General features: G+C 31.1%; 200 protein-coding genes, 3 tRNA genes, 1 other RNA gene and 8 pseudogenes (1 of these 212 running past the window's edge). 104 read left to right on the top strand and 108 right to left on the bottom strand.

Going from position 1 to position 230,686, the window contains the following annotated elements:
* The 5 genes from BST83_RS10570 to BST83_RS10545 all read right to left on the bottom strand — a co-directional run.
* A protein-coding gene (locus BST83_RS10570; protein WP_104809756.1) for an IS5 family transposase crosses the window boundary here: on the bottom strand, positions 1-978 show its 5' portion. It extends 66 nt beyond the left edge of the window; 978 of the gene's 1,044 nt are visible here — the first part of the coding sequence; its start codon is at positions 976-978; its stop codon lies beyond the left edge, outside the window.
* Positions 979-1,055: 77 nt separating this feature from the next.
* The gene (locus tag BST83_RS10565; protein ID WP_104809755.1) at positions 1,056-1,376 is read right to left on the bottom strand and encodes a hypothetical protein; all 321 of its coding nucleotides are present in this window, start codon (positions 1,374-1,376) and stop codon (positions 1,056-1,058) included.
* Positions 1,377-1,706: 330 nt separating this feature from the next.
* Positions 1,707-2,561, bottom strand: coding sequence for a PcfJ domain-containing protein (locus tag BST83_RS10555; protein WP_104809753.1), 855 nt, complete (start codon positions 2,559-2,561; stop codon positions 1,707-1,709).
* A gap of 233 nt (positions 2,562-2,794) precedes the next feature.
* Positions 2,795-3,097, bottom strand: coding sequence for a hypothetical protein (locus BST83_RS10550; RefSeq protein ID WP_104809752.1), 303 nt, complete (start codon positions 3,095-3,097; stop codon positions 2,795-2,797).
* Positions 3,098-3,565: 468 nt separating this feature from the next.
* Positions 3,566-3,820: a hypothetical protein gene (locus tag BST83_RS10545; RefSeq protein ID WP_104809751.1), complete on the bottom strand. Its 255-nt coding sequence runs from the start codon at positions 3,818-3,820 to the stop codon at positions 3,566-3,568.
* Between the two features lie 91 nt (positions 3,821-3,911).
* On the opposite strand from BST83_RS10545, the gene BST83_RS10540 reads away from it, so the two are divergent.
* On the top strand, positions 3,912-4,820 hold the full coding sequence (locus BST83_RS10540; protein ID WP_104809750.1) for a helix-turn-helix transcriptional regulator: 909 nt from the start codon (positions 3,912-3,914) through the stop codon (positions 4,818-4,820).
* Positions 4,821-5,406: 586 nt separating this feature from the next.
* Here the strand turns inward: BST83_RS10540 and BST83_RS10535 are convergent.
* From BST83_RS10535 to BST83_RS10510, 6 genes are all read right to left on the bottom strand, one after another.
* Complete coding sequence (locus BST83_RS10535; protein ID WP_104809749.1) at positions 5,407-6,753, bottom strand: DUF4407 domain-containing protein; 1,347 nt, start codon at positions 6,751-6,753, stop codon at positions 5,407-5,409.
* Positions 6,754-8,814 (bottom strand): protein kinase, encoded by a 2,061-nt coding sequence (locus BST83_RS10530; RefSeq protein WP_104809748.1) that lies wholly within the window; start codon positions 8,812-8,814, stop codon positions 6,754-6,756.
* Positions 8,807-9,598, bottom strand: coding sequence for a hypothetical protein (locus BST83_RS10525; RefSeq protein ID WP_104809747.1), 792 nt, complete (start codon positions 9,596-9,598; stop codon positions 8,807-8,809). Before BST83_RS10525 ends, BST83_RS10530 begins: the two co-directional genes overlap by 8 nt.
* Positions 9,598-9,792, bottom strand: coding sequence for a hypothetical protein (locus BST83_RS10520; RefSeq protein ID WP_104809746.1), 195 nt, complete (start codon positions 9,790-9,792; stop codon positions 9,598-9,600). The genes BST83_RS10525 and BST83_RS10520 overlap by 1 nt, the downstream gene beginning before the upstream one ends.
* Before the next feature lie 65 nt (positions 9,793-9,857).
* Complete coding sequence (locus BST83_RS10515) at positions 9,858-10,412, bottom strand: vWA domain-containing protein (RefSeq protein WP_104809745.1); 555 nt, start codon at positions 10,410-10,412, stop codon at positions 9,858-9,860.
* Positions 10,409-11,791, bottom strand: a complete 1,383-nt coding sequence (locus BST83_RS10510) for a phospholipase D-like domain-containing protein (protein ID WP_104809744.1) — start codon at positions 11,789-11,791, stop codon at positions 10,409-10,411. Before BST83_RS10510 ends, BST83_RS10515 begins: the two co-directional genes overlap by 4 nt.
* A 1,392-nt stretch (positions 11,792-13,183) precedes the next feature.
* On the opposite strand from BST83_RS10510, the gene BST83_RS10505 reads away from it, so the two are divergent.
* From BST83_RS10505 to BST83_RS10480, 6 genes are all read left to right on the top strand, one after another.
* Positions 13,184-13,786 (top strand): alpha-ketoglutarate-dependent dioxygenase AlkB family protein, encoded by a 603-nt coding sequence (locus BST83_RS10505; protein ID WP_104809743.1) that lies wholly within the window; start codon positions 13,184-13,186, stop codon positions 13,784-13,786.
* Positions 13,787-13,882: 96 nt separating this feature from the next.
* Complete coding sequence (gene rluF / locus BST83_RS10500) at positions 13,883-14,776, top strand: 23S rRNA pseudouridine(2604) synthase RluF (RefSeq protein ID WP_104809742.1); 894 nt, start codon at positions 13,883-13,885, stop codon at positions 14,774-14,776.
* Between the two features lie 315 nt (positions 14,777-15,091).
* On the top strand, positions 15,092-16,222 hold the full coding sequence (tgt, locus tag BST83_RS10495; RefSeq protein WP_104809741.1) for a tRNA guanosine(34) transglycosylase Tgt: 1,131 nt from the start codon (positions 15,092-15,094) through the stop codon (positions 16,220-16,222).
* Between the two features lie 70 nt (positions 16,223-16,292).
* Positions 16,293-17,384: an LptF/LptG family permease gene (locus BST83_RS10490; RefSeq protein WP_205853573.1), complete on the top strand. Its 1,092-nt coding sequence runs from the start codon at positions 16,293-16,295 to the stop codon at positions 17,382-17,384.
* A complete protein-coding gene (locus BST83_RS10485) occupies positions 17,371-18,285 on the top strand; it encodes a DMT family transporter (RefSeq protein ID WP_104809740.1) in 915 nt (304 codons plus the stop codon). The genes BST83_RS10490 and BST83_RS10485 overlap by 14 nt, the downstream gene beginning before the upstream one ends.
* Before the next feature lie 74 nt (positions 18,286-18,359).
* A complete protein-coding gene (locus BST83_RS10480) occupies positions 18,360-19,313 on the top strand; it encodes an acetyl-CoA carboxylase carboxyltransferase subunit alpha (protein ID WP_104809739.1) in 954 nt (317 codons plus the stop codon).
* Positions 19,314-19,606: 293 nt separating this feature from the next.
* Here the strand turns inward: BST83_RS10480 and BST83_RS10475 are convergent, their stop codons facing one another.
* A complete protein-coding gene (locus BST83_RS10475) occupies positions 19,607-20,632 on the bottom strand; it encodes a TlpA family protein disulfide reductase (protein WP_104809738.1) in 1,026 nt (341 codons plus the stop codon).
* Positions 20,633-20,748: 116 nt separating this feature from the next.
* Between BST83_RS10475 and hutH the strand changes: the two genes are divergently transcribed.
* Positions 20,749-22,257, top strand: a complete 1,509-nt coding sequence (hutH, locus tag BST83_RS10470; protein ID WP_104809737.1) for a histidine ammonia-lyase — start codon at positions 20,749-20,751, stop codon at positions 22,255-22,257.
* Between the two features lie 151 nt (positions 22,258-22,408).
* Here the strand turns inward: hutH and BST83_RS10465 are convergent, their stop codons facing one another.
* Positions 22,409-24,976 carry an ATP-dependent Clp protease ATP-binding subunit gene (locus BST83_RS10465; RefSeq protein WP_104809736.1) on the bottom strand — a complete coding sequence of 856 codons (2,568 nt, stop codon included), beginning with the start codon at positions 24,974-24,976 and terminating at the stop codon, positions 22,409-22,411.
* Positions 24,977-25,239: 263 nt separating this feature from the next.
* On the opposite strand from BST83_RS10465, the gene gyrA reads away from it, so the two are divergent.
* Together gyrA and BST83_RS10455 are read left to right on the top strand one after the other, a co-directional pair.
* Positions 25,240-27,759: a DNA gyrase subunit A gene (gyrA, locus tag BST83_RS10460; protein ID WP_104809735.1), complete on the top strand. Its 2,520-nt coding sequence runs from the start codon at positions 25,240-25,242 to the stop codon at positions 27,757-27,759.
* Positions 27,760-27,787: 28 nt separating this feature from the next.
* Complete coding sequence (locus BST83_RS10455) at positions 27,788-29,035, top strand: tetratricopeptide repeat protein (RefSeq protein WP_104809734.1); 1,248 nt, start codon at positions 27,788-27,790, stop codon at positions 29,033-29,035.
* A 52-nt stretch (positions 29,036-29,087) separates the two neighbouring features.
* Here BST83_RS10455 and BST83_RS10450 read toward each other — a convergent pair whose 3' ends face one another.
* Together BST83_RS10450 and BST83_RS10445 are read right to left on the bottom strand one after the other, a co-directional pair.
* Positions 29,088-29,855, bottom strand: a complete 768-nt coding sequence (locus BST83_RS10450; RefSeq protein WP_104810846.1) for a C40 family peptidase — start codon at positions 29,853-29,855, stop codon at positions 29,088-29,090.
* Between the two features lie 13 nt (positions 29,856-29,868).
* The gene (locus BST83_RS10445) at positions 29,869-31,044 is read right to left on the bottom strand and encodes an acetyl-CoA C-acyltransferase (protein WP_104809733.1); all 1,176 of its coding nucleotides are present in this window, start codon (positions 31,042-31,044) and stop codon (positions 29,869-29,871) included.
* A gap of 149 nt (positions 31,045-31,193) precedes the next feature.
* Between BST83_RS10445 and BST83_RS10440 the strand changes: the two genes are divergently transcribed.
* The 5 genes from BST83_RS10440 (at position 31,194) to BST83_RS20145 (ending at position 34,396) form a co-directional block, all read left to right on the top strand.
* The gene (locus BST83_RS10440; protein WP_104809732.1) at positions 31,194-33,257 is read left to right on the top strand and encodes an HD family phosphohydrolase; all 2,064 of its coding nucleotides are present in this window, start codon (positions 31,194-31,196) and stop codon (positions 33,255-33,257) included.
* A 101-nt stretch (positions 33,258-33,358) separates the two neighbouring features.
* A tRNA-Ser gene (locus BST83_RS10435) sits at positions 33,359-33,442 on the top strand.
* 16 nt (positions 33,443-33,458) lie between these two features.
* Positions 33,459-33,536: transfer RNA gene (locus tag BST83_RS10430), tRNA-Pro, on the top strand.
* 27 nt (positions 33,537-33,563) lie between these two features.
* Positions 33,564-33,637, top strand: a tRNA-Arg gene (locus tag BST83_RS10425).
* A 177-nt stretch (positions 33,638-33,814) separates the two neighbouring features.
* A complete protein-coding gene (locus BST83_RS20145; protein WP_205853572.1) occupies positions 33,815-34,396 on the top strand; it encodes a phage integrase SAM-like domain-containing protein in 582 nt (193 codons plus the stop codon).
* A gap of 208 nt (positions 34,397-34,604) precedes the next feature.
* On the opposite strand, the gene BST83_RS10415 is transcribed toward BST83_RS20145, so the two are convergent.
* From BST83_RS10415 to BST83_RS21465, 3 genes are all read right to left on the bottom strand, one after another.
* Positions 34,605-35,549 carry a hypothetical protein gene (locus BST83_RS10415; protein WP_104809731.1) on the bottom strand — a complete coding sequence of 315 codons (945 nt, stop codon included), beginning with the start codon at positions 35,547-35,549 and terminating at the stop codon, positions 34,605-34,607.
* A gap of 119 nt (positions 35,550-35,668) precedes the next feature.
* Positions 35,669-35,833 carry a hypothetical protein gene (locus BST83_RS19885; RefSeq protein WP_170062772.1) on the bottom strand — a complete coding sequence of 55 codons (165 nt, stop codon included), beginning with the start codon at positions 35,831-35,833 and terminating at the stop codon, positions 35,669-35,671.
* Between the two features lie 28 nt (positions 35,834-35,861).
* Entirely contained in the window at positions 35,862-36,020 is a 159-nt protein-coding gene (locus BST83_RS21465) for a T9SS type A sorting domain-containing protein (protein WP_104809730.1), read from the bottom strand.
* Between the two features lie 431 nt (positions 36,021-36,451).
* Here BST83_RS21465 and BST83_RS10405 point away from each other — a divergent pair, with 431 nt between their 5' ends.
* Positions 36,452-37,066: a phage integrase SAM-like domain-containing protein gene (locus BST83_RS10405; RefSeq protein WP_104809729.1), complete on the top strand. Its 615-nt coding sequence runs from the start codon at positions 36,452-36,454 to the stop codon at positions 37,064-37,066.
* A 129-nt stretch (positions 37,067-37,195) separates the two neighbouring features.
* Here BST83_RS10405 and BST83_RS10400 read toward each other — a convergent pair whose 3' ends face one another.
* A complete protein-coding gene (locus tag BST83_RS10400) occupies positions 37,196-38,239 on the bottom strand; it encodes an IS5 family transposase (protein ID WP_104809728.1) in 1,044 nt (347 codons plus the stop codon).
* A gap of 635 nt (positions 38,240-38,874) precedes the next feature.
* Here BST83_RS10400 and BST83_RS10385 point away from each other — a divergent pair.
* Positions 38,875-41,889 carry a M60 family peptidase N-terminal accessory domain-containing protein gene (locus BST83_RS10385; protein WP_104809725.1) on the top strand — a complete coding sequence of 1,005 codons (3,015 nt, stop codon included), beginning with the start codon at positions 38,875-38,877 and terminating at the stop codon, positions 41,887-41,889.
* Between the two features lie 177 nt (positions 41,890-42,066).
* Here the strand turns inward: BST83_RS10385 and BST83_RS10380 are convergent, their stop codons facing one another.
* Both BST83_RS10380 and BST83_RS10375 read right to left on the bottom strand, forming a co-directional pair.
* Positions 42,067-43,059 carry a hypothetical protein gene (locus BST83_RS10380; RefSeq protein ID WP_104809724.1) on the bottom strand — a complete coding sequence of 331 codons (993 nt, stop codon included), beginning with the start codon at positions 43,057-43,059 and terminating at the stop codon, positions 42,067-42,069.
* Between the two features lie 120 nt (positions 43,060-43,179).
* Entirely contained in the window at positions 43,180-49,299 is a 6,120-nt protein-coding gene (locus BST83_RS10375; RefSeq protein WP_104809723.1) for a M60 family peptidase N-terminal accessory domain-containing protein, read from the bottom strand.
* Between the two features lie 402 nt (positions 49,300-49,701).
* On the opposite strand from BST83_RS10375, the pseudogene tnpA reads away from it, so the two are divergent.
* Positions 49,702-50,086, top strand: a pseudogene (gene tnpA, locus BST83_RS10370) (IS200/IS605 family transposase).
* Positions 50,087-50,254: 168 nt separating this feature from the next.
* Here the strand turns inward: tnpA and dnaK are convergent.
* The 35 genes and pseudogenes from dnaK to BST83_RS10205 form a co-directional block, all read right to left on the bottom strand.
* Positions 50,255-52,042: a molecular chaperone DnaK gene (gene dnaK, locus BST83_RS10365; protein ID WP_104809722.1), complete on the bottom strand. Its 1,788-nt coding sequence runs from the start codon at positions 52,040-52,042 to the stop codon at positions 50,255-50,257.
* A 236-nt stretch (positions 52,043-52,278) separates the two neighbouring features.
* On the bottom strand, positions 52,279-52,965 hold the full coding sequence (locus BST83_RS10360; protein ID WP_104809721.1) for a hypothetical protein: 687 nt from the start codon (positions 52,963-52,965) through the stop codon (positions 52,279-52,281).
* A gap of 25 nt (positions 52,966-52,990) precedes the next feature.
* Entirely contained in the window at positions 52,991-53,335 is a 345-nt protein-coding gene (locus BST83_RS10355; protein ID WP_104809720.1) for a gas vesicle protein K, read from the bottom strand.
* A gap of 7 nt (positions 53,336-53,342) precedes the next feature.
* Positions 53,343-54,092, bottom strand: coding sequence for a GvpL/GvpF family gas vesicle protein (locus BST83_RS10350; RefSeq protein ID WP_104809719.1), 750 nt, complete (start codon positions 54,090-54,092; stop codon positions 53,343-53,345).
* Positions 54,093-54,109: 17 nt separating this feature from the next.
* Positions 54,110-54,331: a gas vesicle protein gene (locus BST83_RS10345; protein ID WP_104810845.1), complete on the bottom strand. Its 222-nt coding sequence runs from the start codon at positions 54,329-54,331 to the stop codon at positions 54,110-54,112.
* A gap of 11 nt (positions 54,332-54,342) precedes the next feature.
* Entirely contained in the window at positions 54,343-55,122 is a 780-nt protein-coding gene (locus BST83_RS10340) for a GvpL/GvpF family gas vesicle protein (protein WP_104809718.1), read from the bottom strand.
* A gap of 21 nt (positions 55,123-55,143) precedes the next feature.
* Positions 55,144-55,416, bottom strand: coding sequence for a gas vesicle protein GvpO (locus BST83_RS10335; protein ID WP_146092145.1), 273 nt, complete (start codon positions 55,414-55,416; stop codon positions 55,144-55,146).
* 11 nt (positions 55,417-55,427) lie between these two features.
* Positions 55,428-55,664 carry a gas vesicle protein GvpG gene (locus BST83_RS10330; protein ID WP_104809717.1) on the bottom strand — a complete coding sequence of 79 codons (237 nt, stop codon included), beginning with the start codon at positions 55,662-55,664 and terminating at the stop codon, positions 55,428-55,430.
* Positions 55,665-55,671: 7 nt separating this feature from the next.
* Positions 55,672-56,454: a GvpL/GvpF family gas vesicle protein gene (locus tag BST83_RS10325; RefSeq protein WP_104809716.1), complete on the bottom strand. Its 783-nt coding sequence runs from the start codon at positions 56,452-56,454 to the stop codon at positions 55,672-55,674.
* A gap of 22 nt (positions 56,455-56,476) precedes the next feature.
* Positions 56,477-57,250: a GvpL/GvpF family gas vesicle protein gene (locus BST83_RS10320; RefSeq protein WP_104809715.1), complete on the bottom strand. Its 774-nt coding sequence runs from the start codon at positions 57,248-57,250 to the stop codon at positions 56,477-56,479.
* A gap of 1 nt (position 57,251) precedes the next feature.
* The gene (locus BST83_RS10315; protein WP_104809714.1) at positions 57,252-58,292 is read right to left on the bottom strand and encodes a GvpL/GvpF family gas vesicle protein; all 1,041 of its coding nucleotides are present in this window, start codon (positions 58,290-58,292) and stop codon (positions 57,252-57,254) included.
* Positions 58,293-58,318: 26 nt separating this feature from the next.
* Positions 58,319-60,472 (bottom strand): CDC48 family AAA ATPase, encoded by a 2,154-nt coding sequence (locus BST83_RS10310; RefSeq protein ID WP_104809713.1) that lies wholly within the window; start codon positions 60,470-60,472, stop codon positions 58,319-58,321.
* A gap of 3 nt (positions 60,473-60,475) precedes the next feature.
* Entirely contained in the window at positions 60,476-61,171 is a 696-nt protein-coding gene (locus BST83_RS10305; RefSeq protein ID WP_254712447.1) for an ArsA family ATPase, read from the bottom strand.
* Complete coding sequence (locus BST83_RS21085; RefSeq protein ID WP_254712448.1) at positions 61,087-61,344, bottom strand: ArsA-related P-loop ATPase; 258 nt, start codon at positions 61,342-61,344, stop codon at positions 61,087-61,089. Before BST83_RS21085 ends, BST83_RS10305 begins: the two co-directional genes overlap by 85 nt.
* 87 nt (positions 61,345-61,431) lie before the next feature.
* Positions 61,432-61,950 (bottom strand): Hsp20/alpha crystallin family protein, encoded by a 519-nt coding sequence (locus tag BST83_RS10300; RefSeq protein WP_104809712.1) that lies wholly within the window; start codon positions 61,948-61,950, stop codon positions 61,432-61,434.
* Positions 61,951-62,062: 112 nt separating this feature from the next.
* On the bottom strand, positions 62,063-62,362 hold the full coding sequence (locus BST83_RS10295) for a gas vesicle protein (RefSeq protein ID WP_104809711.1): 300 nt from the start codon (positions 62,360-62,362) through the stop codon (positions 62,063-62,065).
* Between the two features lie 20 nt (positions 62,363-62,382).
* The gene (locus BST83_RS10290; RefSeq protein WP_104809710.1) at positions 62,383-62,688 is read right to left on the bottom strand and encodes a hypothetical protein; all 306 of its coding nucleotides are present in this window, start codon (positions 62,686-62,688) and stop codon (positions 62,383-62,385) included.
* A gap of 46 nt (positions 62,689-62,734) precedes the next feature.
* Complete coding sequence (gene gvpN / locus BST83_RS10285; protein WP_104809709.1) at positions 62,735-63,664, bottom strand: gas vesicle protein GvpN; 930 nt, start codon at positions 63,662-63,664, stop codon at positions 62,735-62,737.
* A gap of 17 nt (positions 63,665-63,681) precedes the next feature.
* Positions 63,682-63,864, bottom strand: coding sequence for a hypothetical protein (locus tag BST83_RS10280; RefSeq protein WP_104809708.1), 183 nt, complete (start codon positions 63,862-63,864; stop codon positions 63,682-63,684).
* Positions 63,865-63,869: 5 nt separating this feature from the next.
* A complete protein-coding gene (locus tag BST83_RS10275; protein ID WP_104809707.1) occupies positions 63,870-64,181 on the bottom strand; it encodes a J domain-containing protein in 312 nt (103 codons plus the stop codon).
* 84 nt (positions 64,182-64,265) lie between these two features.
* Complete coding sequence (locus BST83_RS10270; RefSeq protein WP_104809706.1) at positions 64,266-65,540, bottom strand: hypothetical protein; 1,275 nt, start codon at positions 65,538-65,540, stop codon at positions 64,266-64,268.
* Between the two features lie 42 nt (positions 65,541-65,582).
* Positions 65,583-66,173: a hypothetical protein gene (locus BST83_RS10265; RefSeq protein ID WP_104809705.1), complete on the bottom strand. Its 591-nt coding sequence runs from the start codon at positions 66,171-66,173 to the stop codon at positions 65,583-65,585.
* 127 nt (positions 66,174-66,300) lie between these two features.
* A complete protein-coding gene (gene gvpA, locus BST83_RS10260) occupies positions 66,301-66,507 on the bottom strand; it encodes a gas vesicle structural protein GvpA (protein ID WP_104809704.1) in 207 nt (68 codons plus the stop codon).
* Between the two features lie 504 nt (positions 66,508-67,011).
* Entirely contained in the window at positions 67,012-68,400 is a 1,389-nt protein-coding gene (locus tag BST83_RS10255; protein WP_240614723.1) for a sigma-54-dependent transcriptional regulator, read from the bottom strand.
* Between the two features lie 4 nt (positions 68,401-68,404).
* Positions 68,405-69,523, bottom strand: a complete 1,119-nt coding sequence (locus BST83_RS10250) for a PAS domain-containing sensor histidine kinase (RefSeq protein ID WP_104809702.1) — start codon at positions 69,521-69,523, stop codon at positions 68,405-68,407.
* 288 nt (positions 69,524-69,811) lie between these two features.
* A complete protein-coding gene (locus BST83_RS20140; protein WP_205853571.1) occupies positions 69,812-70,030 on the bottom strand; it encodes a hypothetical protein in 219 nt (72 codons plus the stop codon).
* An 839-nt stretch (positions 70,031-70,869) separates the two neighbouring features.
* On the bottom strand, positions 70,870-72,408 hold the full coding sequence (locus BST83_RS10245; RefSeq protein ID WP_104809701.1) for a hypothetical protein: 1,539 nt from the start codon (positions 72,406-72,408) through the stop codon (positions 70,870-70,872).
* 9 nt (positions 72,409-72,417) lie between these two features.
* Positions 72,418-74,709 (bottom strand): FdhF/YdeP family oxidoreductase, encoded by a 2,292-nt coding sequence (locus BST83_RS10240; protein WP_104809700.1) that lies wholly within the window; start codon positions 74,707-74,709, stop codon positions 72,418-72,420.
* A complete protein-coding gene (gene fdhD, locus BST83_RS10235; RefSeq protein ID WP_104809699.1) occupies positions 74,702-75,505 on the bottom strand; it encodes a formate dehydrogenase accessory sulfurtransferase FdhD in 804 nt (267 codons plus the stop codon). Before fdhD ends, BST83_RS10240 begins: the two co-directional genes overlap by 8 nt.
* 164 nt (positions 75,506-75,669) lie before the next feature.
* A pseudogene (locus tag BST83_RS10230) lies at positions 75,670-76,844 on the bottom strand (class I SAM-dependent methyltransferase).
* Positions 76,845-76,850: 6 nt separating this feature from the next.
* Positions 76,851-77,933, bottom strand: coding sequence for an AI-2E family transporter (locus BST83_RS10225; RefSeq protein WP_104809698.1), 1,083 nt, complete (start codon positions 77,931-77,933; stop codon positions 76,851-76,853).
* The gene (locus BST83_RS10220; protein ID WP_104809697.1) at positions 77,933-79,219 is read right to left on the bottom strand and encodes a hypothetical protein; all 1,287 of its coding nucleotides are present in this window, start codon (positions 79,217-79,219) and stop codon (positions 77,933-77,935) included. The genes BST83_RS10225 and BST83_RS10220 overlap by 1 nt, the downstream gene beginning before the upstream one ends.
* A 49-nt stretch (positions 79,220-79,268) precedes the next feature.
* Positions 79,269-79,928, bottom strand: a complete 660-nt coding sequence (locus BST83_RS10215; RefSeq protein WP_104809696.1) for a pyridoxamine 5'-phosphate oxidase family protein — start codon at positions 79,926-79,928, stop codon at positions 79,269-79,271.
* Positions 79,929-79,930: 2 nt separating this feature from the next.
* Entirely contained in the window at positions 79,931-80,221 is a 291-nt protein-coding gene (locus BST83_RS10210) for a DUF1272 domain-containing protein (RefSeq protein ID WP_104809695.1), read from the bottom strand.
* The gene (locus BST83_RS10205) at positions 80,215-80,724 is read right to left on the bottom strand and encodes a GNAT family N-acetyltransferase (RefSeq protein ID WP_104809694.1); all 510 of its coding nucleotides are present in this window, start codon (positions 80,722-80,724) and stop codon (positions 80,215-80,217) included. Before BST83_RS10205 ends, BST83_RS10210 begins: the two co-directional genes overlap by 7 nt.
* An 83-nt stretch (positions 80,725-80,807) precedes the next feature.
* Here BST83_RS10205 and pdxR point away from each other — a divergent pair, with 83 nt between their 5' ends.
* Positions 80,808-82,295, top strand: coding sequence for a MocR-like pyridoxine biosynthesis transcription factor PdxR (gene pdxR, locus BST83_RS10200; RefSeq protein WP_104809693.1), 1,488 nt, complete (start codon positions 80,808-80,810; stop codon positions 82,293-82,295).
* A gap of 12 nt (positions 82,296-82,307) precedes the next feature.
* On the opposite strand, the gene BST83_RS20665 is transcribed toward pdxR, so the two are convergent.
* From BST83_RS20665 to dnaN, 7 genes and pseudogenes are all read right to left on the bottom strand, one after another.
* Complete coding sequence (locus BST83_RS20665) at positions 82,308-83,843, bottom strand: PDZ domain-containing protein (RefSeq protein WP_240614722.1); 1,536 nt, start codon at positions 83,841-83,843, stop codon at positions 82,308-82,310.
* Entirely contained in the window at positions 83,819-84,664 is an 846-nt protein-coding gene (locus BST83_RS20660) for a hypothetical protein (protein ID WP_496559620.1), read from the bottom strand. The genes BST83_RS20665 and BST83_RS20660 overlap by 25 nt, the downstream gene beginning before the upstream one ends.
* A gap of 120 nt (positions 84,665-84,784) precedes the next feature.
* Positions 84,785-85,509: pseudogene (locus BST83_RS20655) on the bottom strand (protease); the annotation flags it as partial.
* A 123-nt stretch (positions 85,510-85,632) separates the two neighbouring features.
* Positions 85,633-86,052 (bottom strand): VOC family protein, encoded by a 420-nt coding sequence (locus BST83_RS10190; RefSeq protein WP_104809692.1) that lies wholly within the window; start codon positions 86,050-86,052, stop codon positions 85,633-85,635.
* A gap of 37 nt (positions 86,053-86,089) precedes the next feature.
* Positions 86,090-87,781 carry a gamma-glutamyltransferase gene (ggt, locus tag BST83_RS10185; protein ID WP_104809691.1) on the bottom strand — a complete coding sequence of 564 codons (1,692 nt, stop codon included), beginning with the start codon at positions 87,779-87,781 and terminating at the stop codon, positions 86,090-86,092.
* The gene (locus tag BST83_RS10180; RefSeq protein ID WP_240614719.1) at positions 87,782-88,375 is read right to left on the bottom strand and encodes an acyl carrier protein phosphodiesterase; all 594 of its coding nucleotides are present in this window, start codon (positions 88,373-88,375) and stop codon (positions 87,782-87,784) included.
* 112 nt (positions 88,376-88,487) lie between these two features.
* On the bottom strand, positions 88,488-89,606 hold the full coding sequence (gene dnaN, locus BST83_RS10175; RefSeq protein WP_104809690.1) for a DNA polymerase III subunit beta: 1,119 nt from the start codon (positions 89,604-89,606) through the stop codon (positions 88,488-88,490).
* Positions 89,607-89,779: 173 nt separating this feature from the next.
* Between dnaN and BST83_RS10170 the strand changes: the two genes are divergently transcribed.
* From BST83_RS10170 to BST83_RS10160, 3 genes are all read left to right on the top strand, one after another.
* Entirely contained in the window at positions 89,780-92,299 is a 2,520-nt protein-coding gene (locus tag BST83_RS10170) for a PIG-L family deacetylase (protein ID WP_104809689.1), read from the top strand.
* A gap of 225 nt (positions 92,300-92,524) precedes the next feature.
* Positions 92,525-94,252: a sodium:solute symporter family protein gene (locus BST83_RS10165; RefSeq protein WP_104809688.1), complete on the top strand. Its 1,728-nt coding sequence runs from the start codon at positions 92,525-92,527 to the stop codon at positions 94,250-94,252.
* 3 nt (positions 94,253-94,255) lie between these two features.
* Positions 94,256-95,227 (top strand): Gfo/Idh/MocA family protein, encoded by a 972-nt coding sequence (locus BST83_RS10160; protein ID WP_104809687.1) that lies wholly within the window; start codon positions 94,256-94,258, stop codon positions 95,225-95,227.
* A gap of 131 nt (positions 95,228-95,358) precedes the next feature.
* Here BST83_RS10160 and BST83_RS10155 read toward each other — a convergent pair whose 3' ends face one another.
* Complete coding sequence (locus tag BST83_RS10155; RefSeq protein WP_104809686.1) at positions 95,359-95,886, bottom strand: DUF2911 domain-containing protein; 528 nt, start codon at positions 95,884-95,886, stop codon at positions 95,359-95,361.
* 122 nt (positions 95,887-96,008) lie between these two features.
* Between BST83_RS10155 and BST83_RS10150 the strand changes: the two genes are divergently transcribed.
* The gene (locus BST83_RS10150) at positions 96,009-96,770 is read left to right on the top strand and encodes an NAD-dependent epimerase/dehydratase family protein (protein ID WP_104809685.1); all 762 of its coding nucleotides are present in this window, start codon (positions 96,009-96,011) and stop codon (positions 96,768-96,770) included.
* Positions 96,771-97,010: 240 nt separating this feature from the next.
* Here BST83_RS10150 and gldG read toward each other — a convergent pair.
* The 6 genes and pseudogenes from gldG to BST83_RS10125 form a co-directional block, all read right to left on the bottom strand.
* Positions 97,011-98,011, bottom strand: a pseudogene (gldG, locus tag BST83_RS21705) (gliding motility-associated ABC transporter substrate-binding protein GldG).
* A 38-nt stretch (positions 98,012-98,049) separates the two neighbouring features.
* Positions 98,050-98,649, bottom strand: a complete 600-nt coding sequence (locus BST83_RS21075; RefSeq protein ID WP_254712445.1) for a DUF7088 domain-containing protein — start codon at positions 98,647-98,649, stop codon at positions 98,050-98,052.
* Positions 98,642-99,361, bottom strand: coding sequence for a gliding motility-associated ABC transporter permease subunit GldF (gene gldF, locus BST83_RS10140; protein ID WP_104809684.1), 720 nt, complete (start codon positions 99,359-99,361; stop codon positions 98,642-98,644). Before gldF ends, BST83_RS21075 begins: the two co-directional genes overlap by 8 nt.
* Before the next feature lie 114 nt (positions 99,362-99,475).
* Complete coding sequence (locus tag BST83_RS10135) at positions 99,476-100,003, bottom strand: GNAT family N-acetyltransferase (RefSeq protein WP_104809683.1); 528 nt, start codon at positions 100,001-100,003, stop codon at positions 99,476-99,478.
* 27 nt (positions 100,004-100,030) lie between these two features.
* Positions 100,031-100,327, bottom strand: coding sequence for a putative quinol monooxygenase (locus BST83_RS10130; protein ID WP_104809682.1), 297 nt, complete (start codon positions 100,325-100,327; stop codon positions 100,031-100,033).
* Positions 100,328-100,331: 4 nt separating this feature from the next.
* Positions 100,332-101,192 (bottom strand): SAM hydrolase/SAM-dependent halogenase family protein, encoded by an 861-nt coding sequence (locus BST83_RS10125; protein WP_104809681.1) that lies wholly within the window; start codon positions 101,190-101,192, stop codon positions 100,332-100,334.
* 129 nt (positions 101,193-101,321) lie between these two features.
* Between BST83_RS10125 and BST83_RS10120 the strand changes: the two genes are divergently transcribed.
* The 6 genes from BST83_RS10120 to BST83_RS10085 all read left to right on the top strand — a co-directional run bounded on the left by BST83_RS10120 (position 101,322) and on the right by BST83_RS10085 (position 108,061).
* The gene (locus BST83_RS10120) at positions 101,322-102,275 is read left to right on the top strand and encodes a PhoH family protein (protein ID WP_104809680.1); all 954 of its coding nucleotides are present in this window, start codon (positions 101,322-101,324) and stop codon (positions 102,273-102,275) included.
* Between the two features lie 88 nt (positions 102,276-102,363).
* Positions 102,364-103,311 (top strand): phosphoribosylaminoimidazolesuccinocarboxamide synthase, encoded by a 948-nt coding sequence (locus tag BST83_RS10115; RefSeq protein WP_104809679.1) that lies wholly within the window; start codon positions 102,364-102,366, stop codon positions 103,309-103,311.
* Positions 103,312-103,322: 11 nt separating this feature from the next.
* Positions 103,323-104,510, top strand: a complete 1,188-nt coding sequence (gene fabV / locus BST83_RS10110; RefSeq protein ID WP_104809678.1) for an enoyl-ACP reductase FabV — start codon at positions 103,323-103,325, stop codon at positions 104,508-104,510.
* Between the two features lie 99 nt (positions 104,511-104,609).
* A complete protein-coding gene (locus BST83_RS10105; protein ID WP_104809677.1) occupies positions 104,610-105,089 on the top strand; it encodes a hypothetical protein in 480 nt (159 codons plus the stop codon).
* The gene (locus BST83_RS10100; protein WP_104809676.1) at positions 105,082-105,456 is read left to right on the top strand and encodes a glyoxalase; all 375 of its coding nucleotides are present in this window, start codon (positions 105,082-105,084) and stop codon (positions 105,454-105,456) included. The genes BST83_RS10105 and BST83_RS10100 overlap by 8 nt, the downstream gene beginning before the upstream one ends.
* A gap of 952 nt (positions 105,457-106,408) precedes the next feature.
* Positions 106,409-108,061 (top strand): serine hydrolase, encoded by a 1,653-nt coding sequence (locus BST83_RS10085; protein ID WP_104809675.1) that lies wholly within the window; start codon positions 106,409-106,411, stop codon positions 108,059-108,061.
* Here the strand turns inward: BST83_RS10085 and BST83_RS10080 are convergent, their stop codons facing one another.
* The gene (locus BST83_RS10080; RefSeq protein WP_240614717.1) at positions 108,062-108,844 is read right to left on the bottom strand and encodes a sulfite exporter TauE/SafE family protein; all 783 of its coding nucleotides are present in this window, start codon (positions 108,842-108,844) and stop codon (positions 108,062-108,064) included.
* A gap of 236 nt (positions 108,845-109,080) precedes the next feature.
* Here BST83_RS10080 and BST83_RS10075 point away from each other — a divergent pair, with 236 nt between their 5' ends.
* Genes BST83_RS10075 through acs form a run of 3 tightly spaced genes read left to right on the top strand, consistent with a single transcriptional unit; the run spans position 109,081 to position 112,973 of the window.
* A complete protein-coding gene (locus BST83_RS10075; protein WP_104809674.1) occupies positions 109,081-109,338 on the top strand; it encodes a DUF4212 domain-containing protein in 258 nt (85 codons plus the stop codon).
* A gap of 8 nt (positions 109,339-109,346) precedes the next feature.
* Positions 109,347-111,035, top strand: a complete 1,689-nt coding sequence (locus tag BST83_RS10070) for a sodium:solute symporter family protein (RefSeq protein ID WP_104809673.1) — start codon at positions 109,347-109,349, stop codon at positions 111,033-111,035.
* A gap of 15 nt (positions 111,036-111,050) precedes the next feature.
* Positions 111,051-112,973: an acetate--CoA ligase gene (gene acs, locus BST83_RS10065; protein ID WP_302849485.1), complete on the top strand. Its 1,923-nt coding sequence runs from the start codon at positions 111,051-111,053 to the stop codon at positions 112,971-112,973.
* Positions 112,974-113,239: 266 nt separating this feature from the next.
* Here the strand turns inward: acs and BST83_RS10060 are convergent.
* From BST83_RS10060 to BST83_RS10035, 6 genes and pseudogenes are all read right to left on the bottom strand, one after another.
* Positions 113,240-113,596, bottom strand: a pseudogene (locus BST83_RS10060) (carboxyl transferase domain-containing protein); the annotation flags it as partial.
* Between the two features lie 188 nt (positions 113,597-113,784).
* Positions 113,785-114,090, bottom strand: a complete 306-nt coding sequence (locus BST83_RS20645) for a hypothetical protein (protein WP_240614716.1) — start codon at positions 114,088-114,090, stop codon at positions 113,785-113,787.
* Positions 114,091-114,175: 85 nt separating this feature from the next.
* On the bottom strand, positions 114,176-114,670 hold the full coding sequence (locus tag BST83_RS10050) for a winged helix-turn-helix domain-containing protein (RefSeq protein ID WP_104808085.1): 495 nt from the start codon (positions 114,668-114,670) through the stop codon (positions 114,176-114,178).
* Between the two features lie 38 nt (positions 114,671-114,708).
* A pseudogene (locus BST83_RS10045) lies at positions 114,709-115,905 on the bottom strand (acyl-CoA carboxylase subunit beta); the annotation flags it as partial.
* Between the two features lie 144 nt (positions 115,906-116,049).
* Entirely contained in the window at positions 116,050-117,489 is a 1,440-nt protein-coding gene (accC, locus tag BST83_RS10040) for an acetyl-CoA carboxylase biotin carboxylase subunit (RefSeq protein WP_104810841.1), read from the bottom strand.
* Between the two features lie 71 nt (positions 117,490-117,560).
* Positions 117,561-118,046: an acyl-CoA carboxylase biotin carboxyl carrier protein subunit gene (locus BST83_RS10035; protein ID WP_104809671.1), complete on the bottom strand. Its 486-nt coding sequence runs from the start codon at positions 118,044-118,046 to the stop codon at positions 117,561-117,563.
* A gap of 200 nt (positions 118,047-118,246) precedes the next feature.
* Here BST83_RS10035 and BST83_RS10030 point away from each other — a divergent pair, with 200 nt between their 5' ends.
* The gene (locus BST83_RS10030; RefSeq protein ID WP_104809670.1) at positions 118,247-120,013 is read left to right on the top strand and encodes an ABC transporter ATP-binding protein; all 1,767 of its coding nucleotides are present in this window, start codon (positions 118,247-118,249) and stop codon (positions 120,011-120,013) included.
* A 76-nt stretch (positions 120,014-120,089) separates the two neighbouring features.
* Positions 120,090-120,845: a DUF6503 family protein gene (locus BST83_RS10025; RefSeq protein ID WP_104809669.1), complete on the top strand. Its 756-nt coding sequence runs from the start codon at positions 120,090-120,092 to the stop codon at positions 120,843-120,845.
* Between the two features lie 335 nt (positions 120,846-121,180).
* Here BST83_RS10025 and BST83_RS10015 read toward each other — a convergent pair whose 3' ends face one another.
* Genes BST83_RS10015 through BST83_RS10005 form a run of 3 tightly spaced genes read right to left on the bottom strand, consistent with a single transcriptional unit; the run spans position 121,181 to position 123,637 of the window.
* On the bottom strand, positions 121,181-121,951 hold the full coding sequence (locus BST83_RS10015; RefSeq protein ID WP_104809667.1) for a hypothetical protein: 771 nt from the start codon (positions 121,949-121,951) through the stop codon (positions 121,181-121,183).
* Entirely contained in the window at positions 121,948-122,493 is a 546-nt protein-coding gene (locus BST83_RS10010) for an NUDIX hydrolase (RefSeq protein ID WP_104809666.1), read from the bottom strand. The genes BST83_RS10015 and BST83_RS10010 overlap by 4 nt, the downstream gene beginning before the upstream one ends.
* A 55-nt stretch (positions 122,494-122,548) precedes the next feature.
* Complete coding sequence (locus BST83_RS10005; protein ID WP_104809665.1) at positions 122,549-123,637, bottom strand: M42 family metallopeptidase; 1,089 nt, start codon at positions 123,635-123,637, stop codon at positions 122,549-122,551.
* 228 nt (positions 123,638-123,865) lie between these two features.
* Here BST83_RS10005 and BST83_RS10000 point away from each other — a divergent pair, with 228 nt between their 5' ends.
* The 14 genes from BST83_RS10000 (at position 123,866) to BST83_RS09930 (ending at position 139,554) form a co-directional block, all read left to right on the top strand.
* The gene (locus BST83_RS10000) at positions 123,866-124,753 is read left to right on the top strand and encodes an ATP-binding cassette domain-containing protein (protein ID WP_104809664.1); all 888 of its coding nucleotides are present in this window, start codon (positions 123,866-123,868) and stop codon (positions 124,751-124,753) included.
* Between the two features lie 88 nt (positions 124,754-124,841).
* Positions 124,842-128,498 carry an ABC transporter permease/M1 family aminopeptidase gene (locus tag BST83_RS09995; protein WP_104809663.1) on the top strand — a complete coding sequence of 1,219 codons (3,657 nt, stop codon included), beginning with the start codon at positions 124,842-124,844 and terminating at the stop codon, positions 128,496-128,498.
* A 3-nt stretch (positions 128,499-128,501) separates the two neighbouring features.
* Positions 128,502-129,164, top strand: coding sequence for a lysoplasmalogenase (locus tag BST83_RS09990; protein WP_104809662.1), 663 nt, complete (start codon positions 128,502-128,504; stop codon positions 129,162-129,164).
* Between the two features lie 140 nt (positions 129,165-129,304).
* Entirely contained in the window at positions 129,305-129,904 is a 600-nt protein-coding gene (locus BST83_RS09985; RefSeq protein ID WP_170062770.1) for an esterase-like activity of phytase family protein, read from the top strand.
* Positions 129,905-130,139: 235 nt separating this feature from the next.
* Entirely contained in the window at positions 130,140-130,646 is a 507-nt protein-coding gene (locus BST83_RS09975) for a DUF6913 domain-containing protein (protein WP_104809659.1), read from the top strand.
* Positions 130,647-130,745: 99 nt separating this feature from the next.
* Positions 130,746-131,621, top strand: a complete 876-nt coding sequence (gene dapA, locus BST83_RS09970) for a 4-hydroxy-tetrahydrodipicolinate synthase (protein ID WP_104809658.1) — start codon at positions 130,746-130,748, stop codon at positions 131,619-131,621.
* Positions 131,622-131,947: 326 nt separating this feature from the next.
* Complete coding sequence (locus BST83_RS09965; protein ID WP_104809657.1) at positions 131,948-132,826, top strand: outer membrane protein assembly factor BamD; 879 nt, start codon at positions 131,948-131,950, stop codon at positions 132,824-132,826.
* A 6-nt stretch (positions 132,827-132,832) separates the two neighbouring features.
* Positions 132,833-133,153, top strand: a complete 321-nt coding sequence (locus BST83_RS09960) for a DNA-directed RNA polymerase subunit omega (protein WP_104809656.1) — start codon at positions 132,833-132,835, stop codon at positions 133,151-133,153.
* Positions 133,153-134,373 (top strand): bifunctional phosphopantothenoylcysteine decarboxylase/phosphopantothenate--cysteine ligase CoaBC, encoded by a 1,221-nt coding sequence (gene coaBC, locus BST83_RS09955; protein ID WP_104809655.1) that lies wholly within the window; start codon positions 133,153-133,155, stop codon positions 134,371-134,373. The genes BST83_RS09960 and coaBC overlap by 1 nt, the downstream gene beginning before the upstream one ends.
* 68 nt (positions 134,374-134,441) lie before the next feature.
* The gene (porD, locus tag BST83_RS09950) at positions 134,442-135,335 is read left to right on the top strand and encodes a type IX secretion system protein PorD (protein ID WP_240614715.1); all 894 of its coding nucleotides are present in this window, start codon (positions 134,442-134,444) and stop codon (positions 135,333-135,335) included.
* Between the two features lie 61 nt (positions 135,336-135,396).
* On the top strand, positions 135,397-137,049 hold the full coding sequence (gene recN, locus BST83_RS09945; protein ID WP_104809654.1) for a DNA repair protein RecN: 1,653 nt from the start codon (positions 135,397-135,399) through the stop codon (positions 137,047-137,049).
* 41 nt (positions 137,050-137,090) lie between these two features.
* Positions 137,091-137,909: an enoyl-ACP reductase FabI gene (locus BST83_RS09940; protein ID WP_104809653.1), complete on the top strand. Its 819-nt coding sequence runs from the start codon at positions 137,091-137,093 to the stop codon at positions 137,907-137,909.
* A gap of 235 nt (positions 137,910-138,144) precedes the next feature.
* The gene (locus BST83_RS09935) at positions 138,145-138,594 is read left to right on the top strand and encodes a hypothetical protein (RefSeq protein ID WP_104809652.1); all 450 of its coding nucleotides are present in this window, start codon (positions 138,145-138,147) and stop codon (positions 138,592-138,594) included.
* A gap of 3 nt (positions 138,595-138,597) precedes the next feature.
* Complete coding sequence (locus tag BST83_RS09930) at positions 138,598-139,554, top strand: glycosyltransferase family 2 protein (protein WP_104809651.1); 957 nt, start codon at positions 138,598-138,600, stop codon at positions 139,552-139,554.
* 125 nt (positions 139,555-139,679) lie between these two features.
* Here the strand turns inward: BST83_RS09930 and BST83_RS09925 are convergent, their stop codons facing one another.
* The 5 genes from BST83_RS09925 to BST83_RS09905 all read right to left on the bottom strand — a co-directional run bounded on the left by BST83_RS09925 (position 139,680) and on the right by BST83_RS09905 (position 146,544).
* Positions 139,680-142,160 carry a beta-mannosidase gene (locus BST83_RS09925; RefSeq protein ID WP_104809650.1) on the bottom strand — a complete coding sequence of 827 codons (2,481 nt, stop codon included), beginning with the start codon at positions 142,158-142,160 and terminating at the stop codon, positions 139,680-139,682.
* Complete coding sequence (locus BST83_RS09920) at positions 142,153-142,857, bottom strand: copper homeostasis protein CutC (RefSeq protein ID WP_104809649.1); 705 nt, start codon at positions 142,855-142,857, stop codon at positions 142,153-142,155. The genes BST83_RS09925 and BST83_RS09920 overlap by 8 nt, the downstream gene beginning before the upstream one ends.
* Positions 142,857-144,914, bottom strand: coding sequence for a beta-N-acetylhexosaminidase (locus BST83_RS09915; protein WP_104809648.1), 2,058 nt, complete (start codon positions 144,912-144,914; stop codon positions 142,857-142,859). Before BST83_RS09915 ends, BST83_RS09920 begins: the two co-directional genes overlap by 1 nt.
* Before the next feature lie 91 nt (positions 144,915-145,005).
* Positions 145,006-146,202: an IS4 family transposase gene (locus BST83_RS09910; RefSeq protein WP_104808119.1), complete on the bottom strand. Its 1,197-nt coding sequence runs from the start codon at positions 146,200-146,202 to the stop codon at positions 145,006-145,008.
* Between the two features lie 87 nt (positions 146,203-146,289).
* Positions 146,290-146,544 carry a hypothetical protein gene (locus BST83_RS09905; protein ID WP_104809647.1) on the bottom strand — a complete coding sequence of 85 codons (255 nt, stop codon included), beginning with the start codon at positions 146,542-146,544 and terminating at the stop codon, positions 146,290-146,292.
* Between the two features lie 39 nt (positions 146,545-146,583).
* Between BST83_RS09905 and BST83_RS09900 the strand changes: the two genes are divergently transcribed.
* The 4 genes from BST83_RS09900 (at position 146,584) to BST83_RS09885 (ending at position 152,269) form a co-directional block, all read left to right on the top strand.
* Positions 146,584-149,517 (top strand): GH92 family glycosyl hydrolase, encoded by a 2,934-nt coding sequence (locus BST83_RS09900; RefSeq protein WP_104809646.1) that lies wholly within the window; start codon positions 146,584-146,586, stop codon positions 149,515-149,517.
* A 5-nt stretch (positions 149,518-149,522) separates the two neighbouring features.
* A complete protein-coding gene (locus tag BST83_RS09895) occupies positions 149,523-150,524 on the top strand; it encodes an isoaspartyl peptidase/L-asparaginase family protein (protein ID WP_104809645.1) in 1,002 nt (333 codons plus the stop codon).
* A gap of 2 nt (positions 150,525-150,526) precedes the next feature.
* Positions 150,527-151,846, top strand: a complete 1,320-nt coding sequence (locus BST83_RS09890; protein WP_104809644.1) for a sugar MFS transporter — start codon at positions 150,527-150,529, stop codon at positions 151,844-151,846.
* Positions 151,847-152,002: 156 nt separating this feature from the next.
* Positions 152,003-152,269, top strand: coding sequence for a GyrI-like domain-containing protein (locus BST83_RS09885; protein WP_104809643.1), 267 nt, complete (start codon positions 152,003-152,005; stop codon positions 152,267-152,269).
* Between the two features lie 123 nt (positions 152,270-152,392).
* On the opposite strand, the gene yidC is transcribed toward BST83_RS09885, so the two are convergent.
* A complete protein-coding gene (gene yidC / locus BST83_RS09880) occupies positions 152,393-154,228 on the bottom strand; it encodes a membrane protein insertase YidC (RefSeq protein ID WP_104809642.1) in 1,836 nt (611 codons plus the stop codon).
* Between the two features lie 203 nt (positions 154,229-154,431).
* Positions 154,432-156,045: a CTP synthase gene (gene pyrG, locus BST83_RS09875; protein WP_104809641.1), complete on the bottom strand. Its 1,614-nt coding sequence runs from the start codon at positions 156,043-156,045 to the stop codon at positions 154,432-154,434.
* A gap of 107 nt (positions 156,046-156,152) precedes the next feature.
* Here pyrG and BST83_RS09870 point away from each other — a divergent pair, with 107 nt between their 5' ends.
* The 10 genes from BST83_RS09870 (at position 156,153) to BST83_RS09825 (ending at position 164,132) form a co-directional block, all read left to right on the top strand.
* On the top strand, positions 156,153-156,704 hold the full coding sequence (locus BST83_RS09870) for an alpha-crystallin domain-containing protein (protein WP_104809640.1): 552 nt from the start codon (positions 156,153-156,155) through the stop codon (positions 156,702-156,704).
* Positions 156,705-156,706: 2 nt separating this feature from the next.
* Complete coding sequence (locus tag BST83_RS09865; RefSeq protein WP_146092144.1) at positions 156,707-157,360, top strand: hypothetical protein; 654 nt, start codon at positions 156,707-156,709, stop codon at positions 157,358-157,360.
* A 127-nt stretch (positions 157,361-157,487) separates the two neighbouring features.
* Positions 157,488-157,649 (top strand): 50S ribosomal protein L34, encoded by a 162-nt coding sequence (gene rpmH, locus BST83_RS09860; RefSeq protein ID WP_026775082.1) that lies wholly within the window; start codon positions 157,488-157,490, stop codon positions 157,647-157,649.
* A gap of 108 nt (positions 157,650-157,757) precedes the next feature.
* Positions 157,758-160,613 (top strand): carbamoyl-phosphate synthase large subunit, encoded by a 2,856-nt coding sequence (gene carB / locus BST83_RS09855; RefSeq protein ID WP_104809638.1) that lies wholly within the window; start codon positions 157,758-157,760, stop codon positions 160,611-160,613.
* 197 nt (positions 160,614-160,810) lie between these two features.
* Positions 160,811-161,392 carry a fasciclin domain-containing protein gene (locus tag BST83_RS09850; RefSeq protein ID WP_104809637.1) on the top strand — a complete coding sequence of 194 codons (582 nt, stop codon included), beginning with the start codon at positions 160,811-160,813 and terminating at the stop codon, positions 161,390-161,392.
* A 159-nt stretch (positions 161,393-161,551) separates the two neighbouring features.
* Complete coding sequence (locus BST83_RS09845) at positions 161,552-161,788, top strand: LytTR family transcriptional regulator DNA-binding domain-containing protein (RefSeq protein WP_302849484.1); 237 nt, start codon at positions 161,552-161,554, stop codon at positions 161,786-161,788.
* A 121-nt stretch (positions 161,789-161,909) separates the two neighbouring features.
* On the top strand, positions 161,910-162,293 hold the full coding sequence (locus BST83_RS09840) for a hypothetical protein (protein WP_104809635.1): 384 nt from the start codon (positions 161,910-161,912) through the stop codon (positions 162,291-162,293).
* A 4-nt stretch (positions 162,294-162,297) separates the two neighbouring features.
* Positions 162,298-162,711, top strand: coding sequence for an OB-fold protein (locus tag BST83_RS09835; protein WP_104809634.1), 414 nt, complete (start codon positions 162,298-162,300; stop codon positions 162,709-162,711).
* Positions 162,712-162,725: 14 nt separating this feature from the next.
* Positions 162,726-163,268, top strand: coding sequence for a YceI family protein (locus BST83_RS09830; protein ID WP_104810839.1), 543 nt, complete (start codon positions 162,726-162,728; stop codon positions 163,266-163,268).
* Positions 163,269-163,271: 3 nt separating this feature from the next.
* Entirely contained in the window at positions 163,272-164,132 is an 861-nt protein-coding gene (locus BST83_RS09825) for a DUF5777 family beta-barrel protein (RefSeq protein ID WP_104809633.1), read from the top strand.
* A 514-nt stretch (positions 164,133-164,646) separates the two neighbouring features.
* Here the strand turns inward: BST83_RS09825 and BST83_RS09820 are convergent.
* Entirely contained in the window at positions 164,647-165,204 is a 558-nt protein-coding gene (locus tag BST83_RS09820) for an acyl-CoA thioesterase (RefSeq protein ID WP_104809632.1), read from the bottom strand.
* A gap of 236 nt (positions 165,205-165,440) precedes the next feature.
* On the opposite strand from BST83_RS09820, the gene BST83_RS09815 reads away from it, so the two are divergent.
* Positions 165,441-166,064 carry a T9SS type A sorting domain-containing protein gene (locus tag BST83_RS09815; RefSeq protein WP_104809631.1) on the top strand — a complete coding sequence of 208 codons (624 nt, stop codon included), beginning with the start codon at positions 165,441-165,443 and terminating at the stop codon, positions 166,062-166,064.
* A 134-nt stretch (positions 166,065-166,198) separates the two neighbouring features.
* A complete protein-coding gene (locus BST83_RS09810; RefSeq protein WP_104809630.1) occupies positions 166,199-167,374 on the top strand; it encodes a GlmU family protein in 1,176 nt (391 codons plus the stop codon).
* Between the two features lie 120 nt (positions 167,375-167,494).
* On the opposite strand, the gene lipA is transcribed toward BST83_RS09810, so the two are convergent.
* The 5 genes from lipA to BST83_RS09785 all read right to left on the bottom strand — a co-directional run bounded on the left by lipA (position 167,495) and on the right by BST83_RS09785 (position 172,075).
* Complete coding sequence (lipA, locus tag BST83_RS09805; protein ID WP_104809629.1) at positions 167,495-168,367, bottom strand: lipoyl synthase; 873 nt, start codon at positions 168,365-168,367, stop codon at positions 167,495-167,497.
* A 608-nt stretch (positions 168,368-168,975) separates the two neighbouring features.
* On the bottom strand, positions 168,976-170,196 hold the full coding sequence (locus BST83_RS09800) for an NRAMP family divalent metal transporter (RefSeq protein ID WP_104809628.1): 1,221 nt from the start codon (positions 170,194-170,196) through the stop codon (positions 168,976-168,978).
* Between the two features lie 3 nt (positions 170,197-170,199).
* The gene (locus BST83_RS09795) at positions 170,200-170,763 is read right to left on the bottom strand and encodes an RNA polymerase sigma factor (RefSeq protein ID WP_104809627.1); all 564 of its coding nucleotides are present in this window, start codon (positions 170,761-170,763) and stop codon (positions 170,200-170,202) included.
* Positions 170,754-171,857, bottom strand: a complete 1,104-nt coding sequence (locus BST83_RS09790) for a glycosyltransferase (protein ID WP_104809626.1) — start codon at positions 171,855-171,857, stop codon at positions 170,754-170,756. The genes BST83_RS09795 and BST83_RS09790 overlap by 10 nt, the downstream gene beginning before the upstream one ends.
* Before the next feature lie 14 nt (positions 171,858-171,871).
* Complete coding sequence (locus BST83_RS09785) at positions 171,872-172,075, bottom strand: membrane or secreted protein (RefSeq protein WP_104809625.1); 204 nt, start codon at positions 172,073-172,075, stop codon at positions 171,872-171,874.
* Between the two features lie 237 nt (positions 172,076-172,312).
* Here BST83_RS09785 and BST83_RS09780 point away from each other — a divergent pair, with 237 nt between their 5' ends.
* From BST83_RS09780 to BST83_RS09705, 16 genes are all read left to right on the top strand, one after another.
* On the top strand, positions 172,313-172,984 hold the full coding sequence (locus BST83_RS09780) for an RNA polymerase sigma factor (RefSeq protein ID WP_170062769.1): 672 nt from the start codon (positions 172,313-172,315) through the stop codon (positions 172,982-172,984).
* Between the two features lie 12 nt (positions 172,985-172,996).
* On the top strand, positions 172,997-174,058 hold the full coding sequence (locus BST83_RS09775) for a FecR family protein (protein ID WP_104809623.1): 1,062 nt from the start codon (positions 172,997-172,999) through the stop codon (positions 174,056-174,058).
* A gap of 106 nt (positions 174,059-174,164) precedes the next feature.
* Positions 174,165-177,461 carry a TonB-dependent receptor gene (locus BST83_RS09770; RefSeq protein ID WP_240614714.1) on the top strand — a complete coding sequence of 1,099 codons (3,297 nt, stop codon included), beginning with the start codon at positions 174,165-174,167 and terminating at the stop codon, positions 177,459-177,461.
* A gap of 3 nt (positions 177,462-177,464) precedes the next feature.
* Positions 177,465-178,790, top strand: coding sequence for a RagB/SusD family nutrient uptake outer membrane protein (locus BST83_RS09765; RefSeq protein ID WP_104809622.1), 1,326 nt, complete (start codon positions 177,465-177,467; stop codon positions 178,788-178,790).
* Positions 178,791-178,822: 32 nt separating this feature from the next.
* Positions 178,823-180,169, top strand: a complete 1,347-nt coding sequence (locus BST83_RS09760; RefSeq protein ID WP_104809621.1) for a PKD domain-containing protein — start codon at positions 178,823-178,825, stop codon at positions 180,167-180,169.
* A 7-nt stretch (positions 180,170-180,176) separates the two neighbouring features.
* Complete coding sequence (locus BST83_RS09755; RefSeq protein WP_240614713.1) at positions 180,177-181,310, top strand: PKD domain-containing protein; 1,134 nt, start codon at positions 180,177-180,179, stop codon at positions 181,308-181,310.
* A gap of 2 nt (positions 181,311-181,312) precedes the next feature.
* The gene (locus BST83_RS09750) at positions 181,313-182,164 is read left to right on the top strand and encodes a cyanophycinase (protein ID WP_104809620.1); all 852 of its coding nucleotides are present in this window, start codon (positions 181,313-181,315) and stop codon (positions 182,162-182,164) included.
* A gap of 12 nt (positions 182,165-182,176) precedes the next feature.
* Positions 182,177-183,490 carry a M20/M25/M40 family metallo-hydrolase gene (locus BST83_RS09745; protein WP_104809619.1) on the top strand — a complete coding sequence of 438 codons (1,314 nt, stop codon included), beginning with the start codon at positions 182,177-182,179 and terminating at the stop codon, positions 183,488-183,490.
* Entirely contained in the window at positions 183,491-184,780 is a 1,290-nt protein-coding gene (locus BST83_RS09740) for a T9SS type A sorting domain-containing protein (protein ID WP_104809618.1), read from the top strand. It abuts the gene before it with no gap.
* A 79-nt stretch (positions 184,781-184,859) separates the two neighbouring features.
* Positions 184,860-185,441, top strand: coding sequence for an RNA polymerase sigma factor (locus BST83_RS09735; protein WP_104809617.1), 582 nt, complete (start codon positions 184,860-184,862; stop codon positions 185,439-185,441).
* An 89-nt stretch (positions 185,442-185,530) separates the two neighbouring features.
* Entirely contained in the window at positions 185,531-185,848 is a 318-nt protein-coding gene (locus BST83_RS09730; protein WP_104809616.1) for a hypothetical protein, read from the top strand.
* Positions 185,849-185,853: 5 nt separating this feature from the next.
* A complete protein-coding gene (locus tag BST83_RS09725) occupies positions 185,854-186,201 on the top strand; it encodes a hypothetical protein (protein ID WP_146092143.1) in 348 nt (115 codons plus the stop codon).
* A 252-nt stretch (positions 186,202-186,453) separates the two neighbouring features.
* Entirely contained in the window at positions 186,454-186,729 is a 276-nt protein-coding gene (locus tag BST83_RS09720; RefSeq protein ID WP_104809614.1) for an EF-hand domain-containing protein, read from the top strand.
* Positions 186,730-186,801: 72 nt separating this feature from the next.
* Positions 186,802-187,554 carry a YHYH protein gene (locus BST83_RS09715; RefSeq protein ID WP_104809613.1) on the top strand — a complete coding sequence of 251 codons (753 nt, stop codon included), beginning with the start codon at positions 186,802-186,804 and terminating at the stop codon, positions 187,552-187,554.
* Positions 187,555-187,564: 10 nt separating this feature from the next.
* On the top strand, positions 187,565-188,170 hold the full coding sequence (locus BST83_RS09710) for a toxin-antitoxin system YwqK family antitoxin (RefSeq protein WP_240614712.1): 606 nt from the start codon (positions 187,565-187,567) through the stop codon (positions 188,168-188,170).
* Positions 188,139-188,810, top strand: coding sequence for an SCO family protein (locus tag BST83_RS09705; protein ID WP_104809611.1), 672 nt, complete (start codon positions 188,139-188,141; stop codon positions 188,808-188,810). The genes BST83_RS09710 and BST83_RS09705 overlap by 32 nt, the downstream gene beginning before the upstream one ends.
* Positions 188,811-188,870: 60 nt before the next feature.
* Here BST83_RS09705 and murB read toward each other — a convergent pair whose 3' ends face one another.
* Together murB and BST83_RS09695 are read right to left on the bottom strand one after the other, a co-directional pair.
* Positions 188,871-189,884, bottom strand: a complete 1,014-nt coding sequence (murB, locus tag BST83_RS09700) for a UDP-N-acetylmuramate dehydrogenase (RefSeq protein WP_302849483.1) — start codon at positions 189,882-189,884, stop codon at positions 188,871-188,873.
* Between the two features lie 70 nt (positions 189,885-189,954).
* Positions 189,955-191,145 (bottom strand): pyridoxal phosphate-dependent aminotransferase, encoded by a 1,191-nt coding sequence (locus tag BST83_RS09695; RefSeq protein WP_104809610.1) that lies wholly within the window; start codon positions 191,143-191,145, stop codon positions 189,955-189,957.
* A gap of 359 nt (positions 191,146-191,504) precedes the next feature.
* Between BST83_RS09695 and BST83_RS09690 the strand changes: the two genes are divergently transcribed.
* Positions 191,505-191,684: a hypothetical protein gene (locus tag BST83_RS09690; RefSeq protein ID WP_104809609.1), complete on the top strand. Its 180-nt coding sequence runs from the start codon at positions 191,505-191,507 to the stop codon at positions 191,682-191,684.
* Between the two features lie 146 nt (positions 191,685-191,830).
* Here BST83_RS09690 and BST83_RS09685 read toward each other — a convergent pair whose 3' ends face one another.
* A complete protein-coding gene (locus BST83_RS09685; protein WP_104809608.1) occupies positions 191,831-192,241 on the bottom strand; it encodes a DUF1573 domain-containing protein in 411 nt (136 codons plus the stop codon).
* A gap of 123 nt (positions 192,242-192,364) precedes the next feature.
* Between BST83_RS09685 and BST83_RS09680 the strand changes: the two genes are divergently transcribed.
* Together BST83_RS09680 and BST83_RS09675 are read left to right on the top strand one after the other, a co-directional pair.
* Positions 192,365-195,001 (top strand): valine--tRNA ligase, encoded by a 2,637-nt coding sequence (locus BST83_RS09680; protein WP_104809607.1) that lies wholly within the window; start codon positions 192,365-192,367, stop codon positions 194,999-195,001.
* Between the two features lie 47 nt (positions 195,002-195,048).
* Positions 195,049-195,915: an OmpA/MotB family protein gene (locus BST83_RS09675; protein WP_104809606.1), complete on the top strand. Its 867-nt coding sequence runs from the start codon at positions 195,049-195,051 to the stop codon at positions 195,913-195,915.
* 112 nt (positions 195,916-196,027) lie between these two features.
* On the opposite strand, the gene mazG is transcribed toward BST83_RS09675, so the two are convergent.
* The 4 genes from mazG to ruvX form a co-directional block, all read right to left on the bottom strand.
* Positions 196,028-196,807 (bottom strand): nucleoside triphosphate pyrophosphohydrolase, encoded by a 780-nt coding sequence (gene mazG, locus BST83_RS09670; protein ID WP_104809605.1) that lies wholly within the window; start codon positions 196,805-196,807, stop codon positions 196,028-196,030.
* A gap of 116 nt (positions 196,808-196,923) precedes the next feature.
* Complete coding sequence (locus tag BST83_RS09665) at positions 196,924-197,343, bottom strand: DUF5606 family protein (protein WP_104809604.1); 420 nt, start codon at positions 197,341-197,343, stop codon at positions 196,924-196,926.
* A 139-nt stretch (positions 197,344-197,482) separates the two neighbouring features.
* On the bottom strand, positions 197,483-198,073 hold the full coding sequence (def, locus tag BST83_RS09660) for a peptide deformylase (RefSeq protein WP_104809603.1): 591 nt from the start codon (positions 198,071-198,073) through the stop codon (positions 197,483-197,485).
* A gap of 141 nt (positions 198,074-198,214) precedes the next feature.
* Entirely contained in the window at positions 198,215-198,625 is a 411-nt protein-coding gene (gene ruvX, locus BST83_RS09655) for a Holliday junction resolvase RuvX (protein WP_104809602.1), read from the bottom strand.
* 188 nt (positions 198,626-198,813) lie between these two features.
* On the opposite strand from ruvX, the gene BST83_RS09650 reads away from it, so the two are divergent.
* Positions 198,814-199,629, top strand: a complete 816-nt coding sequence (locus BST83_RS09650) for a 2,3,4,5-tetrahydropyridine-2,6-dicarboxylate N-succinyltransferase (protein ID WP_104809601.1) — start codon at positions 198,814-198,816, stop codon at positions 199,627-199,629.
* A 14-nt stretch (positions 199,630-199,643) separates the two neighbouring features.
* A complete protein-coding gene (locus BST83_RS09645) occupies positions 199,644-200,399 on the top strand; it encodes a glycosyltransferase family 2 protein (protein ID WP_104809600.1) in 756 nt (251 codons plus the stop codon).
* On the opposite strand, the gene BST83_RS09640 is transcribed toward BST83_RS09645, so the two are convergent.
* Both BST83_RS09640 and BST83_RS09635 read right to left on the bottom strand, forming a co-directional pair.
* The gene (locus tag BST83_RS09640; RefSeq protein ID WP_240614711.1) at positions 200,396-201,139 is read right to left on the bottom strand and encodes a glycosyltransferase family 25 protein; all 744 of its coding nucleotides are present in this window, start codon (positions 201,137-201,139) and stop codon (positions 200,396-200,398) included. The two genes, BST83_RS09645 and BST83_RS09640, sit on opposite strands and share 4 nt — an antisense overlap.
* Positions 201,139-201,942 carry an alpha-1,2-fucosyltransferase gene (locus BST83_RS09635; protein ID WP_104809599.1) on the bottom strand — a complete coding sequence of 268 codons (804 nt, stop codon included), beginning with the start codon at positions 201,940-201,942 and terminating at the stop codon, positions 201,139-201,141. The genes BST83_RS09640 and BST83_RS09635 overlap by 1 nt, the downstream gene beginning before the upstream one ends.
* A 238-nt stretch (positions 201,943-202,180) precedes the next feature.
* On the opposite strand from BST83_RS09635, the gene BST83_RS09630 reads away from it, so the two are divergent.
* The 3 genes and pseudogenes from BST83_RS09630 to BST83_RS09620 all read left to right on the top strand — a co-directional run bounded on the left by BST83_RS09630 (position 202,181) and on the right by BST83_RS09620 (position 207,542).
* The gene (locus BST83_RS09630; protein ID WP_104809598.1) at positions 202,181-203,593 is read left to right on the top strand and encodes a CCA tRNA nucleotidyltransferase; all 1,413 of its coding nucleotides are present in this window, start codon (positions 202,181-202,183) and stop codon (positions 203,591-203,593) included.
* Entirely contained in the window at positions 203,594-203,989 is a 396-nt protein-coding gene (locus BST83_RS09625) for a nuclear transport factor 2 family protein (RefSeq protein WP_104809597.1), read from the top strand. It begins immediately after the preceding gene.
* A gap of 101 nt (positions 203,990-204,090) precedes the next feature.
* Positions 204,091-207,542: pseudogene (locus BST83_RS09620) on the top strand (pyruvate carboxylase).
* A 129-nt stretch (positions 207,543-207,671) separates the two neighbouring features.
* Here the strand turns inward: BST83_RS09620 and BST83_RS09615 are convergent.
* From BST83_RS09615 to BST83_RS09600, 4 genes are all read right to left on the bottom strand, one after another.
* Positions 207,672-209,498 (bottom strand): ABC transporter ATP-binding protein, encoded by a 1,827-nt coding sequence (locus BST83_RS09615; protein ID WP_104809596.1) that lies wholly within the window; start codon positions 209,496-209,498, stop codon positions 207,672-207,674.
* Positions 209,498-211,213 carry a phospho-sugar mutase gene (locus BST83_RS09610; RefSeq protein ID WP_104809595.1) on the bottom strand — a complete coding sequence of 572 codons (1,716 nt, stop codon included), beginning with the start codon at positions 211,211-211,213 and terminating at the stop codon, positions 209,498-209,500. The genes BST83_RS09615 and BST83_RS09610 overlap by 1 nt, the downstream gene beginning before the upstream one ends.
* A gap of 18 nt (positions 211,214-211,231) precedes the next feature.
* Positions 211,232-212,188, bottom strand: coding sequence for a glycosyltransferase family 2 protein (locus BST83_RS09605; RefSeq protein ID WP_104809594.1), 957 nt, complete (start codon positions 212,186-212,188; stop codon positions 211,232-211,234).
* A 76-nt stretch (positions 212,189-212,264) separates the two neighbouring features.
* Entirely contained in the window at positions 212,265-212,786 is a 522-nt protein-coding gene (locus BST83_RS09600; RefSeq protein WP_104809593.1) for a DUF4199 domain-containing protein, read from the bottom strand.
* Between the two features lie 175 nt (positions 212,787-212,961).
* On the opposite strand from BST83_RS09600, the gene ffs reads away from it, so the two are divergent.
* From ffs to BST83_RS09575, 5 genes are all read left to right on the top strand, one after another.
* Positions 212,962-213,060: signal recognition particle sRNA small type (gene ffs / locus BST83_RS09595), an RNA gene on the top strand.
* A 106-nt stretch (positions 213,061-213,166) separates the two neighbouring features.
* Positions 213,167-213,970: an SDR family oxidoreductase gene (locus BST83_RS09590; protein ID WP_104809592.1), complete on the top strand. Its 804-nt coding sequence runs from the start codon at positions 213,167-213,169 to the stop codon at positions 213,968-213,970.
* A 354-nt stretch (positions 213,971-214,324) separates the two neighbouring features.
* Complete coding sequence (gene fsa, locus BST83_RS09585; RefSeq protein WP_104809591.1) at positions 214,325-214,978, top strand: fructose-6-phosphate aldolase; 654 nt, start codon at positions 214,325-214,327, stop codon at positions 214,976-214,978.
* Positions 214,979-215,235: 257 nt separating this feature from the next.
* On the top strand, positions 215,236-216,891 hold the full coding sequence (gene menD / locus BST83_RS09580; protein ID WP_104809590.1) for a 2-succinyl-5-enolpyruvyl-6-hydroxy-3-cyclohexene-1-carboxylic-acid synthase: 1,656 nt from the start codon (positions 215,236-215,238) through the stop codon (positions 216,889-216,891).
* Positions 216,892-216,893: 2 nt separating this feature from the next.
* Positions 216,894-217,349, top strand: coding sequence for a S1 RNA-binding domain-containing protein (locus tag BST83_RS09575; RefSeq protein ID WP_104809589.1), 456 nt, complete (start codon positions 216,894-216,896; stop codon positions 217,347-217,349).
* Positions 217,350-217,476: 127 nt separating this feature from the next.
* Here the strand turns inward: BST83_RS09575 and BST83_RS09570 are convergent, their stop codons facing one another.
* Positions 217,477-218,634 (bottom strand): alpha/beta hydrolase-fold protein, encoded by a 1,158-nt coding sequence (locus BST83_RS09570; RefSeq protein WP_104809588.1) that lies wholly within the window; start codon positions 218,632-218,634, stop codon positions 217,477-217,479.
* 70 nt (positions 218,635-218,704) lie between these two features.
* Between BST83_RS09570 and BST83_RS09565 the strand changes: the two genes are divergently transcribed.
* The 9 genes and pseudogenes from BST83_RS09565 (at position 218,705) to ftsY (ending at position 225,253) form a co-directional block, all read left to right on the top strand.
* Positions 218,705-219,544 carry a 1,4-dihydroxy-2-naphthoyl-CoA synthase gene (locus tag BST83_RS09565; RefSeq protein ID WP_104809587.1) on the top strand — a complete coding sequence of 280 codons (840 nt, stop codon included), beginning with the start codon at positions 218,705-218,707 and terminating at the stop codon, positions 219,542-219,544.
* A gap of 72 nt (positions 219,545-219,616) precedes the next feature.
* Complete coding sequence (gene purU, locus BST83_RS09560) at positions 219,617-220,486, top strand: formyltetrahydrofolate deformylase (RefSeq protein ID WP_104809586.1); 870 nt, start codon at positions 219,617-219,619, stop codon at positions 220,484-220,486.
* Positions 220,487-220,634: 148 nt separating this feature from the next.
* Positions 220,635-221,243 carry a fumarylacetoacetate hydrolase family protein gene (locus BST83_RS09555; protein ID WP_104809585.1) on the top strand — a complete coding sequence of 203 codons (609 nt, stop codon included), beginning with the start codon at positions 220,635-220,637 and terminating at the stop codon, positions 221,241-221,243.
* A gap of 116 nt (positions 221,244-221,359) precedes the next feature.
* Positions 221,360-222,600 (top strand): annotated as a pseudogene (locus BST83_RS09550) (competence/damage-inducible protein A).
* A 223-nt stretch (positions 222,601-222,823) separates the two neighbouring features.
* Positions 222,824-223,285 carry a threonine/serine exporter family protein gene (locus tag BST83_RS09545; RefSeq protein WP_104809584.1) on the top strand — a complete coding sequence of 154 codons (462 nt, stop codon included), beginning with the start codon at positions 222,824-222,826 and terminating at the stop codon, positions 223,283-223,285.
* Positions 223,286-223,402: 117 nt separating this feature from the next.
* Positions 223,403-223,642, top strand: a complete 240-nt coding sequence (rpmB, locus tag BST83_RS09540) for a 50S ribosomal protein L28 (RefSeq protein WP_091892271.1) — start codon at positions 223,403-223,405, stop codon at positions 223,640-223,642.
* A gap of 26 nt (positions 223,643-223,668) precedes the next feature.
* Positions 223,669-223,851 carry a 50S ribosomal protein L33 gene (gene rpmG / locus BST83_RS09535; protein ID WP_104809583.1) on the top strand — a complete coding sequence of 61 codons (183 nt, stop codon included), beginning with the start codon at positions 223,669-223,671 and terminating at the stop codon, positions 223,849-223,851.
* A gap of 52 nt (positions 223,852-223,903) precedes the next feature.
* Positions 223,904-224,056 (top strand): DUF4295 domain-containing protein, encoded by a 153-nt coding sequence (locus tag BST83_RS09530; protein ID WP_104809582.1) that lies wholly within the window; start codon positions 223,904-223,906, stop codon positions 224,054-224,056.
* Positions 224,057-224,287: 231 nt separating this feature from the next.
* Positions 224,288-225,253: a signal recognition particle-docking protein FtsY gene (ftsY, locus tag BST83_RS09525; RefSeq protein ID WP_437438461.1), complete on the top strand. Its 966-nt coding sequence runs from the start codon at positions 224,288-224,290 to the stop codon at positions 225,251-225,253.
* 845 nt (positions 225,254-226,098) lie between these two features.
* On the opposite strand, the gene BST83_RS09515 is transcribed toward ftsY, so the two are convergent.
* A complete protein-coding gene (locus BST83_RS09515; protein WP_104808119.1) occupies positions 226,099-227,295 on the bottom strand; it encodes an IS4 family transposase in 1,197 nt (398 codons plus the stop codon).
* A 90-nt stretch (positions 227,296-227,385) separates the two neighbouring features.
* Between BST83_RS09515 and BST83_RS09510 the strand changes: the two genes are divergently transcribed.
* Together BST83_RS09510 and rimO are read left to right on the top strand one after the other, a co-directional pair.
* Positions 227,386-228,960: an amidase family protein gene (locus BST83_RS09510; protein ID WP_104809580.1), complete on the top strand. Its 1,575-nt coding sequence runs from the start codon at positions 227,386-227,388 to the stop codon at positions 228,958-228,960.
* Positions 228,961-229,084: 124 nt separating this feature from the next.
* On the top strand, positions 229,085-230,401 hold the full coding sequence (gene rimO, locus BST83_RS09505; RefSeq protein WP_104809579.1) for a 30S ribosomal protein S12 methylthiotransferase RimO: 1,317 nt from the start codon (positions 229,085-229,087) through the stop codon (positions 230,399-230,401).
* Positions 230,402-230,686: the final 285 nt, after the last annotated feature.

The following is a 230,686-nucleotide window of genomic DNA, read 5'->3' as shown; positions in this document are numbered from 1 at the left end:
CAAATTTTGTGTATGCATTTTTTTCATCCCTCTGTATCTTGCAATTCCACCTTTAAACCATAATTTTATTCCTCCAAAAGTACGTTCTACTTTAAACCTTGTTTTTCCTATTAATTTATTGAATCTAGTTTCCCATTTTGTTAACGGTTTATTTTTTACCGCCTTTTTAAGGATATGATTCTTTAAATTACGCTTCTTTAAAATCGCAACATTTTTCTTTGATTGGTACCCTTTATCTGCCTTTAGAGGGATGTCTTTTGGTAATACCACATTTACAGTTTCTAGAACTTCCTCCAAATTTGCAATCTCATTTTTGCTCGCAGTTGTGGTTAGTACTCCTAGAACGAGTCCTTCGTTATCCGTTACATGATGCTTTTTAAACCCAAAATGGTACTTTCCTCTTTTCTTTAACCAAGTACCCTCTTTATCGACACTATCTGGATATTCTTTGTGTACTTCTACTTGGTCTGCACAGCGGTCTTCGGTTACCTTAAAATTTGTTTTTCCTTTTGGTCTAAGTGGCGTATCTATTACACTAGCGTCTATTATTAAACCTGTTTTTACAATGATATTATGTGCATCTAGCTGTTTGTTTATGGAGGTAAATAATTTTTCGAAGGTTTGTGTTTTGGTTAATGCGGTTCTAAACCTACTTAAAGTACTATGATCTGGAGCAACCTGTTCAATGGTCATCCCACAAAAATAACTAAAGGAAAGACTGTCATTTATTCGGTCTTCAACTTCATAATCGCTTAAACCATACCAACTTTGTAAAAGACACATTTTAAAAAGTAATGTCCCATCATAAGAAGGCTTGCCAGTGGCACTTTTTCCTTTTAAATAATCATTATTTATTAGGATAGAGATCGTATCCCAATCGATAAGGGTGTTTATTTGGGTGAAAAATGTCTTTTTAATTTTTCTTGCTCGTAAATCGCAAATGCTATCGGCTAAAGTTGGTTGTTTTTGTATTTTCATACACTAAATTTACAGATTAATATACTTACAATCATATATTTAACATAAATAATAACGTGTTATTTTTGTGCTTTTTATTAGGTACTTCCTTGCAACGGTCTTAATATATCTAAAGCTATCAAGGTGTTTTCGGTAGCAAAAGTAGCTTCGTAAATGGTAGTTACTCCATTTGCAATTAATTCTTTAGTTCTTGCAATAGCTTTTGAGTCTGGATAATCAGAAACCAAAGCCAATTCACCATTTGGAAAATACTGCTGTGCTAAATCTCCAGCAGTATTTCCTTGACTAAAAATAGCTTTAGTGTTTTCAGAATAAAAGGCTTCACTTCTTTTAAACTTATTTAGCCATAATGCTTTTGTGCATTTTAGTCCTTTTAAATATCTCGATTTTGATAACATACTTTTTCTTTTTCACAGTTTTAATTAAGCAACTAAAGTTAACCAATTTTAACAATCCAATGAATGTTTTTTAGTTGGACTATGTGTACAATGTCTTCCTGCTTGGAATTTATTACCACAGTGCACACAATTATCACCATCGGTTAATGCTTTGTGCTTTTTAGTAGGACTATGAAGACAATGTCTCCCTGCATAAAAGTCTTTTCCACAATGTTTACATTTTAACTTACTCATATCTTTATTTTTAATTGATTATACTACAAAAGTAAAGTTCAGGTACGTCAAATCGTGTCGGCTCTTTGATAATTATAGGTTCTTTTTTAATACAACTTAAGGCAATACTAGCATTTTATAACCCAAATTTTTAGCCCATTCATTTAGTATAAATAATTCCTCTTTGTTAATAAACCTATTATATTTGCCTCTTGCTTGAATAATATTTTTTCCTCTTAATTCTATAGTAATACATCCCTCATATTTTTTTTTAGTTAATTTTTTCAAGCTAAAAATTCTAATTCGTTTAGAAATACAATCATCTAAATAAAGGTAAACACAGTGTTTCAAAGTGGCGGCTTCTTGGTAAAGTGTATTTGCATCACAAATCTCATTTACACTATATTTTTTGTTTGCAATTTCATAAGTCCATTCTTCTGTTTTAATATCCATCCAAGAAGTATTTTCTACTGGGTATGAACTTTTCTTGTAAGAATAAAAATCCCATTCTTGCACAGTACTACAAAGTTTTGAAAGCGAACGGTTTTTCATAAATACAACGTTTTGCTCTGTATACTTCTTATACATCAGGTAATCTAAAATATCTCGTATAGATATATTACCGATTGCATTTAGGTTGTATTTCTCTAATTCTTGTTCGTTTTGAGTAAAAAAGAGGTAAACCTCTAGCCAATAAGAAAAATCATGAATAAACAGCGTACTAATTTTATATTCTAATTTTAAACCATAATAAAAATCTAGAAAAAATTGTTCATTATTATTATAAGTTAGCAATTTTGTCAAATACCATCCTTCTTTAAAAAAGTCTCCTTTAATTTTTAAAAAATTAGGCAAACCATGAAGGAAAAGATGTGCTTGCTTTTTAGAATAGAGTAAAGGGAATGTATCTATTTTACGAATACTTTTTCCATTAATGATTTTCAAAAATAGATGCATATCATTCATGCTCATAAATAGTAAATTTTGATATAATAGTATATCACATGCATTTGGGTAACGGCTAAAAAGTGTTTTAAAAAATAGGGATTGATTTTCTACACTAGAACTAAAGTATAATAATTCTGTAGTTTTAATAATCGAGACAGAAATTATATCATAATAGTAACTATAAACAATACTAGTTTTTAAGAAATAAATGGCATCATTCTCATCTTGAAAATGGGTTAAATTTCCTGAATTAAAAACTAAATGGTAAAATTTTTACTAATATTAAATTCGTGATAAGTCTGTGAAAGCCACTCTTCTTCCAAAGCCAGTTTTAAAATTACATTTACAGAATCATTAAAAAAGCTAAGAGTTTGAGAATCAAAATATTTTATTTTTGAAGAATCAATATTTTTAAAAAATAATATCCAGTCGTATATTCTTTTTTTAAAATTTTCATTAAACAATTCCTTTAATTCTAACCACTTTATAACTAAATTAGGATCACATTTGTGCTCGTATATTATATCTAAAACAGGATCTTTTATGTTATTATGAGTCATTAATTACAATACATTAAAAAGTTAAAAAGAAAATAGCTACTCTATATAAATTCTGGTTTTTGGTTGCAAATTACTGAACCACCTCCCTTAGTTTATTTCTTATATATTTAAGATAATACAAAGAACTAAAACAGATTCGCCATATTGTGACGGTCTTAAATTTTTATAGTATTATAATTTCTTGCTTTTTAGTTAAGCAATCTTCTTTTACTTTTTTGAAAGACGTATCGTTGTAAGTGAAATTTATTAATAATGCAAGTTCTGTAAATGATGAATGCAGAATAGTGAAAGAAAAGAAATCTATATTAAAAATATTTACAGGTAACCTATAAACACCGATGCAGCCAATAACAGTTTCTTTTAAATAAATTCCTTTATCAAATTGATGATTATTAAAGTTTATAAAAGCAACATTATACAGAGGAAATAACGTACTTATATTAATTAATTCTTGAAGATTTATTTTAGCTACTTTTTTTGATTAAACGAAATTTCTATATAAGCTGGATAAACTGGAAGTAAACCTCCAAAAGAATCTATAATTAGTTGGTGAATACCCTGAATGTCTGAATTCATTTTCAAGAAAAAACCAATGTCTAAAAGAGCCTCATTTAAAGGGATATTCATGCTACTTGCAATTTTTTGGTAAGTATTTACAGTCTTATCACTTGAGTCTAATAAATGTATATAACAACCTTCTCCGAATAATTTTACAGTTATCATTTGTAATAATTTTAAATACAAAAATACCGAACAGGTTCGCCATTATGTGTCGCACATTTTTATTATCTTTAAAAAAATAATAGAAAAACCGATGTCTAGTTATATAATTTCTTTAAGAATTCAATTGTTAATACAGTATGTATATGATAATAAATATCCTACAAAAGAGGCTATTTTAAAGTATCTAATAGAAAAAGACCTTGCAGTTGCTTCAAGGACAATAGAACGTTATCTAGAAAAGATTAGAGCAGATTTTGGAATTGAAATTGAGTATGATTCAAAAGAAAGAGGGTATTTTATAAATGAAGAAAAAAGTGTAAAAGTAGATTCATTTTTTAAATTTTTAGAAATAGTTCAAGTAGCAGATATATTTACCAAGAGTTTAAAAGACAGTAATAAGATGTTAGAATATGTGAGTTTTGATGATTCTAAAAATTTTAAAGGAATAGACAATTTAAAAGATCTTTTATTAGCTATTAAGGATAATAGAGAAATTACTTTTCAGCATGAAAACTATTGGAAAAATTCAACAAAACCATACACGGTAACACCTTTAATACTAAAAGAATACTTAAATAGATGGTATGTAATATGTGTAATTGATAATAATGATACTATTAGAACTTTTGGCTTGGACAGGATTTCTAATATTGAAATTAAAGAATTTTCAAATAAAAAGAGAAAAGATTATTTTAAAAAATTATCTAAATTTGAACATACTGTTGGCTTGACCTATGGTAAAGGACAACCTGAAAAGGTAAGTTTATTGGTAGATGAATTACATGTAAAATATATGAGAAGTTTGCCGCTGCACCAATCTCAAATTATCCACAATAAAAATAAAGAGCATAAACACCAAGTAGATTTTTATCTCTATCCAAATTACGAATTTAAAACTCAAATTTTAAAAATAGGAGCTGAAGTAGAAGTATTGAGTCCTCAATATTTAAGGGATGAGGTTATTGGTTTGCTAGAGAAAAGTTTGAATAATTATAAATAATAATTAAGACGAATCAGTAATCGGTTAATAAAAATCACCAAATTGCAATAAGAAAATATAACAATAGTCCGCTCTAAACTGAACACGTTTTATAAAACGAGTTAAGTAATAAAAAGGCTAAAAAATTGTAAATCAATTATTTAATTGAGATCATAACCCGTAAGTCACTTGTTCGTGTCGAGTTCGAACTTCAAGCTTGACCGCTATCACGCTGTCGCGGATTTGGAATCCGTGTCCATTCCAATGATGAAATTGCAATCTATTTTATAATCCCTTTTTTAGTGATTCCGGTTGCAACTTTCCTGTGTCGATTCACTATGCTTGCCCTGATTGCATCCGCGCTAACGTTTTCTAAAGAACATATCCGAGCGATCGGGCTAATTTAAAAGCTATAAAAAGAAGATGTAAATCTTTACGTATATATTACCTTTTTCCTGATGGTGAATATAAAAATGTGAATGATTTTTTTGGGGTGTAGTTATTTATTATAAAATTATTTTATTTAAGTTAAACCCAATTTATAATGAATAAAATTATCTATAATACTGAATATCGTAGTATTAATAAGTAATATTTTTTTTTAAAATTACGATTTTATCATACTTGATGGATTTTTAGTAACTTTATCTAGTTGCTCTTTCTTCCATTCTTCAATAGCTACTTTAGCTATTTCAGCTTGAGCAGAAGAAATTGATTTGAGTAAATCTTTATTGGCTAATAATTCAGCGTTTAATTTCTGTTCATTTTTATCTTTGTGGAGTTTTACTGCCATATTAACTTCTTGATTAATGTTTGACTGTAATAAAAGTTCTTTTACTTTAGCTTCATGTTTTATTCTATCTAAAATATCATCATAAGTACCTCTTTCTGTCATCATTTTAAACATAATAGGTGCTATCTCTATAAAAATAAATAGAAGTGTTATGAGCCATTTAGCGTACCAAACTACAGTTTTTTCTCTTTCAACTCTTACAAGTTCTTTTTCTCCATTCTTAATTTCATAATAAGGTATTTCTTGATACATTAAATTATCTAATGCTTTTAACCTAGCAATTAAACCATCATTTTGTGCTTGAATTGTTTTTCTTGATTCTATTTCAGACTGTGTTAACGTTGCTCTTAAAGTAATTTTTTTGTCAATCTCATCTATTCGAGTATAATCTTTTGTGTTTATCGTAGTAAACTCATTCTTTGCGGATAAATAAGAAGCTTCTGATTCATCCGCTACTTTTTTAAGATCATCATAATATCCTCCTTTACCTCTTTTTCCACTAAATTTTCCTAAATTCCATTCATCGTTTTTATCTTTATTAGCATTTTCCCAAAAAGTTCTTTTATCCTCAATAATCTTATTTCTATTAGTTATATTAGTTGATAACTCCCTTCTTTCGTCTTTTAATCTTGTTAAGACCGGGTCGTTTTCACCAGATTTTATGATTGTACCATTTACAATCGCAATCTGAGTGCTAATTTCAGCATTAATTTCCCTTTCAAAAAGTTTTAGTTCTAGTGGTGTTGCAATTACAAAACCCAATAACATAGCCATAATAAGTCTGGGAGCAGCTTCTATTAACTCTTGTTTTGAGATGGTTCTTTTGCCATCACCTACCCCAAAAGTTGAAACAATATATCTATCAAGATTAAATATCAATGCTCCCCAAAATAATCCAAAGAATATTGACAATATTTGACTCGAAGTTGTATAACCTATAAAAACTCCATTTACATCGAACATTTCCTCATTAAATGCTGTAAAAAAAGCATATCCACCAGCAAAAGAAGCCATTAAAGATGTGAAAATTATTGTACCTCCTATACCAAAATATTTGTTTGCATCTGTTTGGGCTTTTTCTAAAATAGCTAAATCGGCACCAGATGACCATAAAAAGAATTTATATAATTTCTGAAATGGATATTTAATTAACTTTTTCATTTATGTAATTTTTATTAATTTTTTGATTACTCTCTTATATATATCTGTTACAGTAATTTTCTTTCTATAGATTTTCTTTTCAAGAACATTTTCATATTCAAATAGTGGGAATTCAAGTGTGTTTTTCAATTCTGTAGAGTCAATTTCAAAATTATTGAAATGCACTTCATTTGAAAATTGAATATTATTTACTGTTAATAATTCCTTAGGAAAATTTACTTCCTTTAAATTAATATTCGTGGTAATTTCAATTTTAGGTGCTTCCGCAAATATTTGTTTAACAACTGGAACAGGAAAAGGTTCAGCTGTAATTTCTTTTTCTATATTACTGAATAACCCTTTAGCTATCAATTTAAAAATTGTTTCTTTATTTATTATAACGTGAGCCGTTCCAATTGGGTTTTTCTCTTTTACATTCGGCAATATTTCAACACTTTCAGTATAATTAGTTTGCCAATTTAGATCTATATTATTAATAGCTATATCTAAATTTATTTCCCAAGTAAATGATTCAATAATGGGTTTAATTACATCAATTGTAATTTCTGAAGTTATTTCCTCATCAAAAAAACCTATAGCAGTTAAAACATAAGATGTTTCAACTTTGGGTTTAACTTTCACAGAATCATCTTTAAATGATAATTTATCCGTGTTTGAAATAGTAATAGTTTTAGCATTTTCAACACTCCAACTCAATTCTACAGGATCTAATGAATCCCTCAACAACTTGGTTGCTTTAAATTTTGAAATTATCGGAGCAATCTTATCAGCCTTTATTTCAATGAAATCTTCAACAATTTCAAAATCATTTACAACTTTTAATGTAACCTGTTTATGATCTTGAAATGATAAAGTTATTTTATTCTTATTAAATGGTACTAAAACATTATCGACATAAATTCGATTATATTTTTCTGCATCGAAAGAAAAGGATACTTTTTCATTTTTTTGCTTTATACTATTTTCACTACTTTTAAACCATTTGATTAAAGGTTTATTCTCTAAAGACTCATTAAATACAAAAAGTAAATCTCTCCACTCTTTCGAGGTTAACCTTTTATTTTCAGCAGTATATCCCGAATTAAATACAATTTTAAAAGCCTCAATTAGTTCTGAAAATCCTGCTTCCTCAAGTTGCTTCAAAATATCTAAAATGCCTTGATGTTGGTTCGTATTTGCCTTATTAAATAATTCAGATGAATATTCAATGTTTGGCCAAACATGTTTTTTAAGATATGTTTTTTTTGTATTGTCATCAGTATCAGATAAAAAGAAAAATGGCATTACACCAAATATAATTTCAAAGTTGGCATTTGCTAAAACCCAATACTCTTCATAAAGTCTATCTAAAGTTGTTAAGTTTGATGAATCTTTTTTCTGTCCTATGATATTTCTATATTTACTTCCAATCCAGTGACCTATTTTACCAATAGTTGTGGGCTTATCTTGTGAATCAAAATGATAGCCGCTATCAAAGTCAATAATAGCTAATTGTTTCCTTTTAGAATTAAACCATAATGAGTTTTCACTTAGATCAGCATGAATAAAATTTATTTGATGTAAAAAATCAATAGTTTTTGACAGTTGATAAGCGAGGTAAAGTTTATCATTTAGATTTAATTTTTTATAATCTTCCAATTGTGATGCATCACTCCCATAATCTTCATAATCTAGTTTTTCAAGATTATACATTAAAAATGCTACACAATGTTTTTCCGTAGTATCATTGTAACCTTTAAATGCTATAAATGGTAGGCCCAATAATTCAGGAAAGTCATGATATATTGGTGTTTTGGTTTTTTGTTGATGTTTTTTTATTTTTTGATGAAGTCGTTCTATTGTTTCGAAAGCATGTTCTTTATGTTCTTCTTCTGTAAAAATTTTTAAAACAAAATCATTTTTAGGTTTAGCATCTATGGATTGTACGCTGTGAACAGAACCAAACCCTCCAGAGCCTAATTCATTATCATCAAATTCAATTTTTGTAAAAGAAAGTATATCGTCTTTTACATTTTGATCTATAACTGATATATTTGTAATATTTGAAAGTGTTTTAATCATCCAATTTTTCTATATAATGATTTAAAACATTTTTAGTGATAATAATTCCTAATGAAGCGTCATCCTCTAGATAATCCTCTTTTTTAAGTTTTAATAAAATATCATTATTAAAATTAGCTAAATTTTCCTCAAAATCTTCTGTCTTTTTATTTAAATCTAGAAATTTATCTAATTCGGTTAATATTAATTGAATAGCAGGGTTTTCATTTCTCCAAAACCTATTTTGATTATCTTTTAAAATCACTTTATCTTCAAGAGAAGAAATACCATCACTAAACAATAAAATAATATCTCCAGCAATATAATTTAAATTAAGTTTTATTTTTGATGATGCGAATTCAACTTTACCACTATTATGAGAAATATGTTTTGTTAAAGCTCCATTAGGCGAAATGTGTGGAATCATTATTTCACCATACCTGTAAGGTTCATTGGTATTTGAGTTGGTAAAAAAATCACCATATAAATGAATAATTCCCCCATTACCAAGATACTCAATCTCTAAATCATCTGAATTATTTTTATTTATTGCGCTAATAAACGTTGTACCACCTTCAATTCCTTGACGTAGAATTTTTTCTAATTCTACGTCAAGGATTAATTCAGTTAAAGTCTCATAGTTTTTGCTGATAAATTGTTCTACAACAAATTTTGATACAATACCAGAATCTTTAAACTCCCCTATACCATCGCAAAGAATTAATGATTTTTTATTTTCAGTAATTTCAAAATCGGCATAATCTTGATTTAACTTTACATCAATATGTTTTACAGAAAAATACATTAGTCTATTTTTGAAACTGTTGAAATACTCTTAATCATATGTTTTCTTATTTCTTCTGGATCAATAGAGGTCATAAAGAAATCAGTACTTGTAGCAAATAATTTAAACCTATTTGCTATTTTTTTTTCATCTTTTCGAACTTCTTCAATAGTCCATCTAGAATTATAATCAATCTCTCCAGTTGATTCAGTCATAGAATACCATTCTTGACCTTCTTCAATATGTGATTCAAGGAATTGACAGGATATTGTTGTATTATTTATTTTTTTATTTCATTTATAATTTTAATTGATTGATCATAATCACTAATTGCACCATCCGAAAGTATTTGAATTAATGCTTGGCAATTTTTCCCTTTATTTTTTAAAGAATAATTATTAATAATTTCTTTTGTATGCATTAATGCTCCAAATAATTTCGTCCCTTTAGGTTTAATATAGTTTAAGGGATTAAAAGATTGGTTAGATGAAATATCTTTTACATTTTTTACTGAAAAGATGTCTATAAAATCTTCAGAAAAAGATAAAAAACAAATATCAAATGAATTATGGTTCTTACTTTTTTTGAGTCTTTCTAATATTAATTTTATTCCGTTGTCAATTTCTTGAGCTTTTGATACTCCATTTTTTGAATTTTCATTCATAGAATTTGAGCCATCTATAACAAAAATGACTAATTGATAAAATAATCTTGGAATAGCAATGTCGTTTAAACATGCTGATAATGCAGATGTATTTATATTAAGTAAATCAAGTTTTCCAATTCTTGAATTTTTCAAACCACCTTTTCCTTGCTTCTGTAATTCTTTACTCATGTTTTAACAAATTTCTTATTTAAACTTTCAAATTCTTTTTTTAATAAGCTTTTTTGATTTTCAAAATACTCGCTCCAATCATCTATTTTTGAGATTAACTCATAAGTTTGAGATAATTTTATTTCAGACAGTTTATTAAATAGATAATTATATTTTGATTTTAAAGTCTCTAATTTTACTCGTAAGTGTTCTAATTCATCAAAAGCGTTAATATCAGAAATAGGGTTTCCTTGCTTTAGTGCATTCCAAATAAACCGTACTTGTTCAATGTTATTTGTTTTTACTGCATTGGTTAGCTCATTAAAAATTTTTGAAGCTTCTTCTTTGTCTTCGTATATACAACTTGATGAATCTGGATGGCATAATTTTACAGCTTCTCGATGCATTTTTTTAATATCTGCAGTTTCTTCATCGTTTAATTCCGGTATTTCTACCTTTAATTCCTCTTGGTATTCTTTGTTCTTTTGATTAAATTCTTCTTCAATTTTTTTAAAAGTATCATCATCAATTCCATGTTTTTTTAGCTTTTCATAAATTTTCTTTTTAAGTGCTAAAATTTTAGAAATTAAAGGGTTTAATTCTATAATATATCTATGATTAAATTGTTCTATTTCTGCCTCTGTTTCTGTTTTTTTAATTTCAAGAATTTCAATTTGATAAGATATTAATTTAATTTGAGAGAGTATCTGTGCTTTTTCAATTACACTTACATCAATAAGTTGCGTGTATTCTTTTTCAAATTTTGTAATCTCTTTAAAAGCGATATCATATTTACCCGCTAATAAAAGATTTGTGATTGAGGTTAATTCTTTTATAGATTTTAGTTCATGAATATAAGGTTGAATTTTTGTTATTTCTCCTAAGTCTACAAAAGCTCTAATAAGTTTAAATTTTTTAAATGCTTTTGAAACATCTAATGCTTCTTCATTCATTTTAAATTTACCTGACAACTCTTTTAACCTATCAAATTCTTCTATAAAATCATTTGTTCTTTGAGTGTTGCCAGTAACTATTGTTATTTCTTCATTATTAACCGTAAATGCTCTGTTAGACCAGTTTGCAGAACCACTGATAACAGTATCATAATCTATTACACAAAATTTCATGTGCATCAATTGGTCATCACTGCCAAGTTCTGCAAAGAAGCCTTTCTCTTCTATAAGTTGATAATTATTTCTACTTTCTGTATTAAATTGATGTTTAGTAATAATAACTTCAATAAGAATACCTTTTTCTTGCAGTTCAAGTAGCTTGTCAAAAAGGACTGTATCTGTAAACCAAGCAACAGCAACAAGCACTTTGTTTTGTGCGGTAGATAGTTTATTAATAATAATTTCTTTTACATCACCTTGTTTCGTGAAATAACTGTTTACCTTCATTTAGCATTTTTTTATAGTTTCATAGCGACACCAAAATCGAGAAGATCTTGGTAAAAACCTAAGATTTATAAATATATTAAATCAATTTTAATTTATCCTGTTTTTTTTAAAAATTATTACGTTTTAAAAATATTTGGTGTTATCTAAAATAATCTCCAAAGCTAAGTTACATAATGTGCAGTTATAACTACAAAATAAATTAAAGCTGCATAGCAAACCAATGAAAGCATTTTGATATTATAACTTGTATTATGTAAAATAGCTGCACATCCATCGCTCAATATGTGTATGTGACTTTCAAAGTTTATTAAATTCGACTTATTAGTATTTTTAATTCATTTTAAAGCGTATTTAATATGTAATAAGTTGCTATTTTGAATAATGTTTCATCATGTACAGAAACTAATTTAACAACTTTTACATTCATATTTCTTCTGTTTTATTTAAGGTTTTTACTCAAATGTTCTTTTTTATTAAAAATTTTATAATGTACAGTTGAAGATTGATTAGTCTATTTAATTTCCTTTTAATGCAATAAATTTTTATCTTTGTATTGTAGATTAAAAACATTTTGAGTTGCCCTATGTGTTACCCTATTGAGTTGTAAACTAAGGAAAACCCCGAAAACATTGACATATATTTATAGTGTACGGAGCCTCTTTCTCCGCAAAAGAAACCCACAACATTTGTTGTGGGTTTTTATTTTCCATAGAAAAAACGGTAATCAACAAAAAGCATCAATGGATTTTCCTGTTGAAACGTGAAAAGATTACTTAGCCTCATATTTAGCTTCCTTATAAAAGTAAAAACTCCAAACATTTAATTCTAAAATTATAATAACAATCCATTCTGTTTCTGTAGGATTTGCATAAAATGTATATGTTCTAAATCAATTCGGTTAAATGAAACTGCTGATGAAGAAATATTACTACTTAATTTTGTTATATTCTTGATTTCAATTGGTTTATAAGTAAAAAACCACATTTAATATTGAGTTTATTTTTTGAAATTAGATATTTTTAAAAAAAAATATCTAATTATAAGACTAAAGATTATTATTAAAAGTAAACTTATCATATTCATATTTATTCTTTTTTTTGTCAGGTTTAGGATTAAATGACTGAAAAAAATTAGGGACCCAATAATCAATAACCTGAAAGAAACTTTAGAAAAGTATTTTTTAGTCATCAGTTATTTTTGTTTTTAGGTTTTTCTTCACCTACATTCTTTACAAAGCGAATCAAAGGTTATTTTGATATTTTGCTTAAAGAAGTAAGAGTGTAAATAGCATTTTTTTGTTCAATTTCAGGATTTTACAAGCAACTGTAGATAATATTTAAAAACAGCGCTGTAATTGGTTAAAAATATCATATTGTTTTTTTATTTTTACATATGGATTTATTTAATCAAGAAATAATTAGAAATATTTTGCCTTTTGATGGCGTTACAAATTATCACGGTATAATTCTAGATAAAGAAAAAGCCGATTATTACTATCAGCAATTATTAGAACACATCAACTGGAAAAATGATGAAGCAATTATTTTCGGTAAAAAAATAACCACCAAAAGAAAGGTTGCTTGGTATGGCGAATCAGAATATTCGTATACCTATTCTAAAGTTACAAAAACTGCAAATATCTTCACAAAAGAATTGTTAGAACTCAAAGAAATTATCGAAAAAGTAAGTGGCGAAACATATAATTCCTGTCTTTTAAATTTATATCACTCTGGAGATGAAGGAATGGGATATCATTCGGATGGAGAAAAAATGTTGCTAAAAAACGGTGCAATCGCATCACTATCTTTGGGCGCCGAACGCAAGTTTTCTTTTAAACACAAAGAAAACAAACAAAGAATTGATGTTGTTCTAGAAAGAGGAAGTTTGTTAGTCATGAAAAAAGACACACAAACCAATTGGCAGCATAGATTGCCTCCAACTAAAAAAGTGAATTTACCACGAATTAATTTAACGTTTAGAACCGTAGAAATTTAAGTTTGAACCTCGGAAATTAACCTCTTTAAATTATTTTTCAATAAGACGTTTTAACACCTTGAAATAGTTTGTACTTTTGCATAAAATTATTTTATTTTGGATAATACAAAACAACCATCTATAAACTTAAACAAGTATATAAGTTCTTCAGGAATTTGCTCACGCAGAGAAGCAGAAAAATTTATAACAGAAGGCAGAGTTACCATTAATGGTAAAGCAACTCAATTGGGAAATAGAGTTGCCAAAAAAGATGTTGTAAAACTAGACGGTCGTCTTGTTGAGCCAAAAAATATTACCTTATATATTGCTCTAAATAAACCCGTTGGTGTCGTTTCTACTACCGATGAAAGAGAGCCAGATAACATCATAGAATTTATGAATTATCCAGAGCGCTTGTTTCCAATTGGGCGTTTAGACAAGCCATCCGAAGGATTAATTTTCTTAACCAATGATGGCGATATCGTTAATAAAATTTTACGTGCAGGTAATAACCATGAGAAAGAATATTTTGTTTCTGTAGACAAATCAATTACCGACGATTTTATAGAACAAATGGCAAACGGAATTCCGATTTTAGGAACCGTAACCAAAAGATGTTCAATAGAAAAAATAAGTGATAAAATCTTTAAAATTATTTTAACTCAGGGCTTAAATCGTCAAATTCGTAGAATGTGCGAATATTTAGATTATGAAGTTATAAAGTTAAAACGAACTAGAATAATGAATGTAGAGCTTGGCTATCTGCAAACAGGAGATTGGCGAGAATTGACAGACGAGGAAATGAAAGAAATTAATAAAATGATTTCTGAATCGTCTAAAACCGAAGAAGCTTCTACTATGGAAGAGAAGCCAAAAGCTACCAAACTGAAAAGAAATAGCGCGCCAGCAAAAAATGATTTCAATAAAAAGAGTGCTTCTTTTAGAAAATTATCACCTAAAAATAAAACGAATAACTCTGGTGGTTATTCCTCAAAAAAGAAACATAGATAATTTTTGGGCGTTTCCTTTCAGGTCAGGCTTTGCATTACAATCTTTTTTATTTTAAAAAAAAAATAAAAAAGGATTTCCATTTCAATCCTTAACGCGCATACTTACTGCTTAAAAATGTGCCTTAACTTTTTAGTTTTTTATAAAACTTCATTTTATTTCTCAATTCTTAAATAGTACTATCTTTGCCAACAATGAAACAAAATTTATTTGTTTCAAAATCATTTTAAAATAAGTAAATGAGAGAACAAATTGGCAACGCTTGTTCTTATCTTTTGTAATTAATTTTAATTGCAAAAATCATCAAAATGTAAACGATTGAAATTCGACTTAAAAATAACAGACCCCAAAAGTAAGGCCAGAGCAGGAGTATTAACTACGGATCATGGTGTTATAGAAACTCCAATTTTTATGCCTGTTGGCACTGTTGGTACTGTAAAAGGAGTTCACCAAACAGAACTAAAAAACGAGATAAATCCTGATATTATTTTAGGAAACACCTATCATTTGTATTTACGTCCAGGCTTAGATATTTTAGAAAAAGCCGGTGGTTTGCACAAGTTTATGAATTGGGATCGCAATATCTTAACAGATTCGGGTGGTTATCAAGTATATTCTTTATCAGCAAGAAGAAAAATTAATGAAGAAGGCGTGAAATTTAAGAGTCATATAGATGGTTCGATGCACTTTTTTACACCAGAAAATGTTATGGAAACGCAGCGTACAATTGGCGCAGATATCATTATGGCGTTTGATGAATGTACACCGTATCCTTGCGATTATAATTATGCAAAACGTTCTATGCACATGACGCATAGATGGTTAAACAGATGTATAAATCACCTAGAAAAATTACCTTTTAAATACGGATTTGAACAAACATTTTTCCCGATAGTTCAAGGAAGTACGTATAAAGATTTACGTCAGCAATCTGCAGAATATATAGCAAATGCTGGAGCGCAAGGAAATGCTATTGGCGGACTTTCTGTTGGGGAACCTGCGGAAGAAATGTATGCAATGACAGAAGTGGTAACAGCTATTTTACCAGAAGACAAACCACGTTATTTAATGGGCGTTGGAACACCAATAAATATTTTAGAAAATATTGCGTTAGGTATTGATATGTTCGATTGCGTAATGCCAACAAGAAATGCTAGAAACGGAATGTTATTTACAGCACACGGAACGATCAATATCAAAAATAAGAAATGGGAAGATGATTTTTCTGCAATTGACGAACTAGGAACTACTTGGGTAGATACCTATTATACAAAAGCGTATTTGCGTCATCTTTTTGCAGCTAAAGAAATGTTAGGAAAACAAATTGCCTCCATTCATAATTTAGGTTTTTATGTATGGCTAACGCGCGAAGCAAGAAAGCATATTTTAGCAGGCGATTTTAGAGAATGGAAAGATAAAATGGTAGTTCAAATGGATAAACGACTTTAAAAAAGTAAATAGTTTTCAGTTGTTAGTAAACAGTTACACAAATAAACAATTACACGATTAAACATTTTAAGTGAAAATAATAGACTGGTACATATTAAAACAATTTTTGGTAACCTTCTTGTTTACCTTATTAATCTTGATTCCTATTGCAATTGCTATAGATGTATCAGAAAAAATTGATAACTTTTTAGAACACGCAGATTTAGGGTTTTATCAAGTTGTAAATGAATATTATGTAAATTTTATCATCTATTATACAAATACTTTTATGCCTTTGGCATTGTTTATTGCTGTAATTTTATTCACTTCAAAACTATCTAATAATACAGAAATTATTGCGATTACAAATGCGAAAATTTCTTTTACGAGGTTGATGTACCCGTATTTTATAGGAGCGACTTTAGTAACAATATTATCACTTTTAATGAATCATTTTGTGGTTCCTAATAGTAGCAAAACAAGAAAAAAGTTCGAAAAAGAATACATTAGTAATAGTGTGCAAAAAAATGAACTTAAATATGTAAGTGATTTTAGCCTGCAATTAACTGATAGTACATACATTTTTATCAGAAACTTTAATACAGAAACAAATGCTGGTTACGATTTTACTTCGGAAGTGTATGATGGCCTAAAATTAAAATCAAAATTAGTAGCGGATAATATTAGATTTAACCCAAAAGATTCTGTTTTTTCGATTCAAAATTGGCGAAAACGACAAATATATAAAGATAGAGATAGTATTTTTTCTGGTAATAAAATTGATACTGTTTTTAATTTTACACCTAAAGATTTAATTTATAAGTCTGCTCTTTCTCAAGAAATGCCTTCAAATGAATTGATAAAATTTATTAGAATTTCGAAGAAAAGAGGTGTTAAAAATTTAAACGCCTATTTGGTTGAATTTCATAAAAGAACAAGTTTACCAATATCTAGTTATATTCTTACAATTATTGCTGTAGCACTATCTTTTAGAAAGAAAAGAGGGGGTACAGGAATTAATTTGGCAATAGGAGTTGCTATTATGTTTTTGTATGTTTTTCTGATGAAAATTTCTGAAGTATTAGGCGCTGTTGCTGGCGTAAATTCATTATTATATGTTTGGATGCCCAATTTCTTTTTTGGGTTAATAGCCATTTATCTCTATTACAATGCTAGAAAATAAATTAAAAAACTACCTGTTATTACATCTTATCGTTTTTATTTGGGGTTTTACGGCAATACTTGGTGCCTTAATTACGATTGATGCAATTCCGTTAGTTTTCTTTAGAATGGGTTTAGCAGTGTTGTTTATTGCTATTTATTTTCTTATTAAAAAGAAAAGTTTTTATTTGGATAAAACAGGATTACTTAAATTTTTATTTACAGGAATTGTCATCGCAACTCATTGGATTTTCTTCTTTAAAGCGATCAAAGTTTCTAACGTTTCAGTGGCTTTAGTAACGATGAGTACAGGTGCTTTTTTTACATCATTAATAGAACCAATATTTTTTAAAAGGAAAGTTAAATTATTAGAAATTGTTTTAGGATTATTAGTGATTGTTGGTTTATACATCATTTTTAATTTTGAAAGTCAGTATCAATTAGGAATCTTTTATGCATTAATTGCATCCTTTCTAGGGTCACTATTTGCTGTTTTAAACGGTCTTTTTATCAAAAGATATGATGCAAATCGAATTTCTTTTTATCAACTTTTATTTGGAGTTCTTTTTGTGACTGTTTACTTACTTATTAATAATAGATTTTCAATTGCTTTTTTTGATTTATCAAATTTAGATTGGATGTATTTAGTTATTTTAAGTAGTATTTGCACGGCTTATGCTTTTATTGCATCCGTAAAAGTGATGGAATATTTATCTCCGTATACAGTAATGTTAACCATAAATTTAGAACCAATTTATGCTATTATTTTGGCATTATTTATTTTTGGGGATAAAGAAAAAATGAATCCTGAATTTTATTTAGGCGCCTGTATTGTTCTTGGTGTTGTTTTGTTAAACGGAATTATTAGCAACAAATCGAAGTTTAAGGAAAAATTCCTACAAAAGATCAAACTAAAAAAGTAAACCCAATCTGCTTAAAAAAGTAAATTTTATAGTATGTTTGTTGACCCAAAGAACTATATCAAAATAACTGTAAAATGGAATATTTAGATTTTGAAATGCCAATAAAAGAGCTTGAAGATCAGCTTGAAAAATGTCAAATTATTGGTACAGAAAGTGATGTAGACGTTACTGCAACCTGTAAAAAAATTGAAAAAAAACTAGCAGAAGCTAGAAAAGATATTTATAAAAATTTAACGCCTTGGCAAAGAGTTCAGCTTTCTAGACACCCAAACAGACCTTATACTTTAGATTATATTAGAGCTATTTGTGGCACCACTTTTATGGAACTTCATGGAGATAGAAATGTAAAGGATGATAAAGCAATGATTGGCGGTTTAGGTAAAATTGGCGATCAATCTTTTATGTTTATTGGTCAACAAAAAGGATACAATACCAAAACGCGTCAGTTTAGAAATTTCGGAATGGCAAATCCTGAAGGATACAGAAAAGCGTTGCGTTTAATGAAAATGGCGGAGAAATTCGGAATTCCTGTAGTTACTTTATTGGATACTCCTGGTGCCTATCCTGGTTTGGAAGCAGAAGAGCGCGGACAAGGTGAAGCAATTGCCAGAAATATTTTTGAAATGACACGTTTAAAAACTCAGATTATAACCGTGGTTATAGGTGAAGGAGCTTCTGGAGGCGCATTAGGAATTGGAGTAGGAGATAGAGTCTATATGATGGAAAATACTTGGTATACCGTTATTTCTCCGGAATCTTGTTCTTCTATTTTATGGAGAAGTTGGGAGTTTAAAGAACAAGCAGCTGCAGCCTTAAAATTAACAGGAACTGATATGAAAAGGTTAAAGTTAATTGATGGTATAATTAAAGAACCAGTTGGCGGGGCGCATTCTAACAGAGAAGGAGCTTTTAAAGCAGTAGAAAAACAAATTTTATCAGCTTTTGATGAGTTGAAAGACTTAACGCATGTAGATTTAGTTGCTCAAAGAATGGATAAATACGCTAATATGGGCGTTTATAAAGAGTAATTTTTTTGTTTTAGGCCTTAAAGAGTACAGGAATATAAAAGTGACAAAATATACAAGAAAAAGATAAAATGTATTTGATAAAAAAGGGAAATTCTAAATTTAGAATTTCCCCTTTTTTATGTGATTAAATTCTTCTTGTATAAATAATGTTAGGATCTTTATTGGTAAAAAAAAATACAGGAAATCATAATTGATTTTTACCCACTAAAAAGTTCTTGTATAAAATTATATTTTCTAGTTTCTAAATCCTTGTTATTTTAGCTTCAATTACATAAACATTTTATTCCTTAGAACTAAATTCCTAAGGAAGTAAATAACGATTTTAAATCCGGGTCAGAGGGTCTTGGTGCATCTGCATCTAAAATAGTTCCTTCTGGACTTATTAAAATAAACCTTGGAATTGAATTAATTTGATATGCTTCTTGAAAAGAAAAATCTTGTCCAGACCAAAGTTGAACTCCTGTCATGTTTCTATCCTTTATAAAATCTCTCCATTTTTTCTCTGCAGCTTCCCAAGAACCACCACTTCTTTGAGATTCATCAGTAGAAATACTAACAAATTCGACGTTTTTACCGTGGTATTCTTTTTCTAAACTTTGCAAATAAGGTATTTGTTGAATGCACGGGCCACACCAAGTTGCCCAAATATCAATATAAACGAATTTGCCTTTAAAAGATTCTAATGACTTTACACCACCTTTTATATCCGCGTAATTTTCAAAAATAGGTGAAGGTTTTCCTTTCTCCATAAACTTACTTTTGCCGTAAGCATTGTTAAAATAATCAATTATTTGATTGTTTTGAGCTTTTACAGAAGTATATAAAGTGCTGTCTAAATTGGTGTAAGAGTCTAAAATACTATCGTATGCAAACTTTATTTGAGCCACTTTATTTTTGAACTCAACTTCTTCTAAGCTTAAAATTTCTTGCGGATTTCCTATACTTTGACTTTTTTCTACTTGTGCAATTATAAAATTACTATTAGAAGAACCTTCTCCAGAAAATTTAAAGCTTTTTAAAAAGTCCTCAGAATTCCCTGTTAAAGAAATATTATAGCCGTTTTTTAAATAAATAGGAGCTCTTTGGTTGCCTACTTCAAAAGTATAAATTGCAGCACTTTCTACTTTTAAAGTATCTTTAAAAGTACCATCAGAATTTATAATTATTTCTTTTATAACTCCTTCTCTGCTTGCAATTGAGATGATAGAATCTCTATTATTTTCTATTTTACCGGATAAAGTAAGGTAATCTTTTGGCTGCTCTTGTTTGCAAGAATACATCATCAACAAGCCAAATAAAAGTAAACTAATTTTCTTCATTTTTAAAAATTTCAAATTTGATGCAAATATAAAATTTTAATTCACAGAAAAATAGTTAAAATCGTTTGTTTATGCCGCTTTGAATTTGCACTTTTGACAAAATATTTATCCAAGACATGAACACATTTCATTATATAGATACAACACCTTTAGATTTATCTAAAATTCAGGAAATTATTTCTACGGATAAAAAGATAGCTTTATCAGAAAGTGCAATTCAGAAAATTGAAAAATGTAGGTCTTATTTGGATGAAAAAACAAAATCGATTTCGAAGCCAATTTACGGAATTAACACAGGTTTTGGAGCTTTGTATAATGTAAAGATTGATGACAATAATTTACAGAAATTACAAGAAAATTTAGTAATGAGTCATGCCTGCGGAACAGGAGATGAAGTGCCAAAAGAAATTGTAAAACTGATGATTTTATTTAAAATTCAGGCATTGAGTTATGGGCATTCTGGTGTGCAATTAGCAACGGTAAACAGATTGATTGATTTTTATAACAACGATGTTACTCCTGTCATTTTTACACAAGGTTCTCTGGGAGCTTCAGGAGATTTGTCACCTTTGGCACATTTGTCTTTGCCTTTAATAGGATTAGGAAAAGTATATTATAAGGATGCAATAATTTCATCCGAAGAATTGTTAAAGATATTTTCTTGGGATAAAATAAAATTGCAATCAAAGGAGGGTTTGGCATTGTTAAATGGAACGCAATTTATGTCTGCTTATGGAATTCACTGTCTGTTAAAAACATATAAATTATCTTATTTAGCGGATGTAATTGGTGCCATTTCTTTAGAGGGTTTTGATGGAAGAATTGAACCTTTTAACGAATTAATTCACTTCGCTAGACCACATAACGGACAGATAAAAACGGCAAAAAGAATTAAAGATTTATTGGAAGATAGTGAGCTGATTTTGCAAGAAAAACAACACGTGCAAGATCCATATTCTTTTAGATGTATGCCGCAAGTTCATGGTGCAACAAAAGACACCATAAAGTTTGTAACCAAGACCTTTTTAACGGAAATAAATTCAGTTACCGACAATCCTAATATTTTTGTAGATGAAGATGAAATTATTTCTGGTGGAAACTTTCATGGACAACCTTTGGCTTTAGGTTTAGATTTTTTAGCAATTGCAGTATCAGAATTAGGAAACATATCCGAAAGAAGAACGTATCAATTAGTTTGTGGCCATAGACATTTACCACCTTTTTTGATTTCAAATCCTGGATTAAATTCAGGTTTTATGATTCCGCAATACACGGCAGCAAGCATTGTAAGTCAGAATAAACAATATGCAACACCCGCAAGTGTAGACTCTATTGAGTCAAGTAATGGGCAAGAAGATCATGTTTCTATGGGTGCAAATGCCGCGACAAAATGTAAAAAAGTTGTTGATAATTTACAAACCATTTTAGCGATAGAATTGTTTACAGCATCACAAGCTTTGAGTTTTGCAAATGGAAAAACTTCGCCATTTTTAGAAAGTATCGTTGGTTTGTTTCGGCAAGAGGTGACCATTGTAGAAGAAGACAGAGTATTACATTATGATATTGTAAATGCTTCTAATTTTATTACTTCTTTAGAAATTGATAGTTTGGAGTTGTTTGAGTAGGGTTTACTGACTTAATACTGATATGATTACGGTGTTATGACTTATATCAGTCGTTAGCGAAGTTATAATTTTTAGGTAAAAAGGCAATAGGTAAAAAACCTTTTTTTTTGATGCAAAAAAATCCCAAACTTTCGTTTGGGATTGTATTACTTTAAGATTTTGTCTCTGTTCTCGTTTCAGCTTTCTTTTTACCTTTTTTAATGTTGATGGTGAGCTCGTTTTTTTCTTCATCTAAATCCATTGAAATGGTGTCTCCTTCAGAAAGTTTCGAGTTTACAATTTCTTCTGCTAAAGCATCTTCAATGTATTTCTGAATTGCTCTTTTAAGCGGTCTTGCTCCATACTTTTTATCAAAACCTTTGTCTGCAATGTAATCTTTAGCTTTATCACTTAACTCTAAAGTATACCCTAAATCAAAGATTCTACTTAGTAATTTACCTAACTCAATATCAATTATAGAATGTATGTCTTCTCTTTCTAATGCGTTAAAGACAATTACGTCATCAATTCTGTTCAAGAATTCTGGCGCAAAAGATTTTTTTAAAGCACCTTCAATTACAGATTTTGCGTTCGCGTCTGCTTGCGCTGTTTTAGATTCAGTTCCAAAACCAACTCCGCCGCCAAAATCTTTTAATTGACGAGAGCCAATATTAGAGGTCATAATAATTATGGTGTTTCTAAAATCGATTTTACGACCAAGACTATCCGTAATATGTCCGTCATCTAAAATTTGAAGTAACATATTAAATACATCTGGATGCGCTTTTTCAATTTCATCTAACAAAATGACTGAATATGGTTTTCTTCTAACTTTTTCCGTTAATTGGCCTCCTTCTTCATAACCAACATATCCTGGAGGTGCACCAATTAAACGTGAAATAGCAAATTTTTCCATGTATTCACTCATGTCAATTCTAATTAAAGAATCATCAGAATCAAATAATTCACGTGCTAAAACCTTCGCCAATTGTGTTTTTCCAACGCCGGTTTGTCCTAAGAAAATAAATGAACCAATTGGTTTGTTTGGGTCTTTTAAACCAACTCTATTTCTTTGAATTGCTTTTACAACTTTCGTTACTGCTTCATCTTGCCCAACTATTTTTCCTTTTATCAGGGATGGAAGTTCGTGCAATCTATGCGTTTCTGCTTCTGCAACTCTATTTACAGGAATACCTGTCATCATAGAAACTACTTCTGCAACATTGTCTTCTGTAACAATTTCTCTATTTAATTTAGAGTCATCTTCCCATTGTTTTTGGGCCGAATTTAGCGCAGCTTCAATGTTTTTTTCATCATCACGTAATTTGGCAGCTTCTTCATATTTCTGACCATTTACGGCTTTCGTTTTCTTATCTCTAATAATTTCTAGTTGAGATTCTAATTCTAAAACTTGTTTAGGAACCACAATATTTGTGATGTGAATTCTAGATCCAGCCTCATCTAAAGCATCAATAGCTTTGTCTGGCAAATAACGATCTGTCATATACCTGTTCGTTAATTTCACACAAGCTTCTATGGCATCATCTGTATAATTTACATGATGATGTTCTTCATATTTGCTCTTAATATTTTGTAAAATTTGTATTGTTTCCTCTACCGTTGTTGGGTCTACAAGAACCTTTTGAAAACGACGTTCTAATGCACCGTCTTTTTCTATATTTGTTCTAAATTCATCCAACGTAGTTGCACCAATACATTGTATTTCACCTCTTGCCAAAGCTGGTTTTAACATGTTAGAAGCATCTAAAGAGCCCGTTGCACCACCTGCACCAACGATAGTATGAATTTCATCAATAAATAAAATGATGTCATCATTTTTTTCAAGCTCATTCATTAACGCTTTCATGCGTTCTTCAAACTGTCCACGATATTTTGTACCCGCAACTAAACTCGCTAAATCGAGAGAAACAATGCGTTTATCAAATAAAATTCTTGAAACTTTACGTTCAACAATTCGCAATGCTAAACCTTCTGCAATAGCAGATTTACCAACACCAGGCTCTCCAATTAACATTGGATTGTTTTTCTTTCTACGACTTAAAATTTGAGAAACACGCTCAATTTCTTTTTGTCGTCCAACAACAGGATCTAATTTGCCTTTTTCTGCTAAATCAGTTAAATCTCTACCAAAATTATCTAAAACTGGCGTTTTAGATTTTTTTAAATTTTTCCCTTTTTGAGATTGGTCAAAAGGATTTGATTTTTCTGATGCATAGTCCTCATCATCCGAAGGCGTCTCCGCAATTGGATTAGAAGGTAAATCGGCTTCAGTATTATCTACATGTAGCTGTTTATATAAAGCTTTTGCCTCATCATAATTTACATGGTATTTTTGAATCAACTTTGTAGTTGGGTCGTTTTCATTTCTTAAAATACACAGTAATAAATGCGCCGTATTTATCGATTCGCTTTGATACAATTTAGCTTCTAAAAATGTTGTTTTTAAAGCTTTCTCTGCTTGTCTTGTTAAACTCAAGCTAGGTTTATCTGTAGCGTCTATAAATGAAGGATTGGAAGGATTTAATTGTTCTAATCGCTTGCGTAATAGGTTTAAATCAACATCAAATGCTGTTAAAATTTCTATTGCTTTTCCTTCTCCTTTTCTAATTAAACCTAATATTAGATGCTCAGTTCCAATAAATTCGTGGCCTAATCTTAATGCCTCTTCTTTACTAAAAGTGATTACATCTCTAACCTTTGGTGAAAAATTATCGTCCATATTTCTTTCTATATTGATGTAAATTTAGTCCTTTTTTTTTTGAATAATTACAAAAAATATGCCAATACATAAAATACTGACAGTTTGACTATTTTTAACAAGATAGAAAACTCTTGGAAATCAAGCAAATAAATTGATGTTAAAAATCATTAAAAAATGTTGATAACTCTCACTAATTAGAGTGCTTAAAACCTTTGAAAATATCATAAGAAGTAGTATCTTGCCCTGTTTTAAAAATTTGAACAAATATTAATAAAATATATATGGCAGAGGGAGAAAAGTTAATTCCTATTAACATTGAAGATCAAATGAAAGCTGCATACATTGACTATTCAATGTCAGTGATTGTTTCAAGAGCATTACCAGATGTAAGAGATGGTTTAAAACCAGTTCATAGAAGAGTTTTATTTGGAATGCATGAATTAGGGATTAAAGCAACTGGATCGTATAAAAAATCAGCAAGAATTGTTGGGGAAGTTTTAGGTAAATTTCACCCACATGGAGATACTTCTGTGTACGATTCTATGGTAAGAATGGCACAACCTTGGAGTGTGCGTTATATGATGGTTGATGGCCAAGGTAACTTTGGTTCTGTTGATGGCGATTCTCCTGCAGCTATGCGTTATACAGAGGTTAGAATGCAGAAAATATCAGAAGATATGTTAGCTGATATTGATAAAGACACCGTAGATCACCGTTTAAATTTTGATGATACTCTACAAGAACCAACTGTTTTACCAACAAGAATTCCTAATTTATTAGTAAACGGGGCTTCTGGTATTGCTGTAGGGATGGCAACTAATATGGCGCCTCATAACTTAACAGAAGTTATAAATGGTACTATTGCTTATATTGACAATAGAGATATTGAGATTGATGAGTTAATGCAACATATTACTGCACCAGATTTTCCTACGGGAGGAACTATTTATGGTTATGATGGCGTAAGAGAAGCTTTTCATACGGGTCGTGGACGAATTGTAATGCGTGCCAAAGCGATTATCGAAGAGGTAAAAGGGCGTGAATGCATTATTGTTACAGAAATCCCTTATCAAGTAAACAAAGCAGAAATGATTAAAAAAACTGCTGAACTTGTTAATGATAAGAAATTAGAAGGAATTGCAAATATTAGGGATGAGTCTGATAGAAATGGTATGCGTATTGTTTATATCTTAAAACGTGATGCAATACCTAATATCATTTTAAATAAATTATATAAATACACGCAATTACAAACCTCTTTTAGTGTAAATAATATTGCTTTGGTAAAAGGTAGACCAGAACAATTAAACTTAAAGGAGTTAATTCATTATTTTGTTGAACATAGACATGAAGTTGTTGTTCGTAGAACAGAATTCGAATTAAAGAAAGCAGAAGCTAGAGCGCATATTTTAGAAGGGCTAATTATTGCATCAGATAATATTGATGAAGTAATAAGAATTATTAGAGCTTCTACGAATGCTGATGAAGCAAAAGAAAGTTTAATTACACGTTTTGAGTTAACAGATATTCAAGCAAAAGCAATTGTAGAAATGCGTTTGCGTCAGTTAACTGGTTTAGAACAAGATAAATTAAGAGCAGAATTTGACGAAATTATGTTAACAATTGCTGACTTAAAAGATATTTTGATAAACGAACCAAGACGTTATCAAATTATAAAAGACGAATTATTGCACATTAAAGATAAATATGGTGATGATCGTAGATCTGTAATAGAATATGCAGGTGGTGATATGCGAATCGAAGACATGATTCCTGATACAAAAGTAGTCGTTACTATTTCTAATGCAGGTTATTTAAAACGTACAAATCTTGATGAATATAAAGTTCAAAATAGAGGAGGAAGAGGTCAAAAAGGAGCAACTACAAGGAATGAAGATTTCTTAGAACATCTATTTGTAGGTACAAACCATCAATATATGTTGTTCTTTACCCAAAAAGGAAAAGTATTTTGGATGCGCGTTTATGAAATTCCAGAAGGTGGTAAAAACACCAAAGGTAGAGCGATGCAAAATTTGATCAATATTGAACAAGATGACAGCGTAAAAGCCTTTTTAGTTACAGAAGATTTAAAAGACGAAGAGTACATTAATAGTCATTATATAATAATGGCAACTAAAAAAGGTCAAGTTAAAAAGACTTCTTTGGAACAATATTCTCGTCCAAGATTAAACGGAATTAACGCAATCACGATTAAAGAAGGTGATGAGTTATTAGAGGCAAAATTAACAAATGGAAAAAGCCAAGTAATGTTGGCTTTAAAATCTGGTAAATCTATTCGTTTTGAAGAAGCCAAAACCAGACCAATGGGAAGAACTGCGTCCGGTGTTAGAGGTATAACTTTACAACACGATAAAGATGAAGTTATTGGTATGGTTGCTGTAGATGATATGAACAGCGATATTCTTGTAGTTTCGGAAAAAGGGTATGGAAAACGTTCTAGTGTAGAAGATTACAGAGTTACCAATAGAGGAGGTAAAGGAGTGAAGACTTTAAATATTTCTGAAAAAACAGGTAATTTAGTAGCTATTAAAAACGTAGATAATTCTAACGATTTAATGATTATCAATAGATCTGGTCTTACGATTAGAATGGCTGTAGAAGATTTACGTGTAATGGGTCGTGCAACGCAAGGTGTTCGTTTAATTAAAATTAAAGCCGATGATCGCATAGCAGCAGTAGCGAAAGTTGTGCATGAAGAGGAAGTTGAAAACGAAGATGCTGATGATGAAAATGAAAGTGGCACGGAAATTGAAAATGATACAAATGAAAATCAAGAATAACAATAAATCAAATTAAACACTCATAAAAATGAAAAATCAAATTTTAGCGCTTTCTATCGGATTGATCACCCTTAGTGCATTTTCGCAAAAAGACGAACTAAAGGCTGCTGGAAAAGCACTTAAAAACGATGACTTTAAAACAGCTAAAGAGGCGATACTTCCGCTAGAAAGTATCGAAGAAACAATGGATTCTAAATACAAAGCAGAATATTATTTTATAAAAGGGCAAGCTTATGGAAAATCTAATGTAGAAAAGGCTGCGGAGGCTTACAATAAATTGTTTGCTTATGAAAAAGAAATTGGTAAGGATAAATATACTAAAGATGCACAACCAAAATTAAATGATTTAATTCAGTATGTATCTAATTTGGCAATAACGTTTTATAATGATGACAAAGATTATAAAAAAGCTTCTGAGAATTTTTATTTAACGTATAAATTAAGTCCTTCGGATACTTCATTTTTATATAATGCAGCAGTAAGTGCTTCATTGTCAAAAGAATATGACGCTTCTTTAAGTTATTATAAAGAATTGCAATCTGTAGGCTATACAGGAATAGCTACAGAATATTTGGCAACAAATAAAGAGTCTGGAGAAGTAGAAAGTTTAGGTTCTAAACAGAATCGAGATTCAATGGTTAAGTTTGGTCAATATATTAATCCAATTCAAGAAACTTCTGAATCTAAACAAAGTGAAATAGTTAAAAATATTAGTTACATTTTAATTAATCAAGGAAAAACAGATGAAGCAATTGTAGCAATTAAAGAAGCAAGAAAAGCAGATCCAAAAGATTTAAATCTTTTATTAAATGAAGCTCAATTGTATATTCAATTAGAGGAAATGGATAAGTTTGGTTCATTAATGCAAGAGGCTATTAAGTTAGACCCAACAAACCCAACTTTGTTTTTTAATTTAGGTGTTGTAAACGCTAATGAGAAAAAAACTGAAGATGCAATTGGGTATTATAAAAAGGCTATTGAGTTAGATCCAGATTACGGGGATGCTCATATGAATTTAGCGGTTGCAATTTTATCTGGAGAACAAGAAATAGTTGTTGAGATGAATAAAAACTTATCTAATATTAAAAAATATGATGAGCTAGAGTTACAGCAAAAAGCTTTATACAGAAAAGCGCTACCGCATTTAGAAAAAGCGGATGAAATTAAAAGATCTCTAGATACTGTAAAATCTCTTTTAAATATTTATGATATTTTAAGAATGAATGAGAAAGCAGCTGTTTTAAGACCAATTTATAAAAAAATGAGAGAACAATAAGAATTCTCTTAAGCTATATGAAAAAACCGAAATTATTAAAGTTTCGGTTTTTTTATATCAGTTTTTTAATGACTCTAAGTTTGTGTGTGTGCTTTTGTAAATCGGCATTAAAAATTCCACTATGATCTAAAGTGTCAATTCTAACTTTTCCGTGTGCATGTATAATATGATAATCATTTAGAATAATACCAACATGTATAATTTCTCCTTCTTCATTATCAAAAAAAGCCAAATCTCCAGGCTCACTTTCTTCAATAAAGCTCAAAACCTCGCCCTGTTTAGCCTGTTGTTTCGAGTCTCTTAATAACTTATGACCACAAAGTTTGTAAGCCATTTGTGTAAAACCAGAACAATCAATTCCAAAAGGCGTTTTTCCTCCCCATAAAAAAGGCGTATTTAGATAGGTAAATGCCTTTTGAATGATTTCGTTTTTAGGCAATATTCCGCTAAAAATGGCGCCATCATATTGATATTTTTTAGCGTTTATCACAAACTCATTTTGGCTAAAATTAGGCAATCTTGCGCCTAAAGGAATCGTAATTAAATCATTGGTAGAACTTGTAATAAAATCGATTATTTCACCAGAATAAATAGCTTCTTTTGTTGATAGTTGATGAAACAAATCTTCAGAGATTTCTTCGTATTGTTTATTATCAATATAGCCCTCATATTGATCAAAAAACAACCTAATTTTACTCCAATATTTACCTCTTTCAAGTACAGTAAAATGATCGCCAAACAGCATCTGACTTGTCATTTCTGATATGTCTGAAGCTTCCGCTCTTACAGGGATAATACTTAGGTTACAAATGCCGAAAATCAAATTTATATTTTTAAATTCTTTCTATAATTAGTGCACTTGCACCACCACCGCCATTACAAATTGTTGCAGCACCAATTTTGGCATTGTTTTGTTTTAAAACAGAGGTTAAAGTAATTACAATTCTTGCTCCAGAAACACCTAAAGGATGTCCTAAAGAAACAGCACCACCATTTACATTTACGTTTTTATCTGTAAGTCCTAAAATTTTCATGTTCGCCAAACCAACAATTGAAAAAGCTTCATTAAATTCAAAATAGTCTACAGCATCTAAAGAAATATTTGCTTTTGCTAATGCTTTTGGCAGTGCTTTTGAAGGTGCCGTCGTAAACCATTTTGGTTCGTGAGCAGCATCGGCATAACCTAAAATTTTTGCAATCGGAGTAATATTTAATTCTTTGGCTTTATCAGCAGACATTAAAATTAAAGCAGCTCCACCGTCATTTATAGTTGATGCGTTTGCAGCAGTTACGGTTCCGTCTTTTGTAAATGCAGCTCTTAATGAAGGAATTTTTTCTATAATTACATTTTTGAATTCTTCGTCTTCAGAAAAAATAATTGGTTCACCTCTTCTTTGAGGGATGGAAACAGGTACAATTTCATCAGCAAATTTACCTTCGCTCGAAGCTTTTGAAGATCTTTGGTAGGATTGAATAGCAAATGCATCTTGATCTTCTCTAGAAAACTCATATTTAGTAGCGCATTCATCGGCACAAACACCCATGGCAACATTTTCATACGCATCAACTAAACCATCTTTTTGCATACCATCTTCCATAGCAATTGGTCCAAATTTAGAACCATTTCTAGCATGTTGATAATGCGGAATTGAACTCATGTTTTCCATTCCACCAGCAACAACAATATCAGCATCACCCAAAGCAATTGCTTGCGCAGCTAGCATAATAGCTTTCATACCAGAAGCACACACTTTATTAACGGTTGTGCAAGGTACAGTATTTGGAATGCCAGCACGAATTGCAGCTTGTCTAGCAGGTGCTTGTCCTAATCCGGCAGAAACTACATTTCCCATAAAAACTTCATCTACTAAATTAGCATTTAAATTAATTTTTGCTAAAGCTCCTTTTATGGCGGTTGCTCCTAAAATTGGAGCAGGAATTGAAGATAAACTTCCCATAAAACTGCCTATAGGTGTTCTTGCTACTGATACTATTACAACATCTTTCATACGTTATGCTTTGTGTTTTTTATCCAAATTTTTTATCCAAATAACATATGGCTAAAATAACCAATTAATATCAAAATGAAATCTTAATAGATGTGTAATTTTAAGCTTCATAATTTTACTGTAAATTTGTTATAATAAGAGAAATACCAATGAGTGAAATAATAAATAAAATTTACAGAAACAATACCTTCATTTATAAGGTGTTTTTATTTTTACTTACAACTGTAGCTATTGTGTATTTGTTCCCAAAAGGAGGGCAATTTAAATATGATTTTACTAAGGGAAAACCTTGGCAGTATGCTAATTTACAAGCTCCATTTGATTTTGCAATTCAAAAAACACCAGAAGAAATTGTTATAGAAAAAAAGAATATTGAAACGAATGCAAAAAAGTATTTTCAATATGATATAAGTGTTCCTTCTGATGTAAATAAAGCCTTTAAGAATAGAATAGATTTTATTAAACCATCCGAATTTTTTACAAAAGCTGAAATTAGCGAATTAAAAAAAGTAGGGGAAAAGGTTATATTAGGTGTCTACAGTGTTGGTTTTTTAGAAGTTGCCAGTGAGAGTAGGGTTTCTAAAAAAGATGAAATAATTGCACTCATAAAAGACAATGAAGTACAAGATGTGTTGTTTAAAAACTTACTAACTTCTAAAAATGTTTTAGCAATTATCAACATTAATTTAGGGAAAGAGCCCTATTCTTTGGGGCAAAAACAAATACTAAATCTTTTAGCCAGTATTATAAAACCCAATGTTTCTTATGATAAGGAATTTACTGATAAAATAATAGAAAACGACATCAGTCATATTTCTTATACAAAAGGAAAAGTAACTTCGGAAGAATTAATTATTTTAAAAGGAGATATCGTAGAAGGGAGAAAATTAGCCATACTTAATTCTTTAAAGAGCGAATTCGATTCTAAAGTTTGGTCAGATTCTAATTATAATTGGATCGTATTTGGATACACCATATTGGTTTCGTTAGCTTTGTTGATGTTACTATTATTTCTTCATAAATATCGAATAGAAATATTTGAAAACAATAACAAAGTAACTTTTATATTCTTTAATGTATTTGCCATGATTTTTATTCAAACATTGGTGATCAAATACAATTCAGACTACTTATATATCGTGCCATTAAGTATACTGCCAATCATTTTAAAAGCCTTTTTTGATGCACGCTTAGGATTATTTGCGCACGTTTTAACGGTATTGCTTTTAGGTTACATTGTGCCAAATAGTTTTGAATTTATTTATTTACACATTATTGCTGGTATTGTTACGATACTAACAGTTTCAGAATTGTATAAAAGAGCTAATTTGTTTATTTCGGTGGCACAGATTACCCTGATTTATATGATTACTTATTTTGCTTTTTCTATTATAAAAGAAGGAAATGCATCGCAAATAAATTGGGATTATTTCATGCTTTTTGCAGCAAATGGCTTGTTGTCATTTTTGTCAATTATATTAATTTATATTTATGAAAAAGTTTTTGGATTGGTTTCTGATGTTACGCTTTTAGAACTTTCAAACACAAACACGAAGTTATTAAGAGACCTAAATGAAAAAGCACCAGGAACATTTCAACATTCTATGCAGGTTGCAAATTTGGCAGAAGCTGCAGCCAACGAAATAGGAGCAAACTCAATGTTAGTTAGAACGGGCGCATTGTATCATGATGTTGGTAAAATGTTAAATCCAATGTATTTTATTGAAAATCAATCTACAGGAGTAAATCCTCATAATGATTTATCGCCAAGAGACAGTTCAAAGATAATTACAGATCACGTTATAAAAGGGGTTGAATTGGCTAAAAAGTACAATTTACCAGATCGAATTATCGATTTTATAAGAACACATCATGGAACAACATCTACGTATTATTTTTATAAAAAGGAACAAGAATTAAATCCAGATACAATTGTAAATATTAAAAATTTTCAATATCCAGGCCCTATTCCTTTTTCTAAAGAAACCGCAATTTTAATGATGTGCGATGCAGCAGAAGCAGCATCAAAAAGTATAAAAACACCTACAGCCCAAACAATCAGTAATTTAATAGATAAAATTATTGACAAACAGATGGCAGATAATCAGTTTTTAAATTCAGATATTACATTTAGAGAGATTAAAGTTATAAAAAAAGTAATTAAGAAAAAGTTGATCAATATCTATCATTTGAGAGTGGAATATCCAGAATAAAAAAATATAAAAAAAAGACTAAAACAACTTGCTAAATTGTTTTTTGAATAGTACATTTGCACTCGCAATTTTAAATAAGTGCGAATAAGTTCTAAAATTAAGGAGAGGTGCCAGAGCGGTAATGGAGCAGATTGCTAATCTGTCGACGGGTGACTGTCGCCAGGGTTCGAGTCCCTGTCTCTCCGCAAAATTTTACACTTTCGGGGTGTAGCGTAGCCCGGTCATCGCGCCTCGTTTGGGACGAGGAGGTCGCAGGTTCGAATCCTGCCACCCCGACCAAAGTTGTCGTAGCAACTTAGAAACTACGGGCTCTTAGCTCAGTTGGATAGAGCACCTCCCTTCTAAGGAGGCGGTCGCAGGTTCGAATCCTGCAGGGCTCACTTAAACCACACTATTTTTAGTGTGGTTTTTTGTTTTCTATAGGTTTTGTATCGGTTTATTGTACTTTACATCATTTTCAACATTTACTTCAGAATAAACTAAATCTTTAATAAAAGGGACACTTTTAGGTACCCACTTTTTAGAAAAGGTACCCACTTTTTAAAAAACTAAAAACTATGAATAACTTCAAATTATCAGTATTATTTGTTTTTCAAAAAATCAAAATGAATAAGAAAGGGCAATGCCCTATAAAGTGTAGAATTACATTTTTAAAAAGTAGAAAAGAATTCTCTACAGGTATTTTTATCAATCCAGACTTATGGGACAGTGTTAAGCGGAAAGCTTTACCTGATAGTAAAGAAAATACAATTTTAAACAACAAATTAAGCCTCATTAGTCATCAGATTAATGAGGCTTTTTTAATGCTTCAAATCTTACCTAATGACTTTGATGTAGATGATATTCATAAAAAGTATAGAGGTAAAGACTCTAAAGAAGAAATTACCATTTTAGAAGCTTATGATTTACATAATAGTAAGGCTGAAAAACTAATTGGAATAGATTTCAATCAATTGTCTTGGACGAGGTATATAGAGAGCAGGAGGAAAGTAGCTTTGTTTATTACTAAGTTTTGTAAACGGAAGGATTTGAGATTGAAAGACTTGGACTTAAAATTTATTCAAGATTTGGAGTACTTCTTTAAGACAGAATTAAAACTAAAACAAGCCACTCTGTATATAGAAGCATCCAGAGAGTAAAGAAGATCATTCAGTTTGCTATTGCGGAGAATTACCTTCAGAAAGATCCTTTCCATTTGTATAAGAACAAGAAATATAAGACTGTAATTGTCTATTTAACGGATGAAGAGTTGAAACAATTAGAGAAGTATCCTTTTAGTCAGTTAAGGTTGCAGTAGGTAAAGGATCTATTTATCTTTTGTTGTAATCGGGTTTTTTTACTAAATGTTTAAGGAATAATCTTGAGTTGATCACTTAAAGGCTGATTCAAAAAATTATCATGAAAATCAGCTAAAAGTACGGTAGAAGAATTCCCAAAATGTTTTGTAAAAGATCCTTCAAAACCTAAATCATTTAAGTCCTTAAAAAAATCTGTTTTATATGTTTCTAGAGTTGTTCTGTCAATTAAATAGGCGATAAACCATGCTCCTAAATCATAAGCAATACTTCCTCTGTCACCATGAGGAATGGTATTTATTTTTTCACCAGAAGTAAGTCTAGATTTGGAATCCATTTTCCAAGTCATTCTTTCCTTTAAACGTTCTGAACCAACACCAGGCTGCTGCGAATATAATAATTGAGACATGTATTCAGCTCCTCCTTCCATCCACCACGGATTTATTTGGTTTCTACTGTCTCTTTCTGACCTAATTTTACTAAAAACATGAGCATGTTGATAAACATGAAAATATTCATGAAGCAAAATTTGTTTGTAATCGTCTTCACTCGGACTAGGGTGTTTAGAAGCCATAGTGATAATGAATCCAGACCATTTCTCACCAGTATTTCTTCTCGTATTTAAACCAGCCTGTCCATTTTTCGCATAATCTTTGAAACCATGATTTCTGTTCAAACAATTATCTGTGTTACTCCCTACTTCATCTCTTCTATCACAATAAATAATATCTAACGCTGCTGCAGCAGATTCACTAGTTCCAATAACCCACCATTCTAATGGACCATAGCTCCCCCAATTTGTAGCGCCTAAAGAATAATATTCTTTGACCAAATCTAAATGATCAGTAGAAACATCACTAGTAGTAAAATAACTCGGAGATTGAGTGGTTATTTGACCCCAATTATCATTAGGATCTATAACCTCAACTTCTTCATCAACAGCACCACTACATGAACTAAAAATTGTTAAAACAGTAAGCAAATAAAAAATTTTCATAATAAAATATTTTTTGTAAATATAACAAATTTTATCTGTTAAACTTTACTTGAAATCATCGTTGTCTTATAAAAAACGCGCTAGTTTTTAGTCGTTTAATTAACGTTTTTAACTGATAATCAAAAAAAACCTCCTCCTGGAGGTTCAGGACTTTGGGCTTGTGCTTTTTGTGGGCTAAGTATTAAATAGGTTCCTAAAGCGGTTAAAGCGGCGTATTTACCATAACTACCAATCTTTTTTAAAGCTTCTTTACGATCAATATTTTCTGTATGTTTTTTATTCATAATGTTTCTTTTTAAAAAGGAAAGGGGGTTATTGTTGGTTTAAAGTTATTTTTTTAGTGATCGTACCTAAACTAGAATTAAGTTTTACAATGTATATTCCAGTACTTAAAGAAGGTAAATTAACTTTACTTACTGCGTTAGCAGCAACTTTAGTTTGTAGTACTTGTTTTCCTAATAAAGAGAACATTGTAAAAGTAGCCTCTGTATTTAAACCCGTAATAGTTATTTCGTTAGAAGAAGATTTATAAACACTAATGTTTAAAACATATTATATAATAAATAGCGTCCTATTTATTATTTTTATATGAGGGACAGGACAGTGATTAAAAATTAAAAAAGGCACACTTTTAGGAGTACCTTTTTTCCTACTTCTCCAAAAGAGGTTGATTTATTAACAATAGTCTCGCAGGTTCGAATCCTGCAGGGCTCACTTAAACCACACTATTTTTAGTGTGGTTTTTTGTTTTACGTAGGTTTTGAAAGGGTTTACAAGGATTTCTATTCTTTTCTATAATATTATTTCAATCATTTTATTAACCACCTTACGCCTTTTTAGGTACACATCTAGGTACACCATTTTTACTTCGGGTACACCATAATTAAAAACTACAAAACATTATGAACGACTATAAATTATCAATTTTATTCTTGCTTCAAAAAGTAAGAATTAATAAACAGGGAAAATGCCCAATTAGATGTAGGGTAACATATCTTAAAACAAGGAAAATATTCTCTACAGGATTATTCATTAATCCAGACTATTGGGATAATGGTAAGCAGAAAGCTTTACCAGAGAACCAAGAAAATACCATTTTAAACAACAAAGTAAGCCTTATTCGTCAACAGATAGATAAGGCTTTTTTAATGCTTCAAATCTTACCAAATAACTTTGATGTAGATGACATTTATAGGAAATATAAAGGGGAAGATTCTAAAGAAGAAATTACAATTTTAGGAGCCTATGATTTACACAATAGTAAGACTGAAAAACTAATTGGAATTGACTTTAATCAATTGCCTTGGAGCAGGTATATGGAAAGTAGGAGGAAAGTAGCTTTGTTCATTACTAAGCTTTATAAACGGAAGGATTTGAGATTGAAAGACTTGGACTTAAAATTTATTCAAGATTTGGAGTACTTCTTTAAGACAGAATTAAAACTAAAACAAGCCGCTGTATATAGGAGCATCCAGAGAGTAAAGAAGATAATTCAGTTTGCAATTTCAGGGAATTAAGACCGTTGCAAAAAGCGAACTTAATTAATTTTACTTTTTAGAGTTCCCTTTTTTTTAGCTACAACATCGATTATGCTATTTTTTTTCTATTTTAAGTGAGTAAATGCCTTTTTTAGGCTTCATTTTTCCTTAATTTTTACAATTAGACGCAAATATCCCTGGACTTCGATATAAATTATAGCACATTGCCTCCATCAAATTTTGTGTATGCATTTTTTTCATCCCTCTATATCTTGCAATTCCACCTTTAAACCATAATTTTATTCCTCCAAAAGTACGTTCTACTTTAAACCTTGTTTTTCCTATTAATTTATTGAATCTAGTTTCCCATTTTGTTAACGGTTTATTTTTTACCGCCTTTTTAAGGATATGATTCTTTAAATTACGCTTCTTTAAAATCGCAACATTTTTCTTTGATTGGTACCCTTTATCTGCCTTTAGAGGGATGCCTTTTGGTAATGCTACATTTACAGTTTCTAGAACTTCCTCCAAATTTGCAATCTCATTTTTGCTGGCAGTTGTGGTTAGTACTCCTAGAACAAGTCCTTCGTTATCCGTTACATGATGCTTTTTAAACCCAAAATGGTACTTTCCTCTTTTCTTTAACCAAGTACCCTCTTTATCGACACTATCTGGATATTCTTTGTGTACTTCTACTTGGTCTGCACAGCGGTCTTCGGTTACCTTAAAATTTGTTTTTCCTTTTGGTCTAAGTGGCGTATCTATTACACTAGCGTCTATTATTAAACCTGTTTTTACAATGATATTATGTGCTTCTAGCTGTTTGTTTATGGAGGTAAATAATTTTTCGAAGGTTTGTGTTTTGGTTAATGCGGTTCTAAACCTACTTAAAGTACTATGATCTGGAGCAACCTGTTCAATGGTCATCCCACAAAAATAACTAAAGGAAAGACTGTCATTTATTCGGTCTTCAACTTCATAATCGCTTAAACCATACCAACTTTGTAAAAGACACATTTTAAAAAGTAATGTCCCATCATAAGAAGGCTTGCCAGTGGCACTTTTTCCTTTTAAATAATCATTATTTATTAGGATAGAGATCGTATCCCAATCGATAAGGGTGTTTATTTGGGTGAAAAATGTCTTTTTAATTTTTCTTGCTCGTAAATCACAAATGCTATCGGCTAAAGTTGGTTGTTTTTGTATTTTCATACACTAAATTTACAACTTAATATACTTACAATCAAATATTTAACATAAATAATTACGTGTTATTTTTGTGCTTTTTATTAGGTACTTCCTTGCAACGGTCTTGAATTACTTAAAGAATGATCCATTTCATCTATATAAAAATAAGAAATATAAAACTGTAATTATTTATTTGACAGATGTAGAATTAAAGAAGTTAGAGAAACATAATTTTAGTCAGAAGAGGTTGCAACAGGTAAAATAGTTATTTATTTTTTGTTGTTATACAGGATTGGCTTATGCTGAAATGTCAAGTTTAACAACTAACAACATAGAAATTGGTTTTGATGCTAAAGAATGGATCCAGATAATTAGGAAGAAGACTAATGGGAATATATCTGTACAAGTTTTACCAAAAGCTAAACAGATCTTAGAGAAGTATAAACATGAGTTGCCTAGTATATGCTGTTTTTTTATTGAAGGCAGTTAATTGTTTTGATTCTTCTTGCCCTTGTGGTGAGGGAGTTCATTTCATTTACTTCTAACCTTTCTAAATATTTTACGGATAAGAATAGAAGGATATACCATATTTTTCTATAGTTTAGCAATAGCGTTAAATTATTTTTAAAGCTTTTAAAAAAAAATAAACTAAATATATAATGAATAGAATTAGATTTGTTTTCCAACTATTATTTTTAGTCCCTTTTATTTCTTTTGCACAGATAGCAAGCTATTCATTCGATGAGAATCTAAATGATGCCATTAATAATCAAACTGGACTTTTTAATCCAAAGAACTGCTGTGATTTTTATGGAACAGGACATTGTGCAGACATTAGCACTATTTTAGGAATAGACGTATGTAATTTACCGAAAGAAATAAGTGCTGAAAATTTTATTTCTGAAGGAGATAACAAGATATTAAGTTTGGGATTATTTGACTATGTAGAATTACCGAATTCTGTAAACGACCAAATAGACATAAGCAAGTCGTTTGTACTAGATTTTAAATTCAAAATTCCTTCAACTGGATGGTCTGAAGATAATTCTAAAGAGTATATACGAACAATTGCGGGGAATACTCGTTTTGACCAAAGAGCAACCGGTTTTACAGTTTCAATTGTTAAACATTACGATGATGGTGCACCTAAATACGATCTATTAGTTTTTGTAGGGGGAAAAGAAGACCCTCTTGCCGATGTTGCAGGTCAAAAGTTTATGCTCAAACGTATTGATTTAGATACTTGGGTAGACTTTTCAATGACCTTTGTATTTGATGAGCAATTTCCTAACATTATTTTTAATATTGATGGGGTTCGTCAAAAAATGTTTTTTGACGAGGAATGGCCTAATATTGAAATGCCTCCTTTTAAAAAAGCGTTAAATGAAGAACAAATTTACATTGGAACAGACAAGTTGTTGCGTTTTTATGGGAGAGAAGAAGGAGTAAGAAGTGGCCCTGTATTAATTGATGATCTCAAAATTTATTCTCCCAAACCACCAGGGGACTCAAACATGATCAAAAATATACTTACTCTTTTTAAGAACAGTATACTCGGCAATCAATCTTTAACGCAAACTGAAAAAGAATCTTATTACTCAACATTTATAGATAATTGGGACAACAATTATGAACCCGTATTTACTGAATTAAAAGACTATATGAAAGCTTATGAAGATAATTATGGCCCCATATTTCTTGAAATGGATAAGAAAGATCCAAAAGAATTCCCTGAAGAAACTAAAATTCAATATTTAATTCAACAATCTTTACACGATGTTTATTTTACTGCAGACAACATAAAGAAAGCGTCTTTTGAAAATTTTATTTATGAAGATGCTAGCATATGGCCAGGTCCTGTTTCTGAGGCTGCTCCCAGAGTAAGCTCTGAGGTTACCATAGATGGAAATTACAACACAGATGAAAAGTATGTTTTAAACGGACAAGCGGAAGTCTATCGCATGACAGGATATTATGCAGCCCCAGGAGAAATTGTTTCGGTGTCTATTGACGCTAATATTATAGATGCAAAATTAAAAGTAGTCATAGGTACTTCTGAGTTTAATATAGAGGGGGAACAAATTAATCGTTTTGCAAGAGTCACTAAAGGGTTTGAATTAAATAGTACTGCAACAAAGATAACAAATCCTTTTGGAGGCCCCATTTATATTAAAGTTCCAGAAAATACAAATCTTGGAGCTATCGCAATAGGTTTCTCAAATGTTGTTAAAATGCCACATCTTTCCATTAAGACAGGGGCTGAAACATCGTTAGCGGAATATCAGACAGAATTGGCAAAAGACCATGTGAAGTGGGTTGACTGGGAATCGGATAATTTTATGACAACCATAACGCGCCCAATGGCAAATTATGTGAATGACCAATTAACTGACCCGACAAATATATTGTCAAAATGGAGTGAGACTTTTCAAGTGTTTCAAGATATTTCAGGAAGACCTTCAGAAAGAATAAGAGCGGAGTATATTCGATTTGATCGTATGAATCCAGCACCGGGTACATGGGCGGCTGCATCCTATCCTATGTTTCTCGAAGGGAACGACCCAATCGCACTGGGAGATGCAAATAGTCAGACGCATGTGATTAATGTTGGTTTTCAAGCAAGTGATATCTATGCCCAAGGAGAGAAAGGATATGGAGGTTCCCATTTTATAATCCTGCATGAAATGGGACACCTACATAATTTACCAACACTTATTGGTGAAGTAGAAAGTAATGTAAACTTTCCTGCAGCTGCAGTATATAATTTAGTTTTTGATGAAACTATTGACCGATCCTTTGAATATTCCATTCAGCAAAACTACAATAGAGAAGAGGCGATGATGGATTGGTTTATTTCTCCAAATTTTAGAATCGGTAATGAAATGCGTATCGATAGACCATTCGATTTAGGAGCACCTGATTTTAGTGGAAACGAAATGATGTACCAGAGCAGAGGGCATGGAAAATATATTGAAATAGCGGCGCTATTTGGTTGGGATGCTGTCAGGAAAATTAATCAATATTATTATAATTTAGGTATTAGTTATGGAATTGAACGTGATGATTTTATATTAAATGCTTCAAAACAACTAAATATTAATCTAGCGCCATTATTACATATATGGGGTTTTATTCCCTCGGAGGAAACTTTAACCGAATTGGTAGCATTACCATCCTCAAATGAAATTAAAGAAAGAATAGAACATTACAGAACAATTGTTCCAATAAATAAAGAAGATTTTGTGGCTTATTTTAACGCAATGATAAAAGCTGGTAAAAACGGTGATGGGAACAAACAACGTTGGGAAGCTATGGCAGGAGATGGTTATGCAGCGTATCCCGAATATTCTAGCGCCATTGCAGACGAAATTATTACTGAAATAGATGCTATTCTTTGTGCTTATTATACAACAAACTGTAATGGCGTGATGGGTGTAGAAGAGACTTTAATAACAAAAAATATCTCCTATTTCCCCAATCCAACAAACAGCATATTGTTTATAGAAGGTAATGAAGGCCCAGTAACAGTATCTATTTACAATGTATTAGGTAAAGAAGTCATTTCAACAAAAAACACAAATAAAATAGATGTAAAAGCATTACCAAGCGGAGTATATATCATTAGGATTTCAGATGGTGTGAGTCAAACGAACAAAAAGTTTATTAAAAACTAAGCATAATTAAATTAAAACAAATTAATAAGCCCACAGTAATGTGAGGCTTTTTTATTGTTCTAAACTTTCTACGATATACAGTACTTCACAACATATTTAATCTTTCTACATTTTAGTTAATTTTTATTTTTTGAGACAAGTAGGCTTTGACTGTAAAAATGGTATAATTTTTCCTTTTTAAGGAATAATTTTCAATGCTTCAACTTTTTCTGTATTTAAAAAAGCATCAAATAAAACGAGATATTCGTCTGAAGTTTTTCCGAAATTATTTTTGAATGAGCCTTCAAACCCTAAAGAGTTTAAATCCTTATAAAAGTCAACTTTAACTTTTTCTTCCCCTTCGTTATGAGTCAAATAAGCAATAAACCAAGCTCCAATATCATATCCAATGCCGTCATCATACGTGATTTCCTTTAAACTTTTTCCTAATGTTTTATAATCAGCAACAGCGTCATACTTAACCGCCATTCTTTCTTTTAAGTATCCGCTTGAAACTCCAGATTGTCTCGAATACAGTAATTGAGCCATATATTCTGCGCTACCTTCAGCCCACCAAGGTTTATTTTTTCCTCCCATTTTTATTGTTCTTAAATCGTCATCTTTGTCAGAAATGTGAACATGTTGATAGGTATGAAAGACTTCATGTAAGGTTACAGGCTTATAGTCATCTTCTTCAGGACCAGGATATTTTGCTGACATCGTGATGGTTAGAAATCTGTTATCAGTATAATCTCTAATATATGTACTCACCGCAGCACCTCCCTCAGTAACATATCTGTAAAAGGGAGACCAACCAGTTCCTGCTCCGTAAGGGTCTCCATTGACACAATCCCAAGTGGTATCCCATTTAGCATCTTTTGCTGCCCTTAGAGTGCACCAACTGATGTCTAATGCTTTGGCAGCATCAGCACTCTCTCCTACAATCCAAATTTCAATATTCCCATAATTACCCCAAGCATCCGTAGCAATTTTATACCATTTTAAAGTCAAATCAATAGTTGCCTGCGAAACATCAGATGCTGCATAAACGATTGGCATTGTTGTTGTTGTTGTTTGGCCCCACGTATCAGGTGTGACAACGGGGTCATCTGGATCTGGAATTATCGCATCTGCACTACAACTAAAGATGAATAACAGTCCTAATAAGAACAGTGTAAGTTTTGATTTCATAATTTCTGTTTTTTATTGATAAGTATGTGTACTTTATACGAGTTTTAAAATAAAAAATAAACCCTTTAACTGCCTTATTGAGTTTTCGGATAAACCACGTTGTCTTTGTTTATCAACGTATTACTTTTTTACTATTTTTAAGGTTACTGGAACTGCCAACTGTACTTTTGCCAAATAGATTCCTATTGGCTGGTTTTTGATATCTAAATTAACTTTCCCATAACTTACAGGATATTTCTTTTGTGAAAGTAATTGACCATAGATATTGTAAATGACAATAGACACTTCCTTCTCTGAAATAGGCACTGCGATTTCAAAAATGCCATTACTCGGATTCGGATATGCTAGCACAGTGTCTGCATCATTCATCACAACATCATCAACATGAAGGCTTGAACTATCAGAAATAGTTATCGTAATGGTAGTTGTTATTCCTGCAGCCAACGTTGCATTTTTCGCCCCAGTTGGCGTGAGTGAAATGATTTCATCACCGTCATCATTATTGTTGTCATCTGAAGTAGGTCCCTTTTGGCTTGTTCGGGAATCGACTCCTTTGGAAGCACTTGAAGTATCTTCTAGACCGGTAACTTGTATGCTACCTGTGACTTCTCCTGCTGCAATGGTAATTTCTGGGGTGTAGTAGTATTTTTGGATTCGGTGATTGTTTTTGTCTGCGATATATACACTACCAGTAGCATTTACAAAAACACCTGTAGGAGTATTCAATTGAGTGTCATCATTGCCTTGTCCATGACCTCCTGCTACCGTTATACCTCTTGTAGCGCCTGGTGCCCATCTTTGGATTCGGTGGTTGTTTGTGTCTGCGATATATATACTCCCAGTTGTATTTACAAAAACACCTGTAGGAGTATCCAATTGATTTGCAGCATCTCCTGTGTCATTGCCTCCAGCTACCGTTGCTCCTTCTGTAGTTTCCGGCAGCCATTTTTGAATTCGGTTGTTATTTGTGTCTGCAACATATACATTCCCTAAGGCATCTACATACACACCATGAGGGCTGTTCAATTGATTCGCAGCATTGCCTTGCTCATTCCCTCCAGCAACAGTTGTTGCTTCACTAGCTCCTTTTAGCCACTTTTGGATTCGGTGATTATCTGTATCAGCTATGTATATATCTCCTGAAGTCGTTACAAAAAAACCATGAGGATTATTAAGTTGATTTGAAGCCTCCCCTATCATGTTGTTTGGTACTCCTCCTGCAGCGGTATCAGCTCCAATTGCCCCTGGCGCCGCTCTTTGTATGCGATGATTTTTCATATCTGCTACATACACATTTCCTGAAGCATCTACAACAACCCCTGTAGGTTCTCTTAATTGTAGATTTCCAGATCCATTCCAATTTCCTCCTGCTACGGTAATACCTTTACTAGCACCAGCTGTCCATTTTTGAATACGGTGCGTATTTTTATCTGCAATATAAATATTTTCAGAAGTATCTACAAAAACACCATAAGGATTGTTTAGTCGGTCGGGAGTAGCACCTTGTCCGCTCTCTCCGGCTGCTATAGTAACATTTCCTTTTATGATAAACTCAGTATCATAGTCACTATCATAAATAGCTGTGCCCGCCATATCAAGCAAAATAGAGACTGGCTTTGAAGTCGCTTTATTGATCGTTGCCGTAACAATTGAAACACCGTTGTTTTCTTGAATGTTTGTTTGATCAACTGTAATTGAAGTAACTGTAGGATCGTCCTCACTCAATATGTTTAAGGTAATTGTATCTGATGTGGTGGTTGCATTGGTCATGGTTGCAGTGAACACAATGGTTTCTGCGATCTCTATAGCATCATCATCCAATCCGCGAGTACTTAGCGTAAGATTCCCTGAATTCACACCAGCAGGAATGGTTATACTCGTACTACTTATCGTATATTCTGTAGCTAGTGTAGCCGCACCTGATAGGGCAAAATCAATGGTAATTTCTTTGTTTGAAGTTCTGCTCAACGTAGCGGTAAGGATCACATCTCTATCCGAATTTTCATCAATGCTCTCAGCGCTCCATTTAAAACTTACAACTGGCGGTTCATCATCATCTACAATGGTGATGGTATGTGTGTCGGTGTGGCTTGAATTGGCGTTGGTCACAGTTGTTGGTGTAATCACAATGGTTTCATTATCATCATCTGAAATGTCTTCAACAGCAGTTACCGTTAACGTTCCTGTAGTTTCTCCTGCAGGGATGGTAATTTTAGGTACATAATGGTATTTTTGAATGCGGTGATTTTTCATATCTGCCACATAAATATCCCCAGCAGCATCTACAAAAACACTTTTTGGACCATCCAATTGATTGGCGACTGCACCTTGTCCATTACCTCCAGCTACCGTTGTTCCTTCTGCAGCACCTGGCGCCCATTTTTGAACACGATTGTTTTTATAATCTGCCACATACACATTTTTAGCAGGATCAACAAAAACACCTTTAGGATTATTCAACTGATTGGCATTATTACCTATGTTATTTCCTCCAGCTACCGTAGTAACATGCAGCCCTTCCAATTCCCATTTTTGAATGCGATAATGTTCTGTGGCAACAATATAGAGATCTCCTAAATCGGATATAAAAATTCCACTAGGTTTATCTACCCTGTTTTCATAAGTTCCTCCTGTAACCTCCACTCCTTCTGCAGCACCTGGTGTCCATTTTTGAATACGATATGCTCCCGTGTCTGCAATATAAATATCACCATTAGGCTTGACAAAAACATCGAGAGGGGTGTTCAATTTATTTTGGTCTTTTGCTCCAGCAGAAGATAATTCAGCTTGCCCATTACCTCCAGCTACCGTTGTTCCTTCTGCAGCACCTGGCGCCCATTTTTGAATGCGGTGGTTTTCTGAATCTGCGATATACACATTTCCCGACGTGTCTACAAAAATACCGTGTGGCTTGTTTAATTGGTTAGCGTCAGCACCTGCGCCATTACCTCCAGCTACCGTAATGCCCTCAATAGCCCCAGGTGCCCATTTTTGTACGCGATGGTTTAATAAATCAGCCACATACACATTACCTGCGATATCTATATGCAAACCACTTGCAAAATTGAATTGATTGTTGGCAGTGCCTGCGCCATTACCTCCAGCTACGGTTGTTATCGTATATTCACCGGTACCAGTATAATCAATGCTGTAATCCGCAGTTCCTATAATATCAAGTGCAATGTAGGTTGGTTTTGATGCTGGCGTATCTATCTCTGCCGTAATCACTGAAACACCGCCGTTTTCAATAATACTGGTTTCAGAAGTGGTGATGGAAGTCACTGTAGGATTGTCATCACTCAGAAAATTCAAGGTCAACGTTTCTGTATTGGTCGTAGCATTGGTAACTGTTGGCGTAAATACAATGGTTTGTAGTACTTCTATTTCATTGTCATCCAAGCCATTAGTGCTAATAGAAATTGCTCCTGATTGAGCACCTGCAGCAATGGTGACGCTCTGGCTACTCACCGTATAATCTGTAGTTTCTAAAGCGGTGCCTGATAAGATAAAATTAATGGTAACAGTTTCACTTGACAACACATCAAGGGTAGCAGTGAGGCTTACATCAGTAGCCGAGTTTTCATCAATACTTTCTTCGCTGAATGCAAAAGTAACGGTAGGGGTACCATCGCTATTGGCAGCAATACAATTGTTGTTGTAGTATTTGCATAAAAGCACATCAATACGCGCTACGATAGAATCGGAAACCGCCTCATTGTAGGTGTTTAACATATTGTCATATCGTACATCATGAACGTCGCCTAATTTAGCAGTCATATTATCATACACCACTTTAAAAGCAGTATTATCAGCAGGCACTATAGATCGATAATGTAGCAAGCGGTCTTTAATTTTATCATCTACAGGCTTGCCTTTTAATTGTTCAACCAATTGATCAGAAGGGATTATTCCCCAAAACTCCAAAAGCGGCGCCATATTGGTATTCAATTTTTCTGAGGCTGCGTTGATATAGGTGTCATCTTTAATATTATCATGTCTATATGATGAATTTATCGATCCTTCCTTATAAAAATATTCATGAATTTCCCCTAGTTTTTCCCAAGAGTATAATTGAGCAATGTCTGCGTATTTAGCATAACCTCTAGTTTGGTAGGGTAACATATCTACCCCTATTCTTTCTCCTGCTCTAAATGGTAGGGGTAGCATCCAATCTAAGGCAGCTTCATCAAAATTTAATCCTTGGAAAGAATACTTTAAAGCATCATCCATAGATTGTCCAAATACTCTATTGTATGCAGCTACAGCAGGTAAATTGACCATGGTTTCATCTTCGTTAGCTAAGAAAGGCATGTGGAGTAAATGCCCCATTTCATGAAGTATTACGGCGTGATTTACTCCATTTATAGGGCCAGTACCATTCATAAAAGCATTGCCATTAATAACGTTTATGGGTATCATGGTTGGGTCAGCTTCAAATATATTATCTGCAACTAGAAGCGGCATTGGGTATATAGCTGGAGCAGTAGTCATACCGTTCAAGTTTTGACTGTCTATCAATAAATATTCTGCTCTAAAGTTGTCTAACGGCCTTCCCAGAATAACATTAAACATGTTGAAAGTTTGATCCCAAAGTGTAATGACCTCATCAGGATTGTTTACCGTAGTTGCTGCAGGCGCAGGGAAGGTGGTCATAAATTTTAAACTTTCCCAATCTACCCATTTTACATAGCTGTTTGCTAAGTCGGTTTTATAATCGGCAAGCGACCTTTCAAAGCCTGGCTTGGTAGAATAATAAGGTGATTTTACCGCACCGCTTATTTGACAAGTTACCACACCATAATTAGCTCCATCAGGAAATGTTACATAAATAGCACCACCAAAAGGATTGGCTACGGTCAACGAAGTGGCAGTGACATCATAAAGGGTTGAAATTCTAGGAAAGCGGTTAAAACTAGTTGAATACTTTGCTAAATTATGCTGATGCGCACCTACTCTTACTTTAATACCTTTATTTATAATGTTTTCAGGAAATGTAAGGGTGACCAATTCTCCAGGAGCTGCATAGTATCCCGTAGGGCGAACTACTGCTTCTGGATTCGAAAGTTTAAATCCTGAGTCTGTTTTGTACGAGCCGTCCACATTAAAATTAGCAGCATTTACCCTTGGAGCAGTATTACTTACAGCCCCTGGAAAAGCAGTATGATCTAAAAAAGAGATGCCTGACATTTCTGAAGTATTGGCAGTGGTGTATAGGTTGTCTGTCATCCATTCTTGTATGGTGAATTGTATGCGCTGTGGTACGGGCATGTCACTAACTTCTATTCTGGTTTGATCTTCAAAAATCACCCCATATGTTGAGTTACAGGTTTCTAAATAGGATGCTACAATTGCTTTATTAGAAGCATAACTACTGGGATCCCAATTGAGCAAAAAATTAGTGTACAAGGCGTCTTTTTCTGCATCGCTCAATGTGGTAGTTCCATTCATGCCGTCAATTAAAGACGAAAGTAGTGCGTTGATGATGGTCGGATCACTTAGGGGCACTGCGTTATAAAAAATTAACTTATCTATGTTCACCTTGGCATAAGGTGATTGCCCCCAACGCATCGCATCATTAACATCTGTGCCAATCCATATTTTTTGGGTATTAAGACTAGCTTTAAAACGATCAATATCAACAACTTTGGGGTCAAAATTAAAAATTTTCGTAAAAGCACCTCCTTCATCAACACTAATAACGTATTGAATATAAGGGACAGGAACATTAAAATACATTTTTACCGTTATCTCATACCATACTCCTACTTCAGCACTAGTTATATTATATTGTTGGCCATACTGTAGTACATCGTCTCCATAGGTTGCTACTATACTAGAACTGCCCAACGAGGTTCTATACAATAAATTAAAACCTAAGCCGTTAGGATGCATTGACTTGTTAGCGACTAGTACTCTTATAGGTGACGTTGAATTTTCGCCTTTGTATGGGTTGGTGAGATAGTCATCCGTAATTTTAAATCGGATGGTGTACATAAAGGTTTCATCTGTTTTGATATGAGTGCTCAATTCAGAGGGTAAACTTAAAAACTCATCACCTTCTAACTCAATGACAGAGCTACTGCCGTCTGTTATATAGCTTGGAAGAACATAGGTGTTGGCATGATACCCATTGACGGTATCATTGGCATTGGTGTCAAACGAGTACGACGCAAATTGCGCTTGTGTTTGGTTGAGAAATGTGAAAAATAAGATTGCGAATAGGGTGGTAATTTTTTTCATGTGCTGAATCGTCTTTAATTATTTAATGCTAAACTAAAAAATATATAATCTGTGCCTTTATTCCTGAAAAGATGTCGAATGGTTGATTGCGAAATATCTCGTGTTGATCGGTATAAAAAATCAACTGATTCCATTTGGTACAATTTTTCAAAGTAAATTTATATTTAATTCAGGACATTTGAACTATTCTGCATCAATTAATTTACGAAATATTTGAGAATAAGGGGATTAAGGTGTTAAAATATAAAAAGATCTATGTAACGTATTTCGCATTGAGTAGAATAAATAACATATAAATACCTCATTTTTAATATAATAACTTTTTATTGGTCACAAAAATAGTTACAACTATGAACTTTAGTGCATTTCGCTTTAGCTTCTAAAAACTTTTATCTTTGTTGAATGGGAAATCAAAGAACTAAAGGTGATACCGTTTCAAGATTAATAGTTCATATTGTATGGATCACCAGGTATAGAGATAAAGTTTTGGTTGGAGATATTCAACAGCGTTGTAGAAAGTTAGCAGTTATTAATGCAAATTTGTGATTCAGCAGATATAGTTATATTCAAAGGAGTTGTCTCAAAAGATCATATTCATATGCACATTGAATATCGTCCGTCACAAGATATCATTAGTATTGTTAAGAAGTTAAAAGGAAGAACATCTCGAAAAATTCAACAAGAATTTCCATTGTTAAAGTAACAATATTTTGGCAGATATTTTTGGGCAATCGACTTTGGATGTTGGAGTAAAGGCAATATTAAGGATAAAATGGTAAATGAATAGTTAGAACATCAACGTAAATCAGACAATGATACGATCGATTTTATCCTTGAGTAGGCAATCTAGATTCCATACACCTGACTTTAGTCAGATTTAAACACCTATGGACTTCAAGTCCATAGGTGTTTAGTTAGTCCCTTTAGGCATTTAAATATCAATCTTTGACGATCATTATTTTTCACTGGCCAATTGACAAGCAGTGCTCAGTGCTTCCATTGCTCGTTCAATATTCGTAAAACTATCTTGCTCGTCAATTGTTTTTAGTCTTTCAAGTGCTTTTTCTATCGCATTTTTTTTGTCCCCAGAGAGGGTATCCCCAAATTGGTTTAACTGTTTTTCTGTTTGTAAGATTTGTATGCAGGCCTTATTTTTTTGGTCTACTTTTTCCATCATCTCTTTATCTGCAGCCTCGTAAATCTTGGCTTCCTCCTTTATTCTTGTAATTTCTTCAGGAGAAAGTCCTGAAGAGGCTTCAATACGAATATCTTGTGATTTTTCTGTTAATTGATCTTTTGCCGTAACATTCAGGATGCCATTTACATCGATATTGAAAGTTACTTCTATTTTTGGAATGCCTCTGCTTAATAGGGGAATACCATCAAAATGAAATAGACCAATGCTCTTATTTTGTTTGGCCATTGCTCGTTCTCCTTGTAAAACGTGTATTTCTACAGAGGATTGGTTGTCTGCGGCCGTTGAAAATATTTCTGATTCCTGAGTAGGAATGGTTGTATTCGCTTCAATCAATCGCGTTGTCACGCCACCTCGAGTTTCGATACCTAAAGACAATGGTACAACATCCAAAAGCAATACATCTTCCACCTTACCTGCAAGCACACCACCCAATATAGCAGCACCAACAGCTACAACTTCGTCTGGATTAACACCTTTAGAAGGCTCTTTTCCAAAAAAATTATGCACCATTTTTCGAACGGCAGGAATTCGAGTTGAGCCACCCACAAGAATAATTTCATCTATATCAGAAATCTCTAATTTTGCGTCCTCAAGAGCCTTCTGGCAAGTAGCAATCGTTGCTTTCAGCAATGTATTGGCCATGTCCTCAAATTTAACTCGCGTAAGTTTTTTTGTTAAATGTCTAGGAACTCCGTTAATTATTGTAATATATGGCAATGTGATTTGAGTTTCTATTGATTTAGACAATTCGATTTTAGCCATTTCAGCTGCCTGTCTTAATTTATAGAGCACTAAAGCATCTCTTAATAAATCTTCTCCTTCATCTTTTTTGAATTCATCCACCAACCATTCAATGATCAGTTGATCAAAATCGTCACCCCCTAAATGTGTATTACCATTTGTAGATTTCACCTCAAAAATACCGTTACCGAGTTCAAGAATTGAAATATCGAAAGTTCCCCCTCCAAGATCATAAACGGCAACTTTAATATCTTTATCTCTTTTATCCAAACCGTAAGCAAGGGCGGCAGCAGTTGGTTCATTAATAATACGTCGAACAATAAATCCAGCAATTTCGCCAGCTTCTTTTGTAGCCTGTCGCTGCGAATCACTAAAATAAGCAGGAACTGTAATGACTGCCTCTTTAATTTCTTGTCCCATATAATTTTCAGCATCTTTTTTCAACTTCTGTAAAATAACACTTGAAATCTCTTGGGCAGAATACAGTTTATTTGAAATGTTAATAAGAGGCGTGTTCTTTTGGGATTTTGAAACCTGATATGGAACTGTGCTCATCTCTTTTAGAACTTGGTCATAGGATTCTCCCATAAACCGTTTAATGGAGAAAATTGTATTCTTTGGGTTTGTAAGTGCTTGACGTTTTGCAGGAGCACCAACTTTGCGTTCACCACTATTCATAAAACCAACAACTGAGGGCATTGTTCTGTCTCCTTCACTGTTAGAAATAACGATCGGTTTATTTGCTTCAATAATAGCCATGCAGGAGTTTGTGGTTCCTAGGTCTATACCAATAATTTGACTCATTATAATGTATTTTTTATGGTTTTTTGTCAGACTTTGTTCCTTAATTATTGCCTAATGTACCGATATTGATGTTTAAATCCCCGTATAAGACAAAGTGCTTTTCCCTATCCAAGCGCTTAGTACATAAGCTGTTTGTGCAATAGCAGTCGCATCAATATTAAATTGTTGCATTCATTTGGCGGCTTGATATTCAGCTATTTATATAATTTTAATATCTATCAAAATCGATGAAAATTTTATACTCTTTTAATCATGTATTGTGTAAGTTGTTTAAGTTGATGGGGTGTAGTTTTAGAAAAAGATTGAATTGCTCTATGATATTTTCTGATTTTTGCAATTTCCTTCACTTCAATTACGGTAATATCTTTGGGCAGCCTTTTCATGATATTGTGATAAGCTCCGATAAAAAGAATTCCCGTTTCCTTCTGGCCCAGCGTTTCGGCTATCCTGCTGGCAATAAATTTATCTCTTCTCAATAAAAATATGGGTTTTAAAATCCTATACCTGAGCAACAAAAAAAGTTTTTTGATATTGATTTTTGATTTTAAGATAGATTGAAGTCCATCGTATTCATCTTTGACCATTTTAAAATCTTCCGTCTTGATAAGTATTGCCCCCTGACCGATAAGATTTGAAAGAATTTCAGAATTTTTGCTTCCTGATTTGATACCTTCGTCTATAATTTTCATTGCATAATCACCATCAACAAACATTCCGTCCTGATATATTTTTATCCCCTTGATAGCTATATCAATGTTTTCAAAATAGTATTCAATTGCCTCCCAGTAACCTTTTACAGTATCTGCGTGCTTTTGCCATTTATTTTCCCCAAGTTTGGAAACAGTTTTGCGCTTAAGCTCATCTCCAAGGGAGCCCATGTCGGCACTTGAATGAATAATGGGAACATATATCAGTGTCTTCATTTTGAAATATTTTTAGCTTTATTCCTTACATTAAGTTACCTAGAGGGCCTAGGTTAATATTTAGGTCTTCATCAGTAAGGTTAAAGTGCTTTTTAAGCTCTTCCATTTTCATTTCTAATTTCATAAGAGTTTCTCCCATTCTTTCAATTTCGTCATCGTTCAATGATCCGCCGTCGACTCTTCTCATGGCCTGTTTTTCTACGAGTTTACGAATAAGATCAACCAAGGTGAGTACCAGTTTGGCTAAACCAGATTCAGCGTTGTTTGGACCTAATTCAAGCTTGGATTTTTCATTATTTGTTAGTTTTTCCATCTCCTCTGAAATCTCCTCAAATGATCCGCTATTAAAAAGTATTTTATTTTCACTCATATTAAAATCAATTTATGGTAATATCTACAAAATTATAAGGTGGCCAAGGACCCGTTAACATTAAACGAAGTCCTGTATGTTTGTTTTGTAAATCTTTTACAGTAGTAATCAAATCTTCTTGTTTGCTTTTTTTAATCAGAAAGACAGCATCTATAATTTTTGATTCTGATTCCATTTTTTTAAATTTATGGATTGGATTCATTTTTGATAATCGTGAAGTGATGTCTTGAATGATTGTATCCACATATTCTAACAATAATTTTTCCAATTGATGTTCTTTTAATTTTTTATCTATGTATTCTTTATAAATTGAGATTTTTTGTTCTTGTATGGATTTTGGCACTAAATCGAGCTCTAGCTTTGTAACTAGTTCCTTCTTTATTTTTTTGGAATCGCAAAAAACCTTTAATCCAAATTCAACTTTATTTTCAACTTTCTCAAGGTTTTCGTGAAATTTAGAGTAATTTTTTTTAAGCATGTTTTGAACTAGTTCATTAGATTCCATAATTGAGCCATACTGAACAGGAAGTACTGTAAATTCTTGTGCCACTATTTCTATAACCTTAGCATACTCAACAACATTTGATTTGTCTGTAAGAGTACTTGTTTCTTTAATATCACTCACTATGGCCATAATTTCACCAAATAAAACGACAGATAAATTAGCTCTTAAAATTCCTTTTAGACTCGATAAAAGTTTAATAAACTTCTCCGAATCTTTTTTTACAAGTACTAAGGAATAAATTATTTTACCCATGTCTACCTTATTAGTTACTATTTATTCTCCTTTAACTTTTCCATAGTTTCAACTGAACTTAACATCAACTTAACGCCCAGGTATACCAGATCAATATCTGCCACTGAAATAACAACATCTCCAGCTATGATTACCCCTTTGTTTAAAACTCGGTCGAGCATTTCTAAAAGGGTGAAGTCTTTAGAACGATTGATTATATCGTTGTGCTGTATATCATTATTTTCAGTGTTCTTTTCCATATCGTTCATTCTTATTTTTCTTTAATGGAGATAAAATTAAAAGGAGGCCAAGGTCCTGTTGTCTCAACGCAAAATCCGATATGTATATCTTCATTTGCAAAATCATTTGCTTTTTTTATAAAATCATCAGAACTTCTATTGCTCACAAGGAAAGTTGCGTTAAGGATCATAGTATCTGTTCTTCCCGAAGATTCTTTCATAAGTAAATTTGCAGTATTAGAGGAGACGCTCATGTGACTAAATTCATTATAATATTTTTGACCATACTCACTACAAATTTTGTCCATTTCGTCTTCTAAAAGAGCTGTTTTTTTTGATTTTAGTAAATACGCTTTTCCTGGCGAGCTAGCTGCAATCGTTTTATCTAAACTTTCTATTTCCTTACTCAATTCACCCATACGTCCAAGTAGAACTTTACGATCACAGTAAATTTTTACTGCATATTCTTCCTTTTCTTTGATATATTTGAAGTTTTTAACCAACGAATCAGAGTAATCTGTGATAAATTTTTTCAAACTTGTTTTAGAATTAAAAATAGTGCCAAATTTAAAGGGTATCACAGCGCCGAACTCCATGGCTGCAATGATTACCCCCATGTGTTTTCTTGAATTAGTTTCCAACCATTTGATATCTAAAAAATTATTTTCAGTATAATCACTTTCCGAAACTAATTTATAAAGCACGTTAAAGTCATTAAATATTAGAGACTTTAGTCCTCTGGATACTATTTCACTAGGCACCATAAGGGGATTATTTGAAATACAATAAACATATAAAAGATTGGTAATCATTGTAATTTTTGTTTAGTAAGATTACTCATCATTCATATCGATGTCTTCCATGGAATTCATTCGTTCAAAGAATATAATATCAAGTTTCTCATCCATTTTAATCCAATAAAACATTCTAATTTGTTTCATTGGAAGATTCATTGATTTTAGAAAGGAATCGTCTTCATATATCTCAGCGACAGCATTCCAATTTTCTTGAATTTTTTGTATTTTAACTACTGTTATGTGATGGCAATTAATATTCTCTTTCAGAAACTTAACTGCTGTTTTTTTTACATCAATAATATTACTCATATTGGTCTATTTTATTTTATTTTATTTTCTTTTCTGATGTTTTCTAGTAAGCCTAATAATTCGTCCTCTCTTTTATCATATTCTTCTTCATCAATTTCGTCCATTTCAAATTTCAATTGCAATCCCATCAATCTTTCTTTAATGGTACCTTCGTCAGACGTTTCTTTATTTATTACTTCATTTACTTTCTCTGCGATAAAAATAACTCCTTTTAAAGGAGCTAGCAGGACACTATCTATTAAAAACATATTCTATCTATTTAGTATCTATTACAAGGGTAACAAAATTATAAGGCGGCAATGTTCCTACAAATTTGAAGGTCATAAAGTTTCCATATTCCTCGTCTAAATCTTTTACAGCCTCATCAAATTTAGATTCATTATCGCTATTAACTAGAAATGCACCATTTAATATCATCATTTCTCCATAATTGTCGTTAATTTTTATGTCTTCGAAAAATGGGTCTAAGAAATCAATAATCTTATTTTTATAGTTTTCGATTTCCGTTTTAAGTGCTTCCGCCACCATTTCCCCGATTTTTGTCCGTTCGTAATGTGTTTGGGAGGGGGGAAGGTTCAGTTTTATCAGTTTTCTACGCATGCTTTTAATTGCGTCATATTTATCAACAATACTTTCATAAATTCGTTCTTCATTGGCCAGTATTTTTAGTCCAAGCTCCTTTTTCCCTTCCATCTTAATTAACAGTTTGTCAAACTTTTTATAATCTTTCTCAAGAATTCTTAGGATTCCGTCATCATTATTGTGTTCGGATATTGTTGAAAACTGCGCAGGGAGTACTGTAAATTGTTTCATAACCTCTTCCAAGACCTTTTCGTGCGCAATCATATTTACTCGTCTAACTTCATATTGTATAATTGGAGAATTACTAACAATGGCACAGATATTATTGAAATAGACTCCGTAAACTAAATCAGATCGTTTTCCAATACCAATGAAACCAAAGTCTATTGGACCTTCATGTCTAATAATTCCATAAATATATTTCCCCTCATTTACTATTTCGTTTTTGCTAGTCATATCTATTATCCATTAAGTTTTTTTATAATTCCCATTTTTCTGGAAATATTTTTAGATCAACGAAATTATAAATTGGTAACTGAGTTGAATATACAAAATCACTTCTATCCCCATATTTAACTCCGAGATCATTCATAATATTGTCAAATTCTTTCTCTCTTCCACTATTTACAAGAAATGCAATATTCATAAACTTATCATCTCCGTTGGTTTTATTAACTTTATAATCGAACACCGATCTTCTAAAAACATCAATAATATTGTCTGCTTCTTCTTCTTTCTTTTCCTCGAGTGCTTGTTGCACGAATACACCAGCTTCAGAAATTTTTAGATTTCTTTTTTCTAAATCAAGTAGTTTATCAATTTCCTTTCTAATTTTTTGCAAATTACTATGTTTTTTATCAATTTCATTGTAGATGTCTTTCATGTTTTTCCATGTTCCACAAACATTGAGTTCTACTTTATTTTTAAACTGCAAGAGTAATTCTTTAAACTCATTATGTCTGCGGCTCAGTAGGTTGCGTATTTCGTCAGGAGTTGCTGCGATTGTACCAAATCCTATTGGGATAACACTGTCAAATTCTTTCATTACTTCTTCAATCACTTTTTGATGCGCGATCATATTTTCAGGGGTCATTTTAAAATCATTGATAGGGTGGTTACTAACCACCATACAAACCCCATCAAAACCTATAGTAGAAACTAAATCTCCGTCGACACCCACGCCTATTGGACCAAGGTTAATGTCGTAATCGGATTCAATAATACAATAAATATATTTTCCGTCTCTCTCCATATTATTCCTTTATTTTTACTAGTATTAAGTCTTCCAGCTCGCTTTGCTTTTGTTCAGATGTTACATGTTCTGTAGAGGTGCCCCTTGCTAGTCCTGAACATTCAAGCAACATTTTATAAGCTTTATTTATTTTAGTGAAACCCTCCTGATTGATGTTTTTTTGGTTAGAATCTGGGTGTAATTCCTTTGCTTTTTCTTGGTATGCTTTTTTTATTTCGTCTGGGGAGGATTCTTTTGTCAAACCAAGCGCTTTTTCAGCCTGGATTACTTGCAAGTGATTTATTTTTTTTACTTCAATGGTATAAAAACTATAGCAAGGCAGTGGACCTATCAGTTTGAAATTTAATGTTTCGTTATACTCTTTATCTAACTGGTTAATTGTTTCCTCAAACTTTTCTATGTTATTTTTCTCAAGGAGAAAAGCAGAGTTCAACACCATTTCATCGTTCATGGTATCATGTGTTCTTTTATCAATACAGATGGATGCCAGAGAATTAACAATGTTTAAGGCAACTTGAGTGTTTTTGTTTATTAATTCTTCCTGCACTTTTATACCTATGGCCACTTGCTCTATTTCTGTAGGCTTCTCAGTTTTTTCTATTAATTTATCTCTCATAGCGCTAATTTCAGGATGGTCGGCTACCATACCAAGTGTCTTCGAGAAATCTGCCCAAACTGCAGCAACATTAAATTCGGTTAAGTTGTTTATCTTTTGGAGAGAGGCTAAAATTAAATCATACCCATTTTGAAGGATGGTACAAACCTCTGCTTTTGATTGCGAAAATGTGCCCATTTGCATAGGAAGAAGCATCGAGAAACCTACTTTTTGAAAGTATTCAATTTTTTTTTGGTGATCTACAAGTAAATGACCAAGTTCTTGGCGGTCTAATTGCTCAATTTTGTGTTCATCTCGGTCCGAAGCAATAGCAAATAGATTTTTATAAGGAATCAAATAAATTCCTATATTTTCAATAGATTTAAACATCTCTTCGCTGTAAGAATTAGGCACAATTGCGTAGAGGTATATTCCTTTTGTTTTCATAAAATTAAAGTTTGGTTTATTATATTTTATTCCCTAATTTGGGCTAATACCAAAGCAATTGCGTTTTCAAAATGTTTCATCAGAATTATAATATTCTGAGTATTTTCAAATGCCTTTTCACTATTTTTACCAACTAATTCCTGGATTGAAAGCATTGCGGCTTTGCGGCAAATAAATTCGATGTCAGCACCAGTTAGCCCTTCTGCTTTTAAAGCCAATTTATTCAGGCTTACATTTTTGTCAAGTGGTTTATTTCGGGTATGAATACCAAATATTTTTTCTCTAGTTCTTGAATCAGGAAGAGGTAATTCAAATATCAAATCGAACCTGCCACTTCGTAGCAAAGCAGGGTCAATTAAATCTATCCTATTGGTTGCAGCGAGCACAATGACTCCTTTAAGTTCTTCGATGCCGTCCATTTCGGTAAGGAATTGGCCTATCACCCGATCGATTACTCCTGACCCAGAATTATCATTACTACGCATAGGAGTTAGGCTGTCTATTTCATCAAGAAACAAAATACAAGGCGAGGCTTGTTTAGCCATTCTAAAAAGTTCTCGAACCCCTTTTTCTGATTCTCCAATGTAGCGGCTAAGAATCTGTGGTCCTTTTACAGATATAAAATTCACACCGCTTTCGCTTGCCAGTGCTTTTGCCAGATAGGTTTTTCCTGTCCCTGGTTTACCATGAAGGATAATTCCTTTGGATGGTTTGGTATCAAATTTTTTGAAAAGATCTGCATATTTTAAGGGCCATTCCACCGTTTCCATTAAAGCTTCTTTAATTTCTTCAAGTCCACCAACATCTTCCCATTTCACGTCGGGAACTTCCACAAAAACTTCCCTAATAGCAGAAGGTTCTACTTCTTTCATCGCATCCATAAAATTATCCATGGTAACTTCTAAGGACATTAAAATTTCGTAAGGGATTTCTGCCATTTCGAAATCGATTTTTGGGAGTATTTTTCGCAGTGCAGTCATCGCAGATTCACGGGCTAAAGCTTCTAGATCGGCACCCACAAAACCATGAGTAATTTCTGCAAGTTTCTCCATATCTACATCCATCGACAAAGGAATGCCCCTTGTATGAATGTGAAGAATTTCTAATCGACCCTTTTTATCTGGAATAGAAATTGAAATTTCGCGGTCGAACCGTCCTGGTCTTCTGAGTGCAGGATCTATGGAGTTCGGTATATTGGTAGCTCCAATAACAATAACCTTTCCTCTCGATTCCAGGCCATCCATTAGTGACAACAATTGTGCTACCACACGCTTCTCTACCTGTTTTTCCCCTCCTAAATCTTCTCTCTTGGGTGCAATGGCATCTATTTCATCAATAAAAATAATAGATGGCGCATTAGCCTGAGCTTCTTCGAAAATTTTTCTGATACGCCCTTCACTTTCTCCATAAAATTTCCCCATGATCTCAGGGCCTGAGATATTGATAAAATAGGCATCTGTTTCATGAGCCACAGCTCTAACAATTAAAGTTTTTCCGGTTCCGGGAGGACCATACATAAAAACCCCTTTGGGCGGCTGAATTCCAAGCCGTTCAAAAATCTCAGGATATTTTAAAGGGAGTTCAATCATCTCTCTGATGCGTTGGACCTGTTGTCCAAGTCCTCCAATGTCTTCGTAAGAAACCTTTCTTTTTTGTTCTCCTCCGGGCTTAGCCGATTCAAGCTGAATAATTGTATTTGAGTGTATCAGTATTACTCCCTCAGGACTAATGCTGGTTACAGTATAATCAACCGAACGTGACCCAAAAAGAGTCGCTCTGATTTTATCTCCTTTTGTTACCGGTAAACCATTAATAAGTGAGCCAATGTATTTAACATCATCAGCCTTGTATAAGGAATTGGATTTTGTATCAGGTTTGAGTTTTATTTTTGAAGCCTGACGATAGGTAGTTTTAATAATCTTCACTTTTTCGTCAATCCCAACTTGGGCATTTTCTCTGGTGATGCCATCAATCTGAATTATTTTCTTATCCCTATCTTCTGGATAACAAGGCATAATCTTGACTGGTGTGGCTCGTTTGCCTTCAATCATTATCACATCGCCACTTTCAACGCCTATCAACTTCATGTCTTCTGGATCGATTCTTGCAATAGCTCTTCCAACATCTTTGACTAAAGATTCTTTTACCCGTACTATGATTTTTTCTATGATTTCAGACATGATTTATTGTTTGATTAACGGATCTTCAAAAAGAAACATCCTCATTTTATCTAATGAAGCTAACCCTTTAATTTCTTGGGAAAATTTAGGTATTTCAACTGAATTTAAAGCGCTAAAACTATCCTTAATTTCCCTTAAGTAAGGCGCCTGAGAAATCTTTACTCTTTTACAAAACTGACCATCATCTGAAACCATTACGTTATTCACAACAAGTTGCTTCGCAAATATGTCATATGTTGCAAGTTTATCGATTAATCCTCTTGTTTCTCTAATCGCCATTGCTTCGGGAATACAAACTGGAATGAATTCACTTTTGGTTTTGTCACGCAATATGTTGTCAGTTCTTTTGACCATTTTTTTTAGATTGAGTAAAAAAGCTCCAACTTCATCTTGTTTATATGAACCAGAAAAACGAGTAACCATATACCGATACTTCCACCTCATTCTTACAGATACCTTAATCCAATTATCCAACATTTCTGGGGAAGATATTAATCTTAGCGCATGTCCGGTTGGAGCAGTATCTACCACGTATTTATCATAGTGACCCTCTTCGATAAGATCCATTATAATTTTAAAACTCATTATTTCGTCAATACCTGGTATTGATAATTTTAACACTTCTTCAATATCCTGACTATCGAGATATGTAGAAGTATTGAAAAGTTTTTTAAAACGCTTTGGTGCTCTAATTTCCAATTATGCAATGCTTTATTAGCATCTATCTCTATAGCGTCTAAATTTTCTTTTCCTTTTACCTTGTGAATCTGGAAACCAACCTCTTGTTCTAGACAATCCGATATAGAATGAGCTGGATCCGTAGAAATAAGAAGTGTTCTGTGATTTTCAGATAATTCAAATGCTGTTGAAATGGCCGAAACTGTTTTTCCAACACCTCCCTTGCCCCAAAAATTATAAGCTTTAAATCAACATTTTCTAGGCCCGAGAGTGCCATAATACTATTTTTTTATCCTAATTTCAAGAATACCATTTGTAAATTTATGACTTAAATTTTGTTTGCTGACTTTAACCGATAGCAATAATTCTTTTCTGTATTTTCTGTTTTTGTTTACTGCCGAAAATTCAAGAATATCTTCATTTAAGTCGATAGTTATGTCATTATATTCAATGCCTGGCATTTCGGCAATAACAACAATCTCATCCTTTTCATCAAAAATATCAGTTAAAGGTTCTCGCTCTTCATCCACCTTAGGCCCTTCAGGTGTTTTTTTTATGTTCCCAAAAGTTTTAACTTTTGGACTACCACCGCCGGCGGTATTAATGGTGAAACCATAAACTCCTTTCATTCCTTTTTTAAGATGGTCTAAATTAATTTTACCTTCGCTGCTAACGCCACCCTTTTCCTCAAGTTTGTCTGCAAGGTCAACCAATTTTTCTATGCCTTTGAACAAACTACCTAATCCGAAAAGATCAAAATCAGAATTCTGATTTTGATCCTTATTTCCATTTTCGTTCATATCGTTTTGCTTTTATATTACATTATTATTATATTTTCAATATAACTCTTTATGACTCAATTAAAATTATACTAATTTAGTATTGCTGTAGTGCATTTGATGCATAAAACAATTAATCTGAATTAATTTTTGCCTCCAGTTGTTCAAGCCGCTTAACAACATCAGATTGGTTTTCCTCTAATTGCTTTTCTCGTGCTTTAGTTGAAAGACTGGGGTCTTCCTGCCACCAATTAATACCCATCTCTAACGCTTTGTCAACGGAACAAACTAATAGTCTTATTTTAATGGTTATTAGATCAATATCCGCTATTTGAATTTTTATATCGCCTGCAATCACCACTCCTTTATCGAGCACTCTTTCGAGAATATCGGCTAGACCTGTTGCGTTAATAGAATGTTTTGGTTGAGACATAATATTATATTTGTTTTTTATTAATAATCAATTGACATGGTTTGCCAATTTTCTTTATTGTTTCTGTCTGTCTTTTTTGTTTTCTCAATGTGCTGTTTCAAATCTATATTTTCATTGCTAATTTCTTGTATCTCATTCAGCCTTTTTTGAATAACTTCAAGCCTATGTATAGCTCTTATTTCTTCTTTCTGTAACCGACCTTTTTCTTTATCTAAAATATACAGTTTTAGAAAGTCAGAACCCTCCTTGTTCGGGATGCCCGATTTATTAACAGTCTGCATCGATTTGATATTCTGAAGGCCTTTAATTGAGTTTGATAATGGCATGATATATGGAATTAATTATATAGTAATTGAGGGTAAAAACTTAATCTTATTTCGTGTATTTATCAATTAAGAGATCCACAATTCCTCTCACTTTTTCTTGATTTGTTTTAGACCCAACTCGACTTGTTTCCGAAGTAAGAATGTCTTGGCAAATTGTTCTAAACGTTTCTTTTGATTTTAATGGAGTTGTATTTAATGTTGCAAGCGTTTTTGCAATCATTATTGCGCCACGAACTGTTGGATCAAATTCAACCTTCCCCGATTCGCGCAATCCTCTAACCACCTTCACAATTATTTCTGTTTCCTTTAGTGTCAGTTTAGATTTTGCCTGAGTAATTCTCAACTCAGTATCGTAATCAAAATGATCAAGGTCTAATGTCACCATACGATCTCTCAGGGCATCTTGCGTTCTATTAACGCCTGCGTATTCCTCTGGATTTGATGTAAAAATTGCACGGAACTCTGGATGCACTTTCATATAGTAATCTTCCTGTTTTGAAGCAGATGTAGTCATCATCCCTTCTTGCAGTATGGGAAGTAGAATATTATTAGCCTCAGCACGTGAGCGTGTAAATTCGTCATAGATAAGAGTAAAACCGTTTTTAACTGCTATAGTTAGACGGTTATTTACCCATTGTTTTGTCATTTCTTCTTCTTGTTTATGAACTGTATGTATAAACTTATCATCTAATTTTTTAAATTTATAACCCGACTCATTACCTACCAAATCAGAAGTTTTATACTCTGAGTCACCATGAATGATTATTACAGGTCTTCCAATTTTGCTTGCCAAATGCATAGCAACTGTTGTTTTACCAGTACCCGACGGTCCCCTGAAATGAACGGGAAATCCCGCCTTTATGTACGTTAGTCCACGGTTAGTAATGTTTTTAATATATTCTGTCTCAACAAAATCTTGCATCGGCTTGAGCTCAAGTACCGTATTTGTCTCATTGTTACTATTATTCTTATTCATGCTGTTGCGTTTGATTATTAAAGAAGTTTATTATTTGTTAGTTGTTCAAGCGTACGATCCCAAACAGTTTTTGCTTCTTCTATTTCTTTTAATATTTCTCTTTTGGTCACAAAGAAAGCCTCATTCATCGCTTTAAACTTATTTAATGCGTCTTGTCTTTTTAATAAGCTACATCTTATGGTTTCTCCAGGGTTATTCATGAGTTTTATTTTAAACCTATACCACCACAAAGGGTGCAAGGCAAATAATCGCTGCCATTTCCTGTTCCTTTGCACTGATTGCAATCAATTTTATTATGAACATTATTGTTCCCCTTGCCTCCACAAACAATACACGGCACCCGGGCGCCAAGTTTATTTTCACCAGAACCAGAGCAGTAAACACATGATATAAAAGGTTCTTTTATATCAACCAATTTAGAGCCTTTACATACTTGACATTTTGATATCGAAGAAAGGAGACCAAAAGGGTCTATTCCGGTTCCATTACAGAAAGCACAATTAATTTTTACATTCATATTTGATATAAATTTTAAAATAAAACAAGGAAACTCGCAGGACTTATAAACTGAAAATGTAAGTTTCCTAGACTCTATAACATGTTATTTCTTTGGATAATAAAGGTTGTCAATTTTTCTTATCTGTCCTAATTCAAGTAATTTTTTAGCAACAAAGCCTAAACGCATTCTAGTTTCCTTAAGAGGCTCTTCCATTTCTGAAACTTTCACTCCTTGGCTATTACTTTTGATATAAACTAAAATTTTCTCTTCTAATGATAAAGGAGCCACAGTTTTCTCTGCTTTTTTAGCAGGAGGCGCTACTTCTTTTACTTCAGATTTGTCTGAAACTGAAGTTTTTTTGTTTGATTTACTAGGTTTTGGAGTAACAGTGTTTTCCGGAATTAACGTGACTATTGTATCTACGACAACATTCGAAACTTGTTTAGTTTTAACTTTTTCTTTATTTCTTGTTGAACCCACAACACCTTGCTGGATTTGACGAATTTCTTCCTTCATTTTACTCCATTCAGTGGCAGCTAGACTCCTATCTGTTGAAAAATCAGCAATCATTTTTAAAGTACCCTTCATGCTTATATTTACACCTTTTCTAATATCTTCAATTGATGCTTGGATCGCATTGATTACTAAATTATAGTTTTTAATTCGCTCCACATCGTTTAAAGCTATATTTTCCTGGCTATTTGCAAGAGTCTCTCTCATTTCTTTAGCTAGTTGCTTATTTTCTTTACTTATTTCAGCGAGACTTTTCTGAAATCCATTTACCAGTGATCGGGTATATTCGACTCTTTCTGATAAATTTTTACTCAATTCTGTATTAAGGTCTGCTGACATTTCTTGGTGCTCTTTTTCGAATTTAGCAAGCAAACCATTTGTATTCGTTAAGATAGTTAAAACCTCACTATTTATGCTTTTTAGGTCAGCATTAATAGTTTTCATTAATCCTCCAAAAGATTTAATTCTTATTTTATTATTCTCGGCTCTGTCTTTTTGCCCTTGAGCAAATAAATTTTCTAGTTCTACAGCGATTTGAGCCCTGTTGGCACCAAATTCATTTAATAAGTTAAATGTAGAACTTTGGATATCTGAAACATCTTTCTGGATAGAACCAATAGTAACTCGTATACCAGACATTAAATTATTATAAGTGCTTAAACGCTCTTTTTCACCGCCTTTAAGATTATCTCTTAAAGCAGTCGCTATTTTCTTACGGTCTTGACGAATATTATCAAGAGTGTTGTGAACTTCATTAATAAATTGCGCATTGTTTTTTACACGATCTTGACTTTCCTTAACCCTTTGTTTGAATGAGATAAGAATTCCTTCACTTAAACTTTTCATTTCTGATGATAATTTCATTTGTTTTTGTTTTATATGGTTTGGATACTTAAATTTCTAGTATTAGTTAATCTCTCTAATAATCTTTTTTTTAATAAATTTTATATCTTTTACCTGAATATCATCTCCTTTTTTTAATAAGTCTTCTAAATTTAAGACTACTCGTTTGTGCATTTGTTGAAAATCCGTAAAAGATTTAATGACTTTCTCTTTTTTTGATCCCTGTAGTTCTGTGATCTGAGAAACTTGTTGTTTAATAATTGTAATTTTTTCACTACTCTGTTGATAATTTACATCTTTAATATCTAACAGCCTGTTTTTTAATGATTGCGTAGCTTCCTTTAGTTCTTCTATAAAATAAAAAAACTGTGTTTCAGTATCTAATTCTTTTTCATTAAATAAATGAAGAACATCACGCATCATTAAATTGTAATCTTTTTTTCGCAGCGAACCATTTTTTGCCACGGCTTCGCTGAGTTTAGAATTTAATGCTTCCCTTTCTTTTTTAAGACTATTTAAAGAGTTCTGAACATTGGCAAAAATTAAGTGAGTTGATTCTGTAATATTTTCTGAAGATTGAAAAGCCGTTTGAATTTTTCGGATCCGATCGTCATAAAACTTAATTACACTTTCTTTTAAAGAATAATTTTGCATGTTTTAAAATATTAAACCTTTTTTTTAAATTCTTTATTTTATGAGTAATTCTTGGTAAAACGTGCTGGAGCTGTTACATCAACGTAAGGACTTCTTAGCAAGAATAATTACTTCACAATAAACTGAATTATGCTGCTTTTGCAGTTAATCCAATTGCTTCTGCATACTTTAAGTATGTCTCAACTGAAGCTACTGTAATTCTTGCTTCAATTGCAAGAAGTTCAATACCTACTAATGAAACTCTTACCCATGCGTCTACAACAACTCCTTTGTCTAAGATACGGTCAATCACTTCTACTAAACTTGATGAACCTACTGTCTTTTCTACTGCCATTTTAAAAATATTTAATTAATTTATATAAACCGTACTTTATTATGAGGGACGGCCTTTCCTCTGTCTGTTATTATGCAAATACAATGCCAAAAGTATTTTAGTGGTTGCTAATAATTATATAAACATTTAAAATAATTATATAAGTACTAAAAAGAACTGTTTGTGAGCAACTTAAAATTTTTTTTAAATTATATTTAAAAAATAAATAAATACAGTGACGTGTACTATTTAATATAAGTTTAAAATTATCGCACATATGTGCTAAAATGAGGGCTTAATTTCCATTTTATGCTACGTCCTTTTGTTTGTTATTCTTTTGGTGGCTGTGACAAAGTATTTTACTCTTGTTACTAGAAACCTTATTTAAGAAGATTTATTAAAGTTGAACTTGTATTAATGTATTCAATCAAAAGTACTCAATAACAAAAGAATGTTTTTTCTTATTGCAAAACATAAAAAAAACATTTCACCCCATTCTTAGATTATATGAATAATTTATGGTCTTTATGACTCTTCCTGCGAATGCTTGTTTATTTCATGTTTTTTCATTTTTCGAATGAGTGCATCTCGACTTATTCCAAGAATCTCAGCAGTAGATTTTTGATTATATTTGGTTGCCTTTAGCGCTTTTTTAATTAAATTAACTTCAACACTTTTTAGATTTAATGAATCAGAATTATTCTCAATTTCAGAGGCCTTTTTTGATTCTATAGGAAAATCGTCTGCACCAAGTAATTCGCCTTCACAAAGAATAACGGCTCTTTCAACCATGTTTCTTAATTCCCTCACATTTCCCGGAAAATTATATTTCATCAAACCTTTAAATATAATATTATCGATTTTTAAGTTGGGTTTATTAAATTTAATTTTAAAAGAGTTTATAAAGTAAATGAGTAGCGGTTTAATATCTGATCGTCTTTCTCGCAGAGGGGGGATATGTATGTGTAAGGTATTTAGTCGATGAAGAAGATCGAGTCTAAATTTCTTTTTATTAACATTTTCTTCAATATTCACATTTGTGGCAGAAATTATTCGGAAATCTGTATGAATCGGTTTGGTGTCTCCAACCCGTATAACTACTTTTTCTTCAATAGAACGCAGTAGTTTTGCCTGTAGATTAAAAGGCATATCAGCAATTTCATCCAAAAACAATGTTCCTTTGTCGCAGAATTCAAAATAACCTATTTTATCTGCGTTCGCCCCTGTAAATGACCCTTTTTTATGTCCAAAAAATTCACTTTCTAAAAGTGACCCTGTAATAGCATTGCTGTTAACTGCTAAAAGTTCGTGGTCTCTCCTTGAACTTGAATGATGTATAATTCGTGCAATATTTTCTTTTCCCGTACCACTTTCACCTGTAATCAAAACATTAGCATCAGCGTAATTTCCAGCGAGAAGAGATTGTTTTAATACTTTTTGGATTTGAGGGCTGACACCAATAAACTGTCTGTCTATTTTTTCTTTAAGACTTTTTGAAATTAACGAGTTCTTTTCCTCTAAATGATTAATCTTTTGATTGAGTTCGTGGAATTTTTGAGTACGCTGAATTGCAATTTGCATATCGAGATGTCTAAAAGGTTTGCGCAGATAGTCAAATGCCCCAAATCGAATGGCTTTAATCACTGTATCCATATCTCCGTGAGCTGAAACAACAATCACTTCCATCTTAGGGAATTTAATCTTTACTTCTTTTAAAATGTCCAAGCCACTTACTCCAGGGATACGTACATCAAGAATAAGAAGATCTATCTTTTGAGAAGATAAAATTTCTCTTGCTTTCTTTACAGTGTTTGCCTCGTAGGCTTTATATCCTGAATTTTTAAAAAACTCAAACAATTCTTCTGTAAAACCTATCTCGTCATCCAGAATTAATACCTCCATTTTTTGTTCCAAAATTTTATTTTTTTACAACTTTTAAACTTATTCGGACTGTTGTTCCCTTAAATACATTGGGTTCTAACTCAATTGTTCCGCCCAATTCTTTTATTATTCGATATGAAATAGACAACCCGAGGCCTGTTCCATTTCCGGTATCTTTTGTTGTGTAAAAAGGAAGTGTTACATTTTCAATATCTTCTTTTTTAATTCCTTTCCCATTGTCAGCTACTTCAATTATCATATATTCATTTTCCATAAATGAGCTGATTTTAATAAACATATCATGGTGTGAACTATTTTGGCTATTTTTTTCAAGTAGGGCATCTTTTGAATTTGATAACAAATTAAGAATTACCTGCTCAAAAGTAAAGGTGTTTCCGAGAATGAAGAATGGGTTTTCATCTAATTTCAGAATTAAGTTTATTGAATAATGCTTTAATTGTTCAGTCATCATGTTAATGGCATTATTAATGCTTAAATTAAGATCAAAGCTAACCGATATATAATCAGATTGGTCTCTTGAAAAAGCCCTAATATGGTCAATAATATTTCTGATCCTTATGATATTTTCAAAAATTTTATCGGTCTTTTTCGTAAGGTAATTTTTGTCTATATTCTCATTTTCTGTAACCTCGCGTAAAACATTGTCCATGATAAGCGATACCGTATTTAAAGGCACGTTAATTTCATGAGCAATACATGAGGCCATTTCTCCAAGACTAGCCATACGGTTGGCATGCATCATTTTTCTCTCTATTTTCCTTCGGGTAGTAATATCGCGCACAGAAATCATAAAAAAGAAGGGTTCCCCAAGCGGATATTGTATTAATGTTGTGCTAATTTCACCCTGAAAGATAGATTTATTTCTTCTTTTAAATTTTACCTCAATATTTTGAATAATTCCTTCATCTATTGTTTTCGAAATAACCTCTCTAATTATGTTTTTCTCATCAGGTGCTACTAAATACAAATAATGTTTTCCATGTAATTCTTCTTTATTATTGAAACCGAATAATTCGAGCCCGATTTCGGAAACTTCAATAATAATTCCTTTGCTATTAATTAATACAATGCCGTCAGGAGAGGCATTTAGCATTATGTTGTATTTTTTTTCGCTTATTATCTCAGCTTTATCCATACTATTTTATTTGTATTATTATGAAAAAATTGTAAAAACGATAATTAAGATTAGGATAATACGCAATTCTAATCAGAACTTCGATAACTTTTCCTTTTTTGTTTTGCTGTTCTATCTCACTAATTTCAATTCCAGTTTGTAATACTTTTTTAATAATTTGATTTGTAACTCCAAAATCATTTTTACTTTCTAGATCTTAAAGAGTTTTTGTTAATAATTCTTATTTAGTATAACCGGACATAATCATAAAAAACTTGTTCACACTGAGAAAACGACCAAAAGTACCTGTTATAAAAAAGCTATCGATTGAAGCTTCTTGAATTGAGTTATGTTTTTTACACCATAACTAACGTTCCAATTATTAAGAACCCCATACCCAATACTAAGGCACATACCATCACCTGGATATATAGACGAACACGTATTGATGAATTCTATTAATTTGTGAGGGGGCTCTGGATGTATGCATACAGCAATAAAGAATAAATTTGATGAAATATTTATCATAACCAAAGAATTTAAATCAAATGTAGTCTTATTGTGAGGATAATTATGTAAATAACTATTTTAATTATGTAGGCAATAATAGCTATACGTGCTCATAATTAAAGGTTCTTTGTTTCTTATCATTATTCTTATGTTTAATTTTAAGTTAGCAAGATAATTGTAGCGTTTAGAGGAAATAGCTTGTTCTTTATTTTTCTAAAATTTACGAAATCGAAAAATTAAAAAAAGAGTTCTTAGGGCAAACTTCAGTCAGTTTTCCTTTTTCAAATATTCATTTCCAAAAGCGGTAATTGTAATAATTTGTACTAAAGTTACTGTCATTCTCTGTTTTTTTAAGATATGACGGGGAGATGCAGAGGTTCATAAAGGTTAAAGGCAACATAATAATTTCTTATTTTAATTAAATTGTTCCTTTTATTTCTATAAAACACTTGTCAAGAAATATAAATACCGATAAACTGTTGCAATTAGAACTATATGCAAACAATTTAATAGCACTGCGAAACGCTTTTTGCAACGGTCTTAACTTTAAAATTAATAGCATTTTTTTTTAAGCTTTGAAATTCTACGTCTTTTAGGTTTAAACTAAACTTTTCTTTAAAATGGTCTTGCAATAATTTTGTTGATGTTTTACTTTCTTAGGAGTTGATAATTATTGCATTTTCATCAATAACAACATTACTTCTACCAAACTAAAAGTCTTATGGTTTCGGAATAATATTAATGTCTTGTGAGTATGTTGTCAAAATTAGAATAAAAAGAAAAATGATAAATAGTGGAAGGATTTTATATTTCATGTTTATTGGGCTTTTATTTTAAAAAAAAATAAGGCTTTTATATCAATTCATTTTTAAAAATGACAAATGATAGGTAATTCCGAGATTTATAAAAGGGCTACTTAAATTTCCTCCTTTTGCTTCTACATAACCACCAGCAGTTCTAATACTTAAGGTTTTGTTAAGTTGGTAGCTAAAACCAGCACTTGGTTTTACAATTAATCCTTGGCCTGTGCTAATATCTCCACCACCTGCAGCGCCGCCTAAAACTTGGGTAAAAAAGGTTGTTTTGTTATTAAAAAAAGGATTTGTGTTAAATCCAAAACCAACAATTCCTTCTGCATAAGCGCCAGCGTTTCCAAAGTTTGCAAAAGAAGTTTGACCAGCAACATATAAGTTTTTATTCAAGTCTAAATTTATTTGTACAGATATTTGATGCAAATTTTCTGTAGGATTAGTATCTCTTTTTGCATTAAAGTAAAGATCGTGTTTGGTAAGTACCTCTATTCCCTTAAAAGTTCCTTTTGAAAAGGAATTTCCATCAGAAATAATACCATTTCTTTCTACGTAATATTTTAAACCAAGACCAAAAGAGGAAGTGTAAAAATGTGAATTGGGCGACATTACAAATCCTTTGTTAAGTGATATAAAAAAAGCGTCAAAAACTTGTTGCTCAATAGAAATATCTGGATAATTTAAAAAGCCTCCTTGGGAATCTACGCCGCCGCCGCCGCCAGCACCAACTCCAAATTTAGCAAGAATATTGGTTCGGTTTTTATTGAATGCGAAATGATATCCACCGCCTAAAAATACATCCATATAACCTGCTTTTATACCATCAAAAGCGCCATCAAATTTTACAAAAGCAAACCAGTTTTTAGAAAAATAAGAAGCAATTTCAAAACCAGCAAGTCTTATTGTTGCTCTATTAAATCGCTGCACATTTACATTTGTGTCATCACCTTTTATCATTAAATTATTGAAATGAAGCATGAGTGATGTTTTTTTAGAATTTACGTTCCAATTTGATTTTTGCAAATCTTCAAAATCATATTCATTTTCGGATACTTGGTAATCAGCATACGAATAGTCTAACGGAACCTCTAAACCAACATTTAATTGATGACCTTTTATCTCTCCGAAATCAAAAAAATTAACATAGCTCCAACCCGAATTTATAGAAAAATATTTAAAATTGTATCCTACGTTAATGTGCGGTAAAATAAATGCACCCCCACCATCTGGTGCGGCAGCCCCACCGCCACCGCCAAAGTGAAAACCAGTATCTAGGTAAAAATTTTCTGTAAAATATTTTTTAATTCCAGCATTGACACCCAAAGTAAAAAAACCACCTCTTTCGCCAGTAACTGCTCCATAAATCCCTAAACCAGCGTAGGACCAATCATTAATCATTAAGTTATAATGAATTCCTGTAAAACCCATGTTTAATTCATTTGGAATCGTAATATCTGGCATTTTAATAGAAAGAAAATCTATTTTTCCGAAACCCTTTTGAGTTTTCGTTTCTGGAATATTTTCATTCTGTGAACGTATAAATTGACTTGTAAAAAGCAGCGCGAATAAAAAAATATACTTTTTCATAGATTTAATTTATCTTTTTTTAATAGTAATAATAACAGCTTTTGAAGTAGGAGTATTACTAATGTCTGCAGTGCTTTTTAAAGGAACTAAAACATTTGCTTCAGGAAAGTAAGTTGCTGTGCATTGTTGCGGAATGCTATACGGTATTGCTAAAAATCCTTTTGCTTCTCTTTTTTCGTTCTTAAAATGACTCGTTAAATTGACTAAGTCTAATTTTTGTAAACCGGCTTTTTTCATATCCTCAGCATTCATAAAAATAACTCTTCGTTCGTTTAAAACACCTCTATATCTATCATTTAAGCCGTAAATGGTAGTATTAAATTGATCATGAGTTCGTATCGTCATCATTATAAATTGGTCTTTTTCTAAGGCAATTTCTGAGGGCTTATTAATACTAAAATTTGCTTTTCCTGTTGTGGTAGGCTCAAAATTATTGTCTCTGGCATTGTTTGGTAAATAAAATCCGCCTTTAATTCGGACGCGTTTGTTATAGTTTTCAAAACCAGGAATTGTAGCTTCAATTTTATCACGAATTAAATCGTAATTAGAAGCTAAGCTAATCCAATTTGTATTTGAACTTTTTAGAGTAATGTTTGCCAAATTAGCAACAATTGCTGTTTCGCTCAATAATTTTTCAAAACAAGGTTCTAAATGTCCTCTAGATTGATGAACGATTCCCATAGAATTCTCAACAGAAACAAACTGTTGTCCAGAAGTTTGATAATCTTTTTCTGAACGCCCTAAACAGGGCAAAATCAAGGCTTTTTTACCTGTAATTAAATGACTTCTATTTAGTTTGGTAGATACTTGGACTGTTAAATTACAATTGCGCAAAGCATCTGCAGTAAATTCTGTGTCTGGTGTTGCAGAAATAAAATTGCCTCCCATTCCAAAGAATATGGTTGCTTTTTTCTGATGCATAGCTTCAATAGCCTCAACAACATCTAAACCGTTTTTTCGGGGTGCTTTAAAATTAAATTCCTTTTCTAAATTGTCTAGAAATGAAGCTGGTGGTTTTTCCCAAATCCCCATTGTTCTATCTCCTTGCACATTAGAATGACCACGAACCGGACAAGTTCCTGCACCTTTTTTGCCAATACTTCCTTTTAAAAGCAGAATATTTACAATTTCACGAATGTTATCAACGGCATTTTTATGCTGCGTTAAACCCATCGCCCAACAAATAATAATATTTTCATTGTTAATAATCAGTTCTGTTGCTTTTTCTATCTCCGCCAAAGTGATACCAGTTTGAGGTACTAATTCTTCAATGGAATAGGTGTCTAAATCTTTTAATAAATTTGTAATTCCTGCTGTTTTTTCTTTTATAAATTGATGATTAAAAACCGAATTTGGTTTTAAATCCTCTTGTTTTTTCATCAATTTTAAGATGATTTTTAACAAAGCAACATCTCCATTTATTTTTACTTGTAGAAATAAATCTGTTAAATCTTGTCCAGAACCAAACCACTTTAAGGGATTTTGAGGATCTTTATAATTCATCAATCCAACTTCTGGAAGCGGATTTATAGTTATAATTTTTCCGCCTTTCTTTTTAGTATCACTCAATGCTGTTAGCATTCTTGGATGATTTGTGCCAGGATTTTGCCCAATTACAATCACCAAATCTGCATGATTAAAATCATCTAAAGTAACAGAACCTTTGCCGATTCCTAAAGTTTCAGAAAGTGCTGCACCACTAGATTCATGACACATATTAGAACAATCGGGTAAATTATTTGTTCCGAATTCACGCACAAACAATTGATACAAAAAAGCGGCTTCATTACTTGTTCTTCCAGAGGTATAAAAAAGTGCTTCGTCAGGAGAATTAAGTGCATTTAGTTCATCAGCAATTAAATGAAAAGCTTTGCCCCAAGAAATTTCTTCGTAATGAGTTTTTCCTTCCGCCAAGTACATTGGATGTGTAATTCTACCACTTTTACCAATTTCATAATCAGATAATTTTGCTAAATCGATAACAGCATGTGTAGCGAAAAACATGGGAGAAACTATATTTTTAGTAGCTTCTTCTGCAACTGCTTTTGCTCCATTTTCACAATATTCAGCTAAAAAAGCACGTTTTTCGTCAGGATCTGGCCAAGCGCAACCGGGGCAGTCAAAACCATCTTTCTGATTTACCTTTTTTAACAAACCAATCCCTTTTAAAATGCCAACTTCATCTTTAATATGTGTTAAAGCCGAAGCAATTGCTTTTAAACCAACAGAAGATTTAGGTACCTCAGTTAATTGAATCCCTGTTAATTTCTCGGATGGTTGGGCGGTTGTTTTTTTAGACATTTTCTAAATTATTGAGATAATTAGGGTTCGAATAAATGGTCATTTTTTGATCTCTGGAAAATCCGATTAAACAAATTCCGAATTCTTTTGCAAAATCTACCGCTAAAGATGAACAAGCAGAAACAGCAACAATTATAGGAATTTTTGCAATAAATGCTTTGCTTACAATTTCGTACGAAACACGGCCACTCACTAATAAATAATTTCCTTTTTTTAGACTTTCTTTTTGTAGCAAATCCCCAACAGTTTTATCAACCGCATTGTGTCTGCCAATATCCTCTTTAATCGTTAATAAATTTTGATTTTTATCAAAAATGGCGGCTGCATGACTGCCTCCTGTTTTTTTAAAAGTTTCTTGAAAAGTAGTCATTTTAGCAAACATTTTATGCAAGTTTTCTGATGAAAAAAGAATATGTTCTAGTTTGTTTCCGGCTACTTTGATGTCTTTTAATTCTTGTTTTCCACAAATACCGCAAGAAGAAACGGATAGCAAAGTTCTTTTATTTAAATACCCTTTTCCTAAATTTTCTTTAGAAATATCAACATTTATAACCGAAATAACTTCAGCATCCTTTTTTATTATTTTATAAGGTAAAGGAGCTGTTTTTTTATAAATATCTTCAGCAAAAAGTAAGCCTCTAACCAACTCAACATCATCATCAGGAGTCCTCATCACAACTGTATAAGGGGTGTTATTTATGTTTATTTGAAGCGCTGCTTCTACCACTAAAAAGTCATCAACTTTTTGTTGATTATTTGATGCTATTTTAAAACCTTGGTACTTTATAGTTTGCATAAAAATTAAAATACTACTTTCTATACAAACTTACTGAAAAATGGTAGTATAAAAAAAAGCCTCGAAATTAAATTCGAGACTTGATATTACGTGGATTAATTCCCTAAAATTAAAACACATTAACTTAGTAAATTTAATGAAATTATTACAATTATGCAGCGTATTTAAGGTTTTTTACAAATAATTACTTTTAAATCATTTTTTTCATCAGTTGTAAAAAACAAATAGTTATTTCCACCATCCTTTAGATTGGTCTCTTTTCTTATCTGTGCAACTGGTTTTGGGAAGTTTCGTATAGTAATATTTGCCTTATTTTCTGATAAAAGAGTTTTTATTTTTTCTTATCATAATTTAAAACTTCAATAACTTTAAAACATCTTCCAGGAAAATTAATTAATTTTTCTGAGGTATATAAATGAGAATGCTGATGAATTTTAAACAGATTTAACTGTTTCGATATTTGATGAAATCCGCCAGATTTTAAAATGGCAGCATTTGGCTCGTATAAATAGGAAAGTGGTTGATGATAATTAGAAGTAGCTTCGTCTTGCAAGTTAAATTCAAATTTTTGAGAATCCTCATTTAGAAGGTTCGTTGTTTTTATTTGGACGTCTTTTTCATAATTTTTCTCTAATAAAAATAGCACTTCTTTAACTTCGTTTTTAATAGCGATAACATGAATTTCTTTCACAAATTTTAATTCTGATATAGCACTAGAAATATCTAAGATAGGAGAGTTCTTTATTAAAATTTGATTGGTTTTTGTAAACAAAAAATCGATGTTTTCTGGCACATTAGGTAAGCAGTCGTTTAGCAAAAACACCTTTCCTTTTGCATCATTTCTTCTTGAAGGATCTATGTAAATACAATCATAGATTTGTTTTGTATTTTTTAAAAAATCAATTCCGTCGCCAGAAAAAACCTCAATATTTTTAATGTTTAATTGTTGATAATTATGCTTTACAATTGTAGATAATTCTGCACTAATTTCGCAATGGGTTACCTGCTTAAATTGCTTTGAAAAGTAGTAGCAATCTATCCCAAATCCACCAGTAATATCAATAATTGAAGCCCCTGAGACTAATTTAGCTTTGTAAGCAGCCGCAATTTCTGAAGAAGTTTGTTCAATACTAATTTTTGGTGGATAATAAATATTTTTAGCGGAAAACCACGTGGGTAATTTTTGTTCAGATTTTTGCTTGGCAACAATTTGATTCGCCAATTCTTGTGCTGAAACTTCATCAAAAGGACTTCCTTTTAAAATCAGTTTGGTAATATCAGATTTTAAATTATCAACAATAAATTGCTGAACTTCTGCTTGTAAAATTGATAGCTTCAAAATTGATTAAAGATCTTTTGTTAAGGATTTTACAATTTTATTTTCTGACAAAAACTCCTTTAAAATCACTTTTAACGCGGTGTAACAAGGCACCGCCGTAATCATGCCCATAACACCAAACAATAAACCGCCAATAATAATAATTAAGAAAATCTCTAAAGGATGCGATTTTGTGGTTTTGGAAAATATTAAAGGCTGACTTACAAAATTATCAACCAGTTGTGCTAATCCGTAGCAAAATAAAATCCATAAAGAAGTTGGTAAAATTATAGCTTGAAAATCTTGACCAATATTGCTTATCATCGATAAAATAAACATAACGAATGCACCAATTAAAGGACCTATATAAGGAATTAGGTTTAATAGCGCACATAAAAATGCGATCACAACAGGGTTCGAAATGCTGAAGCTAAGTAATATAATTGTATAAATAATAAATAGCGTTGTTATTTGTATAATTAAACCAATAAAATAATTGGATAATAAGTTATTGATGGTTTCTAGCGATTTTGAAAGTCTTCCTTCGTTTTTACTCGGAATTAAGGTCAATAAGCTAGTTTCTAGTATTTTGCTGTCTTTCATTAAAAAGAATGAAATAAATAAAATAGATAATAAACCAACACTTAACGAACCTAAAGCACCTAAAACTAAGTTTAGTATATCTGGAATAGCTTTAAATTGAGATATGAAATTTATATTTTTAAGTTCGCCTAAAATATCAATACCTTTTGATGAGAGATAGGCTGTAATTTCATTAAAAAGACTTTGAACACTCGCTTGCAAATCTTCTACATGTAAAAGTGACAAATTTGTTCCTTGCTCCAAAATTAAAGGAATAAATAAAACCACTAAACCTGTTAATAAACTAAGCATTAAAAGCATCGTTGTAATTACCGCAATTGTATTTGGAAATTTTAATTTATATTTTAAAAATCGTATAATAGGACGACCAATTAAAGATAAAACCGCTGCAATAACGATGTAAACAATTACTGACTGAATTTCGAATAAAAAATAAAGTAAAAGTGCAATTCCTGCGATAATTGCTAAGGCTCTTAAAATTCCGTTTGAAATGTGTTTTGAATTCATTAGTTATATGCTTTTACTTCTCCCATACTTAGCTTATTTCCGCTATCAAAGGTGTGATTTGTTGGTAATAAAGCACCGCTTTCTGTGGTGATCCAATCTTCCCAAGTAGCATGTACGCCGTTCATTTGCATACTCGGAACAAACATTTTATAGCTTTTCGGAACATAATTCTCATCTAAAATCCATATATAAGAATCTCCCGGAGTGGAACCTCCTGTTGTATATTTCACTAAAAGAGCATCTTTATTATCAATTTTTTTAAGGCTTCTAATGGTTCCGTAATCAAATAATTTATGAGGAGCAACTAACCAGAAATTATCGTTGTTAAAAATATTTAAAGCTTTTTTAACAATTTTATCATCAGCGGTTATTTGTTGTTTTTCGTTAAAGAAAACAACACTTCTTTCCAAATTGTCAGGTTGTAAATTTACCTGAATGGTGTCCCAAGAAACAGCCGCAATATTACTTTCTTTATCCCATTTAAAACTTCTTTTTCCAGCAAAACTCCATTCTAAATAGCGAGTTTTTTTGTATGAATCATGGTTAATGGCTTTTAAAATTCGATTAGCCAAAATATCTGCTTTACTATTTTCTGATTTTACATCGCCCATATTTATTTCTAAACCAAACAAAGAAAGGGTATGTTTTGTTGGCAATTTTATTCCTGTTTTAGTTGATTTCCAATCAGACCAAGTAGCAGAAACGCCGCCTATCGGAATTATTGAAGTCCACATTTTAAAAGAAGTTGGAATATAATTTTCATCTAAAATCCATAAGTAAGAATCTCCAGGAGTTGAGCCTCCAGAGGTATAGGTAATTAGCAAGGCATCTTTACCTTCATGTTTAACGATGCTTCTTTCTGTACCAGCGTCAAAAATTTTATAAGGCGCCACTAACCAAAAAGAATCGTTGTTAAAAAAATCGGTTGCTTGTTTAAAAATTTTAGGGTCAGGATTTTTTATTTTTCTTCTTCCTTTATCAAAAAGCATATTTTTCTCTGGTTGATTTGGAAATAAATGAACAATATGATCATCCCATTTTATAACAATACTATTTTCTCTTTTAATCCATCTATAATGATGTTCTCCTCTAAAACTCCATTCTATAATTTCTGTATTCTCAAAAGCTTTGTGGTTTATGGCATTAAACATTTTAATTGCTAAGGCATCGGCTTCTTTTCCTTTTTCACCTTTGGGCAAAGCTTCATTATTTGCAAAATAATACACAGCAATAGCGGCAAACATGACCAATAAAACGATACCAATAAATTTAAAAAACTTTTTCATTTTATAATTTAAAAATTAAAAAGCTAATTTAATTCTTTTTTAGAAGACCTTATTTGTTTTCATCATAATAATCTAAAACATGTTTTGGAATTTGCATATTTTCTGGTTTTCCTTTATCCGCAATTGGGTATTTTGCTACTTGTTTTATGGGTATAATTCCTGCCCAAATAGGTAAATCGTAATCTTCTGGTTCATCAAGAACACCAATATCTCTCACTTTTGCAGAAGCCGTTACAATAGTAAATTCTACCACCAAAGTTCTGTCTAATTCTTTTTGATACATTGGTCTTAAAGTATCCCATTGATTAGGCATCATTTGATCTACAATCCATTTTAAAATTTTAGTTTTATCATGATCTTTTTCAACTTTTTTTAAGCTACCAAATAACGTTGCAGATCTGTAATTTACGGAATGGTGCAATCCAGAACGGGCTAAAACCAAACCGTCTAAATGCATTACCGTTATTGAAGTTTCTTCGCTTTCTAAAATGGATAACAACATTCTATTTGCAGTAGAACCATGAATGTAAATTTTATCTTCTCTTCTAGAATATGCCATCGGAATTGTAATGGGTTTTCCATCATAAATATAACCTACATAACATAGAAATCCAGCATCTAAAATCGTGTTAATTTTTTCTACATCATACGTTCCTCTGTTTGCGCCTCTTTTAATTCTATTTATTTTTGATTGCGGATATTCTTTCATTTTTATCTTTTTTCTGTTGAAATATTCTTTATTTTTTCTGAAGTAATTTTTGCTAACTCTAAATACTTTGGTTTAAAAATTCTTTTTTCTGATGCAGGATATTTCTGTATCATTTTTGATGTGCGAACTGGACGTTCAACAAAATTACCAGAACAACTTGGGCAAACATTTTTAAAAATTTCTAAAACACAAGTTTTGCAATAGGTGCATTCAAAAGAGCAAATCATGGCTTCTTTAGAAGTGTTTGGTAAATCTTGGTTACAATGCTCACAATTTGGTCTAATTTCTAACATATTTTTTTATTATTTAGGATACTCATATTGTATGTAGACCAATATTCTTGCCTTATTTTTATATTTTCTTTCAATAAACCTTCAATTTCGAAACCACACTTTTGATAACATCTTATAGCATTTTTGTTAAAATCATAAACTCCTAAATCTAATCTGTGCAAATCCATTTTTTCAAATGCAATTCTTACAAGTTCATTAATTATTTGGCTTCCATAACCTTTATTTCTAAAATTTGCATCACCAATTAAAACTCTACAAATTCTTGCATTTTTATCAATAAAATTAATGTTATTTAGTTCTGCATGACCAATTATTAAATTAGAATTTATATGAATTACCTTGTAAACAATTCTATTCAAATTATTGGTGTATGTATTTAATTGTGAATGTGTTATTGGGAAAATAAAAAGTTTAGCACTAAAAACATACATTAGGTTTTCAGAATTTATCCAACTGACTAATCTATCATAATCAGAAGTGTCAAATTTTTCTAATTTTATCATCTTTTGTTCTTTTCTGATTCAAAGTTAGTATATTTATGGACTGTGATAATAATCCAGTTTGTAAATAAATAATAGTCCAGATTATGTTTCCATATAAAACCAGTTTTCAATTAGATAGAAAAAGTAAAAAACCATTGTATTTGCAATTGGCAAATCAATTTATAGAATTGATAAAAGACAGAAAATTAGTTCCTGATACAAAATTACCTGGAAGCAGAGTTTTATCAGAATTATTGCAAGTTCACAGAAAAACAATTGTGGCTTGTTATGAAGAATTGCATTTGCAAGGTTGGGTAGAAAGTGTTGCCAAAAGAGGAACTTTTGTGCACGCAAATTTACCAGAATTACAGCAACAAGAATATTTAGAAAAAGAAAGTGAAAATCAGCAAAAGTCAATCGGTTTTCACTTTTATAAGGATGAAATTTTAGCAAGAAAGTCTTTAGAAATTAAAGATGGTTTTATGTATTTAAATGATGGAATTTCTGATGTTAGATTAACACCAACGAATTATATTGCTAGGATTTACAGAAGAATTTGTAATAGAAAAACAATACACAAAGAAATGTCTTATGGTTCTATTTTTGGAAACGAAAAATTAAGAAAAACACTCTCTGATTATTTAAACAAAACACGAGGTTTAAACACATCCAAAGAAAATATTTTGATTACAAGAGGTAGTCAAATGGGCATTCATTTATCTGCTAAATTATTATTGAAAAAGGATAATATTATTGTTGTTGGTGAAACGAATTATACATCAGCAGATACTTGTTTTCTTCAGCAAAAGGCAACACTTTTAAGAGTAAAAGTAGATGAAAATGGTTTGGTTACAAAAGATATTGAAGTGCTTTGCAAACATCAAAAAATAAAGGCGGTGTATGTTACTTCTCATCACCATCACCCAACAACTGTAACGCTGTCTGCAGAAAGAAGAATTCATTTATTAAATTTATCTAAAACTTATAATTTTGCAATTATAGAAGATGATTATGATTACGATTTTAATTACCAGCATTCGCCAATTTTGCCTTTGGCAAGTCATGATACAAACGGAAATGTAATTTATATTGGTTCTGTTTGTAAAACTGTTGCGCCAGTTTTTAGAATTGGTTATGTAGTTGCGCCAAAAGAATTTGTTAATGAAGCTGCTAATCATCGTCGATTTATTGACAGACAAGGAGATGCTTTGTTAGAATTAACTTTTGAAGAGTTTATTAAAAATGGTGATTTAGACAGGCATATTAAAAAAGTGATGAAAGTTTACAAGACCAGAAGAGATTTGTTTTGTCAGCTTTTAAGTGAGCAATTTTCTGATGTTTTTTCTTTTGAAACTCCAAAAGGAGGAATGGCAGTTTGGCTTACTTTAAATAAAAAGTATTCTTGGAAAACTGTTGCTAAACTTGCGAACAAATACAATTTAGAAATAGGTGAGTGGCAACGTTATGACAATGCAAACATTGGTCACAATTCCATAAGAATGGGTTTTGCAACGTATAATGAGACAGAAATTTATGAGTTAATCAATAGAATGAAAAAAATATTTACAGAACTTACAACAGAAGTTCTATAAATATTAGTTGCACTATTTATCGTTTTTATAGCCTTTAGGTCTTTTCGAACGAATTGGTGCTTTTGGTTCTGGTTTTGGAAAAAACTCGTTTATTTTTAATAAACGCAAAGCTTCTGCTACTGCCATTTCTAACTGTGGATCTTGCCCTTGCAGAACTTCTTTTGGTGTTTGGTGCACTTCAATATCAGGCGCAACTCCTTCTCCTTCAACAGCCCAATTACCATCAACATCGTAAAAACCACCTCTTGGAGCAACCATTCTACCTCCATCAATAAAACGTGGAGTATCCCAAGTTCCAACCAAACCTCCCCAAGTTTTTGTACCCACTATAGGTCCTAGTTTTTTTTCTTTAAACATATATGGAAGTAAATCTCCACCTGAACCTGCTCTTTCGTTGATTATCATCACTTTTGGTCCCCAAATCCCAGCCATAGGTGTTGTCCAAGGTCTTCTACTTTCAGATTTACTATTAAAGTAACCAATTACTTCTCTAGACATAATATCAATCATGTAATCAGCTGCAGAACCACCACCATTATTTCTTTCATCTATAACAACACCTTTTTTATCTTGTTGTGAAAAATAGTATCTATTAAAAGAAGTAAACCCTGGATTACTGGTATTTGGAACATATACATAGGCTAATTTTCCGCCAGAAAGTTGATCAACTTTTCGTCTGTTACTCTCTACCCAATCAATAGAACGCAAATCTCTTTCGCTAAAAGTTGGAGTTATTAAAATGGTTCTTGCATCTTTTTCTGATGGTTTGTCATTCACTTTAATATAAATTTCTCTGCCTGCAGTTTGTTCTAATAACTGAAAAGGATTCATGCTATCTTTTAGTAAAACACCATTGATTGCTATTAAATAATCGCCTTCGTTTACATTGATTCCTGGTAAACCAAGAGGAGCATCAATATCCGGATTCCAACGTTCACCTTTGTATATTTTTTTAAATTGATATAAACCATTCTTTTTTTCTAAATCTGCACCCAACAATCCTACTGGAATTCTATTTACATCAGGATAATCTCCTCCAGAAACATAGGAATGTCCAATAGCAACCTCGCCACTCATAATATCTACAACATAATTTAAATCAGATCTGTGTTTTACATCATTTATCCAAGGTGAATACCATTCGTAAATAGCATCCCAAGGAGCTCCATGAACATTATCTACATATAAAAAATCACGCATAAAACGCCAACCTTCTTTAAAAATTTGATGTGCTTCAGCTTTCGGGTCTACCTGAATCTTCATGTCGGTTTTTAAAGATTCTTTCCCTTCTTTTTCTTCCTTTGTGTTAGACAAACTCCAAGTACCTTTCTTAGAAATTAAAATTGAATTTCTATCAAAAGAAGCATTCATAGATGAAACGCCTGTCGCAAATTCTAATGCTTTTTCTTTTTCGATATCATAACTATGTACTGTTAAACCAGAAGTATTTGGAATTGATTCTGCAATAAATATCTTGTTTTTTGGACCTTCTAGTAAAGCAACATAATTTCTTAAAGGTAGCTTTAAAGGAACAACTCTGTTAAACAATCCATTTTCATCAATAACTGTCTTGTTATCTGTTGTTTTTTCTTTTTCCGATTTTTATCGTCTTTATTTTCTTCCTCTTTTTTTAATTCTTCTTCATCTGTTTTTGGTAAAATAGGTGCTTTATCATTCGCACTTAAAACCACAGCGTACAGAGCTCTTGTTACACTTGAATCGTAAGAGCTCATATCTAACCAACCTGTTTGTAAACCATAATCAGTGCTTGCTAAGGTGTAAATATATTTTCCAGAAATATCCCAAACTGGAGAAATAGCATCTGCAATTGGGTCTGTAATTTGAACAATTTTTTTGGTACTTAATTGATACGCAAAAATCGATTTATAATTATTTATATTTTGTTTTGCATAGGCAATCCAATCTCCATCAGGAGAAAATTTCGGATTCATTGTTCTGTTTGGATGTGCATAGCCATCTGCATCTACTTTTGTAATTTTTTTGGTTTCTATATTGATGAGCCAAATCACAAAATTGGTGTCTGTGTACGCAATGTGTTTTTCATCTGAAGACCAATCTGGTTGAAAATAAAAAGTAGGATTTGGTAATTTTATAAACTCTTGATTTTCGCCATCTTGATTTGCAATTACCAATTCATATTCGCCATTTTTATCAGAAAACCAAGCTACTTTATTGCCTTTTGGAGACCAAATTGGAGAACGATCTGCAACTCCAGAAGAGTTTGTTAAATTTCGCCAAGTACCATTTTCTTTAGGAACTGTAAAGATCTCTCCTCGATATTCAAAAATAGCTCTTTGTCCATTTGGGGAAACATTTGGGTTTGTTAAATCTTTACCAGAAACGTTCATCCATCTTACCCTAGAATAGTTTAAATCTCCTTGAACAGTAATGTTAATCTGATTGGTTGCTTTCGTTTCTGGGTTTAATAAATGCAAATATCCACTATGTTCGTAAACGATTCCGTTAGAATTTGCATCGATGTTTTTAATATCAAATTTTTTGTGAAAAGTAATTTGTTTGTCTTCTTTTGTTTTGATGTTGTACGACCAAATATTGGCTGTGTAATCTCTTTCTGAAATATAAAAAACATCACCTTTAAACCAAACAGGATTTACATGTCTTTCTCCATCCAATTGAGGCGTTTTTATCAATTCTTTGGTTTTTAAATCTACAATCCAAATTGGCATTGCTTGTCCACCTCTGTAATTTCTCCATTCAGCATCCCAACTTGTGATTGGTGTGTAAGCAATGTATTTATTGTCATCAGAAACTTTCCCATAAGCAGCTCTTGGAATTTCAAAAGCTTCTGGCGTGCCCCTTTTGTAGAAATTGTGTAAAACTTATTGGTTTCTGTTGGTCGAGATTCTCTATCTGAACGAAATAAAATTTTTCCATCAGGTGTCCAACCTTGCACATAATCTTTGGATGGATGGTAGGTTAATCTTTTAGGTTCGCCACCATTTATCGAAACTAAAAAAACATCTGTATTTCCATCATATTCTGCTGTGAAAGCAATCCATTGTCCATCTTTCGAAAAATGTGGATCAGATTCATTTCCAGTATCACTTGTTAACCGAATTGCATTACCACCATTTACTGGTACTTTCCATAAATCTGCGCCATAAACGAATACAATATCTGTTTTAGAAAGTGTTGGTTGTCTTAATAAACGAGTATTTTGTGACAGACTCATATATGACATGAAAATTGATATTAAAATAAGAATTTTTTTCATGATGATAAATTTTAAGTATGTGACTCTAAAGATAAAAAAAAGTAATTTAAAAATATGGGTATTTTAAAAGCTATTAATCGATTACTTTGCAAACAGTTGACTAATGTCTTTAAATGCTTTGAATTCTAATGCATTATTTTCTGGATCGTTAAAAAACATAGTAGCTTGCTCACCAACTTTTCCTTGAAAACGAATTCCAGGTTCAATAATAAATTTTGTATTTGCAGCTTTTAAACGATCAGCTAAAGTGTGCCAATCTTCCCAAGTTAAAACGGCTCCAAAATGAGGAACAGGAACATCATGGCCATCAACAGGATTTGAAATTCTTTCGGGTTTAAAGTCTTCCTTCTGATGAATCACTAATTGATGTCCGAAGAAATTAAAATCTACCCAATGTTCAGAACTACGCCCTTCTTCACAGTTTAAAACATCTCTATAAAAAGTTCTACATTTTTCTAAGTTTTGTACTGGAATTGCTAAGTGAAATGGTTGTGTTGTCATATTTTTAGTTTCAAAGTTTAAAAGTTTTGTCTAAAGCTTAAAACCCAGCAGCTGCATCATCACCTCTTTTATCTGCACCTCCTTCTAATTTTCCATTTGGTAAAACTAAAATAGCATCTACTTTACCAATAATAAGAGAATTTTTTTCGTAAATATAATATCCTAAAGATTCTAATTTTGTCTTTGTTATTTTATCAAAACCATTTGGTTCCATTCTAATAATATCTGGCAACCATTGGTGATGAAATCTAGCTTTGTCTACAGATTCTTGCATGCCCATATCATACTCAATTACATTCAAAATATTTTGTAAAACAGAAGTTATAATTGTAGAACCTCCAGGAGTTCCAACAACCATTTTTAACTTACCATCTTTTTCTACAATTGTGGGAGTCATAGAGCTTAACATTCTTTTTTCTGCTGCAATTGCGTTTGCTTTAGTACCTACCAAACCATACACATTTGGTACACCCGGTTTGCTGCTAAAATCGTCCATTTCGTTATTTAAAATAAAACCAGCACCTTTTACAACCACTTTAGAGCCATACCCAGTATTTAGTGTTGTAGTAACTGAAACAGCATTTCCAAATTGATCTACAATAGAATAATGTGTGGTTTGATCACTCTCATATCCTAAAATATTCCCTTGTGAAACTTCGGATGAAGGAGTTGCTTTATCCCAAGAAAAATTTCGCATTCTTTTATTGATATAATTCAGATCAATTAAGCTATCTACAGGTACTTTTACAAAATCTACATCGCCTAAATAATGAGCTCTGTCGGCATAACTTCTTCTTTCTGCTTCTGTAATTAATTGTACATATTTTGTTGAGTTATGTTCATATTTAGACACATCATAAGGTTCTATTGATTTTAAAATTTGCGCCAAACAAATTCCTCCACTAGAAGGTAAAGGCATTGTTGTAATTGTATGATTTTTATATGCAAAGGTGATTGGATTTCTCCAAACTGCTCGGTATTTTTCTAAATCTTCGTGTGTAATAATTCCACCTAATTCTGTAATATAGTTTACCAAAAAATTGGCAGTTTCACCTTTGTAAAATCCGTCTTTTCCAAAATCGCGAATTCGCTCTAAGGTTTGTGCTAATTCTTCTTGTTTAAAAACATCGCCTTTTTTCCAATCTTTTTCGAAAATAGTTTCATAGTTGTTCACGGCTTGAAACGCTTTTTTTGCATCGCTTAAACCTTCACTTTGATTTTTAGTAATTGTAATTCCATTTCTTGCTAAATCGATAGCCGGCTGAATTAAATCTTTAAAAGGTAAGGTTCCAAATTTTTGATAGACCTCAAAGATTCCGGCGATAGAACCAGGAACCCCAACTGCATTTGCACCAAAAGTACTTCTACCTTCAATTACATTGCCAAGAGAATCTAAATACATGTCTTTATGAGCAGCTAAAGGTGCTTTTTCTCTAAAATCTAATGTGCCTTTAGTACCATCTGCATTTCTATATACCATAAATCCACCACCTGCAATATTTCCAGCCACGGGATATGCAACTGCTAAAGCTAAATGAGTGGCAATCATTGCATCATAAGCATTTCCGCCTTTTTGTAAAATAGCTGAACCAATTTTAGAGGCTTCTTCTCTAGCAGAAACTACCATAGCTTTTTCTGCTATCAAGCCGATAATTTTTTCTTTTTTAGTTGCTGTTTTGCAGTTTATCAACAATAAAGAAAATGCGAATACTAAAATTATTTTTTTCATCTAACAATTTTTAATTTCTATTAATTTTTGATTAGTGTGCGCTATTAAATCTTTGAAGAAAATCGTAAAATCATCTTCAAATTCTCTGTGCAAAATTTTTAAATCTTCAATGGCTAAATTCATTTGAGATTTTCCTTGGGTTCTGTTGTTCATTCCGTTTAAAACTTTTTCAATTCCGTCTTCAAATTGATAATTGAAAAGAATGTTATATTCAATCATATATTTAATAAATTGTTTTGATTTTACAGGTAACTCTGATGAAATTTTATCGAAAAAATGATTGATGGAATTTGTATACAAATCCAAAGGAATAGCGGAGTAATCTGCCCAGTTTTTTGCTAAAAAATGATCGAAAAAAATATCGATAATCACACCATCATAATGTCTGTAACGTTTGTGTAAACGTCTTTTGCTTTTTCTAACAATTTTATGAGCGTCTGTAAAAGTGTCTATTTCTCTGTGTAATAGAATTCCTTGCTGAATTTCTTTAGAAAATTCTTCATAATTATTACCCCTAATATGATCTGCTATAAAGTTGCCAATCATAATATTGGGGTTATTTTTTGATAAATATAAATGGGCTAGGAAATTCATTTGCTAAATGTAAACAAAAAACCACAACTAAAAAGTTGTGGTTTCAAAATATTATGGATTCTTTTAAACGCAGAAATGATTTATCACTTTAAGGCAAAAAAGACTAAGTATATTAATTATTCAACATGACGGGCATTACAAGCATTGTAACTTGCTCACCTTCGTCAGTTCCATCTATAGGAGTTAAAATTCCTGCTCTGTTTGGCAAAGACATTTCTATTAAAACTTCGTTAGAATTTAAGTTGTTTAACATTTCGCTTAAAAAACGAGAGTTAAAACCAATTTGCATATCATCACCTTGATAATCACAACTTAAACGTTCATCTGCTTTGTTAGAAAAATCTAAATCTTCAGCAGAAATATTTAACTCAGTTCCTGCCATTTTTAAACGAATTTGATGTGTTGTTTTACTAGAGAAAATAGAAACACGTCTTACAGAGTTTAAGAAAGAAGCTCTATCAACAGTTAATTTATTCGGATTTTCTTTCGGAATTACAGCTTCGTAATTTGGATATTTTCCGTCAATTAATCGACAAACTAACACCACATTATCAAACGTGAATTTAGCATTTGCATCATTATATTCGATGGTAACTTCGCTATCAGAACCACCTAAAATTCCTTTTAATAAATTTAAAGGTTTTTTTGGCATAATAAATTCCGCAGTTTGATCTGCAGTAACATCCGTTCTAGAATATTTCACCAATTTATGAGCATCTGTAGCAACAAAAGTTAAACTTTGTGAGCTAAATTGAAAAAAGACTCCGCTCATTACAGGACGTAAATCATCATTTCCAGCAGCAAAAATTGTTTTCGAAATTGCAGTTCCTAAAATATGTGCAGGAATTACAGTTTTGCTTGGTGATGGTAAGGAAACCGCTTTAGGAAACTCATCTCCTCCAAAATAAGCCATGTCATATTTACCTTGATCAGAACTAATTTCAATGGTGTTTGTACCTTCGGTTTTAAATGTTAAAGGTTGATCTGGAAATGTTTTTAAAGTATCTAACAACAAACGTGCAGAAACGGCTATTGAACCAGCACTGTCACTTTCTACATCGACTAAAGAACTCATTGTTGTTTCTAAATCTGATGCTGAAACTTTTAACTGATTTTTAGAAATTTCAAATAAAAAGTTATCTAAAATTGGTAATGTGTTGTTGCTATTTATAACGCCACCTAAAACTTGTAGTTGTTTTAATAATTGCGAACTTGATACAATAAATTTCATTTAATTTTTTTCTTGATTCGAGTTACAAATATATTCTAAAAAAGTGACTTTAAAAATTATTTTATCAACAGGTTATCCTTACTTTGTTAATGAATTTAAAATGTTATAATTATGTTAATTAGTGGCTTTAGGCCATAAAAAAGCTATTTTTGTTAGCTTATCAAACTAAACAAATGAAAAATATCTTTTTTTTTACTCTTTTTTTGCTACTGATTTTTAGCACAGTTTCTGCTCAAAAGCCTCAAAAATTAACATCAAACCAGATTTACGAAAAGATTCAAAAACTTAATTTTTTAGGAACTGCTTTATATATAGCTGCACATCCAGATGACGAAAACACACGTTTAATTGCCTATTTAGCAAATAATGTAAAAGCAAGAACTGGTTATTTATCGATTACTAGAGGAGATGGAGGTCAGAATTTAATTGGTCCGGAAATTAGCGAATTGTTAGGTGTTATAAGAACAGAAGAATTATTGGCTGCAAGGAATATAGATGGTGGCGAGCAATTTTTTACAAGAGCGAATGATTTTGGCTATTCTAAACACCCAGATGAAACCTTAAAAATTTGGGATAAAGAAAAAGTTTTAAGCGATGTTGTTTGGGTAATTAGAACTTTTAAACCAGATGTAATTATTAATCGATTTAATCATAAAACACCCGGTTCAACGCATGGGCATCATACAGCTTCAGCCATGTTAAGTGTGGAAGCTTTTGATAAAGTTGGCGATACTGCTCAGTATTCTAATCAGTTAAATTACACTAAAGTTTGGCAACCAAAACGTTTATTTTTTAACACATCTTCTTGGTTTTATAAAAATCAAGAGGACTTTGATACGGCTACAATTGGGAAGTTAACTTCTTTTGATGTTGGTGTCTATTATCCTTTAAAAGGGTTGTCTAATAATGAGTTAGCGTCTATGGCAAGTAGCCAGCATTTGTGCCAAGGTTTTGGAAGAGTAACCACGAGAGGAGAGCAGACAGAATATGTAGAGTTTTTAAAAGGTGATCCTTTAAAAGATAAAAATGATATATTTTCAGGAATTAATACAACATGGAATCGTATTAATAACGGAGGAGAAGTTGGTGCTATTTTATATGATATTGAAGAAAAATTTGATTTTGTAAATCCGTCTAAACATTTACCAAAATTGATGGAAGCTTATAAAATGATTGAGAATTTAGAAGATACTTATTGGCGGGAAATTAAAGAAAAACAACTTAAAGAAATCATTGAAGCCAGTGCAGGTTTGTATTTAGAAGCTTCAGCAACAAGTGCTTCTGGAATACCAAATTCTAATATAGAAGTAGAGTTTGAGGTTTTAAATAGAAGTAATGCAGCAATAGAGCTTACCTCAATTACATCAACTATTGATGAAAAAATCCTGTATAAGGGTTTACAATTATCACAAAATAAAAAGGTAGTTTTTAAAGAAACTATTTTATTAAAAACGGATGAATTTTCTGATCCTTATTGGTTAAAAGAGCAAGGTACTTTAGGGATGTATAAAGTAGATAATCACCAATTAATAGGGCAGCCAGAAGCTTCAAGAGCTGTAAAAATAGATTTTAATCTGATCATAAATTACATGACAATTTCAATTTCTAAAGATGTTGTAGTGCGATATGCAGAACGAGATAAAGGGGAAATTTATGAACCTTTTGAAATTTTGCCAAAAATAACTACAAAAATAAAAGACAAAGTACTTATTTTTTCTGACAGCATTCCTAAAAAAATTGGTGTAGAAGTAAGGGCGGGAGAAAACTACGTTAACGGAAGATTAAGTTTACAAGTTCCAGAAAGTTGGAGTGTATCACCCAGAGAAATAGCTTTTAGTATTGAACAAAAAAATGATAAAAAAACGGTTGAGTTTTTAGTAAGTCCGCCAAAAAATGAATCAGAAGGAAAGTTGAAGGTTATCGCAACTTCAGGAGAAAAAATATATCAAAAAGAATTAATTGAAATTAACTACAATCACATTCCGAAACAGGCTATTTTATTAAATTCTGAAGCCAAAATTGTTCGTTTAAATATAAAAAAATCAGGAAGTTATATTGGTTATATAAATGGCGCAGGCGATGCAATTCCTGAAAGTTTAAGACAAATAGGATATACGGTTGTAGAAATAAATCCATCAAAAATAGATGAAAATAACTTACAGAAATTTGATGCAATTGTTCTAGGAATTAGAGCTTATAATGTTGTTGATGAACTAAAATTCAAACAGAAATTCTTATTAGAATATGTTGAAAAAGGAGGGAATTTGATTGTGCAATACAACACAGATAGAGGCGTAGATGTTGGTGCTCCATATTCTTTAGGATTATCAAATGACAGAGTTACAGACGAATTTGCGGAAGTTGAAATTATAGATGAAAATCATGAAATCTTAAATTTTCCTAATAAAATTACAAAGGATGATTTTAATGGTTGGGTTCAAGAAAGAGGCTTGTATTTCCCTGATTCTTGGAGCGAAGAATATTCGCCAATTTTTTCTATGAATGACAAAGGAGAAACGGCTAAAACCGGAAGTTTATTAATCGCAAAATATGGGAAAGGAAATTACATTTATACAGGTTTAAGTTTCTTTAGAGAGCTGCCTGCTGGAGTTTCTGGAGCGTATAAATTATTTGCAAATATGTTGTCTGTTCAAAAACGGGAGATTGAAATAAAAGAAGAAATCAAGGAGTAATGACAAGCCCAAATAGATAGGTATAGCCCTGATTGAAACGGCATCCTTTTTGCTTTTTCAGCAAAAAGATATAGTGAAAAGCGGGAAATAGCTTCAAAAAAAAATCACATAAAAATGAAAGAACAAAAATACACTTGGAAAAAAGAATACAGTTTTGTGTTAATTGCAAATCTTGTGTACATCATTATATTCTTTTTGATCACTAATTATTTTACAGTTTAATTGATGGATATTACGAGCAAATTACATTATATAGATTGGGTAATTCTTGCAGGAACACTTTTGTTTATTGTAGCTTACGGAACGTATGCTACCAGAAAAAATAGCAACGTAACAGATTATATAAAAGGAGGAAACGACTCAAAGTGGTGGACCATTGGGCTGTCAGTCATGGCAACGCAAGCAAGCGCAATTACGTTTTTATCAACTCCTGGACAGGCTTTTCATAGCGGAATGGGTTTTGTGCAATTTTACTTCGGATTGCCAATTGCAATGGTAATTATCTGCGTGGTTTTTATCCCAATTTATCACAAATTGAAAGTATACACAGCCTATGAATTTTTAGAAGGAAGATTCGATCTAAAAACGAGAAGTTTAGCGGCCATTTTATTTTTAATTCAACGTGGTTTATCAGCGGGAATTACCATTTTTGCGCCGGCAATTATTTTAAGCGCAGTTTTAGGTTGGGATTTACTAACTTTAAATATTATCATTGGTTTTTTAGTAATTATTTACACCGTTTCTGGCGGAACAAAAGCAGTAAATGTTACGCAAAAACAACAAATGATTATCATTTTTATAGGGATGGTCATTGCTTTTTATATGATTATGAGTCAGCTTCCTGCGGATATTACGTTTACAAAAGCATTAGAAATTGCGGGTGCAAGTGATAAAATGCAAGTGTTAGATTTCTCTTTTGATTTGAGTAATAGATATACGGTTTGGACAGGAATTTTGGGAGGAACCTTTTTAATGTTATCCTATTTTGGAACAGATCAAAGTCAGGTGCAGCGCTATTTATCAGGAAAATCTGTTAGAGAAAGTCAGTTAGGTTTAATTTTTAACGGATTGTTAAAAGTGCCAATGCAGTTTTTTATCCTGTTAATTGGTGTGATGGTTTTTGTTTTTTATCAATTTAATCCGTCGCCATTAAATTTTAATCCAGGAGCAAATGAAGAAGTATTAAAGTCTAAATATGTTGAGGAATATCAACAATTAGAAGCAGAACATGTTACTATTGAAAACACTAAAAAAGTAATTTTTAGGGATGGTTTTCAAGTTGCTGATAAAGAAGAAATTCAAGACTTAAATGCAAGAGATTTAGAAATTAAGGAAGCTGCGAAAGAAATTATCGATAAGATTTCTAATGAAAATGACTTAAAAAAAATAGAATCGAATGATAAAGATTACGTGTTTATTCATTTTATTTTAAACAATTTACCCAGAGGATTAATCGGACTTTTATTAGCTGTAATCTTATCGGCGGCAATGTCATCTACAGCGTCCGAATTAAATGCATTGGCAAGCACAACTGCGATGGATTTGTACAAGCGAAATGTAAAAGATGAGAAGAGCGAAGGGCATTACGTAAAAGCATCAAAATGGTTTACGCTGGCTTGGGGAATTCTCGCGATTTCAGTGGCTTGTATCGCCAATTTATTTGATAATTTAATACAGCTAGTAAACATCATAGGTTCTATTTTTTACGGAAATGTTTTAGGTATTTTCTTGTTAGCATTTTTTATCAAATTTGTAAAAGGGAATGCTGTTTTTATAGCGGCACTAATTACACAAGTTCTAATTATTGGGGTTTTTATATTAGACTGGTTGCCATATTTATGGTTAAATTTATTAGGATGTGCTTTGGTAATGGGCATTGCAATTCTATTGCAGTTTTTTATTCCTTCAAACGGTAGTAAAATTGAAGAATTAGAATCAATAGGAATTGAGTAAATTATGGAAAAAAGAAAAATACGTTGGGGAATTATAGGTTTAGGAAAAATCGCCCACAAATTTGCAACAGATTTAGCCACTTTAGAAAACACTGAATTAGCAGCTGTTGCTTCTAGAAATCAGCAAAGTGCTGACGAATTTGCACAGAAATACAAAGTGAAAAAAGCATATAATTCTTATGCAGCATTGGCAAAATATGCGAATGTTGACGCTGTTTATATTGCTACTCCGCATAGTTTTCACAAAGAACATTCCATACTTTGTTTGCAACATAAAAAAGCAGTTTTGTGCGAAAAACCATTTGCCATGAATTTGCAAGAAGTTACAGAAATGATTACTGTTGCCAAAGAAAATAAGGTGTTGTTAATGGAGGCTTTATGGACGTTCTTTTTACCACATTTTAATTACGTTTTAGAGATTGTTAAGAATGAAAAATTCGGAAAGTTAAAAAGTTTAGAAGCTGATTTTGGTTTTCATCCTATATATAATAAAAATGGCAGAGTTTTTAAAAAAGAAGTTGGAGGTGGAAGTTTGTTAGACATCGGAATTTATCCAATTTTCGCAGCATTATCAACTTTAGGAGTTCCTGAAAATATTGAAGCAAAAGCTTCTTTCTTTGAAACAGGAGCAGATTCAGATTGTAATATGATTTTTTATTATAAAGGAGCCAAAGCAACTTTAAAAAGTTCGTTATTGGAAGAAACAAAAACAGAGGCAATTTTTACTTTTGATACAGCAATTGTGAAAATTAATACACAATTTCACGCGCCTTCAACAATAACTATTATTGAAGGTAAACATGAAGAAATTATCGATTTTGGCTACAGAACCATTGGCTATGATTTTGAAGCGGCACATTTTAATCAATTGTTAAGAGAGGACAAAAAAGAAAGTGATGTGATGACTTTTGAATTTTCTAAAAACTTGATACATACCCTAGATTCCATAAGGAATATTATTGGTTTGGAGTATTAGGGTGAAAAAACGCCCTATTAAGAAAATTTAATTGCTTTTATTTTTATTGAAGAGCAGAAGAAATATAGTTTTTTTTAAGCAAAAAAATCTCAAGCTTTCACTTGAGATTATAAAATTCGATGTTTTAGAACTTAATTAGTTACATCAATTTGTACACCAACGTAGGTGTTTTCCCAAAGTAAACCTAAAACCGTACTTGTGTCTTTCACATCATCAAACATAATCGTAAAAGTTTCAATAGTATCAGGAACTGACATTACTTCCGCAGAAACTTTTGCTGCAACTTTAGCTTCATCCCATTCTTTTGGACCTCCCCAATTTTTAGTATCCGTATAAAAAATAACATCCCAAGATTCTTCATTTGGTATGGTATACAAAGCATACGTACCAGCTGTTAATTTTGCATCACCAACCATCACATCTTTGCTGAAAGTTATTTTTGTACTAGCATTTGCGCCTGTTCTCCAAACTTGACCAAAAGGAACTAAATCCCCAAAAATAGTTCGGTCTTTTACGCCGGGTCTAGAATAGTCTACAGATATTGTTGTAAAACCTATCGTTTGCTCAATTTTCTGAGACGGACTAGCAGGTACTTTTTTTTGTGCATTTGTAGAAAAAGCAATTGCTACTACAAATAAACTTAATAGTATTTTTTTCATGGTATTTGAATTTATTAATTTTGATAAATCTACGATTTAAAAAAAAATAGAATTGTTAACAAAACCTTAAAATAATGGATTGTATCTTTGTTAAAGATAAGAATTTAAATAATGGAATTTAGATGAAAAATGTTAGTATCTTAGGTTGTGGTTGGTTAGGGAAATCATTAGCTATTTCTTTGTTAGATGAAGGCTATGCTGTAAAAGGTTCTACCACAACGGAAGAAAAATTAGCCCTTTTAGAGCTCAATCATATTGATCCTTATATCGTTGATATTTCTGACTTTGAAGAGTTTGATGATTTTTTAAAATCGGATATTTTAATCATAGCAATTACTTCAAAGGATATTGATGGTTTCGAAAATTTGATTGTTCAAATTGAACGTTCTAGCATTCAAAAAGTGATTTTTATTAGTTCTACTTCTGTATACGGAATGTTAAATAAAGTAATCACAGAAGAAGATGAGGTATTAAAAACTCCGTTATCAGAAATTGAAAATTTATTTAGAGAAAACACTTTTTTTGAAACAACAATCATTCGTTTTGCTGGTTTGTTCGGTGATGAAAGGCATCCTTCAAATTGGTTCAAAAACGGTCGAAAAATTCCGCAACCTAAGGGTTTCGTGAACATGATTCATAAAGAAGATTGTATCGAAATTATTCATGAAATTATTGCTCAAAATTGCTGGAATGAAACTTTTAATGCGTGTTCTAATCATCATCCAACGAGAAGAGAATTTTATACAATAGCTAAATTAAGTAATGATTTTGAGGTTCTTGAATTTGAAGATAATGAAGTGTACGAATGGAAAATTATTAGTTCTAAGAAAGTGCAAGTCGTCCTAGATTATACTTTTATTCATGATGATTTGCTTAGTATTTAAGGTTGAGAAGTAACAAAGTAACAAAATTTCTGAGTTTTAAAGTTGAAGAGTTTTGTCATTCTTACGAAATACGAGGAAGAACATCTTTATCAATTATCTTTTTATAAGAGATTTCTCAATCGCTTAAAAAAGCTCATTTCGAAATGACAGTAAGTTTGTCAGTTCGAGTGATTTTCGATTTTTAGATAAAATTGTATCGAGATTTTTTCATTTTCACCAACAACGAACAACCAACAACCGCTAACTATATTTCCTTTTTCTCAAGTAATTAAAAATAAATCCAAAAGTAAACAGTAAAATAAGCGGAAAAGCAACATTTAAAAACTGCCAAAATATTCGCTCTTTGTAGGCTTTTTGTTTGTCTAAAATACTAATTTTTAGAGTCTTATTTCTTAATTCGATTAAACCAGTATCATCCAACAAATAATCAACAGAATTTAAAAGAAAGTCTTTATTTCCAAATTCTTCATTCGTCCATTTATCTCTCGCTAAATCCGTAGGTTTTCCTTTTAGAACCTGATTTTTAGCAATATCTCCATCCGCAATAACAATCATTTTATTAGTGCTTGAATTCTCTTTAAAAACTGGGGTTTCGAAAGGTTTTATACGGTTTTTATAAGCTGATTTAAAATTGCCTTCTAGTAAAACAGCAAACAATTGATGCCCTGAAACATACTCTTGTTCCAGAGGCTCATCAGCAATAGATTGCAACTCAATAATTGTGGGCGTTCCTATTTTTTGAGTTAAAGGAGAACTCATTAATAAAGGTGTTTTTTAATATTATTTTTAAGCGTATCAATCTGATTTGCAAATTGTAATCTTACAGGAACAATATTTTTTGTGATCGCATTATTTGGATTTCCGCTTACTAACGGATGGTAAAACCAATCTAAATTTTGAAACTGAGTTTGGTTGCCAACTTTACCTGTTGCTAGCGCAATTTTTGCGGCATATAAATCTTTAATGAGTGTTGTGTTGATTCGAATTCCGTACGAAAATAATAAATCTGTTAAATCTAAATCTCTTGGATATGCCAACATTTTCCCAGTGGTCAATAAGCTATCTTGATCTGCTTGAACATTGTCTATCATCCACAATGTTTTACCGCCGTTTACAATAAATTGATCTAAAGTAAACTTCTCTTCGGTAGTAAACTTTTGAGTTGGTTTTGCAATAATTGCCAAATCAAAAGCGTTTAATTCTTGCAAGGTTTTCTGCGGATTTTTAACTACAGAATCCAACGTAAATTTTGCTAATTTGTATTTTTTAGAAACTTTACTTAAAAACTAATCAAATAAATATCTGCTAATTGTCCGTTTCCACTTAAAAAAGCAATTGTTTTTTGTTCTTTTTGAGTTATGGAACTTATAGCATTGCTAAAACTATACTCTAAATTTTCAATCGCTTTTTGCAACTGTTCTTCTTGACTTGCTACGATTGCAGTTGGCAATAAAGAAATCGTTTTTGTTTGATAGCCAAAGTTAATTTCTGCCCAAGGAAAAATAATTGCTTCGGATAATTTACCCTCTTCTTCAACGGTTAATTGACTTGGCATCATTCCTCTTTTTATCAAGTCTTCGCGTTGTTCATCAGGGTTTTCGAAATTGATGATGATGTTGCTGTTTTTTGCCACTAATTCTTCTAAATATTGAAGCGTTTCAACTTGTAATCTTTTAAATTCGGACGGAAAATCACCTTCCAAATAAACAGTTATAAAAAGTGGTTTATCAACCTTAGAAAGAATGGTTTTTGTAGTTTCAGAAAGGGTGTAACGTTGGTCTTGGGTTAAATCAAAACGTTGGTAAAATGATTGATTGATGACGTTGATAGCGATTAAACCAATAATCAGAAATAGACTATTTTTTAGCTTCTTATTCATTTTCTAATCTCGTTTTAGTAATGAATAAAAAAAAGATAGTTACACTTAAAAAGTAAATAAGATCTCTTGTATCAATAACGCCTCTAGAGATACTTTTAAAATGTTCGTTAATTCCGAGGTTTTTAATGGTTAAACTGCTGTTTCCAAAAGAGGTCGCAATTGCATCAAATCCGAAGAAAAGGAAAAATGTTATGAAAATGCCTAAAATAAATGCAACAATTTGATTTTTTGATAAAGTAGATGTAAATAACCCAATCGATGTGTACGTAGCCGCTAAAAAAAGCAAGCCAATATAAGAACCAATAGTGCTCCCAAAATCAATGTTTCCGGTAGGATTACCTAATTTATAAACGGTATAAACATATATAAAAGTAGGGATAATTGCAGTAATAACTAAAAGCAGCGATGCTACAAATTTACCCAAAACGATTTGCCAATCAGATACAGGTTTTGTTTTTAAAAGTTCTATGGTTCCGTTGTTAAATTCATCAGCAAAACTTTTCATGGTTACAGCAGGAATCAGAAAGAGAAAAATCCACGGTGCTAAATAAAAAAATGGAGTTACATCAGCAAAACCAGCATTTAAGATGTTGAAATCGTCGTTAAAAATAAATAAGAATAAACCATTTGTCAGCAAGAAAACACCAATCACTAAATAGGCAATTGGCGATGCAAAAAATGAATTGAATTCTTTTTTTAAAATGGCAATCAAGTTGTAATTTTTTATTTGTTTAAAATACACTTCGACAATCTCAGTATGATATTTTAACTTTTTTTAATCTAGTTACAATTAATAAATAAAATGTCAGCCTGAGCTTGTCGTGGACTATTGTATAAGTCGATAACTAATATTATTTTCAAAACCTTCATCTTTAATATCTGGTTGAAAAACAAAATCTTGTTTCTTTAACAACGAAATAGAATCAGAATTATTTTTGTGCGTAAATGCTTCTATGGTTTTTAATTCCATTTCTTGAAATCCGAATTCTAAAATTGCTTCAAAAGCTTCACTCATAAAACCTTTTTGCTGATAAATTGGATCTAATTCATAACCAATTTCTGCATACTCTTCTTCATCTTCAAAATTACGTAAGCCTATGGTTCCTATTAATTGATGGTTGCTTTTGGATTCAATTACCCAAAAAATACCTTTATTATTTATCGTTAAACTAGAAATACGATCTATAAATGCTCTTGTTTCAGAAAGGTTATTTGGTGTTTTTCTATCAATAAATTCATTAACTTCTTTGTTGGTTCTTAAACCAAAAATTGCTTTAGCATCGTCTAAATTTAATGCTCTTAAAGTTAATCTTTCTGTTTCTAAAACAGGAAAAGGGGTGAAATTGAAATCCATCTTTATAATATTACTTAATGTTAGTATTTATTGCAAGCTCACTTTTTTATCAACACTCCAAGCTTCTGGTTTATCATTAAAAAACGTTTTAGTTTCTGCCCAAACGCTTTTAAATAAACTTGAGTTTCTATAATTTTCTAAATCACTTTGGTTTTCCCAATAAGAATAGGTGAAAAATATTTCTTGGTTTGTTTTATCCTGATATAATTCAAGTAATTGGCATCCATCAGAGTTTCTAATGAATTCTTTTTTTTCTTCAAACAGTATTAAAAATTCATTAATATGTTTGGAGTGAAAACTCATTTTAACAATTCTAACAAACATAGTTTTAAGTTAAAAGGGTGTATTCTGTTTTGGATTGCATAAAAAACTCGATAATTATTGGGTCTCTATAATCCAAGCCTAATAAACTTGAAGCACCACCAACCGTATTTAAATTACTTCGGTAAATGGCTATTTCTAAAAAACCAGCAGAGTTAAAAATGGCCAATTTATTGCCATCAAACTGTCTTGCATCTTGCAGGTCGTTACCGGTAATTTCATTGTATTTCTTATAGATTTTATTAAAAGAGTACCGAGATGCACTTACTTTATAAGTTCGGCCTTTACCAATGTCATTAAACATTTTATTACTGATGTTGCTAATTACATTTCCGTAATTATCTATATAAACAACACCACCAATTATTTGTGTTTGCGCTTGATTTACTTTTGGCTGAATTTCAACCAACTTTTTAAACTCCGTAATTTCTTTGCCTATAACCGTTAAATTTCCTCCTCGTGCAATAAAACAGGCAACTTGCACAAAAACATCTAATACAGGGAAACTACTTTCAATTCGATCGTGAATATTAATTTCTACAATTTTTGTTGGCTGAATTTCCGATGCTATCATTGAGATAATTCCGTTATCAGGGCATACAAAAAAATGTTTATCTAGTTCAATTGCAATGTGTTTGTTGTCTTCACTTAACTCTGAATCCACGCCAACAATATGAATCGTTCCTTCGGGAAAACTTTTATAAGAATTCTTTAAAATATAAGCCGTTTCAGTAATATTAAATGGAGATATTTCGTGCGTTATATCAACAATTTTAGCATCAGCTAGCTCAGAATAGATAGCTCCTTTTACAGCCCCAACAAAGTGGTCTTTCGTTCCGAAATCTGTAGTTAAAGTGATAAAAGGCATTGAATTTTTTGCTGTTAATTAGTTGTGTAAAAGTTGTTGATTATTTTACGCAAATCTAATCAATTTACTAGTTTTAATGACTATTTTTAAATTAATAATTCTTACTAATAATCTAAAAAATTTAAACATTTGAACGAACGCATTATAGAGTTAACAGACATAAGTGCAAAAGACTTTTTTGGCGCACAAAACAGTACTATTGAGCAGTTAAAAAGGTTTTTTCCAAAAATAAAAATAGTTGCTCGTGGATCTAAATTAAAAATTTTTGGTGAAGCATCCGTTTTAGATGAATTCGAAATCCGTTTTGAACGATTAATAAAGTACTTCAATAAATACAACAAGTTGGATGAAAATAGCATTGAACAAATTTTAACGTCCAATGGAAATGAAGAAAAGTCGGTTGCAACAAAATTTGCAAAAGATGTTTTAGTGCATGGTGTAAATGGGAAATTGATAAGGCCACAAACAGAAAATCAGCGTAAAATGGTTACGTTAATGGCAAAAAATGACATGTTGTTTGCAGTTGGTCCTGCAGGAACTGGTAAAACCTACACTGCCGTTGCTTTGGCGGTTAGAGCATTAAAAGAAAAAGAAGTTCGAAAAATTATTTTAACGAGACCTGCTGTAGAATCTGGCGAAAATTTAGGTTTTCTTCCGGGTGATTTAAAGGAGAAATTAGATCCTTATATGCAACCTTTATATGATGCCTTAAGAGATATGATTCCGCATGAAAAACTTGAATCTCATTTAGAAAAAGGGATTATTCAAATAGCACCTTTGGCATTTATGAGAGGTAGAACTTTAGACAATGCGTTTGTTATTTTAGATGAAGCTCAAAACACAACCCATAACCAAATGAAGATGTTTTTAACGAGAATGGGTAAAAGTGCAAAATTCATTATTACTGGCGATCCAGGGCAAATTGATTTACCAAGAAAACAAGTTTCTGGTTTAAAAGAATCTTTGTTGGCTTTAAAAGATATTAACGGAATTGCGCAAGTATATTTAGATGATAAAGATATTGTAAGACATAAATTAGTGAGGGAAATTATAGCCGCTTATAAAAGTATTGAGACAGAATAGTGATTGGTTTTTAGTTGTTGGTTAATTGTGTTTAGTTTATTTTTGCAGCCATCAACAAAAAAACCATCAACAAACAACAACATAATAAATGAATACAATTAACGAAACCAATTTTAATTTTCCAAATCAGAAATCAATTTACAAAGGGAAAGTTAGAGAAGTTTATAATATCAATAACGACGTTTTAGTAATGGTTGCTACGGATAGATTATCTGCTTTTGATGTTATTTTGCCTCGTCAAATTCCTTTTAAAGGTCAGATTTTAAATCAGATTGCAACAAAAATGATGCATGAAACTGCAGATGTTGTTCCGAATTGGTTATTGGCAAATCCTGACGAAAATGTTGCCGTTGGTTATTTATGCGAACCGTTTAAGGTAGAAATGGTAATTAGAGGTTATATGTCTGGTCATGCAGCACGCGAGTATAAAGCAGGAAAAAGAGTTTTATGCGGGGTGCAAATGGCTGAAGGATTAAAAGAAAATGATAAATTTCCTTTACCAATCATTACACCATCAACGAAAGCAGCAAATGGCGAACATGACGAAGATATTTCTAGAGAAGATATTTTAGCAAACAGAATTGTTTCAGAAAAGGATTATTTAGTTTTAGAAGATTACACGCGAAAATTATTTGAAAAAGGAACTGAAATTGCCGCAAAACGGGGTTTAATTTTGGTAGATACAAAGTATGAATTCGGAAAAACTAAAGAAGGTAAAATTGTGCTGATTGATGAAATTCATACGCCAGATTCTTCGCGTTATTTTTATGCGGATGGATATCAACAAAGACAAAACAAAGGCGAATCTCAAAAGCAATTATCTAAAGAATTTGTGCGTCAATGGCTAATAGAAAATGGTTTTCAAGGACAAGATGGACAACAAGTTCCAGAAATGTCTGATGAGAAAATAATCGAAATTTCTAATAGATATATAGAATTATTTGAACAAATTACAGGCGAAAAGTTTGTAAAAGCATCCACAGAAAATGTGATGGAGAGAATTGAAAATAATGTGAATGCTTTTTTAGCAAACTAAAAACAAAAACAATGATTATAGAACCAAGAACGAGAGGATTTATTTGTCTAACGGCACACCCAACTGGTTGTGAGAAAAATATTGTAGATCAAATAGCATACGTAAAATCGAAAGGAAAAATAAATGGCGCTAAAAAAGTTTTAGTTTTAGGTTCATCTACAGGATTTGGTTTAGCGTCAAGAATTTCTAGCGCGTTTGGATCAGAAGCTGCTACAATTGGTGTCTTTTTTGATAAACCATCCGCTCCCGGAAAAACAGGTTCTGCTGGTTATTACAATACAGCAGCTTTCGAAAAACACGCTCATGAAGCTGGTTTATATGCAAAAAGTATAAATGGTGATGCATTTTCAAACGAAATAAAAAGACAAACTTTAGATGTAATCAAAAAAGATTTAGGTCAAATTGATTTGGTAATTTATAGTTTAGCATCGCCTGTAAGAACACATCCAGATACTGGAGAGCGTTTTAAGTCGGTTTTAAAACCAATTGACGGAGTTTTTTCGAACAAAACGGTAGATTTTCATTCAGGAAAGGTCTCAGAAATTTCTATAAACCCAGCAGAAGGAGATGATATTGCAAATACAGTTGCGGTAATGGGCGGTGAAGATTGGAAAATGTGGATAGACGCTTTAAAAGCAGAAAATTTATTATCAGAAGGCGCGACTACAATTGCCTATTCATATATTGGCCCAAAATTAACGGAGGCTGTTTATAGAAAAGGAACCATCGGTGCGGCAAAAGATCATTTAGAAGCAACTGCTTTTACGATCACAAACGATTTAAAGTCGATTGGAGGTAAAGCCTATGTTTCTGTAAATAAAGCGTTGGTAACGCAAGCTAGTTCTGCAATTCCTGTAATTCCTTTATATATTTCATTATTGTATAAAGTGATGAAAGGCAAAGGAATTCATGAAGGTTGTATTGAACAAATTCAACGTTTATATAGTGAAAGAGTTTTTGGAGGAAATTTAGATTTAGACGATAACGGAAGAATTAGAGTTGATGATTGGGAAATGCGTGAAGATGTGCAAGCAGAAGTTTTTAAATTATGGCAAATTGCAACATCAGAAAACTTGGCAGAAATTGGAGATTTAGAAGGTTATAGCAACGATTTTTTTAATCTATTTGGATTTAAAGTTGATGGAATAGATTATAATGCCGAAGTAAATGAAATGGTAGAAATACCTAGTGAAAAATAATATATTTTAATAAAACATTACTGTGTCTGCTCGAGCACAGTCGGGAGGCTTTAGTAGTTCTCGGCTTTGCTCTAACTGGCATTTTATTTATATCAAAATTTGAAAGCCGTAACCATAAAACAACTTAAAGACGAATTAACTCATAAATCTACAAGTGAGTTGAAAGAGTTGTGTTTGCATTTATCGAGATTTAAAAAAGAAAATAAAGAACTACTTACGTATTTATTGTTTGAATCTCATGATGAAAATGCGTATATTCAGTCTATAAAGGATCAAATGGATGTGCATTTTTTAGAGATAAATACAAAGAGTTTTTTCTATATCAGAAAAAGTGCTAGAAAAATTTTAACGCTTACCAAAAAATATATTAGATACTCTAAAAAGAAAGAAACGGAAACTGAATTGTTATTGTATTTCTGCAAGAAATTAAAAGAAATGAAACCATCAATGACGAGAAGTGCGCGATTGCAAAATGTTTTTGATTCTCAAATAAAAATGATCAAAAAAGCCATCGAGAAATTACATGAAGATTTACAATATGATTATCAATTAGAATTAGATACATTATTAGATGAATAAAAAAGAAAGACCAATTTTAGCAGACTTAGTAAACGCAGGAACCTTAGATATTGAAAAATTTCAAAATGAAATACTTCGACCTATTATAAAAATGCAGCATCATTTATTAATTGCTTCTTTTGAAAATTATTTAAAGAAAAGAAAAATTGATTTTTCTATTTTAACAGATCAGAAAAAGAGAAGTAGAGTTTCAGCTGTTTACAAAACGGATAACAATTTTAAAAATTTGACTTTAGGTTTAATTATTGGTCATTTTTCTTTGAATGAATTTACGTTTTATACAGCTAATTTATCCGAAGTTCATAAAAGGATTTTACAGATTACTGCGCAAAGAATTAAAGATAGTATTCTAGATCTAAAATTATAAAACCGCTACAATTAAGTAGCGGTTTCAATCAATCAACCAAAAAACTTCTTTTATTGTTTTGTTTGCAGTGTATACAAATAACTTAGAGAAGTAATATTTTAATTTTAGGGAATGTAAATTTATTTATCCAAAAGTAAGAAATTTTTGTTTAAAAATAAGAATAAATCATTAAACAAAATAGAATTTTATTATTTCAGTATAGGTAAACTAAATAGAAAAAAAAGCACTATTAAGTAGCGTATTTTGCTGGAAGTCTCTAAATAATACATTTACAATAGTTTATGTTATTTTTTAAAGATGAATATATAATATGCAGTTGTGTTTTTTATTTTGCTAGTAGGACCAATTGCCGCTAAAATTGAATCAAAATAAATAACCAAATTCATTAAAACAATACTTGTAATAACTGTGTTAGAAGATTATTTTGCTACTAGAAGTTCCACCCGCAGAATGCTCTAAATCGGTAGTTCCAATTGTGTGTCAAATTTCTTTAATAGCTGTTTAAATAATGAATCCGCCACCTAATTACACTATTATTTTATGGCTGTTAAATACAAATTTTACAACATTCGCAATACTGCCAGTTTTAAAAAAAGGAGCTTGAAAGAAGTCAATGATAGAAACAAGTAGAAACAACAATAAAGTTTTTAAAAAAATCATATTAAAATTCCAAATTTTCTAACTTTATTTTGATTCCTTTTTGTTGCTTTTGTTGATTCTAAAGAAATATACAGTAAGTTAGTAAAACTAATAAAAGCCTCTAATAAAATCAACATAAATAGGGTGAAAATAATTGATAATATTTTTTTCGATTAATTTTGTGCTATAAATATATTTTAAAAGGTAGAAATATCCTCTTAAAAGGTAGTTGTATTTTTTTCATTATTGGTGAAGTCGTAACTTATTAGCCTTTAGATCGTCCTATAGAAAACAACCAACTTAAATTTTATACATGAAAATTCACTCCTTTTTAAAAGCGTCAGTATTAATTATTAGTTGTGCGCTTTATTTCAATAGTAGTCAAGCACAAAGTTTAGAAGCTAAAATAGATAAAATTTTAAGCAATCAGTTTAAAAGTAATGAAACGGGTGTTTCTGCTTTGGTTGCAAAAGATGGAAAAATTTTATATCGAAAAGCTTTTGGAAAAGCGAATTTAGAACTAGATGTAAATATGACTTCAGAAAATGTTTTTGAAGTTGGTTCTATTACAAAACAATTTACATCAGTTTCAATTTTGATGTTATTAGAAGAAGGAAAATTAAGTTTAGAAGATGAAATCACTAAATTTATTCCTGATTATCCAACAAACGGAAAGAAAATTACCGTGCATCATTTGTTAACGCATACATCAGGGATTAAGAGTTATACGTCCATTCAAAGTTTTGGAAAAGTAATGACTATTGATGAAACTCCGTTAAAGTTTATCGATTTTTTTAAGAACGAACCAATGGATTTTGATCCAGGAGAAAAATATTTATATAACAATTCAGCCTATTTTATATTAGGTTACATTATAGAGAAAGTTAGCGGAACCTCGTATCCGAAGTTTATTCAAGAAAGAATTTTTGATAAAATAGACATGAAATCTTCCTATTATGGAAGTCATACAAAATTGATTAAAAATAGAGCTTCTGGTTATGAAAAAACAGATGAGTTTGTAAATGCGCAATATATTAGTTTAACATTGCCTTACGCTGCAGGATCAATCATGTCTTCGGTAGATGATATGTTAAAATGGCAAACCGCAATACATACCAATGTTTTTGTTAAAAAAGAAACTATAAATAAAGCATTTACCAATTATAGATTAAATAATGGCGATAAAATAAATTATGGCTATGGTTGGAGTCTTAATGAAATAAATGATGTGCCAACAATAGAACATGGAGGGGCGATTCCTGGATATTTATCCATGGGTATTTTTGTGCCGAGTGAAAATGTATATGTAATTGTATTCTCTAATTGTGGCTGTCAATTACCCGAAGCCAAAGCTCTAGAAATTGCAGCTTTAACCATTAATAAACCTAAATTTGATATAAGTAGCGCGGTAAAATTATCAAAAGAACAATTAAATAATTGGGTTGGAACCTATGCGTTTGATAATCAAATTTTACGTTTTATTACTTTAAAAGAGGGGCAGTTATTTAGTCAAAGAGAAGGAAGTCCAGAATTATTTAAGATATATCCAACTTCGCCAACTTCTTTTACATTTGAAGAAGGTTTTATTTCTTATGATTTTTCTTTAAAGGATGGAAAAAAAGTAGCGTTATTTAAAAATAGAATTAACCGAGAAACAGGGGTTTTTACAGATGAAAAAGCACCTAAAGAAAAAGAAGTTATTACAGTTTCTGCGGATGTTTTAAAAACGTATGAAGGTGTTTTTGAAATTCAGCCTGGTTTTGATTTAACAATAACTGCTAAAGAAAATCAATTGTTTGCGCAAGCAACTGGGCAAGCTCAATTTGAATTGTTTGCTTCATTAGAAACTAAATTCTTTTTAAAAGTAGTAAAAGCAGAGGTTGAGTTTCATAAAAATGAAAAAGGCGAAATAATTGCATTAACTCTATATCAAGGAGGAAATGTGATGAAAGCGACGAAAAAATAATTAAAAAAAATACTTTATTAAAATTCTAATTCCTACAAGGGCAATCAAAATAGCGGTTGCCTTTTTTAGTTGAATAGGAGTAAAGTAATTGTTGCTCATTCTACTTCCAATTTGTCCGCCAATAAAAACAGTAATTAATAATATGGATGTTAAATTCCAATCGATATAAAAATCAGGATTAGAGTATTGCCCCAATAAGCCAGCGATAGAATTTACCAGAATAAAAAAACTAGCGGTTGCTGCAATTTTCTTTGGAGTATCCCAATTTGTTAAATGCAAAAGGGGCGCTAAAAAAATGCCTCCACCAATACCAACCATTCCAGAAATAAAACCAATAACTCCACCAAAAGAAGCATTTCTCGTTGTGTTTATTTTTGAGGACTGTTCATCCGAAGAAATTATTCTTTTTGAAATCCACATGGTAATTGCCGCAAAAAGTAGCGTAAATCCTAATAATATAAAAAATAAATTCTGACTTATTTTTAATTTCCCTCCCAAATAAGCTAGTGGAATACTTATAAAAACTAAAGGAATTATTTTTTTCCAATCTAATTCTTTCCCTTGAATAAATAAATAGACATTACCGGTTACCACTATAATGTTGCACAATAAAGCCGTTGCTCTAATTTGTGTAAAAACGATTCCTGTTAGTGCTAAAATCGCTAAATAGCTTGAGCCACCTCCAAAACCTACGGAAGAGTATAATATTGCGACTGCAAAGAATAATAGAATTATGTGCCAGTATTGCACTAAGGTTTCAAAAATTAGTAGATTTTCAATCAATTAGTATTTTTTAAGTAGATTGTATTTTAATTATTTAAAAATTATTACTGATAAGGTATAATTTGGTATTTTTTAGTCATCTTAGTACCCTTAATTAACTGATTTTTACATGTAGAGATTAATATTTATTTTTACCACGTTATTAATTAATTGAACTATCCAAAAGAAAAATTTGGTTAGTTAAAAATATACTATTTAATTTAAATTATCATAAATAAAAACGAATCAATTATACGATGGAATCAGAAAATAAAAAAAAATACTGGAAAGAAAACTTAAGATACCTAACCATACTGTTGTCTATTTGGTTTTTAGTTTCTTTTGTTTTCGGGATTTTATTAGTAGAAGAATTGAATACTATTAGATTTGGAGGCTTTAAGTTAGGTTTCTGGTTTGCACAACAAGGAGCCATTTACGTATTTGTAATCTTAATTTTTGTCTATATAAAATTAATGAATCGATTGGATAAAAAATTTGGATTTTACGAAAAATAGATAAAATTATGAGTATTCAAATTTGGACATGGATTTTAGTCGGAATCACTTTTGCATTGTATATAGGAATCGCAATTTGGACCAGAGCAGGTTCAACGAAAGAGTTTTACGTTGCAGGTGGAGGCGTTTCGCCATTAGCAAACGGTTTGGCAACAGCCGCAGATTGGATGTCTGCAGCCTCATTTATCTCAATGGCAGGTCTTATTTCTTTTAGTGGTTATGATGGTTCTGTGTATTTAATGGGCTGGACAGGTGGTTATGTTTTACTGGCTTTATTACTAGCGCCGTATTTACGAAAATTCGGAAAATTTACAGTTCCAGATTTTATTGGAGATAGATATTATTCTAATGTGGCTAGAAGTGTAGCTATATTTTGTGCGCTTTTAGTTTCATTTACATATGTTGCAGGTCAAATGCGAGGTGTAGGTTTGGTTTTTTCTCGTTTTTTAGAAGTAGATATTAATACGGGTGTTATTTTTGGGATGATCATTGTGCTTTTTTATGCGGTTTTAGGCGGAATGAAAGGAATAACCTACACACAAGTTGCACAATATTGTGTGCTAATTTTTGCGTTTATGGTGCCTGCGATTTTTATTTCTATTCAAATGACGGGAAATCCAATTCCGCAATTAGGTTTTGGTGGCGCTGATGAAAACGGAGTATATTTATTAGATAAATTAGATGGTTTGCACAAAGAATTAGGTTTTGCAGCATACACCTCCGGAAGTAAAACTACTTTAGATGTGTTTTTAATTACCGCGGCGCTGATGGCAGGAACGGCGGGTTTACCGCACGTAATTGTTCGTTTTTTTACTGTAAAAAAAGTTTCTGATGCTCGTAAATCAGCAGGTTGGGCATTGTTATTTATTGCGATTTTATATACAACGGCACCGGCGATATCTTTGTTTTCAAGAACTAATTTAATAGAAACGGTAAGCAATAAGGAATATGCAGGACTTCCAGAATGGTTTTCAAATTGGGAAAAAACGGGCTTAATTGTATTTGATGACAAGAACATGGACGGTAAAGTTCAGTATTTAGCAGATGCTGGCAAAAATGAGCTAATAGTAGATAAAGATATTATGGTTTTGGCAAATCCTGAAATTGCAGGATTACCAAATTGGGTAATTGCTTTAGTAGCGGCAGGAGCTTTAGCAGCCGCTTTATCTACAGCAGCAGGACTATTATTAGTAATTTCGGCGTCTGTTTCACATGATTTAATTAAGAAAATGATCAATCCAAATATTTCTGAAAAAGGCGAATTAATTGCAGCAAGATTATCTGCGGTAGTAGCTGTTTGCGTTGCGGGTTATTTCGGAATTAATCCGCCAGATTTTGTCGCAGCCACGGTAGCTTTGGCTTTTGGGTTGGCTGCAGCTTCCTTTTTTCCTGCAATTGTTTTAGGTATTTTTAGTAAAAGGATGAATAAAGAAGGTGCTATTTTAGGAATGGCAGTCGGAATTTTATTGATGCTTTTTTATATGATGAAATTTAAATTTGATTGGTTTGGCGGCGGAACAAAGGAAGATTGGTGGTTTGGTGTTTCACCAGAAGGATTTGGAACTGTTGCAATGATTGCTAACTTTATAATTTCTATCTTAGTCTCACGATTTACTCCTCCACCGCCAAAAGAAGTGCAAGAAATTGTGGAGAACATCAGAATTCCCAGTGGCGCAAATGATGCACAATCTCACTAATTACTATCAACTAAAATTTCACGACAAATAATGAGCAATTATCACATTAAACATTTAGAAGAATATTATCAAGTTTATAGAAAATCGATTCGTGAGCCTGAGAATTTTTGGGAAGAAATAGCTGAAGAGCATTTTATCTGGAGAAAAAAATGGGATAAAGTGTTGGAATGGGATTTTAAAAAACCCGAAGTAAAATGGTTTCAAGGCGCAAAATTAAATATTACAGAAAACTGCATTGACAGACATTTAGCAACTCGAGGAGATAAAACTGCCATTTTATTTGAACCCAACAATCCGGATGAAGCTGCAGAACATATTACATATCTGCAGTTATCAGAAAGAGTAAATCAGTTTGCAAATGTTTTAAAAGACCACGGAATAAAAAAAGGCGACCGAGTTTGTATTTATGTGCCCATGATTCCAGAATTAGCCATTGCAACTTTAGCATGTGCCCGAATTGGAGCAATCCATTCCGTTGTTTTTGCAGGTTTTTCATCCACTGCATTATCAACTAGAATAAATGATTCAGATTGCAAAATGGTCATTACTTCGGATGGTTCTTATAGAGGTGCAAAAACAATTGATTTAAAAGGGATTGTTGATGAAGCTTTAGAAAGTTGTCCAGGAGTAGAAAATGTGTTGGTTGCAAAAAGAATCAATTCAGACATCGACATGAAGCAAGGTAGAGATAAATGGCTGCAACCTTTGTTAGATGCTGCATCAACAAAATGTGAAGCAGAAGTGATGGATGCAGAAGATCCATTATTTATTTTGTACACTTCTGGTTCTACAGGATTACCCAAAGGAATGGTGCATACAACTGCTGGTTATATGGTGTATACGGCGTACACTTTTAAAAACGCGTTTCAATATAAAGAAAATGATGTGTATTGGTGTACCGCTGATATTGGTTGGATTACCGGGCATTCATATATCGTTTATGGCCCTTTAGCAAACGGAGCGACGACAGTACTTTTTGAAGGCGTACCAAGTTATCCAGATTTTGGACGCTTTTGGAACATTATCGAAAAACATAAAGTAAATCAGTTTTACACAGCTCCAACTGCAATTAGAGCGCTAGCAAAACAAGGAACTGGATTGGTAGATATCTACGATTTATCCTCTTTAAAAGTTTTAGGATCTGTTGGTGAGCCAATTAACGAAGAAGCTTGGCATTGGTATAATGACAATGTTGGAAAAAAGAAAAGTCCGATTATAGATACTTGGTGGCAAACAGAAACTGGGGGAATTATGATTACTCCAATTCCGTATGTTACTCCTACAAAACCAACCTATGCAACCTTACCTTTTATTGGAATTCAGCCTGTATTAATGGATGAAAACGGCGAAGAATTAAAAGGCAATCAAGTTGATGGACGCTTGTGTATCAAATTTCCTTGGCCAAGTATTGCAAGAACCATTTGGGGAAATCATGAACGTTACAAAGAAACCTATTTTTCAGCCTATAAAAACATGTATTTTACGGGTGATGGCGCTTTAAGAGACGAAGTTGGATATTACAGAATTACGGGTAGAGTGGATGATGTAATTATAGTTTCTGGTCATAATTTAGGAACTGCGCCAATTGAGGATGCAATAAACGAACATCCTGCAGTAGCAGAAAGTGCAATTGTTGGTTTTCCTCATGATATAAAAGGGAGTGCTTTATACGGATATGTAACTTTAAAAGATTTTGGCGAAACTAGAGTTCACGATAATTTAAGAAGAGAAATCAATCAAATAATTACAGAGCACATTGGTCCGATTGCAAAATTAGATAAAATTCAGTTTTCTGAAGGATTGCCAAAAACACGTTCAGGAAAAATTATGCGTCGTATTTTACGTAAAATTTCGTGTAACGAAATGGATAATTTAGGAGATACAAGTACACTTTTAAATCCGGAAGTTGTGCAAAGTATTATTGATAATCGATTGTAATTTATAGAATATAAGAATAAAAAAGTGGCTTTTAGTAAGGCCCTTTTTCTGTGAAAAGGTTAATATCAAAACCCTTTGTAAATTTTTAAAAATTCTGTCAATTCGAGTAAGTTTTACGATTGAAATGAGTGAAAATTGTATCGAGAATAACAATTTTAGCTTTTATAGAGGTTCTCGATATAATTTTTTAAAGAAAAAATCACTCGAAATGCCATCTTAACAAATATTATAACCCAAAATGCACAACTGGTAGTATTATTATAAAGTTATAAAGGAATATTTCCATGTTTTCGTTTTGGTCTTTCTACTTTTTTATTTTGGAGCATCGCAAAGGCTTTTATTAATTTTCGTCTCGTATCTTTCGGTAAAATTATTTCATCTATAAATCCGCGTTGCGCGGCACTATAAGGATTCGCAAAAAGTGCGGCATATTCGGCTTCTTTTTCTTTCCATTTTTCTTCTGGATTTTCTGCGGATTTAATTTCTTTTTTAAAAATAATTTCAGCCGCTCCTTTTGCTCCCATAACTGCAATTTCTGCACTTGGCCAAGCAAAATTCATATCTGCTCCAATATGTTTAGAGTTCATTACATCATAAGCACCACCATAAGCTTTGCGAGTAATACCAATTTAGTTAATAAATGTCGCATTAAATGCATTTAGAAAATGATGATTTCCAGTTATAGATTTAATCGTTTCACTATCCATTTTCGTGACGGTTTTATGTAGCCATTCTTTAAGGTTTTCCATTTTTTCAAAGCGTTGATTTTTAAATCTATTTTTAATGTATTGCCAAACTTGTTCACAAGGATTTAACTCTGGATTATAAGGGGGATTCTTAATAAATGAATATTTTCAGGTATTTCGATATTCTTTGTTGAATGAAAACCTGCGTTATCGATCACCACAATTTTATATTCCTTAGGCTTATATAAAGAGAATTCTTTAAGATAGGCTTCGAATATTTTAGTATCAACACCATTAATTTCCCATACAAAACAATCTCCATTGATTGGGGAATAACTTCCATATAGATAAGTTGTTTTGAAAATATGCTGATAAGTAACTATTGGTTTGACTCCACTAGCTGTTAAATATTTTCCTAAATGATTCATCATTCCAAATCTAGCTTCGTCTTGAAAATATAGATTTACCTCTTTGTATTTATTTTTATTTAGACTTAATCTAATGTTGTTTAGCGTATTAGGTAGTTTTTAAAAAGGCTTTTTCAGCCTCTACATTTTTTTTGTAATGAGATTTTCGCGGGCTTTTAAGTTTTGTTTTAAAATGTTGCTTTAAATACTCTCGAATACGTTGATATTTTATCTCAATCCCATAGGTTTCATTTACCCATATTTGCGCATCCCAATATCCTAAAAAAGGGTTGAGAGGGTCATTAACTCTTTGCGATAAACCTAAATGAATTTCAGAAGTAATAATTTTTGATTGTTTATTTTTTGGCTTATCACTAATCATTTGATCAATTCCAAATAATTTATAGGTTTCTACCCATCTTTCTAATGTTCTGATGTGAACTCCTACAGAAGCTGACACTTCTTGTCGAGTTTTAAACTTTTTTGTCTTTATATAAATTAAAGATTTTACTCGCTTTTCCCCTTTTAATGTTGTTTGCTTTGACACTAGTTCTTTAAGCTCAATTAGTGATTCTGAAATATCTAAACTTGCTATTCTTCCCATAACGTAATATAATGAAAATACACGGCATTAAAAAACTATTTTGGTATAATTACGGTAATTCTAGGCACGGTTGCTTCACTAAATGCATATAATAATTTTGCTCCGTTTACAATAATACCGTTCCATTCTTGATCTGTTCCTGGTAAAAATCCCGGAACATCTTCTAAAACTAAAAGCGGAATATTAAAAGCATCGCAAAAACGGACAAAACGAGCTGCTTTTTTTGAACTATTTACGTCTAAAACACCCGCTAAAAATAGCGGTTGATTTGCCACAATACCAATACTTCTCCCTCCTAATCGTGCAAAACCTACAATAATATTTTCAGCATAGTCTTTATGAATTTCGTAAAATGAATCTTCATCTATGATTCCAGATATCACAGCATGCATATCATAAGGTTTGTTGGCATTGTCAGGAATGATGGTTGATAAGCTTTCTCTTATTTCATCCTGCAATTTAAAAGGCAATATTTTAGGTGTTTCTGTATTATTTTGAGGTAAATAACTTATAAGTTTTTTTACGTCTTCTAAACATTCTACGTCATTTGCAGACGTTTTATGTGCCACACCAGATTTGGTAGCATGTGCACTTGCACCACCTAATTCTTCACTAGACACTTCTTCGTTCGTTACAGTTTTCACTACATTCGGACCTGTAACAAACATATAACTAGTGTCTTCTACCATAATGGTAAAATCTGTCATTGCAGGTGAATACACAGCTCCTCCAGCACAAGGACCCATAATTGCAGAAAGTTGCGGAATTACGCCAGATGATTGTACGTTTTTGTAAAAAATATCTGCATAACCACCAAGCGATCTAACGCCTTCTTGAATTCTAGCCCCACCAGAATCATTTAAGCCAATAATAGGTGCTCCAACTTTAAGCGCTAAATCCATCACTTTGCAAATTTTCTCTGCATGTGTTTCTGATAAAGAACCTCCAAAAACGGTAAAATCTTGTGCAAAAACATAGGTTAATCTACCATTTATTGTTCCGTAACCTGTTACAACACCATCTCCGTAAAAAACTTCTTTTTCCATCCCAAATTCTTTCGTTCTGTGGATAACTAAAGCTCCGATTTCTTCAAAAGAACCTTCGTCTAAAAGATATAAAACTCGTTCTCTTGCTGTTAATTTTTTCTTCTGATGTTGATTCTCTATTCTTGCTTGTCCGCCGCCTAAATAGGCTAGTGCAAGTTTTTCGTTAAGGTCTTTTATTTTGGATTCCATTTTATATGCTTTTTTCTCGCAGAGGCGCTAAGGCACAAAGCTGAATGTAATTTTTCTATTTTGTTTGATAATGCTTTAAAAAAAAACACTATTTTTAGGTATATTTTTTAATTTTGCTATTGCTATTGAATACTAAAAAAAAATCTACGAAGGCAATCGCACTAATTTCAGGTCTTCAAGATACTGTTGTACAGCAACAAATGCAGCAATTTTTGCTTCTTCTTCCTGCTTGCTTTTTAAAGTTTCAGGAGAATAGTATTTTTTCACAAAATGCGTATCAAAATTACCTGAACGGAATGCATCGTGATTGCATACAAAACTACCGAAAGGTAGTGTAGTTTGAATACCTTCAATTTGATAATTTTGTATAGCAGTAATCATTAATTCGATAGCTTCTTCTCGAGTTTTTCCGTAGGTTATTAATTTAGACAACATTGGGTCGTAATAAATAGGAATATCCATTCCCTGTTCAAAACCATTATCTACGCGAATATTTTTCCCTTCGGGTAATTTATAAACTTTTAAATTACCTACACTTGGTAAAAAATCATTTAAAGGATCTTCTGCATAAACACGCAATTCTAAAGCATGCCCATTAATTTTTAAGCTTTCTTGATTGATAGGTAATATTTCGCCACGAGCAACACGAATTTGTAATTCGACTAAATCTGTTCCGGTGATCCATTCAGTAACAGGATGTTCTACTTGCAAGCGTGTATTCATTTCTAAAAAATAGAAATTATGAGCGTCATCTAACAAGAATTCAACAGTTCCGGCACCTAAATAATCGCAAGATTTTGCTACTTTAATTGCCGCTTCGCCCATTTTTGTGCGTAATTCCGGAGTTAAAACGGATGAAGGAGCTTCTTCAATTACTTTTTGATGACGACGTTGTATACTACATTCGCGTTCAAAAAGATGCACGACATTGCCATGCGAGTCTGCCATAATTTGAATTTCGATATGTCGCGGTGAGGTTACATATTTTTCTATAAAAACAGCTCCATCACCAAATGCAGAAGTGGCTTCGCTAATTGCACGGTTCATTTGTGATTCAAATTCTGATTCTTTTTCTACGATACGCATTCCTTTTCCACCACCACCTGCAGATGCTTTAATCAGAATAGGAAATCCAATTTGGCGCGCTATTTGTTTTGCTTCAGGAATGTCAGTTATGGCTTTGTCTGTTCCAGGAACCATCGGAATATAATATGCTTTTACGGCTTCTTTTGCTGCTAATTTACTTCCCATAATTTTAATCGCTTTCGATTTTGGACCAATAAAAATGATGTTATTATTTTCGCAAGATTCTGCAAAATTTGCGTTTTCAGACAAAAATCCATATCCAGGATGAATAGCATCTACTCCTAATTTTTTAGCAACTTCAATAATTTTATCGCCTAATAAATACGATTTATTGGAAGGCGCTTCGCCAATTAATACAGCTTCGTCTGCAAAGCGAACATGAGGTGCATTTCTATCCGCAGTTGAATATACTGCAACCGTTTTTATGCCCATTTTTTTTGCAGTTCGCATTACACGAATGGCAATTTCACCTCTATTTGCTATTAAAATTTTTTTTATATGCATATTTTTAAAGATCAAAAGTGTGCTAATTTTATACAGATTGATATACAAAAAAGTATATTCTGTGTCTATTCAAATTCAATTAAAAGCTGGTTTTTGTTTACAGTTTCGCCTTTAGTGATTGAAATAGATTTTATAATTCCGTCTCTTGGTGATGTTAAAACGTTTTCCATTTTCATGGCTTCTAAAACTAAAAGTGCATCATCTTCTTTAACTTCCTGACCAACTTTTACATCAACCGATAGTATTAAACCAGGCATCGGAGCCTTAATTTCGTTTATTTTTTTTGTAGCGCCAATTTCAAATCCCATTTCTTTGATTAACGCATCTAATTCGTTAAAAATAGTTACGTTATAAGTGTTGTTATTTACTTTAACCGAATAAGATTTCTGATTAAAATTAGCGTTAATAATTTCCGTTTTGTAAGAGGTGTTATTTTGTAATATATGAAATTTTAAATCTGAAACTTCTAAGGAATCGAGGTTTAAAACAGCTTCTGTATCAATCTTAAAATCGAAAGTATTGTTTACTTTTACCTGGTAAGAATTCGTCACTTCTTAATAATTTAGGGATGCTTTGTAAATATAAGCATTATTAAGCTTTCTATTTAAATGATTTTTATAAGATGGTTAATTAAGAGGGGTTATTATAAAATGGGCACACATCATTTGTCAATTTCTTGCAATAATGTCATGTTCATTTGAGTGGCATGTAAATTGATATTAGTTGGTAAATTATATTTTTAAATTAAATTATGCAGCATCTTAAAGATTCAAAACAAGATAAAAAGAAACCAAATGTTTCTATATTAAAAGCGTTTAAAACCATTATTTGGCCAAAGCGGAGATTGGTTTTTGTCGGTTTAATTTTGATTGTTATCAGTAGATTATCGAGTCTAGTTTTACCCTGGAAAAGTAAAGCGTTGCTAGATGATGTGATTCCGAATAAAGATTACGATCAGCTTTACAGTTTATTACTTATTGTTGGAGTCGCAATTTTAATTCAATCAATTACCTCTTTTTTATTAACTCGAATTTTAAGTGTGCAAGCACAGTTTTTAATATCAGAATTAAGAGCTCAAGTCCAGAAAAAAGTATTGTCATTGCCCATTAGTTTTTTTGATAATACAAAATCAGGAGCCTTGGTTTCTAGAATTATGAATGATGTTGAAGGTGTTCGAAACTTAATAGGAACTGGTTTGGTTCAATTAGTAGGCGGAACAATTACCGCAGTAATTTCGATGGTTTTGTTGATAGGAATCAGTCCATCGATGACATTTTTTGTGTTGCTTCCTGTGGCAGTTTTCGGAGTTGTCGCTTTAAAAGCATTTAAATATATACGTCCAATTTTTAGAAATAGAGGAGTTATCAATGCCGAAGTAAATGGTAGATTGGTAGAAACCTTGTCCGGCGTTAGAGTGATAAAAGCATTTAATGCAGAAGCACAAGAAAATGAAGTTTTTGAAAAAGGGGTAGATAAATTATTTCAGAATGTGAAAAAGAGTTTAACAGCCACTGCTTTAATGACGAGTTCTTCTTCTTTTTTATTAGGAATCGCTTCTACCGGAATTATGGGAATTGGTGGTTATAAAATTATAACAGGCGAATTAACAGTGGGAGATTTTCTTTCTTTCACGTTATTACTTGGTTTTATGATTGCACCAATTGTACAAATGAGCAATATTGGAAGTCAGTTAACAGAGGCACTTGCTGGTTTAGATAGAACAGAAGAGCTCATGAATATGTCTGCCGAAGAAGATGATGAAGAAAGAACAATCGCTTTAGAAAACATAAAAGGAGAAATTATTTTTGAAGATGTTTCTTTTGCCTATGAAGAAGGAAAAGAAGTGATTAATAATATTAGTTTCAATGTTCCTTCAGGCTCTGTAACTGCTTTGGTAGGAAGTTCTGGATCCGGAAAATCTACAATTGCTGGTTTATCAGCTACATTTTTAAATCCGCATTCAGGTACAATTACGATTGATAGTCAAGATATTTCTAAAGTAAAATTATCAAGTTATAGAAAACATTTAGGGGTTGTTTTGCAGGATGAATTTCTATTTGAAGGAACGATTAGAGAAAATATTTTATTTCCAAGACCAAATGCAACAGAACAAGAATTACAAAATGCAGTAAAAGCTGCCTATGTAAATGAATTTACAGATCGTTTTGAAGACGGTTTAGATACTTTAATTGGCGAAAGAGGAGTGAAACTTTCTGGTGGTCAGCGTCAAAGGTTGGCCATTGCTAGAGCTATTTTAGCAGATCCAAAAATTATTATTTTAGATGAAGCAACGTCTAGTTTAGATACAGAAAGTGAATCATTAATTCAGAAAAGTTTATCAGAATTAGTAAAAGATAGAACTACCATTGTAATTGCCCATAGGTTAAGTACTATTATGCAAGCAGATCAAATTTTGGTTATTGAAGCGGGTAGTATTGCAGAAAGAGGCACACATAATGAGTTGATAGCTGCAAAAGGTAGGTATTTTGATTTGTATACGTATCAATCAAAAATTTAATAAATTATAGAGTATTGGTTGTTTGTAAATATCCGTTTATAAAACCGACTACTTAAAAAAGCAATATCATAGTCAAATGAATAAAATAATTATATTAATATTAATCGCAACTATAGTATCCTGTAAAAATGATGCAAAGCCTGCAACTCAAAAAGTAGAAATAAAAAAAGAAAATTTTCCTGATGAACTTGCAAAGGTTTTTGAAAAGCACGGAGGAATAGCTACTTGGAGAAAAGCAAAAACATTGTCTTTTAATATAGGAGAAGAAGCACATACGTCAGATTTACAAACGCGGAAAATTGTGATTAATTCATCAAAATATTCTTTAGGTTTTGACGGGAAAGAAATTTGGTTAGATCAAGAAAACGCTGCTGCTTTTAAAGGAAATAAAGATTTTTATTACAACCTCTATTTTTACTTTTATGCAATGCCTTTTGTGTTGGCTGATGACGGAATTATTTATGAAAAAACAGCGGATTTGATTTTTGAAAACACCCAGTATCCTGGGTATAAAATTTCTTTCAAAGCAAATATTGGCACTTCTTCTGATGATACTTATAAGGTGTATTACAATCCAAAAACATATCAAATGGAATGGTTAGCATACACGGTTACATTCAAAGCTAAAGAACCGAATAATGATTACCATATTATAAAATACAATAAATGGGAAAATGTAAATGGTCTTATTTTACCTTATGAGATTACTTGGTACAAAATGAATGAAAAAGCAATGCCAACAGAACCAGCTAGACCTTCAACGGTATTTACTTTGCCCTTAGTAAGTGAGGTTAAATTAGGGACTTCTTTTTTTGAGAAGCCTAAAAACTAATCCATTATTAAATCCATATTTTAATAACATTTTAATTATCTACAAAGAAGTATTTTAAAAAAATTTTTGTTTTAGTTGTTTAAAAAATAAATTTATTTGCCATTTAATTTTATATAAAGCAGTTAAATAGACTCTTAAATCAAATAAATTAGTTAAAAATTCAAATTCTCTTTTATTTACGCTTTCATAAAAATTCAATTTTCTTAATTTTAATATGGTTTTTTCTTTACCTTTTTCTACATCTACTTCAATTACTTGATCTTCCAAAACTCCATTATGAATATAAGCTGCGACCTCTAAATCTTTAATTTTTCTAGAAGAAGCGTTCTGTTTTATTAAGCTTTACTAATCGGTGTTTTTTCTAGATCATAAACTGCAGTAGAAACATCGATACGAAACCATTCTTTAAACATTTTATAAGTACGTTTTTGTGGCCATTCTTTTTTATTGGTATGCCAGCCATCTAATTCTATCATAAAATAACGGTCAAATTTCTTTTTTAAATAAGCTTCAATATCATCAAAATTACTGTTGTTAATCAAATAAATAGTAACTTCATTAAAGACAGATTCATCAATTTTAGAATCGGGATAAATAGCATTGTGCCAATCTATAAATGGCTGTAAAGGTTTTAACGAAATTGCAGATCTATTTATAAAGTTTTCTTCAAAATCATCTTTATTAGATTCCGGTTCTGAAGTTCCCACCAGCATATCTATCATGTATTTTTCTTCTTTTTCTGTAACTACCGTTAGTTTTAAAACGCCGTTAATATCTAGAATATCAAAATCAACAATAAAATTAGTGAATTCTTTAAATTTTGAAACTTTGTGAGCAATCAACTTTTTTAATAAAGGATAATTAATATCATTTTCTTTTGCCAATGATATTACTTCTTTAAACTCTTTCTCACCTAAAAGGGATTTTATGTTTCCAAAATTCCAAGCGTCTAAAGCAATATCAAATACTTCTTCTTGGTATTCAAAACTACTAAAATCAGTTGTAAAAGGTAAAATGAATTCGTCTAAAAGTGCAGCGTATATATCTTCTGTATTTTCACCAGTTTTGTTATTCTCAAATAAATTTAAAACTTTTCCTTTTTTCATTTTGATGTAATTTTTATAATTTCATTATATACTGAACAATAATACTCATGAAACCTTGAAAGCAAAACGTTTTCAAGGTTTTTTGTTTGTTTTAAAACTGTCAAGTTCCACAATTTTAAACCTGCAACTTCTTCTTCCTGCATGGTTAATGCTGAAACAGGAACTTTTAATTCAGCGACATAAACATGATGATGCTCGTTATCTTGAATTCCGTTTTCATGCGTAACTTGATGAATTCTTGTCCCAATTTTGAGGAGATCTTTATCTTCTAATTTCAAACCAATTTCTTCAAAAACTTCTCTTTTAGCACCTTCTAAAATAGCTTCACCTGCGCCAACATGGCCCGCCACAGAAATATCCCAAATTCCGGGAAATACCTTCTTTGTGAGCGCTCTTTTTTGAAGCAGAATTTTTTCATCCGAAGTAAATAACCAAATGTGCACAGTTGCATGAAACCAACCGTTTTTATGCGCTTCAGATTTTAAGGCTGTTTTTCCTGTAAGTTTTCCATCAGGAGTAAGTATGTCTAGTAGTTCGTCCATATTTTAGAATTACGAGTTATACATCCGTAATTCATAATTTTAAATTCGTAATTATTTATTTAAAATAAGAAAAAGTTTCTCCGTCTTTAATTTTTAACAACGTTTCATAAATCATTTTAATTACGTTTTCTACGTCTTCTCTATGCACCATTTCTACCGTGGTGTGCATGTATCTTAAAGGTAAAGAAATCAATGCAGAAGCAACGCCACCATTGCTATATGCAAATGCATCTGTGTCTGTACCTGTTGCTCTAGAAAGTGCAGAACGCTGAAAAGGAATGTTTTTTTCTTCGGCAGTTTCTGTAATTAAATCACGCAATTTTTGTTGAACCGCAGGTGCATAAGCAATCACAGGTCCTTTGCCCATTTCTTGATGACCAGCAGCTTTTTTATCAATCATTGGTGTTGTGGTGTCGTGTGTAACATCCGTAACAATTGCCACATTTGGTTTAATAGTATGTGTAATCATTTCTGCGCCACGTAAACCAATTTCTTCTTGTACAGAGTTTGTAATGTACAAACCAAAAGGAAGCGTTTTGTTGTTTTCTTTTAACAAACGCGCAACTTCAGCAATCATAAAACCACCCATTCTGTTGTCTAAAGCTCTGCAAACAAATTTATCGCCATTTAAAATATGAAACTCATCTGGATAGGTAATTACACAACCCACATGAATTCCTAATTCTTCAACTTCTTTTTTTGTTGCACAACCTGTATCAATAAAAATGTTATCTGGTTTAGGAGCTTCTTCTTTTGATTTATCTCTTGTATGAATTGCTGGCCATCCAAAAACACCTTTTACAATGCCTTTTTTTGTATGAATATTTACAATTTTACTGGGCGCAATTTGATGATCTGATCCACCGTTTCTAACAACGTAAATTAAGCCATTATCGGTAATATAATTTACATACCAAGAAATTTCATCAGCATGACCTTCAATAACCACTTTATATTTTGCATCCGGATTGATGATTCCAACCGCTGTGCCATACGTATCCGTAATAAATGTATCTACATAAGGTTTTAGATATTCCATCCAAATTTTCTGACCTTCCCATTCATAGCCTGTTGGCGCTGCATTGTTTAAGTATTTCTCTAGAAATGTAAGCGATTTTTTATTTAAAATTGATTTTTTTGCCATTATGTAAGTTTATAAAATTTTAATGTAAAAAGTTTAAAAGTAAAAATGTAAGTTAACATACTTTCTTTTGATTGAAATGAAAAAAGAAAATGTATCTAAAACATTTATCACTATTTTATGTAAAAATAATGCGATTTTTTATCATTTCTATTAAAAAAAGCACAAAAAAATGTAACAAAAGGGCTTACTTTTGTACTTATTAGAAAGTAGAACCTAAAACCAAACAAAATGAAACTAGTTATTAAAAATTTAACAAAGACTTATAAAAACGGCGTAAAAGCAATTGACGATTTAAGTATCGAAATTGGTACAGGAATGTTTGGTTTATTAGGGCCTAATGGCGCAGGGAAATCGTCTTTAATGAGAACGATTGCGACTTTACAAAGTCCGGATTCTGGTTCTATTATGTTTGGTGATATTGATGTTTTAAATGATAATATGTCTTTGAGAAAAGTGTTGGGGTATTTGCCACAATCTTTTGGTGTGTATCCAAAAATGTCTGCAGAAGATTTATTAGATTATTTTGCAACTTTAAAAGGGATTAGTAACTCATCCGAAAGAAAAGCAATTGTAAAAGAAGTTTTAGAAATTACTAATTTATATGAGGTTAGACGCAAAGATGTTGCTGGTTATTCTGGCGGAATGAAACAACGTTTCGGTATTGCGCAATTACTTTTAAACAATCCAAAATTAATTATTGTTGATGAACCAACTGCTGGTTTAGATCCTGCCGAAAGACATCGTTTTTTAAATGTTTTGCGTGAAGTTGGTACAAATTGTACCGTTATTTTTTCTACGCATATTGTAGAAGATGTAAAAGAATTATGCAACGAAATGGCAATTTTAAATGGAGGTAAAATTTTAAATCATACAACACCACAAGAAGCTACCAAGAAAATTGAAGGTGCTATTTGGAAGAAAACCATTAACAGAGATGATTTAGAAGAGAATGAAAAAATGTTTGATATTTTATCATCAAACTACAACCAAGACAATACATTAAATATTAGAGTGCATGCTTTAGAAAAACCTTCGGATGATTTTGTAGCTGCCACTCCGCAATTAGATGATGTATATTTTATCGCCTTAAAACAAGATGAACCAATTTTAGTTTAAAAGTTTAAGGTCTAAAAGTTTAGAGTTAAAAAGTACGTTTGTTTAGTAAGCTACTATAAACAATCAACCAAAAACCATCAACAAAATTATGTTTTCAACTATTTTTAAACAAGAATTAAAATACTGGTTTCACAAGCCTATTTTTTATATTTATATTTCTATATTTTTCTTAATCTCTTTACTTTTATCTGCAACCACTGCAGGTATATGGGATGCAATAACAGGAACAACGGGTTCTTCCAGAATCGTAAACTCACCGATTGGTGTTACAGGTCTATTTAATGGGTTAACTATTTTAATTTTCTTCTTATTTCCGTCAATTATTGGTGTTGCTATTTATAGGGATTTTAAGAGTGAAATGCACACTATTTTGTATTCCTATCCGTTTACAAAAGCCAATTATTTATTTGCGAAATTTTTTAGTGGAATTACCGTCGTTTCTGCCATTGTTTTGGTAATTGCATTCGGAATGAGCATCGGTTTTAGGTTTCCAGGAACAAATTCTGAAATTGTAGGCGATTTTAATATTATGACCTACTTGCAAACGTACTTAATTTATATTTTACCAAATATCTTGTTTTTTGGTGCTGTAGTTTTTGCAATTGTTACTTTTTCTAGAAATATAGCTGCAGGTTTTATTACGGTTATTATTTTATTTTTTGTACAAGGAGCAATAGCAAGTATCTTTTCTGATCCAGAACAAGCAAGTTTACTAGCTATTTTAGATCCTTTTGGTTCTGCTGCTGCAGATTATTACACAAAATATTGGACGGTTTCTGAACAAAATGAATTGCAAATACCAATTAAAGAACTAATTATTTATAACCGTTTTTTATGGTTGGCAATTTCATCTTTAATTTTCGGATTGGTTTATAGATATTTTAAATTCGGTCAGAATGCAATTTCTATTTCGTTTAGAAAAGTAAAATCAGAAAGAGTTACCAAGAAGAATTTTAGCGGAATTACAAGAATTACTTTACCAAAAGTATCACATGATTATTCTTTTGGTCAGAACTTAAAAACAACTTGGCAATTATCGAACCTCGATTTTAAATACATTTTTACAAGTTTGCCATTTATTTGTATTCTATTGGTTGGTGTTTTAATGTTGGTTGGTACTTTGTTTAGCTCAGGTGAAATCTTTGGCACAAATACATTGCCCGTAACTTGGCAAATGTTAAGCGGAGGAAATATTTTTAGTTCCCTAATCATTAATTTATGCACCTTTTTGTATGCAGGAATTTTAGTGGAAAGAGCAAATACAGCTAAAATAAGTCATTTAGTAGACAGCACGCCAATTCCTGATTGGACGTTATTGTTTTCTAAACTAATTGCTTTGTTAAAAATGCAATTGGTTTTATTGGCTGTAATTATGGTTTCAGGGATGCTTTTTCAAGTTTACAAAGGCTATTATGATTTTGAAATAGGTCATTATATTAAAGAATTATTTGGTTTAAAATTCTTGAACTATGTAATTTGGGCATTCTTGGCAATTTTTATTCAAACCTTGGTTAAAAATCAATATTTAGGATTTTTTATTCTGTTGATATTGGCCATCGGTATTCCTTTTTTATCCTTAATAGGAATAGAATTATCAGTCTTTAAATATAATGAAGGACCAGGTTTTAGTTATTCGGATATGAATGGATATGGTTCTGCACTGTCAAGATATTTATGGTATAAACTGTATTGGGTTTTAGGCGGAACGTTGCTTTTAATTGTAAGTTTACTAACGTGGGTTAGAGGTTTGCCAACTTCCTTTGCAGAAAGAGTTTATATTGCAAATCAACGTTTTAAAACACCACGTAAAATTGGTTTTGCGCTTGTTTTAGTCTCTTTTTTAACGTTAGGAATTACAATTTATCTAGAAACAAAATCGGATGATGAAAACTCTACTTCAAAACAAGCGGAATTAAATGCCGTGAAATGGGAGAAAACGTATAAAAAATACGAAAATTACAAACAACCAAGAATTGTAGCTGTAAATGCAGAAATGCATATTTATCCGAAGAAAAAAACCTACAAAGCGAGTGCAGTTTACACTTTGGTTAATAAAACAAACCAAGCAATTGACAGTATTTTCTTGAACCATAATTCATTAGAAAGTACCTTTGTGTTTAATAAACCAAATAAATTAGTTTTAGAAGACACTATTTTTAATTTTGATATTTATAGGTTTGATAAAAAAATACTACCAGGAGATACTTTACAACTTACAATTCATGTAAAAAGTAAAGAAAACACGATGTTTGAGTTGAAATCTTCAATTGTAGAAAACGGAACGTTTATTAATAATTCTTCGATGTTTCCTTCTTTAGGATATGCAGCAGGAGGTGAATTAAGAGACGATAAAACGCGTGAAAAATATAAATTACCAAAAAATAATTTACGTCCGGTGCCAACGGATTCAACCGCTTTAGGAAATACGTACATCTCTAAAGATTCAGATTGGATTGATTTTGAAGCGACGGTTTCTACATCAAAAGATCAAATTGCAATTGCGCCAGGATATTTGCAAAAAGAATGGACAGAAGGTAATCGAAGATACTTCCATTATAAAATGGATAGTAAAATATTGAATTTTTATGCCTTTAATTCAGCAAGATATGAAGTTAAAAAAGAAATGTGGAAAGGCATTAGTTTAGAAATTTACTATCACAAACCACACGATTATAATTTAGACAGAATGATGAAAGGGATGAAAGCTTCCTTAACTTATAATGCAAAAAACTTTAGTCCTTATCAGCATAAACAACTAAGAATTATAGAGTTTCCAAGAACGCAAGGCACGTTTGCGCAATCATTTGCAAATACAATTCCGTTTTCTGAAGGTTTTGGTTTTATTGCTGATGTAGATGAAAAAGATCAAAATGGTGTAGATTATCCTTTTGCGGTAACTGTGCATGAAGTTGCACACCAATGGTGGGCGCATCAAGTAATTGGGGCAGATGTTTTAGGCGCAACCATGTTATCAGAAAGCATGTCTGAATATGTTTCTTTAAAAGTTTTAGAACATCAACACGGGAAAGCCAAAATGCGCACATTTTTAAAAGAAGCTTTAGACGGTTATTTAATACAAAGAACTTTTGAAAGCAAGCGTGAAAAACCGTTGATGTATAATGACGGACAAGGATATATTCATTATCAAAAAGGCTCGATGGTTTTCTATGCTTTAAGCGATTATATTGGAGAAGAAAAATTAAACAAAGCCTTAAAAAGGTATGTAGAAAAGGTGAAATTCCAAGAACCACCGTACACGACTTCTTTAGAAATGCTAAGCTATATTAAAGAAGTTACACCAGATTCTTTGCAATATGTACTTAAAGATATGTTTGAGACAATCACGCTTTATAAAAACAGAATTGTAGATGCAAAAACAACCAAATTAAAAAATGGTACTTATCAAGTTGATATTGAGTTTGAAGTTTCTAAATACAGAAATAACGAAAAAGGGAAAATGGTTTACGGCGAAAAAGTGGGTGATACGTTAACGTATACCTCAAAAGAATCTACCAAACCAATTTTATCCGTTCCGCTAAAAGATTATATAGATATTGGTATTTTTACCGAAGAAGAAATTGATGGTAAAAAGAAAGAAGTTGAGCTCTATTTAGAGAAGCATAAAATTACACAAATTCATAATAAAATCACGATTATTGTCGATAAAAAACCAACAGAAGTTGGCGTGGACCCTTACAATAAACTAATTGACACAAAATCTGACGATAATAGAAGAAAGTTTTAAATCATGACAAAACAAACGAAAACAACAATTGCTTCTAGTATCTTTTTAGCAGTTGTTGTTTTACATATTTTTGGAATTTTAAGTAATCACTTCTTAGCCTTTATTAGCAAACCATTTATAATAACAACCTTGGTAATTATTTATTTGGTTTCTGTGAAAAAGCCTAATTTCTGGTATGTTTCGGCCTTGTTTTTTTCCTTTTGGGGTGATGTTCTATTACTCTTTAAAGATCAGTTTTTTCTATTTGGATTGGCTTCTTTTTTGTTAGTTCATATTTTGTATATCAAAATTGTAGCAAAATTTATAAAGAAAATTAGTTTGCAAAAGTTGTTTGTAGTTTGCTTGCCATTTTTAGTTTTTCTATTTTCATTCTTATATCTTTTAAAAGACAATTTAGGTGAAATGACAATCCCCGTAATTATTTACGGAGTTGTAATTTCTTCTGTTGGCGCAATTTCTTTACTGAATTATATTCAAGAAAAATCTACAGTAAATTTATGGTTGTTTTTAGGAACCATTATTTTTATAATTTCTGATGGTTTAATTGCGGTTCATAAATTTATCAATCCAAATGAAATCTATGAAATTTGTATTATGTTCACGTATATTGTTGCGCAATATTTAATTTGTAAAGCAATAATTGTTAAAACTTCGGATGAAAAATAAGTGAGTTTTTTACTTTGATTGATTTTATGGTGAATTATTTTATAGAAATAAGCTTTTAAAAACAATAAAAAGAGCTCTTTCCAGTCAGCTATTTTGATGATTAAAAAATTTTATTTTCTGGTACTTTTTGCATTTCATTTTTGTCTTGCAATAAGACAAAGCAAACCAAACGGGTCTTTTTAGACGAGTATGTTTTAGCGGATTCTATTCAATTTAAAAATACGATTATTGGTGGTTTGTCAGGTGTAGATTTTGCAAATAATCAGTATTATTTTGTAGTTGATGATGCTAAAAACCCAAGAATTTTATCAGCAGATATTAGTATTTCTGATAATAGAATACAAGCAGTTAAATTTAATGACATTCTCTTTTTATCGGATGCAACTACTAATTTTTATCAGCAAAATGCATTGGATTTAGAATCAGTTTTTGTGGATGAAGCAACCAATGAATTTTATTTAGTAAGTGAAGGATCGATAAATAGTAATAAACTTCCTTTTGTTTTTAAATCTGATAAAAAAGGACGCTTTTTAGAAAATTTTCAGTTACCTAAAAATCTATCAAATATAAAGACTATAAAGCACAATGGCGCTTTTGATGCATCTTCAAAAAGTGTTGATAATAATGGGTTTTGGGTTGCAATGGAAGCGCCTTTAAATGTTGATGACGAGGAACCAACTTTTGCCAAAACATCATCACCAATTAGAATTACGTATTTTGATAAAACAGCAAAAAATTAAAAAAAGAGTAGTTTTTAATTTTGATGATGTAAAAGAACAATTAACCGATAAGATTATTGATAATATTGAAGGGATTACTTTTGGCCACTATTGCCAAATGGTAATAAATCGTTACTTTAAATTACTGATGATAATTTTCAAGTTTATGGTAAACAATTAAATCAATTTATTTTGTTAGAATTGCAGAATAATTAATAGTATTTTTATAATTCAAAAAACTCCAACTTTTACGAATATGATACCATTTAAAAAATATTTTTTAAGAAGGCAGTTTCAAAAGAAGCTTATTGAGAATGCGGTTCATAGAACTGTAAGTCAAAAAGAAATAAAAACGGTTGGTATTATTACAACCGATGAAATTTCTAAATGGGTAAATGTAAAAGAAGAGGTAGAAAAAATACTGAATCTTAAAAATGTGAAAATTTATAGTTTTAGACCTCAGAATAAAAATAGTAATAAATATTTTTCTGAAAAGGATTTTAATTGGCAAGGAGATATCTACAAAACAGACTTTAAGAGTTTTATAGATGAACCTTTCGATTTGTTAATTGGTTATTTTAATAAGAATAATTTGTTTTTAGAAAGTTCAGTTTTACAATCGAACGCTTTGTTTAAGGTAGGTATTTCAGATGTAAATCAAGAATTGTATGATATAGAAATCGCTGAAACACCAATTGAAACTGAACGCTTTTTTTTAGAGCTAAAAAAGTACTTAACAATTTTAAGAAAACTTAAAAATTAAACTTCAAATAAAAAGTTGTGTATTCTTTGTAAGAAATGATTATTTCACTTTTTAATCAATTTGAAAATTGTAATTTTACGCTCGTAAAAATTAAAAATAATGCAAAAATTTATTGGTACTGGTGTTGCTTTGGTTACTCCGTTTAAAGAAGATTTAACTGTTGATTTTGACGCGCTAATTAAATTAGTGAACTTTAATATAGAAAATGGTATAAAGTATCTAGTAATTAATGGTACAACTGGCGAGAGTTCAACGATTACTAAGGAAGAAAAAGAGCAAATTATTGAGGTTATTGTAAAGACTAATAATAAACGCTTGCCGCTGGTTTTAGGTATTGGAGGTAATAATACGTTAGAGGTTGTAAATGAATTAAAAGCAAGAAACTTGTCGGAAATAGACGGTATTCTTTCTGTTGCACCTTATTATAGTAAGCCAACTCAAGAAGGATTTTATCAGCATTTTAAGGCAATTGCAGAAGCAACTAACAAGCCAATAATTTTATATAATGTTCCTGGAAGAACTGCTAAAAATATGGAGCCAGCAACTACTTTACGTTTGGCAAAAGATTTTAGCAATATTGTGGCTATTAAGGAAGCAGGGAACAACCAACAGCAATACAACAGCTTATTAAAAGACAAGCCAGCAGAATTTTTAATAATTTCTGGTGATGATGATTTGGCTTTAGGAGTTGCTTTGGCCGGAGGTTCTGGAGTTATATCCGTTATAGGACAAGCATTTCCAAAAGAATTTTCCGAAATGATTCAATTAGGATTGGAAGGAAAAAACATAGAAGCTTATAAAATCCATTTTAAAATGATGGATATTGTTGATTATATTTTCGCGGAAAACAATCCTGCAGGAATTAAGACAGTTTTACAAGAATTAGGTATTTGTTCAAATATAGTTCGTTTGCCTTTGGTAAAAGCAAGTACAGAATTACAAGCTAAAATTGCAAAATATGTAGCCGATTTTTAGTTTTATTTAGGTATGAGGATCAAAAAAATACAACTTTTAGAAAGGTTGTATTTTTTTTTGAAATAATCTTAACAAACTTTTAGTACCATTTTGTGTGTTCTTTAAGTCTTTTTTGTTGAATATTGTAACGCACAATTTAATGTGTAAAAAAGCGTTTTAATTTTAATAGTTTTTTTGAATTCAAAACATTTAAATTTCCATAGAAATTAGCACACTGAACTTACTTATGCTTTACCAATTTCAGTATTTGAGGAACTAAAAGGGAAGAATTTTTTACTACTAAATAAATTCTTTTATTATCCATAATTAATTAGTAATTTTGCCCAATGCAAAAAATTAAAAATTTAGCGTATTTATTGATGTTAAGCCTTTTGTTCTTTTCTTGTGGGGAATATCAAAAAGTACTTAATAAAGGTAACGTAGAAGACCAATATAAAATGGCAGTAAAATTGTACGAAAGTAAAAAGTACGGTAAAGCTTTACGTTTGTTTGAAAAGGTAACACCTGCTTATAGAGGTAAACCTCAAATGGAGCGTGTTCAATTTATGGTTGCTCAATCTAATTTTAACGAAAAAAATTATAGTCTTGCTGGTTATTATTTTGATCGTTTTACAGTTAATTACCCTAAAAGTTCTAAAAAGGAAGAAGCTGCATTTTTATCTGCTTATAGTTTTAAATTAGCGTCGCCAGTTTTTAGTAAAGATCCTACAGATACAAATAAAGCATTAGAAGCTTTTCAAAGTTTTATAAGTACGTATCCAGATTCTGATAAAATAGACGAAGCAAACAAGCATTATAAAGAAATACGTTTAAAGTTACAGAAAAAATATTTTGAAATAGCCAAAACTTATTATACAACAGCAGATTATGATAAAAGAAATTACAAAGCTGCAATTCAGGCTTTTGATAATTTATTGTCAGATTATTTAGGTTCTGAATTTAAAGAGGAAGCGTTGTATTACAGATTTAAAGCTGCGCATGATTTTGTTTTAAAAAGTTATGATAGAAGAAAATTAGAGCGTATTAAGGATGCTCTCGAGGCTTTTGAAAAGTTAGAGAGAAACTATCCAGAATCTCAATTTATGGAAGATTCTAAAGTAATGTTATTAACATTACAAAGTGAACAAGTTAGAGTAGAGGCTATTATTGAAAAAATAAAAGTCGAAGAAGAATTAGTAGAAAAAGAAAATTCAAAAGATAAATAATAAATTATGGACTATAAAGATACCCAGGCTGCTATAAGTACAATTACTTATGACAAAAACAAAATTGAAGCTCCAACAAATAATATTTATGAAGCGATATCTATTATTGCTAAAAGAGCAAGTCAAATAAGTTCTGATTTAAAAACAGAATTAGTAGATAAACTAGATGAATTTGCAACTTATAACGATAGTTTAGAAGAAGTCTTTGAAAATAAAGAACAAATTGAAGTTTCTAAATTTTACGAACGTTTGCCAAAACCAACTGCATTGGCGGTTGAAGAATGGTTAAACGGTAAAGTATATCATAGAACTCCAGAAACAGAATAATGTCTGTTTTAAGCGGAAAAAAAATTCTTTTAGGCATCACAGCTGGGATTGCCGCTTACAAAACAGCTTCATTAGTTCGATTGTTTATAAAATTAGGCGCAGATGTCAAAGTAATTATGACGCCTGCGTCTAAAGATTTTATAACACCTTTAACACTTTCTACGCTTTCTAAAAATCCTGTTCATTCTACTTTTTACGAGAAAGAAGATGAAAACGAATTATGGAATAATCACGTAGAATTAGGGCTTTGGGCAGATTATTTTTTGATTGCGCCCGCTACTGCCAACACGCTTTCTAAAATGGTAAATGGAACTTGCGACAACTTGTTATTAGCAACTTATTTATCAGCAAAATGCCCAGTTTATTTTGCACCAGCGATGGATTTAGATATGTACAAACATCCATCAACCAAAGAAAGTTTAGCGAAATTAAAATCTTTCGGAAATCTTTTAATTCCTGTAACTTCTGGCGAATTAGCGAGTGGTTTAGTTGGTGAGGGAAGAATGGCAGAACCAGAAGATATTATTTCTTTTATAGAAAATAATATTCTTTCAAAATTGCCACTTCGTGGGAAAAAAGTGTTGATTACAGCCGGTCCAACTTACGAAGCAATTGATCCTGTTCGTTTTATAGGAAATCATTCTTCAGGTAAAATGGGATTTTCCATCGCAAAAGAAGCAGCCAATTTAGGAGCCGAAGTTATTTTAATTTCTGGGCCAACTCATCAACAAATAAAACATTCTTTCGTCAATAGAATTGATGTGGTTTCTGCGGATGAAATGTACAATGAAGCACACAAATATTTTAATGAGGTTGATATTGCAATATTAGCAGCAGCAGTTGCAGATTACAAACCAAAAAATGTTGCACATCAGAAAATAAAAAAGCAAGATTCTTCGTTAACAATAGCGTTAACGCCTACAAAAGATATCTTGGCTTCTTTAGGATTGATTAAGAAACAGCAGTTTTTGGTAGGTTTTGCATTAGAAACCAATAATGAAATTGAAAATGCAAAAAGCAAGATTAAACGTAAGAATTTAGATGTAATCGTTTTAAATTCTTTACAAGATAAAGGTGCTGGTTTTGCAACAAACACAAATAAAATTACTATTATTGATAAATATTTGAATGAAAAAGCATTTGAATTAAAATCGAAAGCAGATGTTGCCAAAGATATTATCAATGAAATTATTTTGAGAAGTAAGAATCAAGATAGTTAGAAGCAGAACTATTTACAATTTTTTAGTTTTGATTCTTGATTCAAAAAAATCTAAAACTTATACATGTTATGATGCGTAAATTTGTTTTTCTTTTTGCATTATTTTTGATAACTATCAATGTAAATTCACAGGAATTAAATTGTTTGGTAAATGTGAATTTCGATCAGATAGCGGGTTCTAATCGACAGGTATTTATAACCTTACAAAAGTCTTTGACAGAGTTTATCAATCAAACAAAATGGACGGATAGAGCCGTTAAATCAGAAGAAAGGATCGATTGTGCAATGACGATTATTATAACTTCAAGAGAAGATAATACCTTTACAGCAACTTTACAAGTACAATCGTCAAGACCTGTTTATGGTTCTAGTTATGCAACGCCAGTTTTAAATTTAAGGGACAACGATTTTACGTTTAAATACAATGAATTTGATCCTTTAATCTATAATAAAAACGCATTTGAAAGTAATTTAATTTCAACGATTGTTTTTTACACTTATACGATTATAGGAGTTGATGCTGATACTTTTGCTGAATTTGGTGGAGAAACCGAATTAAAAGAAGCCCAAAATGTAATGCTACAAGCACAACAAAGCGGATTGTCTTCTTGGCAAAATGTAGTCGGCAAACAAAATCGTTTTTTGTTGATAGATAATTTGTTGTCATCGAAACTAAAAACGTACAGAAATGCTATGTATGAGTATCATATAAAAGGATTAGATACTTTTGTAAATAATAAAGATTTTGGAAAACAAGCAGTTGAAGACGCCGTTTTATCAATAGAAAATATTTACAATAAAACGGTAGGTAATTTCTTAATACGCATGTTTTTTGATGCAAAAGCAGATGAAATTGTAAGTATTTATTCTGATGGACCAAAAACAAAAAACGCCGATCGTTTAACAACTTCGTTAAAAAACATTTCGCCGAATAATAACTCGAAATGGAGAAATATTGAATAGTGTTTTTCTTTATTTTTTCTGAAATTAATTCACTAATTTTAATCTCTAAAATTTAGAGAACTTGCTTACACAACTTTCCATACATAACTACGCATTAATCAATCATTTATCTATTGATTTTTCTTCTGGTTTATCAATTATTACTGGTGAAACTGGTGCAGGAAAATCTATATTATTAGGAGCTTTAGGCTTGGTTTTAGGTAATAGAGCAGATTTGTCTTCTTTAAAAGACACTTCAAAAAAATGTATTGTAGAAGCTAAAGTTGCCGTCTCGAACTATAATCTAAAAGAATTTTTTGAAGAAGTAGAACTCGATTATGAAGACATCACTATTTTAAGACGTGAAATTTTGCCTTCTGGTAAATCAAGAGCTTTTGTAAATGACACTCCTGTAACCTTAACCGTTTTAAATGAGTTAAAAGCTAAATTAATAGACGTGCATTCTCAGCATCAAACGATGCAACTGTCAGATACAAGTTTTCAATTTACGGTTTTAGACGCTTTAGCTAAAAATACGGCAAAAGTCGGTTTTTATAAAAGAGGTGTAAACCAACTTAATAAGCTTCAAAAAGAACTAGAGAGTCTTGAGAAAACTCAAAAAGAGATTAATTTGCAATATGAATATAACTTGCATTTATGTAATGAGTTAGAGCAAGCAAAGTTGCGAGTTGATGAACAAGAAGTGCATGAAGAAAAACTAGAAAAATTAAATAATATAGAAGATATAAAACTCAATTTATCCGAAGCTTTAGAAATTTCTTCAAATGAGCAAATCGGAATTCAAGATTTATTATATACGCTAGAAAATAGATTGTCTAGAATTGCTTCTTATTCTAAAGAATATCAAGAAATATCAGAAAGGATTACAAGTGTAAAAATTGAAATCGATGATATTATCGGCGAATTAGAAACAGCAAATGAAAACGTTGAATTTAATCCAAATGAGGCAGAGGAAATCAATGATAGACTGCAAGTAATTTATAATTTACAAAAAAAACATGCTGTAAATTCTATTCGAGAATTGTTGCAAGTTTTTGAAGATTTATCAGATAAAGTAGGGCAAGTAGAAAATGCTGGCAGTATGATCAGTAAAAAGAAAAAAGAAATTGCAGAAGTATCAGAAAAATTAGATGCCATTGCTTTGAAAATTTCGGACGCTAGAAAAAGTGTAATTCCTAATTTAAAAGACAAATTACAAAACTTATTATCAGATTTAGGAATGGAAAATGCGCGTTTTTCAATCAAAATAATAGACACAAAAAACTATTTTTCAAACGGAAAGGATGAATTAGAATTTTTATTCTCTGCTAATAAAGGCGGTAATTTTGGTGAACTTAAAAAAGTAGCTTCTGGCGGAGAATTATCAAGAATTATGTTAGCGGTAAAGAAAGTTTTATCAGAAAACACGCAACTGCCAACTATTATTTTTGATGAAATTGATACCGGAGTTTCTGGTGAAGTTTCTAATAAAATTGCAGCGATTATGCAAGAAATGGGCAAACACATGCAAGTAATTGCTATTACACATTTACCCCAAATTGCAGCGAAAGGCATCAGTCATTATAAAGTTTATAAAGAAGAAATTAATAGTGTAACCACCACAAATTTAAAACAGTTAACAACTGAAGAAAGAATTGTTGAAATTGCAGAAATGTTAAGCGGTAAAGATATTTCGGCATCGGCGCTTACACACGCAAAAGAGTTATTAAATTAAGTTTATATTTATATAATTGTAGTAACAAATAGCACACATATATGTCATATAATTTATTAAAAGGTAAAAGAGGAATTATTTTTGGAGCGTTAAACGAGCATTCAATCGCTTGGAAAGTAGCAGAAAGAGCGTATGAAGAAGGCGCAACTTTTGTGTTAACAAACGCACCGATTGCTCTAAGAATGGGAGAATTAAATGATTTAGCAGCAAAAACAGGTTCTCAAATTATTGGAGCAGATGCAACTTCTATAGATGATTTAAACAACTTGGTTGAAAAATCTATGGAAATTTTAGGCGGAAAAATAGACTTTGTTTTACATTCTATTGGGATGTCTGTAAATGTTAGAAAAGGAAAACATTATACAGATTCTAACTATGATTTTACAACAAAAGGTTGGGATATTTCGGCAGTTTCTTTTCATAAAGTAATGAATGTTTTATACAACAAAAAGGCCATGAGTGAGTGGGGTTCTATCGTTGCATTAACGTATATGGCAGCGCAAAGAGTGTTTCCAGATTACAATGACATGGCTGATAATAAAGCTTATTTAGAAAGTATTGCGCGTAGTTTTGGCTATTTCTTCGGTAGAGATTACAAAGTTAGGGTGAACACAATTTCTCAATCTCCAACGGCAACTACTGCAGGAAGTGGCGTAAAAGGTTTTGACGGATTTATAGAATACGCAGAAAAAATGAGTCCGTTAGGAAATGCAACAGCTTTAGAATGTGCAGATTATACAATTACTTTATTTTCAGATTTAACGAAGAAAGTAACTTTACAAAACTTATTTCACGACGGAGGATTCTCGAATATGGGAGTTAGTGATCCAGTAATGGATAAATTTTTGGGCGAAGAATAAAACAGTTTGAATAAAATTTTTTAGAAGCTATTTCCTGCTTTCGCTACTCGCTTCCCGCTAAAAAGCGAGAGAGCTCAAACAAGTCACTTAATCAGGGCTAGGCTTATGTAAGAGCTTTTAGAAAATTTAAAACGAATAATTTTTTTAATAACTTTTAAAAATGTAAATCAATTTTGGTTTGCATTTTTTGTTACTTTTCATTTTTATATATTTACAAGCTAATTTAATTTTATACATGGGGTTTTTTAAGAAAATTGATAAAGTATTTGCAGCATCGGAAACTTTTAATCTGATGGAGCGAACTGAGGTAGACATTGAAATTGAAGAGAATATCAAAAAAGTGGGTATCAATAAATTTGCAGAATCTGAATATGGTGATTTATATTTGAGAGTTAACGAATTAGGAGGGTTTTTAATTTTAGAAACCATAATGGTTAGTGCTACCAATTTGAAAAGTAAAAAAGGAACGATCCTTACTTTTACTAGTGGAAGTGAGGTTTTAAAATTAGAATCTGATGAAAATAAAATTGAATCTGATTTCTCGAATGCCGTAAAAAAGTCAATTACTAAAATAGATTATAACATTTCTATTGAAGAAGCAGATAATTTTAAAGAAGAAAAATATGATGAAGTTCGTTTTGAAATCAATGGAAATGAAATTTTATTTTCTGTTCTAACATCCTAAATATTGAAACTATCCTTCTCAATCATAATTCCAGTTTACAATCGTCCAAATGAAATTGACGAGTTGTTAGAAAGTCTTACAAAACAAGATTTTACTCATGATTTTGAAGTTATAATGATTGAAGATGGCTCAACTCAAAAAAGCGATACTATTGTTGATACCTATAAGAAGCAACTCAATTTAAAATACTTTTTTAAAGAAAATAGTGGAGCAGGAGCAAGCCGTAATTTTGGAATGCAAAATTCTTCAGGAAATTATTTTATTATTTTAGATTCGGATGTTCTTGTTCCATCTCAATATCTATTCGAAGTTAAAAAGGCATTAGAACACAATTTTACAGATGCTTTTGGCGGTCCAGATGCTGCACATAAAAGCTTTACAGCACTTCAAAAAGCAATTAATTATGCGATGACTTCTGTGTTAACAACTGGCGGAATTCGTGGTAAAAAGCAAGCTGTTGGTAAATTTCAACCAAGAAGTTTTAATTTTGGATTGTCGCAAACAGCTTTTACTAAAACAGATGGTTTTTCAGATTTAAAAATAGGAGAAGATATCGATTTAACTTTTCGTTTATGGCAAAACGGATTTGAAACGCAGCTCATAGAAAAAGCGTTTGTGTATCATAAGCGAAGAAGTAGCTTGCAACAATTTTTTAAACAGACTTTTGCGTTTGGAGCGGGAAGGCCAAAATTGAATAAACGATATCCAGGAAGTGCAAAACCAACCTATTGGTTTCCAAGTTTATTTATTATCGGAATTGCATTGAGCATTGTTATAGCAGTTTTCGGCCTTCACCAATTTTTGTATTTCTATGGATGCTATTTCTTGCTAATTTTCTTAGATTCTTTATATCAGAATAAAAACATATGCGTTTCTTTTTTAAGTATGTTCACTTCTTTTACCCAATTTTTAGGATATGGTTTAGGATTTTTACAATCTTGGGTTTTTAATAAAAAGTAACAATTATAAGTCAATGGCACATCGAGTGATTCTGATTTTTGACCAGAATTATATCGAGATGTTTATGTATAGGTTTTTGTGACCATCCTTTCCAAAAAGACATTACTCGAACAAACGACATTCTTTTAAATTTCATTCAATGTTTTTAGTTTTAAATCATCCAAAGAAGTAGCACTTGTTTTAAAATAAATTGTTCTGGTCTCATTTGGTAATAAATCAAAAAAGTTATCAGAAAAATGCCCTTTTTCATTTGTAAATAAAAACACATCTTTTTGTAAAACAGCACTTTTTAAAGTAATTGAAAACCCGTTTTTTAGTCTAATTATTTCTTTAGCGATTTCACCTTTTGCTAGGATTAGTTCTTTTGGTTTTACAAAGTAGAAATACGATTTTTGATTGTTAAATTCTGTTACTAAAACAGCCGCTTTTTTATCCATATTTTTCATAGAAAAGCTGTAAAATTCTTTACTGCTATTTTCTAAAACCTCAATTTTCAAAGAATCAGATTTTATTTCTTTGCCATAAAAATCAATTACTTTTATTTTTAAATTTCCTTTAATAGTATCAAAAGTGTCATTTATAATAAAAGTTTTTACATTATTTTTTTCTCTAATCGAAGAAATTAAAATGTTTTCAAAAGACTTTTTTGCTTTGTATTGCAATGCTTTCCAATTTCCAAAATAGTCAATGCTAGACCAAGAAATTGCTGGCCAACAATCGTTTAATTGCCAATATAAAGTACCCATGTTTTTAGGTTTGGCTCTTCTGTGCGCTTCAATTCCCATTATAATTCCTTTGGCTTGTAACAACTGACTTACATAGGCGTAATCTTCATCATTTATTGGTTTTTTATAGTCACGTATCATATATTCATCAATTAATCTAAAACCTTTAACATGTTTTTGATGCGCTTTTATAGCATCAGTATTTAAGTTAATAGTATCATTTTGATTGATATATTTTAAAGTTTCAAAACTAGGAAAAGATTGAAACCCAAACTCGCTCATAAATCTAGGAACTCTCTTTTCTAAATATTCAAAATGATATTCATCATGCCAAACCCACCAATCATGGGCGTCACCTTCAAATTCATATAAAGGATTTCCTCTTCCGTATTTTGGTGAAGTTTCCCAATAATCTGTTTCGCTAAATTTGGCAACTATTTTCGGTAAAATGGTATCAAAGACAACTAAATAATCATCCCAAATTTCTTTTTTCTCTTGATTTGTTCTATTTTCTTGCCATCCCCAGCGATCCCAAGCTTCAGAGTTTTCGTTATTTCCACACCATAAAGCAATTGAAGCATGGTTTCTTAATCTTTTTACTTGCTGCTCAGCTTCTTCTTTTATATTTTCTAAAAAGGCTTTATCTCCAGGATACATTGCGCAAGCAAACATAAAATCTTGCCAAACTAAAATCCCTTTTTCATCACAGATGTCATAAAAAACATCATTTTCATAAATTCCTCCACCCCAAACACGTAACATATTCATGTTAGAGTCTGCAACATCAGATAATAATTTTTCATAATGTTCATTGGTAACTTTATTCTGAAAACTGTTTTGCGGAATGTAATTTGAACCTTTTGCATACAAAGCTTTTCCGTTTAACTCAAAATAAAATGATTGACCAATACTATCTTTTTTGCTGATTAATTTTATAGTTCTTATCCCTTTTTTTATAATTTTCTCATCCTTTATTTGACCATCAGAAATAAGTTGAAAATTGAAATTATACAAATATGGATTTCCTAAATTATGCGTCCACCACAACTTCGGATTTTTAATTTCTAAAGGAATTTTATACGTATGAATTCCTTTGCTGAGCTCAATTTCTCGGATGGTTTCTTTTTCATTAATAATTATTTTAATTTCTGATTGAACTGTTTCATCAGGTTCTAAATCTAAATCGCATTCAATAATTATTTCGGCAACAAGGTTTACTTTTTTAGAAGTCAGTTTTTCTTGACGAATAAAAATATCATCAATTTTAAAATCATTCCAAGCTTTAATAGAAACGTCTTTCCAAATGCCGGATGTATTTAGTTTTGGTCCCCAATCCCAACCATATTGAAACTGAGCTTTTCTTGTGAAAATTCTTCTTCCTTCTGTTAATTTATATGGATTTTTTCTTTCAGCAACTTCTTCTTTTTCATCGGTTTTTGTAAAATAAATATAGAGTTCATTCTCTTCTTTTATAAGCTTCTTTATATCAAAAGCGAAGGTTTTAAAAGCATTATTACTTTGACCGATTAAAGAATCATTCAAGAAAATGGTGGCATATGTATCTAAACCTTCAAAGTTTAAATGGATGTTTTCTTTTTTTAAAATGCTATCATTTAAAGAAAAAGTAGTTTTATATTCCCAATTTTTAGTAGCAATCCATTGTGCTTTTTCTTCATTGGTTTGAATAAATGGATCTTCAATAATTTTATGATCTAATAAGTCAGTCATTACATTTCCAGGAACAGAAGCAGATTTCCAATCTAACGTGTCAGTTCCTTTAAATTGCCAGTTTTCAGAAACAGAAATATGTATAGGCATGTCTTTTTTTGATTTACAGTTCCAGATTAAAATCAAACTTAATAGCATTAAAGTTTTACGCATTTTTTATCACTTTTAAAATTCCTTTGATTTTTGAAATATCAGAAATTGTTTGAACATTCGCACCAAAGAAAGTACTTTTTTCTATTTGTATTATTTTTGATGCTGAAGTATGAATTTCTTTAAAACCTGCTTCTTTAAAATGGAATGCGTTTTTAGAATTAATACCACTTCCTGCTAAAATTATCAGTTTATTTTCAGCAATTTTCTGCAATCTTTTAAGGAGTTCAATTCCGTCTTTGGCTTTTTCTTCTAAACCGGAAGTTAAAATTCTATCCACACCAATTTCAATTAAAATTTCTAAAGATTTTTCAGGATTTAAAACACAATCAAAAGCTCTATGAAAGGTGAAAGATAAAGGATTTGAAAGAGTAATTAACTCTTTTGTTCTTTGAATATCAATTGAATTATCAGCATTTAATACACCAGAAACAATACCATTAAAGCCAAATTTTTTACATAGTTTAATGTTTTTTTTCATGATTTCAAATTCATCATCAGAATAACAAAAATCACCACTTCTTGGTCTAATCAATACGTTTACAGGAATTTTAATTTCTTGAGATATTTTTTTTAATAATCCATAACTAGGTGTAATTCCACCAACTGAAAGTTCAGAACAGATTTCTATTCTGTCTGCACCAGCTTTTTGTGCATTAATTGCAGATTGATAAGAGTTTGCGCAAATTTCTAATTTCATTATTCTATAATTATTTCATCAATAAAAGTCCAAGCTTTATGTCCTGCGCCTTGTTTTCCTTCTGGGATAATTCCGTAATTTGGAATGGTTAATTTTATAGAATTTATTTTTTCTTTCTTTGGATTTAATTTAGTGAAAATAAAACTGAAATTTACTAATATTGAATCATTCTTGGTTAATTTATTTTTAAAAAAAGCTATTTTACCGTTCTCTAAATCTAATTGTATATTAATTTCTTTTGGCGCATAAATCCATTGCCCATTTCCATTGTAAAACCTTGTTGACATCTTATTTATTTCTGTAGGGGTATCAAACGCTATTATTATTTCAACATCATCACCAGAAAAACCTAACCATTCTTTATCTCCATAACGTCTGTTATTGCCAGAAACTCCGTTTATTAAAGCTTGTTTACCACCAGAATTATAAGCTTCATTTGGCAAAATATTTAATGAAATTTGTTTACCAACTGCTTTGTGTAAGTTTATCCTTTGTTCAAAAATAGTTCCTAATTGTTTTCCATCAGTATTAAAAACTACAGCTTTAATGGTTGTTGATGTGTCAATTTTAATTGGTTCGTCATATTCTTGATATAATAAATTAACGGGCTCTTTTCCGTCTAAAGTATACACTATTTTCTTATTTGTTATAGTTTCTAATCTATAACTCAATTTTCCATTATCATTTAATAACTCACCATTTACTTCATACAAATGATTGGCATAATTAACATTCATAGCATCTAATCTTTTGTTGAAAACCTCTAATCTATTTATAAAATCATCATAATTTTTATGTACAGATGAACTCCAAACAGCTTCACTCAATGCAATTGCTCTTGGGAAAACCATATATTCTACTTTTTTTGGAGTGGATAAATATTCTGTCCAAACATTTCCTTGTGCTCCCAAAACATATCTTGCTTCTTCTTTAGTGAGTTCTTTAGGAATTGGATTAAAGAGATACACTTTTTCTAAAGGTAAAAATCCACCAATTGCCAAAGGCTCATTTTCGTTTTCAGATTGGTAATGATCAAAATAACAATGAGATTGAGGTGTTAAAATTACGGGATGTTTTTGTTTTGCAGCTTCAACTGCGCCATTAGTTCCTCTCCAAGACATCACAGTTGCATTTGGCGCTAAACCACCTTCTAAAATTTCGTCCCAACCAATTATTTGTTTTCCTTTTGAATTGATATATTTTTCCATTCTTGTAATGAAATAATTTTGCAATTCATGCTCATCTTTTAAGCCTTCTTTTTTGATGAGTTTCTGACAGTTTTTACAATTTTTCCAATGAATTTTTGGAGCTTCATCTCCACCAATGTGAATATATTTTCCTGGAAAAAGTGGAACTACTTCATCAATTACATCTTCTAAAAATTTAAAAGTTTCTTCTTTTGTGCAATAAATATCTTCGAAAACACCCCATTTTGTAGCTACTTCAATTTGCTCTCCTGTGCAACCTAATTCTGGATACGCCGCAATTGCAGCTTGAGAATGTCCTGGCATTTCAATTTCTGGAATTATAGTTATTTGTCTTTCTGAAGCATATTTTACAATTTCTTTAATTTCTTCTTGTGTGTAAAAACCCCCATATTTTTTCCCGTCAAATTTTTGAGGTTGATCATTATAATGACCAATTAATGTTTCATTTCTAAAAGCTGCAATTTCTTGTAGTTTTGGATATTTTTTAATCTCAATTCGCCAACCTTGATCTTCTGTTAAATGCCAATGAAAAGTATTCATTTTTAACATCGACATTAAATTTATGTATTTCTTGATAAAATCCACAGAGAAAAAATGACGTGCAACATCTAAATGCATTCCTCTATAAACAAATTGTGGTTCGTCTTTAATTTCTAAACATTGAATTGCAATTTCTTTTGAATCTGTTTTAATTGGTAATAATTGTGTTAAACTTTGAACTGCATAGAAAGCTCCTTTTGGTGTTTTTGATGAAATGGAGATGTTTTTTTCTGTTATTTTGAGCTGATAACCTTCATCATTTTTAATGGAAGAATCATTAATAAATAAAATTTGGTTATTACTTTTCATTAGTGTCCGATAAAACTACAAATTTTAATTAAACCCATTTTTGAGCCCAGTAAACACGTTCTATATTTTTCTTTTTGAGTTAGCAAGGTGTCTATTTAAAAAGTTGCAGTTGTATATCTGGAGGTTTTGATGTGAGTTCCCACCATTGTTTGTTTGGGTTTTCGAGAAATTTAAACAGATCAATGTAGGTCATCAGATGAAATCTCATCACAGAAACCATATTTGAATATGCCCATTTTCGTTTGATTTTTCTTTGTATCACAAGCATGATGAGTTGAATGATTAATGCTGACCATATCTGAATCTCTATTGCATTTTGATTATCTCCAAGAAAATATTTAAGGGGAAAGTTCTGCTTGAGTCTTTTAAACATCGTTTCAATCTGCCATCTGTGTTTGTATATATCTGCTACTTGGTCTGGAGATATTTCTGCATTATTGGTGATAAACTCATATACCTTTTCTTTTGTAGCATCCCAATAAGCAACTCTTCTTATTTGAATAGATTTATCGTCTTTTTCTATCAATATAAGTTCATCTTTTAGTATTGCATCACTTGTTTTGTCTGCTAAATCAAATTCTTTAATGCTTTTATAGACAGCATTGTCTTTTTGGCGAGTTACAAAGTAAATATCATTTAAAGTCCACTCTAAATATTGGAGATAATCATTGTATGCTTTATCAAAAACGACAAAAGAATCTTTCTCTAAATTTAACTCTTTTAAAAAAGTGTGGTCGTGAGTAGCAGCACTGCTAAAACGTATCAGACAAGGTACATCTTCCAAAGCATTTATCATTGTGTGCATCTTTATACCTCCTTTTTTCTTACCTGTAATAGGATTACGACCAACTCCTTTTAAAATATCACTAAATAGGCTGATTGTGGTAGAATCTACAATTTTTAAATTCTTTACAGGAGATTTTAATGGACTGCTGTCCGATAAAAATGGAGCGTAGCGTTTGTATAATTTTGAATAAATTGCTCCAAAGACTTCACTGGTTCTTTTCTTGTTAGCATCTGACAATGTACTTCGCTTAGGGAAATGTTTTAGATTTAAATGGCTGATACGCCCTTCACAAGCTAATAAAACGGTCGACAACTCTCTAAGTGAGGAAACTCCACTCATTGTGGCATAAAGCATCGTGACTAAATGGTCGTAGGTTTTAAACTTTTTGTAGTAGCGGTCACTGTTATAGATTTTGGCTGTCCGAGTAATATCTGCTTGTGGTATATATTTTAAAATCTGTTTAATTATTGGTGTTCCGCTAAAGTGTGTACTTTTGTTCATATCTCAATTTTGTGGTAAAAATCAAGATATAAATAAAGCAGGAAATCCAACTATGGAAATCCTGCTTTTAAAATTATTTATCGGACACTAATGATTACTTTTATTTGAAGGTAATTTAAAATTATATGTTTCTGAAAAATATGATTTCAAGAAATTAGCTACATTTTGAAAATCACCATAAGAATCTATAGAGGTATTTTCATCCAAAATAAAAACTCCTTTTTCAATTTTTTGAAAAAGAGGTTTCGGAATAATGTTTGGCTCAATTGGTTTTGCAGGTTTATTGTTACATCCGAAGAAAATAATAATAAAAATAATGAATAAATAATGCTGAAATTTCATTTTCTGTTATATTTGAGACGAATTTAAGATTCTATTTTGATGAAACTCCAATTATTCTCTTTTTTTATTGTCGCATTCGCAATGATTTCTTGTGATGTAAATTCTGAAATTATTACTACAAAAAGTGATGAAAGTCTAATTTCTTATGTAAATCCGTTTATTGGAACTGGTGGACATGGTCATACATATCCTGGAGCAACAATGCCTTTTGGAATGATGCAACTCTCACCAGATACTCGTTTAGATGGTTGGGACGGCTGTTCTGGTTATCATTATTCTGATGATGAAATTTATGGATTTTCACACACACATTTAAGCGGAACAGGAGTTTCTGATTATGGAGATATTTTATTAATGCCAACAAATAAGCAAGTTTTTAATAATGGAGCTGATGGAAAAGAAGGTTATAAATCAAAGTTTTCTCATAACAAAGAAGTAGCAGAACCTGGTTTTTATAAAGTGCATTTAGAGGATACAAATATTGATGTGGAGTTAACCGTTTCTAAAAGAAGTGGAGTCCATAAATATAGTTTTCCTTCATCAGAGAATCAATTTGTAATTTTAGACTTGTTGCATCGGGATAAAGTTTTAGATGCAAAAATTAATAGAATTTCTGATACAGAACTATCTGGATTTCGTTTTTCTGAAGCTTGGGCAAAAGACCAACGTTTATTTTTTAGTATAACAACATCGCATCCATTTTCTGATGTTTTACAATCACCAGAAAAAGAAGGAATGCGAGGCGCACAAAAAATAGCATTGAAGTTTATCAACCCTAATAACGAAGCAATAATTATTAAAATAGGGATTTCTGCTGTTGATATTGAAGGCGCAAAAAAGAATTTAAAAGGAGAAATAGGGAATCAAACTTTTGAAGAAGTAAAAAAAACTGCTCAGGACTTTTGGGAAAAACAATTAGAAAAAATTGTGGTTGAAGATAAAAATAAAGATAATAAAATAAATTTTTATACTTCTATGTATCACGTTTCCATTGCCCCAAATTTGTATCAAGATGTAGATGGAAGATATAGAGGAATGGATAACGAGATTCACAAATCTGTTGGTTTTGATTATTATACAGTATTCTCATTATGGGACACTTACAGAGCTGCACATCCTTTATACACAATTATTGAACAAGAAAAAACGAATGATTTCATCCATACTTTTTTAGCTAAATATGATGAAGGTGGCAAACTACCAATTTGGGATTTAGCGGCAAATTATACAGGTTGTATGATTGGTTACCATGCAGTACCGGTAATTGCAGATGCTTATTTAAAAGGGATCAGAAATTATGATGTTGAGAAAGCTTTTATAGCGATGAAATATTCTGCAACTAGAGATAAATTAGGTTTAGATTCCTATAAAAACTTTGGATTTATTTCTGTTGAAAAGGAAAGTGAATCTGTTTCTAAAACTTTAGAATATGCTTATGATGATTGGTCAATTGCACAAATGGCAAAATCTTTAGGAAAAGAAAATGACTATAAAACCTATTCAGAAAGAGCGCAATATTATAAGAATGTTTTTGATCCATCAACTCAATTTATGCGAGGACGTTTTAGAAATACTTGGTTTTCTCCTTTTGATCCTTATGAAGTAAATTTCAATTATACAGAAGCTAATTCTTGGCAATACAGTTTTTATGTTCCGCAAGATATTTCTGGATTTATAAAATTACTAGGAGGAAAGCAACAATTAGAAAATCAATTGGATAAATTATTTACGGCAGAAGATAAAACTTCTGGTAGTCATCAAGTTGATATTACAGGTTTAATTGGGCAATATGCGCATGGTAATGAACCAAGTCATCACATGGCATATTTGTATAATTTTATAAATAAACCTTTTAAAACTCAAGAAAAAGTTCGTCAGATTTTAAGAGGATTGTACACAAATACTCCAGATGGAATTTCCGGAAACGAAGATTGTGGACAAATGAGTGCTTGGTATATTTTTTCTTCTTTAGGATTTTATCCTGTTACGCCCGGTTCAAATCAATATATTATTGGAAGTCCGCTTTTTGAAAAAGCAACTATTAGTTTAGAAAATGGAAAAGCATTTACTATTGAAGCAAAAAATAATTCATCAGAAAATAAATATATAAAATCTATAAAATTAAATGGTAATAATTACGAGTTTTCTTACATCAATCATTCTGATATTATAAATGGTGGAAGTCTCGTTTTCGAAATGACAAATAAACCATCAACTTGGGGAACAAAAGATGAATTTATTCCTTCAACAACAATTGATGAACATTTAATTGTTGCAGCACCTTTTATCGCCAAAGGAGAAATTGCTTTTAAAGGAAGTACAGAAATTACTTTAAAAAATGTAGATAGCGAGGCTGTTATTTATTATAGACTAGGTTATAAAGGCGGATTTAAAAAATTTGATAAACCTTTTGTATTAGATAAGCATATCAATCTTGCGGTTTATGCACAAAAGAATGAGGTGAAAAGTGCAGTAATTTTAACTGATTTTTATAAAATTGATCCAAATATCAAAATCGATTTAAAAACTGAATATGCTAACCAATATAATGCTGGAGGACAAAATGCTTTAATTGATGGAATTGTGGGTGCAGAAGATTTTAGAACCGGAACTTGGCAAGGATATTTTGATTCAGATTTAGTGGCAATTGTAGATTTAGGAAAAGTAAAACCTATTAAAAATGTAAAAGTATCTTTTTTAAAAGATCAAAAAAGTTGGATATTTTTACCAAAAGAGGTTGAGATTTACAAATCTAAAGATGGAGTTAATTATGAATTAGAAACAAATTGGAGCTTTAAAAACAGCGAAAATACTGATGAAGTAAAAATAGAAACAGTTCATGTATCAAAGTTAGGAGAAGTAAGATATATAAAAGTAATAGCAAAGAAATTAGGCAAACTTCCAACCTGGCATTTAGGAGCAAAAGATGATGGTAGAAGTTGGTTATTTGTAGATGAAATTCAAATAAATTAATAGAAATGAAAAGACGAAACTTCATAAAAAAAGCATCGGCAACAGGTTTAGGATTGGTTGCCATTTCATCATCATTTATAAGTTATGATGAAAAATTAGACAAAAAAGAAATTTTAGTTTCAAATTTGAATCCAGTTAAACCATTAGTTATTGCAACTTGGAATACTTCTTTGGCAGTTGAAACAGCTGCAAAAGTTCTACAAAATGGAGGTTCTGCTTTAGATGCTGTAGAGCAAGGTTGTAGAATTGAAGAAGCGAATGAAAAAAATCAAACTGTTGGTAAAGGAGGTTTGCCAGATAGAGATGGAGATGTAACATTAGACGCTTGTATTATGAATGATAAAGGCGATTATGGAGCAGTTTTAGGTGTAAAAAATATTACACATGTTATTTCTTTGGCAAGAAAAGTTATGGAAGAAACGCCTCATGTTATTTTAATTGGTGATGGAGCAGAAAAGTTTGCTTATGAAAAAGGATTTGAAAAAGAAGATTTATTAACTGAATCCTCTAGAAAAGCATGGGAAAAATGGAAAGAAACATCAGAATACAAACCAATTATCAATATAGAAAATCACGATACTATTGGTATGTTAGCTATTGATAAAAAAGGAAATATTTCTGGCGCTTGCACCACAAGCGGATTGGCTTATAAAATGGCTGGTAGAGTTGGAGATTCGCCAATTATTGGTGGTGGTTTGTTTGTTGATAATGAGATTGGTGGTGCATCTGCAACTGGTTTAGGAGAAGAGGTTTTAAAGACAGTTGGTAGTTTTTTAATTGTAGAATTAATGCGACAAGGAAAAAGTCCGCAAGAAGCGTGCGAAGAAGCAATTAGTAGAATTGTGAATAAACCAGGTAAGGATTTTAAGAATTTTCAAGTAGGTTATATTGCCTTAAATAAACAAGGAGAAACGGGTGCTTATTCTATTCATGAATGGTTTAGTTACAATATATTTAAAGACGGGGAAAACAAAAACATCAAATCAGATTATTTTACTAAAGCATAAAAATGGCAACAACAACAGCTAACAAGTCTTTCAAAAGTGCATTTATATTTTTAACAACCTTATTTTTCCTTTGGGGATTTATCACTGTTTTGGTAGATAGTTTAGTACCAAGATTAAAAGATGTTTTCGAAATGTCTTATGCAAAAACAGTTTTAGTTCAGTTTGCATTTTTTATGGCATTCTTTCTGTTTTCTGTACCATCAGGATATATTTTATCAAAAATAGGTTACAAAAAAGGAATCGTTTTAGGATTGTTAACAATGGCTTTAGGTTGTTTGTTATTTTATCCAGCTGCTGCTTATCGAGATTTTTCTGTTTTCTTAATAGGATATTTTACGCTTGCAGGCGGAATTACTGTTCTTCAAGTTGCTGCAAATCCTTATGTGGCTTTGTTGGGGAGTGAAGATGGCGCAAGCAGTCGTTTAAATTTATCACAAGCATTTAATTCTTTAGGAACCACAATTGCGCCTGTTATTGGTGCCTTATTTTTATTAAGTGATTCTGTAAAAACATCCAAAGAAATTTCTTTTCTAAGTGACATCGAAAAGACAAATTATTATATAAATGAAGCTTCAGCTGTGCAAACGCCGTTTTTATTAATTGCCTTTTCAATTGCAGTTTTGGCAATCGTTTTTGCTTTTATAAAATTACCACAAGTAATGCAAGAAAGTCCAAAAGGAGGTTATTTTACCTTGCTTAAAAATAAGTTAATGTTAATGGGAGCTATAGGAATCTTTGTATATGTGGGTGCAGAAGTTTCAATTGGTAGTTTCTTGGTTAACTATTTTTCAGACATGAATTTAGCAACCGTAGTTGCTCAAAATGAAACTATGATGCAAATTGCAAACACAATTGCAAATACCTTTAATAAAACATTTTCTGGTTCTGATCCTAAATCTTTATTAGGAATTTTTGTAATTTTTTATTGGGGAGGAGCAATGATTGGTCGTTTTATTGGTGCTTATTTAACAAAAATAATTTTTCCCGGAAAAGTGTTAGCAATATTTGCAAGTTTGGCAATTGCCATGATTTTAATATCTATTAATACAGATGGATTACTTTCTATGTGGTCTATTTTAGCCGTAGGGTTGTTTAACTCAATTATGTTTCCAACAATTTTTACGCTGAGTTTAGAAGGACTTGGTGATTTAAAAGCTCAAGCTTCTGGTTTATTATGTATGGCAATTGTTGGTGGTGCAATTATTCCGTTTGTTTTTGGAAGCTTAATTGATGATTTTGGTTTTAAAACAGCTTTTGTTTTAACAATTATTTGCTATGGATATATTTTGTTTTATGGGAGATATAAAGCAAAAAAAGTTTAAACTATAATATAATCAAGAGTAAAAAATCTATCAGAAAAAAAAACTGGTTGGTAAGTTTTTAAAGATGTCTTAACGTTATAATTCTGCACCAGTTATATGGAGTACTTTTATGAAAGTTAAAAAAATACTATAAGTTCAGATTTATTTTCAATGTAAGTGTATGAAACATCTTTAAACTTTAAAGATTTTAATTATGATATAAAATTTATAAAATGGTCTTCAATTGAGTTTTTAAACTCAAACGAAGTTCCTAAAGATTATAAAACCTATATTTTAAAAGGTGGTTTATATACTGTTTTTATTCACAAAGGTCAAGCAGGTGGGTTCTCAAAAACATTTGAGTTTATTTTTAGTGATTGGATACCTAACTCTAATTATGAACGTGATAATAGAGAGCATTTTGACCTTATAGGTATAAAATAGAGTAATTTTAGAAAAGACTCCGAAGAAGAATTTTGGATTCCGATTAAAAAGGATTCCGATTAAATATAAAAAAAACCGAAACAATTAAGTTTCGGTTTTTTTATTTTCATTTGTGCGAACTGCTTATTTTTTCTTCTGCTGAGCTTGTTGTTCTTGCGCTTGTTTCATAGCTGAATCAATTCTTTGACGGAACTTACTCTTCGCTTTTTCTGGACGCTTTTTGTTCTCTTCAATTTGCGCATGAATTTTATCTTCATCAATTACATAATGTTTAATTACTAACATAATTGCAATCGTTAATAAGTTAGAAACAAAGTAATATAAACTTAAAGAACTTGCATAATTGTTAAAGAAAAACAGCATCATAATAGGAGAGAGGTAAATCATATACTTCATCATTTTACCCATATCTGGCATTCCTTCTTGTGTTGGCGCTTGCATATTTGCTTGCTGACTTTGGTTCATTTTCATGTAAAAGAAAATTGCAACAGAAGCCAAAATTGGAAATAAACTTACGTGATTTCCATAAAAAGGAATCGTGAAAGGTAGCGTAAAAATAGTATCGTAAGAAGATAAATCTGGAGCCCATAAAAAGCTTTCTTGTCGCAATGCTAAATTTGTAGGAAAGAACTTAAATAACGCAAAGAAAACAGGCATTTGTAACAAGGCGGGTATACAACCAGACATCATGCTTACTCCGGCTTTTCGCTGAATGGCCATGGTTTCTTGCTGACGCTTCATTGCATTTTCTTTTCCGGGAAATTTCTCATTTAATGCTGTTAATTCGGGTCTAATTACCTTCATCTTTGCACTAGATAAATACGATTTATAGACCAAAGGAGACATAATTAATCGAACAACAATTGTCATCAGAATAATAATTAATCCAAAGTTTGATAAATATCCTTGTAAGAAGTTAAATACAGGATAAAATACAGTTCTGTTTAAGAAACCAAAAATTCCCCAACCTAAATCTGCAGTTTCCTCTAAATCTGTTCCTTCATATTTTTTTAATAAATTATAATCACTTGGTCCGTAAAACCATTTCATATTATAATTTAATTCGCCTGCTGTTAAAACTAAAGGTGTTTTTAATTCGAATTTTTTAGTAAAAACAGTATCAATTTGTTCATCTTTTACTAGGTCAGTAGCACTAATGGTCGCACTGTTAAAAGGAGTATCCGTTAATAAATTACTCGTGAAAAAATGTTGTTTATAAGCAACCCAAGCTAAATCATTTACATTGTCTTCTTTGTCAGCCTTGAAGTAATCAACATCATTTTCTGACTTGTAGTAGTATTCTGTATACATCGTATTTTCTGTACGAATACTTTTTTCATGTCTAAAACCCTTTAAAGACCAATCTAAATTAATAGGATTCGCGGAATTAATAACATTGCTTAATCCTTGAGAACGGATAGAAAAATCAACCATATATTTCTTTGGTTTCATTTCATATCTATATTCTAAAAATTGAGATTCAGAAACTTTTAGTTTCATAGACAAAACTGAATTGTCTCCATTTTTAGTTAAAACAGGTTCAAAAAATAATTCTTTTGTATTTAAAATCCTGTTATCTGTGGTTCCAAAATTAATATTAAAAGACGAGTTGTTGTCTTTTATCATATATAAAGGAAGAGAATCATGCGTTTTATAATTCTTAATTAGGGCCTCAATAATTTGTCCACCTCTATTATCAATGGTTAATTTTACTAAATTATTTTGAATTACAGAAGTTCCTTCAGCACCATTCATCGCACTTAAAGCGAAAGCACCTAATTTATTTTGATATTCGATTTGCTGTAAAGAATCATTTTCTAAAACAGGCGTTTTAGTACTTGTCTTCTGAGTTTCAATTTTACCAGAATCTATAATTTGTTCTGTAGTAATTTCTTCTGGGTCAATTTCTGGCTTATTTGTATTAAAATACCAAAGCATAATTCCTGCAAGAAGAATCATTCCTATAAAAGAATTATAATCGAATTTTTTTGTTCCATGTGTAAATTTAAAATGTCATTTTGTCTATTTTTTTTTTCATTCTTGACGAAAAACCGACAAATGTAGCTAAACTGTATTGTTTTTAGTTGTTTTTACTACTGTTATTGTTGATAAACTTAATAGTTCAAATAGTATTCCCTTTTTAAAACTTCAATTATTGAACTTTAAATTTTAGATTGTTTTAAAGCAGCTTTGATAAAAGCCACAAATAATGGATGTGGTTTTAACACCGTACTTTTATATTCTGGATGGTATTGCACACCTAAAAACCAAGGATGACTTGGTATTTCTACAACTTCTACCAAACCAGTTTTTGGGTTTGTTCCTGTGGCTTTCATACCTTTCAATTCAATTTGATCTAAATACTCATTATTAAACTCATATCTGTGCCTGTGACGTTCGCTAATATTTTCAGTTTGATAAGCGTTATATGCTTTTGAATCTTTTAGAAGTCTACAATCCCAAGCACCTAAACGCATGGTTCCACCTTTTTCGGTTACATTTTCTTGACTTTCCATTAAGTTGATAACCGGATTTTCACAATCGCTCTTCATTTCTGTAGAGAAAGCATCCACTAAACCTAATACGTTTTTAGCAAATTCAATAACAGCCATTTGCATTCCTAAACAAATTCCGAAGAAAGGAATATTATTTTCTCTAGCATATTGTACTGCTTTAATTTTACCATCGATCCCTCGATCGCCAAAACCTGGGGCAACTAAAACTCCGTTTACGCCTTTTAATAATTCTTCAAAATTTTCGGGAGTTAAACTTTCAGAGTGTATCCATCTAACATTTACTTTTGTTTCATGGGATGAACCTGCATGAATAAAAGCTTCTGTAATAGATTTGTAAGAATCTTGCAACTCAATATATTTACCAATTAAAGCAATTTCTACTTCATATTTTGGGTTTTTATGTTTTCTTAAGAATTCATTCCAAACTGTTAACTTAGGTTCTTGTTTAGAGGCTAAGTTAAATTTCTTTAAAACAACGGTGTCTAAACCTTCATCCAACATTAAATTAGGAACGTCATAAATTGTTTCTGCATCAATAGATTGAATTACATCTTCTTGTTTTACATTACAAAACAAGGCTAATTTTCTTTTAATATCTTCAGAAATCTGATGTTCTGTTCTACACACTAATATATCTGGACTTACACCACTTTGCATTAACATTTTAACAGAATGTTGTGTAGGCTTTGTTTTTAGCTCACCAGCAGCAGCTAAATATGGTATTAAGGTTAAATGAATTACAATAGCATTTTCATGCCCTTTTTCCCATAGTAATTGTCTTACAGATTCTACATAAGGCAACGATTCTATATCACCAACGGTTCCTCCAATTTCTGTAATTACAATATCATAATCGCCAGTTTCACCTAAAATTTGAATTCTGTGCTTAATTTCATCGGTAATATGCGGAATAACTTGCACCGTTTTTCCTAAAAATTCTCCTTTTCGTTCCTTATTAATTACAGATTGATAAATTCTTCCTGTAGTAACATTGTTCGCTTGACTTGTTGGAATGTTTAAAAAACGCTCATAATGACCTAAGTCTAAATCGGTTTCTGCACCATCATCAGTAACATAGCATTCCCCATGCTCATAGGGGTTTAAAGTACCTGGATCGATATTAATATAAGGATCTAATTTCTGAATAGTTACAGAAAAACCTCTTTCTTGTAAGAGTTTAGCCAAAGAAGCTGCAATAATTCCTTTTCCTAAGGATGATGTTACGCCTCCTGTTACAAAAACATATTTAGTGTTGTGCATGGTTATTTTAGGTTTGCGCAAAAGTACTAACTATCGTTTTTATCACAAATAAAAAAGATGAAAACATTTAAAAAATTATTTATTTGTTTGTTATCTTTGAATAAAAAATGAAAAAGTATATTGTTTTAATGTGTTTATTTGCTTTTTGTGTCTCTAATTCTCAAAATTCAGAGGTTAACATAGAAAAATCTTTTGTTACTTTTCAGTTAGGAACGGTAGGAGTTTGGATAAATAATGAAATAAGACTGTCTGATGAAATTGCTTTAAGAACGGAAATTGGTTTATACACTGAAATTGTTAAAGGTATTGGTTTTTTTATGGCACCAGAAATTACCTTAGAACCAAGATGGTATTATAATATTAAAAAAAGAGATTCTAAAAAATTAAATATTAAAAATAATTCAGCAAATTTTTTCACTCTAAAAACAAATTTTAGATCTAGTATTTTCGAAATTTCTAATTATGATAATAAAAGAGCAGAAAATAGTTTTGCTATTATTCCAAAATGGGGAATAAGAAGAAATTTAGGAACAAATTTTAATTACGAACTAGGTTTAGGTATTGGTTATTTATCATTTATAAATCAAAAATACTTCACTGTAAGTGATTCAGATGGAATAATAATTGACCTTCATGTAAGAATTGGTTATAATTTTTAGTTTTGAAAAAAATTTATATACTATTTATTTGTTTGTTTCTGAGTTCTTGCTCTATACTTTTTCCGGAAGGAATTACTTTTAATCCTGCTAACTATAACTACAATTATCTAACTTTTAATAAAAGATTAGATTATAATAATGAAAGTTATTTGCTGTTTCCAACAAGTTTTGGTGATTCAGATTTTAATAATAATGCTAACTTAAATTATGTAGTAGATTTCTTTAAAGAAAAATTAGGTAATAAAATTTCTTTAAAGAAAGATTATAAGGATGATAATGGAAAACTAATTATACCTTTTATTTCAGGTTATAATATTACCGATGAAGAAATTTTATTTTTAAAAGAAAATACGGACTTAAAATATTTAATTTTGTCTAAAATTTTATATCTTAAAAATTTAAAAGATGTTTCTTTTCCTGGAAATAGCAAAGGAAGGTTAAATGATTCTAAATCTGGTGCAATGTCTTTTATTAAAATAGTAGACATTAAAAGTAATACTGTTTTATTAGAAATGAATTGTGTTGGTGAAGTTTCAGTTTCCGAAAATAGAGATTTGGCTACAGGGGAAGGTAAATTACAACCAAAAGCTATCTATAAAGATTCTTATTCTTTAGGGGAAAAAACGATGAAAAAACTGTTGAAAAAGATAAAGTAAAAATATTTTAATTTTTTTCAAATACTGTTTGTCAAAAATAAAAACAATTGTATATTTGCAAACGCTTTTAACGACGTGAAAAGTTAAGCGATAAAATTAATAAAGAAGATATTTAAAAATACAGATAATGCCAAAAAGAACGTACCAACCATCAAAAAGAAAGAGAAGAAACAAACATGGTTTCATGGAAAGAATGGCTTCTGCTAATGGTAGAAAAGTATTAGCTCGTAGAAGAGCAAAAGGAAGAAAGAAAATTTCTGTTTCTTCGGAAACTAGACATAAAAAATAAATGATTAACAAATGTTAATATATTAGGTGTTGCTTTTTTAAAGTAACACCTTTTTTTATACCTAATACCTAATTATTTTCACAAACTAATAAAAAACAACTATTTATCATGCCAAAAAGAAAAGACCTCAATTCTGTATTAATTATCGGATCTGGACCAATTGTTATTGGGCAAGCATGTGAATTTGATTATGCTGGCTCTCAATCTTTACGCTCTTTAGGAGAAGACGGAATAGAAACCATCTTAATTAATTCGAATCCTGCTACAATTATGACTGATCCTTCAATGGCAGATCATATTTATTTGTTGCCTTTAACAACGAAATCAATCATTCAAATTCTAAAAGAACATCCTCAAATTGATGCAGTTTTACCCACAATGGGTGGTCAAACAGCTCTAAATTTATGTATCGAAGCAGATACAAAAGGAATTTGGAAAGATTTTAATGTTAAATTAATAGGTGTTGATATCGACGCAATTAATATTACGGAAGATAGAGAACAATTTAGAGAATTAATGTTAAAAATTGGTGTGCCAATGGCGCCTCAAGCAACCGCGACATCCTTCTTAAAAGGAAAAGAAATAGCACAAGAATTCGGGTTCCCATTAGTAATTAGATCCTCTTATACCTTAGGTGGTGCAGGAGCTTCAATTGTATATAAACCGAGCGATTTTGACGAATTATTAAGCAGAGGTTTAGAAGCATCACCAATTCATGAGGTGATGATTGATAAAGCAATGATGGGCTGGAAGGAGTATGAATTAGAGTTGCTGAGAGACAATAATGACAACGTAGTTATCATTTGTTCTATCGAAAACATGGATCCAATGGGTATTCATACGGGAGATTCTATCACCGTTGCGCCAGCAATGACATTATCTGATAAAACCTACCAGAAAATGCGTGATATGGCAATCCATATGATGCGTTCTATTGGTGATTTTGAAGGTGGTTGTAACGTTCAATTTGCGGTTTCACCGGATGAAAAAGAAGATATTATAGCTATCGAAATTAATCCACGTGTTTCGCGTTCATCCGCTTTAGCGAGTAAAGCAACAGGGTATCCTATTGCAAAAATTGCAACAAAATTAGCAATTGGTTATACTTTAGATGAATTACAGAATCAAATTACTAAATCTACTTCGGCTTTATTTGAGCCAACGTTAGATTATGTGATTGTGAAAATTCCGCGTTGGAATTTCGATAAATTTGAAGGATCAGACAGAACTTTAGGATTGCAAATGAAATCGGTTGGTGAAGTAATGGGAATTGGACGTTCTTTTCAAGAAGCACTTCACAAAGCAACACAATCTTTAGAGATAAAGAGAAACGGTTTAGGCGCAGATGGCAAAGGGTATACAGATTACAATCAAATTATAGAAAAATTAACCAATGCAAGTTGGGATCGTGTTTTTGCTATTTATGATGCTATTGCAATCGGAATTCCGTTGAGCAAGATTCATGATATCACAAAAATTGACATGTGGTATTTAAAACAATATGAAGAGTTATTTCAACTTCAAAAAGAAATTTCTACCTATAAAATTGGCACTATTACTAGAGATTTATTGCTAGAAGCAAAACAAAAAGGATATGGTGATAGACAAATAGCGCACATGTTGGGTTGTTTAGAAAGTCAGGTGTATAATAAAAGAGACGAGCTAAGAGTTCAAAGAGTTTATAAGTTAGTAGATACTTGTGCTGCCGAATTTAAAGCGCAAACACCTTATTATTATTCAACGTTCGAAAATGAAATTGAAACAGCAAACGGAGAAATTATTATAGCAAACGAAAGTATTGTAACGCCTAAAAAGAAAATTATCGTTTTAGGTTCTGGACCAAACAGAATAGGACAAGGAATTGAGTTTGATTACTGCTGTGTTCATGGAGTTTTAGCCGCGAAAGAATGTGGTTACGAAACGATTATGATTAACTGCAATCCTGAAACGGTTTCTACGGATTTTGATACAGCTGATAAATTATATTTCGAACCTGTTTTTTGGGAACATATTTATGACATCATACGTCATGAAAAACCAGAAGGCGTTATTGTACAATTAGGCGGACAAACTGCTTTGAAACTAGCGGAGAAGTTAACAAAATACGGAATTAAAATCATAGGAACTTCTTTTGAAGCGCTAGATTTAGCGGAAGATAGAGGAAGTTTTTCTACCTTATTAAAGAATAATAATATTCCTTATCCGGAATTCGGAATTGCAGAAACGGCTGATGAAGCGTTGGTTTTAGCAGATGAATTAGATTTCCCAATTTTAGTAAGACCTTCTTATGTTTTAGGAGGACAAGGAATGAAAATTGTCATCAACAAAGAAGAATTGGTAGAGCATGTGGTTGATTTATTAGGGAGAATGCCTGGTAATAAATTATTGTTAGATCATTATTTAGATGGTGCAATAGAAGCAGAAGCAGATGCAATTTGTGATGCGGATGGTAATGTGTACATTATCGGAATTATGGAGCATATAGAACCTTGCGGAATTCATTCTGGGGATTCGAATGCAATGTTACCCGTATTTAATTTAGGTGATTTGGTAATGCAACAAATTAAAGATCATACACATACAATTGCAAGAGAATTAAAAACTGTTGGTTTGATAAATGTTCAATTTGCAATTAAAGACGAACTTGTATACATTATTGAAGCAAATCCTAGAGCCTCTAGAACGGTTCCTTTTATCGCAAAAGCATACAAAGAACCGTATGTAAATTATGCAACGAAAGTAATGTTGGGTCATAATAAAGTAGCCGACTTTACTTTTAATCCGCAATTAACAGGGTATGCAATTAAACAACCAGTTTTTTCTTTTAACAAGTTTCATAATGTAAATAAGAAATTAGGACCAGAAATGAAATCTACTGGAGAAAGTATTTTGTTTATTGATAGTTTAAAAGATGATGAATTTTACAACTTATATGCAAGGCGTAAAATGTATTTGAATAAGTAACAATAAAAATTTTAACATATTAAAAACATCCAATTCTCAATTTTGAATTGGATGTTTTTTTGTTTTAGGGATGATCATTTTTTAAGACGCTATTATTTTGTTTCATAATTTTAACAAAACTTTAAACAAGAGTATGAAAGAGTAACGATTCATTACTTTTATCTTTGTTTTATATTAACACTCAAATTCAAAAAAAAATGAAAACAAGAAATTTATTTATGGCTGTTGCGATTATCGGACTCTTTGCAACTGCGTCATGTAAAACATCAAAAACTGAAGAAGCTAAAGAAGAAACAGTAACAATGGTTACTGATGTTCCAGAAACAGTTCAAACTCCGAATATTGTGGGTGTTGCTGCTAGTAACGAAAATTTTACAACTTTAGTTGCAGCAGTGAAAGCGGCGGGTTTAGTAGAAACATTAAGTTCAGCAGGTCCATTTACAGTTTTTGCACCAACAAATGCTGCTTTTGCTAAATTATCAGAAGGTACAGTAGCAACTTTGTTACAACCAGAAAATAAAGCAACCTTAACAAGTATTTTAACGTACCACGTTGTTTCAGGAAAATTTGATGCAGCTGCGGTTGTAGAAGCAATAAAAGCAAACAATGGCGCATTTACTGTTACTACAGTTCAAGGTGGTAAATTAGTAGCTTCTTTAATGGAAGGAAATGTAATGTTGAAAGATGAAAAAGGAAATATGTCTACAGTAGTAATTGCAGATGTTGCAGCTTCTAACGGAGTAATTCATGCAATTGATAGTGTTGTGATGCCAAAATAATTAGTATCAGAAATTTAAATCAAAGAAAACCTTCAATAAATTGAAGGTTTTTTTGATTTGTTACATGTTTAAATATCTAGATCTAGTAAATAAACATATGGTAGAAAAAGGTTATGACTTTTGTAATTAGAGTAAAATATCAGTTAATTTTACCCAGTTATCAACTTTGATGCTAAAAAAGCGATCACAAATACTAGTCTAGATGATTTAATGAGCAAGTTAGAAAACAACTTATTCTTCCGAGCAAATCTTCAATTTATTATTAGTATTATAGCCATTTATAAAATTATTAGATACGGTAATAGTCAATTAAAAATTTTAACTTCTTCAAAAGATGACGTAGAAATTATTATTAGTAAAAACAGGGCTACAGATTTTAAGCAATGGTTAAAATAGCTAGAAAATCTAGTTTACTTAAGGGTAATTTTTCCCTTTTAGCATGTATTTTTTCCCTTTCAGTCATTTTGTTAAGGTGAAAATTATTTATTTTTGTAAAACAATTAAAAACCAATTGAAAATGAATATCAATGTAAACAATTTAAAGTTATTTTTAATTTTTGCTTTAATTAGTTGTCTTTTTTCTTGTGAATATCACACAGAAGAGGATATAATTGCCATAGAAATTTCAAATGAGGATGATGGTAATGGCAATAATGAAGGTACTCCTGGCGCAGCAGCAACTTTTTCTGCGAACGTAAAACCTATTATAGATAGTAGATGCGTTAGTTGTCATAATGGAAGTCGTTTTCCAGATTTACGAACTTATGACGGCATTAAAAATAGTGCCGCAATTGTTAAAAGTGAAGTATCAAGTAGATCTATGCCTCAAGGGAGTTCTTTAACAAATGCCCAAATACAAGCAATTGTTAGCTGGGTAGATGACGGAGCTCAAAATAATTAATAAGATGAAAGCGAAAAAAATAATTTTATTTTTATCTATATTGATTTTTCTTGGTGGATTTATTGCTTACAAAATGTATAATAAACCACACGTAAATGTTGGAGAAACTTCTTCTGATGTTACCTTAGAAGCAGCAAAAATTGTTGACGATTTTTCTTCTGATGAAACCTTAGCAAACACAACCTATTTAGATAAAATAGTGCAAGTTTTAGGCATAATTAATAGTATAAAAGCGGAAAATGAAACGGTTATTGTTGCCTTAGCAGGTAATGGTTTTGGTGATGTATTATGTTATTTATCTGAGGAATCAAAAACTAAAGTCAATACGCTAAAAGAGGGACAACAAGTTGCTTTGAAAGGAATCTGTACAGGATTTCTATTAGATGTTGTATTGGTAAAATGTGTACTAATCAACTAAAAAAAACAAATAAAATGAAGATTATTTACACCTTATTTTTTGTCTTATGTATCGCTAATTCGGTTAGTGCGCAAGACAGATTTTTAACCAAAAGTGGAAAAATAACTTTTTTTTCTTCTTCACCAGTGGAAGATATTAAAGCAGAAAATAATCAAGTATTAAGCATTGTAGATTACTCAAATGGAGATATGGCTATTTCTATTTTAATGAAATCATTTCAGTTTGATAAAGCCTTAATGCAAGAACATTTTAATGAGAATTATGTAGAGTCAGATAAATTTCCGAAAGCAACTTTTAAAGGAAAAATTCAAGATTTTGAGAATTCTAAAAACACAGAAAAAGTAACTATTTTAGGAGCAATCACAATTCACGGTGTATCTAAAGAAATTACTATTGAGGCAAATTCAAAAAATACGAAAGACATTATTGCTTTAACGGGAGTGTTTTTTATAAAATTGGCTGATTTTGATATTGCCATTCCTGCAGTAGTCGCTAAAAATATTGCTGAAGAAATTAAAGTTTCTTTTGAGTTTAATCATAAACCATATAAAAAATAAATAATGATAAAGAAATTTTTAGGATTGCTTTTTGTTGGATTATCATTACAATTATCAGCACAAGATTTATTTGATGTTTTAGAAGATGAGGCGCCAAAAACAACTGAAGCGGTAACCGCTACTTTTAAAGGTACAAGAATCGCTAACGGACATTCTATTGAAAATAGAAAGAACAAGGAATTGGAATTTATTATCAGCCACAGATTTGGTAGAGTAAATACAGGTTTTTATGACTTGTTTGGTTTAGATCAATCGAACATACGATTCGCTTTAGAATACGGAATTACTGACGATTTAACTGCTGGCCTTGGAAGAAGTAGTTTTGAGAAAATCTATGATGGGTTTTTAAAATACAAACTAGTAAAACAAAAAACTGGCGCAAAATCATTTCCTATTGCTATTTCACTATTCGGAAGTGCTACTATAAAAACTCAAGAATCTTTTGATCCAAATTTTGATCCTTCCTTTAGCGAACGTTTGGCTTATGTTGGGCAAGTTTTAATTGCAAGAAAATTTAGTCCGTCTTTGTCTTTACAATTAACACCAACTTTTGTCCATAGAAATTCTGTGGTTTTAGATGCAGATCCGCACGATATTTTTGCTTTAGGTTTTGGTGGAAGGGTAAAGTTGGGTAAACGCGTTTCTTTAAATGCGGAATATTACTATGCTTTTGATGAATTAGAATCGTTAACAACTACTAATTCGCTGGCTTTTGGTGTAGATATAGAAACTGGTGGACATGTTTTTCAAATCATCTTATCCAACTCAATTACTATGATAGAAAAGAGTTTTATTACAGAAACTACCGGTAATTTTTTTGGCGGTGATATCCACTTAGGCTTTAATATTTCAAGAACTTTTTAATTTTTTACTGAGATATTTTAATCGTGATATATAATTTTCTCCGTAAAAAAGTCTATAAGTTGCCAATTGTTTTCGATAAATTTCACTTGTAAGTGACTTTTTAATTCAAATAGCAAAGTCTTTATAGTTGGCTGAGGATGTGGTATCATAAAAAGAGAGCTTTATTTTTTTGTCTAAAATATTCTGGATCCGTTTATCTTTTTATTTGTATCTATTAACTTAACTATAAAACTAATTTGCAGCGTATCACTTACAAGGTCTTTTTGCACTTGCTTATAAATTTATTTTAACTCTTTTTTGCCGTACGTTCATTATCCCATGTATTGGTTTAAAGTGCTAAAATTATTCCGATTAGAACAAGTGTAACTTTTTCGATTGGATAGGTAAAATATTTTCCAAACTTATTTTCAGACAGTTTTTTGTCTAATTTTTATAAAGAATTTTATTATTGGTTATCGGTTAGTTATCCCAGAGCGCAACTAATATTAATAAAACGAGCCTAGTAAAAAAGACTTTATTTCAATTCTATTTTAGAATTACTGTTTTCAAAAAGATATAAATAATCATCGGTTTTAAAAACTTTAGTACTAAAACGAGATGTTCTGTTCTTACTCTCTTCTTGTCTTTTTATACTTCTGGCAAAACGTCTAATTTCGCTTTTGGTAGTTAAAATGATACCAGGAATTGACGTGCTTTTTCCATTTTCGTCTTTCGCAACCATCGTAAAATACGAAGAGTTACAATGTTTTTTTTCTCCGGTTCTAATATTTTCAGATTCCACCCTTAAACCAACAACCATAGAAGTTCTTCCCGTAAAATTAATAGAAGCTTTTAAGGTAACTAATTCACCTACTTCAATAGGGTTTAAAAAATCAACCTTATTTACAGAAGCGGTTACACAATAATTTCCAGAGTGTTTAGAAGCGCAAGCAAATGCAATTTGATCCATCATGTTTAAAATATGACCTCCATGTATCTTGCCGCTAAAGTTAGAATGAGAGGGTAACATTAACTGGGTTATTGTTACTTGAGATTCATTAATATGTTTAAATTCTTCTTTTGTTCTTGGCATGATTCAAAAATACAAATCTTTTTTTCCGAAATGTTTTTTAATCGAATAAAAAAGTAAGATGTTCAAGTAAAATAATTCCTTTATTAAAGATAATTTTCCCTTTAAGCTTGTTTTTATTTTAGAATTCTCTCAAAAGTATTTTATTTGTAATGAAATTAATAACGAATTTCATTATCTTTAGAAAATGCTTTCAAAATAATTACGACAAAGAATTAAACAATTAAAATCTTTAAATTATGATTAAAAAATTACTTTTTATTACTTTATTTTTTGCTTCAGTAACTCTTGTTGCGCAAACGAATACCATAACTATAGAATGGAGATTTAATTCAATTCCTACAGCTTCTGGTGATGCAAAATCAAGTAGAACCATTGAAGTAGGTGATACTGTTATTTGGCGATGGATTGGCGATGATAGCCACAATGTTATAAGTAAGGAAGGCTCAAATGAAAGTTTTGAAAGCTCATATTCTTCTACTAGTGGGTTTAAATTCTCAAAAACTTTTACAAGTGTAGGAACAAATGATTATGTATGTTCTCCCCATTCAAGTATTATGTTTGGAACGATCTCTGTTGTTGCAGAAGGCACTTTAAGTATTGATACTTTTGATGCATTAGGTACTATTAATATGTATCCAAATCCAACGAACGCTAACCTTACAATAGATTTTCAAATTCAAGATATTGAAAAGCTAAATGTTAAAGTTTTTAATTTATTAGGTAAAGAAATGTTAACGAAGCAAATTTCTAAAAATGATTCTTCTGTAAAAGTTTCAAATCTAAATGATGGTATTTATATTGTAAGAATTACCTCTTTAAATGGTCAAAATTCAATTACAAAACGTTTTGTAAAAAACTAATTTGTAAGTATTAACTCATAGATTTAAAATTTTATTTTAAGTCTTTTACTAAATCTTTGTTTTTTTAATCCGATTTTTATATAAAAAATACCTTTTAAAAATCACAAAGATTTATATTTGTAAAAAGCTTTTTTATGAATTATATTTTATTTGATGGCGATGTTAGAAAATCGTTATTGCCCTTTACATATACAAAACCAGTTGCAGATTTAAGAGTAGGTATTCTAACCATTAGAGAAAAATGGGAAAAATATTTGGGCGCAACAACTACCACTGTTACAGAAGAATATTTAGAAGAAAAATATCCAATGGTTGAGTTGGAAGAGAATATTTTGATAAACGCTTCCTTTTGTCCTACAAACAGTTTGGTAGAAAAAGTAAAAAATTTATCAAAAAATGAAGCTATTTTTAAAGGGGAAGATGTAATTGCTTTTTTTACTTCGGATACTCAAGAAGAAATAAATTTTGATGAGTATACACAAATAGAATTTGATGAAGATATTCTTCAAATTAAAAATACCTGGGATATTTTTTCATTAAATGATAAAGCTATTCAGCAAGATTTCGACCTAATTACAGAAGGTAGAACATCACAACCAATTCCGGAAGGAACTAGATTCTTGAACAAAGAAAATATTTTTATAGAGCAAGGAGCAGAAATTACTTTTGCAACTTTAAATGCAACTGATGGCCCAATTTATATAGGTAAAGATGCAGTTATTATGGAAGGTTGTGTAGTTAGAGGTGCTTTAGCTATGTGTGAACATTCTGTATTAAAAATGGGCGCAAAAATATATGGAGCAACTACTCTAGGCCCTTATTGTAAAGTAGGAGGTGAGGTAAGTAATTCTGTTTTATTCGGATATTCGAGTAAAGGCCACGAAGGATATTTAGGAAATTCAGTTTTAGGTGAGTGGTGTAATTTAGGTGCAGACACAAACAATTCTAATCTAAAAAATAATTATGCTGAAGTTAAATTATGGGATTATGAAACTAGACGCTTTGCAAAAACAGGACTTCAATTTTGCGGTTTAATGATGGGAGATCACTCTAAATGCGGAATTAACACTATGTTTAATACAGGCACGGTTATTGGCGTTTCTGCAAATATTTTTGGAACCGGATTTCCAAGAAACTTTATCCCTTCTTTTAGTTGGGGAGGAGCTTCTGGGTTTACAGAATACAAAACTGATAAAGTTTTTGAAGTTGCAACTATCGTAATGAAACGTAAAAATATTGTTTTTGATGAAGTTGAACAACGAATTTTAGAAAACGTTTTTGAAGAAACGAAACAATATAGAAATTACTAGCTTATAATATCATTTAGAAAATGATTACAAAGTAAAAAACCATCTCATTTGAGATGGTTTTTTAAGTTATAAAATAATTTTAATTTAGAATTGTCTCTTCTCTTGGTAAGAGATTAGCAGTTATACAGCGTGTTTATGAGCTTTGTAAGACGACCGCACTAATGGGCCACTTTCTACATACATAAAGCCCATTTCTAAACCAATCGTTTCGTATTTTTTAAATTGCTCTGGAGTTATAAACTCTTTTACAGGTAAATGTTTTTTTGAGGGTTGTAAATATTGACCAATAGTTAAAACGTCTAAATTTACAGCTTGTAAGTCTTTCATTGTTTGTAAAACTTCTTCCTCGGTTTCACCTAAACCAAGCATTAAACCTGTTTTTGTGCGCATTCCTTTTTCTTTTAGGTATTTTAAAACACCTAAACTTCTATCGTATTTTGCTTGAATCCTTACTTCACGTGTTAATCTTCTTACAGTTTCCATATTATGAGAAACCACTTCTGGATGCACTTCAATAATTCTGTCAATTTGATTTGTATTTCCTTGAAAATCAGGAATTAATGTTTCTAATGTTGTAGTTGGATTTGCTCTACGGATTGCATCCACAGTTTCTGCCCAAATAATAGAACCACCATCTTTTAAATCATCTCTATCTACAGATGTAATTACAGCATGTTTAATGCTCATAATTTTTATAGAACGTGCCACTTTTTCAGGTTCGTCCCATTCAACCGTTTCAGGTCTTCCGGTTTTTACACCACAAAATCCGCAAGAACGCGTACAAATATTTCCAAGAATCATAAATGTTGCAGTTCCTTCTCCCCAACATTCGCCCATGTTTGGGCAGCTTCCACTTGCACAAATTGTGTTTAGTTTGTATTTATCAACCAAACTTCTTAGTTCTGTGTATTTTTTACCAACAGGTAATTTTACACGAAGCCATTTTGGTTTGCTTAGTCTTTCGGTAGGAATTATTACAGATTCTATTGCCATTTTATATCTTAATTTAATTACAAATTTACGAAGAAAATAAGGAATGAAATATGTTAAAAGATATAGAATTTAGATTGATTTACTTTTTTTAGATAAGTCAGTTTTAATTTTAAAATTTCTGCTTTTTTTTTGTAATCTAGAGGGTTAAACAGATTGTTGAATTTCTTTTATTTCTGATTGTGAATTTTCTTATGCGATACTCAACAATCTTTTTGCTGATGCGTGAAATTGATTCATATCTTTCAATTCGTAAAAACCACCAAATAAACCTGCTTTAAAATCATCTCAATCAGAGACAATAGATCTAAATACAAAAAACGAGCTAACAAAAAGAACTACTCGCCATCTCATTTTTTTTTTCATTAGGGTCCGATTAAAAATAGTTTAGTTTGATAGCCCCTTTTTAAATAAGAGGTTATATTCATTTTGTAAATGAAAACTCGCTTTTTCAAAACAATTTCATCGAAATAAAGGATACAATTTCATTTTAAGTTTTATCTGTTTGTTAGATAGTTGCAATCAATTATTGTTTCTTGTTTCTATAAGTGAAGCGTTATTGAGTCTTTTATTGAACAACATTTTTTATTATTATAAATACCTTAAATGTTTTATAAACTCATTAAAAACCAAACACTAAATCCGATTAAAAAAATAATACCAAGAACACTTAGTATTTTTAAATAAATGCTTGGTTGGTATCCTTTTGGGGTGTGCTTTCCTGTGATTAAAACATAGTTTAGAATAGCATAAAAAGGTGCCGTTAAAAAAGATAGAATTGTTGCAATCTTTATCAAAACACCCATATTACCTATAAAAAATTGAAGAATAATAAATGTGCCAAGAAATAAAAAAATAATCCAAAACCAATAATTGAGTTTTGTTTCTTTATCAAACAATAAATTTGTTGTTTTTGTCATTGCTCTTGGGGAAGCATCTAACGTTGTAATTGTAGTGCTAAACATTGTTGTAAAGGCCGCAATAGCAATAAAAATATATGAAAATTCGCCTAAATTTTTTGTGTATAAAGTAATTAGTTGCGATGCAAATTCACCTCCGTTATTAGAAAAAGTTTCACCTGAATTATGCATGACTAGAGCACCTAAAAGCACAAAACAAATCCCTAAAAAAAAAGTACTAAAATAGCCCACATTAAAATCAAAAATAGCCTCTTTTGGTTTTATTTTAGCTTCACTGTTTTTATCCTTTTCAACAGACCAAATTGAATGCCAAATAGAAACGTCTAAAGGAGCAGGCATCCATCCTAAAAAAGCAATTAAAAATGTAATTTCTATAGTTCCTGATGGTAAAATTTGATTCATATCAAAAGGTTCCTTTGTGCTAAATAAAGCTACCGAAACTGCAATGATGGTGCTTATAGTTAAGATGATAATAATGTATTTCATTAAATTATCTAACAATTTATATTTCCCAACCATTAAAATAAACATACTAATTGCCATTAAAACTGTTGACCAAATAACTAAATTATTTGTGAACCCAAAAAGTTGTGAGGCCAAACCAGCAGTTACTATAGTAACTGCAGCTTGTATGGTAAACATGGTGGCGAAATTTAATAGATAATAAATAACCAAAACACTTTTGCCAATTTTTTTGTAACCATCTAACAACGTTTCTCCTGTTGCAGCCGCATAGCGGGGACCAAATTGAAAAAAAGGGTATTTAAAAAGATGTACCAATAACAAAGCCCAAAGCAAACCTGTTCCAAATTCTGCACCCGCTTTTGTAGATTGCACTAAATGAGAAACACCAATTGCCGCACCTGCAAATAGCAAACCAGGTCCTAAAGAATTTGAGAATGATTTTTTCATTTTTTAATTCCTCTTAATAATTTCAGATAACAGTTTTTTAGCACGCAAAAGTTTTACTTTTACATTGCTTATGGGCTCATTAATTTGTTTAGAAATCTCTTTATAAGTCAGTTCTTGAAAGTAACGCAATTGAATGACTTCTTGGTATTTAGGTTTTAATTTTTTAATGTCTTTTAATAGATTTGCCAAATTTTGCTCTCCAATAATTTTGTCTTCTGGAGTCGGGTTTTCATCTGCAATTAAATACACTTTTTCTTCTTGTCTTTTTGTAGTTTCAATAGAGATAGAAGCATTTTTTTTACGCAATAGGTCTATGTGAACATTTTTAGAAATGGTAATTAACCATGTTTTAAAAACGTACTTTTCATCAAAAGTATGTATTTTATCAAAAGCCTTAGAAAATGTTTGAATGGCAATATCTTCAGCATCATTTTCGCTTTTTGTTCTTTTTAATTGATAATTGTAAACGGCTGCCCAATATTTCTCTAATAAAAATCTAAATGCTCCTTGATTTCCTTCTTTAGCTTTAGAAATATTTAGTTCAAGTATTTTATCGTTTATTTCCAATGGGATGGTTTTGAAGTCAAATTAGCAATAAATATACTAATTTGAAACAATATTAAACCAATTTCTAAAAAAGGTAAGAAAAAAATAATTTGAGGCTCTTTAAGTTTTTTGGCGGAATACCCTATAAGAATATAGTTTACAATAAAGTAAAGTAGAACGATTGATAGTATTATTTTATAGGGATAAGTGAAAAATAAAATGATTGCAAACACATAAAAAAGGGTTTTTGTGAAAGCGAATAGGTTTAATAATAAACGATGTTTGTATTTATACTTTTTTTTGATGTAGGCTGCTTCTTTCTTATCATAAAACCATTTAGAAAATGATGTAGGCGCATCTGTCTCAATAAAACTATTTTCTGATAAACAAAAAGTTGTATTCTCTTTATTTGCAGCGTCTTTAATGAATAAGTCTTCTAAACCAGCATTTATTTTCATGTGATTTATAAAACCGTTTACCTTAAAAAAAGTTGCTTTATTAAAAGCTAAATTACCTTCAAAGGCCATAAAAGGAGAGCCTTTTTGAACAAAACCAAAGCATTTTATTGCAGTAAGTGAGTTTTCAAAACGAACGAAAAGATTAATAAAAGAGTTTTCTTTCCTATATTTTTTATACCCTAATACAATTGTTTTTTTAGAAGTGAAATTTCTACTCATTTCACTAATCCAATTTTTGGAGACCGGCTTGCAATTGGCATTTGTAAATAACAAATGATCGTATTTAGAAGCTTTAATACCTAATGTTAGTGCGTATTTTTTACTTGCCCAAAAAGCTTCATTATTTTCAACCTCTACAACTTTTATACAAGTATGTTTTTCTGAAAAGGATTCAATAATATCATTTGTTTCATCCGAAGAAGCATTATTAATTAAGACAATTTCGAACATAGAATGCTCTTGGTCTAAAATTGATGGAAGTAATTTTAGTAAATTTTCGCCTTGATCTTTACTGAAAATTATTACAGAAATCGGAATTTCTGTTTTGTTTTTTCTACCGTATTTTGATTTAGAAAGAAATGAAAAAAAAGTAACTAAATATATTATTTGAAGTACTGTACATGCCACAAAAACGCAGAAAATTACAGATAAAACCATTCGTTTTTATAGAATTAATTATGTTGTGGTTCTGCACAACTATCAAACTTATCTGGAGTTTTTCCACAAAAACCACAAGCCTCTCCGTTTTCATTTAGCATTGGGTTTTGGCTTGCGCAAGTACCTGCAAATTTGCCATCTTTTTTCGCCCAAATTTTAATAGCAATTCCTGCAACCGCAAGTGCTAATAAACCCAAAGTAAGAAATAATAATTTCATAAAAAATAATTAGACTGTAAAGATATGAATTACTTCATTTATTTTTGATGAAATCAAGGAATATATAGATATAATGATATAAGTTTAGACTATTTTATTTTTTAAAAAGCATATCTTATATTTTGGATATTGTTTTGTAATTTCACATTTTACAAGTAAATAATGAATCTAAATTTTTTATAAAGTAATATTGTAAAATGCTTCCTCACGAATTAAATATAAACTACAACTATAGTCTTGAAAGATTCTAAAAACATAGATATTTTTTTATGGTCAAAATTAAAGGAAGGTAATACCTCCGCAATTGGCGATTTATACAATAACTATGTACATGAATTATTTAGATACGGCATTCAATTTACCACGGATAAAACAGAAGTGATGGATAGTATTCACGATCTTTTTTTGAACTTATACAAGTATCGAAAAAAGTTGGCGGATACCAATAATGTTCAGTATTATTTAATGAGATGTTTAAAAAATGAAATTTTAAAAAAGTCTAAAAATAAAGTCTTCAAAAATTCATCTCCTTTAGATGAAAATATGCAAAGTAATCAATTTTGTACCTCTATTGAAGACACATTAATTGCCGAAGAAATAAGTAATGACAAGATTTTTCATTTAAATACAGCGCTTAATTCTTTAAGTAAAAAGCAAAGACATGTTTTGTTTTTAAAGTTTAATGAAGAGAAAAATTACAATGAAATTGCTACCATTTTAGGGGTCTCAATTGAAACTTCAAGAACCATAATTTATAGAGCTATTAAAAAGCTAAGAAAGAACATGTTAACTTTTATTTTAGTTTTTAGTAACTTTTTTAAGAAAAACTGTCTATACAATTTACTTTTCTCACTTATTCAAATAGTAACCAAGTTGAAATGCACTGTTAAACTGCAAACTTGTGTTTAAAAACAATCAATAATGTATCAAAAATCAAATAAAAAAATCAATTTTGAAAATATTTCTGAGGATGAGAAATTAATTCTGGGAAATAGAATTAAACATTCCATACAAAGCTATAAAAGTAGAAAACAAAAATATACATATTATTTGCTTTTTGCAGCCGCTTCTGTAGTTTTAATTTTTTCAGTGGTTACTTATTCCTCTTTAAATGAAAACCATTCTACTATCGAAAAATTTGCGGAATCTGTTAAAAATCAAAAAAATAAGAACGAAGTTGAACTGATTTTAAATGGTGATAAAAACATCAAAGTGAAAGAATCAGATTCTATAATTTCGTATTCTTATTTAGGTAAAAAAGTTTCTATTGGCGCATCTGAAACCATTGAGCAAGAAATTACAAATAAAAATGAAATTACGTTTAATACACTGCTTGTTCCTTATGGTAAGCGAAAAGAAATCATTTTGTCTGACGGAACTAAAGTGTGGCTAAACTCAGGATCTAAACTAATTTTTCCAGCTTATTTTTCTGAGAATAAACGAGAAGTTTATTTAGAAGGAGAAGCTATTTTTGAAGTTGCACACAATGCAGAAAAACCATTTTTTGTAAAAGCATCTCAATATAATGTAGAGGTTTTAGGGACTGTTTTTAATATAAGTAATTATAAAGATGACAATGCAATTAGAACTGTTTTAAAATCTGGAAGTGTAAAAATAAACTATGAAAACAGTAGTTTGTTTAGCCGCACTGAGAATATAAAAATTGCGCCAGGAACTTTAGCTGTTTATCATAAAAATGATAAGGAAATTACGACAGAAGAAGTACATGTTGATAAATATTTTTCTTGGAGAGAGGGTGTTTTTATTTTTAAGAATGATTCTTTAGCTTCTATTATGAAAAAGCTTTCTAGATATTATGATTTAGAAATTATCATTAATGATAAAAATTTAGCGAAGCATACCTTTTCTGGTTATTTAGATGTAAAAGAGAATATAAACCAGATTATGACTACAATTATTACTGCAGAAAATTCATCATTTAAGTATGAGATAACAACGGATAGAAAACTAATTATTAACTAATTACTGATAAAATGAAATAAACAAAATAAAAGGAGATGCGCCAACATCTCCTAAAAAATTAACATCATCTGTCTTAAACAGCAATATTAATCACTAAAACAAAATTATGAATAAAAATAAGAACTATTTTTCTTCGGGAAATGTATATTCTTTAAAAAACTTTTTGGTAAACATTATGAGAATCTTTTTTCTATTAATAACGATGGGTTTAAGTTCTGCTTTTGCAACTACGTCAAAAGCGCAAACTAAAATAGACATTACTGTTACTAATGTAAGTTTAGAAACTCTTTTTGAGCAAATCCAAAAAAAGAGCGAATTTATCTTTTTCTATAAAGATAATGTTATTAATTATAAGGTATCACTAAATTTAAAAGAGGCAACTGTTTCTAAAATTTTAGATATCGCATTAAAAGATACCAATTTAACGTATAAGTTTAATGAACGTCAAATTATAATTTCTCAAAAATCACAAAAATCACAAAATTTAGATACTAAAAATAGCCAACAACAACTTAAAATTAAAGGGAAAGTATTTGATGAAGAAGGGTATCCTTTAGAAGGTGCAAGTATTAGAGCAAAAGGCTCATCAACGGGTGTAACATCTGATATTAAAGGTAGGTTTAGCTACGAATTACCAGCGAATGCAACCGTTTTAATGATTTCTTATATAGGATATGTTACTGAAGAAGTATCTGTTTTAGGTCAAATAGAAATCGAGGTCAGAATGAAAATTGATGTAAATGCTTTAGGAGAAATTGTAGTAATTGGTTTTGGCACAGAACAAAAAGATTTAATTAGTGATGCTGTTTCCTCTGTATCATCAAAACAAATTCAAGATTTACCTTTGCCCTCTGTTGATGGATTATTACAAGGACAAGTTGCTGGAGTGCAAGTGCTTCAAAATTCAGGAACTCCAGGTGGAGAAATGTCTGTAAGAATTCGTGGTTTAAGTTCTATTAGTGGTTCAAATCAACCTTTGTATATTATTGACGGAATTCCTATAACTACTGGAGATTTTGCTCAAATTGGGTATTCTGGTCAAGGTTCTAGTGCACTTTCTGATATTAATCCTTCGGATGTCGAATCGATAAGTGTTTTAAAAGATGCGTCTGCAACAGCAATTTATGGAGCAAGAGCTTCTAACGGAATCGTATTAATTACCACTAAAAGAGGAAAAGCACAAGAGTCTAAAGTGAACGTAAATATTAGTTCTGGAATGCAGCAAGTTTGGAATAAATTAGACATGCTAAATTCAAGACAATGGATGGAATATAGAAATGATTTAACCGGTACTGCTGCTTTTACGCAGCAAGACATGGATAACATTAAAATAGATACAGATTGGCAAGATGTGATTTTTAGAGCAGCACCAATTAGTAGTTACGAGGTTTCTACAACTGGCGGATCAGAAAAAACACAATTTTTTATTAGTGGTAACTTTTTTGATCAAGAAGGAGTTTTAATTGGTACAGACTATAAAAGAGCAAATGGTAGAATAAATATTGATCATGAAATTTCTGATCGATTAAAGATAGGAACAAGTATTGGCTTAACCTATTCTAAAACAAATCGTGTTGAAGGTGACCAAACATTGCAAGGACCATTACCTAACGGAATTTCTACTCCTGCTATTTTCCCTGTATTTAATGAAGACGACAGCTACAATCAAAATGGACCTTATTCAAACGCGGTTTCCATTGCAAATGAAACAATTAATGAGAATTTTTCTTATAGAACAAATTCCAATGTATATGCAGAATATAAAATTACAGATGATTTAACTTTTACATCAAAATGGGGAGTTGATTTTTTAAATTTTAGAGAGCATGCTTATGAATCTACAAAAACGGTGCAAGGAGCAAAATTTAATGGTTTAGGTTTTGAAACCTACAGCAATGTTTTAAATATTGTTTCTAATAATTTATTAAAATATAAAAAACGATTTAATAAACACAGAGTAGAAGTATTAGCTGGATATAGTTTTGAAAAGTATGAAAGACGTTCTTCTTTTATTCGTGGACAAGATTTTGCAGATGATAATTTAGAATATATAAATTCTGCGGCAACGATTGTTTCTGCCAGTGCAAGTGCTTCGGATGCTGGAATTCGTTCTTATTTTGGAAGAGCAAATTATAATTTTGATAATAAATACATCTTTACAGCAACGGGGCGTTTTGATACATCAACAAGATTTGGAGAAAATAATAGAACTGGTTTCTTTCCTGCTGCATCTGTAGCTTGGAGAGTATCACAAGAAGATTTTTTAAAAAATAACAAAACTGTTTCAGATTTGAAGTTTAGAGTAAGTTATGGGTTAACAGGTAACGATGATATTAGTCCGTTTTTATTTTCAGAATTGTACGGGAATAGTTCTTACGGTGGTCAGCCCGCAATTTTTCCAAGTAATATTCCAAATCCAGATTTAAAATGGGAAAGTACTACACAATTAAATATTGGTATAAATTTAGGTTTATTTAAGGATAGAGTTACGCTTACAGCAGACTATTACAACAAACAAACCAATGATCTATTGTTAAGTAGACCTTTGCCAAGTAGTTCTGGTTTTTCTTCAATTACAGAAAATGTTGGTAAAATTGAAAATAAAGGAATTGAAATTTCTTTATCTACTCAAAATATAAGCACAGATAATTTTACTTGGAACACACAATTTAATATTTCTGGAAACCGAAATAAAGTTTTAGAGCTTTATAACAATCAACCAATAGATGATATTGGTAGAGGTGGAAATAGAATTATGGAAGGCCAACCTATCGGAATTTTTTACAGCTACGAATCTTTAGGTGTAGATCCATCAACAGGAGATATTGTTTATGCTGATACAAATTTTGACGGCGAAATTACTTCGGATGATAGAACAATTGTTGGGAATCCGCATCCAGATTTTATAGGAGGATTAACAAATAATTTCTCTTATAATAATATCGATTTAAGTATTTTCTTACAAGGTTCTTATGGAAATGATGTATTTCATGGATCACGTTTATTTTTAGAATCTTTGCAAGGCGGAGATAATCAAATAGCAGCGGTAACAAGAAGATGGAGGCAACCAGGAGATATTACAGACATTCCAAGAGCAACTACAGATCCTGTTGCATCGGTTCAAAACAAACGAGTATCATCAAGATTTATAGAAGATGGCTCTTATTTAAGAATAAAAAATGTAACACTTGGTTACACGCTTGAAGGGGCGAAATTTAAAAAGCAATTATTCTCTAGTTTAAGAATGTATTTAAGCATTCAAAATCTACTAACTTTTACAAATTACACAGGTTTAGATCCAGAGGTAAATTATAGAGGAGATGATAATTCTGTTATTGGTACAGACTTTTTTACCTACCCACAAGCTAGAACATTTACATTAGGCGTTAACTTAAAACTTTAAAATATGAAAAAGATAATTCTAACAGTATGCTTACTACTAACCATAATTTCTTGTGATGTTTTAGATGCAGAACCACAAAGTTCTATAGAAGCAAGCGAAGCTTTTAAAACGAAAAAGGACATCGATAAAGGTATTTTAGGAGCCTATGCATCGTTTCAAAGTTTAAGTTATTATGGTAGAACTTTTCACCTTTTTTCAGATTTATCCGCAGACAATCTTTCGCATCCTTTAGCAGCTACAGCAGCAGTGTATGCCGAAGTGAATAACAATAATATTCTTCCAGAAAATGGTTCTGTAAGTGGTATTTGGTCTTTGGCTTATGACGGAATTAATGTAGCCAATAATGTGGTGCAAAAAGTGCCAACTATTGAAGGGATGACATCAGAAGAACAAGACAAAGCTTTGGCTGAATTGTATTTTATACGTGCATTAAATCATTTTAATTTATTGAATTATTTTGGCGGAGTTCCTATCAAATTAGAACCTACAATTGGTGTGGATAATTTAGATGCACCAAGAAATACGGTAGGTGAAGTATATGCTCAAATTATTGATGATTTAACTTTTGCAGCTGATAAACTTACAACTTCTGGTAATAAAACGAGAGCTTCAAAATTTGCAGCAAAAGCTTTGTTGGCAAGAGTTTATTTGTATCAAAAAGACTATCCAAAAGCAATTGCAATGGCAACCGATGTAATTAAGAATGGTAATTATTCATTATTAACGAATTATCGTGATGTTTTTACGGATGAATCTTCGGAATCAATTTTTGAAATATTTTTCTCTCAATTAGAGAGAAATAGAATTGCAGAATATAATTTTCCAACTTCTTTAAACGGAAGAAGAGAAGTAGAACCATCCGTAGATTTAGTAAGTTCTTATCAAACAGGAGATGCAAGGTTTAATGCAAGTTTGGCTTTTGCAGGAACAAACGCCTATGCTATTAAATATGATGATTTAAGTTTAGGTGCAGACAATGTAATTGTTTTGAGATTAGCAGATATCTATTTAATTAGAGCTGAAGCGGAAGCGAATTTACCAACTGTAAATGATCAAGCGGTTAGAGATGATATTAATAAAATTAGAAATAGAGCTAATTTAGGATCAACTTCAGAAACATCAGTTTCAAAATTGGTAAGAATTATAGAAAACGAAAGACGTTTTGAGTTCGCTTTTGAAGGCCACAGATGGTTCGATTTGGTAAGAACAAACCGTGCAACAGCTGTTTTACCAAATGTTAAAAGTATAAATCAGACGCTTTTTCCAATTCCTATAGACGAAATATTAACAAATAATGATCCAGGAATGGTTCAGAATCCAGGATACTAAAAAAAATTATATAAAACATAAATAGACATCATATGAAAACTAAATTTTATAAATACATTGTTTTAGCTTTTATTTCGCTTACCATTTTTTCGTGTAATGATGAAGAAGCTTTACCACCACAATCGCAAGCAGAATTTACATATAGCGCAACAACTGTAGCAATAAATGAATCAATTCAATTTACAAATAATTCGCAAAATGCAACTGCATATAAATGGAGTTTTGGCGATGGTACAACATCGAAACAAGTATCACCAAAAAAATCTTATGGAGAAAGTGGACGATTTTTAGTGAGTTTGGTTTCAACGGGTTCAGGTGGTTCTACGATTTCTAATGTAGAAATTACAGTAACTTCTTTAAGTTCGTTTATCGTTGAAAATGAAGAAGATTTAAAAGCAACTGTTCCGGTTCAATTTACAAGTACTTCTCTAGGTGCAGATAGCTTTTTGTGGTCTTTTGGAGATTCAGGAAACGGAACATCAACGTTAGCAAATCCTGCTTTTGCATATCCTAATGCTGGTGCTTTTACAGTAACTTTAAAAACGAGTAATGCAAATGGAGAAAATACTGTTACTAAACAAATTACAATTGCAGAGGCACCAGTAAATCCGGGTGAATTATATTATATCGCTTTAAATGATGATTTTATCAGAAAATTTGATTTAGGCGCATCAGGAAGTACTACAGATGTTTTAGATATTGCTGGTAAAGGCGGAATAGGAATGGCGTATGATAATGTGAACAACAAAATTTATTTCAGTGATTTTGATACCTATCCAAATGGAAAAATTTGGAGAATGGACAAAGATGGTTCAAACTTAGAAAATATTTTGAGTAATATAGGTGATCCCTATGGAATAGCATTAAATGTTGCTGCAGGAAAAATTCTTTGGGTGGATGATGATGGAAATGTTTCAAAAGCAAATTTAGATGGATCAAACCCAGAAATAGGTTTTTTAAATATTGCTGGCGCACAATGGAGAGCAATTTCTTTAGATGTTGAAAACAATAAAATGTATGTGTATGATGTCAATGCAGAAAATTTATACCAAGCAAATTTAGATGGTACAAATGCATCAATAATTGTTCCTGGTGTTTATGGGTATGCAATTTTGGTGGATACTGTAAATGATAAAATTTATTTTGATGATCAAAATTCTGATGAACTTAAAATAGCAAATTTAGATGGTTCTAACATGCAAACGGTAAGCACAAAAGCAACTAGAATTTATGGAATGCAAATAGATTATCAAGTAAATAAATTGTATTGGTCTGGCAGAGATACTGGCGAATTATATCGCGCAGATTTAGACGGTTCTAATTCAGAAATTTTACAAACAGGAATTGCAAGTCCAAGAGGAATTGTATTAATTAAATAAAACAAACATGAAAAAAATATATAAACTACTAACCATTCTTTTTGTGGGTATATTGTTTCATTCTTGCGATGATAATGAGTATCCTGTGCCACCAGCAAGCACAGTTCCTTTGTTCGATTTTGTCATAGATAATGAGGATTTAGCACCTGCAAATGTAACTTTTATAAACAATTCTATTGTACCAGCAAATGTTGGTGAAGCTACTTTTTATTGGAATTTTGGAGACAATACGTCATCCAAAGAAAAAAGCCCAATTCATTTGTATACAAATCCTGGGGTTTATATAGTAAATTTAGTTGTTTCAACGGCTACTTCATTAGAAATTAAAGAAGTAACAAAAACAATTGTTATTAAAGATCCAAGCGCAACTGGAACACCTATTTATTTTACAGATGGTTCTCAGCTTTATCAAGCTTTAATTAATGATCAAGCACCAGTTTTTTCAACTATTGGAGGTGTAAATATGCAATCTTCCTACAATATGGCGCTAGATACCGTTCATAAAAAAATATACATAAGTGATTCTGGGGCAGATAAAATTTACAGAGTCAATTTAGACGGTAGTAATTTTGAAGACTTTAGAACAGGCGTTGATCAACCAAACGGCTTGTCTATTGATTACCAAGAAAATCAAATTTATTGGGATACGAGTTCTGGAATTCAAAGAGGAAACTTGAATGATGCCGATGTAAATCAAGTTGAAGATTTTGTGACAGGGCAATCTAATGATCCTGACGGACTTTCTGTAGATGTGCTAAATAGAAAGCTATATTGGATTAATTATAATGGTGATATTGGTGTAAAAAATCTTGACGGAACTGGTGAAAGAATTCTAATTGCCGCTGTTGAAGGCGGAACAATTAAAGTAATTAAAGACAGAATATATTATGATGAGTACATTGGTTCTGGTGATATTCGATTAAAATCAGCTTCTTTAGATGGCACAAATGTAACCACAATTGCAGTTGGAATTGGTAGAGTTGTGTACGGTATTGGATACGATCCAAATGAAGATAAAATTTATTGGGGAGACAGAAGTACTGATGTTTTAATGCGAGCAAATTTAGATGGTTCTAATCCGGAAGCTTGGTTTTCTTCAACTAGCGATACAAGAGGTATTGTAATTGGTCAAAAACAATAATTATGTTAAAAAGAATAAGTATACTTTTTTTACTTTTAGTTGTTGCGCTTCAAACTTCGGTTTCTTACGCACAACAAAAAGAAGTGAAAGGCAAACTATTTATCATAGGTGGTGGTTCAAGACCATCAGCTATGATAGATAGAATTATTTTAGAATCAGGAATTGATAAAGAAGGTTATGGCGTTATTTTACCAATGTCTAGTAGCGAGCCAGACACGGCTGCATATTATGCAAAGAAGCAATTTCTTATAAAAGGTATAACAAATGTGCATGCGTTACAGTTTGTAAAAGATGAGAAATTATCTTCGGATAAAATAGATTCTCTTAAAAACGCAAGTATGATTTATATTTCTGGTGGTGATCAAAATAGATTTATGGAGGTTGTTGCAAATACTGATATTGAAAAAGCCATTCATGAAGCCTATAAAAACGGAAGTTTAATTGCAGGAACAAGTGCCGGAGCTGCAGTAATGAGTAAAATGATGATAACAGGAAATGAATTAAAAAATGCCGAATATTCATCCACTTTTAGAAACTTACAATCAGAAAATATCGAAATAAAAACTGGTTTAGGTATGATTGACAACGTTATTATTGATCAGCATTTTGTGAAAAGAAGCCGTTATAACAGATTATTAAGCGCTGTTATTGAACATCCAGAAAAAACAGGAATTGGTATTGACGAATCTACGGCTATTCTAATTACAGGAAACAAAATAGAGATTGTTGGAGAATATCAAGTAATTGTTTTTAAAAATCCGAAGAAATCAAAAAATATGTATCAAGATAAGTTAGGTGCTCACGGCATTACTTTAGATATTTATTTGCCTGGTGAAACATTTACAATCAAATAAAAACAGCCTTTTATGATTAGATTTAAAAAAATAGTCTTTTTAGTATTCTTAAGTTTCTCAACACTTGTGTTTTCTCAAAAAAACAGCACAGAAAAACGAATTGTAAAATCCGTAGATAAAAATATTGATGATGCTATTGTTTTGTTAAAAAAAGCAATAAACATAAATAGTGGCACTATGAATTTTAAAGGAGTTAAAGAAGTTGGTGCACTTTTTAAAACGGAATTAGATCAGTTGGGTTTTGAAACCAAACAAACTTCTGGTGAAGCATACAACAGAGCAGGACATTTAATTGCGGTTAGAAAAGGTAAGAAAAATGGACCAAAAATTTTAATGATTGGTCATTTAGATACTGTTTTTGAAGAAGATAGTCCGTTGCAAGAATTTATAATGGTCAATGATTCCATTATAAAAGGTCCGGGAGTTGCAGACATGAAAGGTGGCGATGTGATTATTATTTTAGCCATGAAAGCACTAAAAGAAGCCGGTGTTCTAGACGATTTATCTATAGAAATTATTATGACTGGTGATGAAGAAAAAAGTGGAGATCCGATAGAATTATCTAAAAAAGATTTAATTGATGCTGCAAAAAGGGCAGATATTGCTTTGGGTTTTGAAAACGGAGATAACAGAACAGAAACCATTGTTGTTTCTAGAAGAGGTTCTGCCGATTGGAAACTTACTGTAACAGGAAACGCTGCGCATTCTTCTCAAATTTTTACAAAAGAAATTGGTGCAGGTGCAATTTATGAAGCCTCAAGAATTTTAAATGAATTCTATGAACAATTATCCAATGAAAAAGATTTAACTTTTAATCCGGGTTTTGTTTTAGGAGGTACCAGTTTAGAAATTGATACAGATGAAACTGGAGGAACTACTTTTGGTAAAAACAATGTGGTTGCTCAAACCGCTTTTGTTCATGGAGATTTAAGAGCAACATCGCCAGAGCAATTAGAAAAAGCAAAAGAAACAATGCTGAAAATAATCAACAATAATTATCCAAATACAACGGCAAAAATTATTTTTGGGAAAGGAGCTTATCCGCCTTTGGCGATGACAAAAGGAAATTTAGAGTTATTATCGCAGTATAATAATGTGAGTAAAGATTTAGGTTTTGGTGCAGTAGAAGCTGTAAACCCAAGAAACGCTGGTGCAGCAGATATTTCTTTTACTTCTGGTTATGTAGAGATGGCGATTGATGGTTTGGGTTTAACTGGCGGTTCTGGAGATCATACCATTAATGAAATTGGTAACTTAAATTCGGTTGCACAAAAAGCGAAAATTACTGCGGTTTTGTTACATCGATTATTAAATGCCAAAAAGTAAATGATGTTAAAAAAAATTACTTTGCTATTTTTATTTATAATTCAATTTACTTTTTCTCAAAATTATGTTGAATATAAAACAGGAAACACGGAAACTGATGTTGCTACAAATCATAAATCTGGAGTTTGTTTAATGGGCGGAAGAGGCGAACAAAGTGACGCTATGAAATGGTTTTTAAATCAAACTGATGGCGGTGATGTTGTTGTGTTAAGAGCTTCTGGAAGCGATGGTTATAATGATTATTTTTATTCGGATTTAGGCGTTACTATAAATTCTGTAACCACTTTTGTTATTAATAATGTTGCTGGTGCAACAGATGCGTATGTTTTGCAAAAAGTTGCAAGTGCAGAAGCAATTTGGTTTGCAGGCGGTGATCAATATGATTATGTGCGTTTTTTTAAAGATAACGACATGGAAACGGCATTAAATAATTTTATCAATGTAAAAAAAGGAGTTATTGGCGGCACAAGTGCAGGAATGGCAATTTTAGGAACATCGTATTTTTCGGCACAAAACGGAACGGTAACAAGTGCAGTAGCGCAAGCAAATCCGTATCATCCAAGAGTAACTTTGGGTTATGATGATTTTTTAAAAGTTCCTTTTATGAATGATGTAATTACCGATACACATTATGATGATCGTGACCAAAATGGGAGACACACCGTATTTTTAGCTCGTTTTGTAAAAGACAAGAATAAACGGGCTTTTGGTATTGCTGCGAATGAATATACAGCAATTTGCGTTGGCGAAGATGGCAAAGCGTATGTGTATGGAGAGCACCCAAAATACCAAGAATATGCTTATTTTTTGCAAGCAAATTGTATAGCAAATTTCGCGCCAGAAAATAGTACAGATGGCAATCCTTTAAATTGGAATAGAGGAGGAGAAGCAGTAAAAGTTTATAAAGTTCCAGGAACGGAAAGTGGTACAAATTATTTTGATTTAAACGATTGGCAAACTGGAAACGGTGGAGCTTGGCAAAATTGGTCTGTAGCTAACGGATTTTTTACAAAAGTATCAGGAACAAACCCAAAATGCAGCACTTTATCAATTGAAAATAATGTTGACTGTGTGGCAAAAGTGTATCCAAATCCGTTTGATGAAAGTATTCAAATTGAAGCTTTAGAAGAAATTATAAAAACTGAATTGTATGATATTACTGGGAAATTGATTCCTGTTCGTGTGGATAAAAATAATGTAATAAGTACCTTAACTTTGACTTCTGGCGTTTATTATTTAAAATTAAAATCGGCTTTAAAAACACAAACTTTAAAAGTTGTTAAAGAGTGATTTTTCTAGTTTTAAGACTTGAAACCAGATAAATGATTTGTTTATCTGGTTTTTTTGTAAGTTTACTTTTTAAAGTCGATTGGAAGAACAAGAGTTTATTAATCAATTAATACAAGGAAAACAAACTGCATATAGTCAACTTTTGGATGAGTATCAGCAGAAAGTTTTTGTTACTTGTATTTCTTTTGTGCCTAATAAAGAAGATGCAGAAGATATTGCACAAGTGGTTTTTTTAGAGGTTTTTAAATCGATTTCTAATTTTAAAGGAGACTCTAAACTATCTACTTGGATTTTTAGAATTGCCACAAATAAGTCTTTAGAGTTTATCAGAAAAAAGAATACTAAAAAACGTCTTGGGTTTATGCAGAGAATTATCGGTAGCGAAATTCCTATAGATCAAACCAATTATTTTACTGAATTTGATCATCCAGGTATTTTAATGGAAAATAAAGAAAAATCAGCAACAATTTTTAAAGCGATAGATACTTTACCAGAAAGCCAACGAGTAATTTTTACCTTGGCTAAAATTGATGGAAAAAGTTATCAAGAAATTGTAGAAATTACGGGTAAAAGTTTATCGTCTGTAGAATCTATTTTATATAGAGCCAAAAAAGGATTGCAAGTTAAATTAGAGAATTTTTATAAAAATGAGCAATCCTAGATTATTTGTAAAAAAAAAACATAATAGAACGCAAGTTTTTATGATTTCTTGCATCTAAATAGATATAATTGTTTTTAAAATGATTAAAAATGAAAAATAAAGAACAGATAGATAAGCAAGTTGAAGCTGCTTTTAATGCTTTAGGTGCTATTGAAGAAGTGAAAGTAAATCATTTTTTTAAGCACAGAGTACTTCAACAAATAGCGAATCAGAAAGTTGAGAAAGCAAAAGTTTTTACTTGGTTTACACCGCAACTTCAAATAGCTAGTTTAGCCTTAGTTGTGTTGTTAAATGCAAGTGCAATTTTGTATGCATTTTCATCACAAACAACAACTTCTGAAACTAGTTTAGAATCTTTTGCACAAGAATATTCTTTACAATCGGAAACTACTTTTTTACTAAATTAGAAATTATGATATCAAAATTAAGCCCAGTTCTATCAGTGCTTCTTGTTGTATTAAACGGTGTTTTAATCTTTATGTTGATTAACAAATCGCATGAAAATAAAAGACCTAAAGAAGAAAGAAACTTTTTAATCGAGCAACTTCAGTTTACGGATGTTCAAAAAGATAGATTTATAAATTTGGACGATGCTCATAGAGAAAATATGAGGAGTTTTGAGGATGAAATAAGAAAAAATAAAGATGTATTGTTCAATTCTTTTTCCAATGAAACTATCAATATCGATTCACTAAGTAGCGTTATTGGTGCTTTACAAGGAAAAAAAGAAATGGAAGTTTTTGGTTTTTTAAATATGTAAGAAAACTTTGTACAAGCAAACAACAAGAAAAATTTGATAAAATTATTGAGAAAGCTTTAAAAGGAGGGAATCAAGGTCCGCCAAGAGAAGGAGAAATTCCACCACCGCCAAGATAGTTTTTGTTTTGGTAAATTAATAATTCAAGTCTTGTTAATTAGTTAGCAAGGCTTTTTTTTGTTAAAGTTACGTTAATAGCACAAGTTTTAAAAAGAAATGACATCTAAAGAGATGTAACAATTAAAAATAGATATCATGAAAAAATTAGTTTTATCAGTTAGTTTTATAGTATTAGGTTCTTCGTTATTGGTATCACAAGATAGAAATGAGGATAAAAAAAGAGAAGGTCCTCCATCAATTGAGCAAATATTTAAAGATTTAGACAAAGATAAAGATGGTAAAATTTCTTTAAAAGAGGTAAAAGGGCCTTTAAAAAAAGATTTCAAAAAAATTGACACCAATGAAGATGGTTTTCTTTCTAAAGAAGAAATGAAGAAGGCACCAAAACCAAAAAGAAAAGAAAGAAAATAAAATTAACTATTTACCGCAAGTTTTTTCATAAACGTGCATCTAAAGTAATAACAAACAACAAATAATTTTAAAATGAAAAATCAATTTATTAAGAAAATAACACTTTTATCAGTGTTAATTATAGGGTTCGTTTCATGCAGTTCAGAAAGCGAAACAGGTTCTTCAACTACAGATGATGTTGTAACAGAATTACATGCAGCATATGGGCAATTTAATACAGAAGCAACAGATATTTATTTATCAAGTGGAGGCACAAAAGTAACTATAGAAACAACCGGTTTGCCAAATCATACAAGTGTGTATTGGGGTTCTGGAAACGCTTTATATAAAGACGAACCAAATGTAGAAACCACGCCATCATTGATGTCTAGTAATAATAATGCTGCGACAATTACGGTAGATGCAACTCCGAATTTTACAGGAAGTTCTGTTAGTACGCAATTAAATACAATTGGTATTGCAGTAAGTGGCGCATCAATTTTTAATGATCAAGAAGGAAATGGCGCATTAAGTTCTGCTGCAACAAGTTTAGACTGGACTGGAGCTCATATTGGTCCTGGAGTATATCATTACCATTTAGAGCCAAAAGCTTTTACAAATAATGATGCTAATTTAGTTGGTATTTTATTAGACGGAGTTTTTCTATATGGTAGAAAATGTAACTCAACAGGAACATACCCAACTGGTTTAGATGCGTCTGGAGGTCATATAACTGCAACTCAATATACAAACGGAGTGCAAGAATATCATTACCATATTATTAACGAATTGTATTCAACAACTGGTTCTTATATTGCATTTGCAGGTCCATATAAAGGATATTAAAATGGACGTAATGAAGTTATTTTTATTAATTTTTATTTTTGGATGTAATTCTACATCCAAAAATAAAGATTCTATTTGTAATTATTTAGAAACAAAAGTAGTTGATCATACCATGATTGTCCATAAAGATAGTTTGATTTTAAACGGTAATGAAGGCAATTGGTATTTTAAAAAGAAACTTTATAATGGCTTTGCTGTAAAATATTATAAAAACGATTCTTTACAAGAAAAGACTGGCTTTTTTAATGGAAAAAAGAAAGGTGCGTATAAAGTTTGGTTTGAAAACGGAGTACTAAAATTAGAAACACACTACAATCAAAATGTGCTTGTAGATAGTTATAAAGCTTGGTGGCTAAACGGAATTTTAGCTTTAGAGTCTCGTTATATAAATGGTGAAAAACAAGGTATTGAGCGTCAGTGGTATGCAAATGGTAGTTTATCTAAAGAAAGAAATTTATTAGATGGTCAAGAAAATGGTTTGCAAAGAGCTTGGTTGCAAAACGGAAAAATTTATGTGAATTACGAAGCTAAAAACGGGAGAAAATTTGGCATGAGTCGTGCAAATTTATGTTATCAATTAAAAAATGAGAAAGTTGAAGAGAATAAAACAAAATAGCATTTTACTCATTGGAGTTTTACTTTTTTTAAGTTGTAAAAAAGCTAAAAGGGATGAGGCTACGAGTAGAGTAGATGTGCTTCCTTATTATAATGAAGCTTCTTTTACACCCAAATGGATCGATGCTAAAAGTGATCAATTAAAAACATTTCATAAAATTACTGATTTTAGTTTAACAAATCAGGATGGAGAAAACATCACTCAAAAAACATTTGAAGATAAGATGTATGTTACTGATTTTTTTTTTACAACTTGTCCCGGGATTTGCCCAATGATGACCAAAAACATGACTTTGGTGCAGGAGGAATTTAAGGATGATAATGACGTTTTAATGCTTTCACATTCTGTTACACCGACTATAGATTCTGTTGCGCAACTAAAAAAATATGCTTTGGATAAAGGAGTGCTCAATAATTGGCATTTGGTTACCGGTGATAAAAAAGAAATTTATGATTTAGGTAGAAAATTTTATTTTGTTGAAGAAGATTTAGGAGAACCAAAAGGATTGGATGATTTTTTACATACAGAAAACTTCGTTTTAGTTGATAAAAATAAACACATTAGAGGTATTTATAATGGTTTAAATAAAAACTCAGTAATGCAATTAATTGCAGACATTAAAACACTTAAAAAAGAATAGCTCTTATCAAATTTGTCAAATGAGTTTGAATATTGTCAAAATGTCTTTTGATGTTTTCATTTAAAACACATTCACTTCAATTTCTAAAACAACACTAAATTTTCGGAGGATGGTATTCTGGATTTTTTTAGCAAGCTGATAAATTTCAATACCTGTTGCATTTCCATAATTTACCAAAACCAACGCTTGTTTTTCATGTACACCATAATTTCCAAAACGTTTACCTTTAAAGCCTGCTTGTTCTATTAACCATCCTGCAGGAATTTTTATTTCAGTATCAGAAACTAAATAACTTGGAACGGTTGGGTATTCTTTCTGAATTTCTAAAAACTGAGTTATAGAAACCACCGGATTTTTAAAAAAACTACCACTATTTCCTATTTCCTTTGGATCTGGAAGTTTCGATTTTCTGATAGCAATTACTGCATCAGAAATATTTTTTAAAGTTGGTTTTTTTATTTCTTTGGATGTTAATTCGGTTTCAATTGCACCATAAAAAGTATTTAATTGATGCTTATTTTTTGTCAATTTAAAACTAACAGAGGTAATAATGTATTTCCCCTTTACCTCATTCTTAAAGATGGAGTTTCTATATCCAAAATTACATTCATCATTTGAAAAGGAAACTAACCTTTGGGATTCAATTTCTATGGCTTCAACCATAGTAATTGTATCTTTTACTTCAACTCCGTAAGCGCCAATATTTTGAATGGGACAGGTACCCACGTTTCCAGGAATTAAAGATAAGTTTTCTATTCCTCCAAAATTATTAGAAACACACCATACCACAAATTCGTGCCAATTTTCACCTGCATTTACAGTAATATAAACCGTATTATCGTCTTCTCTATCAATAGAAACCCCTTTAATATTTATATGTAGTACTAAATTTTCAATGTCTTTTGTGAGCAGCATATTGCTTCCGCCAGAAATTAGAAAAATATCTTTTTCAATTTTTAAAAGTTGTTGTAATTGGTAAACGGAATCGACAGAAATAAAACGTTTGGCATATACAGAAATACCAAACGTGTTATAATTCTTTAGTGATATGTTTTCTTGAATGTTCACGGTAATAAATTTGTAAGTTTTAGTGCCTTTGAAAGAATTTAAAAACTTTTGACTGCACTCCAACGGACATTTACATTTATGAGTTATATTTATCTAGCGCAAATTTTAAAATTTCTACAGACCTAATTAAGTCTTTTTTGTGTAAAACGTAAGCAATTCTTACTTGGTTTTTACCTTCACCAGGAGTAGAGTAGAATCCGCTTGCGGGCGCAACCATTATAGTTTCGTCATTATTATTAAAATCTTCTAACAACCATTGTGCAAAAACATCAGTATCTTTTACTGGTAATTGTACAACACAATAAAAAGCACCTTTTGGGGTTGCAACTTTTACACCTTCTATTTTTTCTAATTCTGCAATTAGGGTATTTCTTCTCTCTACATATTCTGCTTTTACTTCTTCAAAATAACTTTTTGGCGTATCTAAAGCAGCTTCACTAGCAATTAAGGCATACGTTGGCGGGCTTAATCTTGCTTGTGCAAATTTAATAGCCGTTTTTATAAAGGTGTCATTTTTAGAAACAATACAACCAATTCTTGCACCACACATACTGTAACGTTTAGAAACAGAGTCAATTACAATAGCATTTTGTTCTAATCCTTCTAAAGACATTACAGAAGTATGTTGTAAACCGTCGTAGGTGAATTCTCTATAAACTTCATCAGCAATTAAAAATAAATCGTGTTTTAAAACAATTTGCTTTAGCTTTTCAATTTCTTCTTTAGAATATAAATATCCTGTCGGATTTCCCGGATTACAAATTAAAATTGCCTTCGTTTTTTTTGTGATGAGTTTTTCAAAATCTTCAATTTTTGGCAATGCAAAATTATTTTCAATTGTAGAAATTACGGGAACTACAGTAACTCCAGAAGCAGTTGAAAATCCGTTGTAATTTGCGTAAAATGGCTCAGGGATTATAATTTCATCACCTGGATCTGTAATACTTCCAATAGTAAAAAGTAGGGCTTCAGAACCACCAGTTGTAATTACTATATTATTTGCAGAAACATTGATATTGTTATCTATATAATAATTTGCAAGTTTAGCTCTGTATTCTTCAGAACCCTCAGAACGCGCATATGCTAATGTTTCTATCGTATTGTTTTTTACCGCATCTAGAGCAACTTGTGGTGTTTTAATATCTGGTTGCCCAATATTTAAATGAAATACTTTTATTCCTCTCTTTTTTGCATCTTCTGCATATGGAACCAATTTTCTAATTGGCGATTCTGGCATTTGTATTCCTTTTTTCGATATTGCTGGCATAATAATGTATTACTTGATTAAAGATGCAAATTTGCGAAATATATTTTAGATGAGCATTTTAATTCAGATTTCTTTAAATGTTAAATTTTATTAAAAATGATAAAATCAATATCTTAATTTGGACTTTAATTTTTCCTTTGAAAAGAATATTTACAGTATTTATAATTGCAATATTTATTTTTTCTTTGAATTTTAAAGCACAAAACAGTATTCGTTTTAAAAATTAAAGCACAAAACATGAAAGTATTCGTTTTGAGTTGATTAATAATTTAATTGTAATTCCTATAAATCTAATATGGTAAAGAATTATCTTTTATTTTAGATTCCGGCGTGACCAGGACAATCCTAATGGGAAACAATTGGTTACAAACAAAAAAGCCTCTAAAGATATTTATAATAGTGAGTTAGGTAGTACATATGCGGTGAATTTAACTACAAATTATTCGTATAAATTTACTCCTTCTTTTTTAATAAAAAGGTTTTTAAAAAATTCACCAGCAGAAAAAGTAGGTTTGTTAAAAAGTGATATTATCCTATAGATTAATAATAAGCCTGCTCATAAGTTAAACTTAAATGAAATCACGCTAAAATTTTAAGAAAAGGATCGCAAGAAAATAAAAATTACGGTAGATAGAAATGGTGAAATATTAAAATTTGAATTTCGTTTAGAAAAAAAAAGTATAATCTAATTTTGAGAATCAGAAAGCATACTTTTTTCTTTTTCTAAAGAAACACCATTATTTACAATTCCTTTTATTCTAATCACTTTCGCTGCTTCTGTAGCGTTTGAGAAAATAGTGATAGATTTAGAAAATCCACCAACTCTGTTAGTGTCGTATGAAACTTTTATTTCACCTTTTTCGCCTGGCATAACTGGTTTTTCTGGTTTTTTAGGAACTGTACAGCCACAAGAAGATTGTATGTTTTTTATAATAATTGGCTGATCTCCAATATTTGAAAAAGTAAAAATTCTTTCACCATTAGCTCCTTTATCAATTTTTCCATAATCAATCGTTTCGCTTTCAAATTTAAATTCTTGCGCGTTTATAGAGAATGAAAGTAAAAATAGAATCAAAATAGAAGTAAAGCTTTTCATAATTAGATATTTATAATGTAAAATTATAACTTATTTTTTGTTTTAAAAAATCATTCAATCATTTTCTCTACAAAATAGATAATTGTATTTTTGTCGACTATATTTTAAAAATTATTCCAAAGTATGACAATTCCATCAAAATATGATGCAAGCCAGGTAGAAGACAAATGGTATGCGTATTGGATGAAAAACAATTATTTTCATTCCACGCCAGATGATAGAGAGCCGTATACAATTGTAATTCCGCCGCCAAACGTAACAGGAATTTTACACATGGGCCACATGTTAAACAACACAATTCAAGATGTGTTAATAAGACGAGCGCGTTTATTGGGTAAAAATGCTTGTTGGGTTCCAGGCACAGATCACGCATCTATTGCAACTGAGGCAAAAGTAGTTGCTAAGTTAAAAGAACAAGGAATTAATAAAAGCGATTTAACGCGGGAGGAATTTCTAAAACATGCTTTTGATTGGAAAGATCAATATGGAGGAATCATCTTAGACCAATTAAAAAAGCTAGGAGCTTCTTGCGATTGGGAGCGAACTGCGTTTACCATGGATCCAGAAATGTCTGAATCTGTAATTAAAGTTTTTGTTGATTTATACAACAAAGGTTTAATTTACAGAGGTTACAGAATGGTAAACTGGGATCCAGAGGCAAAAACCACCCTTTCTGATGAAGAAGTAATTCATGAAGAAAGACAAGGAAGTTTATACTATTTAGAATATAAAATTGAAGGTTCTCATGATACTTTAACGATTGCTACAACACGTCCTGAAACTATTTTTGGAGATACTGCAATTTGCATCAACCCTAATGATGAACGTTTTAGACATTTAAAAGGCAAGAAAGCAATTGTGCCTTTATGCAACCGAGTTATTCCTATTATTGAGGATGAATATGTTGATGTTGAATTTGGTACAGGTTGTTTAAAAGTGACGCCTGCACATGATGAAAATGATAAGAATTTAGGAGAAAAGCACAATTTAGAAGTAATCGATATTTTTAATGATGATGCGTCTTTAAATTCCTTCGGATTGCATTATCAAGGAAAAGACAGATTTGTTGTTCGTAAAGAAATTACAGAAGAATTAGAAGAAAAGGGCTTTTTAGTAAAAACGGAAGTTCACACAAATAAAGTAGGAACCTCAGAAAGAACAAAAGCAGTTATAGAACCTAGACTGTCTGATCAATGGTTTTTAAAGATGGAAGATTTGGTAAAACCTGCAATTGAAGCAGTTTTAGGCGAAAATTCTGAAATCAATTTATATCCGAAGAAATTCGAAAATACCTATCGCCATTGGATGGAAAATATTCGCGATTGGAATATTTCTCGTCAGTTAATGTGGGGACAACAAATTCCGGCATTTTTCTACGGGGATGGAAAAGAAGATTTTGTAGTAGCAGAGAATGCTGAAGAAGCTATAGAGCTTGCAAAAGAAAAATCAGGTAACAAATCATTATTAGCTTCCAACTTAAGACAAGAAACGGATGTGGTTGATACTTGGTTTTCGGCTTGGTTATGGCCAATGAATGTTTTTGACGGAATTCGTAATCCTGAAAACGAAGAAATTAAATACTATTACCCAACAAACGATTTAGTTACTGGTCCAGATATTTTATTTTTCTGGGTGGCAAGAATGATTATTGCTGGTTATGAATATAAAGACGAAAAACCTTTTCAGAATGTGTATTTAACGGGCTTAGTTAGAGATAAACAAAGACGAAAAATGTCTAAATCTTTAGGGAATTCTCCTGATGCACTAAAATTAATTGATGATTATGGCGCAGATGGTGTAAGAGTTGGACTTTTATTAAGTTCTGCGGCAGGAAACGATTTAATGTTTGATGAAGATTTATGTCAGCAAGGAAAAGGATTTGCAAACAAAATTTGGAATGCTTTCCGTTTGATAAAAGGTTGGGAAATTGATGCAACTTTAGAGCAACCAGAAACATCTAAAATTGGCTTGGCCTGGTATGAAGCTAAGTTTCAAAAAACATTGGTAGAAACAGAAGATCATTTTTCTAAATATCGTTTGTCGGATGCTTTAATGGCAATTTATAAATTAATTACGGATGATTTTTCTTCGTGGTTATTAGAGATTGTAAAACCGGAATATCAGCAACCAATTGATCAAAAGACATTTAACGGAATTATTGAAGTTTTAGAGAATAATCTAAAAATATTGCATCCGTTTATGCCATTTTTAACCGAAGAAATTTGGCAACATATTGCAGAAAGAACTTCGGATGAAGCCTTAGTTATTGCAAAATATCCAGTTCAAACCAAATTTAATTCAGAAATTATTACTGATTTTGAATTTGCAACTTCGGTAGTTTCAGGAATTAGAACCATCAGAAAAGATAAAAATATTTCTTTTAAAGATGCTGTTGAATTATTTGTAGTTGATAATGAAAAAAACACCAAAGAATTTGATGCTGTTATTCAGAAATTAACAAATGCATCCGCAATAAAAACGGTTTCAGAAAAAGTAGAAGGTGCCTCATTTAGAGTGAAATCGAATGAATATTTTGTGCCAATTTCTGCTGAAAATATCGATTTGGAGGCTGAAATTGAAAAACTAGAAGGCGAATTAAAAAGAGCAGAAGGTTTCTTATTCGGAATTTCAAAAAAATTATCAAACGAACGTTTTGTGGCAAATGCGCCCGAAGAAGTAATTACTTTAGAACGCAAAAAAGAAGCAGATACGGTTGCGAAAATCGAAACTATTAAAAGTAGTTTAAACTCGCTAAAATAATTTTATAAATAGTAGTCAAAAATAATTATTATCCAAAAACAGTAGTAATGAAAAAAACAATTATCCCCATTTTAGCATTAATTTTAGTAGCAACATCATGTGTTTCTAAAAAAAAGTATGTTGCTTTAGAAAATCAGATTACAAATGTTAAAGGGACTCTTCAAAAAACAACCATCGAAAAAGAAGAGCTAGAAGCTAAATTTGCAAATATTGAACAAAGGGTTGCTAATTATTATGAGAAAATTAATTCTTTAAAAATTGATAACGATAAGTTGCAAGACGAAAATGATGTAAAATTAGATATGGTTGGTAAAACAGCAGTTATTTCTAATAAGACAAGAAAAAGTATGAGAGAAACTTTATCTAAAGTAGATCCTGTAATTTTGGCTACAGCAAAAACTTTAAAAGACTCCTTAAACATAGCTATTTCTTATAACTTAAAAAATAAAATGAATTCATCAGACTTAAATGGGACTGATGATATTAATATCAAGATAGAACAAACGGTGGTTATGATTTCTATTTCTGATAAATTATTATTTAACACAGCAAGTTTTAGAGTTAAAAGTGGTGCGTATCCTTTTCTTGAAAGATTGGCGAACCTTCTTAAATTAGAACCAAGTATGGATGTTATGATTGAAGGTCATACAGATTCTCAATCAATTAATAATGAAGATGTGCAAGATAATTGGGAGTTAAGTGCAAAAAGAGCCACTGCAATTGTTAGAATTTTAGAAGGTAAACACAAGGTAGATGGTAGTAGGTTAATTGCCGCTGGTAGAGGGAGTACAATGCCTTTGATGCCTAATACATCCAATGAAAATAGAGCTAAAAACAGAAGAACTAAAATTATAATTTTACCGAATTTAGATAAATTCTTTGCGTTGATTGCAGAAGATAAAATAAAAGACTAAGTCAATAAAGAGTGATTTAAAACCATAAATAGTTCAATTAAAAAATCCTTCAAGTTTAAAAACTTGAAGGATTTTTTTAATTTTCAAAAAAAAACAAATTGTTTTAATGTATTTATTTAAAAAACTCTTTCGATTTTTCCCAATATACGTCCATTTCATCAAGGGTCATATTAGAAAGTTCTTTTCCTTCTTTTTTAGTTTCTTTTTCTAAATATTGAAAACGATTAATAAATTTTTTATTGGTTTTTTCTAAAGCATTTTCTGGATTTACGCCAATAAAACGTGCGTAATTAATGATCGAAAATAAAACATCACCAAACTCTTTTTCGGTGTTTTCTTGGTTTCCAGCTTTAACTTCTTCGTTTAGTTCAGAGAGTTCTTCTTGTACTTTTTCCCAAACTTGTGCTGGATTTTCCCAGTCAAAACCAACTCCTGCAACTTTTTCTTGAATTCTACTAGCCTTTACAACTGCCGGTAAACTTTTGGGAACACCTTCTAAAACAGAATTTTTACCTTCTTTTAGTTTTAATTGTTCCCAATTTCGTTTTACATCTTCTTCATTTTCAACAATAACATCGCCATAAATATGAGGGTGTCTATGAATCAATTTATCAGAAATAGCATTTGCAACATCGCCGATATCAAAAGCTTGTTTTTCACTTCCAATTTTTGCATAAAAAACAATGTGCAACAGAACATCGCCGAGCTCATTTTTTATTTCTTGCAAGTCATCGTCAAGAATAGCATCTGCCAATTCATACGTTTCTTCAATCGTTAAATGGCGCAAGCTTTCTAAAGTTTGTTTTTTATCCCAAGGACACTTCTCACGAAGTTCATCCATAATATCTAACAAACGATTAAAAGCAGCTAGCTGTTCTGTTCTTGAGTTCATTTTATTAATTTAAAAATATTTAGAGTTGCAAAGTTTCAAGTTTGTTTAGTGAAAATTTTTTTCGTCGTCGATTTTTTATTTTCACTAAAAACTAAAAACTAAAAACTAAAAACTATTTACTCTTTCTCAGTTTCTTTGGCGGGAGCTTCTACTTTAGAAAAATCCATTCCTGAAACTACTAATAAATTAAACCACTGAATTACTTTTTTAATGTTAGAAGAATATACCCTTTCCACATCATAATTTGGTAAAACCTCGGCAAAAAATGCGGCTAATTTGTTGCCACTTTCTTTATGGGAAATCGCTTCTTTTCCTTCCGTTTTTGTATACATAGATTTAAAAATAGTTAACAATGGCACATCTTCTTCATAGGTGTAAATTGCAATATTTTCTAGCAAACTAACATTTTGCGTAGAGTTGATTGCCAAACGTTTTTTGTCTGTTAAAGATTCTACGATAATTGCATTTTTAGATTGTGAAACCACTTGGTATAAACCTGGTTTACCGTTAACAGAAATGATTTTATTAAATTCCATATATTTTATATTGTTTTTCTTCTCGATCTCTATCGAAAAGTTATTTTAAATTGAAAATTGATGTTTTTATGAAGTTTGTTTACAATTTATAATCAAATTATTTTTGATTGAAGTACTTTTTAAACAGACTTTATTTTAATTATTTACCTTTTTTTAAATTTGGAAAATTCATTCTATAATCCGCGTTAATCTTTCCTTTAGAAATATTTTCAAGCCTCTTTTTTAACAATCTTTTTTTAAGCGTTGAAAGTTTATCTGTAAATAAAATTCCTTCAATATGATCATATTCATGCTGAAAAACTCGAGCGGCTAATCCTTCTAAAACTTCTGTGTGCGTTTTAAAATCTTCATCTTGATATTCAATTGTTATTTTTGGCTGACGAGATACGTCCTCGCGAACATCAGGAATGCTTAAACAACCTTCATTAAACGTCCATTCTTCACCTTCTTCTTTGATGATTTTTGCATTTATAAAAACACGATTAAATGTTTTTAAAGTTGCTCTATCTTCGTCATCTAAATCTTCATCTTCTGCAAAAGGAGAAGCGTCAATAATAAACAAACGAATTGCAAGCCCTATTTGAGGAGCAGCCAAACCAACACCAGATGCATTGTACATGGTTTCTTTCATGTTGGCAATTAATGTTGCTAATTCTGAATATTCTTTATCTATTTTTGTTCCCACTTTTCTGAGAACAGGATCTCCATAAGCGATAATTGGTAATATCATTTTTAATTTTTTAATGAGTGCAAAAGTACAATTTAGAATTTCGAATTACCAAACTTTGAATTACGAATTTTAATTGGTTTAATTTTTTGAACAGTTTTAACACTTAAACGATTCAATAATTACAGATTAATAACAGGTTAACTATTTATTATACAAATAGGATTGTAAAATAATTGTGGCGCTAATTTCATCAACCAACGCTTTATTTTTTCGTTGATTTTTTTTCAAACCGCCATCAATCATTGTTTGAAAAGCTATTTTAGAAGTAAAACGTTCATCCACTCTTTTAACTTCAATTTGTGGTATTTCTTTGGATAATTTTTCTAGAAAAGGTAATATCAAAGCTTCACTTTCACTATCCGTATTATTCATCTGTTTTGGTTTTCCAACGATAAAAAGATCTACTTTTTCTTTAGAAATATATTCTTTTAAAAACACAAAAATTTCATCTGTATTTACCGTTGTTAAACCAGAAGCAATAATTTGCAATTCGTCTGTAACTGCAATTCCTGTTCTTTTCTTTCCAAAATCAATTGCTAAAATTCTTCCCAAGTTGTATACTATTTCTGCAAAAATATAGTTTATACTTTTAATACAATTAATTAATGATGATATTATCAAGAAGTTAATAGAAAAGGTGTTTTGTATTTTAAACAAAGGATGGATATGTGTTTAAAAAATGTATCTTCGCTCTTAGTTTTTGCAGATAAATTTATATTTGCAAAAATGAATTTATTAAGATGGAAAAAATTAGGAAAATTATAGAATCAGCTTGGGAAAATCGTGAATTATTGCAAGAACAAAACACGATTGATACGATTAGAAAAGTAGTTGATTTATTAGATAAAGGAGAACTTAGAGTTGCACAACCAATTGATGGTGGATGGCAAGTTAATGAATGGGTTAAAAAAGCAGTCGTGTTGTATTTTCCAATTCAGAAAATGGAAACTTTAGAAGCTGGTATTTTTGAATATCATGATAAAATTCCGTTAAAAAGAAACTTTGCAGAAAGAGGAATTAGAGTAGTGCCAAATGCAGTTGCAAGACATGGCGCTTATATTGCACCCGGAACTATTTTAATGCCAAGTTATGTAAATATTGGGGCGTATGTAGATGAAGGCACCATGGTTGATACGTGGGCTACAGTTGGTTCTTGTGCGCAAATTGGTAAAAATGTACATTTATCTGGAGGCGTAGGCATTGGTGGTGTTCTAGAACCCTTACAAGCTGCACCGGTTATTATTGAAGATGGCGCTTTTATAGGTTCTAGATGTATTGTTGTAGAAGGAGTAAGAGTAGAGAAAGAAGCTGTTTTAGGCGCGAATGTTGTGCTAACCATGAGTACTAAAATTATTGATGTTACTGGTGATGTACCTGTTGAAATGAAAGGCGTGGTTCCTGCAAGATCTGTAGTAATACCAGGGAGTTATACTAAGAAATTTCCATCAGGAGAATACAATGTGCCGTGTGCATTAATTATCGGAAAAAGAAAAGAAAGTACCAACAAAAAAACTTCTTTAAATGATGCCTTACGTGAATACGATGTTGCCGTTTAAGATTTGAAAAAGCTATGACAAAGATTACTGCAATTATTCCTACTTTAAATGAAGAAATTCATATCGAAGAAGCTATTAAATCTGTTAGTTTTGCTGATGAAATTATTGTAATAGATTCCTTTAGTACTGATGATACCGTAACTTTAGCAGAAAAATATAATGTAAAAATCATCAAACGAAAGTTTGATGATTTTTCTTCTCAAAAAAACTTTGCAATTGATCAAGCAAAACATCCTTGGATTTATATTTTAGATGCTGATGAAAGAGTAACGCTAGAAGTTAGAGGAGAAGTTTTTGAAGCTATTAAAAACCCAAATGGCAATGTAGGTTTTTACATTAGAAGAACATTCTATTTTTGTAAAAAACGTGTTGATTACAGCGGTTTTCAAAGAGATAAAGTAATTCGTTTGTTTTTAAAAGAGCATTGCAGATATAGTGGGCTTGTTCATGAAAAAATTATTACAAAAGGAAAATTAGGATTTTTTAAAAATAAAATAGACCATTTTTCATACAGAAATTATGATCATTATATTTCTAAAATGAATCATTACGCAGCAATTAGAGCAATAGAGTTGCATAAAAGAGGTGATAAAGTAAATATCTACCATGTACTGATAAAACCGCCTGCTCGTTTTTTTATTCACTATATAATTCGTCTTGGTTTTTTAGACGGATTTACTGGTTTTTTAGTAGCCAAAACTCAAGCATATGGCGTTTTAACGAGGTATATTAAATTGTGGATGTTAAATAAAGGAATTAAAGAAAACTAGTTATTGTTGTAGAACGCATAGTTTCTTACACATCGGTTTAGTTTATAAGTGAAAAGGGCAATTATTTGCCAAAAAGGACGAATGATTTCTCTTACTGCTTTTTTCCAGATAACCATATTGTTTTGCTGAATGGTACTTCCTCCCATTTTTTTGTCAATACTAACAACATATTGTTTATTTGTAGAGTATAAAGGGACTTTGTGTTTGTAAACATCTTGTTTCATTACATCAATCGGTGCATAATAATCACTCAAATTATTGGATAATTTTTTAGCAGCATTTTTGCCAATAATTTGACCAATCATTAAAACCGGAGGCATTAAAAATTTTTTGATTAATTTACTTTTCTCTAAAGAATAAAATCCTTTTTTACCAGAAATATCTAGAAAATCGTTTGTAGTTATTTCTGATAAAAGCTGCTCTAAATCTTTTAAAAAATCGTCATGAAGAAATGCATCATCTTCTAAAACTATTGAGAAATCTTCAGGCTGATTTGACAGGAATTTCCACAATTTAAAATGCGTTAAACAAATACCAATTTCACCGTCATTTGGTAATGGAAAATGCGCTAAGATATTATGTTTTTGTTTTTCCTTTTTTAAGAAACCAGACCCTAACTCTCTACCATAAGTTGCTGTAATTCGTGTAATCGGAATATTCAATTTTTTAAATTGATCTTCCATAAATTCACGTCGTTCAGTGCTTTTATCTAAATTTATAAAGTAGAATTTATATAACATTATATTTTTATCCAGCTTTCGCAAGCAATCTCGTTGTCTTTTTCAAGAAACCATATTTTTGGCGCAATTACAGTTTTATTTTCATTTTTGTTTAACCAAGCTCCCCACCAAGAAAAACTGCTATTTGCTGTAATATTGTGTTTACATAAACTCATTAAAAGCATATCTTCATGTGGCACGGTTGTGTGCTCTATGTAGGTTACATTTTCTGGTTTAATATTCTCTTTTGCCCAAGGAATATCATCAGAAAAAATATAAAAATGGGTGTTATTATGATTCTCAATCATCAATTTAACAGCTTCACAGTAATAATGTAATCCACAAGTTCCATGAATGCTATTTGTTTTTCTGTTTGAAATGTAATCTCCTCGTCTAACATGCAAAGAACAGGAGTTTTCTTTTAAATTTATTTCTTCTGAATAACCTTTTGTAGAATTAGAAAGTTTGTCTTTAATTATAAACTGTGCCAATAAAATGGTTCTTATTTCTGTAAAATATTTCTCTGTTTGAAAATATCCTTTTACATATTCGTTCTTGGTTCTATTTAGATACTGCTCATTAAACAATAAACTTTTCTCTTTAACGACTTTTGTTAAACCTAATTTTGATTTAAAATTTGAAAGTTTAGTAGAAATTTCTAAATCAATTTTAAATTTATCTAATTGATAACCTCCATGTAATTTGTATTTTTTAGATTTAGAGACATCAATTATTACTTTGTAACCTCTTTGTTGTAAGCTTTTTGCATAGGCGTATTGAAACATTTGATTTCCAAGTCCGCCAATAATTCTAACTACAATCATTTAAATTTTATTTATGAGGTCAAACAAAAATACAAATGTTATTGCAATTTTCTTTTATCAATTGATGATTAAAAGTACAGAAAACAATAAATTTGTTTTTTTCTTGAAAACAAGAATATATAATACCCAAGAATTCTAAAGTGTATAAATATTTAAAACTTGAATACCTTTTTTATATCAAATTAAACCAATTCAGTTTTAAAGATTAATAATTTTTGAAGTAGTGACAAGTAGAAATATGAAGTATATAGAAGCAATTTCATCAGAAATCTTTAGTGTAATATCTAAAGCATCACAGCAAATTGAAATAGAAAGTTATGTAATTGGTGGTTTTGTGCGCGATTATTTCTTGAAAAGAGGAACCGCAAAAGATATTGATGTTGTTGCTATTGGAAGCGGAATAGATTTAGCCGAAAAAGTTGCAAGTTTATTACCCAATAAACCAAAGGTACAGATTTTTAAAACATACGGCACGGCAATGCTACGTTATAACGACGTGGAGATTGAGTTTGTGGGCGCTAGAAAAGAATCCTATTCTGAAGAAAGTAGAAACCCTGAAGTTTCTGAAGGAACTTTACAAGACGATCAAAATAGAAGAGATTTTACTATAAATGCACTAGCGTTAAGTTTAAATGAAGAGAATTTTGGTGAATTACTAGATCCTTTTAACGGAATGGAAGATTTAGAAAATAAGACGATCAGAACCCCTTTAAACCCGGATATTACTTATTCTGATGATCCTTTAAGAATGATGCGGGCAATTCGTTTTGCAACGCAGTTACATTTTGAAATTGAAACCGAATCACTTTCATCTATTAGTAAAAATGCTGACAGACTTAAAATAATTACAAGAGAACGAATTGTTGATGAATTAAATAAAATAATGTCATCAGCAAAACCATCCGTAGGTTTTTTACTTTTAGAAGAAACAGGATTATTACCACAAATTCTTCCTGAATTAGTTGCCTTAAAAGGAGTTGAAGAGGTGGAAGGTCAGAAGCATAAGGATAATTTTTATCACACGCTAGAAGTTGTAGATAATATTGCAGAAAACACCAATGATGTTTGGTTGCGTTGGGCGGCTTTATTGCATGATATTGGTAAAGCACCTACAAAAAAATTCAGCAAAACAGTTGGTTGGACGTTTCATGCGCATGAATTTGTTGGCTCAAAAATGGTTTATAAATTATTTAAAAGATTAAAAATGCCATTGAATAACAAAATGAAATTTGTTCAGAAAATGGTGCTCTTAAGTTCACGTCCAATTGTTTTAGCAACCGAAGTTACAGATGCTGCCATAAGACGTTTGGTTTTTGATGCAGGCGATGATATTAACTCTTTAATGACTTTGTGCGAAGCGGATATTACGACTAAAAATCCGAAGAAATTTAAACGTTATCATCACAATTTTGAGCTTGTTAGAACTAAAATCAAAGAAGTTGAAGAAAGAGATCAAGTGCGTAATTTTCAACCTCCTATAACTGGCGAAGAAATTATGGAAGCTTTTAATTTAAAGCCTTGTAGAGAAATTGGTCAAATTAAAGAAGCTATAAAAGAAGCTATTTTGGATGGTAAAATACCAAATGAATATGAAGCTTCGTATCAGTTTATGATTGAAAAAGGGTTATCTTTAGGCTTAAAACAATCCTAAATGAATACAAATTTAGCAACTTGGCACGAAGTAATTTTTAATCAAGATAAAGCAAAATTATTAGAGATTTTAGCGGATGATGTGGTGTTCCATTCACCCGTTGTGCATGCGCCACAAATAGGAAAAAAATTGACTTTCATGTATTTGTCAGTAGCTTTTCTTGTGTTTTTTAATGATACTTTTAAATATGTTAGAGAAGTTGTAAATGATTCTGAAACCTTGTTAGAATTTGAAGTTGTAATTGATGGAATTCTCATTAACGGCATTGATATGATTTCTTGGAATGATGAAGGAAAAATAACTAGTTTTAAAGTGATGTTAAGGCCCTTGAAAGCGGTGAATTTAATTCATCAGAATATGGGTGAACTACTTATTAAATATCAGAAGAAAAAATAGCAAACTTTTTTTTCAAACTTTTTCGACTAATAAAACAATTTTTTAGATTGCGTTTTGTATATTTATTGCGAACATTCGCTAATTAAATGTATAAAAAGAATATGAAAATTAAAAAGGTACTTGTAGCAAATAGAGGAGAAATTGCAATTCGGATATTTAGAGCTTGTTCAGAAATTGGTTTAAAAACGGTAGGTATTTTCACCTACGAAGACAGGTATTCTTTACATCGATACAAAGCCGATGAATCGTATCAAATTGGCGAAGACAATCAACCTCTAAAACCTTACTTAGATAGTAATGCCATTATAAAAGTTGCTTTAGAGAATAATGTGGATGCGATTCATCCTGGTTATGGTTTCTTATCTGAAAATGCTGAGTTTGCTCAGAAATGTAAAGAAAATAACATCATTTTTGTAGGTCCTAAAGTAGCTGTTTTAAAGTCACTTGGTGATAAAATTGCCGCTAAAAAAGTAGCGATTGAGAACGATATCCCTATTATAAAAAGTAATGTAAAACCTTTAGAAAATATAAAAATAGCACTTTCTGAAGCTAAAAAAATTGGCTATCCTTTAATGCTAAAAGCTGCTTCTGGCGGCGGAGGAAGAGGTATGCGTGTTATTAGAGAAGAAGAAGAATTAAAAAAAGCGTATCCAGAAAGTAAAAGAGAAGCTTTAAATGCTTTTGGTGATGATACTGTTTTTTTAGAAAAATTTGTGGAAAACCCCAAACATATAGAAGTACAAATTGTTGCTGATAATTTTGGGAATACGGTTCATTTATATGAAAGGGATTGTTCTGTGCAACGTCGCTATCAAAAAGTTATAGAATTTGCGCCTTCTTTTGGTTTAAAACAAGAAATAAAAGACGCTTTATACAACTATGCAATAAAAATTTGTAAGGCTGTAAAATATAATAATATTGGTACCGTTGAGTTTCTGGTTGATGATGATGACTCCATTTATTTTATTGAAGTAAATCCTAGAATACAAGTAGAGCACACGGTTACAGAGGTTGTTACCAATATTGATTTGGTAAAAACACAATTATTTATTGCAGGAGGATATAAATTATCTGATCAACAAATAAAAATTGCGAATCAAAAATCCATTAAAATTACAGGCTTTGCGTTGCAATGTAGAATTACTACAGAAGATCCTCAAAATGATTTTAAGCCAGATTTTGGTACTATTTCTACCTACAGAAGTGCTTCTGGTTTTGGAATTCGTTTAGATGCGGGCAGTGTATATCAGGGAGTTACAATTTCTCCGTTTTTTGATTCTATGTTGGTAAAAGTTACTGCAAATAGTAGAACTTTAGATGGCGCATCAAGAAAAATAAGAAGGGCTTTAAGGGAGTTTAGAATTCGAGGTGTAAAAACAAATATGCCTTTTTTAGATAATATTTTAAAGCACGATACCTTTAAAAAAGGAGCAATTACCGTAAATTTCATCAAATCAAATCCTGATTTATTTATTTTTAAAGCACCAAGAAACAGAGCAAATAAGGTAATTACCTATTTGGCAGATATTACTGTAAATGGCAATCCTGATATTAAAAAAATAGATAGAACTAAAACATTTATAAAACCAAGAATTCCGAAATTTGACGCTAATGCAGCGTATCCAAAAGGAACTAAAGATTTATTAACCGAATTAGGCCCAGATAAATTTTCTCAATGGTTATTGAATGAAAAGAAAATTCATTACACAGATACTACAATGCGTGATGCGCATCAAAGTTTATTGGCGACAAGAATGCGGACTTTTGATATGTTAAAAGTAGCTGAAGGATATGCGAAAAATCACTCAGATATATTTAGTATGGAAGTTTGGGGGGCGCAACTTTTGATGTTTGCTTGCGTTATTTGCAAGAAAACCCTTGGGAACGTTTGCAGATGTTGCGAGAAAAGATGCCAAATATGTTGTTACAAATGTTAATTAGAGGATCTAATGGAGTTGGTTATACCGCGTATTCTGATAATGTAATTGGTAAATTTGTAGAAAAATCTTGGGAAAATGGCGTTGATCTATTCAGGGTTTTTGATTCTTTGAACTGGATGAAATCTATTGCGCCTTGTATAGAACACGTTAGAACAAAAACGCAAGGTTTGGCAGAAGGCTCAATTTGTTATACAGGTGATATTTTGGATGTAAAAAACACAAAATATAACTTAAAATACTATATAAATTTAGCAAAAGAAATTGAAAATTCTGGTGCACATATTTTAGGAATTAAAGATATGGCAGGTTTGTTAAAGCCTTATGCAGCGTCGGAATTGGTTACCGCTTTAAAATCAGAATTAAAGATTCCTATTCATTTACATACCCATGATACTTCATCAATTCAAGCCGCAACGTATTTAAAAGCGATTGAAGCTGGTGTTGATGTTGTTGATGTTGCTTTGGGTGGATTATCTGGTTTAACATCGCAACCAAATTTCAATTCTATTGTAGAAATGATGAAGTTTAATGAGCGAGAAAATCCTATTAATATCAATTCTTTAAACGAATATTCTAATTATTGGGAAACGGTAAGAGAATATTATTATCCTTTTGAATCTGGTTTAAAATCGGGTTCTGGAGAAGTTTTTCAGCATGAAATTCCTGGAGGACAATATTCGAATTTAAAACCCCAAGCACAAGCTCTAGGACTAGAAAATCGTTTTCATGAAATCACAAAAATGTATGCAGAGGTAAACACCCTATTTGGAAATATTGTAAAAGTTACGCCAAGTTCTAAAGTGGTAGGTGATATGGCGCAATACTTGGTAAGCAATAATCTATCGATTACTGATGTATTAGAAAAAGGAGATGCAATTTCTTTCCCGCAATCTGTAGTTAGTTTCTTTAAAGGCGAGTTAGGACAACCGGTAAACGGATTTCCAAAGGAATTGCAAAAGCTTATTTTAAAAGATCAGAAACCTTTTACAGATAGACCAAATGCACATATTCCTCCAACAGATTTTGATAAAGAATATGCAGATTTTAGAAAAATATTTGAAAATGATTTAGGTAGAAATATTGATTTCACTGATTTTCTATCCTATAAATTGTATCCAAAAGTATTTACAGATGCCTATAATAAGCATTTAAAATATGATAATTTAACGAATCTTCCTACTAAGAATTTCTTCTTTGGAATGGAAAGAGGTGAGGAGATTACAGTTGAAATTGATAGAGGTAAAACATTGTTAATTACCTTAGATTCTATTGGAAAACCAAATTCTGAAGGAATGGTAATTGTCTATTTTAAAGTAAACGGACAAGGAAGAATAGTGGAAGTTAAAGATGAAACAATAAAAGTAGTTACCATAAAAAACACAAAAGTAGATAAAAAGGATGCAACTCAAATAGGAGCGCCTTTACAAGGAATGTTATCAACTATTTTTGTAAAAACGGGAGAAAATGTAGTTAAAAATCAACCATTATTTATTATTGAAGCGATGAAAATGGAAACTACGATTACAGCAACTGAAAATGCAACTATAAAAAAAGTAATTTTAGAGGCGGGGTCAATGGTGAATTCTGATGATTTAATTATTGAATTGAAATAGTTTTGATAACTTAAATTTGTTACTAATTAATTTATATCGCTTCTAAGTAATTAAAAAGCTTCAAAAAATCATACCGATTATTTGAAGCTTTTTAAGTTCTATTTATAGTTTAAAACTAGAATGATCCAATTAAAAAGATTGCATGGAAACCAGTTTAAAATACTCGCCTTTTTTGGCAAGTAATTCTTCGTGTTTTCCTTGTTCAACTATTTTTCCTTTTTTCATAACTACAATAATATCCGCTTTTTGAATCGTAGAAAGTCTGTGAGCAATTACTAACGATGTTCTGTTTTGCATCATTTTTTCTAGAGCAACTTGCACTAATTGTTCAGACTCTGTGTCTAAAGCAGAGGTTGCTTCATCTAAAATCATAATTGGCGGATTTTTTAAAACAGCTCTAGCAATAGACAAACGTTGTTTTTGTCCTCCAGAAAGAGTATTTCCGCTGTCACCAATATTCGTATTATATTTTTGAGGTAAATTTTGAATAAATTCATCCGCATTTGCAATTTTAGCCGCTTCTAAAATAGCGGTATCATTCGCGTTTTGAGCGCCTAGCTTAATGTTATTTGCAATAGTATCGTTGAATAATATGGAATCTTGAGAAACGATTCCCATTAGATCTCTCAACGATTTTTTAGTGATGTCTTTAATATTTTCTCCATCAATCAAAACCTCTCCTTTATTAACGTCATAAAAACGAGTAATAAGGTTTGCCAATGTAGATTTACCACTACCAGATTGACCAACCAAAGCAACAGTTTGGCCTTTATTGATGGTTAGCGAGAAATCTTTTAAAACGTACTCATTTTTATACTTAAATGAAATATTTTTAAATTCAATTTTATTTTCAAGACTCTCCTTTATAATTGCATTAGGTTTGTCAATAATACTGTTTTCAGTATTTAAAACAGTCATAATTCTTGCTGCAGAAGCTTCTCCTTTTTGGATATTATAAAATGTAGTAGTGATTAATTTAATAGGGTTTAAAACAGTGTAAAATAAAAGAATATAACCTAAAAACTTACTAGAATCTAAAGTGCTAGTTTTATTTATAACTTCGGCTCCGCCATACCAAAGTATCGCAATAATTGTTGCAGAACCTAAAAATTCGCTCATGGGTGATGCCAAGGTTTGTCTATGAAAAACGCTGGTCATCAATTTTCTAAAGTTTTGAGTAGAGTTATTAAATTTTTTCGCAATTACACTTTCAGCATTAAAACTTTTAATAATTCGTAAACCTGTTAATGTTTCTTCTATAAAGGATAAAAAGTTACCGGTCTCTTTTTGTGCTTTAGCCGAGTTTGCTTTTAATTTTTTACTGATGGATGAAATAATAAATCCTGAAACAGGCAGTAAAATAAAAACAAACAGCGTTAACTTTAAACTCATAAAAAGCATAATAGTTATCGAAATAATTACTGTTAAAGGTTCTCTAACAATGGTTTCTATAGAAGTTAAAATAGAGTTTTCTACTTCTTGCACATCCGAAGTCATCCGTGCAATTATATCACCTTTTCTCTTTTCTGTAAAGTAGGAAATTGGAAGTTCTACAATTTTATGATAGAGCTTATCACGCAAATCCTTTACAATGCCCGTTCTTAAAAAAGTAATGACATATGAAGCTAAGTATCTAAATAGATTTTTAAAAAAGAACAATGAAAGTGACAACAAGCAAATAAAAAATAAGACATTAATTTCTCCGTCATTTATGATTTTTTGAGAAATAAAATAATTAAAACTATTTTCGAGAAAGCTGCCAATATTCGTTATATCCTCATAAATCGGTTTGGAGATTTCTTTTTTTTCTGTAGCAAATAAGATGTTTAAAACAGGTATAAAAGCTAAAACAGATAAGACATTAAAAATAGCATAGAAAATATTGAAGAGAATATTTAGAAGGGTGAATTTTCTATATTTCTTCTCGTATTTTAATATGTCCTTAAAATAACCCATTAATTCAATTTCATTTCTTTAATAATTCTTTGAATCTTAGCATCCAATTTAGTTTCCACAGTTTTTGCCTCTTCTATAGCATCTAAAGGTGTTTTTACACTAAAATAGAATTTAACTTTAGGTTCCGTTCCACTCGGTCTTGCTGCGATTCTTGTTCCGTTTGCCGTTTGATAAATCAACACATTCGATTTTGGTAAATCTATTTTTGTAACTTCACCTGTAATAATGTTTTTCTTAGTAGAACCTTCATAATCAAAAAGTGATTCTACTTTTTCACCATCAATTTCAGTTAATGGATTGTTTCGCATTTCACTTAACATTTGCTGAATTTCTGCGGCTCCATCCATTCCTTTTTTAGTAATTGCGATTAAATGTTCTTTGTAAAAACTATTTTTAACATAAATGTTTAATAATTCTTCATAAAAAGAACTTCCATGTTGTTTTGCATACGCAGCAATTTCACAGGCTAATAAAGTAGCGGTAACGGCATCTTTATCACGAACAAAATCACCAACCATATAACCAAAACTTTCTTCGCCACCGCCAATAAAATCAAGTTCAGGAAAATCTCTTACCATTTTTGCAATCCATTTAAAACCAGTTAATCCAACTTTGGTTTCAACATTATAATTTGCAGCAACATCATTTACTAATTCTGTAGAGACAATGGTTGAACCTACAAATTGTTTGCCATTAAGTTTCCCTTCGTCATTCCATTTTTTAATCAAGAAATTGGTCATAACAACCATAGTTTGATTTCCGTTTAATAACTTCATGTTTCCATCAAGATCTCTCACGGCAACCCCTAATCGATCACAATCAGGATCCGTACCAATCACAATATCAGCACCAATTTTATTAGCCAAAGCTGTTGCCATCGCTAAAGCTTCAGGTTCTTCTGGATTTGGTGATTTCACAGTAGGGAAATCACCATTAGGAACTCTTTGTTCTTCAACAATATGTACATCTGTATACCCTGCTCTTGCTAGAGTCTCTGGCACAGAAACAATAGAAGTTCCATGTAAAGATGTAAAAACAATTTTTAAATTATCTCTATTAATTTTATCAGATAAAGAACCTTTTTTTACGGATGCTTCAATAAAATCTTCGTCAACTTCTTTGCCAATGATTTCAATTAAATTTTCATTTGCACTGAATTTTATTTCAGAAAAATCCAACGCATTTACGTTTCCAATAATTCCACTATCATTTGGAGGTACAATTTGTCCACCATCAGCCCAATAAACCTTATAACCATTATATTCTGGTGGATTGTGAGAGGCGGTTAAAACAATACCGGCATCACATCCCAAATGACGAACTGCAAAAGACAATTCTGGAGTTGCGCGTAAATCTTCAAAAAGAAATACTTTTATATTATTTGCTGAAAATACATCCGCAACAATTTTAGCGAATCTTTTACTATTATGTCTACAATCGTATGCAATTACAACCTTTAATTGTTCTTTTTTTATGTTCTCTATTAGATAATTAGACAAGCCTTGGGTGGCTCTACCTAACGTATATTTATTAATTCTATTGGTTCCTGCACCCATTACTCCACGCATTCCACCAGTTCCAAATTCCATGTCTTTGTAGAATCTATCTGCTAAATCACCTGGATTATTATCGATAAGATTTTGAATTTCTGTTTGAGTTTCAGCATCAAAAGTTGCGCTCAACCACTGTTTCGCTTTGTCTAAAATATCTTTCATAGAGTGCAAATATAGTATTTAGAAATTGAGTTTTTCTTTAATTGTATAGTGTTTTTCGTCGCTTTTTGTTTTTATGATGAGTTCACCTATAAAACCAGCTAAAAAAAGTAAAGTTCCTAAAATCATTGATGTCAGTGCAATAAAGAACCAAGGATTATCAGTAACTAAAATAGTTTTGGCGCCATTATAAATTTTATACAATTTATATGCGCCAATATAAAATGCCGATGTTGTACCGAATAAAAACATAAATGTTCCCCAAAGTCCAAAAAAGTGCATAGGTCTTTTGCCAAATTTTGACAAAAATGAAATGGTAATTAAGTCTAGAAATCCGTTTACAAAACGATTGATTCCAAATTTAGTTTCTCCGTATTTTCTTGCTTGATGCTGTACAATTTGTTCACCAATTTTTGTAAAACCCTCATTTTTAGCTAAAACCGGAATGTATCTGTGCATTTCTCCGCTTACTTTTATGGTCTTTATAACTTCGTTTTTGTAGGCTTTTAATCCGCAGTTAAAATCGTGTAGTTTTAGTCCTGATGTTTTTCTTGCTGCTGCATTAAATAATTTTGAAGGGATATTTTTGGTAAAAACATTGTCATACCGTTTCTTTTTCCATCCAGAAATTAAATCAAAATTTTCTTCAATAATTAAGTTGTATAAATCTGGAATTTCTTCTGGATTGTCTTGTAAATCCGCATCCATCGTAATCACCACATTTCCTTGAGCTAGTTCAAAACCAGCATCCAAAGCCTGACTTTTTCCGTAATTTTTTTGAAAACGAATTCCTTTTACAGCATTGTTTTTTGCTGATAATTGAGCTATTACATTCCAAGAATTGTCTGTGCTGCCATCATCAATAAAAATAATTTCATACAAATAACGATTGGATTGCATAACTTTTGCAATCCAATCGTGTAATTCTTGTAAAGATTCAACTTCATTAAGAAGTGGTATTACTACCGAGATATCCATATGTTTAATTCAAGGTTTGAAATTTAAAATTCAAAGTTAAGGCTTTAATAAAACTTTGAAAGTTTAACTTGTAATTTTAGTACGTTTCCTCTTCAGATTTTTTCATGATTGCTGCAATAATTGCAGAAAAAACAAAACCTACAAAAGCAGAAAAAGCGAGAATCATTGCAGACACAATTGCTGGACTATTAAATTTTTCTGCCATTGCTACCGAAGCTTCAATTTGATCAGAAGTTAATCCTGCATCTTCCCACGCTTTTGCTTGGAAATCCATTGCTTGTTGTTGAAAAGTCGGTTCAATTATATTTGTAAAAAGAAGTGTGTAAACTACCGCTATAACTGCGCTAATCATTGTAATACCTAAACCTATTTTTACACCTTGTCCCCAAGAAATAAAACCACTATTTATTCCTTTAAATTGTTTAATTCCTATAACAATAAATACAATCATAGTAACAAAACTAATAACACTATTTACCCATTGAAGGGTAAAAACATTTCCAGTAGCCCATAAAGCTAAATGAACGATGATTCCTATTACGCCTAAATATAAGCCATAATTCAATATGATGTTTTTACTGTTTGCTTGATCTTCCATTGTTTTAAAATTTAATTAGTTTTACAAATATATCATTTTCATTTTTTATAGTTTTTGTTTTCATAAAAAGAATAAAAACTTAAAAACATCTTATTAGTATTCAACTAGTTAAAAATGTTACAGAAATTTTCATATTTTTTAATTGTCAAAATAAAAAAAGCTTGTAAATTTGTCACGGCAAGTCCTACACAACTAGCTCCCTTTGAATCCTCCAGGGTGGGAACACAGCAAAGGTATTAGGTTGTAGCAGTGTGATGTAGGTAGCTTGCCATTTTTTTTGCTCTAAAGTTTCGTTTAGAATTCTACTAAAATTTGCACTATTTTATTTTCTTTAAATTTATTTTTTGTTAATTCGTATCTCATAATTAGAACTTAATTTTATGTCTAAAGTAATTTTAGTTACTGGTGCTTCGTCAGGAATAGGAAAATCAATCGCTACTTTTTTATCAAAAAAAGGATACAAAGTTTTTGGAACAAGTAGAAATCCAAAAAATGTTGAGAATTTTTCTTTTGAAATTATTGCTTTGGATGTTTTAAAAATGGAAACAATTGAAAAAGCTGTTGCTTATATCATCAAAAAAGAAGGAAGATTAGATGTTTTAATCAACAATGCAGGAATGGGAATTACCGGTCCAATTGAGGACACGCCTACGGATGAAATGAGAGCTGTTTTTAATACCAATTTGTTTGGTGCTATTGATGTTATGAAGGCTATTTTACCACAAATGCGGGCACAAAAATCAGGACTGATTTTAAATGTAACGTCAATTGCAGGTTATATGGGTTTGCCTTTCAGGGGATTATATTCTGCTACAAAAGGTGCTTTAGAACTGGTAACAGAAGCCGTAAGTATGGAGGTTAGAAGCCTAGGAATTAAAGTTGTAAACGTTGCTCCAGGTGATTTTGCAACCAATATTGCTGCTGGAAGATATCATACACCGGTTTATGAAAATTCTGCTTATAAAGAAAACTATCAAACAAATTTAAATTTGATGGACGCTCATGTAAGTGGCGGAATGGATCCTTTAGAAATGGCAAAAACGGTATATAAAATTATCAATACAAAAAATCCTAAAATACATTACAAAGTTGGAGGATTTATGGAAAAATTCTCCATTGTGCTAAAACGTATTTTGCCAGATAAGTGGTATCAGGAAATAGTAATGAATCACTATAAGTTATAAAATTAATTTTCTACCGAAAAATGTTTTGTTTCAATAGGATTTAAATAGGTTTCCAAAACGGCTATTTATCAATCAAGTGCGTTAAATTTAAATTTAATCCAGCCATAAAACTTTTTATCGCCAAAATACATTTTAACAAGAAAGTAGTCTTCTTTATTATTTTTTAGGATGTTTTTATAAATTTAAGCAAATACATTTATTCTCAATAAGGTAGGGTAATTAAACTTGCAAGAATCATGTTTTAAGTTAAATTATAGGACACAAATTTATAGATGTTTAAAACTTATAATTAATTGTTTAATAATTAAAAATCATTGTGGTTATCTTTGTAAAATATAATTATAATTTTAAAAGATGAAATTTTTCATAGATACTGCAAATTTAGAGCAAATTAAAGAAGCGCAAGCGTTAGGGATTTTAGATGGTGTAACTACAAATCCGTCTTTAATGGCTAAAGAAGGAATTACTGGCGAAGCGAATATTATCAACCATTACAAAGCAATTTGTGAATTGGTAGATGGTGATGTTTCGGCTGAAGTTATTTCTACAAATTTTGACGGAATGGTAAAAGAAGGTGAAGCTTTGGCGGCTTTAAATCCTCAAATCGTGGTAAAATTACCAATGATAAAAGATGGAATTAAAGCGTGTAAATACTTTTCATCAAAAGGGATTAAAACAAATGTAACGTTGGTTTTTTCTGCGGGTCAAGCTTTATTGGCTGCAAAAGCAGGCGCAACCTATGTTTCTCCTTTTATTGGTCGTTTAGATGATATTTCTACGGATGGTTTAAATCTAATTTCTGAGATTCGTTTAATTTATGATAATTACGGATTTCAAACTCAAATTTTAGCAGCTTCTGTGCGTCATACAATGCATATTATTGATTGTGCAAAACTTGGTTCTGATGTTATGACTGGACCATTAAGTGCTATTGAAGGTTTGTTAAAACATCCTTTAACAGACATTGGTTTGGCTAAGTTTTTAGAAGATTATAAAAAAGGGAATTAGTAATAGTTTTTATTCGTTAGTTGGTGGTTTTTAGTACGAACTGATTACTTTAAATAGATTTATTAGAAGCTATTTCCTGCTTTTCATTATATCTTTTTGCTGAAAAAGCAAAAAGGATGTCATTTCAATCAGGGCTAGACTTGTTTAGAAATGTATAGCATAAATTAAAACTAGTTTTTATTTGTTGGTTTTTGGTGTTCACTAATCACTAAAAACCAACAACTAAAAACTTTTAAATCTTAAAAAAGATTTAAAGAATGTATCCAAAAAAAGAACTCGCACAAATGTTAATCTCGGCTTGTCATCAATTTGATATTGATACAGTTGTTATTTCTCCCGGTTCAAGAAATGCGCCGCTTACCATTGGTTTTTCTAATCATCCAGAGATCAAAACGTTCAGTGTTGTAGATGAGCGTTGTGCAGCTTTTTTCGCTTTAGGGATTGCGCAACAAACTCATAAACCAGTAGCAATTTTATGTACTTCTGGTTCTGCTTTGTTAAATTATTATCCTGCAATTGCAGAAGCGTTTTACAGTAACATTCCGTTGGTTGTAATTTCTGCGGATAGACCAAAACATTTAATAGATATTGGCGATGGACAAACAATTCGTCAGGAAAACGTATTTGAAAATCATATTTTATTTTCTGCTAATTTAGTAGAGAATGATAAGTTTAAAACGCGCAACTCTCAATTAATTGGCGAAGCTTTACAGATTTCTGTTTCTCAACAAGGACCTGTTCATATTAATATTCCGTTTGATGAGCCATTATATGAAACGGTAACTGAATTGCAAAAATTTCATTTTCCGCATATTTCTATGAGTTCTTTAGATAATTCTCATATTAATTATGATGCGTTTTCTAAAATTTGGAATGCAGCCGAAAAGAAAATGATTGTAGTTGGTGTTAATTATCCGGATACTGAATTACACAAATTAATAGATTTTTATGCGGATGACGAATCGGTTTTAATATTGACAGAAACCACGTCAAATTTGCATCATAAAAAAGCAATTGATTCGATAGATCAACTTATTTTTTCTTTGGATGAAAGTCAGTTCCAAGATCTAAAACCAGATGTTCTCATTACTTTTGGCGGAATGATTGTTTCAAAAAGAATAAAACAATTTTTAAGAAAATATACCCCAAAACATCACTGGAATATTGATCCAAAAAAAGCAGTAAATACCTTTTTTTGTTTATCTGAATTTATACAAATAAAACCAGTAGATTTCTTTTTGAAGTTTCAAGAAGTTGTTCTTAAAAAAGAAAGTAACTATCAATCTAAATGGTTGCAAATTCGCGATGAAAAACGCGTAAAACACGAACAATACTTATCAGAAGTAATACATTCAGACTTTAAAGTTTTTGGGCAAGTTTTAGAAAGTGTTCCTACTAATTGTCAGTTGCAAATTAGCAATAGTTCCATTATTCGATATGCGCAATTATTTAGTGTAAAAGAGAGTATTACCGTTTTTTGTAATCGAGGAACTAGCGGAATTGATGGTAGCACAAGCACCGCTGTAGGAGCTGCCTTTGCCAACAAAAATCAAACTGTTTTTATAACTGGTGATGTTAGTTTTTTTTACGATAGTAATGGTTTATGGAATAAAAACATTCCGGCTAATTTTAGAATTATTTTAATAAATAATTCAGGAGGAGGGATTTTTAAAATCTTACCAGGACCTAAATTAACAAATGCTTTAGAGTATTTTGAAACACCACATTGTTTAACTGCAGAACATTTGTGTAAAATGTATGAGTTTGACTATCAAAAAGCATTTTCATCAGAAAGTGTTACCAACGAATTAAAAGATTTCTATATAACATCCGAAAGACCAAAAATTTTAGAAATTTTTACACCAAGTGCAGAAAATGATTTAATTTTAACAGCATATTTTAAATATATATAATAATGGATTTACAAGAACACGATGATTTAGAAGAAACAGAAATGAATTTGAAAGAAGGAGATAAAGTGCAATTGATCATTGAAACTGAATCTGCTTTAGGATATACGGTTTTAATTAATGAAGAATTTGACGGTTTGCTTTTTAGGAGTGAAGTTTTTCAAGAGCTGGAAGAAAACATGGAGGTTACTGGGTATATCAAAAATATCCGTGAAGATGGTAAAATTGATGTTTCCTTAAGACCACAAGGTTTTAGAAATGTTATAAATTCTGATGTAGATAAAGTACTTGCAAGATTAAAAAGTAGTAGAGAAGGTTTTATTTTAATTACGGATAAAAGTTCGCCAGATTCCATTCGTTTTCACATGAAAATGAGTAAGAAAGCATTTAAAAAAGCTGTTGGGAACTTATACAAACAAAAATTAATAGTTATCAAAGAAGATAGAATAGAGTTATTGTAGTATCAGTTATCAGTTATCAGTTATCAGTTATCAGTTATCAGTTGTCAGTTTTCAGTGCTTAATTTGTAGTCAATAAATGACCGTTAACTGCTTCTGAAAACTGCCCACTAAAATACAAACAACTTTTTTACTGCCCCCCAAGTCTTAAAATATTTTCGTAAAAAGCATCTGCATTTGGATCTGAAGGATCCATTTTTCCATATCCAATTTTGTATTGTTTTAGTGCTTTTTTAATCATTTTGCCAGTTTCATAATACTTACCAATATAATAATCGCCTAAAGGAGAAGTGGGGTATAATTTTAAAATCATTTTTCCAAAATCGCGCAAACGATCCCCGTTTTCTTTTTCTATAATAATATTTTCAATGGCATAAATATCATTTTTTCTGATGCCTAAACTACTTCCGAACAAAAATTCAATTTCTAAATATTTATTTTCTAAATAAGAAATTGCATCCAACGGAGCGAGGTCTTTAATATTTTTATCGAATTCTTCTTTTGTGATTCCAGAATACACTTCAAAAACTTTGGTGAGCGCTCTTGGTATTGCTTCACTCATTGCAGAAACAGAACTAGACGTATTAATTACATCATTAATTACGTGAAAATTGCTAACTTCTAAGGTTGACAATCCTTTTTGAATTTGATCAATTTGAATTTGTTTATCAGCTGAAAATGAGGTAGAATTATTTGTGTATAAGTAAAAAGTATTGTCTTCTTTGCCGAATTTTAGTAGATCGTATGATTGTAATTCACTGCCAATAAAATCAGAAAAACTAGGATTTATACAAATAAAAGAGTTGATAAATGCCGTGTCTTCCTTTAAAAAATGAGTGATTAAATTAGCAGAATATCCTTGGCCAACCAATGTGATAAATGGCGAAGTTCTGTAATTACTTTCCATATAAAACAAGACTTCATCTCTTATAAAAGTATAGAAACTTTGTGCACTAGAGGTTAATTGCCCAGAATTAATGTCAAAAGAAATGTCAGCACGTTTTGTTTCTTCCATAGAAATTGCAACTACAATTTGATTTGGTGCTTTGTCTTTTTTTGCAAATAAAACAGCGTTGCCAACATAAGCATCAAAGAGATATTCTTCATCTAAAACAATGGTTAAAGGATAATTTTTAAGATTGTCTTTTTCATATCCTTCAGGAATATAAATGCTTATATTTCTATTCGAATTTAAAAAAATTGATTCTAAATTTTTTTGAATCGTTTTTTGTGAAAATCCGCAGAAATAAAAAAGAATAAATAATAATGAGAGTGAGTTCTTAATCATACGTTAGAATGTTTATTTTTGCAAGCAATGATCTATTGTTCTTTTACAAAAACGTACAAAATACAAAATTATGATACAACCGGATTGGAAAACTGTTAAAGAATATGAAGATATTACGTATAAAAAATGCAATGGAGTTGCAAGAATAGCATTTAACAGACCAAATGTTAGAAATGCGTTTCGCCCAAAAACAACAAAAGAGTTGTATGAAGCTTTTTATGATGCCGGAGAAGATGTAAACATTGGTGTTGTTTTATTGTCTTCAGAAGGACCAAGCACCAAAGATGGTGTGTATTCCTTTTGTTCTGGTGGAGATCAAAAAGCAAGAGGGCATCAAGGTTATGTTGGTGATGATGGTTATCACAGATTAAACATTTTGGAAGTGCAACGTTTAATAAGGTTTATGCCAAAAGCAGTAATTGCGGTAGTTCCTGGCTGGGCAGTTGGTGGCGGACACAGTTTACACGTGGTTTGCGATTTAACTTTAGCATCTAAAGAACATGCGATTTTTAAACAAACAGATGCAGATGTAACTTCTTTTGATGGTGGTTATGGTTCAGCGTATTTGGCAAAAATGGTTGGTCAAAAACGAGCAAGAGAAATTTTCTTTTTAGGAAGAAATTATTCTGCTCAGGAAGCCTATGATATGGGAATGGTAAATGCCGTTATTCCGCATGATGCATTAGAAAGTACAGCATATGAATGGGCGCAAGAAATTTTAGAAAAAAGTCCGACTTCGATAAGAATGTTGAAATTTGCAATGAATTTAACGGATGACGGAATGGTTGGGCAACAAGTTTTTGCAGGTGAAGCAACACGTTTGGCGTATATGACTGATGAGGCAAAAGAAGGACGAGATGCTTTTTTGGAGAAGAGAAAACCAAACTTTCCTAAAAGATGGATACCATAGTCAATTAACAGTTTTTCAATTACAAATTACGAAAATTCGTAATTCAAAATTTATAATTAGTAATTAATTACAATGAAATCACAAGTAGTAACTTTTTTAATAAAATGTCCAGATCAAAAAGGATTGGTAGCAAAAATCACTAACTTCTTTTTTGAAAAAGGATTCAATATTTTAAGTTGTCAGCAATATGTAAATTCGATTGAAGACACTTATTTTATGAGAGTTCGTTTAAATGCAGACGGAACAAATATTACAAAAACGGAATTAGAAAATAGTTTCTTAGAATTGGCGCAGCCTTTACAATTTAGTTGGTCTGTAAATTATGGTGATAAAAAGCAGAATGTTGCCATTATGGTTTCACATACAAGTCATAATTTATATGATTTGTTAGAGAGGTCAAAAGAAGGTCGCTTAAACTGCAATGTAAAAATGGTTATTAGTAATCATGATAAGTTAAGAAATATCGCAGAAATGTTTGGGATTCCTTTTTATTACCTACCAGTTACTAAGGAAACAAAATTAGCCCAAGAATCTCAAGTAATTGAGTTATTAGATTCTAATGAAATCGATTTGGTAATTATGGCGAGATATATGCAAATTTTATCTTCGTATTTTATTAATCATTATCCAGAGCGGATTATCAATATTCACCATTCTTTTTTACCTGCTTTTCAAGGAGCAGATCCCTATAAAAAAGCATATGAACGAGGTGTGAAATTAATTGGAGCAACCGCACATTATGCTACAGAAGATTTAGATGAAGGACCTATTATTGAGCAAGATGTAAAGCCTGTAACGCACGAAAGTACTCCAACAACCTTAAAAAGAATTGGTGCAGATATAGAAAAATTAGTTTTGGCAAGAGCAGTAAAATGCCATTTAAATCATCAAATAATAGTCTCAGGAAATAGAGCGATTGTTTTTCCAGAAGCAGGGGAGTAAATTAGTTATCAGTTATCGGTTAACAGTTTTCAGTTAACAGTCATCAGTTTTTAGTAGGTAGTTTGCAGTAGAAAATAAATAAAAGAATTACGAATTTAGATTTGCAACAAATTATTCGTAATTCGTAATTGAGAATTCGAAATTGAATATGAAAATAATTTGTATTGGGCGCAATTACGCAAAACATATAGAAGAATTAGCAAACGAAAAACCAGAAAATCCTGTTGTTTTTTTGAAGCCAGATTCCGCAATTTTGCCAAAAAAGAATCCATTTTTTATTCCGCCTTTTTCTAATAATGTTCATTATGAGGTAGAGGTTTTGATAAAGATTAATAAAGTGGGTAAATACATTGACGCAAAATTTGCTCATAAATATTACGATGAAATTGGTTTAGGAATCGATTTTACAGCAAGAGATGTACAAGATACTTGCAAAGAAAAAGGGTTGCCATGGGAAAAAGCAAAAGCTTTTGATGGAAGTGCCGTTGTGGGTGAATTTTATCCAAAAGATCAATTCGATTTAGAGAATTTACAATTTCAATTGTTTAAGAATGATGAAATTGTTCAGGATGGAAATACCAACGCAATGTTGTGGAAAACGGATGAATTGATAGCCTACGTTTCTCAATACTTCACTTTAAAAAAAGGAGATATTATTTTTACAGGAACGCCGGCAGGAGTTGGAAAAGTTGTAGAAAATGATGTTTTAAAAGGTGTTATTGAAGGTAAAGAAGCGTTTAATATTAGAGTGAAATAAAAACGAAACAGCAAAGAACATAAGGAATGCGCAAAGAACTTAAAGACTTTAATTATTAAATTTTTTCTTTAATCTCTTTGCGAAAACTTTGCGAACTCTGCGTTTAAAATTAAATAATGAAAGCAGAAATTATAACAATAGGAGACGAGATTTTAATAGGTCAGATTGTTGATACAAATTCGCAGTGGATAGGAACTGAACTTAATAAAATTGGCGTTTCTGTGTATCAGATTTCTTCAATTCAAGACGATAAACAACACATTTTAAATGCGTTAAAAGAAGCGCAAGAAAGAGTAGATATTGTTATTCTTACGGGAGGTTTAGGTCCAACAAAAGACGATATCACTAAAAAAACAATTGCAGAATTCTTTCATGACGACGAAATTGTAGAATATCCAGAAGTTTTAGAACATATTAAAGGATTGTTTAGAAAGATAAACCATCCATTTAAAGAAGTACAACGTTTTCAAGCGCAATTGCCATCCAAAGCAACCTTATTAATGAATCATTTTGGGACAGCACCAGGAATGTGGTTTTATGAAAATAATACTGTCTTTGTGTCACTTCCGGGAGTTCCTTATGAAATGAAAGGGTTAATTACCAATCAGGTGTTGCCAAGAATTCAGCAGCAATTTAAATTGCCATTTATAATTCATAAAACAATTATGACTTATGGACAAGGAGAAAGCACCATTGCAGAAAGAATTGAAGATTTCGAAAATAATTTACCAATCTATATTAAGTTAGCGTATTTGCCCTCTTTTGGTAAAGTTCGTTTAAGATTATCCGCCAAAGGCGAAAACAAAGAAATTCTTGAAAAGGAGTTAAACGAAAAAGTAGCTGCAATTTATCAACTTATACCAGAAATTATTACAGGTTTAGACGATGATCGTTCTTTAGAAAAAAGAGTAGGTGAGTTGCTAAAAAAAATAACAAAACGATTGGAACCGCAGAAAGTATAACGGGAGGTAAAATAGCCGCTACCATGGTTTCAATTGAAGGTTCATCAGCTTATTATAAAGGGAGTTTTGTAACGTATTCTGCTGAAACAAAAATCAATTTATTAGGAGTTTTGCCAGAAACGATTCAAAAATATTCGGTTGTAAGTAAAGAAGTAGCGCTAGAAATGGCAAAAGGAGCCAAAGAAAGATTGCAAACTAATTATGCAATTGCCGTTACAGGAAACGCAGGTCCAACAACAGACCATAATGATAAAAGTGTTGGTTTGGTGTATGTTGCTTTTGTATCTGATGAAAAAGAGTTCGTAGAGGAATTTAATTTTGGAGAACCAAGAGAAAAAGTGATCAATAAAACGGTGAGTAAATCATTAGAAATTGTATACCGAGAATTAATATAATCTAGGTTTTTATATCGGATATTTTTTAAGTGAAACAACACAAAATGAATCAAAAATAAATTCTATACACTTCTAATTTTTTTTTAGAAATAGGGTGTTTGCTGATGGAGTCTGGTTCAAGTACTCATAGAATTAGAATCTCTTTAGAGTGTTTATGCTTTGGTACAGAAATTTTGATAACTCATAGAACTGTTTGTGGCAATGTTATTTATTTTTTTTAGAAATGTCGGCTTGGTTAGCCATAGCCGCTATAGTTTTTTCGAAATTATTTAATGTACCCAAAGGTTCATTAATTATAGCAGCAGTTTTAGCAGCTATAGGAGGTTCTTGTAAGTTGGTCTTACTGCATTTTGGTTTGCACATTACGCTGTCAACACTAATTGACGCTATCGTTATTGGTTGCTTAAGCATACTTGCCGCTCACCCAGAACATGTGCCTCCATTTATTTTTTCTATTCGGGCAGTAATACCTATGATTCCGGGTGTTTTTTCATACGAGACAATGTTAGGTTTCTTGAAGTTGATATCAGATTTAGATTTAGAAATTCTTCAAAAAGTTCTAAATCAGACTATAAACAATAGTTTAAAAGCCTTATTTATTCTATTAGCTTTAACAGCAGGACTCTCTTTTACTATGTTGATTAGTAGAGAGGAATCTGCAAAAAAAACATACACTTTAATATAAGTGAAAAATAATTACAAAAGAAAAGCGAAAAATTATAAAAATTGTTTTGTTCACAATTAGAATTAATTGTAGATTTGCACCTCGTTTAGAGATAACACTAAAAATACTGTCAAGATAATGTCTAGAGTTTGTGAATTAACAGGAAAAAAAGCAATGGTTGGGAACAATGTTTCTCATGCTATGAATAGAACAAAAAGAACATTTGACGCTAACTTAATGACCAAGCGTTTTTATATTCCAGAAGAAGATAAGTGGATCACCTTAAAAATATCTGCTTCAGCTTTAAAAAATATTAACAAGAAAGGAATTTCTGCAGTTATTAAAGAAGCAAAAGCTAACGGATTTTTAACAAAATAATCTAAAGCTAGTAAAAACATACAGAGATGGCAAAAAAAGGAAACAGAGTTCAGGTAATTTTAGAATGTACAGAGCATAAAGCTTCAGGAGAAAGAGGTACTTCTAGATATATAACTACTAAGAACAAAAAGAACACTCCAGATAGAATGGAAATTAAAAAATTCAATCCTATCTTGAAAAAAGTGACTGTTCACAAAGAAATTAAATAATTAAAACATCTAGAACTCAGAAGTGAGCATATAGATTAAAAACATTTAGACAATGGCAAAAAAAACAGTTGCATCGTTACAAACTTCATCGAAAAGATTAAGTAAAGCTATCAAAATGATAAAATCTCCAAAAACAGGGGCTTATACATTTATAGAATCGATTATGGAACCAGAAAAAGTAGATGCCTTTTTAGCAAAAAAGTAATATTTACTGTACAAAATATTCAAAGCTACTTTCTAATTTTAGAAAGTAGCTTTTTTTATGGATTATAATTACGTATTTTTGGGCGTTACCTAAAGGTCGTGCTTTACATTCTATCTTTTTTTTCGTACCTCAAAAAAAGGATGCCATTTCAATCACTAACGCGGCTTCTTGAAATGACAAATTGACCAAATAAAATAAATGGCATACTTTTTAGAGTAGTTAATTTAGAATATAAAAACAGGATATGAGTTTTTTAAAAAATATATTTTCAAAGGAAAAAAAGAAACCTTAGATAAAGGTTTAGAAAAATCGAAAGAAAGTTTCTTTGGTAAATTATCAAAAGCAGTTGCAGGAAAATCGAAAGTAGATGATGATGTTTTAGATAATTTAGAAGAAATATTAGTTGCATCAGATGTTGGGGTAAATACAACGCTTAAAATTATTACTAGAATAGAAGCTAGAGTAGCCAAAGATAAATATGTGGGTACAGACGAGTTGAATACGATTCTTAGAGAAGAAATTGCCGGACTTTTATCCGAAACAAATCTTGGGAATGAAACTGATTTCTCCATTCCTTCGGATAAAAAACCCTATGTAATTATGGTTGTTGGTGTAAACGGAGTTGGAAAAACAACTACAATTGGGAAATTAGCAAGTCAGTTTAAGAAACAAGGTTTAAAAGTTGTTTTAGGAGCAGCAGATACCTTTAGAGCAGCAGCAATAGATCAATTACAAGTTTGGGCAGACAGAGCAGATGTGCCAATAGTGCATCAAGAAATGGGTTCTGATCCTGCTTCTGTAGCTTTTGATACGTTAAAATCTGCAGTAACCCAAAATGCAGATGTTGTAATTATTGATACTGCTGGTCGTTTACATAATAAAGTTAATTTAATGAACGAGTTAACGAAGATTAAACGTGTAATGCAAAAAGTAATAGTAGATGCGCCACACGATGTATTGTTAGTCTTAGATGGTTCTACAGGGCAAAATGCATTTGAGCAAGCAAAACAATTTACATTAGCAACAGAAGTAACCTCTTTGGCAGTTACAAAATTAGACGGAACGGCAAAAGGCGGCGTTGTAATTGGTATTTCTGATCAATTTAAAATACCCGTAAAATATATTGGAGTAGGAGAAGGTATTGACGATTTACAAGTTTTTAACAAACATGAGTTTGTAGATTCTTTTTTTAAGTAAAACTCTAAAATTTATAAAACTAAAAATTCCTTTTACAATTTGTGAAAGGAGTTTTTTTTTATGTTTAAAATTTGTTAAGATTATAGTAAGTAGGTTAGTGCTAATAATAAATTACCCTTTGTTATTTTTATTTTTGGAAGTTCATAATTGTTTACAAGAACAGAAGTGGATATATGTAAAATTCGTTCTAGCTTTAGTATCATTTCAAAAGTTATTTTTTTCTTTTTATTTAAAATTTCAGAAACGCTACTTTTCCCAACGAGAACTCCAATCAAATCGTTTTACTTAAGATTTATTTCTTCCATTCTAATTTTCCTATTCCAAAGCCATTCTCAAAGTTTATTTTTAATTTGTCCATTTTGTGGTTAGTTCAGAATTATTAAAGTTAATAATTGCACCCAACGGGTTAAGTCTAATAAATGCAACAAGATTAGATAAATACCACGAGTGCTTTGCTTATGTTTTTAGTGCTTTTAAGATCAATATAGTTATTGTTACCTGTGAGTTCAATAATTTCATCTTTTAGAACATGCTGATGTCTATTTTGGGGTAGTTCTAATTTTTTAATCGTTTTAAATTTAATGTTATTTTTGTGTCTTACCACAAAATAAAGACTACAAATTTAAATAATTTGTATATTTAGTGCCAATTAATAGGTGTTCTTATGAAAAATATTCTTTTTATTTTTGTCTTGACTTTTTTATTAAATTCTTGCAAAAAGCAACAATCTGAAATCATCTTTATAAAATATCATTAGTGTCCGATAAAACTACAAATTTTAATTAAACCCATTTTTGAGCCCAGTAAACACGTTCTATATTTTTCTTTTTGAGTTAGCAAGGTGTCTATTTAAAAAGTTGCAGTTGTATATCTGGAGGTTTTGATGTGAGTTCCCACCATTGTTTGTTTGGGTTTTCGAGAAATTTAAACAGATCAATGTAGGTCATCAGATGAAATCTCATCACAGAAACCATATTTGAATATGCCCATTTTCGTTTGATTTTTCTTTGTATCACAAGCATGATGAGTTGAATGATTAATGCTGACCATATCTGAATCTCTATTGCATTTTGATTATCTCCAAGAAAATATTTAAGGGGAAAGTTCTGCTTGAGTCTTTTAAACATCGTTTCAATCTGCCATCTGTGTTTGTATATATCTGCTACTTGGTCTGGAGATATTTCTGCATTATTGGTGATAAACTCATATACCTTTTCTTTTGTAGCATCCCAATAAGCAACTCTTCTTATTTGAATAGATTTATCGTCTTTTTCTATCAATATAAGTTCATCTTTTAGTATTGCATCACTTGTTTTGTCTGCTAAATCAAATTCTTTAATGCTTTTATAGACAGCATTGTCTTTTTGGCGAGTTACAAAGTAAATATCATTTAAAGTCCACTCTAAATATTGGAGATAATCATTGTATGCTTTATCAAAAACGACAAAAGAATCTTTCTCTAAATTTAACTCTTTTAAAAAAGTGTGGTCGTGAGTAGCAGCACTGCTAAAACGTATCAGACAAGGTACATCTTCCAAAGCATTTATCATTGTGTGCATCTTTATACCTCCTTTTTTCTTACCTGTAATAGGATTACGACCAACTCCTTTTAAAATATCACTAAATAGGCTGATTGTGGTAGAATCTACAATTTTTAAATTCTTTACAGGAGATTTTAATGGACTGCTGTCCGATAAAAATGGAGCGTAGCGTTTGTATAATTTTGAATAAATTGCTCCAAAGACTTCACTGGTTCTTTTCTTGTTAGCATCTGACAATGTACTTCGCTTAGGGAAATGTTTTAGATTTAAATGGCTGATACGCCCTTCACAAGCTAATAAAACGGTCGACAACTCTCTAAGTGAGGAAACTCCACTCATTGTGGCATAAAGCATCGTGACTAAATGGTCGTAGGTTTTAAACTTTTTGTAGTAGCGGTCACTGTTATAGATTTTGGCTGTCCGAGTAATATCTGCTTGTGGTATATATTTTAAAATCTGTTTAATTATTGGTGTTCCGCTAAAGTGTGTACTTTTGTTCATATCTCAATTTTGTGGTAAAAATCAAGATATAAATAAAGCAGGAAATCCAACTATGGAAATCCTGCTTTTAAAATTATTTATCGGACACTAATGATAAAATATGATGAAACTGCTGAATTAGCAGCACAACAAACTCATGAAAGTAATAGAATGAAATTTAAACTGATTCAGTCTAAATATTTAGATATGAATGAAGTTTTTAAACCTTTTACTGATGATTTAGCTTCTTTTTCTGAAGAAAACTATCAAGAGTTGAAACCGTTAATTCTTGAAAAGAATATTCCTTCGCTTCAAAAAAGTGTCAAAGCAGGAACTTTGACGTATGAAAAACTAACACTTTTTTATTTGTATCGAATTAGAAAGTTTGAAAGTGATAGTGCGAAATCTTTAAATGCGATTATCTCTTTAAATGCCGATGTGCTAAAAGAAGCAAGAGAAAGAGATAAAAACCGTAAAAGTGGTTTTCTTTCTGAAATGAGTATTTACGGAATGCCAATTTTATTAAAAGACAATATCAATACCAAAGATATGTCAACCACTGCGGGAGCAATGGCATTGGCAGAGAATAAAAATACGGAAGATGCTTTTATCGTTCAAAAATTAAGAGAAAATGGCGCTTTAATCTTAGGAAAAGTAAACTTAAGCGAATGGGCGTATTTTTTCTGTTCTGGTTGTCCTCTTGGCTATTCTGCAATTGGCGGCCAAACTTTAAATCCGTATGGAAGAAAAGTATTTGAAACAGGAGGAAGTTCAGCAGGAAGCGGCGTTGTAGTTGCTGCAAATTACGCAGTTGCAGCAATTGGAACAGAAACATCAGGATCGATAACATCGCCATCAAGTCTCAATTCTGTGGTTGGATTAAAGCCAACAATTGGTCTGTTGAGTAGAAGCGGCATTATCCCTATTTCTAGTACATTAGACACACCAGGACCGATGACAAAAAATGTGACGGATACTTTTATTTTATTAAATGCAATGTTGGGAAAAGACAATAAGGATATAAGTTCTTTTGAAATTGATAAAGAAAACTATTTTGGGAATGATCAAGAAACAACTTTAAAAGGGAAGAAAATTGGCGTTTTGAGTTCGTTGTTAAAAGATTCAATTTATAAATTAACCATTGATGAAATCAGAAAAACAGGTGCAGAAATTATTGAAATTAATCCACCAGAAATCTCCTTTGACGGTTTTATAAGCCTATTGAATATTGATATGAAATATGATTTACCTAAGTATTTGTATACGAATGCTGATAAAAGCGTCTCGGTGAAATCAGTGAAAGATGTCGTTGATTTTAATTTAAAAGATTCACTAATTCGCTCGCCTTATGGACAACAATTATTTGAAGGAATTTTAAAAGATTCCACGACGATTGTTGAGTTAGAAGTCATCAAATACAAATTAGCATCCGAAGGAAAAAAATACTTACAAGCTTTAGTAACTGAAAATTTAGATGCTATTTTATCAATTAATAATTATCATTCTGGTATTGCTGCAGTTGCAAAATATCCAACATTAACAATTCCTATGGGATACAAAAAATCAGGAGAACCCATTAATTTAACGTTTATTGGATTGCCAAAAACAGAAGGAAAATTATTGATAGTAGGATATGCGTTTGAACAATTAACAAAAGTGAGAAAAATGCCTAAAAACTATCAATAGAAAGAATACCAATCATTTAAAAATCACTATTTTTGCACTCGTTTTAATTTTTTTAACAATTAGAGCAAAAAACTATAAAAATATACAGCAAATAGCGAAGAGCTAAGGGCAAAAAGAGATAGATATGCGCACAAAAACCATCAAAAAAAATAAGATTAACGTTGTTACTTTAGGTTGTTCGAAGAACATTTACGATAGTGAAGTTTTAATGGGACAATTAAAAGCCAATGGAAAAAACGTTGTTCATGAAGATCCAGATGATGATGGAAATATTGTTGTTATAAATACTTGCGGATTTATTGGTAAAGCCAAAGAGGAAAGTATCGACACTATTTTGCATTATGTGCAAAGAAAAGAAGCTGGTGAAATTGATAAAGTTTTTGTTTCAGGTTGTTTAAGTGAAAGATATAAGCCAGATTTAGAGAAGGAAATTCCTAATGTAGATCAATACTTTGGTACACATGATTTGCCAAATTTATTAAAGGTTTTAGAGGCGGATTATAAGCACGAACTAATTGGAGAACGCTTAACTACAACTCCAAAGCACTATGCCTATTTAAAAATTGCAGAAGGTTGCGATAGACCTTGCTCTTTTTGTGCCATTCCTTTAATGCGAGGTAAACACAAATCTACACCAATTGAGCATATCGTAACAGAAGCTACTAAATTAGCAGAAAAAGGGATTAAGGAGATCATGTTAATCGCACAAGATTTAACTTATTATGGTTTAGATATTTATAAAAAAAGAGCCTTAGCACAATTATTAGAAGCGTTGGCAAAAGTAGACGGAATTGAGTGGATTAGAATGCATTATGCTTTTCCAACTGGTTTCCCAATGGACGTTTTAGACGTGATGAAACGTGAACCTAAAGTGTGTAATTATCTAGATATTCCTTTACAACATATCAATTCAGAGATTTTAAAATCGATGAAACGCGGAACAACTCATGAAAAAACAACGGCTTTAATTCATAAGTTTAGAGAAGCTGTGCCAGAAATGGGCATCAGAACTACGTTAATTGTTGGATATCCAGGAGAAACAGAAGCACATTTTCAAGAACTAAAAGATTGGGTAGAAGAAATGCGTTTTGAACGTTTAGGAGTTTTTGAATATTCGCATGAAGAAAATACTGGAGCTTATGTTTTAGAAGATGATGTGCCAGCAGATGTGAAGTTTAAACGTGTAAATGAGATTATGGAAATTCAATCTCAGATTTCATGGGAACTGAATCAACAAAAAATTGGTAAAACGTTTCGTTGTTTATTTGATAGAAAAGATGGCGAATATTTTTACGGAAGAACCGAATATGATTCACCGGACGTTGATAACGATGTTTTAGTAGATGCAAAAGACCATTATGTTAAAATTGGGGAGTTTATAGATATCGAAATTCATGAAGCTGGGGATTATGATTTATATGGAACGCCGGTTAAAAAATAAATACTACTTTACACTATATAAAAATACGGCAATTGCCGTATTTTTTTTGCTTAAATAAATCGTTTAACATTCATTTTTATAAAGGAGCTTCTTTTACTTTTGAATTTGAAACTTATTAAGTAACATCCGTAACTGAAAACATAGTTTCTTTTGAAAAATGGACGTTATATTAAAAGAAGGGGTAAATTATTTAATTAAACCTCAAGAATAGTTGGTTCTAATTGGGAATTGGTGGCAGATAATTTATCCTTTAAACTATATAGCAGATTGTTTCTAAGTAAAAAT

This window comes from Polaribacter filamentus, assembly GCF_002943715.1.
GTDB lineage: Bacteria > Bacteroidota > Bacteroidia > Flavobacteriales > Flavobacteriaceae > Polaribacter > Polaribacter filamentus.
The sequence above is the reverse complement of the archived record's forward strand: the minus strand, read 5'-3'. Positions and strand labels throughout refer to the sequence as shown.

What these genes read in the sequence shown, in the direction of transcription:
- BST83_RS10565 (WP_104809755.1), bottom strand. Translation starts at nt 1,376, where the DNA reads ATGTTATCAAAATCGAGATATTTAAAAGGACTAAAATGCACAAAAGCA.
- BST83_RS10555 (WP_104809753.1), bottom strand. Translation starts at nt 2,561, where the DNA reads ATGAGCATGAATGATATGCATCTATTTTTGAAAATCATTAATGGAAAA.
- BST83_RS10550 (WP_104809752.1), bottom strand. Translation starts at nt 3,097, where the DNA reads ATGACTCATAATAACATAAAAGATCCTGTTTTAGATATAATATACGAG.
- BST83_RS10545 (WP_104809751.1), bottom strand. Translation starts at nt 3,820, where the DNA reads ATGATAACTGTAAAATTATTCGGAGAAGGTTGTTATATACATTTATTA.
- BST83_RS10540 (WP_104809750.1), top strand. Translation starts at nt 3,912, where the DNA reads ATGTCTAGTTATATAATTTCTTTAAGAATTCAATTGTTAATACAGTAT.
- BST83_RS10535 (WP_104809749.1), bottom strand. Translation starts at nt 6,753, where the DNA reads ATGAAAAAGTTAATTAAATATCCATTTCAGAAATTATATAAATTCTTT.
- BST83_RS10530 (WP_104809748.1), bottom strand. Translation starts at nt 8,814, where the DNA reads ATGATTAAAACACTTTCAAATATTACAAATATATCAGTTATAGATCAA.
- BST83_RS10525 (WP_104809747.1), bottom strand. Translation starts at nt 9,598, where the DNA reads ATGTATTTTTCTGTAAAACATATTGATGTAAAGTTAAATCAAGATTAT.
- BST83_RS10520 (WP_104809746.1), bottom strand. Translation starts at nt 9,792, where the DNA reads ATGACTGAATCAACTGGAGAGATTGATTATAATTCTAGATGGACTATT.
- BST83_RS10515 (WP_104809745.1), bottom strand. Translation starts at nt 10,412, where the DNA reads ATGAGTAAAGAATTACAGAAGCAAGGAAAAGGTGGTTTGAAAAATTCA.
- BST83_RS10510 (WP_104809744.1), bottom strand. Translation starts at nt 11,791, where the DNA reads ATGAAGGTAAACAGTTATTTCACGAAACAAGGTGATGTAAAAGAAATT.
- BST83_RS10505 (WP_104809743.1), top strand. Translation starts at nt 13,184, where the DNA reads ATGGATTTATTTAATCAAGAAATAATTAGAAATATTTTGCCTTTTGAT.
- BST83_RS10485 (WP_104809740.1), top strand. Translation starts at nt 17,371, where the DNA reads ATGCTAGAAAATAAATTAAAAAACTACCTGTTATTACATCTTATCGTT.
- BST83_RS10480 (WP_104809739.1), top strand. Translation starts at nt 18,360, where the DNA reads ATGGAATATTTAGATTTTGAAATGCCAATAAAAGAGCTTGAAGATCAG.
- BST83_RS10475 (WP_104809738.1), bottom strand. Translation starts at nt 20,632, where the DNA reads ATGAAGAAAATTAGTTTACTTTTATTTGGCTTGTTGATGATGTATTCT.
- hutH (WP_104809737.1), top strand. Translation starts at nt 20,749, where the DNA reads ATGAACACATTTCATTATATAGATACAACACCTTTAGATTTATCTAAA.
- BST83_RS10465 (WP_104809736.1), bottom strand. Translation starts at nt 24,976, where the DNA reads ATGGACGATAATTTTTCACCAAAGGTTAGAGATGTAATCACTTTTAGT.
- gyrA (WP_104809735.1), top strand. Translation starts at nt 25,240, where the DNA reads ATGGCAGAGGGAGAAAAGTTAATTCCTATTAACATTGAAGATCAAATG.
- BST83_RS10455 (WP_104809734.1), top strand. Translation starts at nt 27,788, where the DNA reads ATGAAAAATCAAATTTTAGCGCTTTCTATCGGATTGATCACCCTTAGT.
- BST83_RS10445 (WP_104809733.1), bottom strand. Translation starts at nt 31,044, where the DNA reads ATGAAAGATGTTGTAATAGTATCAGTAGCAAGAACACCTATAGGCAGT.
- BST83_RS10440 (WP_104809732.1), top strand. Translation starts at nt 31,194, where the DNA reads ATGAGTGAAATAATAAATAAAATTTACAGAAACAATACCTTCATTTAT.
- BST83_RS20145 (WP_205853572.1), top strand. Translation starts at nt 33,815, where the DNA reads ATGAATAACTTCAAATTATCAGTATTATTTGTTTTTCAAAAAATCAAA.
- BST83_RS10415 (WP_104809731.1), bottom strand. Translation starts at nt 35,549, where the DNA reads ATGAAAATTTTTTATTTGCTTACTGTTTTAACAATTTTTAGTTCATGT.
- BST83_RS19885 (WP_170062772.1), bottom strand. Translation starts at nt 35,833, where the DNA reads ATGAATAAAAAACATACAGAAAATATTGATCGTAAAGAAGCTTTAAAA.
- BST83_RS21465 (WP_104809730.1), bottom strand. Translation starts at nt 36,020, where the DNA reads ATGTTCTCTTTATTAGGAAAACAAGTACTACAAACTAAAGTTGCTGCT.
- BST83_RS10405 (WP_104809729.1), top strand. Translation starts at nt 36,452, where the DNA reads ATGAACGACTATAAATTATCAATTTTATTCTTGCTTCAAAAAGTAAGA.
- BST83_RS10400 (WP_104809728.1), bottom strand. Translation starts at nt 38,239, where the DNA reads ATGAAAATACAAAAACAACCAACTTTAGCCGATAGCATTTGTGATTTA.
- BST83_RS10385 (WP_104809725.1), top strand. Translation starts at nt 38,875, where the DNA reads ATGAATAGAATTAGATTTGTTTTCCAACTATTATTTTTAGTCCCTTTT.
- BST83_RS10380 (WP_104809724.1), bottom strand. Translation starts at nt 43,059, where the DNA reads ATGAAATCAAAACTTACACTGTTCTTATTAGGACTGTTATTCATCTTT.
- BST83_RS10375 (WP_104809723.1), bottom strand. Translation starts at nt 49,299, where the DNA reads ATGAAAAAAATTACCACCCTATTCGCAATCTTATTTTTCACATTTCTC.
- dnaK (WP_104809722.1), bottom strand. Translation starts at nt 52,042, where the DNA reads ATGAGTCAAATTATTGGTATAGACCTAGGAACCACAAACTCCTGCATG.
- BST83_RS10360 (WP_104809721.1), bottom strand. Translation starts at nt 52,965, where the DNA reads ATGAAGACACTGATATATGTTCCCATTATTCATTCAAGTGCCGACATG.
- BST83_RS10355 (WP_104809720.1), bottom strand. Translation starts at nt 53,335, where the DNA reads ATGAGTGAAAATAAAATACTTTTTAATAGCGGATCATTTGAGGAGATT.
- BST83_RS10350 (WP_104809719.1), bottom strand. Translation starts at nt 54,092, where the DNA reads ATGGGTAAAATAATTTATTCCTTAGTACTTGTAAAAAAAGATTCGGAG.
- BST83_RS10345 (WP_104810845.1), bottom strand. Translation starts at nt 54,331, where the DNA reads ATGGAAAAGAACACTGAAAATAATGATATACAGCACAACGATATAATC.
- BST83_RS10340 (WP_104809718.1), bottom strand. Translation starts at nt 55,122, where the DNA reads ATGATTACCAATCTTTTATATGTTTATTGTATTTCAAATAATCCCCTT.
- BST83_RS10335 (WP_146092145.1), bottom strand. Translation starts at nt 55,416, where the DNA reads ATGAGTAATATTATTGATGTAAAAAAAACAGCAGTTAAGTTTCTGAAA.
- BST83_RS10330 (WP_104809717.1), bottom strand. Translation starts at nt 55,664, where the DNA reads ATGTTTTTAATAGATAGTGTCCTGCTAGCTCCTTTAAAAGGAGTTATT.
- BST83_RS10325 (WP_104809716.1), bottom strand. Translation starts at nt 56,454, where the DNA reads ATGACTAGCAAAAACGAAATAGTAAATGAGGGGAAATATATTTATGGA.
- BST83_RS10320 (WP_104809715.1), bottom strand. Translation starts at nt 57,250, where the DNA reads ATGGAGAGAGACGGAAAATATATTTATTGTATTATTGAATCCGATTAC.
- BST83_RS10315 (WP_104809714.1), bottom strand. Translation starts at nt 58,292, where the DNA reads ATGAAAACAAAAGGAATATACCTCTACGCAATTGTGCCTAATTCTTAC.
- BST83_RS10310 (WP_104809713.1), bottom strand. Translation starts at nt 60,472, where the DNA reads ATGTCTGAAATCATAGAAAAAATCATAGTACGGGTAAAAGAATCTTTA.
- BST83_RS10300 (WP_104809712.1), bottom strand. Translation starts at nt 61,950, where the DNA reads ATGAACGAAAATGGAAATAAGGATCAAAATCAGAATTCTGATTTTGAT.
- BST83_RS10295 (WP_104809711.1), bottom strand. Translation starts at nt 62,362, where the DNA reads ATGTCTCAACCAAAACATTCTATTAACGCAACAGGTCTAGCCGATATT.
- BST83_RS10290 (WP_104809710.1), bottom strand. Translation starts at nt 62,688, where the DNA reads ATGCCATTATCAAACTCAATTAAAGGCCTTCAGAATATCAAATCGATG.
- gvpN (WP_104809709.1), bottom strand. Translation starts at nt 63,664, where the DNA reads ATGAATAAGAATAATAGTAACAATGAGACAAATACGGTACTTGAGCTC.
- BST83_RS10280 (WP_104809708.1), bottom strand. Translation starts at nt 63,864, where the DNA reads ATGAATAACCCTGGAGAAACCATAAGATGTAGCTTATTAAAAAGACAA.
- BST83_RS10275 (WP_104809707.1), bottom strand. Translation starts at nt 64,181, where the DNA reads ATGAATGTAAAAATTAATTGTGCTTTCTGTAATGGAACCGGAATAGAC.
- BST83_RS10270 (WP_104809706.1), bottom strand. Translation starts at nt 65,540, where the DNA reads ATGAAATTATCATCAGAAATGAAAAGTTTAAGTGAAGGAATTCTTATC.
- BST83_RS10265 (WP_104809705.1), bottom strand. Translation starts at nt 66,173, where the DNA reads ATGCAAAATTATTCTTTAAAAGAAAGTGTAATTAAGTTTTATGACGAT.
- gvpA (WP_104809704.1), bottom strand. Translation starts at nt 66,507, where the DNA reads ATGGCAGTAGAAAAGACAGTAGGTTCATCAAGTTTAGTAGAAGTGATT.
- BST83_RS10250 (WP_104809702.1), bottom strand. Translation starts at nt 69,523, where the DNA reads ATGGATAAAGCTGAGATAATAAGCGAAAAAAAATACAACATAATGCTA.
- BST83_RS20140 (WP_205853571.1), bottom strand. Translation starts at nt 70,030, where the DNA reads ATGATAAATATTTCATCAAATTTATTCTTTATTGCTGTATGCATACAT.
- BST83_RS10245 (WP_104809701.1), bottom strand. Translation starts at nt 72,408, where the DNA reads ATGAAAAAGTATATTTTTTTATTCGCGCTGCTTTTTACAAGTCAATTT.
- BST83_RS10240 (WP_104809700.1), bottom strand. Translation starts at nt 74,709, where the DNA reads ATGTCTAAAAAAACAACCGCCCAACCATCCGAGAAATTAACAGGGATT.
- fdhD (WP_104809699.1), bottom strand. Translation starts at nt 75,505, where the DNA reads ATGCAAACTATAAAGTACCAAGGTTTTAAAATAGCATCAAATAATCAA.
- BST83_RS10225 (WP_104809698.1), bottom strand. Translation starts at nt 77,933, where the DNA reads ATGAATTCAAAACACATTTCAAACGGAATTTTAAGAGCCTTAGCAATT.
- BST83_RS10220 (WP_104809697.1), bottom strand. Translation starts at nt 79,219, where the DNA reads ATGAAAAAGTTTTTTAAATTTATTGGTATCGTTTTATTGGTCATGTTT.
- BST83_RS10215 (WP_104809696.1), bottom strand. Translation starts at nt 79,928, where the DNA reads ATGAAAGAATATCCGCAATCAAAAATAAATAGAATTAAAAGAGGCGCA.
- BST83_RS10210 (WP_104809695.1), bottom strand. Translation starts at nt 80,221, where the DNA reads ATGTTAGAAATTAGACCAAATTGTGAGCATTGTAACCAAGATTTACCA.
- BST83_RS10205 (WP_104809694.1), bottom strand. Translation starts at nt 80,724, where the DNA reads ATGATAAAATTAGAAAAATTTGACACTTCTGATTATGATAGATTAGTC.
- pdxR (WP_104809693.1), top strand. Translation starts at nt 80,808, where the DNA reads ATGTTTCCATATAAAACCAGTTTTCAATTAGATAGAAAAAGTAAAAAA.
- BST83_RS20660 (WP_496559620.1), bottom strand. Translation starts at nt 84,664, where the DNA reads ATGAACGTTTCTGGTAAAGATTTAACAAACCCAAATGTTTCCCCAAAT.
- BST83_RS10190 (WP_104809692.1), bottom strand. Translation starts at nt 86,052, where the DNA reads ATGACAACACAACCATTTCACTTAGCAATTCCAGTACAAAACTTAGAA.
- ggt (WP_104809691.1), bottom strand. Translation starts at nt 87,781, where the DNA reads ATGAAAAAAATAATTTTAGTATTCGCATTTTCTTTATTGTTGATAAAC.
- BST83_RS10180 (WP_240614719.1), bottom strand. Translation starts at nt 88,375, where the DNA reads ATGAATTTCCTAGCCCATTTATATTTATCAAAAAATAACCCCAATATT.
- dnaN (WP_104809690.1), bottom strand. Translation starts at nt 89,606, where the DNA reads ATGAAATTTATTGTATCAAGTTCGCAATTATTAAAACAACTACAAGTT.
- BST83_RS10170 (WP_104809689.1), top strand. Translation starts at nt 89,780, where the DNA reads ATGAAAAATATCTTTTTTTTTACTCTTTTTTTGCTACTGATTTTTAGC.
- BST83_RS10165 (WP_104809688.1), top strand. Translation starts at nt 92,525, where the DNA reads ATGGATATTACGAGCAAATTACATTATATAGATTGGGTAATTCTTGCA.
- BST83_RS10160 (WP_104809687.1), top strand. Translation starts at nt 94,256, where the DNA reads ATGGAAAAAAGAAAAATACGTTGGGGAATTATAGGTTTAGGAAAAATC.
- BST83_RS10155 (WP_104809686.1), bottom strand. Translation starts at nt 95,886, where the DNA reads ATGAAAAAAATACTATTAAGTTTATTTGTAGTAGCAATTGCTTTTTCT.
- BST83_RS10150 (WP_104809685.1), top strand. Translation starts at nt 96,009, where the DNA reads ATGAAAAATGTTAGTATCTTAGGTTGTGGTTGGTTAGGGAAATCATTA.
- BST83_RS21075 (WP_254712445.1), bottom strand. Translation starts at nt 98,649, where the DNA reads ATGAATAAGAAGCTAAAAAATAGTCTATTTCTGATTATTGGTTTAATC.
- BST83_RS10135 (WP_104809683.1), bottom strand. Translation starts at nt 100,003, where the DNA reads ATGGATTTCAATTTCACCCCTTTTCCTGTTTTAGAAACAGAAAGATTA.
- BST83_RS10130 (WP_104809682.1), bottom strand. Translation starts at nt 100,327, where the DNA reads ATGTTTGTTAGAATTGTTAAAATGAGTTTTCACTCCAAACATATTAAT.
- BST83_RS10125 (WP_104809681.1), bottom strand. Translation starts at nt 101,192, where the DNA reads ATGCCTTTTATCACTTTAACTACAGATTTCGGAACGAAAGACCACTTT.
- BST83_RS10115 (WP_104809679.1), top strand. Translation starts at nt 102,364, where the DNA reads ATGAATACAATTAACGAAACCAATTTTAATTTTCCAAATCAGAAATCA.
- fabV (WP_104809678.1), top strand. Translation starts at nt 103,323, where the DNA reads ATGATTATAGAACCAAGAACGAGAGGATTTATTTGTCTAACGGCACAC.
- BST83_RS10100 (WP_104809676.1), top strand. Translation starts at nt 105,082, where the DNA reads ATGAATAAAAAAGAAAGACCAATTTTAGCAGACTTAGTAAACGCAGGA.
- BST83_RS10085 (WP_104809675.1), top strand. Translation starts at nt 106,409, where the DNA reads ATGAAAATTCACTCCTTTTTAAAAGCGTCAGTATTAATTATTAGTTGT.
- BST83_RS10075 (WP_104809674.1), top strand. Translation starts at nt 109,081, where the DNA reads ATGGAATCAGAAAATAAAAAAAAATACTGGAAAGAAAACTTAAGATAC.
- BST83_RS10070 (WP_104809673.1), top strand. Translation starts at nt 109,347, where the DNA reads ATGAGTATTCAAATTTGGACATGGATTTTAGTCGGAATCACTTTTGCA.
- BST83_RS20645 (WP_240614716.1), bottom strand. Translation starts at nt 114,090, where the DNA reads ATGATGAATCATTTAGGAAAATATTTAACAGCTAGTGGAGTCAAACCA.
- BST83_RS10050 (WP_104808085.1), bottom strand. Translation starts at nt 114,670, where the DNA reads ATGGGAAGAATAGCAAGTTTAGATATTTCAGAATCACTAATTGAGCTT.
- BST83_RS10030 (WP_104809670.1), top strand. Translation starts at nt 118,247, where the DNA reads ATGCAGCATCTTAAAGATTCAAAACAAGATAAAAAGAAACCAAATGTT.
- BST83_RS10025 (WP_104809669.1), top strand. Translation starts at nt 120,090, where the DNA reads ATGAATAAAATAATTATATTAATATTAATCGCAACTATAGTATCCTGT.
- BST83_RS10015 (WP_104809667.1), bottom strand. Translation starts at nt 121,951, where the DNA reads ATGAAAAAAGGAAAAGTTTTAAATTTATTTGAGAATAACAAAACTGGT.
- BST83_RS10010 (WP_104809666.1), bottom strand. Translation starts at nt 122,493, where the DNA reads ATGGACGAACTACTAGACATACTTACTCCTGATGGAAAACTTACAGGA.
- BST83_RS10005 (WP_104809665.1), bottom strand. Translation starts at nt 123,637, where the DNA reads ATGGCAAAAAAATCAATTTTAAATAAAAAATCGCTTACATTTCTAGAG.
- BST83_RS10000 (WP_104809664.1), top strand. Translation starts at nt 123,866, where the DNA reads ATGAAACTAGTTATTAAAAATTTAACAAAGACTTATAAAAACGGCGTA.
- BST83_RS09995 (WP_104809663.1), top strand. Translation starts at nt 124,842, where the DNA reads ATGTTTTCAACTATTTTTAAACAAGAATTAAAATACTGGTTTCACAAG.
- BST83_RS09990 (WP_104809662.1), top strand. Translation starts at nt 128,502, where the DNA reads ATGACAAAACAAACGAAAACAACAATTGCTTCTAGTATCTTTTTAGCA.
- BST83_RS09975 (WP_104809659.1), top strand. Translation starts at nt 130,140, where the DNA reads ATGATACCATTTAAAAAATATTTTTTAAGAAGGCAGTTTCAAAAGAAG.
- dapA (WP_104809658.1), top strand. Translation starts at nt 130,746, where the DNA reads ATGCAAAAATTTATTGGTACTGGTGTTGCTTTGGTTACTCCGTTTAAA.
- BST83_RS09965 (WP_104809657.1), top strand. Translation starts at nt 131,948, where the DNA reads ATGCAAAAAATTAAAAATTTAGCGTATTTATTGATGTTAAGCCTTTTG.
- BST83_RS09960 (WP_104809656.1), top strand. Translation starts at nt 132,833, where the DNA reads ATGGACTATAAAGATACCCAGGCTGCTATAAGTACAATTACTTATGAC.
- coaBC (WP_104809655.1), top strand. Translation starts at nt 133,153, where the DNA reads ATGTCTGTTTTAAGCGGAAAAAAAATTCTTTTAGGCATCACAGCTGGG.
- porD (WP_240614715.1), top strand. Translation starts at nt 134,442, where the DNA reads ATGATGCGTAAATTTGTTTTTCTTTTTGCATTATTTTTGATAACTATC.
- BST83_RS09940 (WP_104809653.1), top strand. Translation starts at nt 137,091, where the DNA reads ATGTCATATAATTTATTAAAAGGTAAAAGAGGAATTATTTTTGGAGCG.
- BST83_RS09935 (WP_104809652.1), top strand. Translation starts at nt 138,145, where the DNA reads ATGGGGTTTTTTAAGAAAATTGATAAAGTATTTGCAGCATCGGAAACT.
- BST83_RS09925 (WP_104809650.1), bottom strand. Translation starts at nt 142,160, where the DNA reads ATGCGTAAAACTTTAATGCTATTAAGTTTGATTTTAATCTGGAACTGT.
- BST83_RS09920 (WP_104809649.1), bottom strand. Translation starts at nt 142,857, where the DNA reads ATGAAATTAGAAATTTGCGCAAACTCTTATCAATCTGCAATTAATGCA.
- BST83_RS09915 (WP_104809648.1), bottom strand. Translation starts at nt 144,914, where the DNA reads ATGAAAAGTAATAACCAAATTTTATTTATTAATGATTCTTCCATTAAA.
- BST83_RS09910 (WP_104808119.1), bottom strand. Translation starts at nt 146,202, where the DNA reads ATGAACAAAAGTACACACTTTAGCGGAACACCAATAATTAAACAGATT.
- BST83_RS09905 (WP_104809647.1), bottom strand. Translation starts at nt 146,544, where the DNA reads ATGAAATTTCAGCATTATTTATTCATTATTTTTATTATTATTTTCTTC.
- BST83_RS09900 (WP_104809646.1), top strand. Translation starts at nt 146,584, where the DNA reads ATGAAACTCCAATTATTCTCTTTTTTTATTGTCGCATTCGCAATGATT.
- BST83_RS09895 (WP_104809645.1), top strand. Translation starts at nt 149,523, where the DNA reads ATGAAAAGACGAAACTTCATAAAAAAAGCATCGGCAACAGGTTTAGGA.
- BST83_RS09890 (WP_104809644.1), top strand. Translation starts at nt 150,527, where the DNA reads ATGGCAACAACAACAGCTAACAAGTCTTTCAAAAGTGCATTTATATTT.
- yidC (WP_104809642.1), bottom strand. Translation starts at nt 154,228, where the DNA reads ATGATTCTTCTTGCAGGAATTATGCTTTGGTATTTTAATACAAATAAG.
- pyrG (WP_104809641.1), bottom strand. Translation starts at nt 156,045, where the DNA reads ATGCACAACACTAAATATGTTTTTGTAACAGGAGGCGTAACATCATCC.
- BST83_RS09870 (WP_104809640.1), top strand. Translation starts at nt 156,153, where the DNA reads ATGAAAAAGTATATTGTTTTAATGTGTTTATTTGCTTTTTGTGTCTCT.
- rpmH (WP_026775082.1), top strand. Translation starts at nt 157,488, where the DNA reads ATGCCAAAAAGAACGTACCAACCATCAAAAAGAAAGAGAAGAAACAAA.
- carB (WP_104809638.1), top strand. Translation starts at nt 157,758, where the DNA reads ATGCCAAAAAGAAAAGACCTCAATTCTGTATTAATTATCGGATCTGGA.
- BST83_RS09850 (WP_104809637.1), top strand. Translation starts at nt 160,811, where the DNA reads ATGAAAACAAGAAATTTATTTATGGCTGTTGCGATTATCGGACTCTTT.
- BST83_RS09840 (WP_104809635.1), top strand. Translation starts at nt 161,910, where the DNA reads ATGAATATCAATGTAAACAATTTAAAGTTATTTTTAATTTTTGCTTTA.
- BST83_RS09835 (WP_104809634.1), top strand. Translation starts at nt 162,298, where the DNA reads ATGAAAGCGAAAAAAATAATTTTATTTTTATCTATATTGATTTTTCTT.
- BST83_RS09830 (WP_104810839.1), top strand. Translation starts at nt 162,726, where the DNA reads ATGAAGATTATTTACACCTTATTTTTTGTCTTATGTATCGCTAATTCG.
- BST83_RS09825 (WP_104809633.1), top strand. Translation starts at nt 163,272, where the DNA reads ATGATAAAGAAATTTTTAGGATTGCTTTTTGTTGGATTATCATTACAA.
- BST83_RS09820 (WP_104809632.1), bottom strand. Translation starts at nt 165,204, where the DNA reads ATGCCAAGAACAAAAGAAGAATTTAAACATATTAATGAATCTCAAGTA.
- BST83_RS09815 (WP_104809631.1), top strand. Translation starts at nt 165,441, where the DNA reads ATGATTAAAAAATTACTTTTTATTACTTTATTTTTTGCTTCAGTAACT.
- BST83_RS09810 (WP_104809630.1), top strand. Translation starts at nt 166,199, where the DNA reads ATGAATTATATTTTATTTGATGGCGATGTTAGAAAATCGTTATTGCCC.
- lipA (WP_104809629.1), bottom strand. Translation starts at nt 168,367, where the DNA reads ATGGCAATAGAATCTGTAATAATTCCTACCGAAAGACTAAGCAAACCA.
- BST83_RS09800 (WP_104809628.1), bottom strand. Translation starts at nt 170,196, where the DNA reads ATGAAAAAATCATTCTCAAATTCTTTAGGACCTGGTTTGCTATTTGCA.
- BST83_RS09790 (WP_104809626.1), bottom strand. Translation starts at nt 171,857, where the DNA reads ATGGTTTTATCTGTAATTTTCTGCGTTTTTGTGGCATGTACAGTACTT.
- BST83_RS09785 (WP_104809625.1), bottom strand. Translation starts at nt 172,075, where the DNA reads ATGAAATTATTATTTCTTACTTTGGGTTTATTAGCACTTGCGGTTGCA.
- BST83_RS09775 (WP_104809623.1), top strand. Translation starts at nt 172,997, where the DNA reads ATGTATCAAAAATCAAATAAAAAAATCAATTTTGAAAATATTTCTGAG.
- BST83_RS09770 (WP_240614714.1), top strand. Translation starts at nt 174,165, where the DNA reads ATGAATAAAAATAAGAACTATTTTTCTTCGGGAAATGTATATTCTTTA.
- BST83_RS09765 (WP_104809622.1), top strand. Translation starts at nt 177,465, where the DNA reads ATGAAAAAGATAATTCTAACAGTATGCTTACTACTAACCATAATTTCT.
- BST83_RS09760 (WP_104809621.1), top strand. Translation starts at nt 178,823, where the DNA reads ATGAAAACTAAATTTTATAAATACATTGTTTTAGCTTTTATTTCGCTT.
- BST83_RS09755 (WP_240614713.1), top strand. Translation starts at nt 180,177, where the DNA reads ATGAAAAAAATATATAAACTACTAACCATTCTTTTTGTGGGTATATTG.
- BST83_RS09750 (WP_104809620.1), top strand. Translation starts at nt 181,313, where the DNA reads ATGTTAAAAAGAATAAGTATACTTTTTTTACTTTTAGTTGTTGCGCTT.
- BST83_RS09745 (WP_104809619.1), top strand. Translation starts at nt 182,177, where the DNA reads ATGATTAGATTTAAAAAAATAGTCTTTTTAGTATTCTTAAGTTTCTCA.
- BST83_RS09740 (WP_104809618.1), top strand. Translation starts at nt 183,491, where the DNA reads ATGATGTTAAAAAAAATTACTTTGCTATTTTTATTTATAATTCAATTT.
- BST83_RS09730 (WP_104809616.1), top strand. Translation starts at nt 185,531, where the DNA reads ATGAAAAATAAAGAACAGATAGATAAGCAAGTTGAAGCTGCTTTTAAT.
- BST83_RS09725 (WP_146092143.1), top strand. Translation starts at nt 185,854, where the DNA reads ATGATATCAAAATTAAGCCCAGTTCTATCAGTGCTTCTTGTTGTATTA.
- BST83_RS09720 (WP_104809614.1), top strand. Translation starts at nt 186,454, where the DNA reads ATGAAAAAATTAGTTTTATCAGTTAGTTTTATAGTATTAGGTTCTTCG.
- BST83_RS09715 (WP_104809613.1), top strand. Translation starts at nt 186,802, where the DNA reads ATGAAAAATCAATTTATTAAGAAAATAACACTTTTATCAGTGTTAATT.
- BST83_RS09710 (WP_240614712.1), top strand. Translation starts at nt 187,565, where the DNA reads ATGAAGTTATTTTTATTAATTTTTATTTTTGGATGTAATTCTACATCC.
- BST83_RS09705 (WP_104809611.1), top strand. Translation starts at nt 188,139, where the DNA reads ATGAGAAAGTTGAAGAGAATAAAACAAAATAGCATTTTACTCATTGGA.
- BST83_RS09695 (WP_104809610.1), bottom strand. Translation starts at nt 191,145, where the DNA reads ATGCCAGCAATATCGAAAAAAGGAATACAAATGCCAGAATCGCCAATT.
- BST83_RS09685 (WP_104809608.1), bottom strand. Translation starts at nt 192,241, where the DNA reads ATGAAAAGCTTTACTTCTATTTTGATTCTATTTTTACTTTCATTCTCT.
- BST83_RS09680 (WP_104809607.1), top strand. Translation starts at nt 192,365, where the DNA reads ATGACAATTCCATCAAAATATGATGCAAGCCAGGTAGAAGACAAATGG.
- BST83_RS09675 (WP_104809606.1), top strand. Translation starts at nt 195,049, where the DNA reads ATGAAAAAAACAATTATCCCCATTTTAGCATTAATTTTAGTAGCAACA.
- mazG (WP_104809605.1), bottom strand. Translation starts at nt 196,807, where the DNA reads ATGAACTCAAGAACAGAACAGCTAGCTGCTTTTAATCGTTTGTTAGAT.
- BST83_RS09665 (WP_104809604.1), bottom strand. Translation starts at nt 197,343, where the DNA reads ATGGAATTTAATAAAATCATTTCTGTTAACGGTAAACCAGGTTTATAC.
- def (WP_104809603.1), bottom strand. Translation starts at nt 198,073, where the DNA reads ATGATATTACCAATTATCGCTTATGGAGATCCTGTTCTCAGAAAAGTG.
- BST83_RS09650 (WP_104809601.1), top strand. Translation starts at nt 198,814, where the DNA reads ATGGAAAAAATTAGGAAAATTATAGAATCAGCTTGGGAAAATCGTGAA.
- BST83_RS09645 (WP_104809600.1), top strand. Translation starts at nt 199,644, where the DNA reads ATGACAAAGATTACTGCAATTATTCCTACTTTAAATGAAGAAATTCAT.
- BST83_RS09640 (WP_240614711.1), bottom strand. Translation starts at nt 201,139, where the DNA reads ATGTTATATAAATTCTACTTTATAAATTTAGATAAAAGCACTGAACGA.
- BST83_RS09635 (WP_104809599.1), bottom strand. Translation starts at nt 201,942, where the DNA reads ATGATTGTAGTTAGAATTATTGGCGGACTTGGAAATCAAATGTTTCAA.
- BST83_RS09630 (WP_104809598.1), top strand. Translation starts at nt 202,181, where the DNA reads ATGAAGTATATAGAAGCAATTTCATCAGAAATCTTTAGTGTAATATCT.
- BST83_RS09625 (WP_104809597.1), top strand. Translation starts at nt 203,594, where the DNA reads ATGAATACAAATTTAGCAACTTGGCACGAAGTAATTTTTAATCAAGAT.
- BST83_RS09615 (WP_104809596.1), bottom strand. Translation starts at nt 209,498, where the DNA reads ATGGGTTATTTTAAGGACATATTAAAATACGAGAAGAAATATAGAAAA.
- BST83_RS09610 (WP_104809595.1), bottom strand. Translation starts at nt 211,213, where the DNA reads ATGAAAGATATTTTAGACAAAGCGAAACAGTGGTTGAGCGCAACTTTT.
- BST83_RS09605 (WP_104809594.1), bottom strand. Translation starts at nt 212,188, where the DNA reads ATGGATATCTCGGTAGTAATACCACTTCTTAATGAAGTTGAATCTTTA.
- BST83_RS09600 (WP_104809593.1), bottom strand. Translation starts at nt 212,786, where the DNA reads ATGGAAGATCAAGCAAACAGTAAAAACATCATATTGAATTATGGCTTA.
- BST83_RS09590 (WP_104809592.1), top strand. Translation starts at nt 213,167, where the DNA reads ATGTCTAAAGTAATTTTAGTTACTGGTGCTTCGTCAGGAATAGGAAAA.
- fsa (WP_104809591.1), top strand. Translation starts at nt 214,325, where the DNA reads ATGAAATTTTTCATAGATACTGCAAATTTAGAGCAAATTAAAGAAGCG.
- menD (WP_104809590.1), top strand. Translation starts at nt 215,236, where the DNA reads ATGTATCCAAAAAAAGAACTCGCACAAATGTTAATCTCGGCTTGTCAT.
- BST83_RS09575 (WP_104809589.1), top strand. Translation starts at nt 216,894, where the DNA reads ATGGATTTACAAGAACACGATGATTTAGAAGAAACAGAAATGAATTTG.
- BST83_RS09570 (WP_104809588.1), bottom strand. Translation starts at nt 218,634, where the DNA reads ATGATTAAGAACTCACTCTCATTATTATTTATTCTTTTTTATTTCTGC.
- BST83_RS09565 (WP_104809587.1), top strand. Translation starts at nt 218,705, where the DNA reads ATGATACAACCGGATTGGAAAACTGTTAAAGAATATGAAGATATTACG.
- purU (WP_104809586.1), top strand. Translation starts at nt 219,617, where the DNA reads ATGAAATCACAAGTAGTAACTTTTTTAATAAAATGTCCAGATCAAAAA.
- BST83_RS09555 (WP_104809585.1), top strand. Translation starts at nt 220,635, where the DNA reads ATGAAAATAATTTGTATTGGGCGCAATTACGCAAAACATATAGAAGAA.
- BST83_RS09545 (WP_104809584.1), top strand. Translation starts at nt 222,824, where the DNA reads ATGTCGGCTTGGTTAGCCATAGCCGCTATAGTTTTTTCGAAATTATTT.
- rpmB (WP_091892271.1), top strand. Translation starts at nt 223,403, where the DNA reads ATGTCTAGAGTTTGTGAATTAACAGGAAAAAAAGCAATGGTTGGGAAC.
- rpmG (WP_104809583.1), top strand. Translation starts at nt 223,669, where the DNA reads ATGGCAAAAAAAGGAAACAGAGTTCAGGTAATTTTAGAATGTACAGAG.
- BST83_RS09530 (WP_104809582.1), top strand. Translation starts at nt 223,904, where the DNA reads ATGGCAAAAAAAACAGTTGCATCGTTACAAACTTCATCGAAAAGATTA.
- BST83_RS09515 (WP_104808119.1), bottom strand. Translation starts at nt 227,295, where the DNA reads ATGAACAAAAGTACACACTTTAGCGGAACACCAATAATTAAACAGATT.
- BST83_RS09510 (WP_104809580.1), top strand. Translation starts at nt 227,386, where the DNA reads ATGATAAAATATGATGAAACTGCTGAATTAGCAGCACAACAAACTCAT.
- rimO (WP_104809579.1), top strand. Translation starts at nt 229,085, where the DNA reads ATGCGCACAAAAACCATCAAAAAAAATAAGATTAACGTTGTTACTTTA.